At 71.2% G+C, this 230686-nt stretch carries 205 protein-coding genes, 3 tRNA genes and 4 pseudogenes (1 of these 212 cut by a window edge); 124 read left to right on the plus strand and 88 right to left on the minus strand.

Annotation, left to right across the window (positions count from 1 at the left end):
- Nucleotides 1-210 precede the first annotated feature (210 nt).
- The 7 genes from C7474_RS00605 to rpmH form a co-directional block, all read right to left on the minus strand.
- Nucleotides 211-504, minus strand: a complete 294-nt coding sequence (locus C7474_RS00605; RefSeq protein WP_121056712.1) for a GIY-YIG nuclease family protein — start codon at nucleotides 502-504, stop codon at nucleotides 211-213.
- 148 nt (nucleotides 505-652) lie between these two features.
- Nucleotides 653-1276 carry a 16S rRNA (guanine(527)-N(7))-methyltransferase RsmG gene (gene rsmG / locus C7474_RS00610; RefSeq protein WP_121056714.1) on the minus strand — a complete coding sequence of 208 codons (624 nt, stop codon included), beginning with the start codon at nucleotides 1274-1276 and terminating at the stop codon, nucleotides 653-655.
- Nucleotides 1277-1295: 19 nt separating this feature from the next.
- Entirely contained in the window at nucleotides 1296-1799 is a 504-nt protein-coding gene (locus tag C7474_RS00615; RefSeq protein WP_422385769.1) for a Jag family protein, read from the minus strand.
- 22 nt (nucleotides 1800-1821) lie between these two features.
- Nucleotides 1822-2979 carry a membrane protein insertase YidC gene (gene yidC / locus C7474_RS00620; protein WP_121056716.1) on the minus strand — a complete coding sequence of 386 codons (1158 nt, stop codon included), beginning with the start codon at nucleotides 2977-2979 and terminating at the stop codon, nucleotides 1822-1824.
- A gap of 3 nt (nucleotides 2980-2982) precedes the next feature.
- Nucleotides 2983-3339: a membrane protein insertion efficiency factor YidD gene (yidD, locus tag C7474_RS00625; protein WP_241965036.1), complete on the minus strand. Its 357-nt coding sequence runs from the start codon at nucleotides 3337-3339 to the stop codon at nucleotides 2983-2985.
- Nucleotides 3336-3674, minus strand: a complete 339-nt coding sequence (gene rnpA, locus C7474_RS00630) for a ribonuclease P protein component (protein ID WP_121056718.1) — start codon at nucleotides 3672-3674, stop codon at nucleotides 3336-3338. The genes yidD and rnpA overlap by 4 nt, the downstream gene beginning before the upstream one ends.
- A gap of 9 nt (nucleotides 3675-3683) precedes the next feature.
- Entirely contained in the window at nucleotides 3684-3821 is a 138-nt protein-coding gene (gene rpmH, locus C7474_RS00635; protein WP_036304730.1) for a 50S ribosomal protein L34, read from the minus strand.
- Between the two features lie 440 nt (nucleotides 3822-4261).
- On the opposite strand from rpmH, the gene dnaA reads away from it, so the two are divergent.
- The 10 genes from dnaA (at nucleotide 4262) to C7474_RS00685 (ending at nucleotide 14802) form a co-directional block, all read left to right on the plus strand.
- Nucleotides 4262-5557 (plus strand): chromosomal replication initiator protein DnaA, encoded by a 1296-nt coding sequence (gene dnaA / locus C7474_RS00640; RefSeq protein WP_422385779.1) that lies wholly within the window; start codon nucleotides 4262-4264, stop codon nucleotides 5555-5557.
- A 458-nt stretch (nucleotides 5558-6015) separates the two neighbouring features.
- Nucleotides 6016-7158: a DNA polymerase III subunit beta gene (gene dnaN, locus C7474_RS00645; RefSeq protein ID WP_121056722.1), complete on the plus strand. Its 1143-nt coding sequence runs from the start codon at nucleotides 6016-6018 to the stop codon at nucleotides 7156-7158.
- Between the two features lie 32 nt (nucleotides 7159-7190).
- Entirely contained in the window at nucleotides 7191-8375 is a 1185-nt protein-coding gene (recF, locus tag C7474_RS00650) for a DNA replication/repair protein RecF (RefSeq protein ID WP_121056724.1), read from the plus strand.
- Nucleotides 8362-8853 (plus strand): DciA family protein, encoded by a 492-nt coding sequence (locus C7474_RS00655; RefSeq protein ID WP_121056726.1) that lies wholly within the window; start codon nucleotides 8362-8364, stop codon nucleotides 8851-8853. Before recF ends, C7474_RS00655 begins: the two co-directional genes overlap by 14 nt.
- Nucleotides 8854-8976: 123 nt before the next feature.
- Nucleotides 8977-11049 carry a DNA topoisomerase (ATP-hydrolyzing) subunit B gene (gyrB, locus tag C7474_RS00660; RefSeq protein ID WP_121056727.1) on the plus strand — a complete coding sequence of 691 codons (2073 nt, stop codon included), beginning with the start codon at nucleotides 8977-8979 and terminating at the stop codon, nucleotides 11047-11049.
- A gap of 31 nt (nucleotides 11050-11080) precedes the next feature.
- Entirely contained in the window at nucleotides 11081-13669 is a 2589-nt protein-coding gene (gene gyrA, locus C7474_RS00665) for a DNA gyrase subunit A (RefSeq protein ID WP_121056729.1), read from the plus strand.
- Nucleotides 13666-14070: a DUF3566 domain-containing protein gene (locus C7474_RS00670; protein WP_121056731.1), complete on the plus strand. Its 405-nt coding sequence runs from the start codon at nucleotides 13666-13668 to the stop codon at nucleotides 14068-14070. The genes gyrA and C7474_RS00670 overlap by 4 nt, the downstream gene beginning before the upstream one ends.
- 72 nt (nucleotides 14071-14142) lie before the next feature.
- A tRNA-Ile gene (locus tag C7474_RS00675) sits at nucleotides 14143-14219 on the plus strand.
- 11 nt (nucleotides 14220-14230) lie between these two features.
- A tRNA-Ala gene (locus C7474_RS00680) sits at nucleotides 14231-14303 on the plus strand.
- A 46-nt stretch (nucleotides 14304-14349) separates the two neighbouring features.
- Nucleotides 14350-14802, plus strand: a complete 453-nt coding sequence (locus tag C7474_RS00685; RefSeq protein ID WP_121056733.1) for an NUDIX hydrolase — start codon at nucleotides 14350-14352, stop codon at nucleotides 14800-14802.
- Here the strand turns inward: C7474_RS00685 and C7474_RS00690 are convergent.
- Both C7474_RS00690 and C7474_RS00695 read right to left on the minus strand, forming a co-directional pair.
- The gene (locus C7474_RS00690) at nucleotides 14780-15256 is read right to left on the minus strand and encodes an aminoacyl-tRNA deacylase (RefSeq protein ID WP_121056735.1); all 477 of its coding nucleotides are present in this window, start codon (nucleotides 15254-15256) and stop codon (nucleotides 14780-14782) included. The genes C7474_RS00685 and C7474_RS00690 overlap by 23 nt on opposite strands.
- Nucleotides 15249-15821 (minus strand): DNA helicase, encoded by a 573-nt coding sequence (locus C7474_RS00695; RefSeq protein WP_121056737.1) that lies wholly within the window; start codon nucleotides 15819-15821, stop codon nucleotides 15249-15251. Before C7474_RS00695 ends, C7474_RS00690 begins: the two co-directional genes overlap by 8 nt.
- A gap of 106 nt (nucleotides 15822-15927) precedes the next feature.
- Between C7474_RS00695 and C7474_RS00700 the strand changes: the two genes are divergently transcribed.
- A complete protein-coding gene (locus C7474_RS00700) occupies nucleotides 15928-16485 on the plus strand; it encodes a peptidylprolyl isomerase (protein ID WP_121056739.1) in 558 nt (185 codons plus the stop codon).
- A 10-nt stretch (nucleotides 16486-16495) separates the two neighbouring features.
- Entirely contained in the window at nucleotides 16496-17359 is an 864-nt protein-coding gene (locus C7474_RS00705) for a rhomboid family intramembrane serine protease (protein WP_121056741.1), read from the plus strand.
- Between the two features lie 198 nt (nucleotides 17360-17557).
- Here the strand turns inward: C7474_RS00705 and C7474_RS00710 are convergent, their stop codons facing one another.
- Nucleotides 17558-17794, minus strand: a complete 237-nt coding sequence (locus tag C7474_RS00710) for a cell division protein CrgA (protein WP_121056743.1) — start codon at nucleotides 17792-17794, stop codon at nucleotides 17558-17560.
- A 53-nt stretch (nucleotides 17795-17847) separates the two neighbouring features.
- On the opposite strand from C7474_RS00710, the gene C7474_RS00715 reads away from it, so the two are divergent.
- From C7474_RS00715 to C7474_RS00720, 3 genes are read left to right on the plus strand one after another with little or no spacing between them, the layout of a single operon-like run.
- Entirely contained in the window at nucleotides 17848-18675 is an 828-nt protein-coding gene (locus C7474_RS00715; RefSeq protein WP_147436654.1) for a class E sortase, read from the plus strand.
- Nucleotides 18675-18833 (plus strand): hypothetical protein, encoded by a 159-nt coding sequence (locus C7474_RS15105; RefSeq protein ID WP_199692333.1) that lies wholly within the window; start codon nucleotides 18675-18677, stop codon nucleotides 18831-18833. The genes C7474_RS00715 and C7474_RS15105 overlap by 1 nt, the downstream gene beginning before the upstream one ends.
- The gene (locus C7474_RS00720) at nucleotides 18826-19461 is read left to right on the plus strand and encodes an anthranilate synthase component II (RefSeq protein WP_121056745.1); all 636 of its coding nucleotides are present in this window, start codon (nucleotides 18826-18828) and stop codon (nucleotides 19459-19461) included. Before C7474_RS15105 ends, C7474_RS00720 begins: the two co-directional genes overlap by 8 nt.
- 18 nt (nucleotides 19462-19479) lie before the next feature.
- Here C7474_RS00720 and pknB read toward each other — a convergent pair whose 3' ends face one another.
- Genes pknB through C7474_RS00755 form a run of 7 tightly spaced genes read right to left on the minus strand, consistent with a single transcriptional unit; the run spans nucleotide 19480 to nucleotide 28334 of the window.
- Complete coding sequence (pknB, locus tag C7474_RS00725) at nucleotides 19480-21180, minus strand: Stk1 family PASTA domain-containing Ser/Thr kinase (protein ID WP_121056747.1); 1701 nt, start codon at nucleotides 21178-21180, stop codon at nucleotides 19480-19482.
- Nucleotides 21181-21237: 57 nt separating this feature from the next.
- Nucleotides 21238-22980: a serine/threonine-protein kinase gene (locus C7474_RS00730; RefSeq protein ID WP_121056749.1), complete on the minus strand. Its 1743-nt coding sequence runs from the start codon at nucleotides 22978-22980 to the stop codon at nucleotides 21238-21240.
- Entirely contained in the window at nucleotides 22977-24434 is a 1458-nt protein-coding gene (locus C7474_RS00735) for a peptidoglycan D,D-transpeptidase FtsI family protein (RefSeq protein ID WP_121056751.1), read from the minus strand. The genes C7474_RS00730 and C7474_RS00735 overlap by 4 nt, the downstream gene beginning before the upstream one ends.
- Nucleotide 24435: 1 nt before the next feature.
- On the minus strand, nucleotides 24436-25815 hold the full coding sequence (locus C7474_RS00740; RefSeq protein ID WP_121056753.1) for an FtsW/RodA/SpoVE family cell cycle protein: 1380 nt from the start codon (nucleotides 25813-25815) through the stop codon (nucleotides 24436-24438).
- Nucleotides 25812-27053 (minus strand): PP2C family protein-serine/threonine phosphatase, encoded by a 1242-nt coding sequence (locus C7474_RS00745; protein WP_121056755.1) that lies wholly within the window; start codon nucleotides 27051-27053, stop codon nucleotides 25812-25814. Before C7474_RS00745 ends, C7474_RS00740 begins: the two co-directional genes overlap by 4 nt.
- Before the next feature lie 13 nt (nucleotides 27054-27066).
- Entirely contained in the window at nucleotides 27067-27609 is a 543-nt protein-coding gene (locus C7474_RS00750; RefSeq protein WP_121056757.1) for an FHA domain-containing protein FhaB/FipA, read from the minus strand.
- Nucleotides 27606-28334 carry an FhaA domain-containing protein gene (locus tag C7474_RS00755; protein ID WP_121056759.1) on the minus strand — a complete coding sequence of 243 codons (729 nt, stop codon included), beginning with the start codon at nucleotides 28332-28334 and terminating at the stop codon, nucleotides 27606-27608. The genes C7474_RS00750 and C7474_RS00755 overlap by 4 nt, the downstream gene beginning before the upstream one ends.
- A gap of 144 nt (nucleotides 28335-28478) precedes the next feature.
- On the opposite strand from C7474_RS00755, the gene C7474_RS00760 reads away from it, so the two are divergent.
- Nucleotides 28479-28562, plus strand: a tRNA-Leu gene (locus C7474_RS00760).
- 74 nt (nucleotides 28563-28636) lie between these two features.
- On the opposite strand, the gene C7474_RS15365 is transcribed toward C7474_RS00760, so the two are convergent.
- Entirely contained in the window at nucleotides 28637-29278 is a 642-nt protein-coding gene (locus C7474_RS15365; protein ID WP_121056761.1) for a GntR family transcriptional regulator, read from the minus strand.
- 308 nt (nucleotides 29279-29586) lie between these two features.
- Between C7474_RS15365 and C7474_RS00770 the strand changes: the two genes are divergently transcribed.
- Nucleotides 29587-29793 carry a cold-shock protein gene (locus C7474_RS00770; RefSeq protein WP_121056763.1) on the plus strand — a complete coding sequence of 69 codons (207 nt, stop codon included), beginning with the start codon at nucleotides 29587-29589 and terminating at the stop codon, nucleotides 29791-29793.
- A gap of 25 nt (nucleotides 29794-29818) precedes the next feature.
- Here the strand turns inward: C7474_RS00770 and C7474_RS00775 are convergent, their stop codons facing one another.
- Both C7474_RS00775 and nucS read right to left on the minus strand, forming a co-directional pair.
- A complete protein-coding gene (locus tag C7474_RS00775) occupies nucleotides 29819-30499 on the minus strand; it encodes an HAD hydrolase-like protein (RefSeq protein WP_121056765.1) in 681 nt (226 codons plus the stop codon).
- Between the two features lie 23 nt (nucleotides 30500-30522).
- Complete coding sequence (nucS, locus tag C7474_RS00780) at nucleotides 30523-31218, minus strand: endonuclease NucS (RefSeq protein WP_121056767.1); 696 nt, start codon at nucleotides 31216-31218, stop codon at nucleotides 30523-30525.
- 91 nt (nucleotides 31219-31309) lie between these two features.
- Here nucS and C7474_RS00785 point away from each other — a divergent pair, with 91 nt between their 5' ends.
- From C7474_RS00785 to C7474_RS00800, 4 genes are all read left to right on the plus strand, one after another.
- Entirely contained in the window at nucleotides 31310-33175 is a 1866-nt protein-coding gene (locus tag C7474_RS00785; protein WP_121056768.1) for a tetratricopeptide repeat protein, read from the plus strand.
- Nucleotides 33176-33236: 61 nt separating this feature from the next.
- The gene (locus C7474_RS00790; RefSeq protein WP_121056770.1) at nucleotides 33237-33821 is read left to right on the plus strand and encodes a DUF2510 domain-containing protein; all 585 of its coding nucleotides are present in this window, start codon (nucleotides 33237-33239) and stop codon (nucleotides 33819-33821) included.
- 12 nt (nucleotides 33822-33833) lie between these two features.
- Nucleotides 33834-34664 (plus strand): hypothetical protein, encoded by an 831-nt coding sequence (locus C7474_RS00795; protein WP_121056771.1) that lies wholly within the window; start codon nucleotides 33834-33836, stop codon nucleotides 34662-34664.
- Nucleotides 34665-34745: 81 nt separating this feature from the next.
- Nucleotides 34746-35705 (plus strand): helix-turn-helix domain-containing protein, encoded by a 960-nt coding sequence (locus C7474_RS00800; protein WP_147436655.1) that lies wholly within the window; start codon nucleotides 34746-34748, stop codon nucleotides 35703-35705.
- A 3-nt stretch (nucleotides 35706-35708) separates the two neighbouring features.
- Here the strand turns inward: C7474_RS00800 and C7474_RS00805 are convergent, their stop codons facing one another.
- The gene (locus C7474_RS00805; protein WP_121056775.1) at nucleotides 35709-36932 is read right to left on the minus strand and encodes an MFS transporter; all 1224 of its coding nucleotides are present in this window, start codon (nucleotides 36930-36932) and stop codon (nucleotides 35709-35711) included.
- 75 nt (nucleotides 36933-37007) lie between these two features.
- On the opposite strand from C7474_RS00805, the gene C7474_RS00810 reads away from it, so the two are divergent.
- From C7474_RS00810 to mnhG (C7474_RS00850), 9 genes are read left to right on the plus strand one after another with little or no spacing between them, the layout of a single operon-like run.
- A complete protein-coding gene (locus tag C7474_RS00810) occupies nucleotides 37008-38063 on the plus strand; it encodes a LacI family DNA-binding transcriptional regulator (RefSeq protein ID WP_121056777.1) in 1056 nt (351 codons plus the stop codon).
- A gap of 51 nt (nucleotides 38064-38114) precedes the next feature.
- Entirely contained in the window at nucleotides 38115-41045 is a 2931-nt protein-coding gene (locus C7474_RS00815) for a Na+/H+ antiporter subunit A (RefSeq protein WP_121056779.1), read from the plus strand.
- Nucleotides 41042-41587, plus strand: a complete 546-nt coding sequence (locus tag C7474_RS00820) for a Na(+)/H(+) antiporter subunit C (RefSeq protein ID WP_121056781.1) — start codon at nucleotides 41042-41044, stop codon at nucleotides 41585-41587. Before C7474_RS00815 ends, C7474_RS00820 begins: the two co-directional genes overlap by 4 nt.
- A complete protein-coding gene (locus C7474_RS00825) occupies nucleotides 41584-43161 on the plus strand; it encodes a Na+/H+ antiporter subunit D (protein WP_121056784.1) in 1578 nt (525 codons plus the stop codon). The genes C7474_RS00820 and C7474_RS00825 overlap by 4 nt, the downstream gene beginning before the upstream one ends.
- Complete coding sequence (locus C7474_RS00830; protein WP_121056786.1) at nucleotides 43158-43736, plus strand: Na+/H+ antiporter subunit E; 579 nt, start codon at nucleotides 43158-43160, stop codon at nucleotides 43734-43736. Before C7474_RS00825 ends, C7474_RS00830 begins: the two co-directional genes overlap by 4 nt.
- Nucleotides 43733-44005, plus strand: coding sequence for an MrpF/PhaF family protein (locus tag C7474_RS00835; protein ID WP_121056788.1), 273 nt, complete (start codon nucleotides 43733-43735; stop codon nucleotides 44003-44005). Before C7474_RS00830 ends, C7474_RS00835 begins: the two co-directional genes overlap by 4 nt.
- On the plus strand, nucleotides 44002-44349 hold the full coding sequence (gene mnhG / locus C7474_RS00840; protein ID WP_121056790.1) for a monovalent cation/H(+) antiporter subunit G: 348 nt from the start codon (nucleotides 44002-44004) through the stop codon (nucleotides 44347-44349). Before C7474_RS00835 ends, mnhG (C7474_RS00840) begins: the two co-directional genes overlap by 4 nt.
- 48 nt (nucleotides 44350-44397) lie before the next feature.
- Nucleotides 44398-44619: an MrpF/PhaF family protein gene (locus tag C7474_RS00845; protein WP_121056792.1), complete on the plus strand. Its 222-nt coding sequence runs from the start codon at nucleotides 44398-44400 to the stop codon at nucleotides 44617-44619.
- Entirely contained in the window at nucleotides 44616-44966 is a 351-nt protein-coding gene (mnhG, locus tag C7474_RS00850; RefSeq protein ID WP_121056794.1) for a monovalent cation/H(+) antiporter subunit G, read from the plus strand. Before C7474_RS00845 ends, mnhG (C7474_RS00850) begins: the two co-directional genes overlap by 4 nt.
- A 3-nt stretch (nucleotides 44967-44969) precedes the next feature.
- On the opposite strand, the gene C7474_RS00855 is transcribed toward mnhG (C7474_RS00850), so the two are convergent.
- The 6 genes from C7474_RS00855 to ald all read right to left on the minus strand — a co-directional run bounded on the left by C7474_RS00855 (nucleotide 44970) and on the right by ald (nucleotide 53702).
- Complete coding sequence (locus C7474_RS00855) at nucleotides 44970-45584, minus strand: TetR/AcrR family transcriptional regulator (protein WP_121057826.1); 615 nt, start codon at nucleotides 45582-45584, stop codon at nucleotides 44970-44972.
- Between the two features lie 8 nt (nucleotides 45585-45592).
- Entirely contained in the window at nucleotides 45593-47779 is a 2187-nt protein-coding gene (locus tag C7474_RS00860) for a YhgE/Pip domain-containing protein (RefSeq protein ID WP_121056797.1), read from the minus strand.
- Nucleotides 47776-50337, minus strand: coding sequence for a YhgE/Pip domain-containing protein (locus C7474_RS00865; protein ID WP_121057827.1), 2562 nt, complete (start codon nucleotides 50335-50337; stop codon nucleotides 47776-47778). The genes C7474_RS00860 and C7474_RS00865 overlap by 4 nt, the downstream gene beginning before the upstream one ends.
- A gap of 61 nt (nucleotides 50338-50398) precedes the next feature.
- Nucleotides 50399-51841: an argininosuccinate synthase gene (gene argG, locus C7474_RS00870; protein ID WP_121056799.1), complete on the minus strand. Its 1443-nt coding sequence runs from the start codon at nucleotides 51839-51841 to the stop codon at nucleotides 50399-50401.
- Nucleotides 51842-51901: 60 nt separating this feature from the next.
- Entirely contained in the window at nucleotides 51902-52564 is a 663-nt protein-coding gene (locus tag C7474_RS00875; RefSeq protein ID WP_121056801.1) for a peptidylprolyl isomerase, read from the minus strand.
- A 43-nt stretch (nucleotides 52565-52607) separates the two neighbouring features.
- Nucleotides 52608-53702 (minus strand): alanine dehydrogenase, encoded by a 1095-nt coding sequence (gene ald / locus C7474_RS00880; RefSeq protein WP_121056803.1) that lies wholly within the window; start codon nucleotides 53700-53702, stop codon nucleotides 52608-52610.
- Between the two features lie 136 nt (nucleotides 53703-53838).
- Between ald and C7474_RS00885 the strand changes: the two genes are divergently transcribed.
- The 3 genes from C7474_RS00885 to C7474_RS00895 all read left to right on the plus strand — a co-directional run bounded on the left by C7474_RS00885 (nucleotide 53839) and on the right by C7474_RS00895 (nucleotide 56833).
- Entirely contained in the window at nucleotides 53839-54390 is a 552-nt protein-coding gene (locus tag C7474_RS00885) for an Lrp/AsnC family transcriptional regulator (protein ID WP_158597282.1), read from the plus strand.
- A gap of 105 nt (nucleotides 54391-54495) precedes the next feature.
- Nucleotides 54496-55782 (plus strand): adenylosuccinate synthase, encoded by a 1287-nt coding sequence (locus C7474_RS00890; protein WP_121056807.1) that lies wholly within the window; start codon nucleotides 54496-54498, stop codon nucleotides 55780-55782.
- 13 nt (nucleotides 55783-55795) lie between these two features.
- The gene (locus C7474_RS00895; RefSeq protein WP_241965037.1) at nucleotides 55796-56833 is read left to right on the plus strand and encodes a lactonase family protein; all 1038 of its coding nucleotides are present in this window, start codon (nucleotides 55796-55798) and stop codon (nucleotides 56831-56833) included.
- A 13-nt stretch (nucleotides 56834-56846) separates the two neighbouring features.
- On the opposite strand, the gene C7474_RS00900 is transcribed toward C7474_RS00895, so the two are convergent.
- Nucleotides 56847-57986 (minus strand): AI-2E family transporter, encoded by a 1140-nt coding sequence (locus C7474_RS00900; protein ID WP_121056809.1) that lies wholly within the window; start codon nucleotides 57984-57986, stop codon nucleotides 56847-56849.
- Nucleotides 57987-58034: 48 nt separating this feature from the next.
- Between C7474_RS00900 and C7474_RS00905 the strand changes: the two genes are divergently transcribed.
- Nucleotides 58035-58325 carry a chorismate mutase gene (locus tag C7474_RS00905; protein ID WP_121056811.1) on the plus strand — a complete coding sequence of 97 codons (291 nt, stop codon included), beginning with the start codon at nucleotides 58035-58037 and terminating at the stop codon, nucleotides 58323-58325.
- Between the two features lie 57 nt (nucleotides 58326-58382).
- On the opposite strand, the gene C7474_RS00910 is transcribed toward C7474_RS00905, so the two are convergent.
- From C7474_RS00910 to C7474_RS00920, 3 genes are read right to left on the minus strand one after another with little or no spacing between them, the layout of a single operon-like run.
- A complete protein-coding gene (locus C7474_RS00910; protein WP_121056813.1) occupies nucleotides 58383-59078 on the minus strand; it encodes a hypothetical protein in 696 nt (231 codons plus the stop codon).
- Nucleotides 59075-59986 (minus strand): ABC transporter ATP-binding protein, encoded by a 912-nt coding sequence (locus C7474_RS00915; RefSeq protein WP_121056815.1) that lies wholly within the window; start codon nucleotides 59984-59986, stop codon nucleotides 59075-59077. Before C7474_RS00915 ends, C7474_RS00910 begins: the two co-directional genes overlap by 4 nt.
- Entirely contained in the window at nucleotides 59983-60396 is a 414-nt protein-coding gene (locus C7474_RS00920) for a GntR family transcriptional regulator (protein ID WP_121056817.1), read from the minus strand. Before C7474_RS00920 ends, C7474_RS00915 begins: the two co-directional genes overlap by 4 nt.
- A 391-nt stretch (nucleotides 60397-60787) precedes the next feature.
- On the opposite strand from C7474_RS00920, the gene C7474_RS00925 reads away from it, so the two are divergent.
- From C7474_RS00925 to C7474_RS15460, 4 genes are all read left to right on the plus strand, one after another.
- Nucleotides 60788-62113, plus strand: coding sequence for a quaternary amine ABC transporter ATP-binding protein (locus C7474_RS00925; RefSeq protein ID WP_121056818.1), 1326 nt, complete (start codon nucleotides 60788-60790; stop codon nucleotides 62111-62113).
- Nucleotides 62113-63057 (plus strand): ABC transporter permease, encoded by a 945-nt coding sequence (locus C7474_RS00930; protein WP_121056820.1) that lies wholly within the window; start codon nucleotides 62113-62115, stop codon nucleotides 63055-63057. The genes C7474_RS00925 and C7474_RS00930 overlap by 1 nt, the downstream gene beginning before the upstream one ends.
- A gap of 73 nt (nucleotides 63058-63130) precedes the next feature.
- On the plus strand, nucleotides 63131-64045 hold the full coding sequence (locus tag C7474_RS00935) for a glycine betaine ABC transporter substrate-binding protein (RefSeq protein ID WP_121056822.1): 915 nt from the start codon (nucleotides 63131-63133) through the stop codon (nucleotides 64043-64045).
- A gap of 44 nt (nucleotides 64046-64089) precedes the next feature.
- Complete coding sequence (locus C7474_RS15460; protein WP_422385770.1) at nucleotides 64090-64494, plus strand: patatin-like phospholipase family protein; 405 nt, start codon at nucleotides 64090-64092, stop codon at nucleotides 64492-64494.
- On the opposite strand, the gene C7474_RS00945 is transcribed toward C7474_RS15460, so the two are convergent.
- From C7474_RS00945 to C7474_RS00960, 5 genes are all read right to left on the minus strand, one after another.
- Nucleotides 64444-65232, minus strand: coding sequence for a hypothetical protein (locus tag C7474_RS00945; protein ID WP_199692334.1), 789 nt, complete (start codon nucleotides 65230-65232; stop codon nucleotides 64444-64446). The genes C7474_RS15460 and C7474_RS00945 overlap by 51 nt on opposite strands.
- Nucleotides 65233-65241: 9 nt before the next feature.
- Nucleotides 65242-66216 carry a hypothetical protein gene (locus C7474_RS00950; protein ID WP_199692335.1) on the minus strand — a complete coding sequence of 325 codons (975 nt, stop codon included), beginning with the start codon at nucleotides 66214-66216 and terminating at the stop codon, nucleotides 65242-65244.
- An 86-nt stretch (nucleotides 66217-66302) separates the two neighbouring features.
- Nucleotides 66303-66434, minus strand: a complete 132-nt coding sequence (locus C7474_RS15370; protein ID WP_277870581.1) for a hypothetical protein — start codon at nucleotides 66432-66434, stop codon at nucleotides 66303-66305.
- Nucleotides 66431-68752: a phosphoribosylformylglycinamidine synthase subunit PurL gene (gene purL, locus C7474_RS00955; RefSeq protein ID WP_121057829.1), complete on the minus strand. Its 2322-nt coding sequence runs from the start codon at nucleotides 68750-68752 to the stop codon at nucleotides 66431-66433. The genes C7474_RS15370 and purL overlap by 4 nt, the downstream gene beginning before the upstream one ends.
- Before the next feature lie 118 nt (nucleotides 68753-68870).
- Nucleotides 68871-70670: an alkaline phosphatase family protein gene (locus C7474_RS00960; RefSeq protein WP_121056824.1), complete on the minus strand. Its 1800-nt coding sequence runs from the start codon at nucleotides 70668-70670 to the stop codon at nucleotides 68871-68873.
- A gap of 73 nt (nucleotides 70671-70743) precedes the next feature.
- Here C7474_RS00960 and C7474_RS00965 point away from each other — a divergent pair, with 73 nt between their 5' ends.
- Entirely contained in the window at nucleotides 70744-71376 is a 633-nt protein-coding gene (locus C7474_RS00965) for a hypothetical protein (protein ID WP_121056826.1), read from the plus strand.
- Nucleotides 71327-71599: pseudogene (locus tag C7474_RS15465) on the plus strand (VanZ family protein); the annotation flags it as partial. The gene C7474_RS00965 and the pseudogene C7474_RS15465, both read left to right, overlap by 50 nt.
- A 550-nt stretch (nucleotides 71600-72149) precedes the next feature.
- On the opposite strand, the gene C7474_RS00980 reads toward C7474_RS15465, so the two are convergent.
- The gene (locus tag C7474_RS00980) at nucleotides 72150-72341 is read right to left on the minus strand and encodes a hypothetical protein (RefSeq protein WP_121056830.1); all 192 of its coding nucleotides are present in this window, start codon (nucleotides 72339-72341) and stop codon (nucleotides 72150-72152) included.
- 121 nt (nucleotides 72342-72462) lie between these two features.
- Here C7474_RS00980 and C7474_RS00985 point away from each other — a divergent pair, with 121 nt between their 5' ends.
- The 3 genes from C7474_RS00985 (at nucleotide 72463) to C7474_RS00995 (ending at nucleotide 74511) form a co-directional block, all read left to right on the plus strand.
- A complete protein-coding gene (locus C7474_RS00985; protein ID WP_241965038.1) occupies nucleotides 72463-73095 on the plus strand; it encodes an alpha/beta fold hydrolase in 633 nt (210 codons plus the stop codon).
- Nucleotides 73092-73442, plus strand: a complete 351-nt coding sequence (locus tag C7474_RS00990; RefSeq protein WP_121056834.1) for an ArsR/SmtB family transcription factor — start codon at nucleotides 73092-73094, stop codon at nucleotides 73440-73442. The genes C7474_RS00985 and C7474_RS00990 overlap by 4 nt, the downstream gene beginning before the upstream one ends.
- Nucleotides 73443-73530: 88 nt before the next feature.
- Entirely contained in the window at nucleotides 73531-74511 is a 981-nt protein-coding gene (locus C7474_RS00995; protein ID WP_121056836.1) for an SRPBCC family protein, read from the plus strand.
- Nucleotides 74512-74622: 111 nt separating this feature from the next.
- Here C7474_RS00995 and C7474_RS15470 read toward each other — a convergent pair.
- The 4 genes and pseudogenes from C7474_RS15470 to C7474_RS01015 all read right to left on the minus strand — a co-directional run.
- Nucleotides 74623-74823 (minus strand): annotated as a pseudogene (locus C7474_RS15470) (DUF6611 family protein); the annotation flags it as partial.
- 264 nt (nucleotides 74824-75087) lie between these two features.
- On the minus strand, nucleotides 75088-76461 hold the full coding sequence (locus C7474_RS01005; protein WP_121056838.1) for an NAD(P)/FAD-dependent oxidoreductase: 1374 nt from the start codon (nucleotides 76459-76461) through the stop codon (nucleotides 75088-75090).
- Nucleotides 76462-76506: 45 nt separating this feature from the next.
- Nucleotides 76507-76953, minus strand: coding sequence for a Fe-S cluster assembly sulfur transfer protein SufU (gene sufU, locus C7474_RS01010; protein ID WP_121056840.1), 447 nt, complete (start codon nucleotides 76951-76953; stop codon nucleotides 76507-76509).
- On the minus strand, nucleotides 76953-78242 hold the full coding sequence (locus C7474_RS01015; RefSeq protein ID WP_121056847.1) for a SufS family cysteine desulfurase: 1290 nt from the start codon (nucleotides 78240-78242) through the stop codon (nucleotides 76953-76955). The genes sufU and C7474_RS01015 overlap by 1 nt, the downstream gene beginning before the upstream one ends.
- Before the next feature lie 76 nt (nucleotides 78243-78318).
- Here C7474_RS01015 and C7474_RS01020 point away from each other — a divergent pair, with 76 nt between their 5' ends.
- Nucleotides 78319-79278, plus strand: coding sequence for a hypothetical protein (locus C7474_RS01020; protein ID WP_121056849.1), 960 nt, complete (start codon nucleotides 78319-78321; stop codon nucleotides 79276-79278).
- Nucleotides 79279-79517: 239 nt separating this feature from the next.
- On the opposite strand, the gene C7474_RS01025 is transcribed toward C7474_RS01020, so the two are convergent.
- The 5 genes from C7474_RS01025 to C7474_RS01045 all read right to left on the minus strand — a co-directional run bounded on the left by C7474_RS01025 (nucleotide 79518) and on the right by C7474_RS01045 (nucleotide 86302).
- Complete coding sequence (locus C7474_RS01025) at nucleotides 79518-81566, minus strand: APC family permease (protein WP_121056851.1); 2049 nt, start codon at nucleotides 81564-81566, stop codon at nucleotides 79518-79520.
- 66 nt (nucleotides 81567-81632) lie between these two features.
- Entirely contained in the window at nucleotides 81633-82358 is a 726-nt protein-coding gene (locus tag C7474_RS01030) for a hypothetical protein (protein ID WP_121056853.1), read from the minus strand.
- A gap of 4 nt (nucleotides 82359-82362) precedes the next feature.
- Complete coding sequence (locus C7474_RS01035) at nucleotides 82363-83586, minus strand: amidohydrolase (protein ID WP_121056855.1); 1224 nt, start codon at nucleotides 83584-83586, stop codon at nucleotides 82363-82365.
- Between the two features lie 32 nt (nucleotides 83587-83618).
- Entirely contained in the window at nucleotides 83619-84614 is a 996-nt protein-coding gene (locus C7474_RS01040; protein WP_121056857.1) for a LacI family DNA-binding transcriptional regulator, read from the minus strand.
- Between the two features lie 11 nt (nucleotides 84615-84625).
- Nucleotides 84626-86302, minus strand: a complete 1677-nt coding sequence (locus tag C7474_RS01045) for a glycoside hydrolase family 13 protein (RefSeq protein WP_121056859.1) — start codon at nucleotides 86300-86302, stop codon at nucleotides 84626-84628.
- An 84-nt stretch (nucleotides 86303-86386) separates the two neighbouring features.
- Between C7474_RS01045 and C7474_RS01050 the strand changes: the two genes are divergently transcribed.
- The 4 genes from C7474_RS01050 (at nucleotide 86387) to C7474_RS14865 (ending at nucleotide 91092) form a co-directional block, all read left to right on the plus strand.
- On the plus strand, nucleotides 86387-86899 hold the full coding sequence (locus C7474_RS01050) for an adenine phosphoribosyltransferase (RefSeq protein WP_121056861.1): 513 nt from the start codon (nucleotides 86387-86389) through the stop codon (nucleotides 86897-86899).
- Nucleotides 86900-87064: 165 nt separating this feature from the next.
- The gene (locus tag C7474_RS01055; protein WP_121056863.1) at nucleotides 87065-88597 is read left to right on the plus strand and encodes a MinD/ParA family ATP-binding protein; all 1533 of its coding nucleotides are present in this window, start codon (nucleotides 87065-87067) and stop codon (nucleotides 88595-88597) included.
- Between the two features lie 271 nt (nucleotides 88598-88868).
- Nucleotides 88869-90392: a nucleobase:cation symporter-2 family protein gene (locus C7474_RS01060; protein ID WP_121056865.1), complete on the plus strand. Its 1524-nt coding sequence runs from the start codon at nucleotides 88869-88871 to the stop codon at nucleotides 90390-90392.
- A gap of 61 nt (nucleotides 90393-90453) precedes the next feature.
- The gene (locus tag C7474_RS14865) at nucleotides 90454-91092 is read left to right on the plus strand and encodes a helix-turn-helix domain-containing protein (RefSeq protein ID WP_158597283.1); all 639 of its coding nucleotides are present in this window, start codon (nucleotides 90454-90456) and stop codon (nucleotides 91090-91092) included.
- 135 nt (nucleotides 91093-91227) lie between these two features.
- Here C7474_RS14865 and hpxO read toward each other — a convergent pair whose 3' ends face one another.
- From hpxO to uraD, 3 genes are all read right to left on the minus strand, one after another.
- Nucleotides 91228-92415: an FAD-dependent urate hydroxylase HpxO gene (gene hpxO, locus C7474_RS01075; RefSeq protein ID WP_121056869.1), complete on the minus strand. Its 1188-nt coding sequence runs from the start codon at nucleotides 92413-92415 to the stop codon at nucleotides 91228-91230.
- Between the two features lie 87 nt (nucleotides 92416-92502).
- A complete protein-coding gene (gene uraH / locus C7474_RS01080) occupies nucleotides 92503-92823 on the minus strand; it encodes a hydroxyisourate hydrolase (protein ID WP_121056871.1) in 321 nt (106 codons plus the stop codon).
- Nucleotides 92820-93323: a 2-oxo-4-hydroxy-4-carboxy-5-ureidoimidazoline decarboxylase gene (gene uraD, locus C7474_RS01085; protein ID WP_121056874.1), complete on the minus strand. Its 504-nt coding sequence runs from the start codon at nucleotides 93321-93323 to the stop codon at nucleotides 92820-92822. Before uraD ends, uraH begins: the two co-directional genes overlap by 4 nt.
- 117 nt (nucleotides 93324-93440) lie before the next feature.
- Here uraD and C7474_RS01090 point away from each other — a divergent pair, with 117 nt between their 5' ends.
- From C7474_RS01090 to C7474_RS01125, 8 genes are all read left to right on the plus strand, one after another.
- A complete protein-coding gene (locus C7474_RS01090) occupies nucleotides 93441-93800 on the plus strand; it encodes a hypothetical protein (protein ID WP_199692337.1) in 360 nt (119 codons plus the stop codon).
- Entirely contained in the window at nucleotides 93797-94510 is a 714-nt protein-coding gene (locus tag C7474_RS01095; RefSeq protein WP_121056876.1) for an aspartate/glutamate racemase family protein, read from the plus strand. The genes C7474_RS01090 and C7474_RS01095 overlap by 4 nt, the downstream gene beginning before the upstream one ends.
- Nucleotides 94511-94619: 109 nt before the next feature.
- Nucleotides 94620-96005 (plus strand): allantoinase AllB, encoded by a 1386-nt coding sequence (gene allB / locus C7474_RS01100; protein ID WP_121056878.1) that lies wholly within the window; start codon nucleotides 94620-94622, stop codon nucleotides 96003-96005.
- The gene (locus C7474_RS01105) at nucleotides 96002-97174 is read left to right on the plus strand and encodes an acetamidase/formamidase family protein (RefSeq protein WP_121056881.1); all 1173 of its coding nucleotides are present in this window, start codon (nucleotides 96002-96004) and stop codon (nucleotides 97172-97174) included. The genes allB and C7474_RS01105 overlap by 4 nt, the downstream gene beginning before the upstream one ends.
- 151 nt (nucleotides 97175-97325) lie before the next feature.
- Entirely contained in the window at nucleotides 97326-98921 is a 1596-nt protein-coding gene (locus C7474_RS01110; RefSeq protein WP_241965039.1) for an AtzH-like domain-containing protein, read from the plus strand.
- A complete protein-coding gene (locus C7474_RS01115) occupies nucleotides 98918-100153 on the plus strand; it encodes a pyridoxal-phosphate-dependent aminotransferase family protein (protein WP_121056883.1) in 1236 nt (411 codons plus the stop codon). The genes C7474_RS01110 and C7474_RS01115 overlap by 4 nt, the downstream gene beginning before the upstream one ends.
- Nucleotides 100150-101487, plus strand: coding sequence for a Zn-dependent hydrolase (locus C7474_RS01120; RefSeq protein ID WP_121056885.1), 1338 nt, complete (start codon nucleotides 100150-100152; stop codon nucleotides 101485-101487). Before C7474_RS01115 ends, C7474_RS01120 begins: the two co-directional genes overlap by 4 nt.
- A 70-nt stretch (nucleotides 101488-101557) precedes the next feature.
- Nucleotides 101558-102946: an amidohydrolase family protein gene (locus C7474_RS01125; RefSeq protein WP_121056887.1), complete on the plus strand. Its 1389-nt coding sequence runs from the start codon at nucleotides 101558-101560 to the stop codon at nucleotides 102944-102946.
- A 212-nt stretch (nucleotides 102947-103158) separates the two neighbouring features.
- On the opposite strand, the gene C7474_RS01130 is transcribed toward C7474_RS01125, so the two are convergent.
- The 6 genes from C7474_RS01130 to C7474_RS01155 form a co-directional block, all read right to left on the minus strand.
- Nucleotides 103159-104067, minus strand: coding sequence for an ABC transporter permease (locus tag C7474_RS01130; RefSeq protein WP_121056889.1), 909 nt, complete (start codon nucleotides 104065-104067; stop codon nucleotides 103159-103161).
- Nucleotides 104067-104873: an ABC transporter permease gene (locus tag C7474_RS01135; RefSeq protein ID WP_121056891.1), complete on the minus strand. Its 807-nt coding sequence runs from the start codon at nucleotides 104871-104873 to the stop codon at nucleotides 104067-104069. The genes C7474_RS01130 and C7474_RS01135 overlap by 1 nt, the downstream gene beginning before the upstream one ends.
- Nucleotides 104873-105715, minus strand: a complete 843-nt coding sequence (locus C7474_RS01140) for an ABC transporter ATP-binding protein (RefSeq protein ID WP_121056893.1) — start codon at nucleotides 105713-105715, stop codon at nucleotides 104873-104875. The genes C7474_RS01135 and C7474_RS01140 overlap by 1 nt, the downstream gene beginning before the upstream one ends.
- A 10-nt stretch (nucleotides 105716-105725) precedes the next feature.
- Nucleotides 105726-106826, minus strand: a complete 1101-nt coding sequence (locus tag C7474_RS01145) for an ABC transporter substrate-binding protein (protein ID WP_121056895.1) — start codon at nucleotides 106824-106826, stop codon at nucleotides 105726-105728.
- Between the two features lie 93 nt (nucleotides 106827-106919).
- On the minus strand, nucleotides 106920-109694 hold the full coding sequence (locus C7474_RS01150) for a molybdopterin-dependent oxidoreductase (RefSeq protein ID WP_121056897.1): 2775 nt from the start codon (nucleotides 109692-109694) through the stop codon (nucleotides 106920-106922).
- Entirely contained in the window at nucleotides 109691-110527 is an 837-nt protein-coding gene (locus C7474_RS01155; RefSeq protein WP_121056899.1) for an FAD binding domain-containing protein, read from the minus strand. The genes C7474_RS01150 and C7474_RS01155 overlap by 4 nt, the downstream gene beginning before the upstream one ends.
- Nucleotides 110528-110675: 148 nt before the next feature.
- Between C7474_RS01155 and C7474_RS01160 the strand changes: the two genes are divergently transcribed.
- Both C7474_RS01160 and C7474_RS01165 read left to right on the plus strand, forming a co-directional pair.
- Complete coding sequence (locus C7474_RS01160) at nucleotides 110676-111761, plus strand: XdhC family protein (protein WP_121056901.1); 1086 nt, start codon at nucleotides 110676-110678, stop codon at nucleotides 111759-111761.
- Entirely contained in the window at nucleotides 111752-112342 is a 591-nt protein-coding gene (locus tag C7474_RS01165) for a nucleotidyltransferase family protein (protein WP_241965040.1), read from the plus strand. Before C7474_RS01160 ends, C7474_RS01165 begins: the two co-directional genes overlap by 10 nt.
- Before the next feature lie 165 nt (nucleotides 112343-112507).
- Here C7474_RS01165 and C7474_RS01170 read toward each other — a convergent pair whose 3' ends face one another.
- Entirely contained in the window at nucleotides 112508-113425 is a 918-nt protein-coding gene (locus tag C7474_RS01170) for a 2-hydroxyacid dehydrogenase (protein ID WP_121056903.1), read from the minus strand.
- 79 nt (nucleotides 113426-113504) lie between these two features.
- Between C7474_RS01170 and C7474_RS01175 the strand changes: the two genes are divergently transcribed.
- Complete coding sequence (locus C7474_RS01175; protein WP_121056905.1) at nucleotides 113505-113933, plus strand: DUF1761 domain-containing protein; 429 nt, start codon at nucleotides 113505-113507, stop codon at nucleotides 113931-113933.
- Nucleotides 113934-114007: 74 nt separating this feature from the next.
- On the opposite strand, the gene purQ is transcribed toward C7474_RS01175, so the two are convergent.
- Entirely contained in the window at nucleotides 114008-114715 is a 708-nt protein-coding gene (gene purQ, locus C7474_RS01180; protein WP_121056907.1) for a phosphoribosylformylglycinamidine synthase subunit PurQ, read from the minus strand.
- The gene (purS, locus tag C7474_RS01185; RefSeq protein WP_121056909.1) at nucleotides 114712-114957 is read right to left on the minus strand and encodes a phosphoribosylformylglycinamidine synthase subunit PurS; all 246 of its coding nucleotides are present in this window, start codon (nucleotides 114955-114957) and stop codon (nucleotides 114712-114714) included. Before purS ends, purQ begins: the two co-directional genes overlap by 4 nt.
- 297 nt (nucleotides 114958-115254) lie before the next feature.
- On the opposite strand from purS, the gene C7474_RS01190 reads away from it, so the two are divergent.
- From C7474_RS01190 to C7474_RS01210, 5 genes are all read left to right on the plus strand, one after another.
- Nucleotides 115255-116538, plus strand: coding sequence for an ABC transporter substrate-binding protein (locus tag C7474_RS01190; RefSeq protein ID WP_121056911.1), 1284 nt, complete (start codon nucleotides 115255-115257; stop codon nucleotides 116536-116538).
- Between the two features lie 70 nt (nucleotides 116539-116608).
- Nucleotides 116609-117694, plus strand: a complete 1086-nt coding sequence (locus tag C7474_RS01195; protein WP_422385771.1) for a carbohydrate ABC transporter permease — start codon at nucleotides 116609-116611, stop codon at nucleotides 117692-117694.
- Nucleotides 117695-117699: 5 nt separating this feature from the next.
- Complete coding sequence (locus C7474_RS01200) at nucleotides 117700-118590, plus strand: carbohydrate ABC transporter permease (protein ID WP_121057833.1); 891 nt, start codon at nucleotides 117700-117702, stop codon at nucleotides 118588-118590.
- Between the two features lie 25 nt (nucleotides 118591-118615).
- Complete coding sequence (locus tag C7474_RS01205; protein WP_121056913.1) at nucleotides 118616-120073, plus strand: GH1 family beta-glucosidase; 1458 nt, start codon at nucleotides 118616-118618, stop codon at nucleotides 120071-120073.
- 25 nt (nucleotides 120074-120098) lie between these two features.
- Nucleotides 120099-121112, plus strand: coding sequence for a LacI family DNA-binding transcriptional regulator (locus tag C7474_RS01210; protein WP_121056915.1), 1014 nt, complete (start codon nucleotides 120099-120101; stop codon nucleotides 121110-121112).
- 99 nt (nucleotides 121113-121211) lie between these two features.
- Here C7474_RS01210 and C7474_RS01215 read toward each other — a convergent pair whose 3' ends face one another.
- The 3 genes from C7474_RS01215 to C7474_RS01225 all read right to left on the minus strand — a co-directional run bounded on the left by C7474_RS01215 (nucleotide 121212) and on the right by C7474_RS01225 (nucleotide 124523).
- Nucleotides 121212-122039 carry a VOC family protein gene (locus C7474_RS01215; RefSeq protein WP_199692367.1) on the minus strand — a complete coding sequence of 276 codons (828 nt, stop codon included), beginning with the start codon at nucleotides 122037-122039 and terminating at the stop codon, nucleotides 121212-121214.
- Nucleotides 122040-122200: 161 nt separating this feature from the next.
- Entirely contained in the window at nucleotides 122201-123541 is a 1341-nt protein-coding gene (locus tag C7474_RS01220; RefSeq protein WP_121056919.1) for a uracil-xanthine permease family protein, read from the minus strand.
- Between the two features lie 100 nt (nucleotides 123542-123641).
- Nucleotides 123642-124523: a phosphoribosylaminoimidazolesuccinocarboxamide synthase gene (locus tag C7474_RS01225; protein WP_121056921.1), complete on the minus strand. Its 882-nt coding sequence runs from the start codon at nucleotides 124521-124523 to the stop codon at nucleotides 123642-123644.
- 146 nt (nucleotides 124524-124669) lie between these two features.
- Here C7474_RS01225 and C7474_RS01230 point away from each other — a divergent pair, with 146 nt between their 5' ends.
- The 3 genes from C7474_RS01230 (at nucleotide 124670) to C7474_RS01240 (ending at nucleotide 127821) form a co-directional block, all read left to right on the plus strand.
- Complete coding sequence (locus C7474_RS01230; protein WP_121056923.1) at nucleotides 124670-125635, plus strand: intradiol ring-cleavage dioxygenase; 966 nt, start codon at nucleotides 124670-124672, stop codon at nucleotides 125633-125635.
- A 75-nt stretch (nucleotides 125636-125710) separates the two neighbouring features.
- Nucleotides 125711-126331 (plus strand): PadR family transcriptional regulator, encoded by a 621-nt coding sequence (locus tag C7474_RS01235; RefSeq protein ID WP_121057834.1) that lies wholly within the window; start codon nucleotides 125711-125713, stop codon nucleotides 126329-126331.
- Nucleotides 126328-127821: a DHA2 family efflux MFS transporter permease subunit gene (locus tag C7474_RS01240; RefSeq protein ID WP_121056925.1), complete on the plus strand. Its 1494-nt coding sequence runs from the start codon at nucleotides 126328-126330 to the stop codon at nucleotides 127819-127821. Before C7474_RS01235 ends, C7474_RS01240 begins: the two co-directional genes overlap by 4 nt.
- A gap of 116 nt (nucleotides 127822-127937) precedes the next feature.
- Here the strand turns inward: C7474_RS01240 and lhgO are convergent, their stop codons facing one another.
- Nucleotides 127938-129140: an L-2-hydroxyglutarate oxidase gene (gene lhgO, locus C7474_RS01245; RefSeq protein WP_121056927.1), complete on the minus strand. Its 1203-nt coding sequence runs from the start codon at nucleotides 129138-129140 to the stop codon at nucleotides 127938-127940.
- A 123-nt stretch (nucleotides 129141-129263) separates the two neighbouring features.
- Nucleotides 129264-130538 carry a phosphoribosylamine--glycine ligase gene (purD, locus tag C7474_RS01250; protein ID WP_121056929.1) on the minus strand — a complete coding sequence of 425 codons (1275 nt, stop codon included), beginning with the start codon at nucleotides 130536-130538 and terminating at the stop codon, nucleotides 129264-129266.
- Between the two features lie 470 nt (nucleotides 130539-131008).
- Between purD and C7474_RS01255 the strand changes: the two genes are divergently transcribed.
- Nucleotides 131009-131377, plus strand: coding sequence for a sterol carrier family protein (locus C7474_RS01255; RefSeq protein WP_121056931.1), 369 nt, complete (start codon nucleotides 131009-131011; stop codon nucleotides 131375-131377).
- A gap of 264 nt (nucleotides 131378-131641) precedes the next feature.
- Here C7474_RS01255 and C7474_RS01260 read toward each other — a convergent pair whose 3' ends face one another.
- Nucleotides 131642-132418: a heme ABC transporter ATP-binding protein gene (locus tag C7474_RS01260; protein ID WP_121056933.1), complete on the minus strand. Its 777-nt coding sequence runs from the start codon at nucleotides 132416-132418 to the stop codon at nucleotides 131642-131644.
- Nucleotides 132415-132939, minus strand: a pseudogene (locus C7474_RS01265) (FecCD family ABC transporter permease); the annotation flags it as partial. The gene C7474_RS01260 and the pseudogene C7474_RS01265, both read right to left, overlap by 4 nt.
- Before the next feature lie 333 nt (nucleotides 132940-133272).
- On the opposite strand from C7474_RS01265, the gene C7474_RS01270 reads away from it, so the two are divergent.
- Nucleotides 133273-133617 carry a potassium transporter Trk gene (locus tag C7474_RS01270; RefSeq protein WP_121056935.1) on the plus strand — a complete coding sequence of 115 codons (345 nt, stop codon included), beginning with the start codon at nucleotides 133273-133275 and terminating at the stop codon, nucleotides 133615-133617.
- A gap of 13 nt (nucleotides 133618-133630) precedes the next feature.
- Here C7474_RS01270 and C7474_RS01275 read toward each other — a convergent pair whose 3' ends face one another.
- The gene (locus C7474_RS01275) at nucleotides 133631-134227 is read right to left on the minus strand and encodes a zinc-binding alcohol dehydrogenase (RefSeq protein WP_121056937.1); all 597 of its coding nucleotides are present in this window, start codon (nucleotides 134225-134227) and stop codon (nucleotides 133631-133633) included.
- Between the two features lie 130 nt (nucleotides 134228-134357).
- Between C7474_RS01275 and purM the strand changes: the two genes are divergently transcribed.
- The 3 genes from purM to C7474_RS01290 are packed head-to-tail and all read left to right on the plus strand — an operon-like array spanning nucleotide 134358 to nucleotide 138237.
- On the plus strand, nucleotides 134358-135467 hold the full coding sequence (gene purM / locus C7474_RS01280; RefSeq protein WP_199692338.1) for a phosphoribosylformylglycinamidine cyclo-ligase: 1110 nt from the start codon (nucleotides 134358-134360) through the stop codon (nucleotides 135465-135467).
- A gap of 36 nt (nucleotides 135468-135503) precedes the next feature.
- On the plus strand, nucleotides 135504-136967 hold the full coding sequence (purF, locus tag C7474_RS01285; RefSeq protein ID WP_121056941.1) for an amidophosphoribosyltransferase: 1464 nt from the start codon (nucleotides 135504-135506) through the stop codon (nucleotides 136965-136967).
- 43 nt (nucleotides 136968-137010) lie between these two features.
- Complete coding sequence (locus C7474_RS01290; protein ID WP_121056943.1) at nucleotides 137011-138237, plus strand: MFS transporter; 1227 nt, start codon at nucleotides 137011-137013, stop codon at nucleotides 138235-138237.
- Between the two features lie 69 nt (nucleotides 138238-138306).
- Here the strand turns inward: C7474_RS01290 and C7474_RS01295 are convergent, their stop codons facing one another.
- Nucleotides 138307-138495 (minus strand): DUF3073 family protein, encoded by a 189-nt coding sequence (locus C7474_RS01295; RefSeq protein ID WP_121056945.1) that lies wholly within the window; start codon nucleotides 138493-138495, stop codon nucleotides 138307-138309.
- 163 nt (nucleotides 138496-138658) lie between these two features.
- Here C7474_RS01295 and C7474_RS01300 point away from each other — a divergent pair, with 163 nt between their 5' ends.
- Nucleotides 138659-139177, plus strand: a complete 519-nt coding sequence (locus C7474_RS01300) for a universal stress protein (protein WP_121056947.1) — start codon at nucleotides 138659-138661, stop codon at nucleotides 139175-139177.
- A gap of 101 nt (nucleotides 139178-139278) precedes the next feature.
- Here the strand turns inward: C7474_RS01300 and C7474_RS01305 are convergent, their stop codons facing one another.
- A complete protein-coding gene (locus tag C7474_RS01305) occupies nucleotides 139279-139905 on the minus strand; it encodes a PadR family transcriptional regulator (RefSeq protein ID WP_121056949.1) in 627 nt (208 codons plus the stop codon).
- Between the two features lie 2 nt (nucleotides 139906-139907).
- Nucleotides 139908-140771, minus strand: coding sequence for a DUF4097 family beta strand repeat-containing protein (locus tag C7474_RS01310; protein WP_121056951.1), 864 nt, complete (start codon nucleotides 140769-140771; stop codon nucleotides 139908-139910).
- A gap of 141 nt (nucleotides 140772-140912) precedes the next feature.
- On the opposite strand from C7474_RS01310, the gene C7474_RS01315 reads away from it, so the two are divergent.
- Complete coding sequence (locus tag C7474_RS01315; protein WP_121056953.1) at nucleotides 140913-141677, plus strand: MerR family transcriptional regulator; 765 nt, start codon at nucleotides 140913-140915, stop codon at nucleotides 141675-141677.
- Between the two features lie 79 nt (nucleotides 141678-141756).
- Here the strand turns inward: C7474_RS01315 and C7474_RS15110 are convergent, their stop codons facing one another.
- Nucleotides 141757-141918, minus strand: coding sequence for a hypothetical protein (locus C7474_RS15110; protein WP_199692339.1), 162 nt, complete (start codon nucleotides 141916-141918; stop codon nucleotides 141757-141759).
- Between the two features lie 123 nt (nucleotides 141919-142041).
- Here C7474_RS15110 and C7474_RS01320 point away from each other — a divergent pair, with 123 nt between their 5' ends.
- From C7474_RS01320 to C7474_RS01345, 6 genes and pseudogenes are all read left to right on the plus strand, one after another.
- On the plus strand, nucleotides 142042-142311 hold the full coding sequence (locus tag C7474_RS01320) for a DUF7218 family protein (protein WP_121056955.1): 270 nt from the start codon (nucleotides 142042-142044) through the stop codon (nucleotides 142309-142311).
- Between the two features lies 1 nt (nucleotide 142312).
- Entirely contained in the window at nucleotides 142313-143275 is a 963-nt protein-coding gene (locus tag C7474_RS01325; protein ID WP_121056957.1) for a DNA topoisomerase IB, read from the plus strand.
- A 20-nt stretch (nucleotides 143276-143295) separates the two neighbouring features.
- Nucleotides 143296-143730, plus strand: coding sequence for a fluoride efflux transporter FluC (locus tag C7474_RS01330; protein WP_241965041.1), 435 nt, complete (start codon nucleotides 143296-143298; stop codon nucleotides 143728-143730).
- Nucleotides 143727-144098, plus strand: coding sequence for a fluoride efflux transporter CrcB (gene crcB, locus C7474_RS01335; RefSeq protein ID WP_121056959.1), 372 nt, complete (start codon nucleotides 143727-143729; stop codon nucleotides 144096-144098). Before C7474_RS01330 ends, crcB begins: the two co-directional genes overlap by 4 nt.
- Nucleotides 144099-144239: 141 nt before the next feature.
- Nucleotides 144240-147365 (plus strand): annotated as a pseudogene (locus tag C7474_RS01340) (efflux RND transporter permease subunit); the annotation flags it as partial.
- A 1025-nt stretch (nucleotides 147366-148390) separates the two neighbouring features.
- Complete coding sequence (locus C7474_RS01345) at nucleotides 148391-150511, plus strand: DEAD/DEAH box helicase (RefSeq protein ID WP_121056961.1); 2121 nt, start codon at nucleotides 148391-148393, stop codon at nucleotides 150509-150511.
- A gap of 15 nt (nucleotides 150512-150526) precedes the next feature.
- Here C7474_RS01345 and C7474_RS01350 read toward each other — a convergent pair whose 3' ends face one another.
- Nucleotides 150527-151792: a glycosyltransferase gene (locus C7474_RS01350; RefSeq protein ID WP_121056964.1), complete on the minus strand. Its 1266-nt coding sequence runs from the start codon at nucleotides 151790-151792 to the stop codon at nucleotides 150527-150529.
- Nucleotides 151793-151871: 79 nt separating this feature from the next.
- Here C7474_RS01350 and C7474_RS01360 point away from each other — a divergent pair, with 79 nt between their 5' ends.
- The gene (locus C7474_RS01360; protein ID WP_147436658.1) at nucleotides 151872-152519 is read left to right on the plus strand and encodes a hypothetical protein; all 648 of its coding nucleotides are present in this window, start codon (nucleotides 151872-151874) and stop codon (nucleotides 152517-152519) included.
- A gap of 203 nt (nucleotides 152520-152722) precedes the next feature.
- Here C7474_RS01360 and C7474_RS01365 read toward each other — a convergent pair whose 3' ends face one another.
- Nucleotides 152723-153775, minus strand: coding sequence for an Rv2578c family radical SAM protein (locus C7474_RS01365; protein ID WP_121056970.1), 1053 nt, complete (start codon nucleotides 153773-153775; stop codon nucleotides 152723-152725).
- A gap of 148 nt (nucleotides 153776-153923) precedes the next feature.
- Here C7474_RS01365 and C7474_RS01370 point away from each other — a divergent pair, with 148 nt between their 5' ends.
- The 9 genes from C7474_RS01370 to C7474_RS01410 all read left to right on the plus strand — a co-directional run bounded on the left by C7474_RS01370 (nucleotide 153924) and on the right by C7474_RS01410 (nucleotide 164382).
- Nucleotides 153924-155087 carry an acyl-CoA dehydrogenase family protein gene (locus C7474_RS01370; RefSeq protein ID WP_121056972.1) on the plus strand — a complete coding sequence of 388 codons (1164 nt, stop codon included), beginning with the start codon at nucleotides 153924-153926 and terminating at the stop codon, nucleotides 155085-155087.
- Nucleotides 155088-155316: 229 nt separating this feature from the next.
- Nucleotides 155317-156987: an ABC transporter substrate-binding protein gene (locus C7474_RS01375; RefSeq protein ID WP_121056974.1), complete on the plus strand. Its 1671-nt coding sequence runs from the start codon at nucleotides 155317-155319 to the stop codon at nucleotides 156985-156987.
- Nucleotides 156988-157038: 51 nt separating this feature from the next.
- Nucleotides 157039-158034 carry an ABC transporter permease gene (locus tag C7474_RS01380; protein WP_121056976.1) on the plus strand — a complete coding sequence of 332 codons (996 nt, stop codon included), beginning with the start codon at nucleotides 157039-157041 and terminating at the stop codon, nucleotides 158032-158034.
- The gene (locus tag C7474_RS01385) at nucleotides 158027-159145 is read left to right on the plus strand and encodes an ABC transporter permease (protein ID WP_241965042.1); all 1119 of its coding nucleotides are present in this window, start codon (nucleotides 158027-158029) and stop codon (nucleotides 159143-159145) included. The genes C7474_RS01380 and C7474_RS01385 overlap by 8 nt, the downstream gene beginning before the upstream one ends.
- Entirely contained in the window at nucleotides 159142-160044 is a 903-nt protein-coding gene (locus C7474_RS01390) for an ABC transporter ATP-binding protein (RefSeq protein WP_121056978.1), read from the plus strand. The genes C7474_RS01385 and C7474_RS01390 overlap by 4 nt, the downstream gene beginning before the upstream one ends.
- Nucleotides 160041-160883 carry an ABC transporter ATP-binding protein gene (locus C7474_RS01395; protein ID WP_121056979.1) on the plus strand — a complete coding sequence of 281 codons (843 nt, stop codon included), beginning with the start codon at nucleotides 160041-160043 and terminating at the stop codon, nucleotides 160881-160883. Before C7474_RS01390 ends, C7474_RS01395 begins: the two co-directional genes overlap by 4 nt.
- A gap of 2 nt (nucleotides 160884-160885) precedes the next feature.
- Nucleotides 160886-162067, plus strand: coding sequence for an ROK family transcriptional regulator (locus tag C7474_RS01400; RefSeq protein WP_121056980.1), 1182 nt, complete (start codon nucleotides 160886-160888; stop codon nucleotides 162065-162067).
- Nucleotides 162068-162169: 102 nt separating this feature from the next.
- Nucleotides 162170-163429, plus strand: coding sequence for a family 4 glycosyl hydrolase (locus tag C7474_RS01405; RefSeq protein ID WP_121056981.1), 1260 nt, complete (start codon nucleotides 162170-162172; stop codon nucleotides 163427-163429).
- Nucleotides 163426-164382 carry an N-acetylglucosamine kinase gene (locus tag C7474_RS01410; RefSeq protein WP_121057837.1) on the plus strand — a complete coding sequence of 319 codons (957 nt, stop codon included), beginning with the start codon at nucleotides 163426-163428 and terminating at the stop codon, nucleotides 164380-164382. The genes C7474_RS01405 and C7474_RS01410 overlap by 4 nt, the downstream gene beginning before the upstream one ends.
- Nucleotides 164383-164461: 79 nt before the next feature.
- On the opposite strand, the gene C7474_RS01415 is transcribed toward C7474_RS01410, so the two are convergent.
- The 7 genes from C7474_RS01415 to C7474_RS01445 all read right to left on the minus strand — a co-directional run bounded on the left by C7474_RS01415 (nucleotide 164462) and on the right by C7474_RS01445 (nucleotide 170693).
- Nucleotides 164462-165010, minus strand: a complete 549-nt coding sequence (locus C7474_RS01415; protein WP_121056982.1) for an ECF transporter S component — start codon at nucleotides 165008-165010, stop codon at nucleotides 164462-164464.
- On the minus strand, nucleotides 165007-165870 hold the full coding sequence (locus C7474_RS01420) for a siderophore-interacting protein (protein ID WP_121056983.1): 864 nt from the start codon (nucleotides 165868-165870) through the stop codon (nucleotides 165007-165009). Before C7474_RS01420 ends, C7474_RS01415 begins: the two co-directional genes overlap by 4 nt.
- A 57-nt stretch (nucleotides 165871-165927) precedes the next feature.
- The gene (locus C7474_RS01425) at nucleotides 165928-166740 is read right to left on the minus strand and encodes an energy-coupling factor transporter transmembrane component T family protein (RefSeq protein ID WP_121056985.1); all 813 of its coding nucleotides are present in this window, start codon (nucleotides 166738-166740) and stop codon (nucleotides 165928-165930) included.
- The gene (locus C7474_RS01430) at nucleotides 166737-168599 is read right to left on the minus strand and encodes an ABC transporter ATP-binding protein (RefSeq protein ID WP_121056987.1); all 1863 of its coding nucleotides are present in this window, start codon (nucleotides 168597-168599) and stop codon (nucleotides 166737-166739) included. Before C7474_RS01430 ends, C7474_RS01425 begins: the two co-directional genes overlap by 4 nt.
- Nucleotides 168600-168692: 93 nt before the next feature.
- Entirely contained in the window at nucleotides 168693-169226 is a 534-nt protein-coding gene (locus C7474_RS01435; protein ID WP_121056989.1) for an ECF transporter S component, read from the minus strand.
- A 60-nt stretch (nucleotides 169227-169286) separates the two neighbouring features.
- Nucleotides 169287-170273 (minus strand): pirin family protein, encoded by a 987-nt coding sequence (locus tag C7474_RS01440; RefSeq protein ID WP_121056991.1) that lies wholly within the window; start codon nucleotides 170271-170273, stop codon nucleotides 169287-169289.
- Nucleotides 170274-170279: 6 nt separating this feature from the next.
- The gene (locus C7474_RS01445) at nucleotides 170280-170693 is read right to left on the minus strand and encodes a GNAT family N-acetyltransferase (RefSeq protein ID WP_241965043.1); all 414 of its coding nucleotides are present in this window, start codon (nucleotides 170691-170693) and stop codon (nucleotides 170280-170282) included.
- A gap of 154 nt (nucleotides 170694-170847) precedes the next feature.
- Here C7474_RS01445 and C7474_RS01450 point away from each other — a divergent pair, with 154 nt between their 5' ends.
- The 10 genes from C7474_RS01450 to recQ all read left to right on the plus strand — a co-directional run bounded on the left by C7474_RS01450 (nucleotide 170848) and on the right by recQ (nucleotide 184220).
- On the plus strand, nucleotides 170848-173136 hold the full coding sequence (locus C7474_RS01450) for a carbon starvation CstA family protein (protein ID WP_121056993.1): 2289 nt from the start codon (nucleotides 170848-170850) through the stop codon (nucleotides 173134-173136).
- Nucleotides 173137-173237: 101 nt separating this feature from the next.
- Nucleotides 173238-173462: a YbdD/YjiX family protein gene (locus C7474_RS01455; protein WP_241965044.1), complete on the plus strand. Its 225-nt coding sequence runs from the start codon at nucleotides 173238-173240 to the stop codon at nucleotides 173460-173462.
- 60 nt (nucleotides 173463-173522) lie between these two features.
- Entirely contained in the window at nucleotides 173523-174710 is a 1188-nt protein-coding gene (locus tag C7474_RS01460) for a sensor histidine kinase (RefSeq protein ID WP_121056997.1), read from the plus strand.
- Nucleotides 174707-175426 carry a LytR/AlgR family response regulator transcription factor gene (locus C7474_RS01465; protein WP_121056999.1) on the plus strand — a complete coding sequence of 240 codons (720 nt, stop codon included), beginning with the start codon at nucleotides 174707-174709 and terminating at the stop codon, nucleotides 175424-175426. The genes C7474_RS01460 and C7474_RS01465 overlap by 4 nt, the downstream gene beginning before the upstream one ends.
- Nucleotides 175423-175875 carry a heavy metal transporter gene (locus C7474_RS01470; protein ID WP_241965045.1) on the plus strand — a complete coding sequence of 151 codons (453 nt, stop codon included), beginning with the start codon at nucleotides 175423-175425 and terminating at the stop codon, nucleotides 175873-175875. Before C7474_RS01465 ends, C7474_RS01470 begins: the two co-directional genes overlap by 4 nt.
- Nucleotides 175872-177329 carry a sodium/solute symporter gene (locus C7474_RS01475; protein WP_121057001.1) on the plus strand — a complete coding sequence of 486 codons (1458 nt, stop codon included), beginning with the start codon at nucleotides 175872-175874 and terminating at the stop codon, nucleotides 177327-177329. Before C7474_RS01470 ends, C7474_RS01475 begins: the two co-directional genes overlap by 4 nt.
- 205 nt (nucleotides 177330-177534) lie before the next feature.
- Nucleotides 177535-178698, plus strand: a complete 1164-nt coding sequence (locus tag C7474_RS01480) for a glycoside hydrolase family 3 N-terminal domain-containing protein (RefSeq protein WP_241965046.1) — start codon at nucleotides 177535-177537, stop codon at nucleotides 178696-178698.
- A gap of 50 nt (nucleotides 178699-178748) precedes the next feature.
- Nucleotides 178749-181265 carry a DEAD/DEAH box helicase gene (locus tag C7474_RS01485; RefSeq protein WP_121057005.1) on the plus strand — a complete coding sequence of 839 codons (2517 nt, stop codon included), beginning with the start codon at nucleotides 178749-178751 and terminating at the stop codon, nucleotides 181263-181265.
- A 60-nt stretch (nucleotides 181266-181325) separates the two neighbouring features.
- Nucleotides 181326-181856, plus strand: a complete 531-nt coding sequence (locus C7474_RS01490; RefSeq protein ID WP_121057007.1) for a DUF1697 domain-containing protein — start codon at nucleotides 181326-181328, stop codon at nucleotides 181854-181856.
- 291 nt (nucleotides 181857-182147) lie between these two features.
- On the plus strand, nucleotides 182148-184220 hold the full coding sequence (gene recQ, locus C7474_RS01495) for a DNA helicase RecQ (RefSeq protein WP_121057009.1): 2073 nt from the start codon (nucleotides 182148-182150) through the stop codon (nucleotides 184218-184220).
- A 60-nt stretch (nucleotides 184221-184280) separates the two neighbouring features.
- Here recQ and C7474_RS01500 read toward each other — a convergent pair whose 3' ends face one another.
- A complete protein-coding gene (locus C7474_RS01500; protein ID WP_121057011.1) occupies nucleotides 184281-185540 on the minus strand; it encodes a GNAT family N-acetyltransferase in 1260 nt (419 codons plus the stop codon).
- 447 nt (nucleotides 185541-185987) lie between these two features.
- Here C7474_RS01500 and C7474_RS01505 point away from each other — a divergent pair, with 447 nt between their 5' ends.
- From C7474_RS01505 to C7474_RS01580, 16 genes are all read left to right on the plus strand, one after another.
- Nucleotides 185988-188093, plus strand: a complete 2106-nt coding sequence (locus C7474_RS01505) for an acyl-CoA dehydrogenase family protein (protein WP_121057013.1) — start codon at nucleotides 185988-185990, stop codon at nucleotides 188091-188093.
- Between the two features lie 62 nt (nucleotides 188094-188155).
- A complete protein-coding gene (locus C7474_RS01510) occupies nucleotides 188156-188740 on the plus strand; it encodes a DNA-3-methyladenine glycosylase I (protein WP_422385772.1) in 585 nt (194 codons plus the stop codon).
- A gap of 43 nt (nucleotides 188741-188783) precedes the next feature.
- A complete protein-coding gene (locus C7474_RS01515; protein WP_121057017.1) occupies nucleotides 188784-189011 on the plus strand; it encodes a CopG family transcriptional regulator in 228 nt (75 codons plus the stop codon).
- A complete protein-coding gene (locus C7474_RS01520; RefSeq protein WP_121057019.1) occupies nucleotides 189008-189436 on the plus strand; it encodes a TA system VapC family ribonuclease toxin in 429 nt (142 codons plus the stop codon). The genes C7474_RS01515 and C7474_RS01520 overlap by 4 nt, the downstream gene beginning before the upstream one ends.
- 115 nt (nucleotides 189437-189551) lie before the next feature.
- Complete coding sequence (locus C7474_RS01525) at nucleotides 189552-191882, plus strand: ATP-binding cassette domain-containing protein (RefSeq protein WP_121057021.1); 2331 nt, start codon at nucleotides 189552-189554, stop codon at nucleotides 191880-191882.
- A 165-nt stretch (nucleotides 191883-192047) separates the two neighbouring features.
- Entirely contained in the window at nucleotides 192048-198107 is a 6060-nt protein-coding gene (locus C7474_RS01530) for an Ig-like domain-containing protein (protein ID WP_241965047.1), read from the plus strand.
- Between the two features lie 46 nt (nucleotides 198108-198153).
- Nucleotides 198154-199125 carry an AAA family ATPase gene (locus tag C7474_RS01535; RefSeq protein WP_121057024.1) on the plus strand — a complete coding sequence of 324 codons (972 nt, stop codon included), beginning with the start codon at nucleotides 198154-198156 and terminating at the stop codon, nucleotides 199123-199125.
- Entirely contained in the window at nucleotides 199125-200537 is a 1413-nt protein-coding gene (locus C7474_RS01540; RefSeq protein ID WP_121057026.1) for a DUF58 domain-containing protein, read from the plus strand. Before C7474_RS01535 ends, C7474_RS01540 begins: the two co-directional genes overlap by 1 nt.
- The gene (locus C7474_RS01545) at nucleotides 200534-202810 is read left to right on the plus strand and encodes a transglutaminase-like domain-containing protein (protein WP_121057028.1); all 2277 of its coding nucleotides are present in this window, start codon (nucleotides 200534-200536) and stop codon (nucleotides 202808-202810) included. Before C7474_RS01540 ends, C7474_RS01545 begins: the two co-directional genes overlap by 4 nt.
- Nucleotides 202807-203994 carry an RDD family protein gene (locus tag C7474_RS01550; RefSeq protein ID WP_121057840.1) on the plus strand — a complete coding sequence of 396 codons (1188 nt, stop codon included), beginning with the start codon at nucleotides 202807-202809 and terminating at the stop codon, nucleotides 203992-203994. The genes C7474_RS01545 and C7474_RS01550 overlap by 4 nt, the downstream gene beginning before the upstream one ends.
- Nucleotides 203991-204818, plus strand: coding sequence for a PP2C family protein-serine/threonine phosphatase (locus C7474_RS01555; protein ID WP_121057030.1), 828 nt, complete (start codon nucleotides 203991-203993; stop codon nucleotides 204816-204818). The genes C7474_RS01550 and C7474_RS01555 overlap by 4 nt, the downstream gene beginning before the upstream one ends.
- Nucleotides 204815-206242, plus strand: a complete 1428-nt coding sequence (locus C7474_RS01560; RefSeq protein ID WP_121057032.1) for an FHA domain-containing protein — start codon at nucleotides 204815-204817, stop codon at nucleotides 206240-206242. Before C7474_RS01555 ends, C7474_RS01560 begins: the two co-directional genes overlap by 4 nt.
- On the plus strand, nucleotides 206239-207882 hold the full coding sequence (locus C7474_RS01565; RefSeq protein ID WP_121057034.1) for a serine/threonine-protein kinase: 1644 nt from the start codon (nucleotides 206239-206241) through the stop codon (nucleotides 207880-207882). The genes C7474_RS01560 and C7474_RS01565 overlap by 4 nt, the downstream gene beginning before the upstream one ends.
- On the plus strand, nucleotides 207879-208655 hold the full coding sequence (locus tag C7474_RS01570) for a hypothetical protein (RefSeq protein WP_121057841.1): 777 nt from the start codon (nucleotides 207879-207881) through the stop codon (nucleotides 208653-208655). The genes C7474_RS01565 and C7474_RS01570 overlap by 4 nt, the downstream gene beginning before the upstream one ends.
- Entirely contained in the window at nucleotides 208652-213124 is a 4473-nt protein-coding gene (locus C7474_RS01575) for an FtsK/SpoIIIE domain-containing protein (protein WP_121057036.1), read from the plus strand. Before C7474_RS01570 ends, C7474_RS01575 begins: the two co-directional genes overlap by 4 nt.
- Before the next feature lie 105 nt (nucleotides 213125-213229).
- Nucleotides 213230-213526, plus strand: coding sequence for a WXG100 family type VII secretion target (locus C7474_RS01580; RefSeq protein WP_121057037.1), 297 nt, complete (start codon nucleotides 213230-213232; stop codon nucleotides 213524-213526).
- Nucleotides 213527-213604: 78 nt separating this feature from the next.
- Here the strand turns inward: C7474_RS01580 and C7474_RS01585 are convergent, their stop codons facing one another.
- Genes C7474_RS01585 through C7474_RS01595 form a run of 3 tightly spaced genes read right to left on the minus strand, consistent with a single transcriptional unit; the run spans nucleotide 213605 to nucleotide 216848 of the window.
- Nucleotides 213605-214033, minus strand: a complete 429-nt coding sequence (locus C7474_RS01585) for a recombinase family protein (protein ID WP_121057039.1) — start codon at nucleotides 214031-214033, stop codon at nucleotides 213605-213607.
- Between the two features lie 54 nt (nucleotides 214034-214087).
- Nucleotides 214088-215830, minus strand: coding sequence for a cation:proton antiporter (locus tag C7474_RS01590; protein ID WP_121057042.1), 1743 nt, complete (start codon nucleotides 215828-215830; stop codon nucleotides 214088-214090).
- 7 nt (nucleotides 215831-215837) lie between these two features.
- Nucleotides 215838-216848: a malate dehydrogenase gene (locus C7474_RS01595; RefSeq protein ID WP_121057043.1), complete on the minus strand. Its 1011-nt coding sequence runs from the start codon at nucleotides 216846-216848 to the stop codon at nucleotides 215838-215840.
- Nucleotides 216849-216934: 86 nt separating this feature from the next.
- Between C7474_RS01595 and ypfJ the strand changes: the two genes are divergently transcribed.
- From ypfJ to C7474_RS01610, 3 genes are all read left to right on the plus strand, one after another.
- Nucleotides 216935-217807 carry a KPN_02809 family neutral zinc metallopeptidase gene (ypfJ, locus tag C7474_RS01600; protein WP_121057045.1) on the plus strand — a complete coding sequence of 291 codons (873 nt, stop codon included), beginning with the start codon at nucleotides 216935-216937 and terminating at the stop codon, nucleotides 217805-217807.
- Nucleotides 217804-218784 (plus strand): prolyl aminopeptidase, encoded by a 981-nt coding sequence (gene pip / locus C7474_RS01605; protein ID WP_199692340.1) that lies wholly within the window; start codon nucleotides 217804-217806, stop codon nucleotides 218782-218784. Before ypfJ ends, pip begins: the two co-directional genes overlap by 4 nt.
- A 280-nt stretch (nucleotides 218785-219064) precedes the next feature.
- A complete protein-coding gene (locus C7474_RS01610; RefSeq protein ID WP_121057047.1) occupies nucleotides 219065-220603 on the plus strand; it encodes a DEAD/DEAH box helicase in 1539 nt (512 codons plus the stop codon).
- A 28-nt stretch (nucleotides 220604-220631) separates the two neighbouring features.
- Here C7474_RS01610 and C7474_RS01615 read toward each other — a convergent pair whose 3' ends face one another.
- The 3 genes from C7474_RS01615 to C7474_RS01625 form a co-directional block, all read right to left on the minus strand.
- Entirely contained in the window at nucleotides 220632-222320 is a 1689-nt protein-coding gene (locus C7474_RS01615; RefSeq protein WP_121057049.1) for an aldehyde dehydrogenase family protein, read from the minus strand.
- A 317-nt stretch (nucleotides 222321-222637) separates the two neighbouring features.
- Nucleotides 222638-222901 carry a glutaredoxin family protein gene (locus C7474_RS01620; RefSeq protein ID WP_121057051.1) on the minus strand — a complete coding sequence of 88 codons (264 nt, stop codon included), beginning with the start codon at nucleotides 222899-222901 and terminating at the stop codon, nucleotides 222638-222640.
- Nucleotides 222902-222945: 44 nt separating this feature from the next.
- Nucleotides 222946-224055: a xylanase gene (locus C7474_RS01625; RefSeq protein ID WP_121057053.1), complete on the minus strand. Its 1110-nt coding sequence runs from the start codon at nucleotides 224053-224055 to the stop codon at nucleotides 222946-222948.
- Nucleotides 224056-224200: 145 nt separating this feature from the next.
- Between C7474_RS01625 and C7474_RS01630 the strand changes: the two genes are divergently transcribed.
- Complete coding sequence (locus tag C7474_RS01630; protein ID WP_121057843.1) at nucleotides 224201-225343, plus strand: glycosyltransferase; 1143 nt, start codon at nucleotides 224201-224203, stop codon at nucleotides 225341-225343.
- 1 nt (nucleotide 225344) lies between these two features.
- Here C7474_RS01630 and C7474_RS01635 read toward each other — a convergent pair whose 3' ends face one another.
- Nucleotides 225345-225644: a TetR family transcriptional regulator C-terminal domain-containing protein gene (locus C7474_RS01635; protein WP_241965048.1), complete on the minus strand. Its 300-nt coding sequence runs from the start codon at nucleotides 225642-225644 to the stop codon at nucleotides 225345-225347.
- On the opposite strand from C7474_RS01635, the gene C7474_RS01640 reads away from it, so the two are divergent.
- Entirely contained in the window at nucleotides 225633-226277 is a 645-nt protein-coding gene (locus tag C7474_RS01640) for an IMPACT family protein (protein WP_121057055.1), read from the plus strand. The genes C7474_RS01635 and C7474_RS01640 overlap by 12 nt on opposite strands.
- Nucleotides 226278-226289: 12 nt before the next feature.
- Here C7474_RS01640 and C7474_RS01645 read toward each other — a convergent pair whose 3' ends face one another.
- On the minus strand, nucleotides 226290-227291 hold the full coding sequence (locus C7474_RS01645) for a LacI family DNA-binding transcriptional regulator (protein WP_199692341.1): 1002 nt from the start codon (nucleotides 227289-227291) through the stop codon (nucleotides 226290-226292).
- Between the two features lie 88 nt (nucleotides 227292-227379).
- Between C7474_RS01645 and C7474_RS01650 the strand changes: the two genes are divergently transcribed.
- The 3 genes in view from C7474_RS01650 to C7474_RS01660 are tightly spaced (at most 43 nt apart) and all read left to right on the plus strand, a layout consistent with a single transcriptional unit that may run on beyond the window.
- Nucleotides 227380-227784 carry an L-rhamnose mutarotase gene (locus C7474_RS01650; RefSeq protein WP_241965049.1) on the plus strand — a complete coding sequence of 135 codons (405 nt, stop codon included), beginning with the start codon at nucleotides 227380-227382 and terminating at the stop codon, nucleotides 227782-227784.
- Nucleotides 227781-228947, plus strand: coding sequence for an L-rhamnose isomerase (gene rhaI / locus C7474_RS01655; protein ID WP_121057057.1), 1167 nt, complete (start codon nucleotides 227781-227783; stop codon nucleotides 228945-228947). The genes C7474_RS01650 and rhaI overlap by 4 nt, the downstream gene beginning before the upstream one ends.
- 43 nt (nucleotides 228948-228990) lie before the next feature.
- Nucleotides 228991-230686, plus strand: the 5' portion of a protein-coding gene (locus C7474_RS01660; RefSeq protein WP_121057059.1) for a bifunctional aldolase/short-chain dehydrogenase. 341 nt of this gene lie beyond the right edge of the window; the window shows 1696 of its 2037 coding nt (coding positions 1-1696); it begins with the start codon at nucleotides 228991-228993; its stop codon lies off the right edge, out of view.

Raw genomic sequence — 230686 nt, forward strand, 5'->3', positions numbered from 1 at the left:
TAGCGACTGAAGGGCGCGTATCGGAACCACGGCCGCGCCTCCGTTTCACGTGAAACACTCGCGGTGGAGTGGTTTCGATACGCCGACTGCGTCGGCTACTCAACCACCGGTGAGGGCGACCTGTGTACCTCCGAACACCCGGTGGTTGAGTAGCGGCCGAAGGCCGCGTGTCGAAACCACACCGCCCTGACTGTTTCACGTGAAACAACGTCATCGCTCGCGACGTGGTTTCTTGCGGCTGAGTGCCGGCAGGTCCTCGGCGCCGCGTTCCTCGATCAGGGCGATGCCCTTGGCGCGGCTCCACCCTTGGACCTGCTTCTCGCGTGCGAACGCGTCATCGACCCGGGTGAACTCCTCGCAGTAGACAAGACGTACCGGGCGACGGTGGCGCGTATACGCAGCACCCAGACCGGACTCATGTTCCCAGAGGCGCTTGTCCAGATTCCGCGTGCTGCCGACGTAGAAGGATCCATCGGCGCATTCGAGGATGTACATGTGCGGCATGAGAGCAGTCTCGGCCGCGGCTCGGCCGATCGGGGGACCGGATGCTGCGATCGGGGAACACTGAGTGCGTCGCTCCCTTGGGGAGGAGAGTTGGCACGGGTTTCGATACGCCGGCTTGCTGGCTACTCAACCACCCGAACAGCGGGGGTCAGCGGACGGTGGCGCGGATGACGCGGGTGGGTTCGTCGATCACACCGTCACCGACCGGCTCCACGCGCACGTCACTGAGCCTGTACTTGCGGATCTGCTTGTCCGCGGCGGCGATCTCGTTCGCGGCGTTCGCGCCCTTCAGCAGGATCAGCTCACCGCCGTCGCGCACGAGAGGCGCCGTGAGGGGGATGAGTGTGCGCAGCGCGCTGACCGCACGGGCGGTGACGGCATCCAGCACCGGCCCCTGCGTCCAGTCCTCCCCGCGCGCCCGGACGACCTCGACGTTCGCGAGCTCCAGCGCAGACACCTGCTCGTTCAACCAGGTGACCCGCCGCTCCATCGGCTCGATGAGCACCCACTGCACGTCGGGCCGCGCGATCGCGAGCACCAACCCGGGCAATCCGGCGCCCGAGCCGATGTCACCGACTCGAGCGCCCGTAGCGAAGAGCGGCGCCGCCACCGCGCTGTTCAGCACATGACGCGACCACAGTCGCGGCAATTCCAGCGGACCGATGAGTCCACGTTCCTCACCATGCTGAGCAAGGGCGGCAGTGAACGCCCGCGCCTGTTCCAGGTGCTCCCCGAAGATGGCGGATGCTGCCGCCGGCTCGACCTCGATCATCGATGTTTCACGTGAAACGTCAGGCGCGGCGGATGACGGTGTGCCGGTCTGCACCCTCGCCGTACGACTCCGACACGAAGCCGCGGTCGGCGACGATGTCGTGCACCAGCTTGCGCTCGTAGCTGGACATCGCCGGCAACGAAGCCTGCGTCGCACCGTCGTCGATGCGAGCGACGGCACGGTCGACCAGCTTCTCGAGCTGCTGCTCCCGAGCCTCCCGAGATCCTCCGATGTCGAGGATCAGGCGCGAGAAGCGACCGGACTTCGACTGCACGGCGAGGCGCGTCAGCTCCTGCAGAGCCTGGACGGTGTCAGGTTCGGAGATCAGCGCCAGCGCAGCGGCGTCATCGTTCTCGACCGAGACGTATGCGCGGCCGGCGCGGACGTCCAGCTCGAGGTCGCCGTCGATCTCCGCGATGTCGAGGAGTCCCTCGAGGTAGTCCGCGGCGATGTCGCCTTCTTCTTCGAGCTGCTCGACCGTGAGCTCAGCGGCAGGAGCCTGCGTGTCGTTCGACATGGTCATGGCTGTTCCTCGGATTCAGGGGTCAGGAGGTCGGAGAGTCGGTGCCCGACCCCGGTGCCGATGGCGGCTGTGTCGACGAGCGGTTCTTCTGCGCCTGCTTCTTGGCGCGCTGCTTGCTCACCGGCTGCTGACGCTTGGGGGCTTCCGCCTTCGCCTTCTGCGCCTCTTCGTAGAGTCGCTTCTGCTCGGCCTGGTACTTCTCCATCGGCACGATCTTGCCCGACGAGTCGAGTGCCTTGCCCTTGCGCGCGAGGCGCTCCTCGCGAGCCTTCGCCGCCTCGGAGCCCGGTGTCGGCATGTTCCGGATGACGATGAACTGCTGCACCATCGTCCAGATGTTGGACGTGAACCAGTAGAGCACGACACCGAGCGGGAAGAAGACACCGGAGAAGATGAAGCCCAGCGGCAGGATCCAGAGCATGATGCGCTGCATCTGGTAGGCCTGGCCGGTCTTGGCCTCGGGGGAGAGGTTCTTCGAGATGATCTGCAGCTGGGTGATGAACTGCGACGCGATCATGAGCACGACGAGGATCACGAGGATCGTGACCGTCGCCTCCCAGCCGGCGGGCTTGTAGTTGATGGCGTCCATCAGGCTGGTGTGCAGCGGGGCGACACCGAACAGCTGCGCATCGTAGAACTGCTTGGTGAGTTCAGAGCTCAGCAGACCGACGCCGCCGACACCCCACTCCGCGTGCTTCTTCACGTCACTGAGCGTGTAGAACATGCCGAGCAGGATCGGCATCTGCACGAGCAGGGGCAGACAGCTCGAGACCGGGGTCGTGCCGTGCTTCTGGTAGAGCGCCATGGTCTCCCGACTCATGGCCTCTCGGGAGAGCTGGTCCTTCTTGCCCTTGTACTTCTCCTGGACTTTTCGCAGTTCAGGAGCGATTTCCATCATCTTTCGCTGGCTCTTGATCTGCCGCACGAACAGTGGGATCAGTGCCGAGCGCACCACGACGACGAGACCGATGATCGCCAGCACCCAGGTGAGGCCGGCCGACGGGTCGAGGCCGATCGACGTGAACAGCCAGTGCCACGCCACGAGGATCGCCTCGACGAACCACTTGAACGGCCACATGATGATGCTGAAGAAGTCCATGCCCGTCCCGGGCGGCGGCGTCGTCGGCGTCGGGACCGCCGGTGACGGCGTGGCGGCGGCGCTCAAGAGAAGATCCAGCACGGATCAGTCCTTTCTGGGGGGCACGACGAATCCGTGCGGAGTCAGGGAGTACCGGTAGCGCGCGTGTGCGGGCACGTCGTCGATCCCGCCGCGTGCCCAGGGATGGCAGCGGCCGAGACGCAGAGCGGTGAGTGCAGCACCTTTGAGCGCACCGTGCTGCTGCACCGCGCCGACGGCGTAGGCGGAGCACGACGGGTAGTACTTGCAGACGTCTCCGTACAGATGGGAGATCGTCGCGCGGTATCCGTGCAGCGCGGCGAGCACAGCGTTGCGAGGAAGGAGGGGGATCGCGCGGATGGCGGAATCGACCGAGAACGCGCCGTCGCCGGTGGACGATTTCGGCAGCGTCGCCGAACTCACGCCGCGGCCTTCCGGCTCAGGCAGCGCAGCACTTCGGAGCGCAGGTCGGCGTAGGGGGCGGATGCGGCCGCCGGCAGCGCGCGGATCACGACGTCGGCGCCGGGGCGTACCGTCGGCAGCGCTTCTGCGCACACCGACTTCAGCCTGCGACGCACGGTGTTGCGCGTCACGGCGTTGCCGACCTGCTTGCTCACGATGAACCCGAAACGCGCGGGACGTTCATCGGTCGTCGACACGACGTACGTCACCGCATGCGCGCCGGCACAGCGAGAACCCCCGCGGACGACGGCCTTGTACTCCGCCCCGCGGGTGATGCGGTTCCCGCGCGCCAGCACCGGTGGCGATCAGGCGGAGAGTTCGGTACGGCCCTTGCCGCGGCGAGCCGAAAGGATCGCGCGGCCGGCGCGGGTGCGCATGCGGGCGCGGAAGCCGTGCTTCTTGGCGCGGCGGCGGTTGTTGGGCTGGAACGTGCGCTTGCTCATGAGGATCACTCCGGATCGGCGGTCACCGGAACGCTCTAGACCGGGGACACAGGTACAGGGACTGCCCAAGCGGGCATAAGTCAACCGACTAAGGATACGTCGGGACGCCTGAGAACCCAAACCGAGCACGGCCGACTCACACCTTATCCACGGGTCCGTCCCCAGCCTCGCAACGACACGCGGCCCGGAACTACAGTGGATTTTGCGTGTGAACCGGCTCGTCGTTAGCGTGTCCGGGATAGTTATCCACAGCTGTGGACGAGGACTTTCCCCTCGGCGCACACGGGATCCGACACGACGAACGAAGGCCGCCACAGATGACACAGCACGAGATCCCGGACGTTCCGGTCTGGACCGCCGTGCTCGACGCGCTCACCTTCGACGACCGTGTCACCCCGCAGCTGCAGGGCTTCCTCAATCTCGCCGTCGCCCAGGGTGTCATGGGCGGAACGCTGTACCTCGACGTCCCCAACGACCTCACCGCGGCGCAGTTCAACAAGAGACTGCGCGCCCCGATCCTCGAGGCCCTCGCCCACGCGGATGCCGAGCCCGCAGCATCCGCGTTCCGCGTCGTCGTGAACCCGGAGCTCATGCAGGCGACGCCGTCCACTCCGCGCGTGGACGAGACGCCCGTCGCCGTGATCCCGCCCGTCGCCCGTCCGGCCGAGGACTTCCCCGAGCCGGTGTCGATCACCTCCCGCACCGACACCCGGCTGAATGCGAAGTACACGTTCGACAACTTCGTCATCGGTCAGTCCAACCGTTTCGCACACGCCGCCGCGGTCGCCGTCGCGGAGGCGCCGGCGAAGGCTTACAACCCGCTGTTCATCTACGGCGACTCGGGTCTCGGCAAGACGCACCTGCTCCATGCCATCGGCGACTACGCGATCAGCCTGTACGCCGGCATCAAGGTGAGGTACGTGTCGAGCGAGGAGTTCACGAACGACTTCATCAACTCGATCGCCAACAACCGCGGGTCCGCCTTCCAGGCGCGCTACCGGGATGTCGACATCCTGCTCATCGACGACATCCAGTTCCTGCAGGGCAAGGCCGAGACGCAGGAGGCGTTCTTCCACACCTTCAACACGTTGCACGACCACGACAAGCAGGTCGTGATCACCAGTGACGTGCAGCCGCGTCTGCTCACCGGGTTCGAAGACCGCATGCGCAGCCGCTTCGAGTGGGGCCTCATCACCGACGTGCAGGCGCCCGACCTCGAGACCCGCATCGCGATCCTGCGCAAGAAGGCGCAGTCGGAGCGCCTTCTGGTGCCCGACGACGTGCTGGAGTACATCGCGACGAAGGTGTCGAGCAACATCCGCGAGCTCGAGGGCGCCCTCATCCGCGTCTCCGCCTTCGCGAGCCTCAACCGCTCGAACCTCGACGTCTCCCTCGCCCAGACGGTGCTGCGCGACATCGTCGACACCGACGACGCGAACGTGATCTCCCCGACCGACATCATCACCGCGACGGCCCAGTACTTCCGGCTGTCCGTCGACGACCTGTACGGCTCCAGCCGTTCGCAGGCGATCGCCACGGCACGTCAGATCGCGATGTACCTCTGCCGCGAGCGGACGAACCTGTCGTTGCCGAAGATCGGGCAGCTCTTCGGCAACCGCGATCACACCACCGTCATGTACGCGTACAAGAAGATCAGCGAACTCATGAAGGAGCGCCGCTCGATCTACAACCAGGTGAGCGAGATCACCACTCAGCTCGGCCGCGTCGGCCGCTGACCCGCGACGACGCACGGCGACCGCCGGCGACGCGGGGCGGCACCGATCGTCGTATTCGCGCATCCGCTCTTGACACGGATGCCGGCTCGGCCCCACTATTCGCGTTCTGCACAGTGTGGACAGCCTGTGGATAACTATCCGACACGCGGAGTCCCCTGTGAACGGATTCGGGAAGCCTGTGGACGACGCCCGGGGATCACATCGTTGTGATTCGTCGCGCTCCGCAATCCATCCGCAGGAATCACACAAGTTACAGCGATGTCGTTTCCGCGCCCCGAGCGGGATCCACCGAGTTGTCCACAGTTTCCACAGGTGTTAACACCATGACGAAGAACCATCTCAGAGATCCACGCTCGATCACCTGCTCGGTGCGGCACCCTCCGGCGCGGAACGCATCCGAAGCACGACGGCGAGGGCACTAGCATGGGAAGGCCCTCACCACCGACCAGGGAGCGCCCGTGAAGTTCCACGTCAATCGCGACGTATTCAGCGAAGCCGTGTCATTCGTCGTGAAGCTCCTGCCGCAGCGCAATCCGCAGCCGATCCTCGCGGGCGTGCTGATCGAGGCATCCGACGACGGCCTGTCACTCGCCGCCTTCGACTACGAGGCCTCGGCCCGCACGACGATCGAGGCGACCGTCGACGAGCCGGGCACCATCCTCGTACACGGCCGGCTCCTGTCCGAGATCGCGAGCCGGCTGCCGAACGCGCCGATCCAGATCGTCCAGGACGAGGACGGCATCGTGCTCACGTGCGGCTCGGCCCGGTTCACCCTCGCCTCGATGCCGGTGCAGGAATACCCCGCGATCCCCGAGGTGTCCGGTGACGCCGGTCTCGTCCCGGCCGAAGACTTCGCGACGGCGATCGCCCAGGTGGCCTTCGCCGCATCGCGCGACGACGTCACCCCCGTGCTCACCGGTGTGCAGCTCGAGGTCGCCGGCACCGAGCTGAGCCTCGTCGCCACCGACCGCTACCGCGTCGCGCTGCGCGAGATCCCGTGGGACGGCGGTGGAGTCGCGACCGACGACGACACCGCGACCGCCCTGGTTCCGGCACGCACCCTGACCGAGGTCGGCAAGACGTTCGCGCACTCCGGCGACATCAAGATCGCCTTCTCGGGGTCGGGCGACCGCGAGATCATCGCGTTCACCGCCGGCAACAAGACCGTCACCTCGCTGCTGATCAAGGGCAACTTCCCCCCGGTCCGGCGCCTGTTCCCCGAGCAGACCGACCACTACGCGGTCGTCAACACCGCCGAGCTCGTCGAGGCCGTGCGCCGCGTGTCGCTCGTGCTCGACCGGTCCGCGCCGCTGCGGTTCACCTTCACGCAGGAGGGCGTCTCGATGGACGCCTCCGGCACCGAGCAGGCGCGGGCGACGGAGTCGGTCGACGCGACCCTCGCCGGCGAGGACGTCACCCTCGGCCTCAACCCGCAGTACCTGCTCGAGTCCCTCGGCGCGGTCAAGAGCGAGTTCACCCGCATCACGTTCACGTCGAGCGACAACGCCAACAAGCTGAGCCCCGTGCTCATCACGCCGCAGACCTCGGGCACGCCCGAGACGTTCAAGTACCTGCTCCAGCCGAACCTCCTGCTGCGCTGACCGGTGTCGCCCGGTCGGCCTAGGCTGATGCGGTGATCGTCGAGCAGCTGAGCCTCGTCGACTTCCGCAACTATGCGGCGGTCGATGTGAGCCTGGCCGCCGGTGCGAACGTCTTCGTCGGCCGCAACGGCCAGGGGAAGACGAATCTCGCCGAGGCGATCGCGTTCTTCGCCACCCTCGGTTCGCATCGCGTCTCGCAGGACGCCCCGATGGTGCGGCACGGTCGGGATGCCGCCATCGTGCGCGCCCGCCTCGCCTTCGGTGAGCGCAAAGTGCAGCTCGAAGCCCAGCTCAACCGCAGCGGATCGAACAAGGCGCGCGTCAACGGCTCGAATGTGAAGACGGCCGAACTGCCGCGCTACGCGCAGGTGGTGCTGTTCGCCCCCGAAGACCTGCAGATCGTCCGCGGCGATCCGTCGGCCCGGCGCCGCTTCGCCGACCAGCTGCTCATCCAGCGCGCCCCCCGCATGGCAGGTGTGCTCGGCGACTACGACCGCGTGCTGCGCCAGCGCACGACCCTGCTCAAGTCGGCGCGGGCGCGCGGCATCCGCGGCGACGAGCTCACCACCCTCGACGTGTGGGACGACAAGCTCGTGCAGCTGGGCACCCAGGTGATCCGCGGTCGCCTGGCCCTCGCCGCCGATCTGGCGGGCCCCCTCGCCGAGGCGTACACCGCTATCGCCGGCGCCGATCACCGCCCCGAGCTGGAATGGATGCTGACCGTCGAGGGTGCGGTCGGTGAAGACGACGACGAAATCGACGATGCCCCGACTCCGGCATCCACCGGGTCGACCCCGCTCACGCAGGAGCAGCTGGAGGCCGATTTCCGCGCGGCCCTCGCCGCCAAGCGCACGGCGGAGCTCGAGCGCGGTGTCACCCTGGTGGGGCCGCATCGCGACGATCTGCTGTTGCGCGTGCGCGGACTGCCGGTGAAGGGGTACGCGTCGCACGGCGAGTCCTGGTCGGTCGCGCTCGCGCTGCGCCTGGCCTCGGCGCGGCTGCTGCGCGAGCATTCGATGCTCGGCGACCCGGTGCTCATCCTCGACGACGTGTTCGCCGAACTCGACGCCGACCGGCGGGCGCGCCTCGCGGGCGTCGTCGGTGACTTCGAGCAGGTGATCGTCACGGCCGCGGTCGAGGAGGATGTGCCGGACACCCTGCGCGCGCGCACCGTCCACGTCGAGGCCGGCACGATCCGGGAGGATGCCGGTGTCTGACGACGACGTGACCGAGACGCTCTCGACCTATCTGCGCCTGCGCGGCCTGGAGCCGTCGAAGGCCGCCAAGCGCCGCAAGCGCCGTCGCACCGACGACGACGAGAACCAGCCGTTCACCGCCGGCCGAGACCCGAAAGGGATCGGCGACCTCATCTCCGACCTCACCCGGCAGTCGGGGTGGGACTCGCAGCTCGCCCAGGAGGACCTCGTCATGCAGTGGGCGGATGCCGCCGGTGAGGAGACCGCGCGGCACGCGTCGCCGGTTGCGCTGTCGGAGGGTCTGCTCACCGTGCAATGCGACTCGACGGCCTGGGCGAAGAACCTGCAGCTCATGCGTTCGGCGATCGTGACGGAGCTCGCCCGGAGGTTCCCGGATGCCGGTGTCAAGAACATCCGCTTCATCGGGCCGGACGTCCCCTCGTGGACATGGGGCCCGAGAGCCGTTCCAGGGCGGGGTCCTCGCGATACCTACGGATAACCCACGTGCGGGGGCATCCGCGTCGCGGAAATCGCGCCACAGGGGCGTACAGCGGCGCGGTGCGAGCGGAAAAGGGTAGACTGGGAAGACCCTTGAACACCGATGTGGAGCGCTCGAGAACCCATGACGCCAGACACCCCCGACAGCGTTCCCGAGGACGACTCCTCCATCGCTTCCGACAGCGCGGTGCCCACCCCGGCACCGTCGGAGAAGGTCACGAACGAGTACGGGGCGGACGCCATCCAGGTGCTCGAGGGACTCGAGGCGGTGCGCAAGCGCCCCGGTATGTACATCGGCTCGACCGGTGAGCGGGGCCTCCACCACCTCGTCTACGAGATCGTCGACAACTCCGTCGACGAAGCCCTCGCCGGGTATTGCGACACGATCCACGTCACGATCCTCGAAGACGGCGCGCTGCGCGTCATCGACAACGGCCGCGGCATCCCCGTCGACCCGCACGCCTCCGACCCGACGAAGTCGACCGTCGAGGTCGTGCTGACCGTCCTCCACGCGGGCGGCAAGTTCGGCGGCGGCGGCTACGCCGTCTCGGGAGGCCTGCACGGCGTCGGATCGTCGGTGGTCAACGCGCTGTCGACCCGGTTCGAGGTCGAGATCCGCCGGCAGGGTCACGTGTGGCGGCAGACGTTCTCGGGCGGAGGCAAGCCCGAGGGGCCGCTCGCGAAGGGCGAGGCGACGGAGGAGACCGGCACGGTCATCACCTTCTGGCCGGATGCCGAGATCTTCGAGACCGTCGACTTCGACTACGACACGCTGCGCACGCGCTTCCAGCAGACCGCGTTCCTCAACAAGGGCCTGCGCATCACCCTCAGCGACCTGCGGCCCGCCTCGACCTATGTCGTCGACGGTCCCGACGGCACCGCCCAGGACACCCAGCCGCACGACGACTTCCTCTACGAGCGGGGCCTCGTCGACTACGTCGAGTACCTGAACAAGGTGCGCAAGGCCGAGGTCGTCAACGAGGACATCATCGAGCTGGAGTCGGAGGACACCGTCCGCCACATCTCGCTCGAGCTCGCGATGCAGTGGACCACGAGCTACACCGAGAACGTCTTCACGTTCGCGAACACGATCAACACGCACGAGGGCGGCACTCACGAAGAGGGATTCCGTGCGGCGCTGACGACCCTCGTCAACAAGTACGCGCGCGAGAAGAACCTGCTCAAGGAGAAGGACGACAACCTCACCGGCGACGACATCCGCGAGGGTCTCACCGCCGTCATCTCCGTCAAGCTCTCCGAGCCGCAGTTCGAGGGACAGACCAAAACGAAGCTCGGCAACACCGAGGCGAAAGCGTTCGTGCAGAAGATCGTGGGCGAGAAGCTCACCGACTGGCTCGACCGCAACCCGGCTCAGGCCAAGCGCGTCATCACGAAGGCGATCGACGCCGCGACCGCGCGTCTGGCCGCCCGCAAGGCACGTGAGACCGCGCGCCGCAAGAGCGTGTTCGAGTCGGCATCCATGCCCGACAAGCTCAAGGACTGCACGAGCAAGGACCCCTCCATCAGCGAGATCTTCCTCGTCGAGGGCGACTCGGCCGGAGGCTCGGCCGTGCGGGGCCGCGACCCCGAGACGCAGGCGATCCTGTCGCTGCGCGGCAAGGTGCTCAACGTCGAGAAGGCCCGGCTGGACCGTGCCCTCGGCAACAACGAGATCCAGGCGATCATCTCGGCGTTCGGCACCGGCATCGGCGAGGACTTCACCGTCGAGAAGGCCCGGTACCACAAGATCGTGCTCATGGCCGATGCCGACGTCGACGGCCAGCACATCACGACGCTGCTGCTGACGCTGCTGTTCCGCTACATGCGCGGACTCATCGAGGCGGGGTACGTCTACCTCGCGATGCCGCCGCTGTACCGCCTGAAGTGGTCGAACTCGGAGCACGAGTACGTCTTCAGCGACAAGGAGCGCGACGCGCTGCTGGCCGACGGTCTCGCGAACGGCAAGCGGATGCCGAAGGACTCCGGCATCCAGCGCTACAAGGGTCTCGGCGAGATGAACCCGAAGGAGCTGTGGGAGACGACGATGGACCACAACACCCGGACGCTGCGCCAGGTGACCATCGACGATGCGGCCGCCGCCGACGAGATCTTCTCGGTGCTCATGGGCGAGGACGTCGAGTCCCGCCGCAGCTTCATCCAGCGCAACGCCAAGGACGTCCGCTTCCTCGACATCTGATCGACGATGCGGCAGACGGAACTGAGAACACATGACTGACGAAGAACGTCCGGACACGAACGCCGGCCACAACCACGGCAACATCGACCAGGTCGACCTCCAGGTCGAGATGCAGCGCAGCTACCTCGACTACGCGATGAGCGTCATCGTCGGGCGCGCCCTGCCCGATGTGCGCGACGGCCTGAAGCCGGTGCACCGCCGCGTGATCTACGGCATGTACGACGGCGGATACCGTCCCGACAAGTCGTTCAACAAGTGCGCGCGCGTCGTCGGCGAAGTGATGGGTCAGTACCACCCGCACGGCGACTCGGCCATCTACGACGCCCTCGTCCGCCTCGTGCAGCCGTGGTCGCTGCGCTACCCGCTCGCCGACGGACAGGGCAACTTCGGCTCGCCCGGCAACCAGGGGGCCGCCGCCCCCCGCTACACCGAGACCAAGATGGCCCAGCTCGCCATGGAGATGGTCCGCGACATCGACGAGGAGACCGTCGACTTCGAGGACAACTACGACGGCAAGACGCAGGAGCCCACGGTCCTGCCGGCCCGCTTCCCGAACCTGCTCGTCAACGGCTCGGTCGGCATCGCGGTCGGCATGGCCACCAACATCCCGCCGCACAACCTGCGCGAGGTGGCCGAGGGTGCCCTGTGGGCGCTGGAGAACCCGGACGCCCCGCGCGAGGAGCTGCTCGAGGCGCTGATGTCGCGCATCCACGGTCCGGACTTCCCGACCGGCGCGCAGATCCTCGGCACGAAGGGCATCCGCGACGCGTACCGCACCGGCCGCGGCTCGATCACGATGCGCTCGGTCGTCAACGTGGAAGAGATCCAGGGCCGCACGTGCCTCGTGATCACCGAGCTCCCGTACCAGGTTAACCCCGACAACGTCGCACTGAAGATCCGCGACCTCGCCCGCGACGGCCGCATCACCGGCATCGCCGACATCCGCGACGAGACGAGCGACCGCACCGGGCAGCGACTCGTCATCGTGCTCAAGCGCGACGCCGTCGCGAAGGTCGTGCTCAACAACCTGTACAAGCACACGCAGCTGCAGGAGAACTTCGGCGCGAACATGCTCGCGATCGTCGACGGCGTGCCCCGCACCCTCGCGATCGACGGCTTCATCAGCTACTGGATCGAGCACCAGGTCGAAGTCATCGTGCGGCGCACGCGCTTCCGCCTGCGCAAGGCCGAGGAGCGGATGCACATCCTGCGCGGCTACCTCAAGGCGCTCGACGCGCTCGACGAGGTCATCGCGCTCATCCGCCGCTCCGCGACGGTCGACGACGCGCGCCAGGGCCTCATGGAGCTGCTGGCGATCGACGAGATCCAGGCCGACGCGATCCTCGCGATGCAGCTGCGGCGCCTCGCGGCCCTCGAACGGCAGAAGATCATCGACGAGGCGACCGAGCTCGAGGCGCAGATCGCCGAGTTCAACGCGATCCTCGCCGACCCCGCCCGTCAGCGCGCCATCATCCGCGACGAGCTCACCGGCATCGTCGACAAGTACGGCGACGAGCGCCGCACCCACATCCTGCACGGCTTCGACGGCGACATGTCGATGGAAGACCTCATCCCCGAGGAGGAGGTCGTCGTCACCGTCACCCGGGCCGGCTACGTCAAGCGCACCCGCAGTGACAACTACCGCTCGCAGCACCGCGGCGGCAAGGGCGTCAAGGGTGCGCAGCTGCGCGCCGACGACGTCGTCGAGCACTTCTTCGTGACGACCACGCACCACTGGCTGCTGTTCTTCACCACGAAGGGCCGCGTCTACCGCGCGAAGGGCTACGAACTCCCCGAGGCCGGCCGCGACGCGAAGGGTCAGCATGTCGCGAACCTGCTCGCGCTGCAGCCGGGCGAGGAGATCGCGCAGATCCTCGACATCCGCGACTACAAGGTCGCCACCTACCTCGTGCTCGCCACCCGCGACGGCAAGATCAAGAAGACGGCGCTGTCGGACTACGACACCAACCGTCAGGGCGGCATCATCGCCATCAAGCTCCGCGGTCAGGACGAGGAAGAGGGCGGCGACGAGCTGGTCTCGGCGCTGCTGGTCGACGACACCGACGAGATCCTGCTCATCTCGCGTCTGGGCATGTCGCTGCGCTTCACCGCCGACGACGAGTCGCTGCGCCCGATGGGCCGCTCGACCGAGGGCGTGAAGGGCATGTCGTTCCGCGAAGGCGACAGCCTGCTGTCGGCGTCCGTCGCCGCGGAGTCGGGATACGTCTTCGTCGTCACCGAGGCCGGTTACGCGAAGCGCACCGCGGTCGACCAGTACCGCCTGCAGGGACGCGCCGGACTGGGTGTGAAGGTGGCCAAACTCAACGACGATCGGGGCGTCCTCGCGGGCGGTCTCATCGTCTCCGAGGCCGACGAGGTCTTGGTGGTTCTTGCCAGCGGCAAGGTGGTACGCTCCTCCGTGGCCGAGGTCCCCGCCAAGGGCCGCGACACCATGGGCGTCGTGTTCGCCCGTCCCGACGACGAGGACCGGATCATCGCGATCGCCCGCAACAGCGAGCGCGGACTGACCGAGGCCGCGGATGCCGCAGGGCCCGACGAGGCCGCATCCGCTCCCGCAGACGGGACCACCCCGACCCCCGAAGAGAGTAGTGACGCATGAGCTCGGTAGCCGACAAGCTGGCGCGGAAGTCGTCGAGCAAGACCAGCGCGAAGCAGGTGCGCCTGCGCCTCGTCTACGTCGACTTCTGGTCGGCCGTGAAGCTGTCGTTCCTGGCCTCGGTGGCCCTCGCGATCGTCACGGTCGTCGTCGTCTTCCTCGTCTACATGGTGCTGCAGACGACCGGGCTCATCAGCCAGCTCGACGAGCTGCTCTCGGCGTTCACCGACGGCAGCTTCGTGCTCAGCGACGTGGTCGGCCTGCCGCAGGTCATGGCGTTCGCGGCGATCGTCGCGATCCTCAACCTCATCGTGCTCACGGTTCTGGGTGCGGTCGTGGCCGGCATCTACAACCTCATGGTCAAGGTGACCGGCGGCCTGCTCGTCGGCTTCACCTCGAACTGAGCCGATTTCATCTTTGCCCGCTCGTCGGGTAAAGTCTTGGAGGTTGCGACGCACGCGTCGCACTTCCGAAACGGGGCTATAGCTCAGGCGGTTAGAGCGCTTCACTGATAATGAAGAGGTCCCAGGTTCAAGTCCTGGTAGCCCCACCATCCCCCTTCCCGGGGCCTTAGCTCAGTTGGTAGAGCGCCTGCTTTGCAAGCAGGATGTCGGGAGTTCGATTCTCCCAGGCTCCACTCCTCCTCCCGCAGGTCGCGCCGCACTCCCCTTAGGGTGACGTGTATGGATCTGCGCGTCGCCGCCTACGCCGTCGTCACCGACGGCGACGGACGCGTGCTGCTCGCGCACTGGAACGAGGGCCACCGCTCCGCGTGGACCCTGCCCGGCGGCGGGCTCGAACCCGGCGAGGATCCCGAGGTCGCCGCGCGCCGCGAGGTGCGCGAGGAGACCGGGTACCGGGTGGCACTGGACGCGCTGCTCGGCATCCATTCGCGCGTGATCCCGGCGTCGCAGCGCATCCACGCCGACACCCCGCAGCCGATGCACGCGCTGCGGATCATCTACCGGGCACACGTCGTCGGCGGGCGCCTCACGCACGAGATCGGCGGGTCGACGGATCGGGCGGAATGGTTCCCGCTCAGCGCGATCCCGGCGCTGCACCACGTGAAACTCGTCGACGTCGGCCTGCGCATGGCCGGCCTCGTCCCGGCGACTACTGTCGGGCTTCATCCGTGATGTCGGCGACGGTCGCCCCGTAGGCGGAGATCAACGCATCGGCGTCGACGAACAGACTGTAGCCGTGCGCACCGGCTCCCATCGCGATGCGCTGACCGACGATGCGCTCGTCGGCGAACACCGGCCAGTCGGTCGTGCTGCCGATCGGGACGATGGTGCCGCGCTCGTAGCCCGTCGCTGCGAGAGCACGCTCGGGGTCGGGCAGCTGCAGCTTGTTCACGCCGACGACGGCGCGCAGCTTCGGCCACGAGATCGACCGGTCACCGGGGACGAGCGCGAACAGATACGTGTCGTCGGAACGCTTGACCACGAGCGTCTTGACGATGTCGGCGGGAGTCAGACCCAGCAGCGACGCCGCCTCGTTCAGACTGTTCGCGGCGGGCCGCTCGCGTAGCTCGATGTCGAGCCCGCGAGCGGATGCCGCCGCGCGTACACGATCGGTGGGATCAGGCATCCGGTGCGGCGAGCGGGTCGTCCGCGACCCACAGCTCGTCGTCGGCCCGCAGCGTCTGCCATGCGGCGTAGAGCACACCGGCGGCCGCGGCGATGCCGAGGATGAGGGCGATCACGCCACCCGCGCCCATGCCGGACTTCGCGGGCTTCTCCGACACGGCGAGGCGCTTCGAGGCGGCACTGCCGTACTTGGCGGCCTTCTTCCGCAGCTTCGAGACGTCGATGTCGACCCCGCGGCCGGCGGCGAGACGGCCACGCGTCTCGTTCGCGGCGTCCCACACCGACAGCGCCGAGCCGATCAGCGCGCCCGCGGTGGGGACGAGTTGACGGTTGTAGAAGTGCTTGGAGGCGGCCACGCCCTGGTTCACATACGGGGCGGCGTACGTCTCGTACTTCTCCTGCACCGTGGGGATGACCTGCTCGCGGTTGTAGTTGCCGAGCTGACGACCGGCCTCGCGGGCGACGTCACCGGCCTGGCCGAGCAGCACCTGCTGCGACTCCCAGAGGGTGTTCGCATCCTTCTGGAGCTTGCGGAGTTGCTTCTTGCGCTTGCGGCTGAGGCTCACAGGGCCCTCCCTTTCCCGAGTCGACAGACTCATCCGGGGTCTTTCGTCCCATCTTGCCAGACGGGGCGCGGGCTGCCAGGGGTTGACAGGTGGGAGAATGATGAGCATGCCGATCCACACCGCAGTCGCGACGATCCACACCAACCACGGCGACATCGTCGTCAACCTCTTCGGGGACCACGCACCCCGCACCGTGCAGAACTTCACCGGCCTCGCCGACGGTTCGCAGGCCTGGACCGACCCCGCGACGGGCAAGCCGGGCGAGGGCCCGCTCTACACCGACGTCATCTTCCACCGCATCATCCCGAACTTCATGATCCAGGGCGGCGACCCGCTCGGTCAGGGTGTCGGCGGCCCCGGCTACACCTTCGACGACGAGATCCACCCCGAGCTCAACTTCGGCAACCCGTACCTGCTGGCCATGGCCAACGCAGGCCTGCGCCGCAACGCGATCACCGGCAAGGCCGAGGGCACCAACGGCTCGCAGTTCTTCATCACCACCGACCCGACGCCGTGGCTCAACGGCAAGCACACGATCTTCGGCGAGGTCGCCGACGCCGACTCGCGCGCCGTGGTCGACGCGATCGGCGCCGTGCGCACGGCTGCGGGCGACCGCCCCGTCGAGCCCGTCGTCATCAGCTCGATCGACATCGCCGCGGCCTGACGCGACGACCGTGACCGACGCCGCGTTCCAGGCGAACCCCGACAACTACTGCTATCGGCATCCCGACCGGCAGAGCTTCGTGCTCTGCCAGCGGTGCACCCGCACCATCTGCCCGGAGTGCATGACGCAGATGCCGGTCGGGGTGATCTGTCCCGAATGCCTCGCCGCGCAGCGGCAGGCGTCGGGCCAGGCGCATCGCGAGAACGTGGCGCGCCTGCCGCGGCGTCGGTCACGCACCGGGCTGGACACCCGTCCGCTCGCCACCTATGTGATCGTCGGCGTCACCCTCCTGCTCTACCTGGTGACCCTGATCCCCGGCGTCGGCAGCACGATCGAGTTCTACCTCGCCTACAACAGCGCCCTGGCCGTCGTGCAGCCGTGGCGGATGCTGACGGTCGTGTTCGTGCACGCCAGCATCTTCCATGTCGGACTGAACATGCTCGCCCTCTGGGCGCTGGGGCGCAGCCTCGAGCCGCTGCTCGGCCGCTGGCGATTCGTGGCGCTCTACGCGTTGAGCGCGCTCGGCGGCTCCGCGCTGGTGTCACTGCTGGCCCCGGGCACCTGGGTCGTCGGCGCCTCCGGCGCCGTGTGGGGTCTGCTGGGCGCGATGCTCGTGATCGGCCGGCACATCGGAGCGAACGTCACCGCGATCGCGGTGCTGCTCGGGCTCAACCTCGTCTTCACCTTCCTGCCGGGATCGAATATCTCCTGGCAGGCGCACATCGGCGGCGGCCTCGTGGGCGCCCTCGTCGGCTTCGTCTTCGCGCGCACCCGGAAGGTGCGTCAACGCGCCGCGCAGACCTGGCTGCTCGTCGGCATCGGCGCCGGACTCATCGCGATCTGCGTCGGCTCGGCGCTCGTGTTCTTCCGCTGAGGCGGGGTTTCGACTCGCTGCGCTCGCTCAACCTTTGTGGACGGCCGCTGCGCGCCTGACCACAAACTTATCCACAGGTTCATCCACATGTGGGGATGAATCACACGCGTGTAATTCCTGTCACGGCATTGGCGTGCGGGCGCGCGAAAACGCCGGACGGGCGAACCGTCCGGCGGATGCGGGATGCCGTGGTGTCGGTCAGCGCCAGCGTGTCGTCATGAGGAAGCCGACGAACGCGATGCCGAAGCCGATCACCAGGTTCCAGGCGTCGATGCCCGGGATGGGGAAGCGCGAGCCGCTGAGGTAGAAGACCAGAACCCAGACGAGCCCGATGATCATGAGTCCCAGCATGATCGGCTTGAACCAGACCGGGTTGGGGGCCTGCTCACCCTGAGACTGCTCCAGGGGCTCCTCGCCCTTGTCTGAACGTGCCATGCGCCGATTCTACCGTCAGCTCGCCCTCCACCTCACTGTGCGAGAATCCCGGTGTGGCAGAGGCAACCGAGCAGACCCCCGAGACGTCGCCGAGCCCCGCCGATCCCGCATCCTCGCGCCGTGGTCGACGAGGCGCGCGTGGGGCCGGCCGTCGCCGCGTGTCGGTGGTCGGCGTCATCGGAGAGCTGCTGATCACCGTCGGCGTGGTCGCTCTGCTCTACGTCGCCTGGCAGATGTGGATCGGCGACTGGATCCTCGGGTCGCAGAAGAGCGCCGAGGCCTCCTCCCTGTCGCAGTCGTGGGCCGACGCCCCCGCAGCCACGTCGACACCGACCCCGACGACCACGCCCACACCGGGCGCGACGCCCGAGGTCGCGGTGCCCGTCCTGGCCGAGCCGGCCCACGGTGACCAGTTCGGCGTCATGCACATCCCGCGCTTCGGCTCCGGCTGGCAGTTCACGATCGCCTCCGGCGTCACACGCAAGGACATCCTCGACCAGGGCGAAGTCGGCCACTACCCCGACACCCAGATGCCCGGCGAGATGGGCAACACCGTCTACGCCGCGCACCGGTGGACCTCGGGGGCGCCGTTCGACCCCATCGACAAGCTGGTCGTCGGCGACGCCATCGTGATCGAGACGCAGGACGGCTGGTACACCTACCGCTTCCGCACCCTCGAATACGTGCAGGACACCCAGGTCGACGTGCTCGCCCCCGTTCCGCAGCAGGTCGGCACGACCCCCGACGGCCGCTACCTCACCCTCACCAGCTGCGCCCCGAAGTTCAACATGCTCGAGCGCATCATCGCGTACGCGCTGTTCGAGGACTTCACGCCCCGCGCCGACGGCGCACCCGCCTCGCTCACGGAAGGAGCCGCCTGATGTACGCGGCCCTGTGGCGCATCCTCCCGGGCCCGGCCTGGGTGCGGGTGCTGATCCTCGTCGTCCTCGTCGCGGCCGTGCTCTACGGCCTCTTCTTCTACGCGTTCCCGTGGGTGCAGCAGTTCATCACACCGCAGGACTCCACGATCGGTGGCTGACCGGGGCGGCATCCTCGTCGTCGACAACCACGACAGCTTCGTCCACACGCTCGTGGGCTACCTGCACGAGCTCGGCGCCGCGACGACCCTCGTCGAGGCGGATGCCGTGATCGACGCCGACGCGGCGATCGCCGCATCCGCGGGGGTGCTCGTCTCCCCCGGACCCGGTGCGCCCGAGCACGCCGGTGCCTCGATCGCCGTCGTGCGGGCGGCGGCCCGGGCGCAGATCCCCCTGCTCGGCGTGTGCCTGGGTCACCAGGCCCTCGCCGTCGCGTTCGGCGCCGACGTCTCCCACGCTCCCGAGCTCATGCACGGCATCGCCTGCGAGGTGCGGCACGACGGAGCGGGCGTGTTCGCCGGTCTCCCCGATTCCCTGCGCGCGACGCGCTACCACTCGCTCGCCGTCGACCCCGCCACGATCCCCGCCGAGCTGATCGTCACGGCACGCACCGACAGCGGCGTCGTCATGGGACTCACCCACCGGTCGCTGCCGCTGCAGGGGGTGCAGTTCCACCCCGAGAGCGTGCTGACCGAGGGCGGCCACCGACTGCTCGCGAACTGGCTCGTCACCGCCGGCGTGCCCGACGCACCCGCGCGGGCCGCGCACCTGCATCCGCTGCGCGGCTGACCCGCGGTGAACGCGGGATCAGGAGCCGGTGCAGACCGTCAACTGGATCGCCGAGCCGACCGGCACATCGCCGATGGCCGACTGCGACGCGACCGTCGGCGCGGCGGGATCGCCCACGCAGTTGGGGTCGTCGACCCGCTCCGGCGTCAGCTTCAGATCGTCGGACTGCAGTTCGCGGGTCGCGGCATCCAGGGTCCACCCCGACATGTTCACGACGGTGACCTTGCCGCTGGCGACCACCAGGTTCACGACCGATCCGGCCGCGACCGACGCGCCCTCCGACGGGCTCGACGAGATGACGACGTCGGCCTGCAGGTTCGGGTCGTTGGTCGCCGTCACGGTGCCCAGCTGCAGCCCGGCGGCGGTGAGCGCATCGGTCGCCTCCGCACGGTTGAGCGAGACGACGGTGGGGACGGTCGCCATCTCCTGCCCGGTCGACACGTACACCGAGACCTCCTGGCCCGGCGCGACGCTCGTTCCGGTGGCGGGATCGGTGCGGATGACGTTGCCCTCGGTGACGGCGTCGCTGGACTCGTCGACGCGGTCGGCGATGAGGTCGAGCTTCTCGAGCTCCTCCTGCGCGCGATCCCACGAGACGTCGGTGAGGTCGGGGATGATGCGGGCGTTGCCGGGCACCTCGGCGCCCGGACGGATCGTCACGACCCAGATCAGCACCGAGATCAGCAGCACGGCGAGCAGGGCCACGCCCGTCCAGATCCACGCGACCGGCGGACCCGACTGCGTGCGGCGCATCGTCGTGTCGGAGCTCAACTGGCGCAGCGACCGCGCCGTCTCGGCGGCCTGGCGCGGGTCGGCGCCGTAGAGCTGGTTCTGCAGCGAGGTGACCTGACGCTTGCTCGGCGTCTTGCCTTCGGTCGTCGCCTCCAGCGCGGTGCGGAACGACGCGGCATCCTGGAACCGCTGGAACGGGTCCTTCGCGAGCGCCCGCAGCACGACGGCATCGAGCGAGCGCGACACCTGGCCGTCGAGCTCGGAGGGCGGCACCGGAGCCTCGCTCACGTGCTGGTACGCGACGGCGACCGGCGACTCGCCGCGGAACGGCGCGCGACCGGTGAGCAGCTCGTACAGCACGACACCCGCCGAGTACAGGTCGGCACGTCCGTCGACCGGCTCGCCCTTGGCCTGCTCCGGCGAGAAGTAGGCGGCGGTGCCGATGATCGCCGTCGTCTCGGCGACCGTCGAGGAGGAATCCGACACCGCGCGCGCGATGCCGAAGTCCATGACCTTCACCTGGTCGGCCGGGGTGACCATGACGTTGCCGGGCTTGATGTCGCGGTGCACGACACCGGCGCGGTGGGAGTACTCGAGCGCCTCGAGGATGCCGTCGACGTAGCGCACGGCATCCGTCACCGGCACGTCGCCCTCGGAGATGACGTCCTTCAGCAGCCGCCCCTCGACGAGTTCCATGACGATGTACGGCACCGGTCGCTCGTGGCCGTCGGCATCCGTCGCCACGTCTTCGCCCGCGTCGAAGACGCGCACGATCGCGGGGTGCGACATCCGCGATGCGGCCTGCGCCTCGAGGCGGAACCGGGTGCGGAACGACGCGTCGGCGGCGAGTTCGGGCTTGAGGATCTTGATCGCGACGGCGCGTCCGAGGGTGGTGTCCTCGCCGCGGTACACCGAGGCCATCCCACCGCGACCGATCAGGTCGTCGACCCGGTAGCGGCCGGAAAGAACGCGCGGCTCAGCAGACACTTCACTCCCTCGGCTGGACCTCGCCAGCCTAGTGGACCGTCCTGGACGTCGACCGGGTCAGGGGGCCGGCGTGCTGGTGGGGGTGGACGCCGGCTGGATCGTGGCAACGGCCTCACTGGAGTCGCCCGACACACGCTGACCACCCTCGCCCTCGCAGGTCACCGTGTAGGTGACCGACAAGGCGCCGGGTCCGGCGTCCACGATGAGGTTCGTGGGTCGCTGGTTGATCAGGCGCGTCAGGGTGGGCTGACCGTTCACCTCGAAGATGCCGCCGGAGGCCGTGAACGCGTAGTTCGTGGCCGTGGCGCCGTTCGGGCAGGTGTAGCCCGTCCACATGATCTCGACGGTTGAGCCGCCCGTGACGGTCGCGGCTCCGCCGGCGATCGTCGGGGCACCCGGCTGGGCCATCGGGGTCTCGTCGCCGTAGGCGGTCAGGCGCAGCGAGCCGGTCTGCGGGTTGATGTTCCCCGCCGTCGGGTCGGTCGCGTAGACCAGGCCGATCTGGTCGGAGCTGGGGGCCGCGTTTCCGGTGCTGCAGGAGACGTCGACGATGCCGGCGCCCTTGGCGATCGAGGTCGCCTCGTCGCACGTCTTGCCGATGAGGCCGAGCGACTCGATGTCGATGGGCGTCACTTCGGGCGTCGGGGTGCCGGACTGCGTCGGCGTGCTGCTCGTGGGCGGGGGCGTCGTGGGGTCGCCGTCGCCGTTACCGCCCGACAGCAGTGCCCACAGCGTGCCGCCGAGCACGAGCAGCAGCAGGATGATGAGCGCGATCAGCGGCCACGTCCACGGGCTGCGCTTCTTCTTGGCGGGCGTCTCGCCCTCGGCGTCGGCGCCGGGCTGGTCGAGCGCCGCGGTGCTCGTGGGCATGATACGCGTCGCCTGGTCGGCGCCGACACCGGCCGTCAGCAGCTGGGTGACTTCGTCGACGACGACCGCTCCCCCGGCGATGGCCGGCACGATCGCGGCGGCGCCGGCGATGTCGCCGCGGCGCAGGGCCGTGGCCGCGCGGGCGACGGCGGATGCCGTGGCGGGGCGGTCCTCGGGCTTCTTCGCGATCATGCTGAGCACGAAGTTGCGCACCGGCTCGGCGATCGTCTGCGGCAGCGGCGGCGGGACGTCGTTGATCTGCGCCATCGCGATCGCGACCTGCGACTCCCCCGTGAAGGGACGCTTGCCGGCGAGGGACTCGTACGCGACGATGCCGAGCGAGTAGATGTCGGTCGCCGGGGAGGCCGGGTGACCGGAGGCCTGCTCGGGCGACAGGTACTGCACAGTACCCATGACCTGACCGGTGGCCGTCAGCGGCACCTGATCGGCGATGCGCGCGATGCCGAAGTCGGTGATCTTCACGCGCCCGTCGGGCGTGATGAGCAGGTTGCCGGGCTTGATGTCGCGGTGGACGAGGCCCGCCGCGTGCGCGGCCTGCAGGGCGGCGGCGGTCTGCGCGACGATGTCGAGCGTCTTGTCGGTCGACAGCGACCCCTCGCGCTCGAGGATCGTCGACAGTGCCTCGCCGGGGACGAGCTCCATGACCAGGAAGGCGGAGCCGTTCTCCTCGCCGTAGTCGAAGACGCTGGCGATGCCCTCGTGGTTCACGAGCGCGGCGTGGCGGGCCTCGGCGCGGAAGCGCTCGAGGAACCCGGGGTCGCCCATGTACTCGTCCTTGAGGATCTTGATGGCGACCGTGCGCCCGATCACATGGTCGGTCGCTTCCCAGACCTCGCCCATGCCGCCGATGGCGATCCGCGAGTCCAGCTCGTAGCGTCCACCGAAGCTCACACCCTGCGTCGGTCTCATCCGTTCAGCACCGCCTCAATGACTTTCTTTCCGATCGGGGCCGCGATCTTGCCGCTCTGCCCCGCCTGACCGAGCCCACCGCCGTTCTGCACCATCACGGCGACGACGACCTGGGGGTCGTCGGCCGGTGCGAAACCGGTGAACCAGAGTGTGAAGGGATCGCCCGGATTGTGCTCGGCCGTGCCCGTCTTACCGGCCACGTCGACCCCGTCTATTCTTGCACCGCTGGCCGCGCCGTCATCGACATTGGCGACCATCATCTGCGTCATCAGCTCGGCCTGCGCCGGCGTCAGCGCCGTCTTGAACTCCGAGCTGTCGAACGTCTGCTGCACCGTCAGGTCGGGGGCCACCACCGAGTCGACGAGCAGCGGGTTCATCACCACGCCGTCGTTGGCGATGCCGGCCGAGACCATCGCGATCTGCAGCGGGGTGGCGCGCACGTCGCCCTGCCCGAATCCGCTGAGCGCGGTCTGCGGGTCGTTGAGACCCCGCGGGTACACCGACGCGGTCGTGGTGAGCGGGATGTCGAAGGACTGGTTGAACCCGTACTTCTCGGCCTCTTCGAGGATCGCGTCGTCTCCGAGCTGCACCGCCAGCTGCGCCATCGGGATGTTGCAGCTCAGGCGCAGGGCCGTCGCGAGCGTGACCGTCTCGCCCGGCCCGCAGGCGCCGCGATCGAAGTTGTGGATGAGCGTCGAGGTGCCCGGCAGCGTCCACTCCGACGGATTCTCGAACGTCGAGTCGGGGGTGTAATCGCCCGAAGCGAGTGCGGCCGAGGCCACGACGAGCTTGAACGTCGACCCGGGCGGGTCGAGGTCGCCGGCGATCGCGCGGTTGTACAGCGGCTTGGTCGGGTCGGCCACGAGCCGGTCGTACTCGCTCTGCACCGCGGTGGTGTCGTGCGAGGCGAGCAGGTTCGTGTCGAAACTCGGACTCGTCACCATCGCCAGGATGCGGCCGGTCTTCGGATCCATTGCGACCACCGCGCCCTCGTAGGGCGAGATCGCCTCCCAGGCGGCCTGCTGCACCGCCGGGTCGATCGTGGTGAGCACGTTCGACCCGCGCGGCGGCTGCCCGGTCACTATGCGGTCGATCCGCGAGAGGAACTGCGAGCTGCCGGTGCCGGAGAGCGCGCTGTTCATCGCGCGCTCGAGACCGGTCGACGAGCCGAGCACCGGGTTGATGTAGCCGGTCACCGGCGCCCACTTGTCGGCATCCGGGTAGGTGCGCGACCAGCTGTAGATGTCGGAGCTCGGCACCGACGAGGCGATCAGCTCGCTGCCGGCGAAGATCGAACCGCGCTGCACCTCGTACGAGTCGTAGAGCGCGCGCCGGTTGGCGGTGTTGGCCTGCAGATCGCCCGCGCCGACGGCCTGGATGTAGCTCGTCGAGGCGAACAGGGCGAGGAACATCGCCAGCATCACCAGCGACAGGCGTCGAAGTTCCTTGGTCATGTCAGCCGATCACCACCCGGGGGCGGGAGCGGACGGCATCCGAGATGCGCAGCAGCAGCGCCACGATGAGCCAGTTGGCCACGAGCGACGAGCCGCCCGCGGCCAGGAACGGGGTCGTGAGACCGGTGAGCGGGATGACGCGCGTGACGCCGCCGACCATGATGAACACCTGCAGGGCGATCGTGAACGACAGGCCGGTCGCGAGCAGCTTGCCGAAGTCGTCCTGCCCGGCCAGGCCGATCCGGATACCGCGGCTGACGAACAGCATGTAGAGGCAGAGGATCGCGAACACCCCCACGAGGCCCAGCTCCTCGCCGAGGCTCGGGAAGATGTAGTCGCTGCGGGCCAGCGGAGTCAGCCCCGGACGTCCCTGGCCGAGGCCCGTGCCGATCAGGCCGCCCTGGGCCAGGCCGAAGATGCCGGTCACCAGCTGCATGCTGGAGTTGTCCATGAGGTCGGGGTTGAACGCGTCGAGCCAGTTCGTGAAACGGCCCTGCACGTACGGCAGCACCTGGGCGGCCGCGATGGCGCCGACGACGGCGAGCACGACGCCGATGAGCACCCAGCTCGTCTTGCCCGTCGCGACGTAGAGCATCGCGACGAACATGCCGAAGATGAGCAGGCCGGTGCCGAGGTCGCGCTGCAGCACGATGATCGCGAGCGAGCCGAGCCAGATGAACAGCAGCGGGCCGAACTCGCGCACGCGCGGCCACGTCATCCCGAGGAAGCGGGTGCCGACGCTCGTGAGGGCTTCGCGGGTGCGCACGAGGTAGCCGGCGAAGAAGATCGCCAGGGCGATCTTGGCGAGCTCGCCCGGCTGGAACGAGAACAGTCCCGCGATCGACACCCACACGTCGGCGTTCGCGTCGGCGCCGAGGCCGGGCACGAACGGCAGCAGCAGCAGGGCGATGCCGGCGAAGCCGAACACATAGGTGTAGCGGAACAGCACGCGGTAGTTGCGCAGCGCGAGCACGATCGCGATGGCACCGGCCATGGCGATCGCCGTCCACACGAGCTGCTTGGTCGACAGCGCCTCCCACCCGTCGACATTCTTCTCGATGTCGATGCGGTAGATCATCGCGACGCCGAGACCGGTGAGCACCGTCGCGATCGGCACGACGAACGGGTCGGCGGCGGGGGCGCGCAGCCGCAGCACGACGTGCAGGGCGAGCACGAGCACCGTGATGCCGCCGCAGTAGTACAGGAACGTCGGGTCGATCGCGCCCAGGGCGCCCAGCTGCACGAGGGCGAGCGCGGCGCCGTTGATGACGAACGCGAACACCAGCAGCGCGAGCTCGCGGTTGCGGTGGGTCTGCGGCATCCGGATGCGCTTGAGCGCCTTGAGGACCGCTGTGTCCGCACTGATCTGGTCGGAGGTCATGACTCTCCCTTCGGCAGGGAGCGGCGGATGCTGGCGACGATCGCCTGCGCGTCGGAGAGCGAGCGTGCCGAGACGGTCTCCTCGACGGCCATCCGCTGGTAGATGGGCAGGTCGGTGAGGGGGATCTCGGTGTCTTCGTAGACCGACGACAGCGTGAAGGGGCCGATGTTCTGCTGCACGCCGCGGTAGATGACGACGCTGTCCTCGTCGGTTCCGACGAAGTAGCGGGTCTGCGTCCAGTTGTATCCCGCGACGGCGGCGATCGCGGCGGCGACGAGGAACGCGGCAAGCCCCACGATCCACCACACCCGTCGGCGCCGGACGCGACGGCGGTCTTCCTCGATGACCTCCTCGAGGTACTCCAGGCCCGGCTCGAAATGGGTCGGCTCGTTGGCGGCCTGACGCGCCGGGTGCAGCCAGCTGCTGCGGCCGGGGCGGGCAGCGGGGATCTCGACGCCCAACGGCGTGGATGCCGAGCCGACGATCGTGGGCGTGCCGCTGGCGACGGGATGGTTGCCGCCGACGTCCACGAGCACGATGGTCACGTTGTCGGGGGCGCCGGCATCCAGGGCCTGCTTCAGCAGCAGGTCGGCGGTGCGACCGGGCGCGTAGCCCTGCGCGAGCGTCTTGCCGGTGTGCGCGTCGTCGACGACGCCGCACAGACCGTCGGAGCAGATGAGCCAGCGGTCGCCCGGCTGGGTCGGCATGATGAACGCGTCGATCTCGGGATCGGGGTCCATGTCGCCGAGCACGCGCATGAGCACCGAGCGGCGCGGGTGGTAGCGCGCCTCTTCCGGGGTGATGCGCCCGGAGTCGACGAGGCGCTGCACGAAGGTGTGGTCGGTCGTGATCTGGGTGAGTGCGCCGTCGCGGAAGAGGTAGACGCGGGAGTCGCCGATGTGGGCGATGACCGCGTAGTCGTCGACCATCACGACGGCGCTGACGGTCGTGCCCATCCCGGCGAGCTCGGGACGCAGGGCGACGGTGTCGATCAGCTCCGCGGCCGTGTCGCTGATCGCGTCGCGCAGCGCGTATTCGGCGTCCGAGGTGGACGCGTAGGCGTGGTCGAGCTCCTTCAGCCGGTGGATCGCGAGGCTCGAGGCGACGTCGCCGCCGGCGTGCCCGCCCATGCCGTCGGCCACGACGAACAGGTTCGAGCCGCTGTAGCCCGAGTCCTGGTTGTTGGAGCGCACCTTCCCGGTATGGGAGAGGGCGGTGCTCGACCCTTCGAAGACCATGTGCCGGCGTCCGCTACTTCCGCAGCTCGAACGTCGTCGCGCCCACCTTGATGGGGGCGCCCACGAGGATCGGCACCGGCGCGCTCACGCGCTTGCCGTCGTGCCACGTTCCGTTGGTCGAGTCGAGGTCCTGCAGCATCCACTGCTGCCCCCACAGCAGCAGGCGCGCGTGATGGCTCGACGTGTAGTCGTCGCGGATGACGAGGCCCGACTCGCTGGAGCGGCCGATCGTCACCGGCTCCGAGCCCAGCGGCAGCTCGAGACCGGCCTTCGGACCCGAGGTGACGACGATGCGCGAGACGCTGTCGGTGGTCGCGGCGGCGGGTCCCGAGGGCGTGCGCGGCTTCGCGGCCGGCGCGACGGGGGCGACGGGCGCGGTGAGGTCGGCGGGACCGGCGGCGGGACCGGCGGACGGGGCGGCCGGCGCGGGATCGGGGAGCTTGCGCGCCTTCACTCCGAACAGGTCGGCGCGCAGCGAGTACACGACGGCGAAGACGAAGAACCAGAGCAGGACGAGGAAGCCCACCTGCAGAAGCAGCAGGGTCAGTTCGCTCACGCGAGATCCCCCAGGTCGAAGGCGCGCGTCCGGTCGGACGGCGCGGGGCGGGGCGGCACGGCCTGCGGCACGACCGTGAAGACGATGTCGGTGCGGCCGATCGTCACGACGGAGTCGGGCGGGAGCGCCGCTTCGGAGACCTTCGCGCCGTTGAGCTTGGTGCCGTTGGTCGAGTTCATGTCGCGCACCATCGCGCGCTCGCCGTCCCACAGGATCTCGACGTGACGACGGCTCGTGCCCGCGTCGGCGATCGTGACGTCGGCATCGCTGCCGCGGCCGATCACGGTGCGGCTTTTGACGAGCGGATGCCGGGTGCCGGCGATGTCGACGACGCCGCGCCACGTGACCTCGCCGCCCGACGCGGTGCGCGACGCGACGCGCAGCGTGCCCGTCGTCAGCTCGGGATCGGTGACGAGATCGATCGTGACCGGGCCGGCGAAGCTGTAGCCCTGGGACTTCGCGTGCTTTTCGACGAGGGCGTGCAGCTCATGGGTGAGCGTGCTGCCGAGCGCCGACATCCGCGCGGCATCCTCGGGAGCGAGGCGCACCTCGAACGTGTTGGGCGCCAGGATGCGGTCACGGCTCACGACGGCCGCCTTCACATCCAGCTCGCTGCGCAGGGCGGAGGCCACTTCCACAGGCTGAACGCCGCTGCGGAAGGTCTTCGCGAACGCGCTGTTGACCGCGCGCTCGAGTCCCTTCTCGAAGCTGTCAAGTAGTCCCACGGGGCTCCTCTGGCAGGTTGGCCGGTGGGATCATGCTAGTTGCACACCCTGAGCAGACCGTGGATCGGGCGCGGAGGGCCCCGATTCGTCGGCGTGCGAGGTGCCGTGATATCCTCGGCAGGTTGAGTCCGTGCGAACGGATTCGCGCGAGTGGCGGAATAGGCAGACGCGCTGGCTTCAGGTGCCAGTGCCCGAAAGGGCGTGGGGGTTCAACTCCCCCCTCGCGCACACAGCGCAGAAGAACCCCCGATCCGGATCATCCGGCATCGGGGGTTCTCTCGTTCTCGGATGCGGTGCGTGCGTCAGTCGACACCGTGCAGGTGGCGCAGCAGTCGCTCGGCCTCGTCGGCGTCGCGCCGGGCGATCGCGTCGCGCAGCAGCGTGTAATGCGCGGCGCGCTCGATCGGGCACGCCATGAACGGCACCCACCCGCGCAGGTTGCGCTGGATGGCGAGGGCGGCCTCGCCGATGATGCCGATGAACACGCTGTTCCCCGTCGCCCGCGTGACAGCGACGAACATCGTGGTGGACCGCTCGAACAGGAGCAGGGCGTCGGCCTGGCCGGCGGCGTCGACGACGGCATCCGCCAGTACGAGCATCTCGGCCAGCTGCGCGTCGGTGGCGCTGCGCACCGCGAGACGCAGCGCGTTGCCCATGAACAGGGCCGTGAACTCGCCCGTGTCGTGACGCAGCTTGTCATCCGGAACCGACACCCGGGTGTAGCGGCCGACGGCGATCTCGACGAGACCGAACCGCTCCAGCCGCTGCAGCGCCTCGCGCACGGGGGTGCGGGAGATTCCCAACTGCTGGGCGAGATCGACGTCGCGCAAGCGCACGCCGGGGGCGAGGCGGCCGTCGAGGATGGCCGCACCGATGGTGCGATACACCTCGTCGCCCAGGATCATGCCGCTCGTGAGTTCGATCGGGTCGAGTGTCGCGCTCATCGAGGGTTCATTTTATGGCGTGCGCACCGGGATTCACGGCGGATTCGCAAGCAAACCTCTCTGTCTGGCGCGCCGATATATCAGTAGACTCGGCCGCGTCACGCTCCGCGTGGCCTATCCGGGGGGATCCGTCGACGCCCGGGCGTGAGTGCGAGAGCACGTGGCGCCCGGGCGTCGAATGGTTGTTGCCGGGATGCAACGTTTGTGTCACCTTCTCTCATACGACACGACAGCGTCGGGCGCTGCCGTTACGGTAAGGAGCAATCGGCGCATCCGCGCCGGGATACAGCTCGCACGTAAGGCAGTTCATGAGCACCAGCGGTACCGTCAAGTGGTTCAACTCGGAGAAGGGCTTCGGGTTCATCGCACCCGACGAGGGCGGCGCTGACGTCTTCGCCCACTACTCCGCCATCCAGTCGGGCGGCTACCGCTCGCTCGAGGAGAACCAGCGGGTCGAGTTCGACATCGCCCAGGGCCCCAAGGGCCTGCAGGCGGAGAACATCCGCCCCCTCTGATCCTCTGAGGATCGCTCCGCGTCCGTCAGACGTCGCCGTCGACCAGCAGCAGATCACGCAGCTGGTCGGCGGTGTCGACGACGGCCTGCGCACCTTCTGACTCGTGCGGCCAGCTGAAGCCCCACCGCACGAAGATCACGGGCACACCGTGCTCGGCCGCGCCGTCGATGTCGTGATGACGGTCGCCGATGAGCACCGGTCGGCTGACGTCGTGCCCGTCCGCGGCGAGCTGTCGCAGCGCTTCGCCGATGACCGCGGACTTCGTCGCGCGCGTCTTCTCGTCGGCCGTCGCGCCCACGATCGCCTGCAGATGCACCGCCAGGTCGAAGTGGTCCATGAGCGCGGTCACCTGCACTTCAGGCTTCGAACTCGCCGTCGCCTGCGGGATGCCGGCATCCGCGAGGTCGCCGATGAGCTCGCCGACACCGGGATACAGGCGTGCGCCGCTCGTGTAGCCGTCCTCCTTGCCGATCGCGCGGTAGTGCACGACGGCCGCGGCGGCCTGCTCGGGCGTCATGCCGACGTTCGTCTGGAACGACTGGTGCATCGGCGGGCCGATCCAGTGCACGAGCTCCTCGCGCGTCGGCGCCGGGTAACCGAGCTCGGTCAGGCAGCGCGTCAACCGGCGCAGGATGCCCTCCGATGCGTCGACGACCGTGCCGTCGATGTCCCACAGGATGCAGCTGAACGGGGATCGTGGGGCCATGGGACCCAGCCTAGTTGCGCGGCTCAGAAGAGGCGGGGGGCGCCGGACTCGATGCCCTTCATGCCTTCGTAGTCCAGCGTCACGCAGCGGATGCCGCGGTCGGTCGCGAGCACCTTCGCCTGCGGCTTGATCTCCTGCGCGGCGAACACGCCGGTCACAGGCGAGAGGTGCGGATCGCGGCCGAGCAGTTCCAGGTAGCGGGTCAGCTGCTCGACGCCGTCGATGTCGCCGCGGCGCTTGACCTCTACGGCGATCGTGCCGCCGGCGGGATCGCGCAGCAGCAGGTCGACCGGCCCGATCGCGGTCGGGTATTCGCGGCGCACGAGCTGCAGCCCGTCGCCGATCACGTCGACCTGCTCCGCGAGCAGCCGCTGCAGGTCGGCTTCGACGCCGTCCTTCTGCAGACCCGGGTCGATGCCGAGCTCGTGGGTCGAGTCGTGCAGCACCTCGTAGATGCGCACGAGCAGCGCGTCGCCGGTCTTCGCGTGGGTGACGCGCCAGTGCTCGAGCACACCCGCGGAGGCGGACTCCGCATCCGGCTCCTCCACCGTCAGGGTGCACGGCGGGCTCATCCAGTTGAGCGGCTTGTACGACCCGCCGTCGGAGTGGACGAGCAGCGACCCGTCGCCCTTGTGCACGAGCAGGCGCGTGGCCAACGGCAGGTGGGCGTTGAGACGGCCGGTGTAGTCCACGGAGCAGCGGGCGATGACGAGACGCACCCGACGAGTGTACGGGGGTTGCTGTACGGGGTTGTCCGGGAATGGCCGTCCGGGCCGCCGACCGCCGGCGGCGATTGTTAGAAACGGATCCATGACGAGACCGGAGTGGGCCGAGTACATCGTGGCGAGCGCCCACGCCGACACCGCGGCGATGGGTGCGCTCATCGCGGGCGAGGCGCAGCGCAGCCGTCGCGTGCAGCTCGAGGCGGCGCAGCGTCAGATCGACGCCACCGCCCGGCAGACCGCGGCCGTGCGCGAGACCGCCCAGGCGACGCAGCGCGCCGTCACCGACGCCGCCGATCGCCAGGTCGCCGCCCAGGGCGAGACGACGACCGCCGTCGCCGACCTCGCTTCCTCGGTCGATGCCATGAGCGACCGCCTCGCGGACTCCGTCGACATCGGCTTCCTGCGCGTGCAGCAGACTGTGGGCGAAGGGCTGGAGACGCTCGACAAGAACCTGGACGTGCTCGCGGGGATGGTGCGCGGCGGCTTCGAGCTGGTCGGGAAGCGGCTCGTCGAGCAGACCGAGGTGCTCGGGACCATGGCGGCGATGACGGCGAACCCGCTGACGACCGCTGCCGAGGAGCACTACCGCCGGGGCGTCGCGTCGCTGCGCCAGGGCTGGCTCGACGAGGCGATCGTCGAACTCGTCCTCGCGAGCGAGAAGGATGCGACCAACCCCGCGCCGCGCTACGCGCTCGGTGTCGCGCGGGCGGCGCTGGATGAGCCGGGCGCCGCGTTCGCTTCGCTCCTCCTCGCCGTGAAGTACGCGGCCGCCGACGAGAGGTGGGGTCCGCTCGCCGCCAGTGCCGTGATCCTGCTGCGCTCGGTCGCGGCGCCGGAGCAGGCCGACGAGGTCGCGGCGGCTCTCGACACGGCGTTGCGCCTGGCCCCCACGTGCGCGGAGCTGCTCGTCATCCGCGCCGTGCACCACGACGCCCCGGACGACCTCGTCGCCGCGTTCACCCTGGCCCCGGAACTGGCCCTCGTGGCCATCCAGGCCGGCGTCCCCGGCGCGGAGGAGGCCGCCGAGACGGTGGCGAACGATCCGTCGAGCCCCGTGCACGCGCGCCGCGAGATCCAGCGGCTCATCGCGGCCTCCGGCGACGAGGGCTTCGGCGTCAACATCGAGCCCGCCGACATCCCGCAGGCGATGATCGGTCACACCGCGTGGCTGCGCACCGCGCTGCCGACCGTCGAGCATCACGCGATGGTCGTCATGGCGCAGCGACTCGCCGATGCCGAGCTGTCGGTGACGACGGCGCGCGCGAGAGAGGGTCTCGGCCGTCACGTCCTGGACGCGTCGCACGAGAACGCGCATGAGCTCCGGGGACGTCTGGAGGAGGCCGCCGACGCCGTGGGCCGTGCCGAGGCGGCCGTGGAGGCGTATCGGACCCTTCCGGCGGCGACCGCGACGCTCGTGCACCGAGCGCGCGTCGAGAACGCGTTCCTGCCGTTCGTCCGTCCCGTCATCGCGCTGATCGTCACGGTGTTCCTCATCGCCGTCGCCGCTCCGAACGGATCGCTCTCGTTCCTCGCCGGCATGGCGGCCTTCGTCACCGGCATCCTCTTCGTCGTCTGGTCGGTCAGGGCCCTGCGCCAACTGGCCGAGCAGCGGGCCGCCGCGCGGCGTGAAGCGGCCGTCGCAGCGCAGATCCGAGAGCAGCAGGTGCTGATGGCCCAGCATCAGCGCGACCGTGCGCGCAGCCAGGCCGACCGCGACCTCGATGACGCCCGTCGCGCGCTTCGGACGGTCGAACGGCAGGTGGATGCCGCCGATGCCCGCAGCCTCGAACTCGCGGCCGAGCTCGATGACGCCGCGGCGGAGCACCGCGCGGCGCAGGCGGAGCTCGCGCGCCTGACGTCGGAGGCGGAGCGCTACCGGCGACCGATCCTCGCCCTTCTGCCGCGCGTCGCGCCCGGGCGTGTGCGTCCGCTCGGCGAGATCGCCTCGTGAGCATCCGCCGCCGCCCCTTCGACTTCCCTCTTCCCACATCACCACGACGAAAGGCCACACGATGACGACGACCCCCGCCGGCTGGTACCCCGCCGAGCAGCACCCCGGACGCCAGCGCTACTGGGACGGCGCGGCCTGGACGGACCACTTCCACCCTGCGCTCGACGAGCCGATCGCCGCGCCCCCCGCGACCGCAGCGGACGTCGCACGGGCGGCCGTCGCTCCCACGGGAGACGACGACGTCGTCGGCATCCTCACGGCGCTGAAGCACGACGCGATCGCGGCCGGGATGCTGAGCAAGCACAAGGTCACGTCGAAGGCCAACAAGCGGCGGCAGGAGGTGGAGGCGAGCTTCACGGCGAACCTCACGACCGTCAAGAACTACTGGGTGAAAATCGACGTCATCAAGACGCCGCACGGGATCAGCTGGTCGCCCGACAACGGGCTCTGGAGCAAGGACGGAGCGGCGCGCGGCGGCCAGATGGGCTTGGCGAACGAGCTGTCGGCGCGCGGCGGCATCGTCAGCGGGCTGGTGGGCAACATGATCGCCGGCTCCGCGGCCAAGGCGGCGGCCAAGGACGCACAGCGCGCGCAGATGGAGTACGCGGCCTTCGAGTCCGCGGTGCTGTCGAACTACTACAGCTGAGGACGCGGCGCGGTGGCGGACACGTCGGCGTACGACGCGATCATCGCCCGGGTGATCGCGATGCGCGAGGCGGCGGACTGGAAGGACGGCGAGACGCGCCTGCGCGCGTGGGAGGACGAGCTCACGGCGCTCGGCGCGCCCGCCGATCCGCGGGACCGGAAGCGGGTCTGGGGAGACTTCGCCGCCGCCCGCGCCGCCTACCGGGACGCCCGCACGGAGTTCTTCGCGTCGCGCACGACCGGGGACGGTGCCGCCCGACCTCCGCATCGGACCGTCGGCGCCGCCGCATCGCGGACGTCGAGCAGCCCCGAACGCGCGCGGGAGCAGGAGGAGGCACGGCGACGCAAGCAGACCCTGATCGGTCAGCTGCGCACTCTCGTCGGGGGTGAGCCGGGCGGGCCGGCGACCGGTCGGGTGAAGGAGCTGGGCGCGGCGTTCTTCCAGGCGGGCTACGCGGGGCGGGAGCACAACGACGCGCTCGGAGCGGAGTTCTCCGGACTCCGCTCCGAGTACTTCCGCCGGCTCGACACGGAGATGCGACGCGCACGCGAGCGTCGCGAGCGCATCGCACGCGACATGGATCACGCGCTGTTCGTGCTGGAGCGGATCGCGCACGGCGCCGACGTCGCCGACCGATGGGCCAAATGGACCGAGGCCGCCGAGCGGTACCGCAGTCACGGCTACCCCGGCAAGGAGAAGAAGGCCGAGCTCGACGGTCGCTTCCAGCGGCTGCGCGGTGAGCTGAGCGCGGCGCTCGAACGCGACAAGCAGAAGCGCCAACGTCAGCGGGAGGCCGAATGGGCCGCCGAGCGCGCGCGTCGCGGAGGTCCGCGGCGCCGCTGACGCCGACGCGCGGATGGCTACACTGATGCGGTGGAAGCCGATGTCCGCCGTCACTCGCGGGCAGTGCGCGATGACCCGCTGGTGACAGAACTGCGTGTGCTCCGGGCCGCGCGAGGCATCTCCTACCGCGAGCTCGCCGCACGCATCACCCGTGCCCGTGAAGAGCGCGGCATCGGCCCGGCGGCGGCGCGGGTCGCCCACACCACCGTGTCGGACGTCTTCCGCCCCGGTCGCTCACGCCTGAACGCCGACCTCGTCGCCGAGATCGTGCGCGCGCTCGGGAGCGACGATGCCACCGTCGAGGAGTGGCGCGCGCGCGTCGCCCTGCGGGCGGCGACGGGCCCCGCCCCGCGCCCGTCCGCGCCCGTCGACCCGTCGCATGCACCGATCCCCGCGACGCTCGTCGATCCGGGTCCCGGTCCTCTCGGCGGGCCGCGGTCGCGCCGCACCACGGTCGCGACGGCGGCGGTCCTCGTCGCCGCCGGACTCCTGCTCAATGCGACCGGCAAGTTCTTCAACCCGCTCCTCGGCGACGTGTTCTTCGTCGACATGGTCGGAACCGCCGCCGTGGCGCTTCTCGGCGGCCCCTGGCTCGCAGCCCTCGTGGGCGCCGGCTTCGTCGTCGTGGAACTGCTCAAGTCCCAGGTCGACGGCGCGCTGTTCGCGGCCACCATGGTCTTCGCCGGACTGATCTGGGGCTACGGAGTGCGAGCAGGGTGGGGCCGGACCATGCCGCGCTTCCTGGGACTGAGCGCACTGGTGGCGGTCGCGACATCGGCGGTCGCCGTGCCCATCACCGTGGTCTACCTCGAGGGCCGCTCGGGGCGCGGACTGGACGTGCTGTTCTCTCAGGTGGGCGAGACCGGTGTCGGCCCGTGGCTCGCGGTCGCCACGGTGAACCTCACCGTGTCGCTCCTCGACAAGGTCTTCACCGGAGCGATCGCGTACCTCATCGCGGGCCTCGTCTGGAGCCTCCCGGCGGCGGCGGATCGCTTCGCCGATCCGCGGGTCGATCCGCCTCGGCGTCGGGCCACGCGCTAGCGGTCAGTGGTGGCCGGCCCCCACCTTCGACCCGGCGATGGGCTTCGCGGCGCCGGACGCGAACCCGCTCATCGCGATCAGCGCGACGATGATCCACAGGGTCGGGAGGATGCCGATCTGGTGGCTGATCCAGCCGAGCACCGGCGGTCCGCACAGGAACGCGACGTATCCGATCGTCGCCGCCGCCGACACCGACGCGGCCGCCTTGGTCGGGTCGTCGGCGGCCGCCGACATCCCGAGCGGGAAGCCGAGCGACGCGCCCGCACCCCACAGGGCGACGCCGATGAAGGCGACCGGAAGCGACGGCGCGAGGATGAAGGTGACGAGTCCGACGGCCGCGGTGACGGCGAGGATGCGCAGCGTCCACACCCGTCCGATGCGGTCCACGAGCGGACCGCCGAGCACGCGGAATACCGTCATCGCGACCGAGAACACCGTGAGCGCGATCGCGCCGGTCGCCTCGGTCTGGCCGTGGCCGTCGACGACGGCGATCGTGAGCCAGTCGTTGGCGCTGCCCTCGGCGAAGGCCATGCCGAGCATGATGAGGCCGATGGCGTAGGTGCGCGGGTCGCGCCAGACCGCGGCGAGCTCGGCGAAGCGCTCCTTGCGCGTCGGTGCCGTCGCCGGGTCGTCGTGGACGATCTCACGGGACGGGACGAACCGCAGCGCGACGAGTCCTGCTCCGAGCACGATCGCGCCGACGAGCCAGAGATGCCACGCCACGCCGACCTGCGAGGCCGCCATCAGGATGCCGAAACCGGCGCCGGCGACCGTGCCGAGACTGAAGAAGGCGTGGAAGAGAGGCATGAGCGTGCGCTCGAAGGACTGCTCGACGGCCGCGGCTTCGACGTTCATCATGACGTCGGTCGCGCTCATGCCGAGCCCCATGAAGGCGAGGCCGACCGCGGTGACGGCGTAGGACTCGAGGAACTGCACGCCGAGCCCGGCGATCGCCACGCCGATGCCGAACGAGACGATCGTCGCGAACATGCCCCGACGCGCCCCCCAGCGCGCGACGATGACGTTCGCCAGCGACAGGCCGACGATGGAGGCAGCCCCGATGACGAACAGCAGCACCCCGACGCCGAAGTCGTCGATGCCCAGCACCTGCTTGACCGACGGCAGCCGCGACGCCCAGGAGGCGAAGCCCAGACCGCACACGAGGAAGATCGTGAAGATGGCGGTGCGCCAGTCCACCAGCTGTCGCCGAGTCAGCGTCGCATCCATCCGCTGATCCTATAGCTCCTCCCGGCGCGGATCGAATCGTTTCGGAGCTGATTGCGCGCAGGGTACGATCGGCCCATGACGACGCGCCGCGCCACGATCGCCGACGTTGCGCGCACCGCAGGCGTCTCCCCCTCGACGGCATCCGTCGTGTTCAGCGGAAACGCCCGCGTCTCGGACGCCACCCGCGCGAAGGTGCTCGCCGCGGCTGAGGAGCTCGGCTACACCGGCCCGCACCCGCTGGCGGCATCGCTGCGCCGCGGGCGTTCGGGCATCGTCGGCGTCGTGTTCACCGAGCATCTCGGCCGGGCCTTCCAGGACCCGGTGAAGATCCTCATGATGGACGGCCTCACGGCGGCGGTGGCCCCCCTGGGCGCGGGACTGCTGCTGCTGCGCGACACCCTGGACGCCGACGCGGCCGCCCCGACCCTCACGACGGCTCCGCTCGACGCGGCCGTGCTCGTCGGCTGCAGCGCGCGCCAGCGCGCCGCCCTCGGTCCCGTCAAGGCGCGCGGCATCCCGCTTGTCGTGATCGAGGGGGATGCCGGCGACGACGTGCCGCGCATCGACCTCGACAACCGCGACGCCCAGCGCACCGCCGCGGCGCATGTCCGCGACCTCGGGCACACCCGCGTCGCGACCGTGACCCTGCCGGTGCGCGCCGGCCGTGGCCGCGGCCTCCTCGCGCCGGAGGACGAGATCACGGTCGACGTCACCCGCCACCGGCTCGACGGCGTACGAGACGTCTTCCCGGATGCCGTCGCGTACGCGTGCGCCGCCTCGTCGATCGACGAAGGGCTCGAGGCGGGACGCGCCCTCTTCGCGCGGCACGAGCGCCCGACGGCGGTGATCGCGCAGAGCGACCTGCTCGCGGCGGGCGTCATCCGCGCCGCCGAGGAGGCGGGTCTGCGCGTGCCGGCCGACGTGACCGTGACCGGTTTCGACGGCATCGCGGTCGACGGCCTCGCGCCCTACCGCCTCACGACGCTCGTGCAGGACGCGATCGGCAAGGGCCGCGCCGCGGGCGACGCCGTTGCGGCGATGCTCGCCGGCGAGCCCGTGTCGTCCGCCGTGCTCTCCTGTCCGTTCCGCCTCGGCAACACGACGGCGCCGGCTCCGGAAATCGCCCTATAGAATAGAGTCCGATCCCCAGACGCCCCGCAGACGCCATGAGGAGGCACCTTTTTGCTGCTGCTCCTCTGCCTGTTCGCGCTCGTTCCGCTGGTTCTCCCCTGGCTCGTCGGGCTGATCGGAGCACGCGCCTTCTATGTCGCCGCGGTCGTCCCGGTCGTGGCGTTCGGACATGCTCTGGCGCAGGCGCCCGCCGTCCTGTCGGGTGGGATCCTCACCGAGAGCTTCGCCTGGATCCCCGCACTCGGCATCGACATCTCGATGCGCCTCGACACCCTCGGCTGGGTGATGGCTCTCATCGTGACGGGCGTCGGCGCCCTCGTGATGGTCTACTGCCGGTGGTACTTCGACGGGAAGCGCGACGGCGTCGGACTCTTCTCGGCCGTCCTCCTCGCGTTCGCCGGTGCGATGTACGGACTGGTCCTCACGGACGACGCGATCATCCTCGTGATGCTCTGGGAGGTCACGAGCGTGCTCTCCTACCTCCTCATCGGCTTCTACCACCGTCGAGGCGCGAGCCGTCGTGCCGCGCTGCAGGCGCTGCTCGTGACGACCCTCGGCGGGCTGGTGATGTTCGTCGGTGTGGTGATCGTCGTCGTCCAGGCGGGCACCACGAGCATCGCCGGCATCATGGCGAGCTGGCCCGACACCGTCGCGGGCGATCCCGCGCTGCTGAACACGGCCGTCGTGCTGATCCTGGTCGGAGCGCTCAGCAAGTCGGCGATCTTCCCCTTCCACTTCTGGCTTCCGGGCGCGATGGCCGCCCCCACCCCGGTGAGCGCGTACCTCCATGCCGCGGCCATGGTGAAGGCGGGCATCTACCTCATCGCGCGCCTCGCCCCCGCGCTCGCGCTCGCCGAGCCGTGGCGACCGATCGTCATCACGCTCGGCGTGTTCACGATGCTCCTCGGCGGTCTGCAGGCGCTGCGCGAGAACGACCTCAAGCGCATCCTGGCCTTCGGCACGGTCTCGCAGCTCGGCCTGCTGACGGTCGTCATCGGCTACGGCACGCGCGACGCGGCCCTCGCCGGCCTGGCACTGCTGCTCGGCCACGCCCTCTTCAAGTCGTCGCTGTTCCTCGTCGTCGGCGTGATCGACCGCCAGCTGTCGACCCGCGACATCACCGAGCTCTCCGGCGTCGCGAAGCAGGCGCCCACGCTCGCGGTCTTCTCCGCGATCGCGGTCGCGTCGATGGCCGGCATCATCCCGACGCTCGGATTCGTGGCGAAGGAGACGGCGCTCACGGCGCTCCTGGACGACACCGCGAACTCGGTGTGGGCGTGGGTCGCGCTCGTCGGCGTCGTGCTCGGCACCGTGCTCACCATGGCGTACGGCCTCCGGTTCCTGTGGGGCGCGTTCGCGACGAAGAAGGATGCCGCGGGCAAGGCGCTCCCCGCGACCGAATGGCCCGACCCGCCGATCGGCTTCCTCGGCGCGCCGATCCTGCTCTCCGGCCTCACCCTCGTCACGGGATTCGCGGCGCCCGCGCTCGACACCGCGCTCGCCGGCTACGCCGATCTGTTCCCGGCTCCCGAGCACCCCGCGCACCTGGCCCTCTGGCACGGCTTCGAGCCGGCGCTGTGGATGTCGCTCGGATCGATCGTCGTCGGCATCCTCGTCTTCTGGGCCTCGCAGCGGCGCCCCCTGCCCGGACGGATCCTGCCGTTCACGGCGCTGGATGCCTACAACGGCAGCCTCCGCGTCGTGGCGAAGGTGTCGGTGTGGACGACGACTCTCACTCAGCGCGGCTCGCTCCCCGTCTACGTCGGCACGATCTTCGTCGTCTTCGTCGCCGCGGAGGGCACCGCCCTGGTCGCCGGGCAGTTCTCCGGCGCCCACCTGGACGCGTGGCAGACGCCCATGCAGGTGATCGTCGCGCCGATCATGATCCTGGCCGGGATCGTCGCCGTGCGGGCCCGCAAGCGCTACACCGGCATCGTGCTCGTCTCGGTCACCGGCCTCGGCATGGTGCTGCTGTTCGCCACGAGCGGCGCGCCCGACCTCGCCCTCACGCAGATCCTCGTCGAGACCGTCACCCTCGTGGCCTTCGCCCTCGTGCTGCGCCGGATCCCCGCCCGCCTTGGCGACCACAACGCCTCGGTCGCGCCGGTGTGGCGCGCCGTGCTCGCGATCGGCGTCGGCGTGACGATGGCGTGCATCGCGATCATCGCGACCGGTGCGCGTGTCGCCGAGCCGATCTCCGACCGGTTCCCCGAGCTTGCCTACGAGCTCGGCCACGGGCGCAACGTCGTCAACGTGGCGCTCGTCGACCTGCGCGGCTGGGACACGATGGGCGAGCTGTCGGTGCTCATCCTCGCCGCCACCGGTGTCGCCTCCCTCGTCTTCGTGACCAACCGGTCCGACACGCTCTCGCAGAGTATCTCGGCGCTGCCCACCGGCGCCGTGCGCACGCGCCGCCCCCTCGTCGAGACCGTCGACGGCCCGCAGCCGCGTCGCGCGCACCCGCGCAGCACCCGTCAGGCGTGGCTCGTGGGCGGGCAGCGGGTGCGGCCGGAGAACCGCTCGATCCTGCTCGAGGTGATCGTGCGCATCCTCTTCCACACGATCATCGTCGTGTCGATCTACGTGCTGTTCGCCGGACACAATCTGCCCGGCGGCGGCTTCGCCGGCGGGCTCGTGGCGGGCATGGCGCTCGTCATGCGCTACGTCGCGGGGGGCCCCTACGAGCTCGGCGCGGCCGCGCCCACCGACGCGGGCCGACTGCTGGGGGCCGGGATGACGCTCGCCGTCGCGTGCGCCATCGTGCCGATGCTGTTCGGCGCACCGCCGCTGACGAGCTGGTTCATCGAGACCGAGCTGCCGGTCCTCGGTCACGTCGAGTTCGTCACCTCCACGATCTTCGACATCGGCGTGTACCTCGTCGTCATCGGACTGGTGCTCGACGTGCTGCGCTCGCTCGGGGCCGAAGTGGACCGCCAGACGAAAGAAGCGAGCCAGCACGCCAGTCGGGCGGTGAAGTCGTGAACGTCTCGCTCACTCTCATCATCATCATGGCGGTGCTCTTCGCAGCCGGCGTGTACGCGATGCTCGAGCGCAGCCTCACGCGGGTGCTCATCGGCTTCCTGCTGCTGGGCAACGCCGCCAACCTCTTCCTGCTCGTCGTCATGGGACGGCCCGGGGTCGCGCCGTTCTTCGGCGACGCGACGTCGCCCGATGACATCAGCGATCCGCTGCCACAGGCGCTGACCCTTACGGCGATCGTCATCACCTTCGCCGTGTCGGCCTTCCTGCTGGCGCTCATCTACCGCTCGTGGCAGCTGGGTCAGGCGGACACCGTGCTGGACGACGAGGCCGACCTCGAGGTGCGCGAGCGCGCCGTCGAGGACGAAGACACCATGGGAGACGAGATCACCGACGAGGACGACGACGCGACGACCGACTTCATCGGGACCGAGACCGCGCCGATCGTCGTGCTTCACCAGCGCGACTTCGCCGAGCTGCGCGACGATGCTCCGACGGACCGGCCCCGGCGGCAGAGCGACGACCGATCGGGAGACGACGCATGAACGCCCTCGTCCCGCTGCTGGTCACGCTGCCGCTGCTCGGCGCCGCGATCGCGCTGATCTTCGGCCGGCGCCGTCGCGTGCAGGTCGGTGTGTCGCTGTCGACGCTGACCCTCGTGCTCGTGATCGCCGCGGTCCTCCTGTACGCCGTCGACCAGTCCGACGTCCCGCTCGCGGTCTCCGTCGGCGGCTGGCCCGTGCCGTTCGGCATCGTGCTCTACGTCGATCGTCTCTCGGCGCTGCTCGTCGTCGTCTCGAGCATCGTGCTCCTGGCGGTCCTCCTGTTCTCGGTCGGCCAGGGCGCCGCCGACGGCGACGACGACACGCCGGTCTCGATCTTCCACCCGTCGTACCTCATCCTCTCGGCGGGCATCTTCAACGCGTTCATCGCCGGCGACCTCTTCAATCTGTACGTCGGATTCGAGATCCTCCTCGTCGCCTCGTACGTGCTCATCACCCTCGGGTCGACCGAATCGCGCATCCGCACGGGCGTCGTCTACATCGTCGTCTCGCTCGTGTCGTCGATCCTGTTCCTTGCGGCGATCGCGGCGATCTACGGCGCGCTCGGCACCGTCAACATCGCGCAGCTGTCCGAGCGCATGATGGAGCTGCCGCAGGAGGTGCAGCTCGTCCTGCACCTCATGCTGCTGCTCGCGTTCGCGATCAAGGCGGCCGTCTTCCCGCTCTCGTTCTGGCTCCCCGACTCGTACCCGACCGCCCCGGCGCCGGTCACGGCGGTGTTCGCGGGCCTGCTCACGAAGGTCGGCGTCTACGCGATGATCCGCACCGAGACGCAGATCTTCCGCGACAACGACGTCAACACGCTGCTGCTCATCGTCGCGCTCGCCACGATGGTGGTGGGCGTGTTGGGTGCGGTGGCGCAGGCGGAGCTCAAACGCATCCTGTCGTTCACCCTCGTCAGCCATATCGGCTACATGGTGTTCGGGCTCGCCATCGCGACACCGGCGTCGCTCGGCGCCACGATCTACTACATGGTCCACCACATCGTGGTGCAGACGACCCTGTTCCTCGCGGTGGGCCTCGTGGAGCGCCGCGCCGGATCGACCTCCATCCTCAAGGTCAAGGGCCTCATGAAGGCGGCGCCCCTCATCGCGGTGCTCTACTTCGTGCCGGCGATCAACCTCGGCGGACTGCCGCCCTTCTCGGGCTTCATCGGCAAGTTCGCCCTGTTCGACGCGGCCGCGCAGGTCGGCTCGCCGCTCATGTACGTGCTCATCGGCGGCGGCATCGTCACGTCGCTGCTGACGCTCTACGCCCTCATGCGCGCCTGGAACCTGTCGTTCTGGCGCGAGGAGGAGGAGCACGGCGAGGAGACCGGCGTCGTCGACCGCATCGCGTACCTCGATGCCGCGCCCGCCGCCGCGACGCAGACCGAGCGTCGGGTGATCCCGCGCGTCATGACGTCGGCGACCGCCGGCATGGTGGCCGTCACGGTGGCCCTCACGATCTTCGCCGGACCCCTGTACGAGCTCTGCACCACCATCGGCGCCGCGCTGCAGGACCCGGTGTACATCGGCCAGGTCGACGTGAAGACCCCGGAGGGGGCGATCGAATGACCCCGACCGAGAAGCCCACGCCCCGCACGGTGTTCGCCGCCGTCTGGCGTCAGCTCCCGTTCTTCGTCTGGCTCGTCGCCCTGTGGATGCTCCTGTGGGGCCAGTTCACGGTGCTCGCCGCGCTCACCGGTCTCGTCGTCGCGATCATCGTGACGCGCATCTTCCGGCTCCCGCCCGTGGAGCTGTCGGGCCGGGTGAACCTGTGGTGGGGGATCGTCTTCGTCGCCGACTTCTTCTTCGCGCTCGTGCGCGGCTCGCTGATCGTCGCCTGGCAGGTCATCTCGCCCCGCCGTCGCGGTACCGGCATCATCGGCGTGCAGCTGCAGACCGACGACGACCTCATCATGACCCACGTCGCGGTGACGGCATCCCTCGTGCCGGGCTCCCTCATCATCGACGTCGACCGCGACCGTCGCGTGCTGTACCTGCACGTGCTGGGGGTCGACGGGCCGGAGGATGTGGCCGCGCAGAAGCGCTCGGTCGAGCACTGGGAGGAGCGCATCGTCCGCGCGGTGGGTTCGCGCGCCCAGGTGAAGGCGATCGACGAGGCCGCCGCGGCGAGGAGGACCCGATGACCACCGTTCTCCTCGTGATCATCAGCGCCGTGTTCGGCACCGCCGCGCTCCTGACCGTCTGGCGCATCATCGTCGGCCCGTCGATCCTCGACCGCGCCGTCGCCGCCGACGTGCTGCTCACCCTGCTCATCTGCGTGCTCGGCGCCGAGATGGCGATCAACCACCACACCCGCACGCTCCCCCTGCTGCTGATCGTCGCGGCGGTCGGCGTGTTCGGGTCGATCTCGATCGCGCGCTTCGTGGCGCGCAAGGACGGAGGCGGACAGTGATCGACGTGATCGTCCTCGTGCTCATCCTCATCGGGGCGCTCCTGTGCCTCACGGCCACCATCGGGCTCTTCCGCTTCCGGGACGTGCCCACCCGGCTGCACGCCGCGACCAAGCCGCAGGTGCTCGGGTTCGTGCTCATCGCGATCGCGATCGCGCTGGCGCTGCAGTCCTGGGCCGTCGTGGCGTTCCTCGTGCCCGTCGTCCTGATCCAGCTGGCGACGGCCCCGGTGTCGGCGCACATGGTGGGCCGACAGGCGTACCGCAACGGCACACTCGACGAGACGTCTCTCGTCGTCGACGAGCTCGCCGACGAGCAGCGCACCCCTCCCGCCGCCGGCGGCTGAGCGGGTCCGTTCAGCTCGAGATGACGCGCCGCCTTCGGCGTCGCCGCGCTGCTGACGGTGTGGCGGATCATCACGGGGCCGTCCATCCTGGACCGCGACGTCGCCTCGGACGTGCTGCTCACCCTCGTCATCTGCGCGCTCGGAGCCGAGATGGCCATCAACCATCACACCCGCACGCTGCCGGTGCTGCTGATCGTCGCGGCCATCGGGGTGTTCGGATCGATCTCGATCGCCCGCTTCGTGGCGCGGCGGGACCAGGAGGGTCGATGATCGACGTCATCGTGGTCGTGCTGATCCTCATCGGCGCGCTGCTGTGCCTGACGGCCGCGATCGGTCTGCTGCGGTTCCGTGACGTGCCCACCCGGCTGCGCGCGGCGACCAAGCCGCAGGCGCTCGGCCTGCTGCTGATCTGCATCGCGATCGCCCTGTCGCTGGGCACGTGGCAGGTGGCGGCCTTCCTGCTGCCGGTCATGCTCATCCAGTTCGCGACGGCACCGCTGTCGGCGCACGTGGTCGGGCGTCAGGCCTACCGCAACGGCACGATCGACGAGGAGTCGCTGCTGGTCGACGAACTGGCCGAGCAGAAGCGCGCCGACGAGGCCGCGGCAGCCGAGTAGGCCTCAGTCCGCCGCCAGCACCTCGGGGTGTGCCGTGAGCAGGTCGACCTGTTCGCGCCACGACAGACCGACCATGCTCAGCACGACCCGTGCCACGGCGGCGGGGGCGTCGTCGGTCGTGAGCCGCAGTTCGCGCAGGGTGGCGCGGGCCGTCTCCTCCACGAGGAAGGCCAGCAGCCGCGGGGGGACGTCTCCGCGGAAGGCACCGGAGGCGACACCGGCGGCGGTCAGCTCGCGCACCCGTCGGCGCAGCGGGGCCAGCGCGACGACGGTATGCGCGACGTGGGCGTCGTCGAGGGCGATGTTGGCCGCCGCCCGCACGGCTGAGGCCTCGCGCCACAGCCGCACCGCCATGCGGGAGAGCGCCACTCCGGGATCGGGATCGTCGGTGGCGGCCGCGATCGCGTTGAAGCGCGCCGCCCCCACAGTGATGACCTCCCGGAGGAGCGCTTCGCGGTCGGAGAAGTGACCGTACACGGCCCGGCGCGACAGTCCCGCGGCGTGGGCGATCGTGTCGAGGGAGGCGTACGGGTCGGTCGACAGTAGCGTCTGGGCCGCGCGGAGCAGGGCTTCGCGGTTCGCGGTCGCGTCGCGTCGCCGGGCGGGGGCCGCGCTCATGAGCACCGTCACATCAGCTTCGTGGACTCGATCGCTTCGGCGAGTCCACGGTTGAAGGCGATCAGGGGGCGTCGGAGCACGAGCCCCAGCAGCAGGATCGGCACGAGGAACAACAGCAGCAGGCCCAGCGAGATCCAGTAGTCGCCCGCGTAGATGCCGGCGATCGCGGCGCGGATCGCGTTGATGGCGTGCGTGGCCGGCAGATATGGACTGATGTTCTGGAACCAGGTCGGCAGCAGCTGCAGCGGGTAGGCGCCGCCCGATCCGGAGATCTGGATGACCAGCAGCAGCACCGACAGCGCCTTGCCCGCATTGCCGAAGGCGACCACGAACGTGTAGCTGATCAGGGTGAACACGAGCGAGGTGATCCAACACGCCAGCAGCAGCAGGAACGGATGGACCGCCTGCACCTGGATGAACAGGATCAGCCCGAGTGCGATGAGCGTGCTCTGCGCGAGCCCCAGCAGCGAGAAGACACCGTAGCGGCCGAGGTACTTCTGCGTGGGCGAGAGTTCCGGCCGGTCGGGCAGGGCCGAGGCCTTCACGTCGACGCGGATCGCGACCGTCATCAGCAGGGAGCCGACCCAGAGCGCCAGCACGACGTACAGGGGAGCCATCGCGGCACCGAAGCTCACCACCGAGAACACGGCGGTGCGCTCGACGGCGATCGGTTCGGCCAGCGACGTGGCCAGGACGCTCGGGTCGGAGCCGATCGCGTCTTCCAGCGCGCTCAGGTCGCCGGTGTCGGCCGCCGAGGCCAGCGCCGCGGCGAGCGTGTCGAAATTCGCGGCGGCCTCTTCCAGACCGGTCGAGATCTTCTCGGTCGCCGTCTGCGCCTCCGTCAGTGCGCCCGAGATCGTCGCGGCCCCGCCGGAGAGGTCGGAGGAGATGGCGGCCAGGTCGGACGTGATCGAAGACACGTCGGAGCCGATCGTCGACAGTGTCGAGGAGAGCTGGTCCAACTGCGGCTGCAGTCCGCTGCTGTACGCGTCCTGCGCATCCTGGATGGCCTGCTTCGCCTCGGCGATGACCGCGGAGATCTCCGTGTGCGCCGACTGGACGGTCTGGTTGCCGGCGGCGAGGTCGGCACCGGCCTGCGCAAGGCTGGCATGGACGACCTGCTGGCGTGCGATCGCGGTGTCGATGCCGGACAGCAGGGTCGCGAGGGCAGGCTGCGCGCTCTCGGGCAGCAGCGGGCCGATCTCGGTGGCCAGAGTGCTGCGGACGGCGGTGAACTCGTCGATCTGGGTCTGCACCCGGTCGGCGAGCGTGTCGATCACGTCGACCTGCGCCGACGTCAGCGAATCGCCGGTGGAGAACAGTGCGTCGATGCTCGTGGCCACCGCGTCGTATCCGGATGCCGTCTGCGCCAGCGCGGCCGACAGCGACGACGACGCGGAGGTCAGAGTCGAGGTGAGCGAGTCGACGGCATCCGATCCGCTGCCGACCGCGCCGGAGACGTCCTGGAAGCTCGACCGGGAGGCGTCGATGAGCGCGTCGGCGCTGTCGACCAGGGGGATGGTCGACTGGATGAGCGCCGTGAACATGTCGGCGGTCTGGGCGCCGGCACGCAGCTGGGTCGCCACCGCGCCGACGTTCGATTCCAGGCGCGTGAGGGCGAGCTGGGTGTCGGCGTCGGTGAGGTAGTCGGACAGCGACGAGACCAGGCCCAGGGCGACCTCGCTGATCGTCTCGGTGAACACCTCGTTGATCTGCGTCGAGACGCCTTCCGCACCCTGATCGGTGACCTTGGGGGCCAGTGCGTTCTTCTTCTGGTTCGTGTAGTACGCGATGGAGGTGCGTTCGCCGCCGTCCGCGAAGAAGGTCAGCATGTCCGCGCTGAAGGACTCCGGCAGCACGAGCGCGGCGTAGTAATCGCCCGAGCGGGTGCCGTCGATCGCGTCCTCCTCGGTGGTGAACACCCACTCGAGGTCGTCGTTCGCACGCAGGGCGGAGATGACCTGCTCGCCCACGTTGATGCGGACCGGGATCAGGTCGCTCTCGTACCCGGCATCCGTGCTCGCGACGGCCACCTTCAGGTTCTTGGTGTTGGAGAACGGATCCCAGCTCGCGATGACGTTGAACCAGGTGAACAGCGAGGGGATGACGACGAGGCCGAACAGCACGACGATCGCCATGACGTTGCTGGTGGCGTGGCGCAGGTCGCGCCGGGTCAGTCGGAGGATGTCCTTCATGCGTGTGCACCCCCTTCCGCGTGCGCGTGGTGATCTCGGACGAGCTCCTGCCGCAGGTGCTCGTCGTCGAGGCCGCCGACCTCGGCGGACAGCTCGAAGCTCTGCTTGATGTACTCGATGGTCACGAGGAAGCCGATCAGCAGTAGGCACCACAGCACCCAGATGCCCAGGAGCCACGCCTTTCCGCCGGGCAGCAGCCAGGCCACGATGCCCAGCACGGCGAGGCCGGCCGCGCCCGTCAGTGTCGTGATCCGCAGGAACGTGGGGTAGTGGTGACGGAAGCGCTCGGCGCGCTCTGCGAGGCTGTCGCGGTATTCGCGGCGGTTCGAGAGGGCCTGCAGCACGTCGCGGAGGCGGTAGGAGTTGCCCCCGACCTGGACGTTCTCGCTGACCAGCAGGTCGGTTGCGGCGACCTCGCGGTTGAACATGCGGTTGAAGTTCGTGAGGCGGCTGCGCAGCACGAGGCCGAGGATGAAGGCGAGCACGACGAAAATCGCGAGCGTGCCGAGGTACTTCCAGTAGTGCGCTCCGTAGAAGCCGCCGATCGTCTCCCGGAAGGCGTCGATGCCGTAGGTGAAGGGGAGGAACGGGTAGATGGTGCGGAAGAAGCCGGGCATCATCTCGATCGGGTACAGGCCCGAGGCGCCGGGGATCTGCATGATCACGAGGAGGATCGCCAGGCCTCGTCCGACATGGCCGAAGGCGACGCACAGGGCGTAGATGATGCTCAGATACGCCAGGCCGACGAGCACCCCGGTGCCGACGAACGCGACGGCGCTGACGGTCTGCACTCCGATGATGAGGTTTCCGATCGTCACGATCAGCGCCTGCAGCGTGACCATGCCGGCCAGCAGCAGGAACCGCCCGAGGTAGGCCTCGCGCACCGTGATGTCCTCGATCCCCTCCGTGTCGACCTCGACCTTGAAGATGACCATCAGCACGAAGGCGCCGATCCACAGCGACAGGTTGGTGAACAGCGCCGCCATCGCCGACCCGTAGGTGTCGACGGGGAAGACGTCGACCTCGGACACCTCGACGGGGGAGGCGACGAAATCCGCGATCTGCGCCTTATCGAGTCCGGTCAGGGTGCTCAGCGCGCTCATCGCGGAGGCCGAACCGAGCGCGAGCACGTCGGTGCGGGCGGTGGAGATGCCGGTCTGGATGCCCTCGAGGTTGCCGTCGAGGCTCTCGAGTGCGGCGACCGTGGTCACGAGCTGGTCGTCCAGCGCACCGAGCAGCGTGCCGGCCTGGGCCAGCTGGGTCTGCTGGGCGGACAGTGCCGCCGAGAACGCGCCGGCGCTGGTCGACAGCGCCGACATCGCCTGGTTGAGGGCCGGGACGGTCGTCATCAGCAGTGAGCGGATGCCGGAGGCCGAGCTCTTCGCATCCTGCACGGCCGCGTCGAGCGCATCGGCGGCGGACTGCAGCGCCGCCGTGGAGGCGGCCGCGTCGGAGTTGAGGTCGGACAGCTGCGTCAGGAGATCCTGGTCGGCCTGGTTGCGGGACTGCAGCTGCGTGATCACCTCCGTGAGACGTGCCGTGACGGTGGGGTCGAGCGAGGCGTCGTCCACGAGCGCCTGCAGACGGGCGATCGCGTCGGCGTTGGCGGCAACCACCGCCGTCATGCCGGCGATCGCCGAGTCCACCTGCACGCCCGCCTGATCGAAGGCCTGCGTGAGCGCCGTGACCGACACGTGCGCCTGCGCGGAGGCGTCGGCCAGCAGCGTCGCACCGTCGACGTAGGCGGAGGTCGCGGCATCCGTGAAGGCGACGACCTGCTGCTGGGCCTCGCTGATGATCGACTGGGCCTGCGCGATCGCCGTCTGGACGTCGGAGAGCGTCGCGTCGATGTCGTCGAGGGCGCCCTGCGCCGACGAGAGCGTGGAGCGGGCGTCGCCGAGACCGCTCGCCAGCTGCCCGATGTCCTCGCGCGCCGACGTGATCGTCGCGGTCGCCTCGTCGAAGGCGTTGAGGGTGTCGTCGCGGGCGTTGAGCAGACGCAGCTCGGTGTCCTCGCCGGCATCCTTGAGGATCTCGGTCACGGCTTCGGCGACCTGGCCGCGGAAGCTGCTGGTGATCTGATCGTCGATGCCGGAGGCGCCGGCGTCGGTGATCTTGGGCGCGATGGCGCTCGCCTTCTCGTTGACGTAGTACCGCAGCGTCGGCTGCGTGAAATCGCCCGAGGTGATGCTGAGCAGGTTGGCGCTGAAGTCGGCGGGGATGACGATCGCCGCATAGACGTCACCGGAGCGGACGGCGGCCTGGGCTTCGTCCTCGTCCATGAACTGCCAGCCGAGCTGGGTGTCGTCGGCGAGCTGGTCGACGACCTGAGCGCCGACGTCGAGTGAGCCGGTCAGTTCAGAAGTCGATCCCTCGTCGAGGTTGACGACGGCGACGCCGATGTTCTCCGTGTTCGCGTACGGGTCCCAGAACGCGTTGATGTTGAACCAGGCGTACAGCGCGGGGGTGATGAGCACGCCGACGACGATGACCCACGCCTTGCGTTGGTGGAAGAGTCGCCCAACGTCCCTCGTGAAGATACGCCAGCTGTTTCGCACCTGTGGATCGTACACGATCATGCACACCGTTGTGCACTTTCGTTGATACGAGCGGTGCGGGTCAGTCCGCGCCGAACTCGAACGAGGCCGACTCGCCGGCCGCGTCGACGGCTCCGGCCAGCTCCTCGCGGGCCGCATCGAACGGCTGCACGTGCTCGGTGATCTCCGGCGCTTCGCCCGACGCGAGCTCGCCGACCAGCTCCGCCGTGGCACCGCCGATGAGGCCGAGGCCCGCGTAGTGCTCGAGGCGGGCACGCGAGTCGGCGATGTCGAGGTTGCGCATCGTGAGCTGGCCGATGCGGTCGACGGGGCCGAACGCGGCGTCGCCGACGCGCTCCATCGACAGCTTCTCGGGGCCGTACGACAGGTTGGGGCTGACGGTGTCGAGGATCGTGTAGTCCTCGCCGCGGCGCAGGCGCAGCGTCACCGAGCCGGAGATCGACGACCCCACCCAGCGCTGGATCGACTCGCGCAGCATGAACGACTGCGGCTCGAGCCAGCGACCCTCGTACATGAGGCGGCCGAGGCGGCGGCCCTGCTCGTGGTAGGTCGCGAGGGTGTCCTCGTTGAGGATGCCGTTGACGAGGCGCTCGTAGGCGATGAACAGCAGCGCCATGCCCGGCGCCTCGTAGATGCCGCGCGACTTCGCCTCGATGATGCGGTTCTCGATCTGGTCGCTCATGCCGAGGCCGTGGCGACCGCCGATCGCGTTCGCCTCTTTCACGAGGGCGACCGCATCCGCGAACTCGACGCCGTTGATCGCGACGGGGCGGCCCGCCTCGAAGGTGACGGTGACGTCTTCGGTCTCGATCGCGACGGACGGGTCCCAGAAGCGGACGCCCATGATCGGCTCGACCGTCTCGAGCGACACGTTCAGGTGCTCGAGGGTCTTGGCCTCGTGCGTGGCTCCCCAGATGTTCGCGTCGGTGGAATACGCCTTCTCGACCGAGTCGCGGTAGGGGAAGCCGTGCGCGACGAGCCACTCGCTCATTTCCTTGCGACCGCCGAGCTCGGTGACGAAGTCGGCATCCAGCCACGGCTTGTAGATGCGCAGGGCCGGGTTGGCCAGCAGCCCGTAGCGGTAGAACCGCTCGATGTCGTTGCCCTTGTAGGTGGAGCCGTCGCCCCAGATGTCGACGCCGTCCTCCTTCATCGCCCGCACGAGGAGGGTGCCGGTGACGGCGCGGCCGATCGGCGTCGTGTTGAAGTAGGTGCGCCCGCCCGAGCGGATGTGGAACGCGCCGCACGAGAGGGCGACGAGGCCCTCTTCGACGAGCAGCGGCTTGCAGTCGATGAGGCGCGAGGCTTCGGCGCCGTATTGCAGGGCGCGGCCGGGGATCGAGGCGATGTCGTCCTCGTCGTACTGGCCGAGATCGCCCGTGTAGGTGAAGGGTACGGCACCCTTGTCGCGCATCCACGCGACGGCGACGGAGGTGTCAAGGCCCCCGGAGAAGGCGATGCCGACGCGCTCGCCGACGGGCAGGGACTGGAGGACCTTCGACATGGTGCCCCAGTCTACTGAGCGGGCGGATGCCGCACCCGCCGCGTGACGGACGGGGTCGGCTCAGCCGATCGTGACCGCGGTGATGTCGACGGGCGTCGCGGGGGCGATGCCGTCGTCGGCGAGCCCGGCGGCCGCGACCTGCCGTACCACCCCGACGCCGGACTCGTCGACGTGGCCGAAGACGGTGTAGGCGGCGGGGAGCTGCGTGTCTTCGTAGACGATGAAGAACTGCGAGCCGTTGGTGTCGGGACCGGCGTTGGCCATCGCGAGGGTGCCGGCCGGGTAGGTCTCGGTGCCGTCGAGCTCGTCGGCGTAGCGGTATCCGGGGCCGCCGCGGCCGGTCGCGGAGGGGTCGCCGCACTGCAGCACGAAGATGCCCTCGGTGGTGAGTCGGTGGCACGTCGTGCCGTCGAAGTAGCCCTGCTCGGCCAGCGACACGAAGCTGCCGACGGTGCACGGGGTGCGGTCGGCGTCGAGGGTGAGCTGGAGCTCGCCCGCCGAGGTCTGCAGCGTCGCCGAGACCTCACCCGACACGGTGGGTTCGGCGGGAGGGGCGTCGACTTCGCGCACGCCGCCCGCGGCCTCGGCGTAGGTGCAACCGGATGCGGCCGGCGTCTGCGTCGTGGCGGGAGCCGATGCGGCGGGCTCGGTCTGCCCGGCGCAGGCGGTGAGGGTCAGCAGGAGGCCGGCCGCAGCCGCGGCGGCGAGGAGGCGAGCACGCATGCCCCCAGCCTACGAGCCCCGGGTGTGCGCACCGCGGCGCGCGTCAGACCTCGGCGGGGCGGTCGGGGAAGGCGGCGGCCACGGCGGGGTGGGCGATGCGACCCGAGTGGGTGCTGAGGCCCCCGGCGAGGGCGGGGTCGGCGGCGACGGCATCCGCCCAGCCGCGGTCGGCGATCGCGAGCGCGTAGGGGAGGGTCGCGTTGGTGAGCGCGGGGGTCGAGGTCGCGGCGGCGGCGCCCGGCATGTTCGCGACGCAGTAGAAGATCGAGCGCTCCACGGGGAAGGTGGGGTCTTCGTGGGTCGTCGGATGCGAGTCCTCGAAGCAGCCGCCCTGGTCGATCGCGATGTCGACGAGCACGCTGCCGGGCTGCATGCCCGCCACCATCTCGCGGGTCACCAGCCGCGGGGCCTTGGCACCGGGCACGAGCACGGCGCCGATCACGAGGTCGGCCTCGGTGACGGCGCGTTCGATCTCGTAGGCGCTGGAGGCGACGGTCTTCACCGCGCCGCGGTACTGGGCGTCGACCTCGCGCAGGCGCGGCAGCGACAGGTCGAGCACGGTGACGTCGGCGCCCATCCCGACCGCCTGCGCGACGGCGTTGCCGCCGGAGATGCCCGCCCCGATGACGGCGACCTTCGCGGGCCGCACGCCGGGCACCCCGCCCAGCAGCGAGCCGCGGCCGCCCTGGGAGCCGAGCAGGTGGTAGCCGCCGACGAGCACCGACAGGCGGCCGGCGACCTCGCTCATCGGCGCGAGCAGCGGCAGCGAGCGGTCGGGCAGCTGCACCGTCTCGTAGGCGATCGCGGTGGTGCCGGCATCCAGCAGTGCGTCGACGAGCGCCGGGTCGGCGGCCAAGTGCAGGTAGGTGAAGAGGGTGAGGTCGGCGCGCAGGTACCCGTACTCGCTTTCGACCGGCTCCTTGACCTTCATGACGAGCGGAGCGGCCCACGCCTCCGCCGCCGTGCCGAGCGTCGCGCCGGCGGCGGCGTACTGCTGGTCGGTGAGCGCGCTGCCGAGCCCGGCCCCCGACTGCACGATGACCTCGTGACCGCGGCGAGTGAATTCGCGCACTCCGGCGGGGGTGATCGCGACGCGGTACTCGTGGTTCTTGATCTCGGTGGGGATGCCGATGCGCATGGCGCGCTCCTTCGTAGGGGCGTATCGAGTGGTGCTCACGGAAATGCGGGGAACGGGAGGAAGATACGACCGTTCTTGTGTCGACGGATGCTGTTCTGCAGAATCTGCGGAGACAGGACGTGATCTGGAGGAATCTATGACACAGGGCTCGCCATCCGACCCCACCCCGAAGGATCGTGGAGCCGGCCGCACGCGACGCATCGACGACCTCGATGAACGCATCCTCTGGGAGCTCAACCGCGACGCCGACCTCACCAACCAGGCGCTGGCCGACCGCCTGCGCGTGTCGCCCTCGACGACCCTCGCCCGGATGAAGGCGCTGCGCGAGGCCGGCATCCTCGGCACGGCGCACGCGACGGTCGACTACGGTGCGCTGGGGCTCCCGCTGCAGGCGATCGTCGCCGTGCGCCTGCGCGCCCAGGCACGCCCCGCCATCCGCACGTATGCCGAGCGCGTCATCCGCCTGCCGAACGTGCTCAACATCTTCTTCCTCGGCGGCCAGACCGACTTCCTCATCCACGTCGTCACGCGCTCTCCCGAGCAGCTGCGCGACTTCGTCGCCTCACGACTGAGCATGGACCCCGCCGTCGCGTCGACCGAGACCCAGATCGTCTTCGACTGGCTGCGCAGCGAGGACCGCCCCACCGCCACGGAGGGCTTCGACGAACTGCGCGATCCGATCGAGTGACCCGCACGCACACGGCGGCCTCCCGCTGCAGGCGTCGTCGAACGGTGTGGCGGGCGTCCGCTCGATAGGATGGGGTGTAACCGTCCGATAACGGGGGAGTAGCCCATGCCAGGCATCGTGATCGTCGGAGTGCAGTGGGGAGACGAGGGCAAGGGCAAAGCCACCGATCTCCTGGGTGAGCGCACCGACTGGGTCGTCAAGTTCAACGGCGGCAACAACGCCGGCCACACGGTGGTGATCGGCGACGAGAAGTACGCGCTGCACCTGCTGCCCAGCGGCATCCTGTCGCCCGGGGTGAACGCGGTGATCGGCAACGGCGTCGTCATCGACCTCGAGGTGCTCTTCTACGAGCTCGAGGCGCTCGCCGCCCGCGGCGTCGACACGTCGCGCCTGCGCGTCAGCGCGAACGCCCACGTCATCACGCAGTACCACCGCACGCTCGACAAGGTCAGCGAGCGCTTCCTCGGCAAGCGGATGATCGGCACCACCGGGCGCGGCATCGGCCCCACCTACGCCGACAAGATCAACCGCGTCGGCATCCGCATCCAGGACCTGTTCGACGAGAACATCCTGCGGCAGAAGGTCGAGGGCGCCCTCGACCAGAAGAACCACCTGCTCGTGAAGGTGTTCAACCGCCGCGCGATCACGGCCGACGAGATCGTCGACGACCTGCTCGCCTACACCGAGCGGCTGCGTCCGATGGTCGCCGACACCGGTCTGCTGCTCAACGAGGCCCTGGATGCCGGCGACGTCGTCGTCTTCGAGGGCGGCCAGGCCACGATGCTCGACGTCGACCACGGCACCTACCCCTTCGTGACCTCGTCGTCGGCGACCGCCGGTGGCGCCTCGACGGGTTCGGGCGTCGGACCCAACCGCCTCGACCGCATCGTCGGCATCGTCAAGGCGTACACGACCCGCGTCGGCTCCGGCCCGTTCCCGACCGAGCTGTTCGACGAGCAGGGCGAGTGGCTGCGCTCCCGCGGCTTCGAGTTCGGCACGACGACGGGTCGCCCCCGTCGTGTCGGCTGGTACGACGCGCCCGTGACCCGCTACGCGACGCGCGTCAACGGCATCACCGACCTCGTGCTGACGAAGCTCGACATCCTCACGGGCCTCGAGCAGATCCCGGTGTGCGTCGCCTACGACGTCGACGGTGAGCGCTTCGACGAGGTGCCCGTGAATCAGAGCGACTTCCACCACGCGACGCCGATCCTCGAGTACTTCCCGGGCTGGTCGGAGGACATCTCGACCGCACGCTCCTTCGACGAGCTGCCCCAGGCCGCGCAGGACTACGTGCTCGCGCTCGAGAAGATCAGCGGCACGCGCATCTCGGTGATCGGCGTGGGCGCGGCCCGCGACGCCGTCATCGTGCGCCACGACCTCGTCGACTGACCTCGGCCGCGGTGTGGCTCGGCTCCTGATCGGCGGCTACGGCGCCGACATGGACGGTGACGCGACCGGCGCGGGCCTGCTGCGCGCGGGCGCGGCCGACGAGACGCTCTCGGGCGGCGCGCTCGGATTCGGCGGCACGGCGTTCGCGGCCGCGTCACCGTCGTGGCTGGCGTGGCATCCCTCGCTCCCGATCGTCTACGCGGCCCTCGAAGGCGCCGGGGCCGTGCGGGCCTTCCGCCGGGTCGGCGAGGAGGCGTTCGAACCGGTCGGCGCCGCCGTCGAGGTGGGCGCGGGCATCTGCCACGTCGTGGCCGCGCCCGACGGCGGCTTCCTCATCGCCTCGTGCTACGGCGACGGACGTGTCATGCGGGTGGCGCTCGATGCCGAGGGGCGGCTCGGCGCCGTCACCGCCGGCGAGGCGTCGACCGATCCGTACGCCGGTCGCGAGCCGGAACGTGCGCCCCATGCCCACCAGGCGCGTTTCGTGCCGGGCGGCGTGCTCGTGAGCTCGGACCTCGGGCACGATCAGGTGCGCATCTGGGACACCTCGCGCGGTGGAATGCGGCAGCGAGGTGTGGTCGCACTGCCGTTCGGGTCGGGCCCACGCCACACGGTGTGGCATCCGTCGGGGCATCTGTACGTCGTCACCGAGTACTCGAACGAGGTCTTCGTGCTCGCGCCCGACCGCTTCGGCGCCTGGAGTCTCGTGGCGGGGACGCCGGTGTCCCCCGGCACGCTCGTCGGCGTGGACTACCCGGGAGAGATCTGCCTTTCACGCGACGCCCGGTTCGTCGTCGTCGGGGTGCGGGGGAGCAACACGCTCGCGAGCCTGCGCGTGGGCGGCACCGGCGCCGAGCTGTACCCCGTCGCCATGGTCGAATCCGGCGTCGACTGGCCGCGCCACCAGCTCGTGACCTACGACACCGTGCTCGTCGCCGGTCAGCGCTCGGGATCGGTGGCTTCGCTCACCCTCGATGAGCGCACCGGCGCTCCCGGGCGGGTGCGCCACCGCGTCGAGGTCCCGACCCCCACGCACCTGCTCCCGCTCTGACCTGCCGCCCCGGTCAGAGGGCGGCGTCCTGCTTGGGGATCCAGACCTTCTTGATGATGAGCAGGATCGACGCCGTGACGGGGATCGCGACGAGCGCGCCGAGCAGGCCCATGAGGGTGCCGCCGACGAGGGCGCCGATGACCACGAGCGACCCGGGCACGGCGATGGCCTTGTTCATGACCCGCGGTGTCAGGATGTATGCCTCGATCTGCATGTAGACCAGATAGGCGATCGCGAAGATCAGCGCACCCACCGGATTGCTGATCAGGGCGACGACAGATCCGATGCCCCAGAACAGCACGGTTCCGACGAGCGGGATGATCGTGATGCAGAAGGCGACCACGGCCAGCAGCGCCGGGAACGGCAGCCCCAGCACGCTGTACAGCAGGAAGGTCATGAGCGAGTTGAAGAACGCCAGCGTCACCATGCCGCCGAGGTAGCCGCCGACCGACTCGGTGATCTGCTCGGTCAGCTCCGAGGTGAGGGGCCGTGTGCGCGCGGGCACGAGGCGGTACAGCGCCTGCTTCATCTCGGGCAGGGTCGCCAGGAAGTACAGGCTCAGCACGATGATGATGATCAGGCCCGAGATCCCGCTGCCGATCGACAGACCCACCTGCAGCACGCCGCCGCCGATCGCGGCGATGTTGGCGGGGTTGGTGAGGAAGCGCTGCAGGTCGGCCAGCATGTCGGGCACCTGCGCGCCGAACTGGTCGTGCACCCAGCCGTAGAGCTCGGTCTGCTGGATCGAGGCGATCATCGAGGGGATGTCGCGGATGAACTGCGCGATCTGCGAGACGACCGTCGGCAGGATGAGCCACACGACGCCGACGAGCACGAGCGCGAAGACGAAGTAGACGATGACGATCGCCCACGCCCGCGAGGTGTGCTTCTCGAGCCGGCGGACGATCGGGTCGAGTCCCAGCGCGGCGAACAGCGCGAAGGCGATGTAGATCCAGATCGTGACGAGGCTCGAGATCGCCATGCCGAGCGCGAAGGCGGCGAGCCCGCCGAAGACGAGGAAGAACCCGACGACGAACGGGCGGTTGAGGTTCGCGGCGATCGTGCGGACGGGCACGGATGCCGGCGACCCCGGCGCTCCGATCGGCTCCGCGACGGGCAGGGCGGCCTCGCGTTCGCGGCGTCGGCTTCTCATGGTCACACTCTAGGGGGAGCCCCCACCGCCGGCCGGTAGTCTCGGGGCATGACGGATGCCCACGCCCAGCTGCTGTCCCTGCGCGCCAGCATCGACAACATCGACGCCGCCCTCATCTTCATGCTCGCCGAGCGGTTCCGCTGCACGAAGCAGGTCGGTGTGCTCAAGGCGGAGCACGGGATGCCGGCATCCGACCCGTCCCGCGAAGAGCGCCAGATCGCTCGCCTGCGTCAGCTGGCCGTCGATGCCGACCTCGACCCCGAGTTCGCGCAGAAGTGGTTCAGCTTCGTCGTCGCCGAGGTGATCCGCCACCACGAGGCCGCCGCCGACGGACGCTGAGACGCGCAGAACGCCCCCGTCCGTGAGCGACGGGGGCGTTCTCGATGCCGGAACCGGTCAGGGGGTGGCGCGGCGCAGGATCGGGAAGCTGATCAGCGCCATCGCGACGGTCACGAGTGCGAGTGCCCCGGTGAGCCCGCCCACGCCGGCGTCGGCGATGAACGAGAACACCTGCACCCACGACGACGTGACGCTGATGAGCCAGACGGCGAACAGCATCAGGATCGCGAGACCGACGAGCACGACGGTCAGCCACAGGTTGCCGAAGCGCTTGTAGATCGTGGCGGCCCAGAACCCGACGACGAAGGCGAACATCGCCAGCACGAAGAAGAACACGCCGGCCATGAGCGGACCGAGATCCCACAGCCACTGCAGGGCGAAGAAGTAGCCGCCGACGCCCCAGCCGCCCGTCGCCGTCTCGATCGCGCCGCCGACGACGAAGATCACCGCGAGGATCGCCGAGGTGAGGGCCGCCGTCAGCAGCGTGCCGAGGTAGAACTCCCGCCGGGTGACGCTCATGGCCTGCGAGAACGGGAACGTGAGCGTCAGCGCCTGCACGCCGACGACCGCGAAGTACCACAGCGGCGCCTGCGCACCTCCGCCGTACATCTCCCCGCGCACACCGTTGGCGAACAGCACCGCCCAGATGCCCCACGTGACGACGAAAGCGCCTCCGAGCACGATCAGCGGCACCCAGATGAAGGTCTGCCGGTTGACCAGCTGCATGCGGACGACGTTGAGCGTGCGGCTCATCGGAGTGCTCCTTCCGTGGCGGAGTCGGTATCGGCGGATGCCGAGGCGTGCTGCGTGAGGCGCACGACCAGCTGCTGCAGCGACACGGGGGCGATCTCGAGGCCGTCGGCGTCGAGTCGCGCGCGGTCGGCGGCGGTGAGCTCGCCGAGCACGGTGACACCCGTGACCCGGCCGAGGCTCTCGCGGTGCAGCACCTCGCGTCCGGCGACGAAGGCGTCGACAGTGGCCGCGTCGCCGACGATCGTCGCCGCACGACCGCGCACGGCATCCGTCTCTTCGTTCAGCAGGATGCGGCCGCGGTCGATGACCACGACCCGCTCGATGAGGTTCGAGACCTCGTCGATCAGGTGGCTGGAGAGGATCACGGTGCGGGGGTGCTCGGCGTAATCCTCGAGCAGCCGGTCGTAGAAGATCTGCCGCGCGACGGCGTCGAGACCCAGGTACGGCTCGTCGAAGAAGGTGATCTCGGCGCGCGAGGCGAGTCCGATGATCACGCCGACGGCGGAGAGCTGACCGCGGGAGAGCTTCTTGATGCGCGTCTTCAGCGGAAGCTGGAACGCGGCGACGAGGTCGTCGGCGAGCTCCTGGCTCCAGTTGGGGAAGAACAGGCGCGCCATCTCGAACGCGTGCGTGGGCAGCGCGTCTTCGGGGTACTTCTGCGACTCCCGCACGAAGCAGATGCGCGAGAGCACGCCGGCGTTCTCGTACGGGTCCTTTCCGAAGACGCGCACCTCGCCGCGGGTGGCGAAGTTCTGCGCCGTGAGGATCGACATGAGGGTGGTCTTGCCGGCGCCGTTGCGACCGAGCAGGCCGTAGATCACGTTCTCGTCGAGCGAGAGCGAGACGTCGTCGAGGGCGAGGGTGTCCTTGTAGCGCTTGGTGAGATGGCTCACCGAGATGGCGGTCATCGTGCGGTTCCTTCCGAGGTGGTGGAGGTAGTGGTGGTTGCGGTGCTGCCGTCCGTAGCGGCCCGATCGCGGACCAGGTCGGCGAGTTCGTCGGCCGTGAGGCCGAGGGTGCGGGCTTCGGCCAGCAGCGGTCCGATGAAGCGGTCGGCGAACGCGGAGCGGCGCTCGGCGAGCAGCTGGGCGCGGGCACCGGGGGCGACGAACATCCCGATGCCGCGACGCTTGGCGAGAACGCCCTTCTCGACGAGCATGTTCACTCCTTTCGCGGCGGTGGCGGGGTTGATCCGATAGAAGGACGCGAGTTCGTTCGTCGAGGGGGCACGGCTGTCTTCGGCCAGGCTCCCGTCGACGATCGAGTCCTCGACGCTCTCCGCGATCTGCAGGAAGAGCGCTCTGCCTTCATCGATCAACGCCGGCTCCTCGTGGTCAGTGGGTTAGTTACCTGACTAAGTAACCATAGAACCGCGCGCGGTGTCAACACCTTTCGGATGCGGGATCCGCCCGGTCCCGACGCGCGCCCGCGTGATAGCCGCAACGACCGCGAGATGCGAATTTGCCCTACATTCGCGTGGATGAAACGGTGGACGAGGCCTGTTGCGAGCACGCGGCAGGTCCGATCAGACCAGTCCGCGACCGGTGGTGACCCTCTGGGGTTCAGCGAGTCAGACCGCCGGGCGTAAGGTCGGTGGCCTTGGCCCGGATCCGACATCCGCGGCCGGAGCGCTTCCCGAGAGCGCGCGTGGCCCACCACCCGGGCGTGACCGATGCAGCCCCTTTTGCACCGGGCTGCCGAGGTGTCCTGTGACCGTTCCCTCTGTCCAGGCGGCGCCGTCCGCCACCCCCGCCCTCGAGGCCGAGCATCTGTTCAAGGTGTTCGGCCGCAACCCGAAGGCCGCCGTCGGGAAGCTGCGCGCCGGTACGCGCAGAGAAGACCTGACCGACGCGACGGCCGCCGTCATCGACGCGAGCTTCTCGGTGGAGCCGGGTGAGATCTTCGTCATCATGGGCCTGTCCGGCTCGGGCAAGTCCACCCTCATCCGCATGCTCAACGGCCTGCACGATGCGACGGGCGGCACCATCCGCGTGCAGGGATCGCCCATCACCGGCATCCCCGCCGCACGGCTGCGCGGCATCCGGCGCGAGCGGATCGCGATGGTGTTCCAGCACTTCGCGCTGCTGCCGCACCGCACCGTGGCCGACAACGTCGCCTACCCGCTCGAGCTGCGCGGCGTCGGCAAGGCCGAGCGGCGCGCGAAGGCCGACGAGATCCTGAGCCTCGTGGGCCTCGACGGCTGGGGCGACAAGCTGCCCTCCGCGCTGTCGGGGGGCATGCAGCAGCGCGTCGGCATCGCCCGCGCGCTCGCCGCCGACACCGACATCCTGCTGATGGACGAGGCCTTCAGCGCGCTCGACCCGCTCATCCGCCGCGAGATGCAGGAGCAGCTGCTCGAGCTGCAGCAGAAGCTGCGCAAGACCATCGTGTTCATCACCCATGACCTCAACGAGGCGATGTTCCTGGGCGACCGCATCGCCGTCATGCGCGACGGCCGCATCGTGCAGATCGGCACGCCCGAGGACATCCTCACCGACCCCGCGAACGACTACGTCGAGCAGTTCGTGCAGGACGTCGACCGGGCACGCGTGCTCACGGCCGGCAACGTCATGGAGCGGGCGACCCCGGTCGCCGTCGCCGATTCGGCGGGACCCCGCACCGCGCTGCGCCAGATGCGCGACGCCCGCATGGCGGCGATCTACGTCGTCTCGCGCGACCGCCGCCTGCGCGGGATCGTCACCGACCGCGACGCCCTCAAGCTGGTGCGTCGCGGCGCCACGACCATCGCGGATGCGGTGCGCCCCGCCCCGGCATCCGTCGGGGTCGACGACGTGCTCATCGACCTGTTCGTACCGGCGGCCGAGTCGCCGCTGCCGCTCGCGGTCGTCGACTCCGACCAGCGCCTCGTGGGTGTCATCCCGCGCATCACGCTGCTGACCGCCCTCGGCCCGTCGACCACCGACACCTCGGAGATCGCGGTGCTGCCCGATCCCGTGCCGGTGACCGTCATCGACGAAGTGCTCGCCGGAGCCGCCGTCGGCGCCACGGCGACCGAGACGGAGGGGGTGCGCTGATGGACGGCTTCCGCATCCCCGTCGGCCAGTGGGCCGCCACCGCGGTGGACTGGATCCGTGACAACCTGCACGGGCTGCTCACCGCGATCTCGACGATCCTGTCGTGGCTCGTCGACTCGCTCACCGATGCGCTGCTGAACACCCCCATCGTCGGCGTCATCGTGGTGGCCGCGCTGCTGGGCTGGGTCGTGCGGTCGTGGAAGTTCGCGATCGGCACGGTCGTCTCCTTCGCCCTCATCCTCGCGATGGGCCAGTGGGTGACGGCGATGCAGACCCTCGCCCTCGTGCTCGTGGCGACGATCATCGCGATCCTCATCGCGGTGCCGGTGGGCATCTGGGCCGCGCGCAGCGACCGTGTGAGCGCGATCGTCAAGCCCGTGCTCGACCTCATGCAGACGATGCCGGGCCTGGTCTACCTCATCCCCGCGATCGTGTTCTTCTCGATCGGCGTCGTCCCCGGCCTCGTCGCCACCGTCATCTTCGCGCTGCCGCCCGGCGTGCGCCTCACCGAGCTCGGCATCCGCAACGTCGACGCCGAGACCGTCGAGGCGGGTCACGCGTTCGGCGCGACCCCCGGCCAGATCCTGCGCGGCGTGCAGCTGCCGCTCGCGATGCCGACGATCATGACCGGCGTCAACCAGGTCATCATGCTCGCCCTGTCGATGGCGGTCATCGCCGGCATGGCCGGCGCCGACGGCCTGGGCAAGGAGGTCGTGCAGGCCATGTCGACGGTGAACATCGCGAAGGGCGCCGAAGCGGGCCTCGCGGTCGTCTTCCTCGCCGTCTACCTCGACCGCCTCACCGCCGCGCTCGGCGACCTGCGCGGCCAGTCCTCGTCGCTGCTGAACCTGCTCGCCCGTCGCCGCGCCCTCGCCGCGTCGGCGCCCCGGCCGGTCGACGCGGCCGCGGAGGAGACCGAGCGCCGGCTGCAGCCGACCGTCTGACCCCCTCGGATGCCGGACCCCGGCATCCTTCGCACCCATACGGAACGCACCGAAGAATACGAAAGGCACTCACATGAACAAGCGACACCTCACCGGCATCCTGGCGCTCGGCGCCGCGGCCTCCCTGGCGCTCGCCGGCTGCGCGAGCGGCAACCAGGCCCAGGGCGGCTCGGACGAGGGCGGTGCCGACAGCAAGGGCACCATCACCCTCGGTTACCTGCCCGGCTGGACCGACGGCCTCAGCACCGCCTACCTGCTCGAGGACCAGCTCACGAAGCTCGGCTACAGCGTCGAGATGGAGGAGCTCACCGAGGCCGGACCCCTGTACGCGGGCCTCGCCCAGGGCGACATCGACATCTACCCGTCGGCGTGGCCCGAGCTGACCCACGCGTCGTACATGGAGTCGTACGAGGGTCAGATCGACGACCTCGGCGCCTACTACGACAACGCGAAGCTCACGATCGCGGTGCCCGACTACGTCGACATCGACTCGATCGAAGACCTCGCCGGTCAGGCCGACCGTTTCGGCGGCCAGATCGTCGGCATCGAGCCGGGCGCGGGCCTCACCAAGCAGACGCAGGAGTCGATGCTCCCCGCCTACGGCCTGGAGGGCGAGTACCAGCTGCTCACCTCGTCGACGGCCGCCATGGTCACCGAGCTCGACAGTGCCGTCGCGGCACAGCGCGACATCGTCGTGACGTCGTGGCGCCCGTTCTGGGCCAACGCCGCCTACGGCCTGAAGGACCTCGCCGACCCGAAGGGCGCCATGGGTGAGAAGGAGGCGCTGCACTTCCTGGGCACCTCGGGCTTCGCCGACGAGTTCCCCGAGGCCGCCGAGCTCATCGCGGGCATCCGCCTCGACGACGAGCAGTACGGCTCGCTCGAGGACATGGTCGTCAACGAGTACGGCGAGGGGAAGTACGCCGACGCCGTCGACGCCTGGATCGCCGCGAACCCCGACGCGTACGACACGCTGATCGCCGACTGACGCCGCGCGGGTGCCTCCGGCATCCGGCGGTGCAGGTTCGCGGTATGGATGGCGCACCGGTCGCGTTCGTGCTCGGCGGCGGGGGAGTGCGGGGAGCGGTCGAAGTCGGGATGCCGCGCGCCCTGCTCGATGCCGGCGTCCGCCCCGACCTCGTCGTCGGCACCTCGATCGGCGCCATCAACGGCGCCCTCGTCGCCGCCGACCCGACCCCCGGTGTCGTCGACGCGCTCGTGTTGGCGCCGCTGACGGTCGCCCTCGGCGTCGCCGTGCTCGCCTTCACACCCGTCATCGTGCTCGTGCTGCTGGCCACGCGCGCGGGTGACCGCCGACCGCGACGCGCAGGCGGAATGGCCGTTCGACTGGTTCGAGGGCATCGACGGCTGGGTCGACGCGCAGGATCAGGAGCGCTGAGGGGCGGTGCCGTCGGCGCCGGCATCCGGTGCGGGTGACGGCGTCGGGCTCGGGCTCGTGGGCGCCGCCGGCGTGGGGCTCGTGAGGGCGAGGGCGACGCGCTCCTCGAGGATCGTGATCGCCTCGTCGGAGACGACGATGAGCCCGTCGAGCTCCTCGCGCACGCGCTTGTAGGCCACCTGACGCTCGGCGGCGGTCGCGCCCTCGTCGACGGCGACCGACAGCAGCTGCCGCGCGGTCTGCAGGCGCTTGCGCTCGGTGTCGGTGAAATCGGAGTCGCGCAGGCGCCGTGCCTCGCGCTCGGCGACGTCGAAAGCGACTTCGAAGTCGGTGACCGCGGACGCGTAGGCGGCGAGGTCGTCGTTGCCCACCTGTGCCTTCGCCGAGGCCGGCCGCAGCCGGTCGGCCGTCTTCTTGGCGCGCAGGAACGCAGCCGTCAGCGGCTGGCGACCGTCGCTGATGGTCGGGTAGGCGATGAGCTTCGCGACATCGAGTTCGTACTCGAGCCAGCGCTTGGTCACCGCGTCGTGCTCGGCGAACAGCTTCTCCAGCTGCGGCTGCGTGGGTGAGGGCTTCGTGATCGCCTTGGGCTCGGATGCCGTCGCGACGGGCGTCGGAGCGCCGCGCAACGCCGTCTTGGCCTGGATGATCTCGAGCCGCCGCTTGTGGCGGGCGCGCGCGCCGCGCTCCCAGGCGCGGCCGACACCGCCGAGGGCCGCGACGAGCGGGAAGGCCAGCCACCAGTAGTTGCCGGCGAAGTTCCAGAACTCCTGCACTGTGTCACTCTAGGCGTCGGGGCGCCGTGTCTCCCGTGACGGCACCGGCCACACCGGGTTCCCGCCGGATGCGGGAGGTGCGGCATCCGGGATGCGGTCGGCGTGCGGAGCGGACGCCGGTCCGGCCGTCGGTGCTGTTCCCGGGGTGCGGCGCGCCTGGCTTCCTCTCGCGTCCTGGTCACGATCGCCGCGCGGCTGGCGCAGCGCGGCGATCGTCTCCTCGGCGACGCGGGCGAGCACCTCGCCCGAGCGCAGCACGGCTGTCTGGGTCACCGACACCCAGGCCTGGGGCTGCGGCGGAACCGCCCCCGAGGCGCGCGCCTCGCGCCACGCCGACGCCTCCGCATCCTTGAAGGCGAGGGTCAGCCGGTGCACGGCATCGCGGTAGGCGGCGTACTCGGCGGGTGTGATGCGCGCCTTGGCGTCGCGCGGCCTCGCCTGGCTCGCCGCCGCCCGTGCCGACAGGAACACGGCCGTGACCGGCACGCGTGCGTCGGGCATCTCGGGGAAGGCGATGAGCTTGGCGGGGTCGGTCTCGTACTGCATCCAGGCGGCCGTGACCGCGTCGTGCTCGGCCATGAGGCGTGCCAGCGGCAGCCGCGCGGGATCGGACGTGTGGGGCAGAGCGGCGCGGGCGGCCGTGAGCCGTGCGCGCCTCGAACGGACGGATGCGGCCGCCGCCTTCGCGTCCCGCTGAGCCGTGGTGAGCTCACGCCGCGCCGCGGCGACATCGTCGCCCGAGGCTCGGGACGCCGCGCGCTCGGCCTGCACGCGGGCGAGGTCGGCCCGCGCGATGCGGGCGGCGGAGCGGGCGGCCACGGCATCCGACTGGGCACCGCGCAGCTCGAGGCGCGCGGTGTCGACCTCGATACGGCGCGCAGCCGTGCGACGGTGGTGCACGCCGATCAGCCCGGCGGCTCCGAGCCCCGCCGCGGCCGGGGCGACCCACCAGAACTCGGCGATCGACGCCCAGAGCGGGTCCATGTCCCCATGCTAACCAGGCTACGCGTGCCGGTCACCTGAGCGGTGGCCGCGAACTGTGCAGTCCGCGCAGCGGATACCGCGTGGCCTCAGCCGAAGATGAGCGCGAGCACCGTCGCGCCGCCGCCCACGAGGATCAGCGACACGATGACCACCCAGGCCACGAGCTTCGTGCGGCGGGCGCGCTTGTCGGCGAAGCCGGCGTAGTCGTCGTCACTCATGCGGGCACCTCGTCGATGATCGGGCCGAAGGCCGCGGGGAGGGTCTCGGTCGAGACGCCGCGCAGCTGCGCGAGCGGGAGCGTGAACAGGCCCTGCACCTCGAGCGCGGCATCCGCAGTCTCGGCGGGCGCGTCGGTGACGCCGATGCGCAGCACCGGGTAGCCGCGGCCCTCGCACAGGCCCCGGAACTTCACGTCCTCCTCGCGCGGCACCGAGACGATGACGCGGCCGGTGGACTCGCTGAACAGTGCGGTCGCGGCGTCGACGCTGTCGCGCTCCATGAGCTCGCTCAGCCAGACGCGGGCACCGACACCGAAGCGCAGGCTGGCCTCGGCGAGAGCCTGGCCGAGTCCGCCCGCCGACAGGTCGTGCGCGCTGGAGACGAGCTCCTGCTGGGACGCGGCCTGGATGAGCTCGGCGAGACGCTTCTCGGCAGCGAGGTCGACGGCCGGCGGACGGCCGCCGAGGTGGCCGTGCACGGTGCCCGCCCACGCCGAGCCACTGAGCTCGGTGGACGTGACACCGAGCAGGTAGATGTTCTCGCCGGCGTCCTGCCAGCCGCTCGGGATGCGGCGGGCGACGTCGTCGATGATCCCGAGCACGCCGACGACGGGGGTCGGGAAGATCGGGGTGTCGCCGGTCTGGTTGTAGAAGCTGACGTTTCCGCCCGTCACGGGGACGCCGAGCTCGAGGCACGCGTCGGCGAGGCCGTCGACGGCCTGCCCGAACTGCCACATGACCTCGGGGTTCTCAGGGCTGCCGAAGTTCAGGCAGTCGGTGACCGCAGTGGGGACGGCGCCGGTGACGGCGACGTTGCGATACGCCTCGGCGAGGGCGAGCTGCGCGCCCTGGTACGGGTCGAGCTGGCAGTAGCGGCCGTTGCAGTCGGTCGCAATCGCGAACCCGAGGCCCGACTCCTCGTCGACGCGGATCATGCCGGCGTCGTCGGGGAAGCTCAGGGCCGTGTTGCCCATGACGTAGTAGTCGTACTGGTTCGTGATCCACGCCGTGTCGGCGAGGTTCGGGCTGCCCAGCAGCTGCAGGAACTGGTCGCGCAGCACGTCGGGGTCGGACGAGCGCGGCAGCGCGGATGCCGAGTCGTCGCGCAGCGCGTCGATCCACGTCGGGTAGGCGACCGGGCGCTCGTACACCGGGCCGTCGACGGCGACCGTCGACGGGTCGACGTCGACGATCTGCTCGCCGTGCCAGAAGATCTGCAAGCGTCCGTCGCCGGTCACCTCACCGAGCACGCTCGTCTCGACATCCCACTTGCCGACGACGGCGAGGAACGCGTCGAGCTTCTCGGGCGCGACGATCGCCATCATCCGCTCCTGGCTCTCGCTCATGAGGATCTCTTCGGGCGTGAGCGACGGGTCGCGCAGCAGCACGTTCTCGAGGTCGACCCGCATGCCCGAGCCGCCGTTGGCGGCCAGCTCGCTCGTCGCGCACGAGATGCCCGCGGCGCCCAGGTCCTGGATCGCCTCGACGAGCTCGCCCGCGTACAGCTCGAGGCAGCACTCGATGAGCACCTTCTCGGCGAACGGGTCGCCCACCTGCACGGCGGGACGCTTGGTGGGGCCGCCGTCGGCGAAGGTGTCGGAGGCGAGGATCGACGCGCCGCCGATGCCGTCGCCGCCGGTGCGCGCACCGAACAGCACGACCTTGTTGCCCGCGCCGGTGGCGTTGGCGAGCTTGATGTCCTCGTGGCGCATGACGCCGACCGCGAGGGCGTTGACGAGCGGGTTGCCCTGGTAGACCGCGTCGAAGACGGTCTCGCCGCCGATGTTGGGCAGGCCCAGGCAATTGCCGTAGAACGAGATGCCCGACACGACGCCGTGCACGACGCGTGCGGTGTCGGGGTGGTCGATGGCGCCGAAGCGCAGCTGGTCCATGACGGCGACGGGGCGCGCGCCCATGGAGATGATGTCGCGGACGATGCCGCCGACGCCGGTCGCGGCGCCCTGGAACGGCTCGATGTAGCTCGGGTGGTTGTGCGACTCGACCTTGAAGGTCACCGCCCACCCCTCGCCCACGTCGACGACGCCGGCGTTCTGGCCCATGCCGACCATGAGGCGCTCGCGCATCTCGTCGCTGACCTTCTGGCCGAACCGGCGCAGGTAGACCTTCGACGACTTGTACGAGCAGTGCTCGCTCCACATCACGGAGTACATCGCCAACTCGCCCGAGGTGGGGCGGCGGCCGAGGATCTCTCGGATCTTCGCGTACTCGTCGTCCTTCAGACCGAGGGCGCCGTAGGGCTGCTCCCGCTCCGGGGTCGCGACGGCGTTTTCGACGGTGTCTGCAACAGGGGTGCTCACGCGGCGGGGCTCCAAGACTCGGGATGCCGGGCGGGGGATGGCACCAGTCTATCCGCGGTCGCGTGCGAGCCCGGCGGCGGCTGCCGCGTCACGGGTGCCTTACCGCGGGTGTGACGCGTCAGCGGCCCCGGCGCTTGTAGGCCATGCTGTCCTCTTCATCGCCGTCGAAGTCGAAGGTGCCGAACAGCCCGTCGCCGTTGAGTACCAAGGCGTCGTAGGCCTCGCCGTAGTTCTCCGGGATCTTCGCGCCCGGGTCGAACCGCGACGACAGCAGCCCCAGCAGCCCGCGGGCCGGGGACGTGAGCGGGCGGGCGTGGTGCTTCTCGTCGCCCGACTTCTGCGCGCCCTTCTCGGGGTTCGGGGGTGCGTAGAGCGCTTTCGGCTGCGGCCAGGTGTACGGCTGGCGGGGCGTGGTGAGGTTCACGGCGTTGAAGATGGGGTTCGCCGTCTGGTCGCGCGCGGTCAACGGACGCAGTCCGTGCAGCCGGCACAGGGTGTTGATCACCGAGCCGTGGTGCATCTCGTCGTGGACGACGGTGCCCGCCGCCGTGTAGGCGCTCACCACGATCGCCGGCACGCGCAGGCCGAGCCGGTCGAACGTGAACCCCATCTCGCCGGGTCCGCTGCTGTCGGGCGGCACGGCGCTCGGGGGCGCGACGTGGTCGAACGTGCCGCCGTGCTCGTCGAAGGTGATCACGAGCGCCGTGTTGAGGGCGTTCGAGCCCGTCGCGTTCGTCGACGTGCGCACCGCGTCGTAGACGTCCTGCACGAGCTGATCGCCGGCGCGCACGTCGGATTCCGCGCTGTTGGCGATGCGCAGCTTCGTGCCGTCGTCGAGGGTGAGCTCACCCTCCTTCACGGTTCCCCACGGCGGGTGCATGTCGTTGTGGTTGAACACCATCCGCGGCTCGATGAACGCGTACTCGGGCAGGTCGCCGGCCGCGGCATCCAGGTAGAACTGGCTCATCTCGCGGAAATTCGACTTCCAGTACTGCTCGAGCACCGAGGCGTGCAGCATGCCGGTGAGGGAGACGAGCTGGGTCGCGTCGTAGTAGACGCGCCACGTGAGGCCCGCCTCTTCGAGCCGGTTGAAGATCGTCGGGGTCGGCGGCGCGTTGACCCACTTGTAGTAGTCGTCGCCGGTGTGGTTGACGACGTAGCCGTGCGACGTCGACGCGTGGAAGAAGCTGCGGTTGCAGAAGGTCTGCGACGGCACGCCCGCGAACCAGCGGTCGTAGACTGCGAACTCGCGGGCGAGCGTCGAGATCACCGGCATCTGCTCGGGCGAGAATCCGCCCATCGCCACGGCGATCTCCTCCGCCGACGGCTCGCGCCTCTTGGTGAGGCGGAAGTTGATGACGTAGTCCTGCACGAAGCCCTGGTTGTCGGGCTGCTGACCGCGCGACGGCGCGTTGTACGGATGCTGTTGCCCGTAGCGCTCGATGTACGCATTGGAGGCGGGGGCGACGTTGCCGAACAGCTGCGTGTTCACGTGCGGATAGGTCTCACCGGGATCGGGGTGCGGCTGCTGCATGACCGAATCGGTCGGGCCCGAGTAGATGTGCGCGGGGACGAGAGTGCCGTCGGGCGCGATGTTCGTGTACTCGCCCTGCGCGAGCCCGTCGAACTGCTCCTTCGTGCGCTCGGATGCCGCGTACAGATGCCCGAGCACGTTGTCGAAGCTGCGGTTCTCGAACATGACCACGACGACATGGTCGAACCCGGGGACGTTGCGGGGGGCGAGCGGCGCATACTCCGGCGGGTGCGCGGTCGCGGCCGCCGTGATCGCGGCACCGGCCGACCCCCCGATCGCGAGCCCCGCGGCGCCGATCCCGGCGCGGCGCAGGAAGTCGCGACGGGAGGGCTTCTCGCCCGCCCACTCGCGATCGCTCTTGTGGTTGTCCGGATGCCGCGTCATGCTCCCCCTTCACGGTTTTCGCAGTCTAGGCGGTGCCGTCGGGTGGGCCGGTGGCATGGGCTAGTCTCGCGCCATGGCTCCGACGCTCCGCTTCGACCGCTCCGCGGGCTATGGCGCCGCGATCGTCGCGATGCTGTTCGCGACATACCTCGCGACCGCCATGGACTTCTCGGCCATCGTGCAGTCGGAGTCGTATGCCGGCACCATCCGCAACGACGCGCCGCTCGTCGACATCGTGCAGTTCGTGCTGGTGCTCGGCTCGATGGTGGCCGCTCTCGTGCTGCTGCCGACGAAGGGGATGCGGCGCCTCGGCGGCGTCACCCTCTCCTGTGTCGTGCTCTTCCTGTGGGCGACGTTCGGCCTCGAGCGCGGCGACGGCACGCTCACCCAGCCGGCCGCGCTGTGGGACTTCGTGCTCAACCAGGGCTTCATCGCGCTGCTCGCCGGCGTCGGAGGATGGGTGATCGCGCGGGGACGGCATCCGCTGACCTGGCTCGTCGTGGTCGTCGCCGTCATCCCGCCGATCGTCGGCCCCGCGATGATCGAGGCGAACTTCTCGACGGGCGGCTACGCGCTGGTCACGCAGGGCATCGTCATCGTCGCGGGCCTCGGCGCCGTGTGGGCGGCCGCCGGACTGGACTCCCTGCTGACGCGCCGTGGCGCTGAGCCGTCCGGCGACGAACCCGCCCCGGAGCCCATTCCGTGAGTCAGGTGATGAACGCCGTCATCGCCATCGGTGCCGGCGTGGTGCTGGGAGTGCTCGGCTGCTCTGGCACCGCGGCATCCTCGTGTCGCTGGCCGTGGGACTCGGGATCTCGCTGCTGATCGAGACGACCCAGGTGACCGGGGTGTGGGGCCTCTACGACTGTGCGTACCGGGTCTTCGACGTCGACGATCTGCTCACCAACACGCTCGGCGCCGTGCTCGGTTCGGTCTTCTCGCTCGCCCTCCCGCGCGCCTGGCGCCTCGGGCGCGCGGATGCGGCCGTGGCGGCGATGCCGCAGCCGGTTACGCGGGGACGTCGGCTCCTCGCGATGCTCGTCGACGCCCTCGGCACGGCGCTGCTGAGCGGGGTGTCGTCGGCGGCAGTCGCCCTCCTAGTGTTGGTGATCGCCGGGCGCGACGTACTCATCGACAACGAGCTCACGATCGCCGACGGCGTCGCCGTCGGAGTGCTGCTGCTCACCGCGGTGGTCACGCTGTCGACGGGGTACACGCTCGGCGACGCCGCCGTGCGGCTGCAGTACCGCGGTGCCGGGTCTGCTCAGCGGACAGCATCTGGACGATGCCCGGAGCGCCGGCGAGACGGCATCCGTCGTTCAGCCCGCGCAGCGGTGACTCGACGCCCGCGCCGGGCGGGCGGGTCGGCGTCTCAGCCGCGGAAGAAGTCGTTCGCGCGGCCCGTGAACAAGAAGATCAGACCGAGCAGTGAGGCGAACGCGGGAGATGCCCGCGGTCACGCTGCGGGTGTCTCGGACGTCAGCGGTTTTCGGTGCCGTCGTGCTCGACCACGCCGATGCCGATCGCCTCGTGGCTGGGCTCCTCGTGGTGGGGTTCGGGCTCGTCGTGGGTCGCCGCCTTGGGCTCCTCGCCCGGGTCTTTCTCGGTGCTCGGCTCCTCGAGGTCTGCCGTGTCCGGCTCCTCGTCCGGTGAGTACTCCTTGTCGGCCATGGCGGCTCCCTCCGTGATGCGGACATCGCCAGCATGCCGCGGCGGCACGGGATCGACGCAGGGGGTTGACACCCGGCATCCGCGATCCTAACGTACAACCAAACAGTTGTATGGAGGCATGATGAGCATCGAGACGACCACCCGCACCGTGGGATCGGGCGACGACGCGATCACCTACGACGTGCACGGCAACCCGCAGGCGACGACCGACATCAGCGCCGAGCAACACGCCGACGACCTGCGCCGGCTGATCACGGATGCCGGCGTCGGCGCCGTCGACGCGTTCGGCACGAGCGGGGGAGTCGTCACCCTGCTCACACTGCTGGCCGCGGCGCCCGATCTCCTGCGCCGCGCGATCGTGCACGAGCCGCCCCTCGCGGCCGGGCTCCCCGACCGCGACGTCGTGCTCGAGGTGGTCGCCGACATGAAGCAGACGTACGCCGACGAGGGCGACGGCGCCGCGATGGCGAAGTTCATCGCCCTCGTCATGCGCGACGGCGAGCTTCCCGCCGACTATCTCGCGCAGCCCGAGCCGGACCCCGCGATGTTCGGCATGTCCGCCGACGACGACGGTGCGCGCGCCAACCCGCTCTTCCGCAACATGCCTGCGCTCATCGACTACGACATCGACGTGCCGGTGCTGCGCGCGCTCGACTTCCCCAGCCACCACTCCGGCTTCCTCGACCAGCCCGGCTACCCGGGCGACCCCGACGCGTTCGCCGCCCGACTCGGCGAGGTGCTCGCACGACCGTGAACGCCGCGACCCCCACCACGGAGCTGACCGATGAACAGACCGACCGCGTGTTCCACGCCCTCGCGGCGGCGACCCGCCGCGACATCCTGCGCCGCACGATCGAGCGCGAGCAGTCCGTCTCGGCGCTCGCCGCGGACTACGACATGTCGTTCGCCGCGGTGCAGAAGCACGTCGCCGTGCTCGAGGCGGCCGAACTCGTCGTCAAGCGCGCCGAGGGCCGCGAACGGCTCGTCCGGGCGGATCCGGCCATGATCGCCCGGGCCCGCGCGCTTCTCGCACGCTACGAATCCCTGTGGCGCGCGCGCATCGACCGACTCGACGCGCTGCTCGCCGACGACCCCGACTGACCGCCTCGAACCGGCCCCACCACCGATTTCGGCATCCGAGATCCCACCGAACCCGCGACCGCAGTACGACCCAATGAAGGAGCACGTCATGCCCGTCACCGACATCACCACCGACCCCGAGAAGCTCACCATGACCCTCGAGGCCGAATTCGCCGCGCCCGTCGACCGGCTGTGGCGCGCGTTCACGCGACCCGAGCAGCTGCAGCGCTTCTGGGGCCCTCCCGGGTGGCCCGCCACCTTCACCGAGTTCGACTTCACCGCCGGCGGACGCGCCCGCTACGAGATGACGAGCCCCCAGGGCGAGGCCTCGCGCGGCGGGTGGGAGTTCGTGCGCATCGACGAACCGGCATCCTTCGAAGTACTCGACTCGTTCATCGGCGAAGACGGTCAACCGCTCGCCGAGTTCCCCGCGATGCGCATGGTGTTCCACTTCGAAGCCACCGACTCCGGCTCTCGACTGGTCAACACGACCTACTTCGTCTCGCACGAAGCGCTGCAGCAGACCATCGACATGGGAGCCATCGAAGGCTCGCGCATGGCGATGGACCAGCTCGACGCAGTGCTGCAGGACCTGCGCGCCTACGCGCAGGGCAAGGGCACGCGCACCGAGATCCTCGACGACACGCACGTGCGCATCACGCGGCTCATCGACGGTCCGCGCGACCTCGTGTGGCGGGCCCACCACGAGTCGGAGCTCATGAAGAAGTGGCTGCTCGGACCCGACGGGTGGATCATGACGGTCGCCGAGCCCGCGACGGAGGTCGGCCAGCACTACCGCTCGATGTGGGAGCAGGAGGGCAAGCCCGAAACCGCCTTCGGCTTCGAGGGCGAAGCCCTGCTCATCGACTCCCCGTGGCGTGCGGTGACGACCGAGAAGATGATCGGCATGGAGGGTCCGTCGACGCTGAACGACCTACAGCTCTATGAGGAGGACGGCGCGACGCTCCTCACCCTCCTCATCGAGTACCCCGACAAGGAGACGCGCGACATGATCCTCGCCACCGGCATGACCGAGGGCATGGAGGCCAGCTACGCCCGCCTCGAGGAGACCGTGCTCGCCGCCGTCTGACCCGGCGGGTGCCGCATCCGCTGGGTGCCGCATCCGCTGCGGTGCCGCATCCGCTGTCGTGCCGCATCCGCTGTCGGAGGATGTCGCCTCGGTCGGAGGATCCCACCCGGATCATCCGACGTGGGTGGCATCCTCCGACGTGCGTGCGGGTGCCACGGGCCGGGCGGGTGCCGCGCGGCGGGAGCCGTCGTAGGCCGCGCGCCACCGCGCCCGGTACTGGGCCGGGCCGATCTCGCCGGCGGCGAGGGCCCGATCGGCGTCGGCCAGCGCGCACGCGAGGGCGTCAATACGCGAGCGAGCCGCTGACGGTGATCTCGGATGCCGCGACCGCCGCCGAGCACGCCGCGCCCGGGCATCCGGCCGACGGCGTCGTCTGGGCGCAGCTGGCCGACCACTCGCGCGAGGACGCCCGGCCGTCGTGGAGCTTCTTCGCGCGGCGCGGGCGGCCGCCCGCTCGGTTCACAACTCCGGAGATTCCGGACCCGCACCCCCTGAGACCCGTGCTCAGGGGGTGCGGCGCGTCGGACCTCCGGAGTTGTGAACGCCGGGCTCTGTCTGCTGCGCGTCGCCCACGGGTCAGGCGTCGGGGGCGGGCTTCGCGCGACGCTGGGCCCGGCTGGGGCGGATGGCGGGCACGTCGCCGACGATCGGCACGGGGGTGCGGTGCAGCCGCACGCCGTAGCGCGCGAGCAGGCCCACCATGACGACGAGCTTGTTGCGGGGTCCGAGCAGGCTCGTGATGTGCACGAACAGCCAGGTGAACCATCCGACGACCCCGGTCAGCGCGATCGTCGCGCGCAGCAGCGGCACGCGCTGCAGGATGCCGATGCGGTGCAGCACCGGGAGGTTCGCGATGCCGGGCACCTCGCCGACGGCGGCGCGGCGGCCGATGATGGCGAGCTGGCCCTTGTCGTAGTACTCGAACCGCTCCGTGCCCTCACCGGCGAGCAGTCGACGGATCTGCCGGGCGATGTGCGCACCGCCCTGGATCGCCGGCTGCGCGAGCTGCGGTAGGTCCTGCGGCGCGACGGCCACGTCGCCGGCCGCCCACACGCCGGGAAGGTCCACGACCTGCAGGTCCTCCTCGACGCGGATGCGGTCGTGCGCGTCCAAGGGCAGGTTCCAGTCGCGCACCTCCTCGTGCGGGGCGACGCCGGTGGCCCAGACGGTGAGGTCGGAGGGGATGACGGTGCCGTCGGCGAGCACGACGGAGTCGTCTCGCACCTCCTCGACACCGGTTCCCAGCCGCAGCTCGACGTCGCGGCGGCGCAGCTGCGCGGCGGCATAGCGGCGCAGCTTCGGCAGGAACGGCTTGAGCAGCTCGGTGCCGCGCTGCACGAGGGTGATGCGGAACGCGTCGCCCTCCAGCTCGGGGTAGGCCGGTTCGAGCCCCTGGTCGCGCAGTTCGGCGAGGGCTCCCGCCATCTCGACGCCGGTCGGCCCGCCGCCGATCACGACGACGTTCAGACCCTTGCGCCTGTCGCCCTGCTGCGTGGCCCGCTCCAGGCGGGTGAACAGGGTGTCGCGGATGGCGAGGGCCTGCGACCGCGAGTACACCGCGAACGAGTGCTCTTTGGCGCCCGGGGTGCCGTGGTACGAGGTGGTCACGCCGTTGGCGAGCACGAGGTGGTCGTAGGTGATCGTGGAGTCGTCGAGCAGCCGCACGGTGCGCGCGGCGGTGTCGATCTCCATCAGGTGCTCGTGCACGATGTCGAGGTTCGGCTGGCGCACCCGCAGGCTCCGCAGGAAGTGCGTGACGTCGCCCGGGTTCAGTCCGCCGGTGGCGACCTGGTAGAGCAGCGGCTGGAACGTGTTGTACACCCGCCGGTCGACGAGGGTGACCCGCACCGGGGCGGTGCGCAGCGCCCGCGCCGCGCTGATGCCGGCGAATCCGCCGCCGATGATCACGACGTGGGGCAGAGACGATCCGGATGCCGTGATGCGCGCCATGGTCTCCACGCTACCCAGTGGGGCCGATGCCGGACGACGGTGTGCTCAGGAGGCCTTCGCGAGCGCGTCTTCGAGCGCGACCCAGGCGAGCATCGCGCACTTCACGCGGGCCGAGAACTTCGAGACGCCCGACAGGGCCGCCGCGTCGCCGAACGTGTCCTCGTCGAGCTCGATCGTGCCGCGCGAGCGCAGCGCCTCGCGGAAGCCGTCGACGAGCTCTCTCGCGGCGGGGCGGTCGAGACCGTCGGCGACCACCAGGTCGGCGAGCATCGAGGCCGACGCCTGCGAGATCGAGCATCCGCGCCCTTCCCACGACACGTCGGTGATGGTCTCGCCGTCGACAGTGGCGCGCAGGGTGATCTCGTCGCCGCACACCGGGTTCTTCTGGTACGAGGTGCCGGAGTGCTCGCCCTCGGCGGCGAGGCCGAAGTGCTGCGGGTTCTTGGAGTGGTCCAGGATCAGCTCGCGGTACAGCGCATCGAGATCGTTCATCATTCGACTCCGAAGTAGGGGCGGATGCCGCGCACGGCATCGAGGAATTCGTCGACGTCGTCGACGGTGTTGTAGAGGGCGGCGCTCGCGCGCACCGACGCGGTGATGCCATACCGGCTGTGCAGCGGTGCGGCGCAGTGGTGGCCGACGCGCACCGCGATGCCGCGCGCGTCGAGCAGCTGCCCGGCGTCGTGGGCGTGCACGCCGTCGACGTCGAACGACCACAGGCCGACGCGCTCCACGCCCGCGGCGTCGCCGAGCAGGCGGATGCCGGGGATGTCGCGCAGGCCTTCGGCCATGCGCGCGGCCAGCATGCCTTCGTGGGCATGTATGTTCTCGAGCCCGACGGCGTCGAGGTAGCGCACGGCCGCGGCGAAGCCGATCGCGGGTCCGACGGGCTGCGTTCCGGCCTCGAAGCGCTGCGGCGGCGGCAGGTACTCGGCGCTGTCGAGGGTGACCGTCGTGATCATCGATCCGCCGGTGAGGAACGGCGGCAGCGCCTCGAGCACGTCGGTTCGGCCGTAGAGTCCGCCGACGCCGTAAGGGCCGACCATCTTGTGGGCGCTGAAGACGGCGAGGTCGACTCCCAGGCCAGGGAGATCGAGCGGCAGGTGCGGTGCGGACTGGCAGGCGTCCATCACGGTGACCGCCCCGACCTGCTGCGCGAGCGCGATCAGCTCCGCGACGGGATTGACGATGCCGAGCACGTTGGAGACGTGCGTGAAGGCGACGATGCGGGTGCGCGGGCTGATGAGGGTGGCGGCGGCATCCAGGTCGAGCGTGCCGTCGTCGCGGGCCGGGATGTGCCGCAGCACGGCGCCGGTGCGGGCGGCGAGCTCCTGCCAGGGGATGAGGTTCGCGTGGTGCTCGATCGCGGTCGTGACGATCTCGTCGCCGGGGGCGAGGGCCAAGCGGGCGGATGCCGGCGCCCCGCGGCCGACCGATGCGTTGCCGATCGCGTACGCGACGAGGTTCAGCCCCATGGTCGCGCCGCTGGTCCACACCAGCTGCTGGGGAGCGGCGCCGACGAAACCGGCGACGGCCGCGCGTGCGTCTTCGAAGAGGTCGGTCGCCTCGGCGGCGAGGGTGTGGGCGCCGCGGTGGACGGCGGAGTTGGCGTGGGTGAGGAAGGCGCGCTCCGCGTCGAGCACGGCCGTCGGCTTCTGGCTCGTCGCGGCCGAGTCGAGGTAGACGAGGCGATGGCCGTTCACCTGCTCGCCGAGGATCGGGAAGTCCGCGCGCAGAGCGACGGGGTCCAGCGGCGCGGCGGTGACGGGCGAGGTGCTCACTCATCCAGGCTACGCCGTGCACGGGGTGCGGGATCGGGGCCGTCGGGCGGATGCCGCCGCATGGCACGCTGGAGGCATGACCTCCGGCTCCGACCTCTCCGACCGTGTCGACGCACTCCGGGCGGCGTCCGCCGCGCGTACCCGCGACGCGCAGCTCGCCGCGCAGCAGGAGGTTGCCGATGCGCTCGTGCGCACGCGCACCGAAGAGCTCGCGGTGCTGCAGGAGCGTCTGCGCGACGAGACGGCCGATGTCGAACGGCTCGAGCGGATCTCGCCGACGCGGCTGTGGGCGACGTTGCGCGGTGACGCCGTCGAACGTCTCGCCACCGAGAAGGCGGAGCAGGATGCCGCGGCCCGCGCCGTCGCGGGCGCGCAGACGCGACTCGCCGCAGCGCAGGCCGAGGCCGGACGGGCAGCCGACGAACGCCGCGGTCTCGGCGACGTCGAGGCGGGCTACACCGAGGCGCTCACGGGCGTCGAGGGCGCCGTGCGCGCGAGCGGGGGCGTCGTGGCCGACGAGCTCACCGCCATCGGCGCCGAGCTGGGAGAGGTGACGGCCCAGCGGCGGGAGGTCGTCGAGGCCCAGGAGGCTCTCCGCGTCGCGGTCGGTCTGCTCCAGGACGCCCTCGGCGCGCTGGACAGTGCCGGCGGCTGGTCGACCTACGACACGTTCTTCGGCGGGGGCTTCCTCGCCGACATGATGAAGCACGACCGCATCGATGCCGCGACGACGGCGTTCACCCGCGTGAACCGCGCGCTCGAGCACCTCGCCGTCGAGCTCGCCGACATCAACGCGGCACCCGTGCGCGGGATCGACATCTCGCCGACGCTGGCCGTGTTCGACGTCATGTTCGACAACATGTTCACCGACTGGATCGTGCGCGACCGCATCGCCGCCGCCCGTGAGGCCGCCGTCGACCTGCGGGTGAGACTGAGCGAACTGGAGCGCCACCTCGCCGAGCGCGGGCTGGAGCTCGCGAACCGGCTGGCCGCGCTCGCCGCCCGCCGCGCGGAGCTGCTCACCGCCGTGCGCTGAGCCTGCCACGCTGAGTCCGCCTCGCGCGCTTCGCCGCCACGTCGCTGAAGAAGATCAACTTCGAGATCACCGGCGCGACGGCGAAGCCGCGCATCGCCGAGTTCGAGACGTACGCGGGCTGACCCGAGCCCGCCCGATCCCGCATCCCCTCGTCCCGCACGTCCGCCGGGCGGCGGGATGCGGTCGTGCGTGCGCGTGTTCGTGGCGACCGCGCGCCGCCGTCCGCCCGCGCCCCGCGGTCAGCTTTCGTCGTCGGTGTGGGAGACCAGGCCGTACGAGCTGATGCGGCCGGCGCGGTCGTCGCCGGGCAGCGGGCGCGAGCGGCGACCGTAGACGAGCTCCGACGAGTCGAGCAGCCACGGCACGAGGGTGATCGAGACGCCGTGCACGAGCATCAGCTGCTGCGCGATGCGCCGCGAGCGACGGTTGTGCAGCACGCCCTCCCACCAGTGCCCGACGATGTACTGCGGCAGATAGACCGTCACGACCGACGACCCGTGCTTCTGGCGGTACAGCTTGATGAACTCCGCCACGGGCTTGGCGTACTGGCGGTACGGCGACTCGATCGTGAGGAGCTTCACCGGCATGCCGTGCAGCTCCCACTCGCGCTGCAGTTCGTCGGCCTCCTCCTTCGAGACGCCGACGTGCAGCGCGATCGTCTTGTCGTGCTTGGCCGCCAGCGCGTAGTCCACCGCCTTCGCCACCGGCTTCTGCAGCTTGTTGACGAGGATGATCGCGACGTCGCCGGTGGCGCCGAAGTGCACCGTGTCGTCCATCTCGATCTCGTGCTCGACGTCGCGGTAGTACCGGTTCACACCCACCATGAGCACCGCGAGCACCGGGATGGCGAGGAAGACGAGCCACGCGCCGTGCGTGAACTTCGTGATCGTGACGATCAGCAGCACCACGACGGTGAAGGTCGCGCCGACGGAGTTGATGATGAGCCCCGAGACCGCTTCGCGGCGCTCGGCGCCCGCGCGCAGGAACCTCAGCTCCCGTCGCCAATGGCGCACCATCCCGATCTGGCCGAGCGAGAACGAGACGAACACGCCGATGATGTACAGCTGGATGAGGGTCGTCAGGTTCGCCTGGTAGACGACGAGCACGAGGATCGCGGCGGCACCGAGGATGATCATGCCGTTGCTGAACACGAGCCGGTCGCCGCGGGTGTTCAGCGCCTTCGGTGCGTAGCCGTCGCGGGCGAGCACGGCTCCGAGCAGCGGGAAGCCGTTGAAGGCGGTGTTGGCCGCCAGCAGCAGTACGCAGGCGGTGGCCGCCTGGATGACGAAGAACGGGATCGATCCCATGCCGAACGTCGCCGCGGCCACCTGCGCCATGAGGCTCTGCTGCGGCAGGTTCGCGCAGTCGAAGCCGATGAGGTGGCACGGGTTCTCGGCGTAGTGCACGCCCGAGATGAGCGCGAGGGCGGTCAGGCCCGAGAACAGCAGGATGGCGACGGTGCCCATCATGACGAGCGTCGTCTGCGCGTTGCGCACCTTGGGCTTGCGGAAGGCGGGCACGCCGTTCGAGACGGCCTCGACGCCGGTGAGCGCCGAGCATCCGCTCGAGAACGCCCGCAGGATCAGCAGGATCACCGCCGCCTGGCTGAGGTCTTCGGCCTGCACCGCGAACTGGGCGCTGTCGGCGATGGGCGGGTCGCCGAGGGCCCAGCGGATGAGGCCGGTCACGATCATGAGGGCGACCGAGCCGATGAACACGTACGTGGGGATCGCGAAGGCCGTCGAGGCCTCACGCACACCGCGCAGGTTCACCAGGATGATGAGGATGACGAATCCGACCGCGAGCTCGACGCGCCACGGGTTCAGGCCGGGGATCGCGGAGATGATGTTGTCGACGCCGGATGCCACCGACACGGCGACCGTGAGCACGTAGTCGACCAGCAGGGCCGCGGCCACGACGACGCCGGCCTTCTCGCCGAGGTTGGTGCGGGCGACCTCGTAGTCGCCGCCACCCGACGGGTAGGCCTTGATGAGCTGGCGGTAGCTCAGGACGACGACGATGAGCAGCACGACGACGGCGGTGGCCAGCCACGGGCTGAAGGCGAGGAACGCGGTGCCGCCGATGAGCAGGATCATCAGCAGCTCCTGCGGCGCATACGCCACGGACGACAGCGCGTCGGACGCGAAGATCGGCAGTGCCATCTTCTTCGGCAGCAGCTGTCCGTCGAGCTCCTCGCTCGTCAGCGGCTCCCCGATGAGGATGCGTTTCGCGATCGGCGTCGTCTCGTCCGACGGGTCCCGACTCTCATTCGTCACGGCGGGCGACACTACGCCCACCCGCGACGCCGCGCAACGCGACGAGGCCGGGGGTCACCGACTGGTTACCCCCCGTGATCAGGGGACGCTCGTGAGGAAGCGGTACGTGATCGTCGACACCTCGCCGCCGTCGGCGGTCGCCGTCACCGGGAAGGCGCGCACCCCGTCCTGGTAGAACGTGTTCCGATCCGTGCCGAACAGGTACGCCGGCGGCGGTCCGGGAACGCTCGAGTCGGGGTGCAGCGCGTCGACCTCGGCGGCCGTGAGGCCGATCGCGAGGCCGAACTCGGGGTGGATCGCGACGTCGCCGACCGTGTTCTCGGTGTAGGCGACCCAGGTCGGGTCGGGCACCTCGGTGCGCGGTTTGTTGCCGGCGCCGAGCGAGACGTCGGCGAAGGTGAAGCCGGCCCACTCGTACAGGGTGTAGGCGTAGTGCTGCGCGTCGCCGTTCTGGAAGCCCTCGGTCGGCGCCGCGCCGAACGCGTCGGTGAGCGCCGCGATCGCGGGCGCGGCCTCGTCGCCCCACGCGTGCGTGAAGCCCTCCTCGCCGTCGGCGGTGAGGATCGAGAACCCGTCGGAGGCCAGCGCGACGCGCGTCGCGGCGGGGTGGGCGGGGTCGGCGGACGGCGTCGTGCTCGTCGGCGACGGGCCGGTGGTACCGGCATCCGAGGCGGGGGTCGTCGCGTTCGAGGCGGGCGCGCCGGAGCCGCGGGTGAGCAGGATCGCCAGCGCGATGACGACGGCGATGACGAGCACGCCGGCGACGGCGCCGAGGATGATCGGCAGACGGTTGCGGTCGTTCATCGGGTCAGGCCAGGAACTCGCGGGCGGCGACGACGAGGTTGTCGACGCCCCGCTCGATCGTCGGGTGCATCAGCGGCGCGAAGAACGGAGAGTGGTTGGTCGGGATGTCCTTCTCGACCGTGCCGGCGGCCTGTGCGGCCGCGAACGCCGCCGGGTCGACGCCGCCCCAGAACCAGAACACGAGCGGGGCGCCGCACTCCCGCGCGAACCACGACACGTCCTCGCTGCCGGTGAACATGCCCGGATCGATGACGCTGCCCGCGCCGAACGCGGACTCGAAGGCGGCGACGACGCGGGCGGTGGCATCCGCGTCGTTGATGGTGGGCGGCAGCGAGTGGTCGGTGACGATCACCGGCTCCTGCTCGGCGCCGGATGCCGCCGCCTCGGCGCGGACGATGCGCTCCACCTTCGCGAGCACGTTCGCGCGCGCCTCGTCGTCGGGGTAGCGCAGGCTGAGTTCGAGCTTCGCCTCGGCGGGGATGATGTTGTTCTTCAGGCCCGCGTGGATCGAGCCGACGGTGACGACGGCGACGTCGCGCGGGTCGACCTCGCGGGAGACCACGGTCTGCAGGCGCATGACGGTGGCGGCGGCCATGACGACGGGGTCGATCGTCGCCTGCGGCCGGGAGCCGTGCCCGCCGCGACCGAGCAGGGTCACCGTCAGGCCGTCGGATGCCGCCATCTGGGTGCCGGGACGCACCCCGACCACGCCCGCCGGCAGCGGGGTGACGTGCTGGCCGAGCACGATGTCGGGCTTGGGGAAGCGGTCGAGGACACCGTCGGCGATCATCGCCTGCGACCCCGCGCCGTATTCCTCGGCGGGCTGGAAGACGGCCACGACGGTGCCCGACCATTCGTCCTTCGTCGCGACGAGACGCTCGAGCGCGCCGAGCAGGGCGGTCACGTGCATGTCGTGGCCGCACGCGTGCATGACGGGCACGTCGGTTCCGGCCGGGTCGGTGCCGCGGGCGGTGCTGGCGTAGGGGAGTCCGGTCTGCTCGGGCACGGGCAGGCCGTCCATGTCGGCGCGCAGCCACACGACGGGGCCGTCGCCGTCGCCTCCGCCGACGATGCTCGTCGCGACGCCGGTCTTGCCCAGGCCCTCCACGTACTCGAGGCCGAGCGCGGCGAGCTCGCGGGTGATGACGCCGGCGGTGCGGGTCTCCTGGAACGACAGTTCGGGGTGTCGGTGCAGGTCGATGTACAGCGCGTCGAGGTCGATCGTCATGCCTCGAGCCTACGGGCCCGTCCTGGCAACGGTCAGGGACGCGGCGGCGCGGTGCTCGCGCGCACGACGAGCTCGAACGGGAGGGCGGCGGCCGGGGCCGCGACCGGCAGGCCGAGGGCGGCGAGCATCGCGTCGGCCGCGCGCTCGCCCTGCGACTGCGGGAACTGGTCGATCGTCGTGATCTCGAAGAACGCGCTGAGCTCGTGGCCGTCGACCCCGACGACCGACAGGTCGCGCGGCACGTCGAGCCCCGCCTCGCGCGCCGCGGCGATGACCCCCACCGCCATCTCGTCGGATGCCGCGAACACCGCCGTGGGCCGCTCCGGCGCCGCCAGCAAGGCGCGCGCCGCGCGTCGGCCCCCCTCGAAGGTGAAGTCGGCCGCGGCGAACGGCCGGGCCGATACCGGGATGCCCGCATCCGCGAGCGCCCGCTCCCAGCCGCGCAGGCGGCGCGTGGGGATGTGCAGCGGGTCGTCGGTTTCGAGTCCGACGTGGGCGATGCGGGTGTGGCCGAGGTTTAGCAGGTGCGTCGTCGCGGCGACGCCCACGGCCTCGTCGTCGACGGCCAGCGCGCGCAGCCTCGGGTTCGGGCCGACCGAGACCACCGGCAGCTCGAGTGCCTCGAGCTCGTCGAGCTCGGCATCCGAGAGCCGCGCCGACAGCACGACGAGGCCGTCGACGCGCCCTCGTCGCAGCGACCGTTCGAAGACGGTCCTCCGCTGATCGGGATCGTCGGTGAGGTGGTAGAGGGTCAGGTCGAAGCCGTGCGGCAACAGCCGTGCCGAGATCGCGCCGATCACCGTCGCGAAGAACCACCGGTCGGGCAGGCTCCCGAGCACGCCGATGTTGCGCGTGCGCCCCGATGCGAGGCTCGAGGCCGCCGCCGACACGACATACCCCAACCGGTCGGCGGCGTCGAGCACCCGCGCCCGGGCGCCCGCCGAGACCGGCCCGCGCCCGCTGAGGGTGCGCGAGACGGTCGCGGTCGAGACGCCCGCGGCGCGGGCGACGTCGTCGATGCCGACCACGGATCAGCCGCTCAGGCCAGCAGCCACACGGCCGTGTCGACCGGGAGCGTGTCGCCGGCGAGCGGTCCGCTCGCGACCAGCACCGTGCCCTTGGGCAGCGCCACCGGCGTGGTGCCGGCGTTCGCGACGACGGTCACGGCGCCGTTGCGGAACGCCACGACGTCGTCGCCGTAGCCGTCCAGCCACTCGAGGGTCCCGGCGCCGAGGCCCTCGGTGCGGCGGGTGGCCAGCAGCGTGCGGTACAGCCACAGCGTCGAGTCGGGCTCCTCCTCCTGCACCGAGCGGGCCAGGTGCGCCCACTCGGCCGGCTGCGGCAGCCAGGACTCCCCGGTCTCGTTGAAGCCGTAGGCGGGAGCGCCGGATTCCCACGGAATCGGGACGCGGCATCCGTCGCGCCCGTAGCGCTCGCCGTCGGTGCGGAACCACGTCGGGTCCTGCCGCACGTCGCCGGGCAGGTCGACGACCTCGGGCAGGCCGAGCTCTTCGCCCTGGTACAGGTACGACGAGCCGGGCAGGGCGAGCATGAGCGTCGTCGCCGCGCGGGCGCGACGCAGCCCCACCTCGGGGATCGGCTTGCCGGGGGAATCGGGTCCGATGCCGTGGCCCTGGGGGTTCTCGGCGGTCAGCGCGAGGCGCGACGCGTGGCGCACGACGTCGTGGTTGGAGAGCACCCAGGTCGCGGGCGCGCCGACGGCGGGGAAGGCGCGCAGCGACTCGGAGATGACCTCGCGCAGTTCGGGGGCGTGCCACTGCGTCATCAGGTACGGGAAGTTGAACGCCTGGTGCATCTCGTCGGGGCGCACCCACATCGCGGTGCGGTCGACGGTGGGCAGCCACGCCTCGGCGCACAGGGCGCGGTCGCCGTCGTACTCGGCGAGCACGCGGTGCCAGTCGCGGTAGATCTCGTGCACGCCCTCCTGGCCCCAGTAGGGCGCCTCGTCCTGGCCGCCCATGCTGTCGGTGTCGACGGCGGGCAGGTGGTCGGGGAGGCCGTCGGTCTTGACGAGGCCGTGGGCGACGTCGACGCGGAAGCCGTCGACGCCGCGGTCGAGCCAGAAGCGCAGGATGCGGCGGAACTCCTCCTGCACCTCGGGGTTCGACCAGTCGAAGTCGGGCTGGGTCGAGTCGAACAGGTGCAGGTACCACTGGCCGGGCGTGCCGTCGGGTGCGGTCAGGCGCGTCCAGGCGGGACCGCCGAAGACCGATTCCCAGTTGTTGGGCGGCAGCTCGCCGTCGGCGCCCTTGCCGTCGCGGAAGATGTAGCGGCCGCGTGCGGCGCTGCCGGGCTCGGCGGCCAGCGCCTCCTGGAACCAGGCGTGCTCGTTCGACGAGTGGTTCGGCACGAGGTCGACGATGAGGCGGATGCCGCGGGCGTGCGCCTGGGCGATGAGCTCGTCGGCGTCGGCCAGGGTGCCGAAGATCGGGTCGACGTCGCAGTAGTCGGCGACGTCGTAGCCGGCGTCGTGCTGCGGCGAGCGGAAGAAGGGGCTCAGCCAGATGGCGTCGACACCGAGGGCGACGAGGTCGTCGAGCCGGGAGGTGATGCCGGGCAGGTCGCCGATGCCGTCGCCGTTCCCGTCGGCGAAGGAGCGGGGGTAGATCTGGTAGATCACGGCGGTGCGCCACCACTCGGATCCGGGGGAGGTCGGGGCGGCGCCCTGCACGGTGAGCGCGTCGGTGCTGGTCATGACCACCAGCGTACTGCAAGCGCTTGCAGCCGGGTGCCCGGATGCCGGAGCCGGTCGCGCCGGGACGCCGACTACCCTGGACCGGTGACGACTCTCGCCGACGCCGAAGCGCTCATCGCGACGATCCCCGACTTCCCCGAGCCCGGCATCCAGTTCAAGGACATCTCGCCGCTGCTGGCCGACCCCGCGGCGCTGGCTGTCGTCATCGACGCCGTGGTGGAGCCGTTCCGCGGGCGCTTCGACGTCGTCGCCGGCATCGAGGCGCGCGGATTCATGCTGGCCGGTGCGGTCGCGATCGCGGCGGGGGTGGGCATGGTCCCGATCCGCAAGGCGGGCAAGCTGCCGCGACCGGCGGCATCCGTCTCGTACGACCTCGAATACGGCCGGGCGACGATCGAGATGTCGTCCGACCTGCCGGCGGGGGCGCGCGTGCTGCTCGTCGACGACATCCTCGCCACCGGCGGCACGCTCGTGGCGGGGCAGCGGCTGATCGCCGAGCTCGGGTACGAGCTGGCCGGCACTGCCGTGCTCATGGAGTTGGACGGCCTGGGCGGCCGTGACGTCGTCGGCGACGTGCACAGCCTCTTCCGCATCTGACGCGCGGCGGGGCGGCGCCGGCGCCGAACCCTCGCCCCTGGGCCGAACCCTCGCCCCTGGGGCGGCCTGAAGCGAAGGGTTCGGCCTGAAGCCGAGGGTTCGACGATTCCGGGGATCGCCCGGTCCGGATGGGATAATCGTCCGAGCCCGATCAGAGAGGTCCCCGTGGGAACCGACACCATCGAACCGACCGTGCGTATCACCTCGGCCACCGCCGCCGAGCTCCACGCCTCCGGCGACGTCGACCAGCTGTACGCCTCGACCGCCGAGGGGCTGCGCGACCGCATCGTCGAAGCCGTGCGTCAGCTCGCCGCATCCGCCGGCGAACCCGTCACGGCGACCGTCATCGACGGCGCCGCCCGCTGGCCGATCATCGTGCACCCCGACGGCACGTATCTCGAGGCGCCGTCGCTCGGCGAGGGCACCCCGGATGCCGTCACCGTCACGACCGGCGAGGTGCCCGTCCCGGCCGCCTCGGTGGGCGTCTTCGAGGTTCCGGCTGCGCCCGAGGCCGTTCCTGCGGCGGCCGCGGAGGCTGACGACGAGGGTGCGGCCGAGGTGGCATCGGAGGCGGATGCGGCGTTCGCTCCGGCACGCGCCGCCAGCCCCACGCCGGTTGCCGCTCCCGCTCCCGTGGCGACGCCCGAGCCGGCTTCCGCTCCCGCGGCGGCGCCCGTGCCCGCCGCGGCGCCCGTCGCCTCGGCGGCACCGGCATCCGGGCCGCTCCGCTCGGACACCGTGCGCCGCGACCCGATCCAGCGCGCCACCCCGACCGTCGACGACCTGCTGAACTCGCGCACCGACCGCGCGAAGCCGCGGGCGACCGAGGGCTGGCAGGGCGCCGTGCGCCGCGCGACTGGCGGGGCGATCTCGCCGCAGCCGGGCAAGGCCGAGCGCTCCCGCATCGAGCGCGAGCGCAAGGTGCAGCGCCGGCTCGACGCGCCCCGCACGATCGTCGTGCTCAACCCCAAGGGCGGCGCGCACAAGACCACCTCGACGCTGCTGCTGGCGGCGACGTTCGGCACTCAGCGCGGTGGCGCGACCCTCGCGTGGGACAACAACGAGACGCGCGGCACGCTCGGCTGGCGCGCGCAGAACGCGCCGCACCACCGCACCGCCGTCGACCTGCTCGAGGATCTCGACCGCTTCACCGAGCCGACCCAGGCGAGCCTCGCCGCCCTCGACACCTACGTGCGCACGCAGGTCGACGCCCGCTTCGACGTGCTCGCCTCCGACGAAGACGCGGCGGCATCCTCGACCATCGACGCGACCGCGTTCGACCGGCTGCACGACGTGCTCTCGCGCTACTACCGGCTGATGATCGTCGACACCGGCAACAACATGCGCGCCTCGAACTGGGTCGCCGCCGTCGCCGCAGCCGATCAGCTCGTCATCGTCTCGACCGTGCGCGAAGACACCGCCGCGAGCGCCGCGTGGCTGCTCGACGGCCTGCGCGAGAAGGGCTTCGACCGCAAGATCGACGCCGCCGTGACGATCCTCGCGGCGCCGTCGCAGCGCCCCGACAAGCGGCTCACCGAGCGGTTGCAGCACCACTTCGAGCAGGTGACCTCGGCCGTCGTGCACGTGCCGTTCGACCCTGCGCTCGTCGACGGCGGCCCGATCGACTTCGATGCGCTCTCGGCCGAGACGCGGGACGCCTGGCTGACGGTGGCCGCCACGATCGCCGACCGGCTCTGACCCACCCGCTCCGCTCACCCACCCACCCGGCGCTCACCAGTCGGTTGTGGCGACCTGGAGGGGCCTCCTGGTGTGCCGAAGTGACTGGTGAGCGCCCGGCCGGCGGCGCCGGGGGCTGCTGGGGGCACCGCGCGCGTTTCGCGCCTGTTTCGGCCTGTGAAGATCCGCGAACGGATGCCGGATCCGCTGGATTCTGCGTTCAGTCCTGACTTAACGTCGCCCTGACGACGGGGCGCGGACTCCCCTCGCGCCCGCGCAGACGGGAGCGGCCATGACCACCACAGAAGACGAGAAGGCGACGAAGGTCGCCGCCCGGAAGGCGCGCGCCGCCGAGAACGGTGTGGACTCCATCCCGCCCCTCGCGCGCCTGTTCCCGCTCGGCCTGCAGCACGTCATGGCGCTCTACGCCGGCGCCGTCGCCGTGCCGCTCATCGTCGGCGGCGCGCTCGGCTACAGCGCCGCCGACCTCGCGTTCCTCATCAGCGCCGACCTGTTCATCGCCGGCATCGCCACGATCGTGCAGTCCGTCGGCTTCTGGCGCTTCGGCGTGCGCCTGCCGCTCATGCAGGGCGTCACCTTCGCCGCGGTCGGCCCGATGATCGCGATCGGCCAGCAGCACGGCATCCAGACGATCTTCGGCTCGGTCATCGCCTGCGGCCTCTTCATGGTGCTCGTCGCGCCGTTCTTCGCGCAGCTACTGCGCTTCTTCCCGCCGATCGTCACGGGCACCGTCATCCTCATCATCGGACTGTCGCTCATGAAGGTCGCCGCCGGCTGGATCATGACCGGATCCACGCCCGAAGCCCCGGGCGCCCCGCCGCTCAGCCTCGCGTTCGCCTTCGGGACGCTGCTGTTCATCGTGCTGGTCGAACGGTTCGCGCCGCCCGCGTTCGCGCGCGTCTCGGTGCTGCTCGGTCTCGTCTTCGGCACGATCGCGGCGCTGTTCGTGCCCGGGATGACCGACTGGTCGGGTGTGACGGATGCCGGCTGGTTCGCGGTCGTCACCCCGTTCCACTTCGGGCTGCCCGAGTTCGAGATCGCCTCGATCGTGTCGATGTGCATCGTCGGCATCGTCATCATGACCGAGACGACGGGCGACATGATCGCGGTCGGCGAGATCGTCGACAAGCCGGTGACGCGTCGGCAGCTGGCCGACGGTCTGCGCGCCGACGGCCTCGGCACCGTGCTCGGCGGCATCTTCAACACGTTCCCGTACACGGCGTTCGCGCAGAACGTCGGCCTGGTCTCGCTGACGGGTGTGCGCTCGCGATACGTCGCGACGATGGCCGGCGTGATCCTCGTGGTGCTGGGGCTCATTCCGAAGGTCTCCGCGATCGTGGAGGGCGTGCCGCGGGCTGTGCTCGGCGGGGCCGGGATCGCGCTGTTCGGCATGGTCGCCGCCTCCGGCATCCGCACCCTCGCGAAGGTCAAGTTCAACAACAAGAACGTGCTGATCGTCGCGATCTCGGTCGGCGTCGCGCTGCTGCCGACGGTCACCCCGACCATCTACGACGAGTTCCCGACGTGGTTCCAGCTCATCTTCGACTCCGGCATCTCGGCCGGGGCGATCGTCGCGATCCTGCTGAACCTGCTCCTGAACACGAAGGACGTGCAAGGCGCCGAGGCGCACTCGCCGTCGATCAGCGGACACGACGCCGTGCGCGGACCCGCCGCCGCGGCGCTCGTGCACCCCGACGCGCAGGGCACCGGCCTCATCCCGACGGTCGCACTCGACGGACCGGATGCCGAGCCCGCCGCATCCGGTCGGCCCGCATCCGATGAGTCGACATCCTGACCGGCCGTCCCCCGTCCCGCCGCGCGCGAGGCGGGGGACGCGCGCCGGTAGGGTCGATGCCGTGAGCATCGAGCAGAGCGTCGCCCCCTCGATCGGCGCCCGGCTGCGGCAGCTGCGCCTCGCGCAGGGACGCTCGCTCGCGTCGGTCGCGCAGGCCGTCGGCATCTCCTCGAGCGCGCTGTCGCAGATCGAGACCGGCGCCATGCAGCCCTCCGTCAACCGGCTCATCGAGATCGTCGGCGAAGTCGGCGTGCCGGTGTCGGCGATCTTCGACGACTACGACGTGCTGCATCCGAAGGCCGCGCCTGCGGGGTCGACCGAGCCGATCCCGGGAGTTCGTGTCACCTCGAGCGCCGTCGAGGCGGGCGAGGGCGCGACGCTCGAGCAGGGCGTCGTGTACCGCCGGCTGAGCCCGGTCGGACTCGACGGCATCGATCTGTTCGAGTCGGTCTATCCGCCGGGCGCGAGCTCGAGCGTCGACGGCGCGATGCTCGTGCACTCCGGATACGAGGTCGGTTCGATCCTGCGCGGCAGGCTGCGCTTCGAGTTCACCGAGGGGTCGGTCGACCTCGGCGCGGGGGACTCGCTCGCCTTCTGGGCGACCCGCCCGCACCGGGTCGTGAACGAGTCGACGGATGCCGTCGCCTCCGCGATCTGGCTCACCCTGCGCGACCTGAGGGAGCCGGTCGACGAGGCCTGAGCCCGGGCGGTTCGGGGCCACCCCCGGTCGTTGAGCGAGGAGCGCAGCGACGAGTCGAAACGCGTGCACCCCTCGGGGCGTTTCGACTCGCTGCGCTCGCTCAACGACCGGGGAGGGTCGGCACCCCCGATGGGGTCAGAGGGCGCCGACGCCGAGGTTGATGGGACTGCCCTCGATGTTGCCGACGATGCCGCGGATGATCCCGGCGCCGTCCGAGCCGCGCAGGCTCGCGTACCAGGCAGCCGTCGCCTCGGCGTCGTACGCGTGGGTCTCGTCGCCCCGCCTGCGGGCGCGGAGCACGAGCTCCCCGGCGCGCTCGGTGCGGCTGCGTTCGTAGCGGCGCAGGGTGTCCTCGACGCTCACGGTGTTCGTGGCGACCGCGATGCCGAGCGCGAACGTGTCTTCGAGCGCCGAGCACGCGCCCTGTCCGATGTCGGGGGCCGTGTTGTGGGCGGCGTCGCCGAGGATCGCGACGCGGCCCTTGGCCCACGTGTGGAACGGGGTGATGTCCCAGATCTCGACGCGGTTCAGCGAGGTCGCGGGATCGATCGCCGCGATCAGCCGCTGCACGCCGGGCGCCCATCCGGCGAACGCGGCCTGCAGCGGCTCGGTGCCGTCGCTGCGCTCGTAGGGCAGGCCCGCCGGCTGCGGCACGTCGAACCAGAAGTAGAAGCGGTCGCCGGCGACCGGCATGACCGCCGCGCGCTTGCCTTCGGCGACGTAGGTCGTCCACGCGTCGAGGTCGCCGATCGCGGCATCTGCGGGGATGAGGCCGTTGAAGTTCGTGTAGCCGGAGTACTCGCGCACGATCTCGTCGGCGCCGTCGGGCTGCACGTACCCGCGGGTGAGCGAGCGCGCGCCGTCGGCGCCGATCACCATGTCGGCCACGTCGGTCGAGCCGTCGGCGAAGGTCACCGTGACGCGCTCGCCGTCGTCGTGGAGGGCGGTCATCCTCATGCCGAGGCGGACGCGGTCGTCGCCGACGGTGCGCATCAGCAGCGCCTGCAGGTCGGCGCGCGCCACCGGGTACGGCCGCTGGCCGGTCTGGGCCGTCACCGGATCGAGTGAGAAGTCGCACAGCACCTCGCCGGTGTGCCCGTCGAGGTAGGCCATGTCGGACATGTCGCCGCCGAGCGCGCGCACCTCGTCACCCAACCCGAGCCAGTTGAGCACCTTCACGCCGTTCGACCACAGCGACAGGGCGGCCCCGACGGGCTTGTTCTCCCGCATCCGGTCGTAGACGACGACGTCGTGGCCGAGACGTCGCAGCGCGATCGCGGCGCTCGTGCCGCCGATACCGGCACCGATGATGATGACCTTCATACCCCGCACGCTAAGCCGCGCGTGTCACGGGCGCGTTTCCCGACGGATGCGGCTCCGTTAAGTCATGACTGGACGGATGCCGGCCCCTCAACTGCCGCGGTAGGTGGAGTACGAGAAGGGGCTCAGCAGCAGGGGCACGTGGTGGTGCGGACGGTCGCCGACGGTGAAGGCGATGCTCACGCGGGGGTAGAACGTCGCGGTTCCGGTGCGCGCGAAGTACGCGCCCGTCGCGAACGTGAGGGTGTGTTCGGCGTGCGCGAGCATCTCGGGCCCGAGGGCGAGCCGGCCGTCGGCGTCGGTGACCCCCCGGGCGATCTCGGCGCCGTCCGGGCCGCTGAGTACGACCCCGATCCCGGCGGCCGGTACGCCCGCGGTCGCGTCCAGCACGTGCGTGGTCAGGTGGCTCATCGTCGTCCCTCCAGGTCGGTGCGCAGCCGCAGAAGTGCGATCTGCCGCAGCTGCTCGAGCGCCTCGGCGGCTTCGGTGTCGTCGTCGTTGCCGAGCCGGCGCCGCGCTTCGGCGAGCATCTCGTCGGGCGTGCGCCCGGCCGCGCGGATGAGGAAGACGCGGCCGAAGCGCTCCTCGTACGCGGCGTTGGCGGCGGCCATCGCCGCCGTGAGGTCGTCGGATGCGGTCGTCATCGACGCCTGTTCCCTTCGGGAGGCCGCCGCCTCCGCGGTGTCGCCGAGCGGCTTCTGACCGATGCGGGGGTGGTGGGCGAGGGCCGTGTCGAGGTCGAGTCGCGTCCAGCCGTCGGCGGCGGCACCCGCCACGCCGACGGCCTCGTCGACCGAGGCGTAGGGGCGGCCGGTGGCGACGGCATCCGCCCACGCCGGGATCGCGGCCCACACCGTCGCGGTCGCCCGCGCGTCGGATTCGGGGGCGGCGTTGAACTGTTCGAGGTGCACGAGGTGACGCTAGCGCCTGCGCCGTTTCGCGCGTGTGACGCGGGGGTTCGGGGCGTTTCGACTCGCTGCGCTCGCTCAACGACCGTCGCGGCGAAGCAGCGCATCAAGGTCGACGAGATGTTCACGATGTCCGAGCGCGGCGCCTATTGGTACAAGAACGGCTACAACCCCAACGCCATGAAGACGCTGCTGGCGGCCGGCATCCCGACGATCCTGCTCGCGATCCTGCCCAAGACCTTCGCCGACATGGGACTGTTCGACGTGTCGTGGATCGGCAACTTCACGTGGTTCATCGGCTGCGCGCTGGGCTACTTCTTCTTCACGCTGTTCGAGCGCCTCGACCCGCAGGTGCCCACCTTCGCCGGCGAGACCGACGGCATCTCGGACGGCACGCTCGACGGCGCCGCCGCGACGGTCGGCAGCGAGCCGCCGGCCATCTCGGCCGAGGTGCCCGTCGTCACGGAGCCCGCCCCGTGAGGATCACCCTCCTCAACCCCAACACCTCCCGGGCGATGACCGACAAGATCGCGGTCGCCGCCCGGGCGGTGGCGGCGCCCGACGTCGAGATCACGGCCGTGAACCCCGACGTCGGCGCCCCGGCCATCGAGAGCCACGGCGACGAGATCCTCGCCGCGTCGGCCGTGGTCGAGCTCATCGAGGCCGACCTCCGCGCCGGCGGCAGCGACGCCTACGTCATCGCGTGCTTCGGCGATCCCGGGCTGGATGCCGCCCGCGAGCTCGTCGACGTCCCCGTCGTGGGTGTCGCCGAGGCCGCGATGCACCTCGCCGCGATCGCGGGACGCTCGTTCGGCGTCGTCACCACCCTCACCCGCACGCTGGGTCGGGCGCGCGACCTCGTCGAGCGCTACGGCATGTCGAGGGCGTGCGTGAGCCTCGCGGGCTCCGGCATCCCGGTGCTCGACCTCGAGGACACGAGCTCCGAGGCGTACGAGACGATCGCCCGCCTGTGCGAGGACGCGGTCGCCGCCGAGGCGGATGTGATCGTGCTCGGCTGCGCGGGGATGGCCGATCTGTGCGCGGCGCTCGCCGTCCGCGTCGGCGTGCCCGTCGTCGACGGCGTCGCCGCGGCCGTCGGCGTCGCGAGCTCCATGGCGAGGGCGGGCATCGGCACGAGCAAGCGCGACGAGTACGCCCCGCCGCCGCGGCGCGCGGCCCTCGTCGGGTGAGGCGCCCGGGGTCGATGTCACACGCCCGTTACGTCGGGGCAACGGGACGCGTCATGTCAAGCAATAGCTTAAGGATGGCCCCCGTACCCGCCCCCTTCCAGGAGAGCGCATGACCGACCGCTTCACCGTCCGCGCGTCCCGCGCCTTCATCGACGGTGCGTTCCGCCAGGCATCCGTGGTCGTCGACGACGGCGTCATCGCCTACGTGCTGCCGCACGACGCGCGCGTGCCGCGCAGTCGCACGGTGCTCGTGCCCGACGACGCCGTGCTGCTGCCCGGCCTCGTCGACTCGCACGTGCACGTCAACGAACCGGGCCGCACCGAATGGGAGGGGTTCCGGTCCGCGACGCTCGCCGCCGCCGCCGGCGGGGTGACGACCCTCGTCGACATGCCGCTGAACTCGATCCCCCCGACGACCACCGTCGATGCGCTGCGGGTGAAGCAGGATGCCGCCGCGCCGGCGGCGTTCGTCGACCTCGGGTTCTGGGGCGGCGCCGTTCCGGAGAACCTCGGCGCGCTCGCACCGCTGCACGCGGCCGGGGTCTACGGGTTCAAGTGCTTCCTCGCCCCCAGCGGCGTCGACGAGTTCGGCCACCTCGACCGGGCGCAGCTCGACGCCGCGATGGACGAGATCGCCGCGCTCGGGTCCCGCCTCATCGTGCACGCCGAAGACCCCGCGCACCTGCACGGCGACGGCGAGCTCGGCCGCGGCTACGCGGGCTTCCTCGCGTCGCGTCCGCCCGAGAGCGAGGAGGCGGCGATCGACGCCGTCATCGCCGCCGCACGCCGCACCGGCGGGCGCGCACACATCCTGCACCTCAGCGACGGCCGGGCGCTCCCCGCGATCCGCGCCGCCAAGGCCGAGGGCGTCGCCCTCACCGTGGAGACCTGCCCGCACTATCTGACGATCGTCGCCGAGGACATCCCCGACGGGGCGAGCGAGTTCAAGTGCTGCCCGCCGATCCGCGAGGCCGCCAACCAAGACCTGCTGTGGGAGGGGATCGTCGACGGCACCATCGACGCGATCGTCAGCGACCACTCGCCCTCGACCGTCGACCTCAAACGGGCCGGGGCCGGCGACTTCGGCCTGGCGTGGGGCGGCATCGCAGGGCTCCAGGTGGGGCTGTCGGCGGTGTGGACCGAGGCGCGCGGACGCGGCATCCCTCTCGAGACCCTCATCCCGCTGTTCACCACCGGTCCCGCCGGTGTCGCGGGGCTTCCCGACGCAGGTCGCATCGCCGCCGGTGCGCCCGCCCACCTCACTGTGTTCGGGGTCGACGACGCGCTTCCGGTGCGCGCGGCCGACCTGTTGCACCGCAACCCGATCACCGCCTACGACGGGCGGATGCTGACCGGCAAGATCCGCCGCACGTGGCTGCACGGTGCCGTGGTCTTCGACGTCACCGAAGGCGGGCCCGGCGAGGCGCCCTGGCGTCGACAGGCTCCGACGGGTCGTCTGCTCGCGTCGCCCCACGCCGAGCGGGTCGACGCATGACCGCGGCGGCATACGGCTCGGCGCCCGGGTCGTCTTCGCCCACAGGGCCCATCCTGCAGACGGGCGTGGGGCCCATCCCGGGCGACCACTATGTGCCCGCGACCGCGGACACCGTGCTGTGGGGGCGGCTGCCCTGCGCTGTGGACGCGCCCGTCGTGCGGATCGCCCCCGGCGAGACGGTCACGTTCGACACCGTCAGCCACGAGGGGATCCTTCCCGATCAGGGGCAGGACCCGCTCGGCTACTTCACCGCGCACGGCGTCGCAGCCGACGCGGTGCTCTCCGACGCCGTGGCCATCGCGGCATCCGTCCCGCGTGACGCCGCGCTCGACGGCCCACACGTCGTGACCGGGCCTGTGTTCGTCGACGGTGCGGAACCCGGCGATCTGCTGAAGATCACCGTCGTGACCCTGGCGCCCCGCGTGCCGTACGGCGTCATCTCGAACCGTCACGGCAAGGGGGCGCTGCCCGGCGTACTGCCGCGGGGAGCGGGAAACGTCAGCGTCTTCACGCCCGTCGAGGAACGCGACGGCCTCCTGGTCGGCGTGCTGCCGGTGCACGAGGGCGGCGACCGTGTCGTCGCGTTCCCGCTGGCGCCGTTCCTGGGCACGATGGGCGTCGCCGTCACGGGGCCCGACCGCCCGCACTCGGTGCCGCCGGGTGCGCACGGCGGCAACATCGACATCAACCTGCTCGTCGAGGGCACCGTGCTCTATCTGCCCGTGCAGGTGCCCGGCGCACTGGCCTACGTCGGGGATCCGCACTTCGCGCAGGGTGACGGCGAGGTCGCACTGACCGCGCTCGAGGCGTCCCTGCGGGCGACGCTGCGCTTCGATGTGGTGCCCCGCGACGAGGCGCTCACCGCGTTCGGCGCGCTGACGGGTCCGCTCGTGCGCACCCCGGAGTACCTCGTGCCGACGGGACTCGATCCCGATCTCGGCGAGGCGATGCGCAAGGCGGTGCGCGCCGCACTCGACCTGCTCAATGCCCGCTACGGCATGGACGAGCACCTCGCCTACGCGTACCTGTCCGCCGCGACAGACTTCGACATCTCCCAGGTCGTCGACGTCGTCTGCGGCGTGCACGCCCGCATCCGCGAATCGGACTTCGCCGCCGTGACGGCCGGGGAGCACCCGGCCGGGGAGCACGCACCCGGAGCGGGTTCGTGATCGTGCGCACCCGCCACGCGGGCTCCACCGGCCGCCCCTCGGTGTTCGCAACTCCGGAGATCCAGGCGGCAAACCGTCCCGAAAGCGTTACCCGCGCCCGCCGCCGACCGGTTATCCGGAGTTGTGAACACCCGAGCGAAGGGAGCCGCGCGTGAGCGCCGACGAGATCCCCGCAGACCTGCTCGCGGCGTTCGAGGCCTACGAGCGCGCGATCCTGGCCAACGACCTCGATGCGCTGGATGCGGCATTCGCACCGGGAGCGGACACGCTCCGCGGGGACGGTGCCGGACTGCTCGTCGGGCACGACGCGATCAGCGCGTTCCGCGGCGTGCGCGGCGGGGTGCCGCCCCGCACGATCGAGCGGATCGAGTACCGCCCCCTCGGCGACGACGTCGCCCTGCTCGTCTCGGTGTCGCGGTTCGTCGGCGGCGGAACGGGCCTGCAGACCCAGGTGTGGCAGCGTCTCGACGGACGGTGGCTCATCACGGCGGCCCACGTCACGCCCCGCGCGCAGGCGCTCGACCGCACCGTGTGGCGCACGGTCGGCGACCCGCTGTGGCAGGGCGCCTGGGAGGGGCCGCTGCGCGGACTGACCGTCGCGGTCAAGGACCTGTTCGCGATCAAGGGCTACCGCATCGGCGCGGGAAACCCCGCCTTCCTCGACAGCGCCCGCCCCGAGACCACGAGCGCGCCCGCCGTCACCGACCTGCTCCGCGGCGGCGCGTCGCTGCGGGGCATCGCGCGCACCGACGAGTTCGCGTACTCGATCGCCGGCGACAATGCGCACTACGGCACCCCGCCCAACGGTGCGCTGCCGGGCGCCCTGCCCGGCGGATCGTCGAGCGGACCGGCATCCGCCGTCGCGACGGGCCAGGCCGACGTCGCCCTCGCCACCGACACCGCCGGCTCGGTGCGGGTGCCCGCGTCGTACCAGGGCCTGTGGGGTCTGCGCACCACGCACGACCTCGTGCCGCGCCAGGGGATGCTGCCCCTTGCACAGAGCTTCGACACCGTCGGCTGGCTCACCCGCGACGGACAGACGCTGCAGCGGGTCGTCGACTGGTGCCTCAGCTACGACGGCTCGGAGTCGACGGAGAGCGTCTTCGGCGCCTCCGGCGAAGACCTGCCGTGGCACTTCGTCGTCCCCGACGAAGTGATGGATGCCGTCGAACCGGCGACCCGGGACGCGTTCGATCTGCTGCTGAGCCGCCTCGCCGCATCCGATGGGCCGACGGCCGTCGCGCGGGTGTCGATCGGCGACCTCGGCGCCTACTACGAGCCGTTCCGGCTCGTGCAGGCCGCGGAGGCGTGGCGCAACAACGGCGACTGGCTGCGGTCGCACCCGGGCGCCGTCGGCCCCGCCGTCGCGGAGCGGTTCCGCTTCGCGGCCGGTGTGACCGCCGCTCAGGAGACCGCCGCCCGTGACGCGCTCGCGCCGCTGCGCGAGGAACTCGAACTGCTCGTGCAGGACCGCGTGCTGATCATGCCCACCGTCCCCGGCCCCGCGCCGATGCGCACCGCGCGGGGCGAGCGGGTCGACGCCGTGCGGCAGGCGACACTGCGGATGACGACGCCCGCCGCCATCGCCGGATTCCCCGCCGTCTCGGTGCCGCTGCTGACCGTCCCGTCGGCGCTCGGCCCCGCTCCGGTGGGCGTGTGCCTCGTCTCGCGCGCCGGAACCGACATCGCCCTCGTGCGCCTCGCGCGGCGCCTGCACCACCTGCTCGACGAAACGGATGCGCCATGATCCCCGGCCCCATCGACCCGCCCGCCCGACTGCTGATGGGACCGGGTCCCATCTCCGCCTACCCGAGCGTGCTGCGCGCCATGTCGGCCCCGTTGGTCGGCCAGTACGACCCGTTCATGACGGAAGCGATGACCGAGACGCAGGAGCTCTACCGCGGCGTCTGGAACACGCGCAACGACGCGACCCTGCTCGTCGACGGCACCTCCCGCGCCGGCATCGAGGCCGCGATCGTCTCGCTCGTGCGCCCCGGCGACCGCGTGCTCGTCCCTGTGTTCGGACGCTTCGGGCATCTGCTCGCCGAGATCGCCGAGCGCGCGCTCGCCGAGGTGCACACGATCGAGACGGAGTGGGGCCAGGTGTTCCCGGCATCCGTCATCGAGGAGGCGATCGTGCGCGTGAAGCCGACGCTGCTCGCCCTCGTGCAGGGCGACACGTCGACGACGATGAACCAGCCGCTCGACGAGATCGGCACCCTCTGCGCGCGCCACGGCGTGCTGTTCTACACCGATGCGACCGCGTCGTTGGGGGGCAACGCGTTCGAGGCCGACGCGTGGGGGCTGGATGCCGCGACCGCCGGACTGCAGAAGTGCCTCGGCGGCCCCAGCGGGTCGTCGCCGATCACGCTCTCGGACCGGGCGGTCGAGGTCGTGCAGGCGCGCAAGAAGATCGAGGCCGGCATCCGCGAACCCGGCGACCCGTCGGCGCCCGACTTCGTGCGGTCCAACTACTTCGACCTCGGCATGATCCTCGACTACTGGGGCCCGCGACGGTTGAACCATCACACCGAGGCGACCTCGATGCTGTACGCGGCGCGCGAGTGCGCGCGCGTGATGATGTTCGAGGGACGCGACGAGGTCATCGCCCGGCACGAGCTCGCCGGCCGCGCGATGCTCGACGGCGTGCGGGCGCTCGGCCTGCAGGTCTTCGGCGACGTCGCCCACAAGATGAACAACGTCGTCGCCGTCGAGATCCCGCCGGGCGTGCCCGGGGATGCGGCCCGCGCGGCGCTCCTGGAGGACTTCGGCATCGAGATCGGCACGTCGTTCGGGCCGCTGCACGGACGCGTGTGGCGCATCGGGACGATGGGCTACAACGCGCGCAAGGACGCCGTGCTGACCACGCTCGCCGCCCTCGAGGCGGTGCTGCGCCGCTTCGGGGCCGCCGTTCCCGCGGGCGGCGGCGTCGAGGCGGCCCTGGATGTGTACCGGGCTGCGTACCGGGCGGCGGCGTGAGTCGCGCGCCGCTGCTGCACGCCTCGCCCGACCAGATCGCGGCGGCGGCGCGCCGGGTGATGGCGCGGTGCGACGAGCTCGCCCGGGTCACCGCGACGTCGGGGCGCATCGAGCGCGTCTACCTCTCGCCCGAGCACGCGCGCGTCAACCGCCTCGCGGCCGAGTGGATGCGGGAACTCGGCATGCGCACCTGGCAGGACGCCGCCGGCAACCAGGTCGGCCGCCTCGAGCCGGCCGGGTCGTCGCGCATCGACCAGCGCGCCGGCGGGCACCGCGGTCCCGCGCTCCTGCTCGGATCGCACCTCGACACGGTGCTCGACGCGGGACGCTACGACGGCATCGTGGGCGTGCTGATGGCGCTCGAGATCGTCCGACTGCTGCGTATGCCGGATGCGGCATCCGAAAGGTGGACGAGCGGGCTGCCGTTCGCGATCGAGATCGTCGCCTTCTCCGACGAGGAGGGCACCCGGTTCGGCAAGGCGCTGCTGGGGTCGTCGGCGGTCGCCGGCACGTGGGAGCCCGCCTGGTGGGATCTGACGGATGCCGACGGCACGACGCTGCACCGCGCCTTCCTCGAGTTCGGACTCGACCCGGGACGCATCGGCGAGGCCGCGCGACGTCCCGACGAGATCGTCGCCTACCTCGAGGCGCACATCGAGCAGGGTCCCGAGCTCGACCGCGCCGCCGAGCCGCTCGCCGTGGTCTCGTCGATCGCGTCGGCACGACGCTTCCAGCTCGTCGTCGAGGGTGAGGCGCGTCACGCCGGCGGCACCCCTTACGACATGCGCCGCGACGCGCTGCTGGGCGCGAGCGAGGCGGCGCTCGCCGTCGAGCGGATCTGCGCCGCCGAGCACCACATCATCGGCACCGTGGGGCGCTTCGAGGCGTTCCCCGGCGCGGTGAACGTCATCCCCGGCGAGGTGCGGTTCTCGCTCGACCTGCGGGGCGAGTTCGACGGTGAGCGCGACCGCGTGTGGGGGTCGCTGTCGCAGGAGCTCGACGCGATCATGGGCCGGCGCGGTCTGCGGTGGCGGTCCCGCGAGGTGCACGCCGCGCCCGCGGTGTTCTGCGCACCGCTGCTGCAGGATGTGCTGCGCGCCGGCATCACGCAGACCCTGCCGTCGCGGCGCGAGGAGCCGCCCGTCATCTTCAGCCGCGCGGGCCACGACGGCATGGCGCTCGGCGCGATCGCCGACGTCGGGATGCTGTTCCTGCGCAATCCCGACGGCGTCAGTCACCACCCCGACGAGGCGGTGTCGGCGGGCGATGTGGCCCACGGCATCCGTGCCCTGGCCGAGTCGGTGCTGCACCTCGCGGCCGAGCCTGCGCGTTAAGTCCCGACTGAACAACGATCGTCGCCGCGGCGTGACGGCGCGGAAACATGCGCGGCATAGCCTGCTGAGCATGTCGCTCCTCGTCGTCCATGCGCGCCTCATCACCGTCCCCGCCGGCACGACCGATCCCGGCTACGTCGAAGACGGCTGGATGCTGGTCGGCGACGACGGACGCATCGCGGCGCTCGGGTCGGGGGAGCCGCCGGCCGACGTGACGGCATCCGTCGGCGCCGACGACACGCTCGACGCCGCCGGCAAGTTCGTCGCGCCCGGCTTCGTCTCCAGCCACTCGCACCTGTTCACGTCGGGACTGCGCGGACTCGGCGTCGCCGACACCCTCTACGGCTGGTGCGACGCGATGCTCGGCACCACGCGCCACATGACGCCCGAGCAGATGTACTGGTCGACCCTGCACGGGTCCCTCGACTTCCTCGGCAACGGCGTGACCACGGCGTACAACTTCACCGACCCGTTGCAGTCGTGGGAGTCGATGGTCGACGGCAAGCGCGTGGGCGATGCGCCGCTGCGCGGCCTCGACTACCACTACCGGCAGGCAGACGGCACGCGGGATGCCGGCATCCGCTTCGTCGACGCGTCGGGCATGGACGTGACCGCCGGCAGTGCCGACGAGGTGTTCGCGCGCTTCGCCGCCGAGGTCGCCCACACGCGCACGTTCGACCCCGACTACGCGCTGGGCGCGTCGATCATGGGCCAGGTGCAGTGGTCACCGCACCCCGAGGCGGCCGAGTTCGAGGTCGAGGCCATGCGCCGCCACGGGGTGACGAACCAGGCCCATTTCCTCGAGTCGCCCGAGGCGATCGAGCACCAGCAGTCGAAGTTCGCGCTGTACGAGGACGCCGGCGCGCTCGGACTCGGGCTGATGTTCGGCCACTTCATCCAGACGACACCCGAGATCATCGAGCGCGCCGTCGCCGGCGGGGCGTCGATGTCGTGGCAGCCGGCATCCAACGGGCGCCTCGCCTCGGGCACCGCCCTCGTGCCGGAGATGCTCGAGATGGGCATGAAGGTCGGCGTCGGCCTCGACGACCAGGCCTGCACCGACGTGTCGGATCCGTGGCAGAACATGCGCATGGGCATCTACATGCAGCGGGCGCGGCTCAAGGATCCGGCGGCGATGATGCCCGAGCTCATGCTGCGCCTGCACACGCTCGGCGGCGCCGAGATCATGGGCGTCGACGACCGGGTCGGATCGCTCGAAGTCGGCAAGTTCGCCGACTTCGTCGTCGTCGACCCGCGGATGCCGGACGTCGGGCCGCTGTGGCACCCGGTGCGCTCGTACGTGCTCGCGATGAGCCCCCGCAACCTCGAGGCCGTGTACGTCGGCGGCCGGCTCGTCAGCGACCGCGGGGTCTCGACGAACCCGCTCGCCGCCGAGGCGTCGGCGAAGGTGCACGAGCTGCCCGCCGCCCTCATCCCGCTCCGCGGCCACCCGCACTGACGCGCGGGGGTCGGGCGTTTCGACTCGCTGCGCTCGCTCAACGACCGGGGGCGGGGCGGCGCGCGTCTCTCCGTCGAGACCGCGGTCTCGCACCGAGACCCGGTGAAAAACCGTAGGGTCTCGGTGCGAAACGCGGGTCTCGCTGAAAGGGGCTCGCGACGCGTTCCGGGCGTTGAGTGAGGAGCGCAGCGACGAGTCGAAACGCGCCGGGCTCAGGCGATCGAGACGGCCATGCCCATGCGGGCCAGCACGACGTTCTCGAGGATCTGCACGATGTTGTAGAGCACGAGCGTGATGAGCGTGATGAGCGCGATCGCGCCCCACAGCTGCGCGAACTGCGCCTGCGCGTTGAACTTCAAGATCGCGCCGCCGATGCCGGCGCCGGTCGAGAGCCACTCGGCGAGCAGGGCGCCGGTGACCGCCGAGGGAACCGACACGCGCATCGCCGCGAACACCGACGGCAGCGCCCCCGGGATGTTGACCTTGCGCAGGGCCATGAAGCGACTGCCGCCGAACACGTGCACGACGTCCAGGCTCTGCCGGCTCGCACGGCTCAGGCCGAACAGCACGTTCGCGAGCGCCGGGAACAGCACCACGACGGTGCCGATGACGGCGACGGATGCCGTCGTCCCGCGGCCCGTGATGAGGATGATGACCGGGGCGATCGAGACGAGCGGGATCGTGCGCAGCAGCAGCACGAGCGGCATGACCCCGGCCTCGACGGCCTTGGACAGGCTGAACAGCACGGCCAGCACGATCGCGACGACCATGCCGACGGCGAAGCCGATCACCGAGTCGACGAGGGTCTGCCCGAGCAGCGGGAAGAGCTGGTCGCGGTGGGCGGCGGCATCCTCGTCGGTGAAGAGGAAGGCGAAGACGTCGAGCGGCCCCTTCGCGACGTAGGGAGAGATGCCGGTGAAGCTCACGACCGCCTGCCACAGCGCCAGCAGCACGACGATCGTGATGAGGGCGTTGCCGAGCGAGCGCCCGAACGAACGCGCGACGGCCCGACGTCGGTCGGCGCGCAGGCGCGCGAGCGCGGCGGCATCCGCCTCGAGGGCGATCTTCGCGGTGGGCTGCGCCGGCGGTTGCAGCACGTCGACGGTGTCGTTGTCGGCCATCAGACGGCCCTCCCCGCCACCCAGGGCGTCACGAGTCGGATGAGCAGGCCCACGATGCCGTAGGCGGCGAGGGCGAACACGGCGCACAGCAGGAACACCGACCACACGCCGGCCGAGTCGAGCTGCCCCTGCAGGCGGATGAGGGTGGGCCCGACCCCGGCGGTGATCGCGCCGAGGTACTCGCCGAGCACGGCGCCGAGGAACGCGGTGGGCACCGCGATCTGCAACGCGTTGAGGATCGCCGGCAGCGCGGCGATGAGGCGCACCTTGCGCAGCTGCGTCCACCGGCCGCCGCCGTAGACGCGCACGACGTCGAGGGCGGAGCGGTCGGCCGCCTTGAACCCGAGGATCGAGCCGACCACGGTGGTGAACACGCACACCAGCGCGGCGAGGAAGATCGCCGTCGCCGACGGGTCGCCCGGGTTCTTCGCGCCGCCGAGCACGACGACCGAGATGCCGCCGACCGCGACGATCGGCAGGCAGTAGCTGACCACCGCGATCTGCGTGATGACCGTCTCGGCCTTCGGGAACAGCAGCACGACCGTCGCCAGCAGCAGCGCGATGCCGTTGCCCCAGAGATAGCCGATGCCCGCGGCTGCGAGCGTCGGGGCGAACACGCTCCACGCGCCCGCGATGTTGCCCTGCACGAAAAGCCAGTCGACGACGGCGCCGGGCGAGGGCACGGGGGTGAACGAGGTGCCGTCCTGCTGCGGGAAGGCGACGATCGAGAAGATCCACCACGCGAGGATCAGCACGGCGCCGCCGATGAGGCCGGCGAGCCAGCCCGGGATGCGGGTGCCGGTCATCACGCCTCCGCTTCGGCCCGCCCGTCCGAGCCGAACAGCAGCTCGGATGCCTGGTCGACGTAGGCGTGGAATTCGGGGGAGCGCATGATGTCGGGCGTGCGCGGGCGCGGCAGGTCGATCTCGATGATCTGCTTGACGCGGCCGGGGCGCGGCGACATGACGGCCACGCGGTCGGCGAGGAAGATCGCCTCGCTGATCCCGTGGGTGACGAGCAGGGTCGTGGCGGGCTTCTCTGTCCAGATGCGCAGCAGCTCGAGGTTGAGGTTCTGCCGGGTCATGTCATCGAGCGCGCCGAAGGGCTCGTCGAGCAGGAGCACGGACGGCTTGAGCACGAGGGCGCGGGCGATGGAGGCGCGCTGGCGCATGCCGCCCGACAGCTGCGCCGGCTTCGCGTTCGCGAAGTCCTTCAGGCCGACGAGGCCGATGAGCTCGTCGACGTAGGCCTTGTCGACGCTCTTGCCGGCCACCTCGAACGGCAGCTCGATGTTCCTGCGCACGCTGCGCCACGGCAGCAGGGCGTGGTCCTGGAAGGCGATGCCCAGCTCGCTGTTCGCGCGCAGCTGGTCGGGGGTCTCGCCGTCGACGAGCGCGACGCCGCTGGAGGGGCGCTCGAGCGAGGCGAGGATGCGCAGGATCGTCGACTTGCCGCAGCCCGAGGGGCCGAGGAGGGCGAGGAAGGAGCCCTTCTCGGTGTGCAGGTCGGTGTCCTGCAGCGCAGTCAGCGACGAGCCGCCGCGCAGCGCGAAGGTCTTGGAGAGGCCGGTGATGTGGATACCGGTACCGCCGGTGCCCCCGTGGGGAGGCACCGGGGCACCGGCATCCGTGTGGGTCAGGTTCGACATGAGGTCCGGATCAGGGGAGGTAGTTCACCAGGTCGGGGTTCTCGGCGTAGATCTCGTCGATGATCGTCGTGTCGAACAGCTGGTCGGCCGACAGGTCCCACCCAGCCGCCTTCAGCGACGCGAGGGTCTGGTCCTTGAGCTCGTCCGAGATCGTGAACAGGCCGTTCGCCTCGGTCTCCTCGGTGGAGATGAGCTTCGCCTGCGCCTCGATGCCGGCCTTCACCTTGGCGGGGTCGAGGTCGCCGAAGGTGAGGTCGCCGGCGGCCGCCGACTCGTTGTAGTGCTCGGTCACCTTCGTGACGATCTCGTCGATCGGGTCGGTGAAGGTGTGCGTCCAGCCCTTGATCTCGGCGATGAGGAAGGCCTTCAGCAGGTCCTTGTTCTCGGCGAGGTACTGGTCGGTGACCGAGAAGGTCTCGGCGACGTAGGGCACGCCGTTCTCGGCGTAGGCGAGGTTGGTGACCGGGTAGCCGGCCATCTCGACGGTGATCGCCTCGTTCGTCAGGTACGCCATGAAGCCGTCGACCTCGCCGTTCATGAGCGGGGTCGGGTCGAAGTCGACCGGGACGATCGTGAGCTCGCTCGCGTCGATGTCGTTGGCGGCCAGCAGGGCGGCGAACACCGAGGCGTTGGAGTCCTGCACGCCGATCTTCTTGCCCTTGAGGTCTTCGGGCGTCGCGATGTTCGCGCCGTCGGCGAGCGAGACGATCGTGAACGGGTTCTTCTGGAACGTCGCGCCGATGATCTTCAGCGGGGCATCCTGCTCGGCCACGGCCGCGCCGATCGATGCGGCGTCGCTGAGGGCGACCTGCACCGTTCCGGACAGGAGCTTGGCCACTCCCGTGTCGGGGCCGGCGATGCCGGTGACGGTGCCGAAGCCGGCCTCGTCGTAGTAGCCCTCGTCGTAGGCGTAGAACTCGCCGGCGAACTCCTCGTTCTTGATCCAGGAGTACTGCACGCTGATGTCGCCGTACGAGGCGCCCTCGGCGGCGCCGGACTCGGCGGCGGTGGGAGTGGTGGAGGAGGAACAGGCGCTGAAGGTCAGCGCGGCCGCGGCGGCGATCGCGACGATCGCGGCCCCGCGGCGGCGGGTGGAGCGGGTGGTGTGCATCGGGTCTCCTTGTGCTGCGCCTCGCGGCGCCGTGGACGCGCGGGTGCGCGGGTGCTGTGAGCCGACGCTAACCGTCTTAAGTTTCCGGTTAACTCACCGCCGTGTTTCGGTGATGTGACGGGTCAGCCGCCACACCCGATCGCGGGAGAATGGCTGGGCGAACGGTCGCTCACCGAGGGCGCGGGCGATGGCGTTGCCGATCGCAGGGGCGACGGGGTTGTACGGCGACTCGCTCATCGACTTCGCGCCGAACGGGCCGAGGTCGTCGCTCGTGTCGGCGAAGTACACCTCGGTGACGGGGACGTCGGCGAACTGCGGCACGCGATAGAGGCGGAACACCGGCGTCGTGACTTTGCCGCCGGCATCCGTCATCACCTCTTCGTACAGCGCCGAGCCGATGCCCTGCGCGGCGCCGCCCTCGATCTGACCGCGGCACTGGGCCGGGTTCATGACGAAGCCGGCGTCGGCCGACTGCACCGACTGCAGGATGCGCACCGTTCCGGTCGACGGTTCCACCGCGACGCGCACGGCGTGCACGTTGAAGGCGAGCGAGCGCCGCTCGCCCAGCTCGCTGCCGTCGGCGGTGAGCTCGCCGTGCGCCGCGAGCTCGGCGAAGCCAACGGTGCGCACCGGGGTGACGACGCCGTCGGCGGTGAGCACGGCCGAGTGCGGGTCGGATGCCGTCAGCTCGGCGGCGCGGTCGACCATCCGGCGCCGCAGCGCCAGGCATGCCGCGTGCAACGCCTTGCCCGCGACGGTGATGCCCGCCGACGCGAACGCGCCGGTGTCGTGGGCGACGGCATCCGTGTCGGCATGCCACAGCTCCAGCCGGTCGAACGGCACGGCGAGGTCGGTCGCGGCGATCTGGCGCAGCACGGTCGTGGTGCCGTTGCCGAACTCGGCGGTGCCGGCCCGCAGCAGGTAGGTGCCGTCGGGACGCAGGGTCGCCGTCGTGTGCGCGATGTGGCCGAACGGGGCCATCGTCGCGATCATCGCCGCCGCCATGCCCTCGCCCACGAGCCACCCTGCGGGTGCGTCGACCCCGTTGCCGCGCCGCAGCGCGTCCTGTGCGAGGTCGAGGCACTGGTCGAGCCCGTAGCTGCCCCACACGAGGTCGTCTTCGTACGGGTCGGCGTCCGGATGCAGCGGGTCGCCCTCGCGCACGGCGTTGCGGCGGCGCAGGTCGAAGGGATCGATGCCGAGTCGCTCGGCGAGCATGTCCATGGCCGATTCGACCCCGAGGATCACCTGGCCGAGCCCGTAGCCGCGGAACGCCCCCGAGGGCACGTTGTTCGTGTAGACGACCTCCGCGTCGAGCTGCTTCGCCGGCACGCGGTAGATCGTCGTCGATTCGGCGAGGGCGTGGAACATGACCCCGCGGGAGTGGTTGCCGTAGGCGCCGGTGTCGCTCAGCAGGTCGACGCGCAGCGCCGTGAGGCGTCCGTCGGCGTCGGCGCCGAGCTCGACGGCGACGCGCATCGGATGCCGCACCGCGGCGCGCACGAACTCGTCGGTGCGCGAGAACTCGTAGGCCACCGGGCGACCGGTGCGCAGCACCGCGAGGGCCACGAGGTCTTCCGTGAAGATCTCCTGCTTGCCGCCGAACCCGCCGCCCAGGCGGGCCGCGTGCACGCGCACGCGGTCACGGTCGAGCTCGAACAGCCGTGCGATCTCGTCGCGGGCGAGGAAAGGCACCTGCGTCGACGAGCGCAGCACGAGGCGCCCCTCGTCGTCGAGCCACCCGAGCGAGCCGTGCGTCTCGAGCTGCGCGTGGGTGACACGAGACGTGGTCCAGGTGCCCGACACCGTGACCGCGGATGCGGCGAGGGCCGCGTCGACGTCGCCGTGCCGCTCGTGCACCGCGGCGACGACGTTGCGGTGCGCCTGGTCGACGCGCTCGGCGGGGGTGCGGTCGGGGTGCAGCAGCGGTGCTCCGGGCGTCCGGGCCGCGTCGGGGTCGAACACCGCCGGCAGCACGTCGTAGTCGACGCGCAGCGCACGCACCGCGGCGTCGGCGGCCTCGGCCGTCTCGGCGACGACGGCCGCGACCCGCTGACCGACGTGGCGCACGACGTCGTCGAGCATGCGCGTGTCGTCGGGGTCGTCCTCCCGGTGCTCGTGCCGGGCCGTCGAGTACCGGATGTCGGGCACGTCGGCGTGCGTGAACACCGCGACCACGCCCGGGACCGCGCGTGCGGCATCCGCGTCGATCGCGGTGATGCGCGCGTGCGCGTGCGGACTGGTCGCGACCCGCAGCACGAGGGCGTCGGCGGCGGGATGGCCCGGTGGCAGGTCGAAGGTGAACGGCTCGCGGCCCTGCACGATGCGCTCCGCCGCCTCGGGTCGGGCCGAGCGGCCCACGGTCGGCTCGGGGCGCTCGGGGCGCTCGGGTCGCTCGGGTCGCTCGGCGGGGCCGCCGCCGGTCTCGCGCACCGGGCCGAGCACCGCCTCGGTGATCGCCTCGCGGATCGGCCGGTACCCCGTGCAGCGACAGAGATTGCCTTTCATCCGCCGGTCGAGATCGGGCAGGTCGTCGCACGTGAGGGTCGAGGCGGTCACGCTCATGCCGGGCGTGCAGAACCCGCACTGGAACCCGAAGCCGTCCGCGAGCGCCCGCTGCACCGGATGCAGGTCGTCGCCCGGGGCGAGGCCGGCCGCCGTCGTCACCGCGCGCCCGTCCATCCGCACCGCGGGGATGAGGCACGAGTGCACCGGCTCGCCGTCCAGCAGCACCCCGCAGGCGCCGCAGTCGCCCGCGTCGCACCCCTTCTTGACGCTCGTGTGCCCGGTCTCGCGCAGCAGCGTCCGCAGGCACTGGCCTGCGCGCGGCTCCGCCTCGACCGCGGCGCCGTCGACCTCGAACCTCATGCTGCCGGCTCCGTCCTGCTGCGCTCCGCGAGTTCGGTCCTGATGCGCTCCGCGAGCTCGATCGACACGCCGCGGCGCCAGTCCGCCGCGCCGAGGGGATCGCTGTAGTACCCGGAGGCCGTCCCCACCGCGTCGGCGAGGGTGCCGGCATCCGGAAGCCTCTCGAAGCGGAGCACCGTGGGCCGCAGGGTCGCGGCGGTCACGGTGAACACGCTCGACCCGTCGGCATCGGCGCGCCCCGTGACGACGGCGCCCGAGCGGCCGTGCTCGGCGAGGGCGATCTTGCGCAGCGTGGCACGGGAGCGGAGGGCGCGGGTCGGGAGCACGAGCGCGCGCAGCACCTCGCCGGGCGCGAGGGTGTTGGTGCCGTTGCCGGTCACGAACGCCGCGACGTCCTGGCGGCGCTCGCCGCCGTCCGGCGTCCAGATCTCGGCGACGGCGTCGAGGGCGACGCACAGCGACACCATCGCGCCGGCCGCGAACGAGCGGCAGACGTTGCCGCCGACGGTCGCCGTGTTCCAGATCTTGAACGAGGCGAGCAGGGCGTTCGCGGCATCCGGGATGATCGCCGTCGCCGGCCACGCGGCGGGTGCCTCGGTGCGCGCCCAATCGAGCAGGCGGGCGATCGTGCACGTCGCGCCGACGCGCAGGCCCTCGGGGACGACCTCGACGTCGGGCCAGCCGAGGGTCGTGAGGTCGACGAATCCGGTGGTCGTCGGCTGCGGCTCGCTCATGAGCCACGTGCCGCCCGCGATGACCGTCTCGCCCGGCGTCAGGGCGAGGTCGGCCCGCGTCGCGGCGCGACGGAACGTCTGCACGCTGGTGATGTCCATGACCTGCCTCCCGGGTGCGACGAGTGAAACAGAACACCGTTTCGCCCGTGTTTCGCGACGCGCCGTGTGGCGTGATTAAGCGTAGACTTAACGACGAGGCAACAGTCCCGCAACACGTGAGGTCTACCGTGAGCACGAGGAGGTGCCGATGCGCGAGATCCTGCCGATCGCGGCCGAGTGGCTGCGCGCGGGTCGTGACGTGGCAATCGCGACGGTCGTCGCCGTCGCCGGCAGTGCGCCCCGAGAGATCGGCGCGTCGATGGCGGTGTCCGACCGCGGCGAGGTCGCCGGCAACGTCTCGGGGGGCTGCGTGGAGGGCACCGTCTACGAACGGTGCGGCGACGCGCTCGCCTCCGGTGCCGCGTCGCTCGAGCGGTTCGGCTACGCGGATGCCGACGGCATCGCCGTGGGGCTCACCTGCGGCGGATCCGTCGAGGTGCTCGTGCGCCCCGTCGCCGCAGGGAGCCCCGCGGCCCGTGATCTGCTCCTGCTCGCCGAACGCGAGCGGGAGGGCGTGCCGACGCGCTTCGCGCTCTCGCTCGGGGCGGAGCGCGGGGCGGGGCTCGGGGCCGGGCTCGGCGTCGGGCGCGTGCTCGACGCGGCCGAGCCCGAGCCGTTGGACGGTGCGCTGATCCTGACGTTCGGAACGCCGGCGCGGCTCGTGATCGTCGGCGCCGTCGAGTTCGCCGTCGCCCTCTCGCGGCTGGGGGCGGCGATGGGGATGCGGGTCGTCGTGGTCGATCCGCGCGACGTGTTCACCACGACTGCGCGCTTTCCGGATGCCGAGGTCGTCGTCGACTGGCCCGACCGATGGCTCGCCGCGCAGACGCTCGACGCGCGCACCGCCGTGTGCGTGCTCAGTCACGACCCGCGCGTCGACGGCCCGGCGCTGCGGGTCGTGCTCGCGTCGCCCGCCGGGTACGTCGGCGCGATGGGCAGCCGCTCGACCCACGACGACCGTCTCGCACGCCTGCGCGCGGCCGGGGTCGCGGAGCACGCGCTCGCCCGGCTGCGCTCGCCGATCGGGTTGGATCTCGGCGGGCGCTCTCCGGAGGAGACGGCGCTGTCGATCCTCGCCGAGATCGTCGCCGACCGGCACGGCGCCTCGGGCGCGCGGCTGACGCACCGTCGCGGCGCGATCCACACCCCGACGCCGCCCGCTCCGGCCCGGGGGATCGGTGCCGGCGCGACCGATGTCGCCGCGCCGGCATCCGACCGCGCCGCGTGGTCGTGACGGGAGGCGACGAGCCGCCGGTCTGCGGGATCGTCCTCGCCGCCGGCGCGGGACGCCGCTACGGGGGACCGAAGGCCCTCGCCCGCGACCCCGACGGCACGCCCTGGCTCACCCGCGCGGTGCGCACGCTCCAATCCGCCGGTTGCTCGCCCGTGCTGGTCGCGCTCGGCGCGGCACCCGATGCCGCAGACCTGCTGCCGGCCGACATCGCCGACGTCGTCGTGGTGCCCGTGCCGGAGTGGGCCGACGGTCTCGCCGCGACCCTGCACGCCGCCCTGGGCGCCGCGGCGTCGACGGATGCCGAGTCCACGGTCGTCGTCCCGGTCGACGTGCCGGGCCTGCCGGCATCCGCCGTGCGCCGCGTGATCGCGGCCGCCGCGCCGGCGGGCGTCGACGGACTCGCCCGAGCGACCTACGGCGGCGATCCCGGGCATCCGGTGCTCATCGGACGGTCGCACTGGGCAGAGGTCGCCGCATCCGTGTCGGGCGACCGCGGCGCCGGGGCGTACCTCGCCGCGCACGCCGCCCTCGCCGTGCCGTGCGACGACCTGTGGTCCGGCGCCGACGTCGACACCCCCTGACCAGTCACTTCCGGCGGCCTCGGCGCCGCTGCGCCCACCCCTTCTGACTGCCGAGCGCGGATCGCGGTGAGCGACCAGCCCTCACCCGTCAGAAGCGGCGACCCACACGCCGCGCAACCCACCACTCCTGACTGCGGAGCGGGTGAGCGGATGCTGCGCCCGGCGTCAGGTGCGCAGGACGATGTTCTCGGGGGCGTCGCCCTCGAGCAGGTGCCCGATCTGGCGGCGCACGAGCGCGGCGATGCGCGGCTTCATCGCCGACGACGCGCCGCCGAGATGCGGCACGATGAGCACGCCGTCGAGGTCCCACAGCGGGTGGTCCGCGGGCAGCGGCTCCGGGTCGGTCACGTCGAGCGCGGCGCGGATGCGGCCGCGGCGCGCGTGGTCGACGAGCGCGTCGGTGTCGATGAGCGGTCCGCGGCCGACGTTGACCACGAGCGCGCCGTCGGGCAGCGCAGCGAGTTCTGCGTCGCCGATGATGTGCCGCGTCGTCTCGCCGCCCGGCAGCGTCAGGATGACGATCTCGGCGTTCGGCAGCAGCTGCGGCAGCTCGTCCACGCCGTGCACGGCGACGCCGTCCTCGATGCGGGCGCGCGAGGCGACCGGGATCACCTCGACTTCGAACGGCGCGAGCCGTGCGGCGACGGCCTTTCCGACCCCGCCGTAGCCCAGCAGCAGCACGCGGCGGTCGGCGAGGCTCTGCGTGAACGCGCCCTCCCAGCGGTGCTCGAGCTGGTTGCGCACCGACTGCGCGATGTAGCGCTGCGCGGCCAAGGTCAGCCCGAGCGCCAGCTCGGCCGTCGACGTCTCGTGCACCGTCGCCGCGTTGGCGAAGACGAGCCCCGGCGGCAGGATGCGGTCGATGCCCTCGTAGCCGATCGACTGCCCCTGCACGAGGCCCACCTCGATCTCGGCCAGCCGCGGCAGGGTCTTGCCCTGTGACATGTACGGCGGCACGACGATGTCGATGCGCGGCCGGGGTGCGGCATCCGCCATGTCCCAGACGAGCACCTCGACCCCGTCGGGGAGGGGCTGCAGGTCGGCGGCGAGTTCGGCGGTGGGCACGGTCACGACGAGGCTCATCCTCCGACGCTACCCGGATGCCGGCGGACCGGGCGCGCGGCCGGGTCCCGCGCCGCTACGCTCGGCGTCGGAGGTGGCCATGATTCCCGAGATCAACCTGTGGGCCGTGCTGATCGCGACGGTGCTGAGCATGGCGATCGGTGCGCTCTGGTACTCGAAGGCGCTGTTCGTCGAGCGTTGGCAGCGGCTCGCGCGCATCGAGCCGAAGGAGAACCCGAACTTCGCGATCCCGCTGATCACGGCGGCGGTCGTGACGTTCCTCACCGCGTGGGTGCTGGCCGGTTCGGTCGCGATCGCCTGGCACTTCTACGGCGGCGGCTATCTGTGGTCGGCGCTCGTGACCGGTGTCACCCTGTGGGCGGGCTTCACCGCGGCGCGCGTCATCACGCACGACGTGTTCGAGGGGCGTCCGTCGCAGCTGACGGTGCTGACGATCGGCAACGAGCTCGCAAGCGTGCTCGTGATGTCGCTCGTCCTCGGCCTCTGGCCGCCCGCCGGCACCGTTTGACACCGCCGCCGAGATGACGCAGAACGTCGTCGGATGCCGGCATCCGCGACGTTTCGCGTGATCTCGCGACCCGGTCAGGCGGCGGATGCCACCACGGCGGCGACGGCGGAGGTGAAGAACGCGAGGCCGTCGATGCCGGAGCGCATCGCGGCCGGCGTGTTCGGCCCGAAGCCGGGCTCGACGGCGTGCTCGGGATGCGGCATCAAGCCGACGACGTTGCCGCGTGCGTTCGTGAGCCCGGCGATGTCGTCGATCGACCCGTTCGGGTTGACCCCGAGGTAGCGGAACGCGACCTGACCCTCGCCCTCGATGCGCGCGAGCGTCTCGGCGGAGCAGATGTAGCCGCCGTCGCCGTTCTTCAGGGGGATCGTGATCTCCTGGCCGGCCTCGAACTGCGACGTCCAGGCGGTGTCGGCGTTCTCGACCCGCAGGCGCTGGTCGCGGCGGATGAACTGCTGGTGCGCGTTGCGGATGAGCCCGCCCGGCAGCAGGTGCGCCTCGACGAGCATCTGGAAGCCGTTGCAGATGCCGAGCACGGGCATGCCGGCGTTCGCGGCATCCTTCACCTCGGCCATGATCGGCGAGTGCGCCGCGATGGCGCCCGCGCGCAGATAGTCGCCGTAGCTGAAGCCGCCGGGCAGCACGAGGGCGTCGACGCCCTCGAGGTCGTGCGAGCCGTGCCAGAGGGCCACGGGCTCGGCGCCGGCGAGGCGGATGGCGCGCTGCGCGTCGACGTCGTCGAGCGAGCCGGGGAAGGTGATGACGCCGATGCGCGCGGTCACTCGACGACCTCGATGCCGACGACGTCCTCGATCACGGAGTTGGAGAGGATCTCGTCGGCGATCTGCTTCACGGTCGCCAGCGTCGCCTCGTCGGCGGTGTCGACGGTGAGCTCGAAGCGCTTGCCGATCCGCACGGCGCCGAAGCCGTCGTGGCCGAGCCGGGTGAGCGCGCCGGCGACGGCCTTCCCCTGCGGGTCCAGCAGCTCGGCCTTGGGCATGACGTCGACGACGATGGTGGGCATTGGATCCTCCAGGCGGCACAGCCGCGGCATACCGGTCGTAGAGCGACGAGCGCAGCGAGGAGTCGAAACGCGAATGTCGCGGGAAGGGGTCGCGCCCAGTCTACGGGAGGGCGCGGCGGCGGCCGGAATCAGGCCGCCTGAGGGGCGTGATCGAATCGTGACCCATCCATGGGAGCGCTCCCTTGACATTCGTGGGAGCGATCCCATAGCGTCGGGGGCAACCCGTGAGAGCGCTCCCATCCATCTGGGGATCGGGGAAGCGACCCACAAGCACCACCACCCACAAAGGAGTGATCCGTGAACACACGTGCACTGCGCCGCATCGGCCTCGTCGCCGGTATCGCGACGACGTCCGCGATCGTGCTGGCCGGCTGCGCCGGCGGCAGCGGCGATTCGGCCACTGGCGACCCCAACGCGGAGGTCACGCTGACCGTCGCGACCTTCAACGACTTCGGCTACACCGACGCGCTCCTGAAGGAGTACGAAGAGGCGCACCCGAACGTCAAGATCGTGCACAACAAGGCCGCGACCTCGAACGACGCGCGCGCCAACTACTTCCAGAAGCTCGGCAAGAGCGGTCTGGCCGACATCGAGGCGATCGAGGTCGACTGGCTGCCCGAGGTCATGCAGTACTCCGACCTGCTCGCGCCGGTCCCCTCCGACCTCTCGGGCCGCTGGCTCGACTGGAAGGAGAAGGCGGCGACGGATGCCGACGGCAACCTCATCGGCTACGGCACCGACATCGGCCCCGAGGCCATCTGCTACAACGCCGACCTGTTCGCCAAGGCGGGCCTGCCCACCGACCCGGCCGAGGTCGCGACGCTGCTCGACGGCGACTGGGCCAACTTCTTCAAGGTCGGCGACCAGTTCGCCGCCGCGAACACGGGTGCCGCCTGGTTCGACAGCGCCGCCGGCATCTGGCAGGGCATGGTCAACCAGATCGAGGCCGCGTACGAGGACCCCGACTCCGGCGAGATCACCGCCACCGAGAACCCCGAGGTCAAGGACGCATACGAGCAGCTCACCGCCGCCCTGCCCACGCAGTCGGCGCACCTCGAGCAGTGGTCGACCGACTACTCGGCCGGTATGGCCAACGGCGCCTTCGCCACGATGCTGTGCCCGGGCTGGATGCTCGGCGTCATCTCGGGCAATGCCCCCGACGTGACCAGCTGGAACATCGCGAACGTCTTCCCCAACGGCGGCGGCAACTGGGGCGGCTCGTACCTGACCGTCCCCGCCAACGGCAAGAACGTCGCGGCCGCGCAGGAGCTCGCCGACTGGCTGACCTCGCCCGAGACCCAGGTCAAGGCGTTCGAGAACGCCGGCACCTTCCCGAGCCAGAACGACGCCCTCAAGTCCGACACGCTGCTGAGCTCGACCAACGAGTTCTTCAACAACGCGAACGTGGGCACCATCTTCTCGGAGCGCGCCAACGCGATCACGGTCTCGCCGTTCAAGGGTGAGTTCTACTTCCAGATCAACGACGCCATGAACCAGTCGCTGCTGCGCGTGGACCAGGGCGCCCAGGATGCCACCACCTCCTGGAACCAGTGGGCCGACGAAGTGAAGGCCATCGGCTGATAGCCGCCTGACCGATGCCCCGGGCCGTGACCCGGCCCGGGGCATCCCTTCTTCTCCGAGAGGAAACGTCGTGACCGCGACCATCACCCCCACCGAGCGCCAGAAGCGCTCGGACGGCGGCTCGCCCCGCCCGCCGAAGCGCATCGGCTTCGGCCACCGCCTGAGCCGGTGGGACCTCAAGTTCTCGCCGTACCTCTACATCTCCCCGTTCTTCCTGCTGTTCATCGTGGTGGGCCTGTTCCCCATCGCCTACACGGCAGTCATCTCGTTCATGGACTGGGACCTGATCCGCAACTCCGGTGAGTTCGTCGGGTTCGACCAGTACGCGTACATCCTCGGCCAGCCCCAGTTCTGGACCGCCCTGCGCAACACGTTCAGCATCTTCCTGCTCTCGAGCGTTCCGCAGCTGATCGCCGCGATCTTCATCGCCGCGATGCTCGACCAGAACATCCGCGCCAAGACCTTCTGGCGCATGGGCGTGCTGGTCCCCTACGTCATGGCCCCCGTCGCCGTCGCCCTGATCTTCTCGAACATGTTCGGCGACCAGTACGGCATCATCAACACCTGGCTGAAGGACATCGGACTGTCCGCCGTGCCGTGGCACTCCAACGCCTTCGCGAGCCACATCGCGATCGCGACGATGGTCAACTTCCGCTGGACGGGCTACAACACCCTCATCCTCCTGGCCGCGATGCAGGCCATCCCGCGCGACTACTACGAGGCGGCGACCGTCGACGGCGCCGGCAAGGTGCGCCAGTTCTTCGCGATCACGGTGCCGAGCCTGCGCCCGACGCTCATCTTCGTCATCATCACGTCCACCATCGGCGGCCTGCAGATCTTCGACGAGCCGCGGATGTTCGACACCAACGGCCTCGGCGGATCGAACAAGCAGTGGCTGACGATCACGCTGTACCTGTACGACATCGGCTGGAACCAGTGGAACTTCGGCCGCGCCGCGGCCCTGGCCTGGATCCTGTTCCTCATCATCCTCGTGGTCGGCGTGATCAACCTGTTCGTCACACGCGGCCTCGTCCGAGACGAAGGATCGCGCGGTCCCCTGACCCGCGCGCAGCGTCGCGCCGCCGCCCGCGAAGCCCGGCGCCGCATCGACGCCGACCGCGTCGCCGCGTCCGCATCGAAGGAGGTCCGCTCGTGACCACCATGACCCCCGTCCCCGCCCCCGCCGCCACGGCGAAGTCCAAGCGCCGCACCCGCGTGCGGCCGGTCCGCGGATCGCGTCCGGGCTGGTTCGTCTACGGATGCCTCGCGATCGTGCTGATCGCCTCGGTGTTCCCGTACTACTGGTCGCTGCTGATCGGCTCGGGCGACTCGACGACGCTCAACGACCCGAACATGTCGTGGATCCCCGGCGGCAACTTCTTCGCCAACGCGGCGAGCGTCATGAACGACCCGGCCGTCAACTTCTGGCTGGCCCTGTGGAACTCGATCTACAGCTCCGCGATCATCGCCGTCTCGGTCGTGTTCTTCTCGACCCTCGCGGGCTGGGCGTTCGCGAAGCTGCACTTCAAGGGCCGCGGCTGGCTGCTCGTCTTCGTCATCGCGACGATGGCCGTTCCCACCCAGCTCGGCGTCGTGCCGCTGTACCTGCTGTTCTCCGACCTCGGATGGACGGGCCAGATCGGCGCGATCATCATCCCGGGCCTGGTCACCGCGTTCGGTGTGTTCTGGATGACGCAGTACATCCAGCAGGCCGTGCCGGACGAGCTCATCGAGGCGGCGCGCGTGGACGGGGCCAACTCGTTCCGCACGTTCCTCACGGTCGGCCTCCCCGCGGCGCGTCCCGCGGCCGCCATGCTGGCGCTGTTCACCTTCGTGACGTCGTGGAACAACTTCTTCTGGCCGTTCATCGTGCTCGACCGGCAGAACCCGACGCTCCCGGTGGCGCTGTCGCTGCTGCAGTCCAACTACTTCATCGACTACTCGATCGTCATGGCCGGCGTGCTGCTGGCGACGATCCCGCTGCTGATCCTGTTCGTCTTCGCCGGCAAGCAGCTCGTCAGTGGCATCATGCAGGGAGCGGTCAAGGGCTGACCCCTGCCGCACGGAAAGAACCACCATGACTGATTCACCGCGTCCGTTCCCGGAAGGGTTCCTGTTCGGCGCCGCCACCGCCGCGTACCAGATCGAGGGGGCCGCCTTCGAGGGCGGCCGCCGCGCCTCGATCTGGGACACGTTCAGCCGTGTGCCCGGGGCCGTCATCAACGCCGACAACGGCGACGTCGCCTGCGACCACTACCACCGGTACGCCGACGACGTGGCCCTCATGAAGTCCCTCGGCCTCGACACCTACCGCTTCTCGGTGTCGTGGTCGCGGGTGCGACCCGACGGCGGGGCCGTCAACCAGGAGGGGCTCGACTTCTACAAGCGCCTCGTCGACGAGCTGCGCGAGAACGACATCCTGCCGTGGCTGACGCTCTACCACTGGGATCTGCCCCAGGCGTTGCAGGACCGCGGCGGATGGGCGGTGCGCGAGACGGCCGACCTGTTCACCGAGTACGCGCTGTCGGTGCACGACGCCCTCGGCGACCGCGTCGACATCTGGACGACCCTCAACGAGCCGTGGTGCTCGTCGTTCCTGAGCTACACCGGCGGCATCCACGCCCCCGGTCACTTCTCGATCACCGAGGGCGTGCTGGCGGCGCACCACCTGCTGCTCGGACACGGCCAGACCGTGCGGGAGCTGCGCTCGCGCGACGCGTCGCTGAACCTCGGCATCACGCTGAACCTCACCGTCGCCGAGCCGGCCGACCCGCAGAACCCCGCCGACGTGGATGCCGCGCGCCGCATCGACGGCCAGTTCAACCGCTGGTTCCTCGACCCGGTGTTCCGCGGGTCGTACCCCGCCGACATCGTCGAGGACATCCGTGCGGTGGATGCCGCCGCGATCGACGCGCTCGAGGCGGCGACGCACGAGGGCGACCTCGCGACCATCGCGCAGCCGCTGGACTCGCTGGGCGTCAACTACTACCACGGCGAGTTCGTGGGCGGTCAGCCCGACCCGAACCCGCCGATCGCCGGCGACGCGCCGACCGACCGGGAGACCGGGTCGCCGTGGCCGGCGGGTGACGACATCCACTGGCACGAGCGCGGGCTGCCGCGCACCGCGATGCACTGGGAGGTGCAGCCCGCGGGGCTCACGACCCTGCTCGAGCGGGTGTGGACGGAGTACGCCCAGGCGGCGGGGACCACGCTCTACGTGACCGAGAACGGCGCCGCCTACGACGACGAGCTCGTGGTCGACGACGGCGAGAAGCGCGTGCACGATGGGGATCGTGTCGAGTTCCTGCGCGGTCACCTCGGTGCGATCGTGGATGCCGCCGAGGCCGGCGTCGACGTGAAGGGCTACTTCTACTGGTCGCTGCTGGACAACTTCGAGTGGGCATGGGGCTACGAGAAGCGGTTCGGCATCGTGCGCGTCGACTACGAGACGCAGGAGCGCACGCTCAAGGACTCGGCGCTGGAGTATCGTCGGGTCATCGCCGCTCGGGCGATCGACGTACCTCCCGCCACGTGACGCCGCGGGGAATCTCGGAGTAACCGTGAGCATCGACCAGCCCCGGACCGCCGCCACCATCGAGGAGGTCGCGGCGGTCGCGGGGGTGTCCCGCTCCACCGTCTCGCGTGTGGTCAACGGCTCGACGGCCGTGAGCCCGGCGGCCCTCGAAGCCGTGCAGAAGGCGATCGCGGAACTGCGCTATGTGCCCAACCGCGCCGCGCGCACCCTTGCGAGCCGGTCGACGATGGCCATCGCCCTCGTCGTCCCCGAGGACGTCAGCCGCTTCTTCGGCGACCCGTTCTTCGCGTCGATCGTGGCGGGGGTGAACTCGCGGATCAGCCGGTCGGACTACGTGCTGAACGTCATCATCCCGAGCAGCGATCCGCGCGACAAGACGTCGAATTACCTGCAGAGCGGTGCCGTCGACGGCGCGATCGTCGTCTCGCACCACTCGAGCGACACGTTCGTCGAGCGCATCGCCGCCGCCCTGCCCTTGGTCTACGGCGGTCGGCCCACCCAGGTGCGCGAGGCCGACTACTTCGTCGACGTCGACAACGTCGCCGCGGCGCAGGTCGCGACCGCCCATCTCATCGAGCGGGGGCGCACGCGGATCGCGACGATCACGGGTCCGGTCACCATGCCCGCCGGTGTCGACCGCATCGACGGCTACCGTGCGGCGCTGGCCGCCGCCGGCCTCGAGCCGGGGCCGGTCGCGGCGGGGGACTTCACGATCGAGAGCGGCGCGGCTGCGATGGACGCGCTGCTGCGGTCGGGTGAGGACTTCGACGGGCTGTTCGTCGCGAGCGACCTGATGGCCCGCGGTGCGCTCGGCGTGCTCGAGCGCGCCGGCATCCGCGTGCCTGAGGATGTCGCCCTCGTCGGCTTCGACGATTCGGCCGTCGCGACATCGACGGCGCCGCACCTCACCACGATGCGACAGCCGTCGTTCCTGCAGGGGGAGCGGATGGTGGAGGTGCTGATCTCGCTGCTGAACGGCGGTGCGCCTCCGCACGCGACGATCCTCGACGCAGACCTCATCGTCCGCGCCTCCTCCTGACCCCGCCGCGCCGGGCGGCCCCTCGGGTCGTGTAGTCGCCGCCGGCGCCGCACCCCCGGTGATCGAGTAGCCGCCGCAGGCGGCGTATCGAGATCCGTCTCAGCCGACGACGGCGTGGAGCGCGTTGCGCCACGGGTCGTCGAACGCGACGGTCCTGCCGTCGTCGCGCACCTGCACGCCGTGGTGTCGCAGCCGCTCGGTGAGTGCGCCCAGACTGTCGGCGTCGGGCAGAGCCAGGTCGACGCGCCCGAGTCCGAGGGCGGGCATCCGGGGACCGGCGCCGCGCGAGTTCCAGACGTTCATCGCCATGTGGTGGTGGTAGCCCCCGGCGCTGACGAACAGCGCCTGGCTGCCGAGCGCCGCCGTGACGTCGAAGCCGAGCGCGTCGACGTAGAACGCGCGGGCGCTCGCGACGTCGCCGACCGAGAGGTGCACGTGACCGATGGTGGCGGCCTCCGTCGGCGTCGACTCCTCGGCATCCGCGGGCAGGTGCGTCTGCAGGAAGGCGTTCGGATCGAGGAAGAGCGTGTCCATCTCGACCTGACCGTGGGTCCACGACCACTCTGTGCGGGCGCGGTCCCAGTACAGCTCGATGCCGTTGCCCTCGGGGTCGGTGAGGTAGAACGCCTGACTGACGAGGTGGTCGGCGCTACCGGTGAACGTCTGCGGCGCCCGCCGGGCGACGCTGTAGAGGGCGGCGGCGAGCGCGGCCTGGGTCTCGAAGAGGATCGCGGTGTGGAACAGTCCCGCGGAGCCGGATGCCGCGTGCCGCAGCGACGGCTCGTGCCGCAGGATCACGAGCGCACGGCCGGCGCGGCCGAGGGTGACGGTGTCGCCGTCGGCGGCGAGCACCTGCAGCGTCACGACGTCGCGGTAGAACGCGGTCTGGGCGTCGAGGTCGCCGACGAGCAGGGTCACCGCGCCCATCGAGGTGGCCGGCGCGAGCGGGCTGAAGTTCTCATTCACACGAATGCACAACGTCCGGCATCCGCCCGCCATTCCCCGCGAGTTCGCCGATCAGGCCGCGAGTTCGCCGATCAGGCCGCGAGTTCGCCGGCGAGCTCGGCGCGGAACCGGCGAGCTCGGCGTCACTCGGGGTCGCCGCCGAGCTGCCCGATCGGGACGATGGGGCCGCCGTCGTCGGCGCCGGTCTTGCGCCAGCGGGCGATCGCGTTGCCGCCGTGGTAGATCACGAGGGCGGCGACGGTGCCCAGCACGATGGCCGAGAAGGCCAGCGATCCGAGGTTCATCGTGAACCCGGCGATCGCGATGACGAACGACACCGCGACCGTGTACTGGTTGACGGGGCGCGAGAAGTCCACCTGGTTGTCGACCCAGATCTTGATGCCGATGACGCCGATGAGGCCGTACAGCGCCGTCGTCACGCCGCCGATGACGCCCGCCGGGATGGTGTTCACGACCGCCCCGAACGCGGGCGAGAACGACAGCAGGATCGCGAACGATCCTGCCACCCAGTACGCGGCGGTCGAGTAGACGCGGGTCGCGGCCATGACGCCGATGTTCTCGCCGTACGTCGTGGTCGCGGAGCCTCCGAAGAGGCCGGCGAGGGCGCTGGCGACGCCGTCCGCGGTGAGGGCGCGACCGGTGTGCCGGTTGATCGAGGGGTCGCCGGTCATCGTCGCGACGCCGCGCACGTGCCCCACATTCTCGGCGATGAGCACGAGCACGACGGGCAGGAAGATCGGCAGCAGGCTCCACGAGACCGGGTCGCCGAAGGCGGGGAAGTGGAACTCGGGCAGACCGATCCACGGCGCCTGCGCGATCGGCGCGAAGTCGACCTGGCCGGTCACCGCGGCGAACACGTAACCGACCACGACGCCGAGGAAGATCGAGATGCGACCGAGGAACCCGCGGAACAGCACGCTGAACAGGATGACGGCGGCGAGGGTCACCGTGGCGACCACGGGCTGCAGCGTGAAGTTGTTCCACGCCGCGGGCGCGAGGTTGAGGCCGATGAGCGCGACGATCGCGCCGGAGACCACCGGCGGCATGAGCTTCTCGATCCAGCCGATGCCGACCTTCTGCACCAGCAGGCCGACGAGGGCGAGGATCACGCCGGTCACGGCGACACTGACCATGGCCTGCGTGATCTGCTCAGCGGTCTCGAGCGCCTGACCGCCGTTGTAGGCCTGGATCGGCGCGATGAACGCGAACGACGACCCGAGGTAGCTGGGCAGCTTGTTGCGGGTCAGCAGCAGGAACAGCAGCGTGCCGACACCCGAGAACAGCAGCGTCGTCGTGACCGGGAAGCCGGTCAGCAGCGGCACGAGGAACGTCGCGCCGAACATCGCGACGACGTGCTGCGCGCCGATCGCGATCGTGCCGGGCCAGCTGAGCCGCTCGTCCGGCTTGACGACGGCGCCGGGTGCGACCGAGCGGCCGTCACCGTGGAGGGTCCAGATGGGCATGCGTGTGCTCCTCGAGATCGGGTGGGGCTGCCGCTCAGGCTAGCTGAGAGCGAGCTGTGAGCGCCGTCGCACACGCCGCCGGTCAGACCAATCCGCCGCGTCAGGAGGTCATGCGCTCCAGCAGCTCGCGGTACTTCGCCGCGGTGCGCTGCGCGATCTCGGTCGGGAGCTCGGGCGGCGTGCCGGTCCTATCCCAGTTCGCGGCGAGCCAGTCGCGCACGATCTGCTTGTCGAAGCTCGCCATCCGCTGCTCGGGCGTACCGCCGGCGGCCCAGGTCTGCGCATCCCAGTAGCGGGAGGAGTCGCTCGTGAGCACCTCGTCTGCGAGGGTCAGAATGCCGCCCGCGTCGACGCCGAACTCGAACTTCGTGTCGGCGAGGATGAGTCCCTTCGCCTCGGCGGCCGCGGCCGCGCGCGCGTAGATCTCGAGCGAGGTGTCGCGCAGTTCGGCGGCGCGCTCCGCGCCGACGAGCTCTTCGGTGCGGGCGAACGAGATGTTCTCGTCGTGCTCGCCGAGGGGCGCCTTGTAGGCGGGCGTGAAGATCGGCTCGGGCAGGCGGTCGCCGTTGGACAGGCCCGCCGGCAGCGCGATCCCGCACACGGTCCCGGCGGCCTGGTACTCGACCCACCCCGAGCCGGTGAGGTATCCGCGCACGACGCACTCGATCGGCTGCATCTCGAGCGACCGCACGACCATCGCGCGGTCGGCGACGGGAGCCGGCGGGGCGTCGCCGGTGAGGTGGTTCGGGAGGGCGCGTCCCCCGTCGGCGCCGGCCAGCTGCGCGAACCACCACAGGCTCAGCGACGTCAGCAGCGCACCCTTGCCCGGGATGCCGGGGGAGAGCACGTGGTCGAACGCGCTCACCCGGTCGCTGGCGACCACCAGCATCCGCTCGTCGCCGGCGTCGTCGGGGCGGTAGAGGTCGCGGACCTTGCCCGAGTAGACATGGTTCCAGCCGGGCAGCGCGCTCGCGTTCGTCACCGGCTCATCATCTCAGGTGGCGGGGCGGGCCGTGGATGCCGGGCCTCACCGGGCCGGCGCGGGCACGACTGCACGCCGCCGGGATGCATAGCAAGAGCACAGCTTCCCCATGGCCGCCGGATCAGCGGCGCGGGCACACTGACGGCATGATCCCCGAACCCGACCAGACGCCCGACGGCCCCCGCTACGAGGGACGCGTCCTCCCTCGCCCCGACGACGAGGTCGTCGACCAGGGTGCCGCGTTCGACCTGCAGACCCTCGTCAGCCGGCGGCGGATGCTGGGACTGGTCGGCATCGGCCTCGGCACGGCCGCGCTCGCCGCCTGTGCGCCGACGGCCACGGCGACCCCGTCGGCCACGGCCACCGCCACGGCCTCCGCATCCGCGACGCCGACGCCGTCGGCCACGGCGAGCGCCGCCGCGACGGCGCTGCCGGCGGGGGAGATCCCCGACGAGACGGCCGGTCCCTACCCGGGTGACGGATCGAACGGTCCCGACGTGCTCGAGCAGTCGGGCATCGTGCGGCGCGACATCCGCACGAGCCTCGGCGGCACGACGCCGGTCGACGGGGTGCCGCTGGAGTTCACGCTGCGGCTGACCGATATGGCCAACGGTGACGCGGCGTTCGCCGGGGTCGCCGTCTACGCCTGGCACTGCGATGCGCAGGGGCGGTACTCCATGTACTCCGACGGCGTGGAGGACGAGAGCTTCCTGCGCGGGGTGCAGATCGCCGACGCCGACGGGCAGGTCACGTTCACCTCGGTCATGCCCGGCTGTTACGCGGGGCGCTGGACCCACATCCACTTCGAGGTGTACCCGACCGAGGCCGACATCACGGATGCCGGCAACGCGATCGCGACGTCGCAACTGGCCTTCCCGCAGAGCGTGCTCGACCCCGTCTACGCACTGCCGGCGTACGACGGCTCGGCCCGCAACCTCTCGCAGATCACGCTGGCTTCCGACAACGTGTTCGGCGAGGACGGCGGCGCCCTGCAGCTGGCGACCGTCACGGGCGATGCGACGAACGGGTACGCCGCGTCGCTCGTCGTGCGCGTCGACACGACCACGACGCCCAGCGCGGGAGCGGCGCCGGGCGGCGGCGGGCGCCCCTGAGCCGAGGCGCACTGCTCGACAGCATCCCTACTCCATCCGGTATAGTCCACGTGGACTAATCGAAATGGAGTGATCATGCCGGACCCGGTCGACCGCCTCACCCCCCTGGGGCTGATGGTGCTCGCGCTGCTGCGCGAGGACGACATGCATCCGTACGAGATGATCCGGCTGATGCGCATCCGTCACGACGACCGGCTCGTCACCCTCACCAACGGCACGATCTACCACACCGTCGCCCGGCTGCAGAAGACCGGCCTCGTCGTCGAGGTCGGCACCGACCGCGACGGCAACCGCCCCGAGCGCACCACCTACTCGGTGACGGATGCCGGTGTCGACGTCGCTCTGGAATGGGTGCGGCGCGAGCTGGTCGCGATCGACCGGCCGGCGCAGTTCCGCATCGCACTCGCCGAGTCCCACAACCTCGAGGCGGACGAGGTGCGGGAGCGCCTCCGCAGCCGCCACGACGCGCTCGCCGACTACGAGCGCGCCCTCACCGAGGGCTACGACCAGGGGCGCTCGAAGGGGGTGGCCCTCCAATACCTCGTCGAGGTGGAGCGCGACCTCGCCCTCGTGCGCGCCGACCTGATCTGGAGCGCGTCGCTCATCGAGCGGCTCGGCTCCGACGACCTCCCGTGGGGCGGCACGCACGCGCCCACCGACCGCTACCTGGCCCAGAGAGAAGCCGCACGCTCATGACCACCACATCCCCGACCGGGTCCGTCCGGACCCAGAGCCCCTGGCCCGCCCTCTGGGCGCTGGTCATCGGGTTCTTCATGATCCTCGTCGACACGACGATCGTCTCCGTCGCGAACCCCGCCATCAAGGCCGCGCTCGACCCGGCCACCGCCAACCTCGACAACGTCGTGTGGGTGACCTCGGCCTACCTGCTCGCCTACGCCGTGCCGCTGCTGATCACCGGACGCCTCGGCGACCGGTTCGGGCCGAAGAACATCTACCTCATCGGCCTCGCGATCTTCACCCTCGCCTCGCTCGGCTGCGGACTGTCGGGCACGCTCGACATGCTCATCCTCTTCCGCGCCGTGCAGGGTCTCGGCGCCGCCCTGATGACGCCGCAGACGATGGCCGTCATCACCCGCACCTTCCCGTCGAACCAGCGCGGCGCGGCGATGGGCCTGTGGGGCGCCACGTCGGGCGTCGCGATGCTCGTCGGCCCGCTGGCCGGCGGCCTGCTCGTGGACGGCCTCGGCTGGGAGTGGATCTTCTTCGTCAACCTCCCCGTCGGCGTCGTCGGCTTCGTGCTCGCGTGGATCCTCGTGCCCAAGCTCGAGACCCACGAGCACCGCTTCGACCTGGTCGGCGTCTTCCTCAGTGCCGTGGGCCTGTTCCTCATCGTCTTCGGCCTGCAGGAGGGCGAGGCGTACGACTGGGCCGGCTGGGTGTGGGCGATGATCGCCGGGGGCATCGTCGTGCTCGCACTGTTCATCTGGCAGCAGGCGAAGACGCGCAACGAACCGCTCGTGCCGCTGGGCCTGTTCCGCGACCGCAACTTCTCGGTCTCGAACATGGGCATCTCCGTCGTCGGCTTCGTCGTGACGAGCATGACGCTCCCGCTCATGTTCTTCCTGCAGCTCGGCAAGGGGCTCACCCCCACCGAGTCCGCCCTGCTGATGGTGCCGACCGCGATCGCCGCGGGCGTGCTCTCGCCGATCGCGGGCCGCATCCTCGACCGCGTCGACCCGCGCGTGCTGCTCGTGCCCGGGCTGCTGTTCGTCACGGTCGCGCTCGCCTGGAACGCGTTCCTCATGCACCCCGACACCGAGACCTGGATGTTCCTGTTCCCGTCGGCGCTGCTCGGCATCGGCAACGCCGGCATGTGGGGGCCGCTGGCGACCACCGCGACGCGCGGCCTGTCGCCGCGTCAGGCCGGCGCCGGCGCGGGTATCTACAACACCACCCGCACCGTCGGGTCGGTGATCGGATCGGCCGCGATCGCCGCGTTCATGCAGGCCCGCCTCGAGGCGAACCTGCCGATGGCCGCGTCGGGCGGCGGCGAGTTCGGCTCGGGCGCCCTCCCGCCGCAGGCGCTCGACGGCTTCTCCGACGCGATGGCGCAGACGCTGATCCTGCCGATCATCGTCATGGCGCTCGGCGTGATCGTGGTGCTGTTCCTGCAGAAGCCCGCACACCTGCGCGCCGACGCCGCGCCGGCTGCCGCCCCCGCCTAGATGCACTGAGCCGCAGCCCCGCCCGGGCGCCGCACCCCCGCATCCGCGCCACAGAGCCGTGGTGTCGACGCGGTGACGCGGCGGCCCGGGCGCTCTCTCGCCCGGGCCGCCGCCGGTCAGCGCGCGGGAGCGGCCAGGTGGTGCGCGTGGACGAAGCGCGCGATCGCGAGAGAACTCGTCGCCGCCGGTGACGGGGCGTTGCGCAGCACGGTGACCGGGCCGACCTGGTCGATCGCGAAGTCATCGAGCAGGTCGCCGTTGCGGCCCCACGCCTGCGCGCGCACGCCGGCGCCCGTCTTGCGGGAGAGGTCGTCGGAGCGCAGCTCGGGCACGAACCGGCGCGCCTTCTCGACGTAGCGCGCCTTGATCAGCGACGCGCTGATCTCGTCGGCGCCCATGCGCCAGTGCCTGCGGGCCAACGGCATCGCCCCCGGCCACCGCAGCGACCCGAGAGTGTCGCGCAGCGAGACGTCGCGCCAGCGGTACCCCTCGCGCGCGAGCGCCGGCACCGCGTTCGGGCCGACGTGCACGTCGTCGTAGACCCCTCGGGTGAAGTGCACGCCGAGGAACGGGAACCGGGGGTCGGGCACCGGGTAGATCATGCCCCGCACGAGGCCCGACCGCTGCGGCGCGAGCTGCCAGTACTCGCCGCGGAACGGCAGGATGCGGGGTGCGGCATCCGCCCCGACGAGGCGTGCGATGAGATCGGACTGGAGCCCCGCGGCCGCGACCAGACGATCGAACACGTGCTCGCCGGTCTCGGTGACCACGCGCACGCGCCCGTTCTCGAGGCGGATGCCGGTGACCGTGGTGTGCAGCAGGATGCGGCCGCCGGCCGCGCGCACGTCCTGCGCCATCGCCTCGGTGATGGCGGCGTAGTCCACGACCGCGGTCTGCGGGGAGTGCACCGCGGCGACACCGACGACGTGCGGCTCGAGCTCGCGCAGCCGGCCGACGTCGTCGACGCGGGCGAGGTCGGGCACCCCGTTGGCGCGCGCACGCCGCTCGATCTCGGCGAGGGCGGTGAGCTCGGACCCGTCGACGGCGACCACGAGCTTGCCGACGGCGCGGTAGGGCAGTGAACGGTCGGCGCAGAGAGCGCGCAGCAGCTCGCGGCCCTCCGCGCACAGCGTCGCCTTCAGCGATCCGGGCGCGTAGTACAGGCCGGCGTGCACGACTCCGGAGTTGTGCCCGGTCTGATGCTGCGCGAGCCGGCCCTCCTTCTCGAGCACGGTCACCTCAGCGCCGGCGGCGGTCAGCTCGCGCGCGAGCGCGATGCCGACGATGCCGCCCCCGATGACACCGATCTGCTCAGCCATGTCGTCCCCCCAGACGTCCCCGTGGACAGCATGCCGCGCGCGGCATCCTCCGCGCAATGGCTGCGGGTGGAGTCCGTGGCTCAGGCGTCAGGCGTCAGGCGGCCGGGGTCAGTCGGGCGGGGGTCAGGCGTCGGCGACGCGGGCGGCGATGTCGGTGCGGTGGTGCGAGCCCTCGAGCGAGATCTCGCCGAGCGCACGGTAGGCCCGCTCCCGCGCCTGCGCGAACGAGTCGCCCGTCGCGACGACGTTGAGCACGCGACCGCCGGTCGCCACCAGCGTGCCGTCGCGCTGCGCCGTCGCGGCATGGGCGAGGTGCACGCCGTCGACCGCGGATGCGGCATCCGTCCCGCCGATGGGGCGCCCGGTGACGGGGGCCTGCGGGTATCCCTCGCTCGCGAGGACGACGGTGATCGCCTTCGTGTCGGAGAACCGCGGGGCGGGCTGGTCTTCGAGCGTGCCGCTCGCGGCGGAGAGCAGCAGCTCGGACAGCGGCGTCACCAGGCGAGGAAGCACGACCTGCGTCTCGGGGTCGCCGAAGCGCGCGTTGAACTCGATGACCTTGACGCCGGCATCCGTGAGGATGAGGCCCGCGTAGAGCAGTCCGATGAACGGCGTGCCTTCGGCGTCGAGCGTGCGGATGACGGGCTCGGCGACCGTGCGGGTCACCTCGTCGACGAAGGCCTGCTCGCTGCCGAAGCGCTCGTCGAGCCAGGGGAGGGGCGAGTAGGCGCCCATGCCGCCCGTGTTGGGGCCGGCGTCGCCGTCGAGGGCACGCTTGAAATCCTGCGCGGGGCTGAGCGCGCGCACCGTGTCGCCGTCGCTCAGGAAGAACAGCGACACCTCGGGGCCGGAGAGGAACTCCTCGACCAGCACGGGGCCGGTCGGCAGGTACTCGTCGGCGTGGGCGAGCGCGGCGGCGCGGTCGTCGGTGACGATGACGCCCTTGCCGGCGGCCAGACCGTCGGCCTTGACGACGTGCGGGGCGCCGAATTCCTCGAGCGCGGCCTCCACCTCGGCGCGGGTGGTGGCGCGGGCGGCGCGGCCCGTCGGCACTCCCGCGGTGTCCATGATGCGCTTCGCGAACGCCTTCGACCCCTCCAGCGCGGCGGCGGCCTTGCCGGGGCCGAACACGGGGATGCCGCGCTCGCGCAGGGCGTCGGCGACGCCCGCCACCAGCGGAGCCTCCGGGCCGATGACGACGAGGTCGATGTGCTCGGCGTTGGCGTACTCGGTGACGGCCGCCGGGGCGTTCGCGTCGAGTCCGGCGACGATGGTCGCGTCTGCCGCGATGCCCGCGTTCCCCGGGGCCGCGAACAGCTCGTGGCCGGCTCCCTCGGCCTTCAGGGCGAGCAGGATGGCGTGCTCGCGGGCACCGGAACCGAGGACGAGAATGCGCACCGTGTCAGCCTACCGAGGCCGCCCGCGGGCCGCCGTCGGTTCGCGGGGCCGCGCGCGCACCTCCGCGCACCGCAACTCCTCCGATTCGGCACTCGGTCCGGCGGGCGCGCCCGTCTTTGCCCGGGCGTCGGGCGGCGGGGCCCACAGATTGGAGGAGTTGCGGAGCGTGCGGCCTCGGGCCTGTTCGCAACTCCGGAGCGGCGTGCCGTCGCGCAGTGGCGCTCGGCGGGATTCCGGGGGCCGGGCGCGCAGGAGGCACCGGATCTCCGGAGTTGTGGACGGGCGGCGCGGCCCCACGGCGGCCGGCGTCGGGCTGCCCGGATGGGCGCAGGAGCGGAGCGTGCGGCCTCGGGCCTGTTCGCAACTCCGGAGCGGCGTGCCGTCGCGCAGTGACGCTCGGCGGGATTCCGGGGGCCGGGCGCGCAGGAGGCACCGGATCTCCGGAGTTGTGGACGGGCTACCGTGGTCACATGGCGCGCGGAATCTCGGTGGACGACGGACGCGCGGCGCTCGCCGCCGTCGCCGCGGCCCGCGCCGCCGATGAGAAGCCGCCGCGCCCCGCGCTCGCGACCGCCGTGCGGTATCTGTTGCAGCTGCTCGTCGAGAAGGCGCCGGGCAACTCGGTCGAGGTGCGCGTTCCGCCGTTCGGCGCCGTGCAGGTCGTGCAGGGCCCGCGTCACACGCGCGGCACGCCGCCGAACGTCGTCGAGACGGATGCGGCCACCTGGATCGACCTGGCCACCGGGGCCGAGTCGTGGGCCGAGGCGGTCGCCGCCGGGCGCGTCGGTGCTTCGGGCACGCGCGCCGACCTCGCCGACCTGCTGCCGCTCCGGCCGTAGTCGCCGCGATGGTCCGCCACCCGGTGCATGTCACGCGGATGGTGGGTGTGCGGCATCCGAGACGGCCCTTCGTGTGACCTGCCCGGTTCCCATGTCACACGGATGGTGGGTGCGAGGCATCCGGGACGGCCGTTCGTGTGACACGCCCGCCGGCACCGCCCCGCACCGCCCCGGCACCGCCCCGCACCGCCCCGCACCGCCCCGCACCGCCCCGGCACCGCCGACCGCACCGGCCCGGCACCCGCACCGCACCCGGCCCGCGCCTCAGCGCTGCGGCACCACCACGGGCACACCGGTCAGCGGATGCGGGAAGACGTCGACCGGCTGTCCGTACACGTCGCCGATCCGCTCGGCCGTGAGCACCTCGGCCGGCGTTCCCGACGCGACGACGCGCCCACCCGCGAGCAGGGTCGCCCGATCGGCGTAGGCCAGGGCCGCGTTGAGGTCGTGCAGCACGACCGCGACGGCGGCGCCGGCCTGGGCGCGGCCGCGCGCGAGGCGGAGGGTGTCCTCCTGGTGGCGCAGGTCGAGGGCGGCGGTCGGCTCGTCGAGCAGCAGCACGTCGACGCGCTGGGCCAGCACGCGCGCGAGCGCCGCGCGGGCGCGCTCGCCGCCCGACAGCGACGACACGGTACGGCCCGCCAGCGCGGTCATGTCGGTCTCGGCGAGGGCGGCCGCGACGGCCGCGTCGTCGTCGTCCGCGGCAGGCGTGCGGGCCCACGGCGCCCGTCCCATGCGCACGACCTGCTCCACGGTGAACGGGAACGAGACCCGGCTCTCCTGCAGCAGCACCGCGCGCCGGCGGGCGAGGTCCCGCGGATGCCGGGCCGCGAGTTCCCGGCCGTCGAGCGTCACGGCACCCGCGGCCGGAGTCACATCCCCGGCGAGCACGGCGAACAGGGTCGACTTGCCGGCCCCGTTCGGTCCGACGAGCGCGTGCACCTCGCCGGCGCGCACCTCGATCGCCGCATCCGTGAGCGCGTCGCGCGGAGCCCCGTCGTAGCGCACGCGGATGCCGGTGGCGACGAGTCGCGCGGTCATGCCCAGCCTCCGGAACGCCGGCGGGTGCGCACGAGCAGCCACAGGAAGAACGGTCCACCCACCAGGGAGGTGATCATGCCGATCGGCATGTCGGCCAGCGGCACCGCGGTGCGCGCGATGAGGTCGGCGAGGGTGATGTGCAGGGCGCCGCCCAGGGCGCTGGTGACCACGAGCGGAAGGTGCGCCAGGCCGATCAGCATCCGCAGCAGGTGGGGCACGACGAGTCCGAAGAACCCGATGATCCCGGCGAAGGCGACGGCCGCGGTCACGAGCAGGGCGACGGTCACGATGACGACGACGCGCAGCAGCTCGACCCGCACGCCGAGGTGGCGGGCGGAGCGCTCGCCGAGTGCGAAGAGGTCGAGACGGCGCGAGACGAAGACGGCCACGGCGAGTCCGATGGCGACCAGCGGCGCGACGACCGCGATGTTCTGCCACAGCGCGCCGTTGAGCGAGCCGAGCTGCCAGAACACGATCTGCTCACGGGTGGAGGTCGTGCCGAGGAACGTCAGCAGCGCGAGCGGATGGCACCGAAGCCGGCGGTGCCGAGCCCGAGGTCACGGCCCTGGCCGAGTCCGACGCGGCGCCGGTCTGGCCGTGGCTCGTGGGCGGTGGCGTGGTGCTGCTGGCCGCGATCGCGGTGACGTGGGTCATCGCGTCGCGTCGCCGGACGGCATCCGCGACGGGCGCCGACGAAATCTGACCGCGAACCCTCGGCTTCCGGCCGAACCCTCGACCCCAGAGCGTCCTGGAGCGAAGGGTTCGGCCCGGGAGCGAGGGTTCGGCACGCGGAAACGCGCAACCTTCAAAATGACTGAAGGTTGCGCGTCGTCGCGCGGTGGGACAATGGGGGGGTGACCGATCCCGCCGAGCACCGCATCGAGAAGGCGCAGCTGCGCCGCGCCCCCAAGTACGGGGTGTTCCTCGCGCTCGGCGCCGCGCTCGGCATCATCGCCGCCCTCATCCTGACCTTCGCGTTCGCGGGCGGTCAGGACGCCACCGACGAGAGCCCCTTCACGGGGGTCACCTACACGACGACCCAGGTCTTCGGCTTCGTCGCGCTGATCTGCATCCCCGTCGGCCTCGCGCTCGGCGGCGTCGTCGCGCTCATCCTCGACCGCACCGTGGGGCGCCGCACCCGCGAGGTCACGGTCGACCACGAGCGTCACGTCGAGCCGCCCGTCGGCGACGAGGACTGACCCTCGGCGGACGTCAGGCGAGGTCGGCGATCACCGGGGTGATGGCCGCGTCGAAGGCGACCACGTCGCCGCGGAGGCCGTCGGTGACGGCGACGGTGAGCGTGCCGATCCACCACACGCCGCGTTGCGTGAGCGGCAGCACCTGCACGTTCAGCTCGAACCCGTGGGCGCGACGTCCGACGGAGCGCTCGTGCTGGGCGATCGCGCTCGCGTAGGCGCGGTACGACGAGCCCGTCCCGATCGAGCTGCGGTAGCGCTCGTGCGCGCCGCGGGCGTACGCGACCGCGTCGGCGCCGTGCGGCGCGATCGCGGCCGCGAGTTCGGCGAACCCCTCGGTCGGCAGGGCGACGAGCAGGTCGAAGCCGTCGACGAGGTCGAGCGGCACCGGCGACGGATGCGCCTCGGGCTCGACGGTCATCTCCCAGTACCGCCGCCACTGGCGTTCCAGGTCGGCCACCGGCTCGAACTCAGACGCCTCACGCGTCGCGACCCCGCGCAGCGCGGGAAGCTCCTCCGGATAGCGGATGCCGAGCACCTGGCGCAGGTAGAGCGCGACGAGCACGGGTTGACCCGCATCCTCGCGCACCAGCCATTCGCCACCGCTCGCCATGCCGCCCATCCTGGCATGCCCGCGCCCGGGCGGGGCCGGTGCGCTGACACGCGTCGAGCGGGCCGGTGCGCGCTCCGCCCCACACGCCGCGGCGGGCGGAGTACCCCGCGACGGCCGGTAGGCTGTGCGGGTGGCCTCGACCCCACCGAATCCCTACACTGCAGCCGGCGTCGACACCGCGGCGGGCGATCTCGCCGTCGAGTTGATGAAGTCGGCGGTCCGACGCACCCACGGCCCCGAGGTCCTCGGCGGCGTCGGCGGCTTCGCGGGCCTGTTCGACGCGTCCGCCCTGAAGCTCTACGACAAGCCGCTGCTCGCGACGAGCACCGACGGCGTCGGCACGAAGGTCGCCATCGCGCAGGCCATCGACAAGCACGACTCGATCGGCCAGGACCTCGTGGGCATGGTCGTCGACGACATCGTCGTGGTGGGCGCCAAGCCCCTGTTCATGACGGACTACATCGCGTGCGGCAAGGTGTTCCCCGAGCGCATCGCCGACATCGTGCGCGGAATCGCCCTCGGCTGCGAGCAGACCGGCACCGCCCTCGTCGGCGGCGAGACCGCCGAGCACCCCGGGCTGCTGGGTCTGAACGACTACGACGTGGCGGGCGCGGCGACGGGAATCGTCGACGCCGACAAGGTGCTCGGCGCCGAGCGCGTGCAGGACGGCGACGTCGTGCTGGCGCTGGCCTCCAGCGGTCCCCACTCCAACGGCTACTCGCTCATCCGCCACATCGTCACCGGCGCCGGCATCGGCTACGGGGACCACGCCGCCGACTTCGGCACCACGTGGGGCGAGGCGCTCCTCGAGCCGACGCGGCTCTACACGCTGCCGCTCCTGCGCCTGCTCACCCAGTTCCCGGACGCCGTGCACTCCCTGTCGCACGTCACCGGCGGCGGCATCGCCGCCAACCTCGCGCGCGTGCTGCCGCAGGGCACCTGGGTCGAGGTCGACCGCTCCACCTGGTCGCCCTCGCCCGTGTTCCGCGTGCTCGCCGACCTCGGCTCGCTCGAACTCGAGGCGACCGAGGGCACCTGGAACCTCGGCGTCGGCTTCCTCGCCGTCGTCTCGGCCGACCGGGCGGATGCTGCGGCATCCGCACTGTCGGCCGAGGGCATCGCCACCTGGCGGGTCGGCACGGTCGGCACCGGCGCGCGTCCCGACGGCGAGTTCGAGCAGGGCGCCAAGGGCGTCGACGGCGGCGCGGTGCGCCTCGTCGGCCGCTACGCCGACCACTGATCCCCCTCCACAGATCCTCTGGAGCAACCACCCCCCATGTGCGGCATCGTCGGCATCGTCGGCCAGACCCCCGTCAACCAGGAGATCTACGACTCGCTGCTGCTGCTGCAGCACCGTGGTCAGGACTCCGCGGGCATCGCGACCGCCGAACGGGGCGGCGTCTTCCACGTCTCGAAGGTGAAGGGGCAGGTGCGCGAGGCGTTCCGCACCCGCGACATGCGCGCCCTTCTCGGCGAGATCGGCCTCGGCCACGTGCGCTACGCGACGAAGGGCTCCGCCTCGAGCGAGGAGGAGGCGCAGCCGTTCTACGTCAACGCCCCCTACGGCATCGTGCTCGTGCACAACGGAAACCTCACCAACACGCGTGAGCTCACCGAGGAGCTCTTCCGCACCGACCGCCGTCACCTCAACACGAGCTCCGACACCGAGCTGCTCGTCAACGTGCTCGCCAACGAGCTGCAGCAGGAGATCTCGGGGCTCGACCTCGACCCCGACCAGATCTTCCGTGCGGTCTCCCGCGTGCACGAGCGCGTCGAGGGCTCGTACGCGACCATCGCTCTGATCGCCGGATACGGTCTGCTCGCCTTCCGCGACCCGTTCGGCATCCGTCCCCTCATCCTCGGCACGCGTCGGGCCGAGAACGGCAAGTACGAGTGGGTCGCGGCATCCGAGTCGCTCGTGCTCGAGAACGCCGGCTTCGAGGTCGTGCGCGACGTCGAGCCCGGTGAGGCAGTGTTCGTCGACCTCGACGGCAACCTCCACACGCGCCAGTGCGCGACCGACCCGAGGCTCGTGCCGTGCTCGTTCGAGTACGTCTACCTCGCGCGACCCGACTCCGTCATGAACGGCATCTCGGTGTACGAGGCGCGGCTGCGCATGGGCGACCGCCTCGCCGACACGATCGCGAAGTACACGCCGAAGGACGCGATCGACGTCGTCATGCCGATCCCCGACAGCGCCCGCCCCGCCGCGATGCAGGTGGCGCGCAAGCTCGGCATCGAGTACCGCGAGGGCTTCTACAAGAACCGCTACGTCGGCCGCACCTTCATCATGCCGGGGCAGGCGGTGCGCAAGAAGAGCGTGCGCCAGAAGCTCAACGCGATGTCGAGCGAGTTCAAGGGCAAGAACGTGCTGCTCATCGACGACTCCATCGTGCGCGGCACGACGTCGAAGGAGATCATCCAGATGGCCCGGGATGCCGGTGCCGCCTCGGTGACGTTCGCTTCGGCAGCCCCGCCGATCCGGCATCCGCACGTCTACGGCATCAACATGCCCTCGCGTCAGGAGCTCGTCGCCCACGGACGCACGATCCCCGAGATCGCCGATGAGCTCGGCTGCGACTACCTCGTCTACCAGGAGGTCGCCGACCTGAAGGCGGCGATCCTCGACGGCTCGCCCGGCGTCGAAGACCTCGACATGAGCTGCTTCGACGGGCGGTACATCACCGGGACCGTCACCGAGGAGTACCTCGCGTGGGTGGAGGGCTCCCAAGAGAGCTGACCGGCGCACCCCCGCCTCCCGCGGGGCGATCTAGGCTGGATCGGTGACCGACCTCCCCGCCCGCTCCCTCTGGCGGGGAAGGCTCCTCGCCCTCGTCGGCGTCGTGCTCGTCGCCTTCTCGCTGCGCTCGGCCGTGGCCTCGCTCTCGCCGATCCTCGCCGAGGTGCGCGCCGACATCGACGTGCCCACGTGGGTCGTCGGCCTCATCGGCACAGCGCCGCCGGTGTGCTTCGCGGTATTCGGAATCGTGACCCCGCTGCTCGAGCGCCGCTTCGGTCTGGAGCGTCTCGCCATCGCCGCGATGGCCGTCGCCGCCCTCGCGCTGGCGGGGCGCGCCTTCGCCCCGAACGCCGGCGTCCTGCTCATCGGCACGACGGTGCTGTTCGCGGCGATCGGCGTCGGCAACGTCGTGCTGCCGCCGCTCATCAAGGCGTATTTCCCCGACCGTGTCGGGGTCATGACGGCGGTGTACTCGGCGACCCTCGCCGTGGCCGCCTTCCTGCCGCCGCTGGTCGCGGTGCCGATCGCGGATGCTGCCGGCTGGCGTTTCTCGCTCGGGCTGTGGGCGGTGTTCGCGGTGCTGGCGATGGTGCCGTGGATCACGCTCGCGGTGCGGGATCGCGCCGAGCACGCCGCCGCCGTCGACGAGCCGGCGCCCCGCGTGCTCGACCGCCTCTTCCGGCTGCCGCTGGCGTGGGCGCTTGCGGCGACGTTCGCGATCTCGTCGGCGAGCGTGTACGCGTGCTTCGCGTGGCTGCCGGTCATCCTCGTCGACGTCGCGGGCGTCTCCCATGCCGCCGCCGGCGCGCTGCTGTCGCTGTTCGCGGCGATCGGGCTGCCGCTCTCGTTCCTCGTGCCGCTCGTGGTCACCCGCGGGCGGTGGATCGGCTGGCTGTACGTCGTCGCGCTCGTCACGGGCATCGCGGCCGTCGCGGGGCTGCTGCTGGCGCCGACGGCGGCGACCGTGCTGTGGGTCGTGCTGCTCGGCATTCCGCAGGGACTGTTCCCCGCCGTGCTCGTGCTCATCCAGGTGCGTGCCCGCACGCGCGAGGGCGCGGTCGCGCTCAGCGGCTTCGCGCAGAGCGCCGGCTACGCAGTCGCCGCGCTGTTCCCGTTCACTTTCGCGCTGCTGCACGAGGGGACCGGCTCATGGAGCGGTCCGCTGCTCATGCTGGGCGCGCTGATGCTGCTCGCGATCCCGGCCGGCGCGATCGTGGCGCGGGGCGGGACCGTCGAGGACGCGTGGGAGCGCCGACACGGAGCCTGGTGAGAGGCCGCGGGTGCGCGGCGAGGTGCGCGGACACCGGATGACGCGCGGGCGCGTCAGGTCGCGAAGACGTCAGGCCTTCTCGAGTTCGTCCGAGTCCTCGTCTTCGTCGTCGTACTGGTCCGCCCACTTGTCGACGTACTGTTCGTCGTCGTGGTGGCCGAGCTCCTTCTCGAGCGCGCCGAAGTTCACCGCGTAGGTGTCGTACTTGAGCTCACGCGCGATCTTGGTGTGCTTCGCCTTCTGACGGCCACGCCCCATGCGAGACCCCCTCGATTCTGAGTCGCGGGCTGTGCCGATTCGCCCGTCGCAAAACAATTCGGCCTGAAGCCGGGAAGAGTAGCATTCAGGATATCACGGCGCCCTCATCCGCTCGCCGATCTCGCGGTGTGCACGGCGTGGGTGTCACGACCGGAAGGCCATCATGAGCGACGACGCCACCGCCCCCGTTCCGACCCACGCCGTGATCGTCGGGGCGATCCCCGACCAGCCGGCCCGCGTCGTGCGGGAAGCCGCCCGCTACGCGAAGCTGATGGACGCGCCGCTCGTCATCGCCTACGTCGACGTCACCCGCTTCGTCACGTACGAAGACCCCGACGGGTACGTGCACACCGCTCCCATCGACCTGGACGTCTCGCCCGGCGAGAGCCAGTTCGCCGCCGTGCGGGATGCGGCCGCCGAGGCCCTGTCGGGTATCACCGTCACGTGGTCGGCGACCTCGCTCGTGGGAGATCCGGCGATGGCGCTCAAGCACCTCGCGGAGCAGTCCGATGCGCGGCTGCTCGTCGTCGGCACGCGCCGCCGCGGCTTCGGGGAGACCATCCGCGAGTTCTTCACGGGGTCGGTGGCCGCCCGTCTCGCGCACCGTCAGTCGCGCCCCATCCTCGTCGTGCCGCTGGAGTCGCCCGCCGCCGACGACGAGGAGCTCTGGCCCGAGGGCTGATCGCGTTTCGACTCGCTGCGCTCGCTCAACGACCGGGGGTTGGTGGTGTCCGTTTCCGGTCGTTGAGCGAGGAGCGCAGCGACGAGTCGAAACGCCCCGACTCAGCCCTTGATCGCGACGGTCAGCGCGCGACCGGCGGCCTCGAGCGCCCGCTCGAGCTCGTCGACCGCGGATGCCGGCAGTGCGCCGCCGTGGGCGACGTGCGAGCGCAGGTCGGCCCGCACCGTCGCGCGGAACGTCGAGACGAGGGCGTCGGCACGCTGCACCTGGGCCCGGGACGACACGCGCGACTCGTCGCGCTCCGGAGCCGGCGCAGACGGCGCGCGTCCCCGCGAGGCGGCCTTGTCGGCCTGTGCGGCGGCGGCGAGGTCGGCTTTCAGGCTCCGCATCGCCTCGCGCATCGATCCGCGCACCTCGTCGGCGATGAGCCGGACGCTGTCCGACAGGCCCGCCTCGATGCCCTCCAGGTCGTCGGCGCGAGCTGCGACTTCGGCGCGTCCGGCATCCGTGATCGCGTAGACGGTCTTGCGGCCGTCGACGGTCTTGGTCACCAGGCCCTCCTCCTCGAGCTTGCTGAGGCGGGGGTAGATGGTGCCGGCACTGGGTGTGTAGGTGCCGCCGGTGCGGTCGGAGAGGGCCTGCATGAGGTCGTAGCCGTGGCGCGGCGACTCGTCGAGCAGCCGCAGCAGGTACAGGCGCAGGTCGCCGTGGGAGAAGACGGGGGGCATGATCACCACTCCTCGGGGGTCGGGGCGTCGCCGGTGGGGCCGGCGGCGGGCTCGGATGCCGCGACACGGCGCAGCACCGTGAGGCCGCCCGACACGGAGTTGGCGCGCACGTCGACGAAGCTCCCCGACAGCTCGCCGACCGAGTCTGTGTAGTTGGTGGGCGACGACGACGACCGCTTGACGCCGTCGATCGTCACGCGGCCGCTGACGCTGCGCATGACGTAGTTGGCGGGCAGTCCCTCGTCGAGGCGGATGGTGGTCTCGCCGCTGACGGTGTTGACGTTCACCGCCTGGATGCGGCCGGTGGAGTCGATGAGCATGTCGCCCGACACGGTGTCGATCGTGGCCTTGCGCAGCTCGCCGGTGACGGCGACGTCGCCCGAGACGGAGTTGGCCATGAGGGCGCCGACGAGGCCGCGGATCTGCATGTCGCCCGACACGGCGTTCGCCGAGATGTCGCCGGTGTGGCCGTCGATGATGACGTCGCCCGAGACGGTGTTGACCTTGGCGTCGGTCGTGAGCCCCGTCACGAGCGCGCTCGCGCTGACGACGCCGAGGTTCAGGGCGATGCCGCGGGGGACCGCGACGCTGATCTCGGCCTTGGCGCCGCCGGCGCCGAAGGTGCGGAACACGTCGATGAAGTTGTCCCAGCGCAGCTGGGGGTGGTCGATCTCCACGACGTCGCCGTCGACCTCGATGCGCAGGTCTTTCATCGTGACGTCGTGCACTTCGATGCGGACGCCGGGCTCGTCGTGGGCGATCACGTCGATCTGCCCGCCGATGAGGCCGACCTTCAGCTTGCGGGCATCCTCGATGTCGATGACGCGCGTCTCTCCCGGGTGGATGATCCACTTCTCGAGGGTCATGTCTGTCTGCTTTCGTGAGGGTGGGCCGCGATCAAGATATATCGCGTATTGCGAGGGTAACACGATATATCTCGATCGTGTCAAGAGGTTCGTGGGAATCTGCTTGACTTTGACGCTACGTCAACCTCTACCGTCGAAGACATGACGAACGAATGGTCGATCCAGCAGATCGCGAAGCTGGCCGGGACGACGAGTCGCACCCTGCGGCACTACGGCGATCTCGGCCTGCTCGTCCCGTCGCGCATCGGCGGCAACGGCTACCGGTACTACGACGAGACGGCGCTGGTCCGCCTGCAGCGGATCCTGCTGCTGCGGGAGCTCGGGCTCGGCCTTCCGCAGATCGGAGAGGTGCTCGAGCGCGAGACCGCGGAGGTGCCCGCCCTCGAGGCGCACCTCGCGTGGCTGCAGGACGAGCAGCACCGGCTGCAGCGGCAGATCGCCGCCGTGGCCTCGACCATCACGGCACTGAGAGGAGGTGAACGACTCATGGCACAGGACATGTTCGACGGCTTCGACCACACGCAGTACAAGGACGAGGTCGAACAGCGCTGGGGCGCCGACGCGTACAAGAAGAGCGACGACTGGTGGCGCGGCTTGACGGCGGACGACAAGTCCGCCTGGCAGGCTCGCACCGCGCAGCTGGCGGCCGACTGGGCGGATGCCGCGTCCCGCGGCATCGCGCCCGACGCCGACGAGGCCCAGGCCCTCGCGGAACGGCACGTGCACTGGCTGACCGGCGTCCCCGGGACGCCCGCATCCGCCCCCGGCGGCGACATCGCCGGCTATGTGACGGGTCTCGGCGAGATGTACGTCGCCGACCCGCGCTTCGCGGCGAACTACGGCGGTCCCGACGGTGCCGCCTTCGTGCGCGACGCCCTGCGGGTCTACGCCGCCGCCCGGCTCTGATCCCACGGTCGGGAACCGGGACGCCGTGAGGCCCCCGCCGACGTCGGCGGGGGCCTCACGGCTGGGTGGGGGAGTGGGTCTAGCTCCGCCCGCCGCGCACTGTGCGCAACAGGAACGCGATGATCGCGATCACGGCGACGATGAGGGCCACCCAGAGCAGCCAGTTCAGTGCCGTGTTCAGTCCGCCGACGATCGCGAGCACGATCGCGACGACGATGATGATGATGAGCGCGAGATTCATGGGGTCTCCTTTTCGCTTCCGCTCGCCGGGGCCAGGCGTCCGGACTCAGGCCACGCTAGGACCATTTACGCGTCGACGCCCACCCCTTGTGCACAGCATCCGCGATGCGCTAGCACCGAAGGTATGCCAGGCAAGAAGTCGAACCCGACGCTGAAGGATCAGGACCTCTACGAAGAGCTGCGCGAGCAGGGGAACTCGAAGCAGAAGGCGGCCCGCATCTCCAACGCCGTCGCGCGCGACGGGGCCAAGGCGGTCGGCCACCGCGGCGGCGAATCCGGCTCGTACGACGACTGGACGGTGCCCGACCTGCGACGGCGCGCGAAGGAACTGGGCCTCAGCGGCTACTCCGGCAAGCGGAAGGCGGAGCTCATCCGGATGCTCCGCGACAGCTGACGTGCCGAGACTGCGCCGGGCGCACCCCGGTGACGACGACGGATATCGCCGCATCCGCGTCGGCGACACCTTCCGATACACGGATGCCGCCGGGGCGGCGCTCGAGCCGGACGAGCGCACGCGCGTCGTCGACCTGGTGATCCCTCCCGCGTGGGAGGACGTGTGGATCAGCGCCGACCCGCTCGGCCACATCCAGGCCACCGGCCGCGACGAGGCAGGACGCCTGCAGTACCTCTACCACCCGCTGTGGACGGCGGGACGCGACAAGGGGAAGTACGCCCGGGCGCTGCAACTGGCCGAGGCCCTGCCGCGTGCGCGCGGCCGGGTGACGACGTCGCTGCGCCGTGACGACCTCGACCGCGAACGCGTGCTCGCGACGTCGTTCCGCCTGCTCGACCATGCGGCACCCCGCATCGGCTCGGAGCGCTATCTGCGCAAGCACGGCAGTCGCGGGCTCACGACGCTGCTGCGCCGCGACGCGGCCGTCGAGTCCGGCGTGCTCACCCTGCGCTTCCCGGGCAAGAGCGGGAAACGGCAGGCGCTCGACATCGACGACGCCGAGCTCGCCGTCGTGGCAGAGCTGCTCGTCGCGGGCCGTCCGTCCTCGCCGCTGCTGGCATACCTGCGCGGGCGACGGCGTGTACCGCTCACCCCCAAGGACGTCAACGACTACGTGCGCGCCATGACCGGCGGCACGTTCTCGGCCAAGGACTTCCGCACCCTGCGCGGGACGATCCTCGCCGCCGACGCGCTCGCCCGCATCGGCACGGTCGACACGAAGGCCGACCGCAAGCGCGCCGAGGTGCTCGCCGTGCGCGCCGCCGCCGAGGCGCTCGGCAACACGCCATCCGTCGCGCGCGGCTCGTACATCGATCCGCGGGTGTTCCAGCGCTACAAGCGCGGCATCCTGCTCGACACGTCGGTCTCGCCCGAATCGGCGATCCGCACCCTGATCCTGGGGTGAACCGGCCCTACGGTGAACGCATGGTCCGTGCCGGATGGTTCTCGCCGGGCGCGCTGCTGCTCGTGATGCTCGGCGGCGCCGTCGGCGTCGCCGCGCGCGCCGTCGTCACGGTGCCGCTCGGGGTGCTGCCGCATCCTCTCGTCGTCCCGGCCGCGACGCTCGCGATCAACCTCGCCGGCTCCCTGCTGCTCGGTGTCGTGGTGGGTGCGTTCGACGACCAACGGCCACGGCTGCGCGCGTTCCTCGGCACCGGCGTGCTCGGCGGGTTCACGACGTACTCGGCCTTCGCCGTGCAGTCCGTCACCGTCGGGGCCGCGGCGCCGCTGGTCGGCCTCGCGCTCATGGCCGTGTCGCTGCTGGGCGGTGTGCTGTGCGCGGGGGTCGGGCTGCACCTCGGGCGTCGCCTCGCCGGACGCTCCGTCGACGCGGCCGAGCCCGTGGAGGCCGCCGAATGAACCCGCTCGAGTTCGGCGCGCTGGTGGTGGGCGGCGGCGTGGGCGCCGGCATCCGCTACCTCGTCGACGGTGCGGTCATGCGGGGGCGCCGCGGCGCGTTCCCGCTCGGCATCCTGGTCGTCAACGTGATCGGGGCCTTCCTGCTGGGGCTGCTCACCGGCGCCGACATCGCGCCGAACTGGCTCGCGATCCTCGGCACCGGCGTGCTCGGCGGGTTCACGACCTTCAGCACCGTCTCGGTCGAGACCGTGCTGCTCGCCCAGCGCCGCCGGCGCGACTGGGCATGGGTGAATCTGCTCGGCACGCTCCTCCTTGCACTCGTCGCCGCGAGTCTCGGCATCCTGCTCGGCGGTCTGCTGCCGCGCTGACCGCATCCGCCCGGCGGCCGGCCAGGCGACAGCACGACCGCATCCGCCGCAGGATGACGCGGGCCGAGGCGCATGCCCGTGGAAGAATGGATGCCGATACACGCCTGTATCCGCCCACCGCTGCGACCGCAAAGGCCCTCCGTGTCGAAACTCGCCGTCCTGAGCCTGAAGAACCGCGCGCTCATCGCCCTCGTCACGATCGTCGCGGCGGTCTTCGGCGGGCTTGCGCTCACGAGCCTCAAGCAGGAGCTCATCCCCTCGATCGAGTTCCCGCAGCTCTCGGTGCTCACGACCTACCCGGGCGCTTCCCCCGACGTCGTCAACAACGACGTGTCGACGCCGATCGAGACGGCGATCCAGAGCGTCCCCGGCCTCGAATCGACCACCGCGACGAGCACGACCAACGCGTCGATCATCCAGGCCTCCTTCACGTACGGCACCGACCTCGCGACGGCCGAGCAGAAGATCCTGCAGGCGATCAACCGCATCCAGAGCCAGCTGCCCGACGGTGTCGAGCCCAACGTCGTGTCGTTCTCGATCGACGACCTGCCCGTCATCGCGCTCGCCCTCACCGGCTACGACGACGCCCAGACCATCCAGGGCGAGCTCGAGAACGCCGTCATCCCCGACATCGAAGACATCGCCGGCGTCAGCGGCGCGACGATCGTCGGCGGCCAGGGGCAGCGCGTGACGATCACCCCCGACCCGGCGCGCCTCGCGGAGTCGGGCTTCAGCCAGAGCGACATCTCCGACGCGCTGAAGCAGAACGGCGTGCTGTTCCCGGGCGGCACGGTCAGCGAGGGCGACCAGACTCTGACGGTGCAGACCGGCGCCAAGCTCACCTCGGTCGACGAGATCGCCGCGCTGCCCCTCGTGCCGTCCTCGCCCGAGCAGGCAGCCGGCGGCCCGAAGACGATCGCCGACGTCGCCACGGTCGCGCTCGGGCAGGATCCCGTCACCTCGATCTCGCGTGTGAACGGCGAGCCCGCCCTCACGATCTCGATCACGAAGCTTCCCGCCGCCAACACGGTCGACGTCTCGCGCGCCGTGACCGCCGCCCTCCCCGACCTGCAGTCCGCCATCGGCGACGACGCCGAGTTCACGATCGTCTTCGACCAGGCGCCCTACATCGAGCAGTCGATCGAGGCACTCGCGCAGGAGGGTCTGCTCGGACTCGTCTTCGCCGTGCTCGTCATCTTCGTGTTCCTGCTGTCGGTGCGCTCGACCCTCGTCGCCGCGATCTCGATCCCGACGAGCGTGCTGATCACCTTCGTCGGCATCCAGGCGTTCGGCTATTCGCTCAACATCCTCACCCTCGGCGCCCTCACGATCGCCATCGGACGCGTCGTCGACGACTCGATCGTCGTCATCGAGAACATCAAGCGGCACTATGTCGGCGCCGCCGACAAGCTGCGCTCGATCCTGCTCGCGGTGCGCGAGGTCGCCGCCGCCATCACGGCGTCGACGATCACGACGGTCGCCGTGTTCCTGCCGATCGCCTTCGTCGGCGACGTCACCGGCGAGCTGTTCCGGCCCTTCGCGCTGACCGTCACGATCGCGATGGCGGCGTCGCTGTTCGTCGCGCTCACGATCGTGCCCGTGCTCGCGTACTGGTTCCTCAAGCCCGGCAAGCCTCTGCTCGACGCCGACGGCCGGCAGGTCGACCCCGAGGACCCGTCCGCGCCGCCGTCGCGCCTGCAGAAGGGCTACCTGCCGATCCTGCGCTGGACGCTCAAGCACTCCTGGATCACCCTGCTGCTCGCGGTGCTCGTGCTCGCCGGCACCGTGGCCGCCGCCCCGCTGATGAAGACGAACTTCCTCGGCGACAGCGGCCAGAACACCTTCACCGTCACACAGGATCTCGGCCCCGCCGCGAGCCTCGATGCGCAGGATGCCGCCGCCCAGACCGTCGAGGATGCGATCCTCGGCGTCGACGGCATCGACACCGTGCAGACCTCGATCGGCTCGTCGGGCTCGGCGATCCGCGACGCGTTCGCCGGCGGCGGCGCCGGGATCACGTACTCGATCACGACCGACCCGTCGGCCGACCAGGTGGCCGTGCGCGAAGACGTGCAGCAGGCCGTCACCGACCTCGACGACGTCGGCACCGTGACCGTCTCGGGCGGTCAGGGCGGCTTCGGCTCGAGCGACATCGAGGTCGACGTGACCGCGCCCGACGCCGTCGCGCTGCAGCAGGCCACCGACACGGTCGTCGATGCACTCGACGGCGCCGACGGCCTCGGCCAAGTGACCTCGAACCTCGCCGCCTCGCTGCCCTACGTCGCCGTGACCGTCGACCGCGACGCGGCCGCCGCGCTGGGTCTATCGGAGGTCGCCGTCGGCGGCCTCGTGTCGAGCACGATGCAGCCCGCACAGATCGGCACCGTCGAGATCGACGGCACCGGGCTCACCGTCTACCTGCAGGCCGAGTCGGTGCCCGCGACGATCGGAGACCTGCAGAACCTGCAGATCCCGAGCGCCGCCGGGCCCATCCCGCTGTCGCAGATCGCCACGGTCGAAGAGAGCGAGGGCCCCACCTCGATCACGACGCAGCGCGGCCAGCGCACCGCGACCGTGACGGTGACCCCGTCCACCGACGACCTCAACGCGGCATCCGCCTCGGTGACCGCGGCCATCGCCGACCTCGACCTGCCCACGGGCGCCGACGCCGAGGTCGGGGGCGTGCTCTCGCAGCAGCAGGACGCCTTCGGTCAGCTCGGGCTCGCGATGCTCGCGGCGATCCTCATCGTCTACATCGTGATGGTCGCGACGTTCAAGTCTCTGCGCCAGCCGCTGCTGCTGCTGATCTCGGTGCCGTTCGCGGCGACCGGCGCCATCCTGCTGCAGATCGCGACCGGCGTGCCGCTGGGAGTCGCCTCGCTCATCGGCGTACTGATGCTCATCGGCATCGTCGTCACGAACGCGATCGTGCTCGTCGACCTCGTCAACCAGTACCGCGAGAAGGGGCTGACGGCGCACGATGCGACCCTCGCCGGCGGTGCTCGTCGACTGCGGCCGATCCTCATGACCGCCCTCGCGACGATCTTCGCGCTGACGCCGATGGCCCTCGGCATCACCGGCCACGGCGGGTTCATCTCGCAGCCGCTCGCGATCGTCGTGATCGGCGGCCTCATCTCGTCGACCGTGCTGACCCTGCTCGTGCTGCCGACGCTGTACAACCTCGTCGAAGGCGCCAAGGAGCGTCGCCGCGTGCGCCGCGGCGAGCCCGCCGTGCTGCCGTCCGGGTTCGCCCCGGGGGCCCCGGCCGCCGCGCTCGTCGGTGTCGGGGTGGATGCGGGTGCCGGTGCCGCCGGTGTCGCGGGCGCCGAGGGCGCCGCGGGCGCTGCGCCGGCCACGCGCCGTGAGCGGCGGATGCTGCAGGAGGCCGCGACCGGCGGCATCCCGATCATCGCGCCGGTCGCCGTCGCCGCGGCCGACGAGCCTGTCGCGGAGTCGGTGGAGCCTGCGGCCGAGGTGGCGCCCGTGATCGAGGAGGCACCCGACGTCGAGGTCGCCTCCGACGCGCCGGCGCCCGCCGCGGCGCTCGAGGACGCGTCGGACGAGGCCGCCGCATCCGACCTGCCCGTCGAGACGGAGTCGGACGACGAAGGCGAACCGGACGCCGAAGGCGAGCCCGCAGTTCACGGCGAGTCGGAGGAGACGGCCGCCGAGCCGGAGCCCCACGACGAGTCGCGTGAGGACGACGCGTCCGACACCGCCCTGGAGCCCGTCATCGAGGAGTCGCCGGACGTGGAACTCACCTCCGACGAGCCCGCGGGCGGTTCTCCCCGAGCCGACGATGAGCCGACCGGGTCGGAGTCCGAGGGTGAGACCGAGTCCGAGGTCGCACAGGCGTGGGCGCCCAGCGATGACTGGCACCCCGTCGCGGAGGAGTCGTCCGCGCACGAAGAGCCCGCGCCCGAGGCGTCTGCGGACGAGGATTCGGCTCCCGAGCACAGTGAGTTGGACGGCGACGACTCCGGCGACGCGGACGACGAGGCCGGCGACGCCGCTCACGACGGCGACGAACACCACCACCACCGCGACTGACGGCATCCGTTGGGAACCCGCCGCGACCGGCGGGTTCCCAGGCGGGGCCGGTAGACTCCTGCGGTCGGCTTTCGGACACCGCGTACGCGCGGATGGGTTTGTGAGTCCAGGGGCCGATGGTGAGCGTCGATCGACGCACATGACCATCACTGTGAATGGCCCCGGCGACGTCCGGGCGGCCCGCCCCGCGGATCTCGCGAGCGGGCGCTGTTCTCGTGCGAACAGAACCCGGAAAGACCCCCATGCCCAAGAACAAGAAGCCGGCCGGCGGCCGCGCGCAGAACTTCGAGCCGCGCTACGGCAAGAAGACCTCCTTCCAGGATGCGAAGCGTCGCCCCGGGCAGTCGTCCGCCGGCACGCCCGGCAGCAAGAGCCCCGGCCACCGCGGCTACCGGCCCGAGGCCGAAGAGGCCCCTGCCAAGAAGCGCTGGTCGGCACAGGAGCGCGCCGGCCGCGACGAGGCCCGCGGCATCCGCAACCACTCCCGCGACACCCGCCGCGACGACCGTCCCGCCCGCGACGAGCGTCCGCGCCGTGACGCCGGCGACCGCGCCCCGCGTCGCTCGTTCGACGACCGCGCCCCCCGTCGTGCCTTCGACGACCGGCCTGTTCGCAACTCCGGAGAATTCGACCGCAACCGGGCGCAGCGCGGCGATTCGGGCCGCGAGCGCACGGATGTCCGGAGTTATGACCGCCCGGCCCGGGGCTTCGACCGCCCAGCCCGGGGCTTCGACCGCCGCACCTTCGACGACCGCCCGCGCCGCGACTACGACGACCGCCCGGTTCGCAACTCCGGAGATGTCGACCGGAACCGGCCGCAGCGCGGCGAATCCGGCCGCGACCGCACCGATCTCCGGAGTTATGACCGCCCCGCCCGGGGCGACCGCCCCCGTCGTGACGACGGACCCGCGCGGAGCTTCGACCGCCCGGCCCGTGACGACCGCGCCCGCCGCGACGACCGGTCCCGGCGCGACGACCGTCCCGGGCGCGACCGCACCGAGACGCGCGCGAACCGGTCGGATTGGGGCCACGCGGCGGGAGGCTCCGCGCACCGCGATAGCGGTGGGTGGAGTCGGCGTGGGGAGAGCGCCGACTCCAAGGCGGCGGCGCACGCCGACCACGTCGACGTCGTGCACGAGCGGCTGCAGGCCGAAGCGGTGGATGCCGCGACCGTGACGGCCGCCGGGTTCGGCGACCTCGGGCTCGGGCAGAACATCGTCAAGCGTCTCGCCGAGCTCGGCGCCGAGACGCCGTTCCCGATCCAGGCCGCGACGATCCGTCCGATCCTCGACGGCCGCGACGTGCTCGCCCGCGGACGCACCGGTTCGGGTAAGACCATCGCCTTCGGCGCGCCGCTGGTCGAGGCGGTGCTGCGCGGTCAGGCCGGCAAGCGCCGCGAGTTCGGGCGCGCCCCGAAGGCGCTGATCCTCGCCCCCACGCGCGAACTCGCGCTGCAGATCGACCGCACGGTGCAGGCGCTCGCCCGCAGCGTCGGCCTGTTCACGACGCAGATCTACGGCGGGGTCCCCCAGGCGCGCCAGGTCGGCGCGCTGAAGAAGGGCGTCGACATCATCGTCGGCACCCCGGGCCGCATCGAAGACCTCGAGCGTCAGGGCAAGCTCGACTTGTCCGACATCGGCGTCGTCGTGCTCGACGAGGCCGACCACATGAGCGAGCTCGGCTTCCTCGAGCCGATGCAGCGCATCCTCCGCCTCGTGCCGCAGGATGCCCAGAAGCTCCTCTTCTCGGCCACCCTCGACCGCGAGGTCGCCGCGCTGGTCGATGAGTTCCTGATCGACCCGGCCGTCTACGAGGTCGCCGGCGAGACGCAGGACACCGGCACGATCGAGCACCGCGTGCTCGTGATCGACCACCGCGACAAGACCGAGATGCTCGTCTCGCTTGCCGACCGCGACGGCAAGACGCTGATCTTCACCCGCACGCGCGCGTTCGCCGAGATGGTGGCCGAGAGCCTCGACGACGCCGGCATCCCCGCCGTCGCCCTGCACGGCGACCTCAACCAGGCCAAGCGCACCCGCAACCTGCAGCGCCTCACCGACGGCAAGGTGCGGGTGCTCGTCGCCACCGATGTCGCGGCCCGCGGCATCCACGTCGACGACATCGACCTCGTCATCCAGGCGGATGCGGCCGAGGAGTACAAGACGTACCTGCACCGTTCGGGTCGCACCGGGCGCGCCGGGCGTGAGGGCACCGTGGTGACGCTCATCACGCGTCAGCGCCGCCGCCGGATGCAGGAGATGCTCGAGCGCGCCGAGATCGACGCGCCGTTCGACGACGTGCGTCTCGGCGACGACCTGCTCGAGGAGCTCAGCGGCCGTCAGGCCCGCGACGTCGACGCCTGAGTCGGTCGCGCCGGTTCAGGCCAGCGTCTCGAGGGCGGATGCGGCCGCGCCGGCGCCCCCGGCGGCCTCGAGCTGCGCGGCGACCCTCTGTGCGGCCGCGCGGTAGGACGGGTCCGCACGCACCCGTCGCACCGCGGTGCGCACCTGCATCGCGGTGGGGGTGCCGGTCTTCAGGTTCACGCCGGCGCCCGACCACGCCACGCGGGCGGCGACTTCGGGTTTGTCGAGGTCGCCGCCGGCGACGACCAGCGGGATGCCGCGGCTGAGCGCGCCCAGCGTGCCTCCCCAGCCGCCGTTGGTCACCATGGTCTCGATCTTCGGCAGCAGGTGCGCGTGCGGCAGGAACCCCGCAACCCGCACGTTGGCCGGCACGGGGAACGGCAGCTCGTCGCGCCCGCGGATGCCGGTGGTCGCGACGACCAGCACGGGCTCGCCGGCGAGGGCCTCCATCGCGGGACGCAGCAGATCGTCGGGGTCGATGTTCTGGGTGCCCTGCGTGACGTGCACGACGGGCAGCGGCCCGTCGAGCTCGCCCCACCACGGCGGCGGGTCGAACGGTGCCGTCGACGGCCGCGAGAGCGCGCCGACGAACCGCAGCGACGCCGGTCGGTCGGTGCGTCCGTAGTCGAGCAGGCGGCATCCGGCGGCCACCGCGAGGTGGGGCGAGAATGCCTGATGGTCGAGTCCCGCGCGCGACGGCGCGACGCCCGCCTCCGCCCGCGCGCGGCGCAGGGCGCCGCTGATCGGTCCCGACAGCACCGGGACCGCGGCGCGCAGCAGCGCGTCACGCGTGCGCGTGAGCGGATTCGTCCCCGGCGCCAGTCCGAGTCCTCCCGGCGGGCCCTGGGCGCCGGCGAGGTTCAGCGGGATGATGCAGATCGTCGCCCAGATCGTGCCCTCGCGTTGCGCGAAGAACGCGGCTCCGAGCGACATCTCGTCGCCCGCGATCACGTCCCACGGTTGGCGCGCGTACTCGGCGGCCAGGTCGCGCGCCTGGGCGGGTGCCGTCGCGATGAACACGTCGACGACGTTGACGAGCACCTGCCGCATCCCCTTCTTCCCGCGGAGCCGGGGGAACGTCGCCGGCAGGTCGTGCTCGTCGAAGTCGGGCGCCTCCCGCCAGGGCACCAGTCGTGCCCCGGATGCGGTGACCGCGGCGGCGAAGGCCTGCCCGGTGTACACGCGCACGTCGTGGTCGCGGGCGACGAGCTCGGCGGCGACGGCGAGGACGGGATTCACGTGCCCCGTGAACGGCTGCACCGACAGCAGGTACCGGGTCATGGCGCCATGATCCTCCGACCGGGGTCGTCCCGCCAGATGCCGCTCGCCCGGCCGACGGTCGCACCGCTACGGTGGGCGCATGGGGAGACGTACGGCCGTCGCGGGGGCAGCGGCGATCATGATGCTGGGGCTTGCCGCGTGCAGTGCGCCGACCACGACGACCGCGCCGACGGGCACGCCGACGCCGACACCGACGGCGACCGTGGTGACGACGGCGCCGACCCCGTCGGAGTCACCCGATCCCGGGGCGTCATCGTCGGCATCCGGGCCGCTGACGATGCCGACGTGCGACCAGATCATGGACGCGGCGGCCACCGCTGAGCTGTTCGACTCCGCGATCGTCCCGATCACCGGGATCGACGGTCTCGACCCGCAGGGGCTCCCGGGGCCGGTGGCGCAGGCGGCGCTCGCGTCGGCGTCCAACCGGGTCTCGTGCATGTGGGGCATCCCGAACTCCGACGGCGGGTTCCACGGCGTCGTCGCCGAGCTCGATCCCACGACGCGCGCAGGCCTCGTCGCGGCGCTCGATGCGAGCGACTACGAGCGCTCGACCGTCGCGGGCGCGCCCACGTGGGGCACCGACGTCGACGACGTGATGGGGTACTCGGTCTCGTACACGATCGACGGCGACGCGTGGGTGATCGTGCTCGGCACCCTGTTCTTCCACGACCATTCCGCGCCTGTGACCGAGCGGGCGCTCGCCGCGCTGCGCGCCGCCAACGCCTAGCACCGAGCTCGCGCCGCCGTCCGCCAGCGCCCGTCCAGACGCGCTCGTCGCCCTCCCGACGCGCCCTCGCTGTGCACATCTCAGGATGAACCGGACCGGTGGTCACCGTACGCCGCGGATTCCCGGGGTGGCTCGCGGCGGCGGCAGTCGATCATCCTGAGAAGTGAACAGCGGGACGCCGGAGCGCCGCACAGGCGAGGCGGTCAGAACAGGGTGGCTGCCGCCGACATCCGCGCCGCCGCGCGACCCGTCGTGCGCACCGGTCCCGGGCGGGTGTGGCGCGCCTCGACCTCCTCCTCGGCGCCGCCGGCGAGACGGTGGCGGCGCAGCAGCGGGCGCACCCGCGCCGCGAGCATCTTGCGGTAGCCGACCGGCGCTCCCACCGAGACGCCGGGATACAGTCCGCGGTACGCCGGCAGCAGATCCGGGCGCTCCCGCTCCAGCCACTGCCAGAACCACTGCTTCGCCCCGGGCCGCAGATGCAGCGCGCCGAACACGACCCGGGTGGCGCCGGCATCCGCGATGCGTGCGAGAGCGTGGTCGAGCGCGGCGGGGGAGTCGGTGAGGTGCGGCAGGATCGGCATGAGGAACACCGTCACCCGGAACCCCGCATCCGTCGCGGCACGCACCGTCGCCAGCCGCGCCGTCGCCGACGGGGTGCCCGGCTCCACGAGCTTCTGCAGGGCGTCGTCGAAGACCGCGATCGACATCGCGATCGACACCCGCACGGATGCCGCCGCGTCGGCGAGCAGGGGCAGGTCGCGGCGCAGCAGGGTGCCCTTCGTCAGCACCGAGAAGCCGGTGCCGCCGGCGGTGAGCGCGTCGATGATGCCCGGCATGAGCGCGTAGCGCCCCTCGGCCCGCTGATACGGGTCGGTGTTCGTCCCCAGCGCGACCGACTCGCGACGCCATGTCGGACGGGCCAGCTCCCGGCGCAGCACCTCGGCGACGTTGGTCTTCACGACGATCTGGCTGTCGAAGTCGCGACCGGCGTCGAGGTCGAGGTACTCGTGGGTCTTCCTCGCGAAACAGTAGGTGCAGGCGTGACTGCAACCCCGGTACGGGTTGACGGTCCAGTCGAAGGGCATCGCGGACGCGCCCGGCACATGGTTGAGGGCCGACTTGGCGAGCACCTCGTGGAACGTGATACCGGCGAACTCGGGTGTCGTCACCGAGCGCACGAGACCGTCGAGCGACTCCAGGCCGGGGAGCGCGGCGGCATCCGACGCCCCCACCTGCTGCCCCTGCCATCTCATGACCGAAGTCGAACATAAAAGCGCATGTAGTGCAAGATGGACAGCTTGTGCATAGTACATAAACCGGGATACTGAGTATCAAAGCGGCTGGCATCCGATTTCATATCGACGTAAGATCGACACGCCATCGATGATGAGGAGGCAGCGCATGGAGCGCGACATCTACGACGAGGACCACGAGGCGTTCCGCGACGTCGTCAAGGAGTTCCTCAAGCGCTACGCGACTGAGGAGAAGCGCAAGCAGTGGGAGGCCGACGGCGAGATCGACCGCGCCACCATGCTCGCCGCCGGTGAGGCCGGCATCATCGGACTGTCGGTTCCCGAGGAGTTCGGCGGCGCCGGGATGCTGCAGGACTACCGCTTCCGCGCGGTCGTGCTCGAAGAGGTCATCGGCGCCGGGCAGGGGTCGCTGGCCGGTGCCCTCGGCATCCAGGACGACCTGGCCGTTCCCTACATCGTGCACATGGGCACGCAGGAGCAGAAGGAGAAGTGGCTCCCCGGCATGGCGACCGGCGAGATCCTGGGCGCCCTCGCGATGACCGAGCCCGGTGCCGGCAGCGACCTGCGCGGCATCAAGACCACCGCGAAGAAGACCGAGGGCGGCTACATCGTCAACGGCGCGAAGACCTTCATCTCGTCGGGCAAGACGGCCGACATGGTCGTCACGTTCGTGAAGACGGGGGAGGGCAACCGCCCCGACGCCTTCAGCCTGCTGATCCTCGAGAACGGGATGGCGGGCTTCGACCACGGCAAGAAGCTCGAGAAGATGGGCTTCCACGGCTGGGACACCGCCGAGCTGTCGTTCACCGACGTCTTCGTCCCCGAGGAGAACCTCATCGGCGGCAAGGAGGGTCTCGGCTTCATCCAGCTCATGATGAACCTGCCGCTGGAGCGCCTGTCGATCGGCGTCGCCGCGGCGGCCGCCGGTGAGGCCGCGTTCGCCTGGACGCGCGACTACGTCATCAGTCGTGAGGCGTTCGGCGAGCGGATCGCCGACTTCCAGAACACCCGCTTCAAGCTCGCCGACATGGCCACGACGGTCGACGTCATGTGGGCCTACATCGACCGCGCCATGGAGCTGTACGCCGATCAGAAGCTCACCGCCGAAGAGGCGGCCAAGGTCAAGTTCTGGGCGACCGACCGCGAGGCGGAGCTGCTCGACGTCGGTGTGCAGCTGCACGGCGGCTACGGCTACATCACGGAGTACCCCATCGCCCGCGCCTACCTCGACGCGCGCGTGCACCGCATCTACGGCGGCACGAACGAGATCATGCGCGACCTCGTCAGCCGCCAGATCGTCGGGAAGCGCTGACACCACCCCACCGCACGCACGACCGACGGATGCCGGAATCCCCCGATCAGGGGTGATTCCGGCATCTGTCGTATGCGTGTGCATCGGGTGAACGGCTCCGACACGCAACCGTTACAATAAAGACTGTTACCGGATACTTTGTTTCCTTTAACATCGACGCAAGCCCGAAGCGGTCCCGCCTCGGTCGCCCTTCACCAAGCAATGAAGCAAGAAAGGAATCGTCGAACCGATGAGACGAGAACTGCGAAAGGCGGCCCTGGCCGCTGCCGCCGGTGCTGTCGCACTCACCCTCGCACTGTCGGGCTGCTCCGGATCCTCCTCCGGTGACAGCTCCGCCTCCAGCGACCGCGTCCTGCGCGTCTGGGCCGGCAGCCAGACCCCCATCACGGCGAACTTCAACCCGTTCGCCCCCACCGTCCTGCACGCCGCGCTCGGTCCCATCTACGAGCCGCTGTTCTTCTTCAACAAGACCAGCGACTCCGAGCCCGAGGGCATGCTCGCCGAGAGCTACGAGTACAACGAGGACGGCACCGTCATCACCGTCAAGCTCAAGGACGGCGTGAAGTGGAACGACGGCGAGGCGTTCACCGCCGACGACGTCGTGTTCACCTACGAGTACCCGGGCAACGAGAACCAGTACTTCGTCTCGGCCGAGGCCACCGACGACACCACCGTCGTGCTGACCTACAACGAGCCGCAGTTCACCAACGCGTTCGGCATCCTCGGCAGCACCTGGATGCTGCCCGAGCACATCTGGAAGGACGTCGACGACTTCGCGACGTTCACCGACGAGAACCCGGTCGGCACCGGCCCCTACAAGGTCGACACCGTCACCGACGCCTCGTACACCGTCGTCGCGAACGAGAACTTCCGCGACGAGGGCGTGCCCGCCATCAAGACGGTGCAGTACATCGGCATCGACGCGAACCAGTCGGCGCAGGATCTGCTCGCCGCCGGCAAGCTCGACTGGACCGGCATGTTCATCCCGAACCCCGACGACGTCACGTCCAACGGGATCATCTCGTGGATCAACACGCCGCAGGACCCGACCGTGCTCTACACGTGCTCGAACGCCGACATGGGCTGCACCGGTCCGCAGACCGACCTCGCCGTCCGTCAGGCGCTGAACGTCGCCATCGACCGCGGCACGATCACCGACAAGGCGTTCGTGGGCCTGGCCGCCACCATCTCGCCGGCGTACACGCTGATGCCGCGCGACGAGAAGTGGCTCGCCGACCCGGCCAACGCCGAGAGCCCGCAGACCGCCGACGCGGCCGCCGCGGGTGCGATCCTCGAGGCCGCCGGTTACACCAAGGGCTCCGACGGGTTCTACGGCAAGGACGGCGCCCCGATCGAGCTCTCGCTGACCTCGGTCGACGGCTGGACCGACTACAACGACGCCGCCAAGCTCATCTCCGAGCAGGCCGCCGCCGCGGGCATCAAGGTGACCGCCTCGACGGTGCAGTGGCAGGAGTTCTCGGACTCCCGTCAGAACGGCACGTACCAGCTCATCATGGGCGGCATGATCGGCACCTCGGTGGCCGACCCGTTCCAGATCTACAAGGACTGGTTCTCGAGCCAGGCCACGCAGCCGGTGGGCACCCAGCTCGACCCGGGTGACTGGAACTTCAGTCGCTACAGCAACCCCGTCGTCGACGAGGCCGTCAACGCGGCCGCCTCGACCAACGACGAGGCCGCCAAGAAGGAGGCGTACGCCACGATCCAGACCGCGATCGTCAACGACGTTCCCTACATCCCGCTGGTCATCAACGCCACGCAGACGTTCTACAACTCGAAGGACTTCGCCGGCTGGCCGACCGAGGACGACCTGTACGCCTTCCCGCCCTCCTGGGGTTCGGTGGCGGCGGGCTACGTCCTGCAGCACCTGACGCTGAAGTAAACCGCGCGACGGCATGACCGACCGGGGAAGCAGTAAGACGAGAGACGTGAAATGAAGTTCTACGCACGAAGGATCGGCTTCTACGCAATCACATTGTGGGTGGCCATCTCCCTCAACTTCCTGCTTCCCCGGCTCATGCCGGGCGACCCGGCCGACATCCTCATCGCGAAGCTGCAGCAGCGCGGCGAGGTGCCGGTGTCGACCATCAACAACATCCGGCTGCTCCTCGGCTCCGACGACCAGACACCGCTCTGGGATCAGTACTGGGGCTACTGGGGACGGCTGCTGCAGGGCGACCTCGGGATCTCGTTCTCGAAGTTCCCCACCCCCGTCACCGAGCTCATCGCCGGCGCGCTCCCGTGGACGATCGTCCTGGTGGGCCTGGCGACGATCATCTCCTTCATCCTCGGCGTCGGTGTCGGCGCCTGGGTCGGCTGGCGCCGCGGCACCTGGGTCGACCACCTCGTCCCCGCCACGACGGTGCTGCAGTCCATCCCCTACTTCTGGCTCGCGCTGATCATGATCTCGGTCTTCTCGGTGGGCCTCGGGATCTTCCCCATCATCGGCGGCTACGACGTGTTCGAGTTCCCCTCCGGACCGGAGTGGAGCTGGGCGTTCTTCGGCAGCGCCGTGTACCACGGCATCCTCCCCGCCGTCACGATCGTGCTCAGCTCGGTCGGCGGCTGGCTGCTGGGCATGCGCAACATGATGGTCTCCACCCTCGCGGAGGACTACATCGTCACCGCCGAGGCCAAGGGCCTCAAGCCCATGCGCATCCTCAAGGCGTACGCCACCCGCAACGCCGCGATCCCCTCCGTCGCCGGCTTCGCCATCACGCTCGGCTTCATCGTGGCCGGCTCCATCGTCATGGAGCAGGTGTTCACCTACCCCGGCATCGGCAAGCTCATGTTCACCGCGGTCCAGAACAACGACTACGCGCTCATGCAGGGCGTGTTCCTGGTCATCACCCTCACGGTGCTCGCCGCGAACTTCATCATGGACCTCGTCTACGGCTTCATCGACCCGAGAGCGCGTCACAATGTCTGACCCCACCCGACTCGACACCCACACCGACCCGCGGGACGCGGAGATGACCGCACCCGCCGCGGTGACGACGACCCTCGACGCGCAGATCGACAAGGAAGAGGCCAAGGCGGCACGCCGCGGCATCCGCCAACTGCTCCCGCGCCGCTCCGCGAAGCTCATCATCGGCCTCGTGATCGTGCTCGCGATCGTCGCCTTCGGCGTCATCGCCCCGTTCTTCGTGCAGGACCCGCGCTTCAGCGGAAACGACGCGCTGCAGCCGCCGTCGGCCGACCACATCCTCGGCACGACCAAGCTCGGCTACGACGTGTTCGCCCAGCTCGCCTACGGCACGCAGGGCTCGCTCATGGTCGGCATCATCGCCGCCCTCATCGCGCTGACCCTGTCGATCGTGTTCGGCATCCTCGCCGGCTACATCGGCGGCTGGGGCGACGAGGGCCTGTCGCTCGTGACGAACATCATGCTCGTCATCCCCGGTATCCCCCTCGCGATGGTCATCGCCACCTACTTCCCGAGCCGGTCCTGGATGCTGGTCGCCTTCGTCCTGGGCATCACGAGCTGGGCGGGGTCGGCGGTCGTCCTCCGGGTGCAGGCCCGCTCGCTGCGCAGCCGCGACTACGTGGCCGCGGCGAAGGTCGCCGGCGAGAAGCCGTGGCGCGTCATCCTCGTCGAGATCCTCCCGAACCTGCTGCCGCTGCTGGCCGCGCAGTTCCTGTTCGCGATCATCTTCGCGATCCTGGGCGAGGCGGGCCTGTCCTACCTCGGCCTCGGCGCCACCGACTCGATCACGTGGGGCACGATCCTCAACGACGCGCAGACCGGTCAGGCGCTCGGTACGCGGGCGTGGTGGTGGTTCGTGCCGCCGGGCATCCTCATCGCGCTGCTCGGTGCGGGCCTGTCGCTCATCAACTTCTCGATCGACGAGATCATCAACCCGAAGCTGCGGGTCGCGCCCGAGAACGCGCGCCGCGTGCGCAAGGCCAAGCAGGCCGGCAAGGGTGTGGAGGCCGATGTGGACGCCGCGGATGCCGCCGCCGCCGAGGCCGCGCTCGTCGAGACGGAGCAGCCCGTGACGGAGCAGACCCAGGCCGAGCAGAACGGAGTCCGCGCATGAGCGCCACCCCTGTGCTGACCGCACGCAACGTCTCGATCGAGTACGAGGTCGACCCGCCCGTCAAGGCGGTGCGCAATGTCTCGCTCACCCTCAACCGGGGCGAGATCCTGGGCCTGGCCGGCGAGTCCGGCTGCGGCAAGACGACCCTCGCGTACGGCATGAACCGGCTGCTGAAGCCGCCGGCGCTCATGACGACCGGCGAGGTGGTCTTCCACGACCGCTCCGGCGTCGACATCGACGTCGTCGCCCTGCAGGACGAAGGCCTGCGGCAGTTCCGCTGGGACAAGATCTCGATGGTGTTCCAGGGTGCGATGAACTCGCTCAACCCGGTCATCAGCATCAAGGAGCAGCTGTTCGACGTCTTCGACACGCACCGGCCCGGCATGAGCAAGTCGGCCAAGCGCGCGCGCAGCCGTGAGCTGCTCGCGCTGGTCGGCGTCGACCCGAACCGCCTCGACTCCTTCCCGCACCAGCTCTCCGGCGGCATGCGCCAGCGCGTCATGATCGCGATGGCACTCGCGCTCGATCCGCAGGTGATGATCATGGACGAGCCGACGACGGCCCTCGACGTGGTCGTGCAGCGCGGCATCATCCGCGAGATCATGCGCCTGCGCGAGAAGCTCGGCTTCGCGGTGATCTTCATCACCCACGACCTGCCGATGCTCATCGAGATCTCCGACCGCATCGCCGTCATGCTGCAGGGTCAGATCGTCGAGCAGGGCACGGCGGAGCAGATCTACCGCACCCCGCAGCACGAGTACACGAAGAAGCTGCTCTCCAGCTTCCCGAGCCTGCGCGGCGAGCGCGGCGACTTCGTGCGCACGGGGGCCGGAATCGACGCCCCACCGGCATCCGCCGCGACTCCCGCGACCACGGCTCCGAAGGAGGAGGCCCGATGACCACCGGAACGCTCGAGGCGCGCGGCCTCGTCAAGGACTACCGCCTCCGCAGCGGCCTGCGCACCTCCACGCTGCACGCCGTCAAGGACGCGTCGTTCGTGCTCGAGGCCGGCAAGACCATCTCGCTCGTGGGCGAGTCGGGGTCGGGCAAGTCGACGATCGCGCGCATGATCGCCAAGCTCGAGACGCCCACCCGCGGGCAGGTGCTGCTCGACGGGAAGCCGACCGGACGCGGCGGCCGGTCACTGGCCGCCTACCGGTCGGAGGTGCAGATGGTCTTCCAGGACCCCTTCGCCTCGCTCAACCCGTTCCACTCGATCGCCCACCACCTGGAGCGCCCGCTGCGCATCCACCACCCGAAGCTGTCGGGCACGCAGGTGCGCGACCGTGCGATCGAGCTGCTCGGGCGTGTGCGTCTGGGGGAGGAGGTCGCCGAGCGTCGCCCCCACGAGCTGTCGGGCGGGCAGCGCCAGCGCGTCGCCATCGCGCGCGCCCTCGCCCCCGGCGCCCGGTTCATCGTCGCCGACGAGCCCGTCTCGATGCTCGACGTGTCGATCCGCCTCGGTGTGCTGAACCTCCTCGCCGACCTGCAGCGCGAAGACGACCTCGGCGTGCTCTACATCACCCACGACCTCGCGACGGCTCGCCACTTCAGCGACGAGATCCTCGTCATGTACCACGGCGACATCGTCGAGCGCGGCGGCTCCGACGACGTCATCCTCCACCCCCGGCACGAGTACACCCGTACACTGCTGAACGCCGCACCCGAACCCGAGAACCTCGGCAACCTCCGCGAAGAGGTCCGCCGGGAACTCGCCGAGGCGGCGCAGAAGGGCTGAGAGTGACCATCGCCGACCCGGGCACGCCCACGTTCCTGCGTGCCCACAACGACCGCACCGCGCTGCGGCTGCTGCTCGACCACGGGCCGCTCAGCCGATCGCGGCTGGGCGAGCTGTCGGGCATGTCCAAGCCCACCGCGAGCCAGATGATCCTGCGCCTGGAGCGCGCCGGGCTCATCGAGAAGGTCGGCGAATCCGCGGGCGGCCGCGGCCCCAACGCGGTGCTCTACGGCGTGCGCCGCGACGTCGTCACGGGCGTGGCCATCAGCGTGCTCGGCGACGCGATCAGCGCCGTCGTCGTCGACGCCCTCGGCACCGAACACCCCGTCGCGCGCATCGGCATCGCGGGCGAGGAGCGCTCTCCCGAGCGCGACGTCGACCGTGCCGTCGCCGCCGCGTGCGCCGCCGCCGACATCGCCCGCGAGACCGTGAGCATGATCGCGGTCGGCGTGCAGGCAGCCGTCGATGCCAAGCGCGACCAGCTGTCGTTCACCGACACCCTGCCCGGCTGGCCCGCCACCGGCGCCCACGCGCTCATCACCGGGTCGACGGGTCTGGGCGTCGTGCTCGGCAACGACGTCAATCTCGCCGCGATGGCCGAGCGCGCGTACGGCGCCGCACAGGACGACCCGTCGTTCGTCTACTTCTGGATCGGCGAGGGCCTCGGTCTCGGCATCGACGTCGACGGTGTCGTGCAGCGCGGCGCCGGCGGCGGTGCGGGCGAGATCGGCTACCTGCCGGTGTCGCCGGCCGGCCTCGAGCTCGTACCCGACGCCCGCGACCTCACCGACCTGCTCGGGGCGAAGGCGATCGTCGCCCTGCTCGGCGGCGCCCCCGGCCAGGAGCTGGGCGACGTGCTCGCCTCGGTGCCCCTCACCGCCGCGCACATCGACGCGCTCGCCGACCGCATCATCGTCGCCCTGACGCCGGTGCTCGCCCTCCTCGACCCCGCGGCGATCATCCTCGGCGGACCCACCGGCCTCGCCGGCGGGGAGACGCTCGCCGCACGCGTGCAGGAGCGCATCGAGGCGATCGACAGCGCCCGCAGCAGCGTGCGTCCGGCCAGCGCGCACACCGACGTGCGGGTCAGCGGCACCGGCACCGAGCCGGTGCTGCGCGGCGCCGGGCGCCTGCTCGTCGACCACATCCGCGCACGCCTCGAGGACGGCATCCTGCCCGCCTGACCCGTCCCGTCCCGCATCCCCGGCCCGAGATCCACGCCGGGGCGCGGTCCGGTGCGCCCGAAAACCTCTCATCCCATTCGACACACCAAGGAGATGCACCCCATGAAGCTCGCGATCGTCGGCGGAGGGTCGACCTACACCCCGGAGCTCATCGACGGGTTCGCCCGCTTCCGCGACGTGCTGCCGCTCGAGGAGATCCGCCTGGTCGACCCCGACCCGCGCCGTCTCGAGCTCGTCGGCGGGATGGCCGCGCGCATGCTCGCCCGCGCCGGGCACCCCGGCCGCGTCGTGGCGACCTCCGACCTCGTCGCCGGCGTCACGGATGCCGACGCCGTGCTGCTGCAGCTGCGCATCGGCGGTCAGGACGCCCGCCACCAGGACGAGACGTGGCCGCACGACGTGCACTGCATCGGTCAGGAGACCACGGGCCCCGGCGGCCTCGCGAAGGCGTTGCGCACCGTCCCGGTCGCGCTCGAGATCGCCGAGGCCGTGCGCCGCCACGCGGCACCGGACGCCTGGATCATCGACTTCACCAACCCGGTAGGCATCGTCACGCGCGCGCTGCTGCAGGCGGGTCACCGGGCCGTCGGCCTGTGCAACGTCGCGATCGGCTTCCAGCGCCGCTTCGCCGCGATGCTCGGGGTCGACGCGGATGCCGTCAGCCTCGGCCATGTCGGCCTCAACCACCTGACATGGGAGCGCAGCATCGACGTCGACGGCGTCGACCATCTGCCCGGGATGATGCGCGACCGCCTGGACGACCTCGCCGGCGACGTGCACATGGACCCCGCCCTCATCACAGGACTCGGCGCGGTGCCCTCGTACTACCTGCGGTACTACTACGCGCACGACGAGGTGCTCGCCGAGCAGCTGCGCGACGAGTCGCGCGCCGAGGCGGTGCGCGCGATCGAGAACGAGCTGCTCGCCCTCTACGCCGACCCGAGCGTCGACACCAAGCCCGAAGCCCTCGCCCGCCGCGGCGGCGCGTTCTACTCCGAGGCGGCGATCGAATTGCTGCTGCAGATGCGCGGCGCCGACACCCGCGGCCGCGTCGTGAACCTGCGCAACGACGGCCTACTGCCGTTCCTGCCCGACGACCACGTCATCGAGGTGCCGGCGCGCTTCGACGGCGCGCGATTCGTCGCCGAACCGGTCGCCGCGCTCCCCGACGACATCGCCGGCACGATCGCCGGGGTCGCCGGCTACGAGCGCCTCGCCCTGGATGCGGCCGTGCACGGCGGCCGCGACCGGGTGCTGCGCGCCATGCGCGCCCACCCGCTCGTCCTTCAGCACGACCGCGCCGAGAAGCTCACCGACCTGCTGCTGGCCGCCAACGCGCCCTTCCTGTCGTGGGCGTCATGACCGAGGCCGTCCTCGTCGCCGTCGACGGCGGCGGCACCAAGACCGACGTCGTCGCGCTCACGGCGGACGGTGAGATCGTCGGACGCGTCCGCGGCGGCGGATCGAGCCCGCACTTCGTCGGCCTCGAGGCGTCGGTGGCCGTCGTCGAGGAACTGGTGTGTGCCGTCGCCGGCGACCGACCGGTGGCCGCGGCGGAGCTGTACCTGTCGGGCCTGGACCTGCCCGTCGAGGAGGAGCAGTATCTCGCGGCGCTCGCCGGCCGGCCGTGGGCGGCATCCGCACGGGTCGACAACGACCTGTTCGCGGTGCTGCGCGCCGGCACCGACGAGCCCGACGCGATCGCGGTCGTGTGCGGCAGCGGCGTGAACGCCGTGGGTGTGCGCGCCGACGGCGCCCGCGTCCGGTTCCCCTCGCTCGGCGAGCTCTCCGGCGACTGGGGTGGCGGGTACGGGCTGGGAGCGGCGGCGCTGTGGCACGCGGCGCGTGCCGTCGACGGCCGGGGCCCGGCGACCTCGCTCGTCGACGCGCTCTGCGCACGGCTTGGTGCGGGGTCGCTCCCCGAGGTCATCGAGGATCTGCACTTCGGCCGCCGTGCGCATGCGGAGCTCACGGCGCTGCCGCCCGACATCTTCGCCGCCGCGGCGGCCGGCGACGCCGTCGCGGGCGAGATCGTCGACCGGCAGGCCGACGAGATCGTCGCCTACATCCGTGCGATCGTCGGCCGGCTGGAGCTGGCCGATGCCGCCCTGCCGATCGTGATCGGAGGCAGCATCCTGCGGGCCGGGCATCCGCGCCTCGAAGAGCGGGTGCTCACCGGCATGGCGAGCATCGCGCCCCGAGCGCGACTCGAGCGGCCGGATGCGCCGCCCGTCGTCGGGGCGGCGCTGCTGGCCCTCGACCACGCCGGCGCGCCGGCATCCGCGCACGAGCGGGTGCGCGCGGCCCTCGCCTGACGCCGTCGGGGCCGCGTTCCTGTCGCGATCGGTCGCTTCCGGACCGCGGATGCCGCGAGATGCGACAGGAATGCGGTGGTCAGGCTTGGTCTGCGACCGGCGCCTTCGGTCGGCGTCGGGCCAGACGGGCGACGCCGGCGGCGGTGAGCCGGTCGGCGATGAGGATGCCGAGCCCGACCCCCACGAAGCACGACACGATCGTCATGACGAAGAAGCCGATCAGCGCGATCGGGGTCATCGCCCACAGGTCGAAGGACTGCGCCGCGAGGATCGGATACAGGATGCCGACGAAGAGCGCGCCGGCCCAGTACTGCCACGTGCGCCACGAGCGGTAGATCGCCACGAGGAAGGCGAGTTCGGCGAAGAACGCCCACCACACCGCCGCGCCGAGGAACGGGAACGCGACCAGTCCCGAGACCACGCCGACGAGGATGCCGGCCAGCGGCCGCTCCAGCAGCCGCAGCGCGACGGTCGCCGGCAGCAGCCACAGTCCCGCGAGGGCCACCGAGATGAACGGGACCACGGCGTACAGCGCGGTCGACAGCGCGCCGGCACCCCACAGCAGCAGCCCGCCGGCGACGCCGATCGCCGCGCAGGTGAGGAGGTAGGTCGTCGCGACCCGGTTCACGAGTGCGCCTCCTGCGCCTGCTGCGACTTCGGCGCGGGCGAGGCGGCGCCGACGCGCCAGTAGCCGACGAAGCTGATCTGCGCTTTGTCGACGCCGGCGGCCACGAGGTGGCGGCGGGCCGAGGTCGGCAGCGACTGCTCGCCGACGATGAAGTAGTGGGTGCCCGCCGTCTCGGCCGGCAGCTGCTGCAGCGCGTCGAGCGCCGCCGCGCCGGGCGTCCCGCCCTGCTCGCGCACGATCCAGCGCACCTCGACGCCGGCGGGGGCGTCGAAGGCGAGCGTGTCCTCGGCCGACGGCGCCTCGAGCAGCACGACGCCCGTCGCGGATGCCGGCAGCGAGGAGCACACTCCCGCGACGGCCGGCACGCCGGTCTCGTCGGCGACGAGCACGACCCGCGACGTCCCCTTCTGCGGGTTGAACCCGAGGCCCTCGTCGATGATGACGACGCTCTCGCCGGGCTCCGCCGCCGACGCCCACCGCGACGCCGGCCCCGCGGTCGGGCCGGTGCCGTGCAGCACGAAGTCGACGTCGAGCTCGGCGGGGGTGCCGGCATCCGCGGGGCGGAACGCCCGCACGGTGTAGTTGCGCATGACGGGGCGCATCCCGTCGGGGATGCTGAGGTACTTCAGGTAGCCGAACAGCTTGTTCGCCTTCGCGGGGATGCGCTCGAGCCCTTCGTCCCCGCCCATCGGCAGGAAGATGCGGAACCACTGGTCGAAGCCCATCGGCTCGAAGCGGTCGATGTCGCCGCCGCCGAGGGTGATGCGCATCCAGTGCGGAGAGAGCTGCTGCGTGCGCAGCACGGTGAGGTGCAGCAGCTCCTGCGAGCGGGGCTTCACGAGGTTGCCGTAGCGGGCCATGCGGTCTCCTTGGGGCGGGCGTCGGTCGGTCTGTCGGGGTGAGCGGGGCGGATCCCGTCAGGCCAGCGTCCACGGGAAGAAGTACCAGCCGAGGGCGATCGTCGCCGCCCACAGCGCCAGCACGAACACGGTGTCGCGCACCCGCCACGGCACGAGGTGCCGCTCGGTGCGGTCGGGGTGCGCGCCGAACGCGCGGGCGTCCATCGCGAGGGCGACGCGCTCGGCGTGGCGGATCGCCCCCGCCAGCAGCGGCACGATGTACCCCCACCAGCGCGCCATCGCCGCGAACGGACCGCGACCGCCGTGCGCCCCGCGCACGCGGTGGGCCTGGCGGATGACGTCGAGCTCGTGGCCGAAGCGCGGCACGAAGCGGAACGCCGCGAGCGCCGTGTAGCCGATGCGGTACGGCACGCGCAGCTGCTGCACGCTCGCGCGGGCGAGGTCGGGTCCGCTCGTGGTGAGGCCCGCGATGAGCGACAGCGCGACGATCGCGGCCAGCCGCACACCGGTCGCGAAGCCGACCTCCACCGCGCCGCCGTAGAGCGTCCAGGCGCCGAGCTGGGCGATCACGACCGAGCGGTCGACGCGGTCGGCATCCGTCCACAGCGACATGCCGAGGCCCAGCGCGGCCGCGGCCAGCGGGATCGCGACCGCCAGCAGCAGCACGAGCCGTCCGGTCAGCTTCGCGCCCACCAGCAGCAGGGCATAGGCGAGGGCGAGGAAAGCGAGGGGAGTGGCGAAGTCGCGCACGAAGACGAGCAGCACGATCGCCGGCATCGGGGCCGCGAACTTCGCGAGCGGGTTCAGGGCGTACAGGAACCGCCCCGGCACGGTGACCGACGCGTACGGATCGACGGCGGCGGCGGTCATGCGGATGCTCCGGGCGGGGCGGGCGGCTCGGGCAGGTCGTCGATGCGCGCGACCCCGGCGAGCTCGGGGTGCCGCGTCACGGCCTGCAGAGCCCGACGCAGCGGCGGCAGCCGCAGGCCTGCGCGGCGCACGAGCGCGTCGTCGGCGAACACCTCGGACGTGGCGGCATCCGCGATGATGCGACCGTCGCCCACGACGATCGTGCGCTGGGCGTGCTCGGTGACCAGCTGCATGTCGTGGGTGACGACGAGGATCGTCGTGCCGGCGGCGTTGAGCTCGCGCAGCAGCCCCAGCAGCTCCTCCGCGCGGGCCCGGTCCTGACCGAACGTGGGTTCGTCGAGCGCGAGGATCGGCGCGCCCGCGACGAGCGCGGTGCCGACCGAGAGGCGGCGCTTCTGGCCGCCCGACAGCAGGAACGGGTGCACGTCGGCCTTGTGCTCGAGCCCGAATCGGGCGAGCACGTCGAGCGTGCGCTCCCGCACCTCGTCGGCGGGGAGCTTCTGCATCCGCAGGCCGTGCGCGAGCTCGTCGAACACGGTGTGCGAGATGAACTGGTGCTCGGGGTTCTGGAACACGAAGCCGATGCGGCGCGCGAGGGTGCGCAGGTCGGTGCGGGCCGGGTCGACGCCGTCGGCGCCGCCGATGCGCACCTGGCGCCGCGGCACCGGGATGACGCCGGCGAGCGCCTGCAGGAGGGTGGTCTTGCCCGCACCGTTGGCGCCGACGATCGCGACGAACTCGCCCGCGTGCACCGTGACGTCGACGCCGTGCAGGATCTCGGTGCGCCCGCGGGTCACGCGCAGGCCGCGCGCCTCGAGCACCGGGGCGGCGGTGGTGGTGGTCGTGGACTGCGCAGAACTCCGGAGATCCGGTGCCGTCGGCGTGCTCGGCCCCGGATCCACGCGGGTCGGTGCGGATGCCGCATCCGATTCTCCGGAGTTGTGGACGCGCGCGGCGGGAGCCTCCTCGGCCTCGAGGGCGGCGGTGAGCTCTCCGGGGCTGAGGGGGAGGGGGTCGAGCGTCCAGCCGGCGGCCCGCAGCCGCAGGGCGGCGAGGGTCGACACCGGCAGCCACACGCCCATCGCATGGAGCTCCTCGGCGCGGCCGCGCAGCACGCTGTCGCGGTCGCCGTCGGCGACGGTGCGGCCGTCCTGATCGAGCACGACGACCCGGTCGGTGATCGCCATCGCGGCGTCGAGGTTGTGCTCGACGAGCAGGATGCTGCGTCCGCCCGAGGCGACTACGTCGGCCAGTGTGGCGTAGACCTCTTCGATGCCGGCGGGGTCGAGGTTGGCGGTGGGCTCGTCGAGCACGAGCAGGGGGGAGCCGAGCGCGAGGGCGCACGCGATCGCGAGCCGCTGGCGGCCGCCGCCGGAGAGCCGGTCGGGGTTCTCGGTGCGACGCTCCCACAGTCCCACGCGGCGCAGGGCGTCCTCGGCGCGGGCGAGCACCTCGTCGACGGGCAGTCGCAGGTTCTCGGGACCGAAGGCGACCTCGTCCAGCAGCGTGCCGGTCACGAGCTGCGCGTCGGGATCCTGGAACACCATGCCCACGTGGGTGCTCAGCCGCGCCACGGGCGTCGTCGCCGCGTCGAGACCTGCGACCGTGACCGATCCGGTGACCGTCGCCGGGACCGCCTGCGGGATGAGTCCGTTGAGGGCGAGGGCCAGGGTGGACTTGCCCGAGCCGCTCGGACCCAGCAGCAGCGCGACCTCGCCGGTGCGCAGCTCGAAGCTCGCGTGCGCGGGCGTGGCCGTCTCGGACCCGTCGTGGGCGATGCCGACATCCTGCACCCGCAGCAGCGGGTCGGATGCGGCCGTGGCCGAGAGATCGGCCGCGGCGGGAGAGGCAGCGGTCACGGGGCGGTCCTGGTCGGGTCGGGAAAAGGGGCGCGGAGCCCTCCTAAACTTAGCCCTGCCTTACCTGACCGCCAAACGTCCGGGCTGCGAGGGTCAGCGGCGGGCGACGCCCGCGCGGCGCAGCGACACCCCGATGCCGAGCGCGACCGCGGTCCACGCCACCGGACCGAGCACCGAGAGGATGAGGTACGCGATCTGCGCCCACAGCGCCAGCGTCGACAGGTGCGCCGCGAAGAAGACGACGACGGCGACGAGCACGCCGATGACGCCGCCCGAGATGAAGAACCGCCACGGGCCCCAGGCGCGGTAGCGGGTGAGGGCGGCCACGCCCTCCTGGATCGCCCCGAACAGCAGTGCCGTCCCGAAGAACCGACCGGCCCACGCGGGGTTGAACGCGCTCGCGACGAGGGCCGCGACGAGGTGCGAGATGAGGGCGACGAGCGGGCGGCGCAGCACTTCCTGCGCGATGATGCCGGGCAGCACGTGCGAGCCGAGCAGCAGGCCGTAGGCGAACGGGACCGTCGCGAGCACGACCGGGGTCAGCAGCCCGGCGACGCCGCCGATGATGCCGGTGGCGACGCCTACCGCCGCGCACACGAGCAGGACGCGGGTCGGGATACGGGCCACCCTCCCAGCGTATCGCCCCCGCGCGATGCCTCCGCCGTGAGAATCAGGCCTGCGGAGTCGCTACGCGCGGCGGCGCCGGCGCGTCAGCCGCACACCGGGTAGAGGCGGGGCGGGGATGCGCTCGGAGCCGTGGCCGGGCACCGTTCCGAAGCGCTCGTCGCCCGCCTCCCACGCGTCGCGGGCGGCGACGATCTCTTCGTGGGAGCGGCCCACGAAGTTCCACCACATCACGATGTCCGACTCGAAGGGCTCCCCGCCGAGCAGGAACACGACGGCATCCGCGGCGGCCTCGACGACGACCTCGGCGCGCCCGATGCCGAGGTACAGCAGCGCGAGGTCGGCGACCTCGACGGGTTCGGCATCCGTCGACAGCACCCTTACGGTGCCGCCGACGCCGACGAGCGCGTGTTCCCACGTCGGGTCGAGCGGCAGCGTCACCCGGCTGCCGGCGGGCAGTGACAGTTCGGCGCCGACGATCGGGGTGTGCATCGTCGCGGGGGAACGGATGCCGGCCAGCTCGCCGACGACGACCGTCGCGGTGCCGCCCGCTCCGCCGAACGGGCCGAGATCGAGCGTGGGCAGGTGCTCGTGCCGTTCGAAGTCGCGCGCGCCGTGACGCCGTGATTCGGGCAGCGCGACCCACAGCTGCAGCGCATCCAGCGACACGGGCCCGTCGCCGACGGAGTACTCGGAGTGCGCGATGCCGGCGCCGCTCGTCATGATGTTGAGTGCGCCGCGGCGCACGACGACGTCGCTGCCGATCGTGTCGCGGTGGCGCACCTCGCCGACGAACGGCCACGTCACGGTCTGCAGGCCGATGTGCGGATGCGGCTCCACCCTCATCCGCGTGGTCTGCGGTCCGAACCGGTCGAGGAAGCACCACGCCCCCACCATCGGCAGGTCGCGCTGCGGAAGGCTGCGGTGCACCGACATGCCGCGCACTCCACCGAGCGGCACCTCGCGGGCCTCCAGCAGCAGGTTGCGCGGGCCGTCGCAGGGGGTGGGACCCTCCTCCGCGGCGACGCCCGCGTCGTCGAGGCGCGTCATCTCGCCCTACTCGGAAGCATCGCCCGAGCGATCGGCGCGGCCGCCGCCCGCCTCATCCCCGGACCCGTCCACCGCGTCGCTGCCCGCCGCATCCGCCGTCTGACGCCACACGACGGCGAGCCCGGGCACGTCGGTGTTCTCGAGGTAGCGCACGACGAACGGGCACTCGGGCACGACGATGTCGCCGCGTTCGGCGGCATCCGCCATCGCCGCCGCGACGAGCGTGGTGCCGAGGCCTCGACCCCCGAACGCCGGGTCGATGACCGTGTGCGCGAACACCAGCCGCCCGTGGTCGTCGGGCTCGAACGTCGTGAACCCGGCCGACACATCGCCCAGGTGGATCTCGTAGCGGCTCTTCTCGGCATTGCGCGTCACCGAGGGCTCGGATGCGGTCTCGGGGACGGTGGCGGGCTCGGTCACGGCGGCTCCTCTGGTCGGTGTCCCCACGCTACCCCCGCCGTTCGTCGCACGGGCCGCGCCGTTCGTCGCACCATCCGTCGCGGGGCGGATGCCGGACCCCGCGCCGTTCGTACGGTGAAGGGCACGCAACGATGCGCCCCCACGAGGAGATCCAATGACTGCACCTTCGTCGCGCCGCGGTCGCGGCGCCGCGCTCGAGTCCGAGCCGGACATCCCCACCGACCCGAGCCTTCCGCCCGTCTCGCTCACCCCCGAGCAGGATGCGAAGGACACCCGCTGGACCGCGCTGAAGATCGCGGTCTGGATCGTCATCGCACTGCTGGGCGGCGTCGCCTGGACGATGCTCGCCATCGTCCGCGGCGAGACGGTCAACGCGATCTGGTTCGTGTTCGCCGCGGTGTGCACGTACCTCATCGGCTACCGGTTCTACTCGAAGGTCATCGAGCGCTACATCACGCGCCCGAACGACAAGCGCGCGACGCCCGCCGAGGTGCGCTCCGACGGCAAGGACTACGTCCCCACCGACCGGCGCGTGCTCTACGGCCACCACTTCGCCGCGATCGCCGGTGCCGGCCCGCTCGTGGGCCCCGTGCTGGCGGCGCAGATGGGCTACCTGCCGGGCACGATCTGGATCATCGTCGGCGTCGTGCTCGCCGGTGCCGTGCAGGACTACACGGTGCTGTTCTTCTCGATGCGCCGTGGCGGGCGCACGATCGGCCAGATGGCCCGGCAGGAGCTCGGGCGCATCGGCGGCACGGCGGCGATCGTCGCGTCGCTGCTGATCATGCTGATCATCGTCGCGATCCTCGCCCTCGTCGTCGTCAACGCGCTCGGCGAGAGCCCGTGGGGCGTGTTCTCGGTGTCCATGACCATCCCGATCGCCCTGTTCATGGGCGTGTACCTGCGCTACCTCCGCCCCGGAAAGGTCACCGAGGTCTCCCTCATCGGCTTCGTGCTGCTGATCGCGGCGATCATCGGCGGCGGCTGGGTCGCCTCCACCGAGTGGGGCTACGCGATCTTCCACCTCGACCGCGAGGTGATCGCGTGGGGCATCATCGTCTACGGCTTCATCGCCGCGATCCTGCCGGTGTGGCTGCTGCTGGCCCCCCGCGACTACCTGTCGACGTTCATGAAGATCGGCGTGATCGTCATGCTCGCCGGGGCGATCGTGCTCGTGCGTCCGGAGATCACCGTGCCGGCGATCACGGTGTTCGGCGAGAACGGCCTGGGGCCGGTGTTCTCGGGACCGCTGTTCCCGTTCCTGTTCGTGACGATCGCGTGCGGCGCCCTGTCGGGGTTCCATGCGCTCATCGCGTCGGGCACGACCCCGAAGCTCGTCGAGAAGGAGCGTCAGACGCGCTTCATCGGATACGGCGGCATGCTCATGGAGTCGTTCGTCGCGATCATGGCCCTCGTCGCGGCCCTCTCGATCGACCAGGGCATCTACTTCGCGATGAACTCCCCTGCCGCCCTCACCGGTGGAACGGTGGAGGGCGCGGTGGCGTTCGTGAACTCCCTGGGGCTCACCGGCGCGCCGATCACCCCCGACATGCTCACCTCGACGGCCGCCGCCGTCGGCGAGGAATCGGTGGTCTCGCGCACCGGCGGCGCACCGACCCTCGCGCTCGGTCTCGCGCACATCATGCAGCAGGCCCTCGGCGGCCAGGCGCTGATGGCGTTCTGGTACCACTTCGCGATCATGTTCGAGGCGCTGTTCATCCTCACCGCGGTGGATGCCGGAACCCGCGTCGCGCGGTTCATGCTGCAGGATTCGATCGGCGCGTGGGTGCCGAAGTTCCGCGACGTGTCGTGGCGGCCGGGTGTGTGGATCTGCACCGCGATCATGGTGGCCGGCTGGGGCACGATCCTCATCCTCGGCGTCACCGATCCGCTCGGCGGCATCAACACGTTCTTCCCGCTGTTCGGCATCGCCAACCAGCTGTTGGCCGCGATCGCGCTCGCCGTCGTGCTCGCGATCGTCGCCAAGCGCGGCCGCGCCTACGTGAAGTGGCTGTGGATCATCGGGCTGCCGCTGGCGTTCGCCGCGGTCGTGACGATCACGGCATCCGTCTACAAGATCTTCTCGCCGGTGCCGGCGATCGGATACTGGGCGAACCACTTCAAGTACCGCGCCGCGCTCGAGTCGGGAGACGAGAGCCTCGGCCCGGTGCCGACCGTGGAGGCGGTCATCCGCAACACGGCCGTGCAGGGGACGCTGTCGATCATCTTCGTCTCCCTCGCGATCGTCGTGATCATCGCGGCGCTCATCGTGACCGTCAAGGCGATCCGCGCCGGCGGTGGGGACGACACGGAAGACGAGGCGGTGCCCTCGCGCCGTTACGCCCCGGCCGGATTCCTGCCCACGGCGAGCGAGCGCGAGCTCGAGAAGCAGTGGGAGCCGCTGCTGGCCGAGGAGCGGAAGGATCTCGCCCACCGTCACTGACGGGCGGCCACCCGATGGACACCGTTCACAACTCCGGAGATCCGACCGTCGAGACGGGCGGGCGCCCTCTGCCGCACCCATTCGGCGGCGATACTCCGGAGTTGTGGACGCCCTCGGCCCGCGCCGCGCGTGCCGGTCGCGCGATCGCACGCGCAGCCCATGGTGTCCACTGGTACGTAACGGCGCTGATGGGCGACAACGCCTATGCGACCTACGTCGCCCATCAGCGCCGCCACCACCCCCACGCACCGGTTCCGACCGTGCGGGAGTTCTGGCGGGCCCGCATGGACGAGCAGGACCGCAACCCCGGCGCCCGCTGCTGCTGACGGCCGTGCCCGCACCCGCCCCGATATCCGCCACGACCGGCGTCCTCGTAGGCTGACAGCATGACCGACGCCGTCGTGCTGGCCGCCGCCCTCGGCGTGGTCGGCGGGGTGGCCCTCACCGCGCTGCTGCTGCTGTCGCGCCGGCTCGCGCGCGGTTCGCGCGACCTCGGCAGCGACGCCGAGCAGGCCGCGCATCGTGCGCTGCACGAGGCGAGTCTCGCCGCCCCGCACCTGCACGCCGGGCTCGCCGACCCCGACGCGGGCCGCGCGCTGAAGCACCTGCGGGAGCTGCTGGGCAGCACCGCCGTCGCCCTCGTCGTCGGCGATCAGGTGGTGCTCGACGGGGCGGATGCGGATCTTCGCGGTTCGGCCGCGCGCGTCGCGGAGCGGGTGACGGCGACCGGCCGCCGCCAGGTGTTCCCGATGCGCGACGGTGCCGACCGCCGCGAGGCCGTCGGCGCACCGATCACGGTCGGCGGCGAGGTCGCCGGCGTGCTCGTCGCCTTCGCCGAACCGGTGCGCGCCCCGCTCGTGCGCGCCGCGGGAGAGGTCGCCGACTGGTGCGCGGCCCAGGTGGCCCTCGGCGAGCTCGACGCCTCGCGCACCGCGCTGGCCGAGGCGCAGCTGCGCGCGCTCCGCGCGCAGATCTCCCCGCACTTCATCTACAACGCGCTCACCGCCGTGGCCTCCTTCATCCACACCGACCCGCCGCGCGCCCGCGAGCTCGTGCTCGAGTTCGCCGACTTCACGCGCTACTCCTTCCGCCGGCAGGGCGAGTTCACGACCGTCGCCGAAGAGCTCGGCAGCATCCACTCCTATCTCGAGCTCGAGCGCGCACGGTTCGGCGAACGGCTCACCGTCGTGCTGCGCATCGCCCCCGAGACCCTCGCCACGGTGATCCCGTTCCTGTCGGTGCAGCCGCTCGTCGAGAACGCCGTGCGCCACGGTCTCGAGCCGGGGGAGGGTGGCGGCACCATCCGCATCGAGTCCCGCGACGACGCCACCCACACCGAGATCACGGTCGACGACGACGGCGTCGGCATGGATCCCGAGGCGCTGCAGGAGCTGCTGACGACGCGCGGCGACGGGGCGCACGTGGGCCTGCGCAACGTCGACACCCGGCTGCGGCAGCTGTACGGGCCTGCGGGCGCTCTGGTCGTCGAGACCGCCGAGGGCGCCGGTACCCTGGTGCGCATGCGGATCCCGAAGTCGCAGCCGCTGCACGACACCGCGGGGTCCGGGCCGTGATCGACGTCCTCGTCGCCGACGACGAGCGTCCCGCCCTGGACGAGCTCGTGCACCTGCTGCGCCAGGACGACCGCGTCGACACCATCCACGCGACCACGTCCGGTCCCGAGGCGCTGCGGATGCTGACCGAGCGGCCCGTGGCGATCGCGTTCCTCGACATCCACATGCCGCAGGTCGGCGGCCTCGAGCTGGCACGGGCGCTCCGCTCCCTCGCCGTGCCGCCCGCGGTCGTCTTCGTCACCGCCGACGACGCCCACGCCGTCGACGCGTTCGACCTGCGCGCGGTCGACTATCTGCTCAAGCCGGTGCGGGTCGAGCGGCTGCGCCGCGCCGTCGACCGGGCTCTCGAATTGACGGGCGCGGCTCCCGCGGACGCAGACGACGAGGTGCTGCCGGTGACGGTGGGACAGAGCGTGCGGTTCGTGCGACGCGCCGACGTGCGCTGGGTGCAGGCGCAGGGCGACTACTCCCGGCTGCACCTGGCCGACGGCAGCGGTCATCTCGTGCGGGTGCCGATCTCGGAACTCGAGCAGCGCTGGACGGATGCCGGCTGGGTGCGCGTGCACCGCTCGTACCTCGTGCACGCGACCGCCGTCACCGAAATGCGACTGACGGGCGCCGAGCCGACCGTGTCGGTCGGGGCTGTCGCGCTGCCGGTGAGCCGACGGCTCGTCGCGACCGTGCGCGAGGCGCTCGTCGGCGGCGGCGCGCGATGACCGAGCCGCCCGGCGACGGTGAGCCGCTCGGGGGCGGGGACATTCCGGCCGTCGAGCTTCCCGCCGGCGGCGACGCGCCCGACCGGCCGCGCCGCGTGCGCGTGACCTCGCAGTCGGCGTCGGCGCCGGATGCGGCATCCACCCGCGGGATCGCGCTGCCGGGCTCGTCGGTCGACGATGCCGCCACCGTCTACGCCCGCGCGTTGCGGCGCAGCCAGCTGCGGCTTGCGCTGGGGACGGTGCTCGGGTTCGTCGTGGTCGTCGTCGCCCTGTCGCTCGGTATCGCGCTGCTGCCCGATCTCGACCGCATCGTGCTCGCCGGGATCCCGCTGTCGTGGCTGCTGCACGCCTTCGCGTACTACCCCGTCATCATCGTGTTCGCGCTGCTGTACGTGCGCACCGCGACCCGCAACGAACGGCGCTTCCGCGCGCTGGAGGACGACGGATGAACGCCGTGCTCGACCTCGTCGCCGTCGCGCTCGTGGCCGCCGCGACGGTGCTGATCGGCGTGTACGGCCTGCGCGTCTCGCGTACGACGGGCGACTTCTTCGTCGCCTCCCGCACGGTGCGCCCGGTGTGGAACGCGTCCGCGATCAGCGGCGAGTACCTGTCGGCGGGGACGTTCCTGGGGCTGTCGGGCCTCATCCTGCTCGAGGGGGCGGGGGCGTTCTGGTTCCCGATCGGCTACGCCGCCGGCTACCTGCTCGTGCTGCTGTTCGTCGCGGCCCCGCTGCGCCGCAGCGGTGCTTACACGATCCCCGACTTCGTCGAGGCACGGCTGGAGTCGCGCGCCGCCCGACGCGTCACGAGCGCCCTCGTGCTCGTGATCGGCTGGATGTACATCGTGCCGCAGCTGCACGGGGCGGGGATCACCCTCGTGGTGGTCGCGGGCCTGCCGCCGTGGGCCGGCGCGGTCATCGTCGCGGTGCTGGTGGGGGCGGTCGTCGCCGCCGGCGGCATGCGCGCGATCACGTTCGTGCAGGCGTTCCAGTACTGGCTGAAGCTCACGGCGCTGCTCGTGCCGGTCGTGCTCATCGCATTCGCTCTCGCCGGCGGTCCGCACGAGATCGATCCGACGCTCGTGTTCCCCGCCGAGGCCGGTCCCGGCGGCATCGACGCCTACGGGTCGGCGTCGCTGCTGCTCGCGCTGCTGCTGGGGACGATGGGCCTGCCGCATGTGCTCGTCCGGTTCTACACGAGCCCCACCGGCGTCGCCGCGCGCCGCACGACGGTGCTCGTGGTCGTCATGGTCAGCGCGTTCTACGCCGTCTCGACGGCGATGGGGCTGCTCGCCCGTGCCCTCGCGCCCGACCTCGCCGCGCCCGGCACCGCCGACACCGTCGCGCTCGTGCTGCCCTCGCGCATCTTCCCCGGACCCGGCGGCGAAGTGCTCACCGCCCTCATCGTCGCTGGCGCATTCGCGGCGTTCCTCGCGACCTCGTCGGGGCTCATCGTGTCGCTGGCCGGGGTCGTCAGCCAGGACGTGTTCTCGGGTTCGGTGCGCTCCTTCCGCCTGTCGGCTGTGCTCTGCACGCTCGTTCCGCTCGGCATCGCGCTCGTCACCGCTCCGGAGGGGTTGGTCGCGAGTGTCGGCGCCGTGTTCGTGCTCGCCGCCTCGAGCCTGTCGCCGGTCGTGCTGCTGGGCATCTGGTGGCGCGGACTCACGGCCCGCGGAGCCGTCGCCGGCATGGTGACCGGTGCCGCCGCCTGCGCCGTCGCCCTCGTCGTGCACCTCGCGATCGACGGCGTCGGGTTGGCGGCGCCGCTGCTCGCCCAGCCCGCGGCCTGGACGATCCCCCTCGCCACCGCCGTCACCGTGGCGGTGTCTCTGCTCGACCGGCGCGGCGCCCCGGTGCGCGTGGACCGCTACCTCGCCCGGCTGCACACGCCCGACCGTCCCTGATCCCGGTCCCGGACGCCGGCGCCTTCGCCAGGCACGCGGCTCCCGGGACTCCCGAGTGCGGTGCACCCGGGAGGGGATGTGCATTCAGGAGGGCTTTTCGGCCGGATCCACCCTCCTGTACGCATATCTCCTCCCGAGCGCACGCACCCGCGACCCCGATCACCGGATGCTGGCGCCCCGCGCCGCTGCCCGGAAGGATGGGAGGATGCGTCGCGCCGCCGTCCTCCTCGCCGCTGTGCTCGCACTGGCCGGCTGCGCTGCGAACCCCGCGCCGACACCGACGGCATCCGCATCCGCGACGGCCACGCCCACCCCGACTCCGACGCCCACCCCCACCCCCGACCCGGTCGAGGCCCTCACACTCGAGCAGCAGGTGGGGCAGCTGTTCATGGTCGGCACGACCGCCGACGCCCCCGATGCGAACGCCGCCGCCGCCGTCACCCAGCGGCACGTGGGCAACATCTTCCTGCGCGGCCGCTCGGCGGCGGGGTCGGCATCCGTCGCCGGCGTCGTCGGCCAGTTCACCGCGCTCGTCGGTCCCGACACCACGGCGGGCGTGCGGATGTGGGTGGCGACCGATCAGGAAGGCGGCGAGGTGCAGGTACTGCGCGGCCCCGGCTTCTCCGACATGCCGTACGGCATCCGCCAGGCCGACCTGCCCGACGATCAGCTGCGCGCGCAGGCGCGCACGTGGGGCGGCGAACTGGCGTCGGCGGGCGTCGACATGAACCTCGCCCCGGTCGCCGACATCGTCACGAGCCACGACACCCGCTTCGACAACCCGCCGATCGGCGCATTCGGTCGCCAGTACGGCTACGACGCCGCCACCGTCGGCGCGAAAGCCGGTGCGTTCGCGGCCGGGATGCGCGACGCCGGCATCCTCCCCACCTTCAAGCACTTCCCGGGTCTCGGGCACGTCACCGCCAACACCGACACGACCGCCGACGTCGTCGACGCGACCGTCGTGCGCGGCGGACCCGACATCTCCGTCTACGACGGCCTCACGGATGCCGGCGCGAGCGTCGTCATGGTCAGCTCCGCGATCTACCGGAACCTCGACCCGTCGGCGCCCGCGGTGTTCTCGCCGACCGTCGTGGGCGACATCCTGCGCGGCGACGTCGGCTTCGACGGCGTCGTGATGACCGACGACATCTCCGGCGCCGTCGCCGTGGAGAACGTCGCACCCGCCGACCGCGCCACGCGTGCGATCGACGCCGGCGTCGACCTGCTGCTGCTGTCGGCCGACGCCTCGCAGCTGCCGGCCATGTACGACGCCGTGCTCGCGAAAGCCCAGCAGGACCCCGCGTTCGCGCAGAAGGTGCAGGCGGCGGCCTCCCGCATCCTGAGCGCGAAGTCCGACCACCCGTAGCCACCCGCGCGGTGCGGCAGACTCGGAGGGTGAGCGCACCGACCCGGCTGATGGACGCCATCCCCGCGGATGCCGGCGGCGACGCCGTGTACGACGGGTTCACGGCGTGGGCGGAGGGGCGCGGCCTCACCCTCTATCCCGCGCAGGACGAGGCGGTCATGGAGCTCGTCTCCGGCGCGCACGTCGTGCTGGCCACCCCGACCGGCACCGGCAAGTCGCTCGTGGCCGTCGCCGCCCACGCCGCGTGCCTGGCATCCGGGGGTCGGTCGTACTACACGGCGCCGATCAAGGCGCTCGTGAGCGAGAAGTTCTTCGCCCTCGTCGAGATCTTCGGGCCCGAGAACGTCGGCATGGTCACCGGCGACTCGTCGGTCAACCCCGACGCGCCGATCGTGTGCTGCACCGCCGAGATCCTCGCGAACCTCGCGCTGCGGCAGGGGGCGGCGGCAGACGTCGACCAGGTCGTGATGGACGAGTTCCACTACTACGGCGACCCGGACCGCGGCTGGGCGTGGCAGGTGCCGCTGCTGACCCTCACCGGCGCCCAGTTCCTGCTGATGTCGGCGACCCTCGGCGACGTCACCGCGATCACCGACGACCTCGAGCGGCGCACCGGGCGTCCCGTCGCCGAGGTCACCGGCCTCACCCGCCCCGTGCCGCTGCACTTCTCGTACGAGCGTCGACCCGTGCACGAGGTGCTCACGATGCTGCTCGACGAGGGCGAGGCGCCCGTCTACATCGTGCACTTCGCGCAGGCCGCCGCGCTGGAGCGCGCGCAGGCGCTCGCGTCGGTGCAGATCGCCTCGCGGGCGCAGCGTGACGCGATCGCCGAGGCGATCGGCGGCTTCCGCTTCACGACCGGCTTCGGCAAGACGCTCTCCCGCCTCGTGCGGGCGGGCATCGGGGTGCATCACGCCGGGATGCTGCCCCGGTACAGGCGGCTCGTCGAGACGCTCGCCCAGCGGGGCCTGCTGCGGGTCATCTGCGGCACCGACACCCTCGGTGTCGGCATCAACGTGCCGATCCGCACGGTCGTCATCACGGCACTGTCGAAGTACGACGGTACGAAGATGCGGCAGCTCAGCGCGCGCGAGTTCCACCAGGTCGCGGGGCGCGCCGGCCGCGCCGGCTACGACACCCACGGCAACGTCGTCGTGATGGCCCCGGAATGGGAGATCGAGAACGCGGTCGCCCTCGCCAAGGCCGGTGACGATGCCGCCAAGCGCAAGAAGATCGTGCGCAAGAAGGCGCCGACCGGCGTCGTCAACTGGGGCGAGGGGTCGTCGGAGCGGCTCATCGCCGCGGCACCCGAGCCGCTGGTGCCGCAGCTGAAGCTGACCGCCGCGATGCTCATCAACGTCATCGCCCGCGGCGGCGACGTGTTCGCCGACGTGCGCGCGCTGGTGTTCGACAACCACGAGCCGCGTGCGCGGCGCTACGCGCTGGCCCGCCGCGCGCTCGCGATCTTCCGCACGCTCCGCGACGCGGGCATCGTCGAGGCCGATGAGCGCGGCATCCGGCTCACCGTCGACCTGCAGCCGAACTTCGCGCTCAACCAGCCGCTGTCGCCGTTCGCGCTCGCCGCGATCGAGCTGCTCGACCCCGACGACTCGGCCGGTGGCGGCTCGTCGTCGCTGCCCGCGGATGCCGTCGGCTCCGGCCACTACGCCCTCGACGTCGTGAGCATCATCGAGTCCACGCTCGACGACCCGCGCGCGATCCTCTCGCAGCAGGAGTTCAAGGCGCGCGGCGAGGCGGTGGCCGCGATGAAGCGCGACGGCATCGAGTACGACGAGCGGATGGCGCTGCTCGAGGAGGTGACCTATCCGAAGCCGCTCGACGCGCTGCTCGCCCAGGCGTTCGAGGTGTTCGCCTCGAGCCAGCCGTGGGTGCGCGACTTCGCACTGTCGCCGAAATCGGTGGTGCGCGACATGTACGAGCGCGCCATGTCTTTCGCGGAATACGTCTCGTTCTACCAACTCGCGCGCAGTGAGGGGCTCGTGCTGAGGTACCTGTCCGACGCGTATCGCGCGATCCGGCAGACCGTGCCGGATGCGGCGACCACCGACGATCTCGACGACCTCGTCGAGTGGCTCGGCGAGCTCGTGCGGCAGGTGGACTCGAGCCTCGTCGACGAGTGGCAGTCGCTCATCGACCCGCAGGACGACCCCGACGCGCCCGTCGTGCCTCCCGCTCCACCGTCGATCATCGCCAACCGGCGCGCGTTCACGGTGCTGGTGCGCAACGAGCTGTTCCGCCGGGTGCAGTTGGCCGCGCTGCAGGACGACGATGCACTGACCACCCTCGACCCCGACGTCGACTGGCCCGCCGCGCTCGATGACTATTACGACGACCACGACGAGATCCTCACCGGGGGAGCCGCCCGATCCCCTCGCCTGTGCGTCATCGACGAGACGGATGCCGCGAACGGCATGTGGCGTGTCGAGCAGACCATCGACGATCCCGCCGGCGACCACGACTGGCGCATCCACGCGGACGTCGACCTTCCGGCATCCGTCGAGGCGGGTGCGGCGGTGGTGCGGGTGACGCAGGTCGCGCGCCTGTAGCCCTCGCGTCCTGCGCCTGTAGCCCTCGCGTCCTGCGCGCCGTCGAGGCAGAATGTGCGGATGGCGACGTACCTGGCCTTCCTTCGGGCGATCAATCTCGGAGCGAAGCGGGTCTTCCCCAAGGGCGACATCCGGCGCGTGGCCGAGGAGCTCGGCTTCGAAGACGTCGACACGCACATCAACACCGGAAACGTACGGCTGAGCACTCGCATGCGGTCGCGTGCCCGCATCGAGGCGGCCCTCGAGCAGGGCTTCGCCCGCGACCGCGGGTTCGAGGTGCCCACGATCGCGTACTCGCAGCGCGAGTTCGCCGCCCTCGCCGAGGAGGCGACGGCGGTCACACGGCCCGGGCTCGCCCGCCACTACGTGTATCTGATGAAGGACGAACTGACCCCGGCGCAGGCGCGCGCCGTGGAATCGACCTCGGGCGACAAGGGCGAGATGGTCGTGCGCGGGCGGGTCGCCCACGCACTGCTCGCCCCCGGATACCAGGACGGCGACGTCGACCCGCTCCGCGCCGCGAAGCTGCTCGGCACCACGACCAGCCGCACGCTGACCGTCATCAGCACCCTCGCCGCGAAGTGGTGCTGACCCGCGCGGTGATACCGGCAGCCGCGCATGTCACACAATCGGCGGGTGCGCGGGGCCGCAGGAGACACTTCGCGTGACATGCTTCGCGTGCATGTCACACGAACGGTGTCTCGCGGATGCCGGAGGCGGCACGACGTGTGACATCTCCGGTCGAGGATCGCCGACGCCGCCCGCCCTCCCCGACGCCGCAGTCTTCCTCCCCACCACCCGCTGACGCCCCGGCTCCCCGGCGCGGACCCACGGCGACCCCGCGACGACCGCCGTGTCGGCGCACGCGGTTAGCCTGGTTCGGTGAGCGGCTGGAACGACGACCCCTATGCCGACGTCCCCTGGGACGTCGACGACCTGACGCCGCCCGACGACCACGACGCGCCGCCTCCGCCCGACCCCGCCTTCGACGGCTACGGCGCGGCCATCGCCCGCGCGACGCGTGACCGCGCCGCCGGTGGTGCCGGCGCGCCGACCGCCGGTTCCCCGCGGGCCTCGACGCCGGTGCGAACCGCGCCGGCGGTCGCCGCATCCGCCCCCGACCTTCCCCCACGCCGCGATTTGACCGGCGCCGATCCCCGGGCCGTCCTCAAGGAGGTCTTCGGCTACGACGATTTCCGCGGCGACCAGGCCGACATCGTCGCGCAGGTCGTCGGCGGTGGCGACGCCGTCGTGCTCATGCCCACCGGCGGCGGCAAGTCGATCACGTATCAAGTGCCCGCGCTCGTGCGTCCCGGCACCGGGCTCGTGGTCAGCCCGCTCATCGCCCTCATGCACGACCAGGTCGACGCGCTGACGGCCAACGGCGTGCGCGCGGCCTACCTCAACTCCACGCAGACCCCGGCCGAGCGCGCCGGTGTCGAGCAGGCGCTGTTGTCGGGCGACCTCGACCTGCTCTACGTCGCCCCCGAACGGCTGAGCGTGGCGGCGACCACGGCGCTCCTGCAGCGCGCCCGGCTCAGCGTCATCGCGATCGACGAGGCGCACTGCGTCAGCCAGTGGGGTCACGACTTCCGCCCCGACTACCTCGCGCTCGGCGACCTCGACGAACGCTTCCCCGGGGTCCCCCGTATGGCGCTCACCGCGACGGCGACGAAGGCGACCCACAAGGAGATCACCGAGCGGCTGCACCTGCCCGCGGCGAAGCATTTCGTCGCGAGCTTCGACCGACCCAACATCCAGTACCGCATCGAGCCGAAGGCCGACCCGCGCAAGCAGCTCGTGCAGTTCATCCGCAGCGTCGGCGACGGGGCGACGGGCATCGTCTACGCGCTGAGCCGCAAGTCGGTCGAGCAGACCGCCGAGTACCTGCGCACGCAGGGCGTTGACGCCCTGCCGTACCACGCGGGCCTCGACGCAGGGCTCCGTGCCCGCAACCAGTCCCGGTTCCTCCGCGACGACGGCATCGTCATGGTCGCCACGATCGCGTTCGGCATGGGCATCGACAAGCCCGATGTGCGTTTCGTCGCGCACATCGACCTGCCCAAGTCGGTCGAGGGCTACTACCAAGAGACCGGTCGCGCGGGCCGCGACGGCGAGCCGGCGGTAGCGTGGATGGCATACGGCCTCGGCGACGTCGTGCAGCAGCGCCGCCTCATCGACCAGTCGCCGGGCGACCGTGCCTACAAGATGCGCATGGGGCAGCACCTCGATGCGATGCTCGCCCTCTGCGAGACCGTCGGATGCCGTCGGCAGAACCTGCTGGGATATTTCGGCCAGGCCTCCGACCGGTGCGGCAACTGCGACACGTGCCTGCAACCCGCCGACACGTGGGACGGTCTCGTGCCCGCGCAGAAGCTGCTGTCGACGATCGTGCGGCTGCAGCGCGAGCGCAATCAGGCGTTCGGTGCCGGCCACCTCGTCGACATCCTGCGCGGCGCCTCGACGGAACGCATCCGTCAGCAGGGCCACGACCAGCTCGCGACCTACGGACTCGGGGCCGACCTGACCGATCAGGACTGGCGCTCGGTCATCCGGCAGCTGCTGGCGCGCGGCATCCTCGTCGCGCAGGGCGAGTACGGCGTGCTCGGCATCGGGGAGGAGGGCGGCGCGGTGCTGCGCGGCGAGGCCGCCGTGCCGCTGCGCCGCGACGTGCTGGGCCGCACCGGCGGCGGGTCGCGCGTGCGCAAAGCCGCCGCGGCCGATGCCGTCGCCGAGGGTGACCGCGACCTCTTCGAATCGTTGCGCACCTGGCGTGCGGGGGTGGCGAAGGAGCAGGGCGTTCCCGCCTACATCGTCTTCGGCGACGCGACCCTGCGCGCCCTCGCCGAGCATCGGCCGCGGAGTATCGGCGACCTCGAGGGCATCACCGGCATCGGAGCGAAGAAGCGCGAGGCCTACGGCGAAGCCGTGCTCGAGGTCGTCGCCGCGAACTGACGGGCCGCAGACGCGCTCGGCCTGCGCCGGCGGCACGTGACACTCAGCGTCTGCGGGGTGTCAGGGCGCGAAGACCCGTACCCGCTCCACCCGCAGCACGTGTGGTAGCGCCGCGAGGTCGCGGTGTCCGTCGGGGCGGGGGAGCTCGTACACGTCGAGCATGAGCTGCACGGGATAGTCCAGGCGCTGACCGACCGACTTCACCCACTGGCCGTCGACGAAGAACCGCAGCAGGTCGGGGGTCCACTCCACGGCGTAGTCGTGCGGTGCGGTCAGGTCGCCGTCGATCCGGATCTTCTCGAAGTCCTCGCGCAACCGCGGATCGCGCTGCGGTTTCACGCCGACACCGACCCAGCCGCCGTCGTCCTCGATCTCGGAGCCGAAGATCTCGGCGACGCAGATCTCGCCGCAGTCGTCCGGGCGCGCTTCGAAGCCGATCGGCCAGAACGCGACCATGGCGTCCGGATGCCGGATCGCGCTCATCCGTACCTCGATCACGCCGTGGTGCGGCAGCATCAACCGGCGTTCCGTCTGTTGCTCCCGCACGACGAGTCCGTCCCGGAACCGGTGCTGGCCCTCGCCGGAGCCCACGGCACCCGAGTGCTGCCCGGTCTGCAGGTGCGACACCCTCACGTCGCCGTCCCACTCCGGCGCCCACGGCGCGGTGTCGACGTCGATGCGCAGTTCGAGGCCGTCGTCGACGTGATACCGGGCCGCGGATGCCGCGCGCGACGACCAATGCGGCGTGTAATGCGGCCACCACACGGTTTCGTCCAGTGCGTCGCCCGTGAACCGTTCGTCGAGCACCGGCATCCGCCCGGCGAGGTCGAGGGGCGAAAGGTCGAGCTCCCACGTCCGGAAGTGCAGGATTCCGCCCCGCCACGGCTCGCTCCCCTCGCCGGTCGCGACGAACCCCGCGCCGCGGCACAGCGCGTTCGAGGGCGGATTGTCGATCCCGGGGTACGCCACGAGCAGGTCGCGCCGTCCGTCGGAGCGCACCTGCGCGACCACCAGACGCAGGGCGGCTCGCGCCACGCCGAGACCCTGGAACTGCGGGAGGGTGCTCCACCCGGTCTCGAAGGCCTCGCGCCCGTCGTGGTCGACCTGCCAGTATCCGATGCCGCCGGCGGGCACGCCGTCGACGTCGACCCGGAACATGCGCGCCTCGCCCGACTCGTTCAGCCGCAGATAGCGGGCTTGGCGCTCGACGAGCTGCTGCGCGGTCTCGGGCCCGCCGAGGTGGGCCGTCATCTCGGGGGTGTTGAAGGCCTCCAGCAGCGGGAAGTCCTCGTCGGCCCATCGGCGCAGCGTGACGTCCATGACGTCATCGTCCGCGGGGCCTCCGACATCCGCAACCCGACGCCGCCGCCCCCCGCTCGCCAGTCACTTTCGGCGCCCTCCGGTGCCGCAAGGTCACCACAACCGACTGCCGAACACCGAAGCCACCCCCGAGTCTCGCGCTCGCCAGTCACCTGTGGCGGCCGTCAGCACCCCGCACCCACCACAACCGACTGCTGAGCGCCGACGCTAACCCAAGCCCCCGCTCGCCAGTCACCTGTGGCGACCTCCAGCCTTCCGCACCCACCACACCTGACCGCCGAGCGCTGACACTCAGTCCCACCACACGTGGGTTTCGGTTTCGCACAACCGGACACGCCCCCGTCGCCGCGAGGGTTTGTCGGCGGCATCCAACCGGCTTTGCACGCGGTTGTGCACGTTCTACGGTCGAGACAGACCCCAACGCCCACACCAGCCGAGAGGTGCGCCATGACCGACGCCGCCGTCCGTCCCACCACGCCTGCCACGAGCACGCGCACGCCTGCCGGGGGTGCGCCCACCGCCGCGCACACCGCCGAGGAGGCTCACGAGCCCCGCATCGACGTCGCCGCCGTCACCGACCTGCTGCTCGGCACGTGGGCCGACACGCGCCGCACCGCGCGCGAGATGATCAAGGACCCCGCGTTCTGGCGCATCGAGGGCCAGCCGATGCCCGACCACCGCGAGCGGGTGCTCTCGCAGCTGCAGCTGCTGGTCGACAACGACGGGTCGCGTCGCGCGTTCCCCGAGGAGTACGGCGGCCTGAACGACAACGGGGCGAACCTCGCCGGGTTCATGGAGCTCGTGCTCGCCGACCCGAGCCTGCAGATCAAGTCGGGCGTGCAGTGGGGACTGTTCGGCTCGGCGATCTACCAGCTGGGCACGACCCAGCACCACGAGGCGTGGCTGCGCGACGTCATCGACCTCACCCTCCCGGGCGCATTCGCGATGACCGAGACCGGGCACGGCTCCGACGTCGCCGCCATCGGCACCACCGCCACGTACGACCCCGACACCGAGGAGTTCGTCATCCACACGCCGTTCCGCGGCGCCTGGAAGGACTACCTCGGCAACGCGGCGCTGCACGGCAAGGCGGCCACGGTGTTCGCGCACCTGATCACCGGGGGCGTCGACTACGGCGTGCACTGCTTCTTCGTGCCGCTGCGCGACGACGAGGGGAACTTCCTCCCCGGCGTCGGCGGCGAGGACGACGGCGTCAAGGGCGGACTCAACGGCATCGACAACGGCCGGCTGCACTTCGACCACGTGCGCGTGCCGCGCTTCAACCTGCTCAACCGCTACGGCGACGTCGCCGCCGACGGCACCTACTCGAGCGACATCGCGAGCCCCGGCCGCCGGTTCTTCACGATGCTGGGCGCCCTCGTGCAGGGCCGCGTCTCGCTCGACGGCGCCGCGACGACCGGCACGGCGCTGGCCGAGTACATCGCGATCACCTACGCGAACCAGCGCCGCCAGTTCGACTCCGGGTCGGGCACCGACGAGGTCGTGCTGCTGGACTACGGCAAGCACCAGCGGCGCCTGCTGCCCCGCCTCGCCCAGACCTACGCCCAGTTCTTCGCGAACGACGAGTTGCTGCGCACCTTCGACGGCGTGTTCTCGGGGCGCACCGACACCCCGACCGAGCGCGAGAACCTCGAGACCCTCGCCGCCGCGTTGAAGCCGCTGTCGACCTGGAACGCGCTCGAGACGATCCAGGAGTGCCGCGAGGCGTGCGGCGGCGCCGGGTTCCTCGCAGAGAACCGCCTCGTCGGGCTGCGGCAGGACCTCGACGTCTACGTCACCTTCGAGGGCGACAACAACGTGCTCCTGCAGCTCGTCGGCAAGCGACTCCTCGCCGACTACGCGAAGCAGTTCAAGGGTGCGGATGCCGCGAAGCTCGCCCGGTTCGCCGTCAGCGAGACGGCCGGCAAGCTCTTCCACGGCGCGGGCCTCCGCCAGTTCGGCCAGGCGGTCACCGACCTGGGCTCGACGGCCCGCTCCGTCGAGCTGGGGCTGCGGGCCGACCAGCAGCACGAGCTGCTCGCCGACCGGGTGCAGCGGATGATCGGCGACCTCGCGGCGGCACTGCGTCCGTCGTCGAAGCTGTCGCAGGATGACGCCGCGCTGCTGTTCAACGCCCACCAGGCCGAGCTCATCGAAGCGGCCCGGGCGCACGGCGAGCTGCTGCAGTGGGAGGCGTTCACCGACGGCCTCGAGAAGATCACGGATGACGGCACCCGCCAGGTGCTCACCTGGCTGCGCGATCTGTTCGGCATGTACCTGATCGAGAAGCACCTCGCCTGGTACCTGATCAACGGGCGGCTCTCGACGCAGCGCGCAGCATCCGTCTCCCGCTACATCGACCGCCTCTGCGTGCGCCTGCGCCCCCACGCGCAGGACCTCGTGGACGCATTCGGTTTCGAGCCCGAGCACGTGCGTGCCCCCATCGCCTCGGGCGCCGAGCTCGCGCGTCAGGACGAGGCGCGGGCCCACTACGCCGCACTGGCGGATTCCGGCGAGGCCCCCGCGACCGAGAAGTCTCTGAAGAAGAAGTAGCAGACCCCTCGCGGTCACGGCCGGTGACTCATGGCCGGTGTGTCGGATGCCGCGGATAGCCTGTGCGGGTGAGTGACACGATCCTGGGGCCCGACGGACTCGCGCGCTGCGCGTGGGTCGGCGATGACGTGGAGTACCGCCGCTACCACGACGAGGAGTGGGGGCGTCCCCTGCACGGCGACCGCGCGCTGTTCGAGAAGATGAGCCTCGAGGGGTTCCAGGCGGGGCTCAGCTGGATCACGATCCTGCGCAAGCGCCCGCGGTTCCGCGAGGTGTTCGCGGGCTTCGAGCCGCAGGCGGTCGCCACGTTCGGCGACGACGACGTCGAGCGTCTCATGCAGGATGCCGGCATCATCCGCAACCGCGCGAAGATCCTCGCGACGATCGGCAACGCCCGACTGGCGCTCGCGATGGCACCGGGCGAGCTCGACGCCTTCATGTGGTCGTTCGCGCCGGCGCGGCACCCGCGCCGCGCCTCCTTCGCTCAGGTGCCCGCCACCACGCCGGAGTCCGACGCGCTGTCGAAGGCGCTCAAGAAGCGCGGGTTCCGCTTCGTGGGCTCCACGACGATGTACGCGCTCATGCAATCGGCCGGCATGGTCGACGACCACGTCGACGGCTGCCACCGCGCGACGGCCGTGCCCTGACGGCGCCTTGACCCCCTGATGCGTGATGCGTGATGATCGATGCATGCGGACGACGCTCACCATCGACGACGACGTGCTCGCTGCGGCGAAGCAGTTCGCCGCAGCGCGAGGACTCACCCTCGGTGAAGCCGTGTCGCAGCTGGCGCGCGCGACCCTGACCGAGCGGAAGCGGTTCGCGACCCGCAACGGCGTCGTGCTGCTCCCGGGGCCTCCGGAGGCGGGGCGCGCCACGCTCGACGACGTCAACGCCCTGCGCGACGAGTCGTCGTGACGGCGCACCTGCTCGACGTCAACGTCGTGATCGCGCTGATCGATCCCCTCCACACCCATCACGACCGCGCGCACGACTGGTTCGGCGCACGGGGCGGCGCTCCGTGGCATTCGTGCCCGATCGTGCAGAACGGGGTGCTGCGGGTCGTGAGCAACCCGAGGTACCCCAACACCCAACCGGCCCCCACGGTGCTCGCGAGTCTCGCGAGCCTCACCGCGCGCGGCGACCACGCGTTCCTCCCGGATTCGGTGAGCCTGCTCGACGGCGGTGTCCGCGCGGATCGACTGCTCGCCGGTGCGCAGGTGACCGACACCTACCTGCTCCATCTGGCCGTCGCCCGGTCCGTGATGCTCGCGACGTTCGATCGACGTCTCGTCACCAGCGCCGTCCCTGGTGGAGCCGACGCGCTCTTCGTCATCCCCTGACCGCGCAATCCCCTGAGCGCGGCATCGCGGACGTGATCTGTCCGCGGCACCCGCGAGACTGTAGCGTCACCTGCCGACACCCCGGCGCCCGCCGCGCACCCGGAACGAGGAGCACATGCCCGAGCACATCGCCGACTCCCACGAGGTCATCCGCGTCGTCGGAGCCCGGGAGAACAACCTCAAGAACGTCGACCTCGACGTGCCCAAGCGCCGCCTCACGGTCTTCACGGGCGTCAGCGGCTCGGGCAAGTCGAGTCTCGTGTTCGGCACGATCGCGAACGAGTCGCAGCGGCTCATCAACGAGACCTACCCGACGTTCGTGCAGCAGTTCATGGGCCAGCTGAGCCGCCCCGAAGTCGACGCGCTCGAGAACATCAGCCCGGCGATCATCGTCGATCAGGAGCGGATGGGCGCCAACGCCCGTTCCACCGTCGGCACCGCCACCGATGTGCACGCGATGCTGCGTCTGCTGTTCAGCCGTATCGGGCAGCCGCACGTGGGCTCGCCGCAGGCGTTCTCCTTCAATGTGCCCTCCGCCTCGGGTGCCGGGGCGATCACGGTCAAGGGCAAGAAGGAGCGCCGCTCGTTCGAGATCACCGGCGGCATGTGCCCGCGCTGCGAAGGGCTCGGCGAGACGAGCGACATCGACGTCGACGAGGTCGTCGACCGGTCGCTCTCGCTCGCGCAGGGCGCCATCCGGGTGCCCGGGTACAACGCCGACGGCTGGATGGTGAAGGGCTTCACCGAGTCGGGCTTCGTGGATGCCGACAAGCCGATCGCCGAATACTCCGAGACCGAGCTGCACGACTTCCTCTACAAGGAGCAGACGAAGGTCAAGATCTCCGGCATCAACATGACCTACGAGGGCCTCATCCCGAAGATCACCAAGTCGATGCTGCAGAAGGACCGCGAGGCCCTGCAGCCGCACGTGCGCGCGTTCGTCGAGCGGGCGGTGAAGTTCCTGCCGTGCCCGGAGTGCGGCGGCACCCGGCTCAACGAGGGCGCACGTTCGTCGAAGATCCTCGGTGTGAGCATCGCGGATGCCGCAGCGATGCAGGTCTCCGACCTCGCCGCGTGGCTCGACACCGTCGACGATCCCACCGTCGCCCCCCTCATGGCGACGCTCCGCCACACCGTGCAGTCGTTCCTCGACATCGGGCTCGGGTACCTGTCGCTCGACCGTGCCTCGGGCACGCTGTCGGGCGGCGAGGCGCAGCGGCTCAAGATGATCCGCCACCTCGGATCGAGCCTCACCGACATCACGTACGTGTTCGACGAGCCCACCGCCGGCCTGCATCCGCACGACATCCAGCGGATGAACCGGCTGCTCGAGCAGCTGCGCGACAAGGGCAACACGGTGCTCGTCGTCGAGCACAAACCCGAGGTGATCGAGATCGCCGACCACGTCGTCGACCTCGGTCCCGGCGCCGGCCGTGCCGGCGGCGAGATCCGCTTCACCGGCGACGTCGCGGGGCTGCGCGCCTCCGACACCCTCACGGGCCGCCATCTCGACCACCGTGCGACGCTGAAGGGTGCCGTGCGCACCGGCACCGGCGCCCTCGAGATCCGCGGCGCGACGCAGCACAACCTCACCGGCGTCGACGTCGACATCCCGCTCGGCATCCTCGTGGTCGTCACGGGCGTCGCCGGCTCGGGCAAGTCGTCGCTCATCCACGGCAACGTGCCCGCGTTCGACGACGTCGTCGTCGTCGACCAGGCGCCCATCAAGGGCTCGCGTCGCAGCAGCCCCGCCACGTATACGGGCATCCTCGACGCCATCCGTGCGGCCTTCGCGAAGGCGAACGGCGTGAAGCCGGGCCTGTTCAGCGCCAACTCCGAGGGCGCCTGCCCCGCCTGCAAGGGCCTCGGTGTCATCATCACGAACCTCGGGTTCACCCAGAGCGTCGAGACGCTGTGCGAGTTGTGCGAGGGGAGCGGGTTCAGCGACGAGGTGCTCGAGTACACCCTCGACGGCAAGAACATCGCCGAGGTGCTCGCGATGTCGGCGGAGGAGGCGGCGGCGTTCTTCCCCAAGGGCACGGCGCACACGATCCTCGCCCGCATGGTCGACGTCGGGGTCGGCTACATCACCCTCGGGCAGGCGCTCAACACCCTCTCCGGCGGGGAGCGGCAGCGGCTCAAGCTCGCGATCTCGATGGCGAAGAAGGGCGCCGTGTACGTGCTCGACGAGCCGACGACGGGCCTGCACCTGGCCGACGTCGACAAGCTGCTCGCGCTGCTGGACCGCCTCGTCGAGGCGGGCAACTCCGTCATCGTCATCGAGCACCACCAGGCGGTGATGGCGCACGCCGACTGGATCATCGACCTCGGTCCCGGCGCAGGCCACGACGGGGGCCGGATCGTGTTCGAGGGCTCGCCCGCCGACCTCGTCGCGCGCGGCGACACCCTCACCGCCCAGCACCTGGCCCGCTACGTGGGTCGCTGACACCTCCGGATCCGCGTACTAGTGGGCAGTTCTGCCCATGCGCAAGGGGTCGGTGCCGGGGAAATCGTGACGTAGGCTTTTGGCGTCCGTCCCACCGTGAGCGGCTGATTCAGCGATCAGCACCCGACGCACACCGTTTACGCCCCGGAGAGCCGAACAGTGAGAATGTCATCGTGGCTTCGTGCGCGCCCGCGCACGCTCGCTTCGATCGGCGTGGTCAGCGCCGCCGCCGTGACGATCGGCGCGCTCGCGTTCGCGTACGACGGCAAGCCGACCACCGAGGTCGACCTCAACGACGGCGGCGTCTGGACCACCAAGCAGTCGAGTCTGCTCGTGGGCCACTACAACAGCGAGTCGAAGCTGCTCGACGGCGGGCTGCGCACCACGTCCGACACCTACGACGTGCTGCAGTCCGGCGGCCAGGTGCTCGTGCACGACCAGCAGTCCTCCGAGCTCACCGTCGTCGACCCCGCCCGCGTCGTGCTCTCCGAATCCGCCAAGCTCCCCGCCGGCTCCGCCGCGTCGCTCGGCGCCGGCACCGTCGCGATCCTCGACCCCGCGGGTTCGCTGTTCGTCGTGCCGTTCGGCGCCGTCGCCGGCTTCGACCCCGCCCAGACCGAGCCCGTCGCCGACCTGGGGAAGGGCGCGCGGGCGGTCGTCGGCACCGACGGCACCGTCTACGCCGTCTCACCCGCGAACGGCACCCTCACCTCGTACGGTCGATCGGATGCGGATGTCGTCGTCGAGACGTCCTCGCGCGGCCTGGACGGTCTCGAGGCGACGCACGAGGTGCAGCTGACCGCCGTCGGGTCCGCCGGTTACGCGCTCGACGCCGACACCGGGAAGCTCTACGGCAGCGACGGGTTCACCGCCGAGGTGCCGGGACAGGCCACCGTGCAGCAGCCGTCGGCGGCCGCCGACACGCTGACGCTCGCCACTGCGACCGCGCTCGTGCGCGTGCCGCTCGGCGGCGGCGACAACGTCACCGTCGACGCCGGCGGTGCCGAGGGCACCGCGGCCGCGCCGGTGTTCGTCGCCGGCTGCGCCTACGGGGCGTGGAGCGGGTCGGGCCGCTACGTGCGCGACTGCGCCGGCGAGACCGACGACGTGATCGACGACGTGCCGGGCATCGAGCCGACGAGCGTGCTGCAGTTCCGCACGAACCGCGACGTGGTCGTGCTCAACGACGTCTTCGGCGGCGCCATGTGGCTGCCCAGCGAGAGCATGCAGCGCGTCGACAACTGGATGGACATCACGCCCCCCGAGGGCCAGGGCGAGGAAGAGGAGGAGACCACCGAGGAGACGGTGCAGACGACCCTCCCCGACCGCAGCGCCCAGAACACGCCGCCGCTGGCCGAGGACGACGAGTTCGGCATCCGCGCCGGCCGCACGACGGTGCTCACGGTGCTCGACAACGACACCGACGCCGACGGCGATGTGCTGGTCGCCTCCGCCACCTCCGAGCCGTCGTTCGGAGTCGTCGAGCCGATCCACAACGGCGGGGCGCTGCAGCTGACGGTGCCCGCCGACGCGACCGGATCCACGACGTTCACGTATCAGGTCGACGACGGCCGCGGCGGGACGGCCGAGGCGCGGGTGACCGTCACCGTCCACGGCGACGACGTCAACTCCCCACCCGTCCCCAAGCGCACCACTCCGATCACGGTCGAGACCGGCGGCACCGCGTCGTACAACGTGCTGCCCGACTGGATCGACCCCGACGGCGACGACATCTTCCTGAAGTCGGTGGTCGCCGACGGCGGAGACGAGGCCGACTACACCTCCGACGGACAGATCACCTACCGCGCCATCGGCGGCGTGCAGGGGCGCAAGGACGTGCCGGTCGTCGTCTCCGACGGCACCGACGACGGCGCCGGCATCGCGCGGTACGACATCCGACCGCTGGGCACCACCCTGCCGATCACGAACGCCGACCACGTCGTGACGCGGGTGGGCAAGTCGGTGAGCGTATCGCCGCTGACCAACGACACGAGCTCGGGCAGCGAGCAGCTGCGCCTCACCCGCGTAGACGAGGTCGAGGGCGCGACGATCACGCCCGCCTACTCCGACAAGACGTTCACGTTCACCAGCGACATCGTCGACACGTACTACGTGCAGTACCTCGTCTCGGCCGGCCCCAACTCCGTCCCCGGCATCGTCCGCGTCGACGTGCTCCCCGAGTCCGAGACCGACCTGCCGCCCGTCGCGGTGCGCGACGTCGCCCTGCTGCCCAGCGGTGGCGACGTGCTCGTCAACGTGCTCGCCAACGACACCGACCCCGCCGGCGGGATCCTCGTCGTGCAGTCGGTCACCGTCGGCGACGCGGGCGGGGTCGCCGCAGCCGTCCTCGGCCACGAGACCATCCGCATCACCGACCAGGGCACCCTCGACCAGCAGGTGCGGGTGTCGTACACGATCTCCAACGGTGCCCAGTCGGCATCCGGCGACATCGTCGTCATCCCGGTACCGGCGCCGTCGCGGCTGCGGCCGCCGGTCGCCAACGACGACCAGGTCGTGGTGCGCGCCGGTGACATCGTGACGATCCCGGTGCTCGACAACGACTACCACCCCAACGGCGACACGATGCACGTCGCCGAAGACCTCGTGCCGCCGCTGATCGACGAAGCGGACGGCGAGGCGTTCGTCGCACAGGACATGCTGCGCTTCCGCGCCGGCGAGGAGCCGAAGACCGTCTACGCGACGTACGAGGCCGTCGATTCGACGGGTCAGCGCGACGCCGGCTACGTGACGATCCAGATCCTGCCCCGCAACGACGAGGCCAACGCCGCGCCGCGTCCGCACGACCTCACCGCCCGCACGCTCAGCGGCGCGACGGTGCGTGTCGCGGTGCCGCTGGACGGCATCGACGAGGACGGCGACTCCGTCGAGCTCATCGGCCTCGCCTCGGCACCCGGCAAGGGGCGCATCGCCGAGACCGGCGTCGACTACTTCGACTACATCGCCTTCGACGACAGCGTCGGCTCCGACACCTTCACCTACCGCGTCAAGGACCGCCTCGGCAAGGAGGCCACGGCGACCGTGCAGATCGGCATCGCGCCGCCGGGAGAGATCAACCAGGCGCCCTACGCCGTGCGCGACTCGATCATCATGCGGCCCGACCGCCAGGTCGCCCTGTCGGTGCAGGCCAACGACTCCGACCCCGACGGCGACCAGTTCGGCTTCGCGCCCGACGCCCTCGACATCCCCGACGTCGACGGCCTCGCCGCCGAGACGTCCGGCAAGCAGATCGTCATCACCTCGCCGCCGGTGGCGATGCAGACGAGCCTGCAGTACACGATCGCCGATGCCCGCGGGCTCACCTCCACGACGAACGTGCAGATCACGGTCGACCCCGAGGTGCCGCTCGTGGCCCCCATCGCCGCCGACGACCGGGTGCGCGCCGAGGACGTGACCGAGGCGGGGACCGCCGACGTCGCGGTGCTCGAGAACGACGAGGATGCCGACGGCACCCGCGCCGCGCTGACGGTGACACTCGGCACCGGCGGGGAGGCGGCGACCGTCCGCGAGGGCGGCATCGTGCGCGTCACCTTGGGCGACGCGCCGCAGCTGATCACCTACACGGTGCGCGACCGCGACGGTCTCACCTCGTCGGCGTTCGTGCACGTGCCCGCCCTGAGCGCCCTGCCACCGAGCCTGCTGTCGACGACGGCCGTCGAGGTCAAGAGCGGCGAGAGCATCGACCTCCCGCTGAGCGAGTACGTGCGGGCCGCGGGCGGCAAGAGCGTCGTCATCACCGAGGCCGCGAAGGTCTCGGCGGTCCACTCCAACGGCGGTGCGCTCTTCAAAGACCAGACGACCCTCACCTACACATCGGCCGACCGCTACTTCGGTCCCGACGCCCTCACCTTCGAGGTCACCGACGGCACCGGGCCCGACGACCCGAACGGGCGCAAGGCCACCCTCACGATCCCGATCACCGTGCTGCCGCCCGACAACGTGCCTCCGGCGATGGTGGGTGCGGAGATCTCCGTCGCGCCCGACGAGCCGGCGACCACGCTCGACCTCGCCGGTCTCGCGACCGACCCCGACCCCGGCACCGAGCTCGACTTCGCCCTCGTCGGGGGCGCGCCCGACGGGCTCAGCGCCTCGGTGAGCGGCTCGACCCTCAGCGTCTCGTCGGATGCCGACACGCAGAAGGGCACGCGCGCGACCCTCACGGTCAGCGTGACCGACGGGGAGTCGGAGCCGGTCACGGCCCCGATCACCGTCACTGTGACGGCCTCGATCCGCCCGCTGCCGACCGCCAACGACGACATCATCGCCGAGGCCGACCAGGGCGACCGGGTCGACGTGCCGGTGCTCGACAACGACGTCAACCCGTTCCCCGACACCCCGCTGAAGGTCGTGTTCGCCGGCCTCGAGGCGGGCGAGGGCGCCGTCGACTTCACCGACGGACGGGTGTCGGTGACGAGCCCCGACGACTTCGTCGGCGTGATCGTCGTGCGCTACCGCGTGCAGGACAAGACGCTCGACACCGACCGTCAGGTCGACGGCCGCATCCGCATCACGGTGCAGGGGCGTCCCGACGCACCGGGCAAGCCGACGGTCTCCAGCGTGCAGAGCCGCACCGTGGTGCTCTCGTGGACGCCGCCGATCGACAACGGCAAGCCGATCACCGGCTACACGGTGAGCGACGCCGCGCGCGGCTTCGAGCAGGAGTGCCGCGCGACCACATGCACCCTCACCGGCCTCACGAACAACGTCGAGTACAACTTCACGGTCACCGCCACCAACGCCGTCGGCACCTCCGACCCGTCGGTGCCGTCCGAGACCGCGCGTCCCGACGTGCGCCCCGACACCCCGGCCCCGCCGACCCTGAAGTTCCAGGACCGCGCGCTCGACGTCTCGTGGACGGTGCCGCGCACCGAGGGCTCGCCGGTCGAGACCTACACGCTCGAGATCTCGCCCGCCCCGCCGTCGGGCGTCGTGCAGAAGACCGGCATCCCCGGCACCACGGTGCGCTGGGACGGCCTCGAGAACGGCACCAGCTACACCGTGCGCGTGCGCGCCCACAACCGCGCGCCGGAGCCGAGCGAGTTCAGCCCGTGGTCGCAGGCGATGGTTCCCGCCGCGCCGCCGTCGGCCCCCGCGGCCCCGACGACGCAGCGCATCGACTCCGTCGGCTCGCAGGCGCAGCTGCAGGTGTCGTGGGGTGCGCCCGCGCCCAACGGCGACGCGATCGCCGGATACGAGCTGCGCGTCATGCAGGGCTCCACCGTTGTGAACACGGTGCCCGTCGCGGCGGGCCAGACGAGCCAGGCCGTCACCGTGTCCACCTCGACGAGCGACTACACCTTCACCGTGCGCGCCCAGAACAAGGCCGGCTGGGGCCAGTGGAGCCCGGCATCCGCCCCCCGCCGCGCGTTCACGCCGCCGGGAGCGCCGACCGCGGTCGGCGCGACGGAGGGCAACAACACCGTCGGCGTCACGTGGCGGGCCGGCGCCCTCAACGGCGCCAACGCGAGCGAGGTGCGCTACGAGTACTCCGTCAACACCGGCGGATGGCGCAGCGACTGGGTCTCTGGCGGCAACAACGGGTCGGGCACCATCGGCAACGGTCAGGTGAACAACAACGGTGCGTACACGATCCGCGTCCGCGCGGTCGCCACGGCCGACGGATCGACGTACTACAGCGACCCGTCCGCGGCATCGAACCAGGTGCGCCCGTACGGGCAGATCGGCAACCCCACCGCCCGGGCGAGCGCGAGCGGCACGACGATCAACTACTCGTGGACCTCGCCCGGTCCCAACGGCCGCACCGTGACGACGCAGATCCGCATCAACGGCGGTGGCTGGGAGACGGTCGGCGCGTCGGGGTCGCGCTCGGCCAACGTCGGGCACAGCTACACCGGCACCATCGAGGTGCGCGCGAGCGCCGACGGCAGCAGCACGACCACGGCCTCCGCCTCGGCCCGCACCGCCGACCCGCCGCCGCCGCGCGCGTGGCTCAGCAAGTCCGGAAGCCAGTGGCCGGGCTGCGTGAACGGGTGCCCGTACTTCGTCGTGAATGTCGAGAACTTCCCCGCGGGCAACTATCAGATCAACTGCTACCGCAACGGCGGCAAGTTCAACACCTACCCCAGCCGATACGACGTGCCGTCGAGCGGGCGCGTCCAGTTGCAGTGCTGGCTGGGACAAGACGGCCATGACGCCTTCGCCCGCATCGAGGGCTGGGGTGACACCGAGCACGTCAATCCCTGGTAGCCGGCATCCCGCGTCACTCCCACCCCCACCTCCGAGGAACGAACGAATGAGCATGACCCCCGAACAGGCGGCCTGGTTCCGCGACACCTTCACGCGCCTCGTCGACAACGTCGACCAGGCCCTACTGGGCAAGCGCGAGGTGGTGGGACTCGTGCTGTCGGCGATGCTCGCCGAGGGGCACGTGCTGCTGGAAGACGCACCCGGCACCGGCAAGACGAGCCTCGCGAAGGCGCTCGCCGCCTCGGTGCAGGGCACGAGCACCCGCATCCAGTTCACGCCCGACCTGCTGCCCTCCGACGTCACCGGTGTGACGATCTACGACCAGCAGAACCACCGGTTCGAGTTCCACCGCGGCCCGGTGTTCGCCTCGATCGTGCTCGCCGACGAGATCAACCGCGCCTCCCCGAAGACGCAGTCCGCGCTCCTGGAGGTCATGGAGGAGTCCCGGGTCACCGTCGACGGCACGGCGCACGAGGTCGGCCGCCCGTTCCTCGTCATCGCGACGCAGAACCCCATCGAGCAGGCGGGCACCTACAAGCTGCCCGAGGCGCAGCTGGACCGCTTCATGATCAAGACCTCGATCGGGTACCCGTCGCTCGCGGTCGCCGAGCGCATCCTCGTCGGCGCCGTCGACCGCAACCCGTCGGCCTCGCTCAAGCCCGTCATCACGACCGGCGCCGTCGCCGACATGGCCGACCTCGCCGGCACGGTGCACATCGACCCGGCCGTCGCCCGGTTCGCGGCGCAGCTGGTCGAGTCCACCCGCGCCTCGACCTCGACGCGCCTGGGCGTCTCGGTGCGCGGCGCCATCTCGATGATGCGCATCGCCAAGGTGTACGCCGCCTCGCAGGGGCGCCACTTCGTCGTCCCCGACGACATCAAGACCCTCGCCGCGCCGGTGTGGACCCACCGCCTCGTGCTCGACCCCGAGGCCGAGTTCTCGGGTGTCACCGCCGACACGGTGATCCAGCGCGCCCTCGCCGACGTCGACGCGCCGCTGGCACGGGCCGACGCCTGATGTCCACGGCGCAGGGCACCGAGGCACCGACGCGCCGTGCGCGCCGGTCCGCCGCCGTGCCCGCGACCGAGCCGGCAGGCGCCGCCGCGCACCCGGCATCCGAGCCCTCGGCATCCGCCGTTGGCGCCGCGGAGACCGGAACCCTCGCCGACGCGACCGTGCCGACCGTGCGGATGGCGCGCGAGGCGGGCAGGATCGAGCGCTGGCGTGAGGATGCCGGCCGCGTGCTCGGGCCGGCGTGGCGCGTCGCGCGCGACGTCGTCGCGGTGGTGCGCCCCCTCGGCTGGATCGTGCTCGGCCTCGCGGTGTCGCTGTGGATCGTCGCGCTCACCCTCGGGTGGGAGGAGGTGCTCATCGCCGCCGCCGTCGTCACCGCGATCCTCGCCCTCTGCGTTCCGTTCCTGTTCGGCCGCACGACCTACGAGGTGGGACTCGACCTCACGCGCACCCACGTCGTGGTGGGGGAGCGCGCGGTCGGCGCGCTGAACCTCGCCAACCGCACCTCGCGCGCGCTGCTGCCGTCCGAGGTCGTGCTGCCGGTCGGATCCGGGCGCGGCCTGTTCCAGGTGCCCCGCCTCGCTCCGGGCGCCGAGCATGAGGAGCTGTTCGCCATCCCGACCCAGCGCCGCGGCGTGCTGTCGGTGGGGCCGGTGAGCGTGCTGCGCGGCGACCCGCTGGGGCTGTTCGAGCGCACCCACGACCGCCGCCACGCCGTCGACCTCTTCGTGCACCCGCGCACCACGACCCTCGACGGGCTCTCCCTCGGTCACCTGCGCGACCTCGAAGGCCTGCCGGTGCAGCACCTGTCCCGCGACGACGTGTCGTTCCACGCCCTGCGGGAGTACCAGCCGGGCGACGACCTGCGCCACGTGCACTGGAAGTCGACCGCCCGCGTCGGCGCGCTCATGGTGCGCCAGTACGAGGAGACCCGCCGCTCGCACTTCATCGTCGCCCTCTCCACGAGCCCCGACGAGTACCGCACCCCCGACGAGTTCGAGCTGGCCGTCTCGGTCGCGGGCTCCATCGGCCTGCGCGCCATCCGCGATTCCCGCACCCTCGAGGCGCGCACCCAGCGCGGGGCGCTGCGTGCCCCCACGGCACGCCGGTTCCTCGACGGCCTGTCGGCCCTGGAGCACTCCCGCTCCCGGGAGGGCGGCATCGCCGCGCTGGCCGGATCGTTGGCCGCCGTCGCCCCGCAGGCGGCCGTCGCCGTGCTCGTCACCGGCGGCGCCGCGGATGCCGCCGAGCTGCGCGTCGCGTGCGCCCGGCTTCCGTTCGGCGTGCGCGTCGTCGCCGTCGTCGCCGACGACCGCGTCTCGTCGCCGTCGCTGCGCCGCATCGGCGACGCCGATGTCGTCACCCTCGGCGAGCTCGACCAGCTCCCCTCAGCCGTCCGGAAGGTGCTGTCGTGACCGGCCGCGCGCTCCGCCTCGTCGTCCTCGACCTCACCGCCGTCGCGCTGCTCGTCTCGGTCGCCGTCATCGGATTCGGCCCGACCTTCGACGGACCGCAGTACCTCGTCGCGGGCTTCGGAGCGCTCGCGCTCGGCCTCGCGATCGCGTGGGCGGGGGCCCGCCTGCGCTGGGGCGTGCTGCCCATCGCGGGTGTCGTCATCGGCGCCTATTTCGTCTTCGGCGGGGCGTTCGCCCTTCCCCACACGACCCTGCTCGGCGTCGTCCCCACCCTCGAGACCGTCCGCGAGCTCGCCGTCGGCGCCGTCACGTCGTGGAAACAGCTGCTGACGACGGTGCCGCCGGTCGCCGCCGCCGACGGCCACCTCGTCGTGCCGTTCCTGCTCGTGCTCGTGGCCACCACGATCGCCGCCTCGCTCGCGCTGCGGGCGCGCCACGCCGCGTGGGCGCTCGTGCCGGCGGCCGCGCTGCTGGCCGGGCAGATCCTCCTCGGCGTCGCCCAGATCGCCGCCCCCGTCGTGCAGGGCGTCGTCTTCGCCGTCGCCGCCGTCGTGTGGCTCGCGCTGCGCCACGCGTGGGAGAACGACGGCGCGGCCCTGCGCGTCGAAGGCGGGACGGATGCCGATCCCGTCGCCGTGCGCGGTTCGCGTACCCGTCGCCTCGTCGCCGGCGGCGCCGTGCTCGCGGTCGCGGCCGGCGTCGGCGTCGCGACGGCGGCGTTCGCCCAGCCGCCCGTGCCTCGCTTCGTCGTGCGCGACTTCATCGTGCCGCCGTTCGACATCCACCAGTACCCGAGCCCGCTGCAGTCGTTCCGCGCGCTCGTGCGAGACGACGCCGACCAGACCCTGTTCACCGTGGACGGCCTTCCCGAAGAGGCCCGCATCCGCTACGCGACGATGGACGCCTACACCGGCGTCGTCTACAACGTCGCCGACGACGGGACCGGATCGTCGAGCGCGTTCACGCCGGTGCGCTCGAACATGTCGCCCGACGTCGAGGGCGCCACCACCCGTCTGCAGTTCGCCGTCGACGGTCTCGACGGGGTGTGGCTGCCGGATGCCGGTGCGGTGCGCGAGATCGACTTCTCGGGCGACCGCGCCGAGGAGCTGCGCCGCTCGGCCCACTACAACGACGCCACCGGCACCGCGGTGGTCACCTCGCGCCTCGCGCCGGGGGACACCTACACGGTCGAGACCGTGCTGCCCACGATGCCGAGCGACGGCGCGCTGGCCGACGTCGCCTTCGCGCCGGTGAAGCTGCCGAAGCAGGACGGGATCCCCGAGAGCCTCGCCGACCTCGCCTCGAAGGCCACCGCCGACGCCGAGACCCCCATCCAGCGGGTGCGCGCGCTGGAGAGCTGGCTGCACACGGAGGGCTTCTTCAGCCACGGCCTCGCCGGTGACGTGCTCTCGCCGTCGGGTCACGGCGCCGCCCGCATCTCCGCGCTGTTCGCGGGTGACCAGATGATCGGCGACGACGAGCAGTACGCGGTCGCCATGGCGCTGATGGCGAACCAGATCGGCATCCCCGCCCGCGTCGTGATGGGCTGGTATCCGGGCGAGGACGACGAGACCGGCGCCGTGTTCACCGCCACCGGCGACAACGTGCACTCGTGGGTCGAGGTCGCGTTCGCCGGCTACGGCTGGCTGCCGTTCGACCCCACTCCCGATGAGGACAACGAGCCCAACGAGCAGACGACGCAGCCGCGCGCGAACCCGAAGCCGCAGGTGCTGCAGCCGCCGCCGCCCGCGCAGGAGCCCGCCGAGCTGCCACCGGTCATCGCCGACGACCGCGACCAGGAGGACGAGAAGGAGAACGGGGTCGACTGGCTCGGTCCCGTGCTGCTCTACGGCAGCCTCGGTCTCGGCGTCATCGCGCTCATCCTGGCCCCGTTCATCGTGATGGGCGTCATCAAGGGCATCCGCCGCACGCGCCGCCGGGGCGCGCCGCGCTCGGCCGACCGCATCTCGGGCGGCTGGGACGAGCTCGTCGACTCCGCCGTGGACTTCCGTGCCCCGGTGGTCGCCGGTGCGACACGTGCCGAGAGCGCCGTCGTCGTCGGCGAAGCGTTCGACCAGCCGCGGGTGCAGACCCTCGCCGGCCTTGCGGATGCCGAGGTCTACGGGCCTGGCGAGCCCAGCGACGCCGACGTCGAGGCGTTCTGGCGCGAGGTGGACGATATCGTCGGGGAGATGAAGGGTTCGACGTCGGTGTGGCGCCGCCTCCGCGCGCGGCTGAGCCTGCGATCGCTGCGTTCCGGGGGAACCCGATGAGCGCCGTCACCGCCACGACCGCGGCGCGCCCCGCCGCTCTCGGCCGGCGCGTCGGTGCGTACGTCGTCGACGCGGTCGTCGGGTTCGTCGCGCTGCTGCTCGGCGCGCTCGCCGGCGCCGGCATCTCCTTCGCGACCCAGGGCGCGTTCCCGCTGCCCGCGGCGGTCGCCGTCGCCTACGCGGTGGCGCTCGCGTGGTTCTTCGTCTACACCGCGATGCAGGGGGGTGCGGGCTCGATCGGCGCGCGGATGACGGGACTCGCCCTCGTCCGCGCGGACGGCACGCGACTCGGCTTCGGCCGTGCCCTCGGACGCAACGTGATCTGGGGCCTCGGCGGCGCGATCGTCGTCGGATACTTCAGCCCGCTGTTCGACTCCTCGCCGTGGCGCCGCGGCTGGCACGACAAGGTCGCCGGCGCGGTCATGACCGACACCGCCGGTCGTGGCGCGCCCACCCCGTTGCCCGGGGCGGCCACCGAGCCCGTCTCTCCCCTCGGGGGCGTCGAGGCGCCGGCATCCGACGCGCCCACCGGGTCGTTCTCGCCCGAGCAGGCCGCCGGCCCCGCCTTCCTCCCCGCCGGTCCCATCCTGCCCCCGGCCACCGACCTCGCCCCCGGCGATCAGCCGTCGCCGCCGGCCGCGCGACCCACCGCCGGCGTCATCTCGTTCGTCCCCGGCGTCACCTCCGCCGCCGACGTGGCCCCGGGCGCGCCGACGACGGATGCCGGTCGGCCCACGCCCGTGGTCGCGGCGCCCGTCGCCCCGACGCCCGCGCGCGGCACGGCCGCCCCGGGCGCGGCGCTCGTGGCCGGGACGCCCTCCGGCGCCGGACTCGAGGACACCCGCATCGCCACCGACGACCGCCCGGTCGCACGTCTGGTCTGGGACGACGGCGCCCGGCAGGCGCTGTACGGCCGCACGGTGTTCGGTCGCAACCCGACGCCCGAGACGGGCGCCGCCGTGGCCGCGGTGCGCGACGAGACGCTGTCGCTGTCGAAGACGCATTTCGAGCTGGCGGTGCGCGGCGGCGCGCTCTGGGTGACCGACCGCCATTCCACCAACGGCGTGGTGCTGCGCCGCGGGACCGCGCGGCAGAGCGCCGAACCGGGCGAGCCGCTGCGCGTGCACTCGGGCGATGTTCTCGAGTTCGGCGACCGTCACGTGCTGATCGAGATCGCCCCGTGACCGGCGCGCCCATCGTCGTCGCCGTCGGCGCCGCCAGCCACACAGGACTGCGCCGCCGCGTCAACGAGGACTCGTACCTCGCCGAGGCGCCGCTGTTCCTCGTCGCCGACGGCATGGGCGGCCACGAGGCCGGGGATCGGGCCAGCGCCGCCGTCGTCGCCGAGTTCGCCGCCCTTGCGGGCCGCGACAGTCTCGACGTCGACGAGGTGCGCCGGGCGCTGCGCCGCGCCCGCGACCGGGTCGCCACGATCGGCGGGGCGGGGCGCGCGGCCGGCACCACACTGTCGGGGGTGGTCGTCGCCGACGTCGACGGCGCCGGGTACTGGCTGACGGTGAACGTCGGAGATTCCCGCACCTACCGGCTCTCGCGCGGGATGCTCGAGCAGATCAGCGTCGACCATTCGGTCGTGCAGGAACTGGTGGACGCCGGCCTGCTCGCCGCCGCGGCGGCGGCATCCGACAGTCGCCGCAACGAGATCACGCGCGCGATCGGCGCCGGCAGCGACGGGAAGGCGGACTACTCGCTCGTGCCCGCCGAGCCCGGCGACCGCATCCTCGTGTGCAGCGACGGACTGTCGGGGGAGCTCTCGGCGGCGCGGCTGCGCGTCGTGCTCGCCGAGGAATCCGACCCGCAGGCGGCCGCGACCCGCCTCATCCACGAGGCGCTCGTCAGCGGCGGGCGGGACAACATCACGGCCGTCGTGGTCGACGCGCTGCACGTGGCGGGACAGGACGACCTGTACGACACGGCGCCCGCCGGGGCGCGGCGCGCGCCCGACGAAGACACCCGGCCGCGCGCCGGGGCAGGGGGGGATCAGCGATGACCGAGGTGCGCTACCGGCCCGCGGCCGAGGCCGGCGCCTGGCGGATCGCCGTGTCGGAGACGGCGCTGGCGGCCCTGTCTCCGACCGTCACCGACCTCGCCGTCGAGACGGTGTGGCGCCGCGTCGGAGACGGCGGCATCGGCGCGATCATCGAGGCGCTCACCGGCGCGTTCGGCACCTCGCTGTCGGCGATCCCGCCGTTCGCGCTCGCCGTGCTCGAGGGTGATGCCGTGCGCGTGGCCGTGCGCGGCCCCGTCGAGGTGCTCGTCGAGACGGGCGGCGGGACGGAGCAGATCTCGGGAGCCGGCGTCGCGACGTGGACCGAGCGACTGGTTCCGGGCGTGCGCACCGTCGGCATCGCGCTCGAGGGCGCCGTCGCCGAACCCGGCGGACTGCCGATCGTGTCGGGCGTCGTCGCGGCCACCGCCGTCACGCTCACCGTCGGCGGGTCCGCAACTCGCCGCCCCGCCGCCTCGGCTCCCGCCGCGCGATCGGGTGGGTCGGCGCCCGCAGCGCCTGTGACCGTCCCCGACGCTGCGGGCGAGGTGCCCGTCGCGCCGCCCGTGACCGCCGCGCCCGCCGAGAGGGTGGCGGCGCCCGAGTCCACTCCGCACCCGGAACCCGAATCCGCGCCGTCACCGGAACCCGTCTCCGAGCCCGTCGAGGTCGCCACGACGGGCGTCGACACCCTGCTGCCGCTCGCGACCGACGCCGGCGCCGAGCCGGCCGCCGTCGCCGACGAGTACGACCTGCTGTGGGGCGAGACCGTCGCACGCCCGATCTCGGCCGCCGCGAGCATCGCCGAACCCGACGACGCGTCGACGGATGCCGGCGCGGGAGCCCCGCCCGAGTCCGACGACGACGCACCCACGACCGCCGTCCCGATCAGCGCCGTCCGGACGGCCACCCCCACCGTCCCCCCCGTGCCCTCCGTCCCGCCCGTGCCGCCGCTGCCGGCCCGCATCCCGGTCGCGCAGGGCGACCACGACGGCGAGACGATCGCGGTCGCCGATCTCCGTGCCATGCGCGACGCACAGCGCGAACGCTACGAGTCCACCGACGGTGTCCCTCCCCGCCGCCCCGCGCGCGGCCGCATCCGCCTGTCGACCGGGCAGTCGGTCGAACTCGAGCGGCCCGTCGTCATCGGACGTCGCCCCAAGTCCACGCGCACCTCCGGGGCGGAGCTGCCGACGCTCGTCGCGGTCGACAGCCCGGAGCAGGACATCTCCCGCAGCCACGTCGAGATCCACGCCGAGGGCGAGCACGTGCTCGTGACCGACCTCGACACGACCAACGGCACCCTGCTCGTGCGCTCCGGGCAGGAGCCCGTGCGCCTGCACCCGGGCGAGCCCACGATGGTGATCACCGGAGACGTGCTCGACATCGGCGACGGCGTGACGATCCTCTTCGAGGATCTGCCGTGAGCGCGAAGCGGCCACCCGCGCCGCCGCCGCAGCTGCCCGGCTTCACGTACGTCGACGTGCTGGGCTCCGGCGGTTTCGCCGACGTCTACCTGTTCGAGCAGCATCTGCCGCGCCGCCGCGTGGCCGTGAAGGTCATGCTGCCCGAGCGGATGGCGGGCGGATCGGCCGAGGAGTTCGCCGCCGAGGCGAACGTCATGGCGCTGCTGTCGACCCACCCGGCGATCGTCACGATCCACCAGGCCGGCGTCTCCGACGACGGCCGGCCGTACCTCGTGATGGAGTACTGCCCGCGGCCCAACCTGCAGATCCGCTCCCGCGCCGCGGCGTTCTCGGTCGCCGAGGCGCTGCGCGTCGGGGTGCAGGTCGCGGCGGCCGTCGAGACCGCGCATCGCGCCGGCATCCTGCACCGCGACATCAAGCCGGCCAACATCCTCGTCACGGAGTACAACCGGCCCGCGCTCACCGACTTCGGCATCGCGACGACGGCGGATGCCGCGGCCTCGGCGGGTGGCATGTCGATCCCGTGGTCCCCGCCGGAGGCGTTCGGCGACGACCCCGACTCGGGCCGGGCGACCGACGTGTACGCGCTCAGCGCGACCGTGTTCACGCTGCTCGCGGGCCGGTCGCCGTTCGAGGTGCCGGGCGGCCGCAACGGCGGCGCCGACCTCATCCAGCGCATCGAGCGCGACCCGGTGCCCCGCATCGAGCGCGCCGACATGCCCGCGTCGCTGCAGGTGGTGCTGGAGCGGGCGATGTCCAAGCGCCCCGCCGACCGCTACGAGACCGCGATCGCGTTCGCGCGCGCCCTGCAGCGGGTGCAGATCGAACTCGCGCATTCGGTGACCCCGATCGACATCCTCGACGACGGCACGACGGATGCCGCAGACGACGACGCTGACGGTGAGCTCACCCGGGTGCGCGGCATCGTCAGCATCGAGCCGCAGACCTCGCCGGCGGCGGGCCAGACGCGCGAGCGGCAGTCCTCGGCGCCGGTGTTCGATTCCGTGCCGGTCTTCGAGGACGCCTCCCGCGCCCCCGAGGAGACCATGCTGCGTGGACAGACCGCGCCGCGTCCGGGCGAGGACGCCGCGACCGTCCGGCGGCCCCGTCCGCTCGATCCCTCAGCGGCCGCGCCCGCGGCAGCACCCTCGGCCCCGCCCGCGGACGCCCCGATCGCTGCGCCCGCCGCACACCCGGCCGATGCTGCGGCGCCCGCCGCGGCTCCCGCGCGCAGCCGCCGCGGCCTGTGGATCGGGCTCGGCGTGGGCGTGGCCGCCCTGATCGTCGCCGGCATCGTCGTGGGGGCGAGCCTGCTCGCGCCCACGGCCGACCCTCAGGCCACGCCGAGCCAGTCCCCGCGCCCGCAGAACCCGGTGGCCGGCATCGTCCCCGCCCCCGCCGACCTCGTCGGCGCGGCCGCCGGAGCCGACGTCACTTTCACGTGGACCAACCCGGATCCGCAGGACGGCGACCGGTACATCTGGTACCCGTACACGCTCGACGGCGACGGCTCCGCCGCGCCGGTCGACGAGGCCACCGTGACACTGCCCGCCGACCCGTCCGGGCGCACCTGCATCGCCGTGCAGATCGTGCGCGCCGCCGGCGAGAGCGGCCCCGAGACGAAGGCGTGCACCCCGTGACCGATGTCGACGACACCGTCCCGCCGCCGAGCGCGCCCGACGCCGCGCCCGCGGGCGAGAGCGTGACGGTCGAGTTCGCGGGCGAGTACGTCACCGTCGCGCCGGGTGCCCGGCTCACGATCGGCCGCGAGGGCGACCTGGCCCTCGACGACAACCGCTTCCTGCACCGCCACTTCCTGTCGGTCGAGCAGTCGGCCGGGCTGTGGTGGCTCGTCAACATCGGCGCGCGCATGTCGGCCACCGTCACCGACGCCGACGGCCGGGTGCAGGCGCAGTTGGCCCCCGGGGCGCGCCTGCCGATCGTGTTCGGGGTGACCACCGTCGTCTTCAGCGCCGGGCCCACGACCTACGAGCTGTCGGTGCACGCCGCGCAGCCCGCATTCCGCGACACCCGTGTGCCCCTCGAGGACGGCGGGCTGTCGACGATCGGCGCCGTGCCGCTCACCGAGAGCCAGAAGCTGCTCATCGTCGCCCTCGCCGAGCCGGTGCTGCGCCGCGACGGCACCGGCATGAGCGAGCTGCCCTCGTCGGCCGCCGCCGCGCAGCGCCTCGGCTGGACCATCACACGCTTCAACCGCAAGCTCGACAACGTGTGCGACAAGCTCGACCGGCAGGGGGTGCCGGGCCTGCGCGGCGGGGTCTCCTCGTCGGCGACCAACCGGCGTGTACGCCTGGTCGAGCACGCGATCGCCTCGCGCCTGGTCACCCGCGACGACCTTCCCCTGCTCGAGACCCCCGCCGGCGACGAGCCGGCATCCGGAGGAGATGAATGAAGCTGCGTACGACGCTGGTCCGCACGGCCGGTGAGGCGGAGGACGTCGTCATCACCGCGGATGCGGATGCGACCGTCGGCGACCTCGCCCGCACGCTCGTCGAGGTCGACCCGCGCGGCGCCGGGCGGGTCGACGGCGAGGTCACCCTCGAGGCGTTCGGCACGATCGCGGAAGGCCCCGGCGAGGTGCTCGACGCCGCCGCCGGCGTCGCCCACGTGCAGCTGGCGGCGGGCTCGGCGGTGCGCGTCGTTCCCGCCGGCTACCAGTCGCGCCGCAGCGTCGGCGAACTGCACATCGTCTCGGGCCCCGGGGCGGGCGAGACCGTGGCCTTGGACCGGTCCGTGCTGACGATCGGGCGCGATCCGTCGTGCGACATCGTCCTCGACGACCCGCTGGTCTCCAAGCGGCACGCGCGCCTCGAGATCGGGCAAGGCCGCGCCGAGCTCATCGACCTCAACTCGGCCAACGGCATCCTCGTGGACGGGGCGCCGGTGACCTACCTGACGGCCGCCGACGGGCAGATCGACGCCGTGCTCGGCGAGACGCGCGTGCGCATCGTCGCGTCGGCGCCGGATGCCGCCGCGCCCGCGACCTGGCGTCAGATCCCGTTCGTACGCTCGCCGCGCGTCGAGGCCCGGTACCTCGGCGAGGAGCTGCCCGGCACCGACCTTCCCGCCCCGCCCGCGCCCCAGATGTTCCCGTGGCTCGCGATGATCGCCCCCGTCGTGATGGGCCTCGCGCTGTTCTTCATCATGAAGAGCCCGATGGCGCTCGTGTTCGTCGCGGCCTCGCCACTGCTCATGCTCGGCACGTGGTTGACGACCCGTTTGCAGTCCAAAGCCCAGCTCGATCGCGACAAGCAGCGCTTCGAGCAGCAGATCACGCGCCTCGGCGCCCGCCTGGAGCGCGAGCGTGAACTCGAGCGCACCGTGCGCCGTGCCGAGGTTCCCGAGCTCGACCCGATCTGCGCCGACGCGCTCGCCGCGGGCCCGCTCGTGTGGACCCGCCGGCCCGAGCACTGGTCGTTCCTGCACCTGCGGCTGGGCGACGGCGTCGCCGACAGCCGCAACACGGTGGCCGAATCCAGCAAGCGCGACGCCGCGATCCCGTCGTACGTCGACCGCCTCGACGAGACGGTCGAGGCCTTCCGCACCGTCGAGGACGTGCCGATCCTCGAGTCGCTCGCCGAAGCCGGCGCGCTCGGCATCGCCGGCGACCCGGCGCGCGTCGGCGACCTTGCGCGGGCACTCGTCGCCCAGACCGCGGGGCTGCACGCACCGTCCGACGTGCACGTCGCCGCCTTCGTCGGACCCGCCTCCCGGCCGGCGCTGGCCGACCTCAAGTGGCTGCCGCACACGTGGGCGGGGGAGGACCTGCTCGGCACCGCCGCCGTCGCCGAAAACGCCGCCACCGGCTCCCGGCTGCTCGCCCGTATCGAAGAGCTCGTCGACCAGCGCACCAAGCAGCTGCGGCGCCTGCGCGCCGTGAAGGCCACGGATGCGGCCACCGCCGCCGGCGCGGAGGTCGGCGAGTCTCGCGGGCGCGCGGAGGAGACGCCGCTGCCCGCCGTCGTCGTGCTCATCGCCCCCGACGCCGCCGTCGACCTCGGCCGCCTCGTGCAGCTGAGTGAGCGGGCCGCCGGCAGCGGCATCCTGCCGATCTGGCTCGCCACCGAGCCCACCGCGCTGCCCGCCTCGTGCCGCACGTGGGTCGAGGTGCCCGCCGGAGGCCAGGCGAGCGCCCACTTCGTGCGCCTCGGCACCGTCGTCGCGCCGCTGCGGGTCGAGGCCCTCGACGCCGCCCGGTTCGGGGTGTTCTGCCGGGCCCTGGCCCGGCTCACCGATGTCGGCGACGTGGCCGTCGACGCCGGCGACGTGCCCCGCACGATCCCGCTCGTGCAGCTGCTGGGCTCGGAGATGGCCACGAGCGCCGACGCCGTCATCGACCGCTGGACGCAGAACGCATCGATCCGCTCCACCCGCTCCGCCGCCGGCTACCAGCCGAAGCTGCGCGCCCTCGTCGGCCAGGGCGCCCAGGGCGCCCTCCACCTCGACCTGCGGCAGCAGGGTCCGCACGCCCTCGTCGGCGGCACGACGGGCTCGGGCAAGAGCGAGTTCCTGCAGGCGTGGGTGCTCGGCATGGCCGCGGAGTACAGCCCCGAGCGGGTGACGTTCCTGTTCGTCGACTACAAGGGCGGCTCGGCCTTCGCCGATTGCGTCAACCTGCCGCACTGCGTGGGCCTGGTCACCGACCTCAGCCCGCACCTCGTGCGCCGGGCGCTCACGAGCCTGCGCGCCGAGCTGCATCACCGCGAGCACCTGTTCAACCGCAAGAAGGCCAAGGACCTGCTCGAGCTCGAGAAGGCCGCCGACCCCGAGACGCCTCCCGCCCTCGTGCTCGTGATCGACGAGTTCGCGGCGCTCGCCAAAGAGGTGCCCGAGTTCGTCGACGGCGTCGTCGACATCGCCCAGCGCGGGCGCTCGCTGGGCATCCACCTCATCATGGCCACGCAGCGTCCCGCGGGCGTCATCAAAGACAACCTGCGCGCGAACACCAATCTGCGCGTAGCGCTGCGGATGGCCGACGAGACCGACTCCGACGACGTGATCGGCTCGAAGGAGGCGGCCCTGTTCGACCCGGGCCTTCCCGGGCGCGGCATCGCGAAGACCGGGCCGGGGCGCATGAGCCTGTTCCAGTCCGCCTACGCCGGCGGGTGGAGCCTGCGCGCCGAACCCGAAGCCGCCGTCGAGGTGCGACCGTTCCGGCTGGGCGACGCCCCCGCCTGGGAGAAGCCGCAGTCGGATGCCGCGCCCACCGACACCGAAGACCTCGGGCCCAACGACCAGCAGCTGCTCGTCGCCCGGTTCGGCGACGCCGCCCAGCTCGCCCGCATCGCGCCGCCGCGTCGGCCGTGGCTCGACGAGCTGGCGACGACGTTCGACCAGACCAAGCTGTCGCAGCGCTCCGACGCCCGGCTCGTGCTCGGTGTCGTCGACCTGCCCGAGCGTCAGGATCAGGTGCCGTTCTTCTTCGAGCCCGACACCGAGGGGCACCTCGCGATCTTCGGCACCGGCGGATCCGGCAAGTCGGCGACGCTGCGCACCCTCGCCGTCTCGGCCGGCATCACACCGCGCGGCGGACCCGTGCACGTCTACGGGCTCGACGCCGCCACCGGAGGTCTGCGGATGCTGGAGCCGCTCCCGCACGTGGGCGCCGTCATCTCCGGCGACGACACCGAGCGCATCGAGCGGCTGTTCGGGACGCTGCGCACCGAGCTCGACCGGCGCGGCGACCTGTACGCGGCGGCGGGCGCCTCGACGCTCACCGAGTACCGGTCGCTGGCCGGCGCGGGCGCCGAACCGCGCATCCTGCTGCTCGTCGACGGATTCCCCGCGTTCCGCGCCGCCTTCGAGGGCGTCCCCGGCCGTGCCGAGACGTACCGCGCCTTCCAGCAGGTGCTCACCGACGGTCGCGGTCTCGGCATCCACGTCGCCCTCACCGCCGACCGCGGGCAGAGCGTGCCGACGTCGCTGCAGGCCATGATCCAGCGCCGCATCGTGCTGCGCATGGCCGACGACGACGGGTACGCGCTGCTGGGCATGCCGCGCGACATCCTGTCGCCGGCCTCGCCGCCCGGCCGCGCGATCATCGACGACCACGAGGCGCAGATCGCGGTCATCGGGGGAACCCCGAGCACGAAGGACCAGTCGTTGGCCGTCGACCGGATGGCCGAGGCCATGCTGCGTCGGGGCACGCCGGCCGCCCCCACCGTCGAGGCGCTGCCGACCGAGTACACCGTCGCGCAGCTTCCCGCGACGACCGCGCGCGGGGTCGTGATCGGCCTGTCCGACCTCGACCTCGGGCCGTACGGGATCGAGCCGTCGGGCACGTTCATCGTCGCCGGATCGCCGGGCGCCGGCCGCAGCAACGCGGCGGCGGCGATCGCGATGCAGACCGTGCGCGCGCAGCCCGGGACCCCGGCGTTCTACCTCGGCGACCGCCGCTCGCCGGTGCAGGGCGCGCTCGCGTGGACGCAGACCTCCGAGGGCGGCTCGGCCGCGATGGGCGTGTTCGCCGCGGCCGAGGCCGCCGCCGACGCCGTGGCCACGGGCGGACCGGTCCCGCTCGTGGTGCTCGAGGGCATCGGCGAGTTCGCCACCTCGATCGTCGAGATGAACCTGTCGGCGCTGGTCAAGCGCGCCGGGCGCGGCGAGGTGTTCCTCGTGGTCGTCGGCGAGCTCAGCGAGTGGACCAGCAACTTCGGCCTCCTCGGCGAGATCAAGGCGGCACGGCGGGGCGTCATCCTGCAGCCCGAGACGATCGACGGCGAGGTCGTGCTCAAGACGCCGTTCCCGCGCCTCGTGCGCGGCGAGCTGCCGGTGGGTCGCGGCATCCTCGCCCACCGGGGCAAGACCGTCCGCATCCAGTTCCCACTGGTCACCGCGCTCGAGACGGCGGAGGTCTCGTGACGGGTATGGGGAGTGCTCCCCATGGGCAGCGGCGCGCGCGTCGCCTATCGTCGAAGCAACACCGAACTTCCCGGCACCACCGCCGGGCCGAATGAAGGGGGCCCCATGGCCAATCTGAACGTCACCTACGACCAGATGAACTCGGCTGCGGCGCGTCTGCGCGACGGCCAGAGCGAGCTGGAGGCCAACCTGCAGCGTCTGCGCCAGCTCGTCGCGCAGCTCGTGCAGGACGGCTTCACGACGACCCGCGCCTCGGGCGCCTTCGACGCGTCGTACACCGAGTTCACCACCGGCGCCACCAAGACCGTGCAGGGCATCGAGGGCATGGCCTCGTTCCTCGAGAAGGCCGCCCAGGCGCTGCAGTCCACCGACGAGCAGCTCGCCAGCCAGCTCGGCCAGTAAGGCCGCTCCGCCAGACGCACCCTGCCGCCCGAGACCGTGTCGTGTCTCGGGCGGCAGGGTGCGTTACGGCGATGGGGGTCAGGGGCGGGCGAGCACCTTCACGATGACACCACGGCGGTGCAGCTCGGCGGCGGTGCGGGTCTCCTCGTGCACGTCGCGGCCGAGGGCGTGCTTGTCGGCGACGACGAGCACGTCGCCGGCGGTGAGCCGCCCGAACAGGCGCGCGAGACGCTCCTCCCAGCTCTCGCCGGTCTCGGGGGCCGGATGCCGGAAGCCCTCGATCGGAACGCCGAACTGCGCGAGGGCGTCGCGCTGGACGATGACGCTCGGCAGGTCGTCGCGCGCGACGACGAGACCCACGAGGCGGGCCCCAGCGGGGCGGGCGGCCCACCACTGCTCGCTGGAGACGATGATCGGCACGGCCTCGGTCGTCGTCGGCAGCGCCACCGACTCGGCGTAGTCGGCCGGGGCGCGGCCCTCGGCATCCGTGGTCGTGTTCTCGCTCATCGCACTCCTTCGTCGCTCACATTCTCACCGACGCGGATGCCGGACGCGAACCGCTCAGTCGTCCTCGTCGTCGACGCGCAGCTGCAGGCTGAGCTGTTCGGCGTCGAGCCGGGTGAGCGCGTGCCGCAGCGCCGCCGTGGAGTACGACCCCTCGTGGGAGAGCTCATCGAGTCGGGTGCGCATCGCCTCGATGAGCGCGATGCGCAGGGCGAACATGTCGTCGGCGGTGAACTCGCGCGATTCCGCGGGCGGCTCGGCCATCCGCGCGCCGATCTTGTGCAGCAGCTCCGGGTCGAACGCGGTGCCGTCGGGTCGCTGCAGACCGGGGCCGTCGAGCAGAGCCCGGGCGGCGTCGTTGAGTTCGTCGTCGAGGCGCTCCCGCTCGGCCGCCACCGCGGGGTCGTCGACGACCGCGGGGATGCGCAGCCACTTCACGACGAGCGGCACGGTGAGTCCCTGCAGCAGCAGGCTCGCGAGGGCGACGAAGAAGGCGACGAGCACGATCAGGTCGCGCAGCGGGGTGTCGTCGGCCCCGATCGTCTGCGCCGCGGCGAGGGTCACGACACCGCGCATCCCCGCCCACACGATGACCGTCCCCTCCTTCCAGCCGAGGGGTGACCCCTGGTAGTAGTTCAGGTCGTTGAGACCCCGACTCACCCGCGCGCGGAACCCGGTGAGACGCCGCGCGGCCTCGTCGGGGTCGAGCTGTCCGGCACGCGGACCGCCGCGGCGCCGGGCGTAGTCGCCGGAGGATTCCATCTCGTCGAGGCGCTCGCTGATGGCGACGAGGCGCTCGCGCCGCGAGCTGCGGGCGCGGCGGGCCAGCAGGGCGACCAGCCCCGACACATACACCGCCCGCACCAGGATGACGACGCCGAGCGCGGCGAGGGCGATCGTGATCGGATGCCAGAGCCCGCCCGCTTCGGCGCGCGCGTTCGAGACGACGACGTCGCGCAGCTCCAGGCCCATGATCAGGAAGACCGTGCCCTCCAGGATGAGCTCGACGGTGCGCCAGTTGAGACGGTCCGAGATGCGCTGCTCGGGGGTGAGCCACCGGGTCGAGCCCTGCCCCGTGACGATGCCGGCGACGACCGCCGCCACCAGTCCCGACCCGCCGAGGTGCTCGGTCGGCAGGTACGCGATGAACGGGATCGCGAATCCGAGCGCCGTGTTGGCGGCGGGGTCCTTCACCCACCGCCGCACCCGCAGGAACAGCACGCCCACGACGGCGCCGATCGCGACGGCCGCCAGCACACCCCACGCGAACGCGCCGACCGTGCCCCAGAACGAGAACCCGGCGGCGGCGGCGACCACCGCGCTGCGCAGCAGCACGAGGGCGGTGGCGTCGTTGAGCAGACTCTCGCCCTCGAGCATCGTCACGACGCGCGGCGAGATGCGGAGCCTCTTGATGATCGAGGTGGCCACGGCATCCGTGGGGCTGAGGATCGCCCCGAGAGCCACCGCGATCGGGAAGGTGATCCCGGGGATCATCAGCACGAACAGGCCGCCGAGCACGAGCGAGCTGACGACCACGAGCAGCACCGCGAGCCCCGCGATCGGCAGGCCGTCGCGGCGGAACTCGACCGCCGGCAGCCGCACGGCGGCGGCGTACAGCAGCGGCGGGAGGATGCCGACGAGGATGAGGTCGGGCTCGATCTTCACCGGCGGGATGAACAGCGAGACCACCAGGCCCACGCCGACGAGGATCAGCGGTCCCGCGACGCCGAGGCGTCGGGCGAGCATCGTCGACAGCGTGATGACGGCGATGCCGGCGACGAGGATCGGGATGGCCTCCATCGCGGCCTCAGATCACCCCGAGCTCGCGGACCGCGTCGCGTTCGGCGACGAGTTCCGCGACCGACGCGTCCAGGCGGGCACGGCCGCGCGCATCGAGCGAGAGGCCGTCGACGACGCGGTAGCCGTCGCCGTCGCTCGTGACCGGGAACGAGCACACCAGACCCTCGGGCACGCCGTACCAGCCCGTCGAGACCACGGCGGCCGAGGTGCGCCTGCCGTCGGTGCCGAGCTGCTCGTCGCGCACGTGGGAGATCGCGGCGTTCGCGGCCGATGCCGCCGACGACGATCCGCGCACCGAGATGATCTCCGCGCCGCGCTGGGCGACCCGCGGGATGAACTCCCCGTCGAGCCACGCGGTCGCCGCGTCGCCGCCGCCGAACCGCTCGGCGAGCAGTTCCGGCGCGGGGCGTCCGGCGACGGTCGCGTGGGCGACGTCGGGGAACTGCGTGGCCGAGTGGTTGCCCCAGATCGTGACGCCGGCGACCTCGCCGACGGGCGCGTCGAGCGCGGCGGCCAGCTGCGCGACGGCGCGGTCGTGGTCGAGGCGGGTGAGCGCCGTGAACCGGTCGGCGGGGATGTCGGGCGCGCTCGCCGACGCGATCAGGGCGTTCGTGTTGGCGGGGTTCCCGACCGTCAGCACGCGGATGCCGGCGGCGGCGACCTCGTTCAAAGCGGCGCCCTGCGGGCCGAAGATCCCCGCGTTCGCGGCGAGCAGGTCGGCGCGCTCCATCCCGGCGGTGCGGGGGCGGGCGCCGACCAGCAGGGCGATCTCGGCACCGTCGAACGCGACGCGCGGGTCGGCGCTGATCTCCACATCCTGCAGCAGCGGGAACGCGCAGTCCTGCAGTTCGAGGGCGGCGCCCTCCGCCGACTTCAGACCCTGCGGGATCTCGAGCAGGCGCAGCCGCACGGCGCGGTCCGCTCCCAGCATCGCGCCCGCGGCGATGCGGAACAGCAGGGCGTAGCCGATCTGGCCGCCGGCTCCGGTCACGGTCACGGTCGTCGCGGGGGCGGTCATGGGCACGAGCCTAGCCGCGGCGCGCCGCGCGCGTCGCGGGGCCGGTACGCTCGCCGCGGCACGAGTGTGACGGTACGGTGATCGGCATGACGTTCAACACCGGCGCCGAACTCGGGGGATCGTCGGCGCGTCGCCGCGGCGGACTCGTCGCCGGCGGCGTGGGCGTCGCGGGGCTCGGTGGACTCGCCATCCTGTTGTTGAATCTGTTCACCGGGGGCGACATCGGCGGACTCCTCGGCCTCGGCGGCGATCCGTACGCCGGCTCCTCCGGATCCGGGACGGTCATCGAGGACTGCGAGACCGGCGCCGACGCCAACCGCGACGACGAATGCCGGCTCGTGTTCGGGCAGCGGGTGCTCGACGAGTACTGGGCCGATCACGTGCAGGGCTATCGCGCTCCGCAGCTGGTCGTCGTCGACGGCTCCACCTCGACGGCGTGCGGCACGGCATCCGAGCAGACCGGACCGTTCTACTGTCCGCCCGAGGAGACGATCTACGTCGACCCCGACTTCTTCGCGCTGCTGCGCACGCAGTTCGACGCGAGCGCCGGCCCGCTCGCCCAGCTCTATGTGCTCGCGCACGAGTACGGCCACCACATCCAGCAGATCACCGGCGTGTTCGACGCGAACCCGCCGAACGGCACGGGGCCGGAGAGCAACGGCGTGCGCACCGAGCTGCAGGCGGACTGCCTCGCCGGTGCGTGGGTGGCCGATGCCGCCGACGAAGTCGACGCGAACGGCACTCCGTACCTGCAGCCGCCGACGGAGGCACAGGTGCGCGACGCGCTCGACGCGGCCGCCGCGGTCGGCGACGACCACATCCAAGCCCAGTCCGGGTACGTGAACCCGGAGAGCTGGACCCACGGGTCCAGCGACCAGCGCCGGCGGTGGTTCGCCGCCGGCTACCAGAACGGACTGTCCGCGTGCGACACGTTCTCGATCCCGGGGAGCAGCCTGTGAGCACCGGACCCGCCCATCTCGACGACATCCTGTATCCGCCGATCGAACCGTACGAGACGGGGTTCCTCGTCGCCGGCGACGGGCAGCGCGTGTACTGGGAGCAGTCCGGCAATCCCGACGGCAAGCCGGTGGTGTTCCTGCACGGCGGGCCCGGCGCGGGCACCTCGCCGTGGCACCGGCGGTTCTTCGATCCCGAGCGCTACCGCATCGTGCTGCTCGACCAGCGCGGATGCGGCAAGTCGACGCCGCACGTGAGCGAGCCGGACGCCGACCTCCGCTTCAACACGACGTGGCATCTCGTGGCCGACATCGAACTGCTGCGCCGCAACCTCGGCATCGAGACCTGGCAGGTGTTCGGCGGCTCGTGGGGGAGCGCGCTGGCGCTCGCCTACGCCGAGACGCATCCCGACGTCGTGAGCGAACTCGTGCTGCGCGGCATCTTCACCCTGCGCCGCCATGAGCTGGAGTGGTTCTACGAGGGCGGTGCGGCGGCGATCTTCCCCGACCTGTGGGAGGCCTACCTCGAGCCGATCCCGGTGCTCGAGCGCTCGCGGCTCATCGAGGCGTACGCCCGCCGCCTCGCCGACCCCGACCCGGCCGTGCACGTCCCCGCCGCCGTCGCGTGGACGACATGGGAGGCCTCGACGCTCACGCTGCTGCCCGACCCCGACCTCGTCGCGTCGATGGCCGAGCAGCAGGCGGCGGTGGCGTTCGCGCGCATCGAGAACCACTACTTCCTCGCCGGCGGCTGGTTCCGCGAGGGCCAGCTCATCGAGGACGCCGGTGCGATCCGGCACATCCCGACGGTCATCGTGCAGGGGCGCTACGACGTGTGCACGCCGATCATGACCGCGTGGGACCTGCACCGCGCTCTGCCCGAGGCCGAGTTCGTCGTCGTGCCGGACGCGTCGCATTCGGCATCCGAGCCCGGCATCGCCCGCGCCCTCCGCGCCGCCACCGACCGCTTCGCCGGCTGAGGCGCGGCGGCTGCAGTCCCGACCCCGCGCGAGACACCACAACCGCCCCGAGAAACCACCTCAGACGCGGTGTCTCGCGACGCGAGTGGTTTCTCACGGGGAGCTCACGGTAGACTGAAGGTTCTTGTCGCGCCGGCGTCGCCCGCGGCATGCGTCGTAGAACGCTTCCCTCGCCGCCCGGACTCCGGATGATCGGCTGACATTCACATACGGCGAACCCGCACGCGCATCCGCGCGCGGGCCACCGACAGGGTGCGAATGCGCGCCCAGAAACCCCCACATGTCTGACATCACGTTCCGCACGCTCGGCGTGCCCGCCCCCCTGCTCGACGTGCTCGCCGCCGACGGCAAGACCAGCCCGTTCCCGATCCAGGTCGACACGCTCCCCGACACGCTCGCCGGCCGCGACGTGCTCGGCCGCGGCAAGACCGGCTCGGGCAAGACCCTCGCCTTCTCGATCCCGATGGCCGCGCGCCTCGGCGGCGCACTCGCCGGCGGCAGCCGCCGAGCGGGCCGCATCCTGGGCCTCGTGCTGGCCCCCACGCGCGAGCTCGCGACCCAGATCGACGCGACCCTCGCACCGCTCGCGGCCGCGTACGGCCTGAAGACCACCACGATCTTCGGCGGCGTCAACCAGAACCGCCAGGTCGCCGCCCTCAAGGACGGCGTCGACATCGTCGTGGCCTGCCCCGGCCGCCTCGAAGACCTCATGCAGCAGGGCTTCGTGCGCCTGGATGCCGTCGAGATCACCGTCATCGACGAGGCCGACCACATGGCCGACCTCGGCTTCCTACCCGTGGTCACCCGCATCCTCGACAAGACGCCCCAGGGCGGCCAGCGTCTGCTGTTCAGCGCGACCCTCGACCGCGGCGTCGACAAGCTCGTGGACCGGTTCCTGCAGAACGAGGTGCTGCACTCCGTCGACGAGGCGCACTCGCCGGTCGCCGCGATGACGCACCACGTCTTCCACGTCGAGGGCAACGACGCCAAGAAGGACCTCGTGCGGATGCTGGCCTCGGGCCGCAGCCGCCGCATCCTGTTCACGCGCACCAAGCACGCGGCCAAGAAGCTCGCCCAGCAGCTGACGGCCGCCGGCATCCCGTCGGTCGACCTGCACGGAAACCTGTCGCAGCCGCAGCGCGACCGCAACCTCGCCGCGTTCTCGTCGGGGGAGGCGAAGGTGCTCGTGGCGACCGACGTCGCGGCCCGCGGCGTGCACGTCGACGACATCGAGCTGGTCGTGCACGTCGACCCGCCCATGGAGCACAAGGCGTACCTGCACCGCTCGGGCCGCACCGCCCGCGCCGGCGCGGAGGGCTCGGTCGTCACGATCGTGCTGCCCGGCCAGGAGAAGGACGTCAAGGACCTGCTGCGCAAGGCGGCCATCACGGTGACGCCGGTGACGGTGACCGCCGAGTCGCCGCAGGTCGTGGAGCTCGTCGGCGAGGTCGCCGCCTACGTCACGCCCGCGCCCAAGCCCGTGCAGCAGCGCGGCGGCGGACGCAGCCAGGGCGCCAACGCGCAGCGCAAGCGCGCCGCGCGCGAGGGCCAGGGCGGTCAGCAGTCGCAGGGCGGCCGCGGTCGCGGCGGTCAGGGCGGGCAGGGCGGTCAGCCCCGCAAGGACCGTTCCGGCCGTCCCGCGGGCGAGCGCTCGGGTCACCGCACTGCCGGGCACACGGCATCCGCCCCGCGTCAGGCGCAGCCCGCGAAGCAGCAGCCCGCCGGCAACGCCCGTACCGCCGGGCGTCGCGCGCAGCACGGCGGCGGCCTCACGGTCGGGTCGGTCGTGCGTCAGAACGGCCGTCGCACCGGCCGCTGATCCCGGTGCCTGATCGCGGATGCCGCGGTCAGGCGCGGAACGCCTTCAGCAGCGTCGCCGACATCGCGGCCCAGTCGCCGTCGATGCGGAAGCGGGTGAAGCCCTCCGACACGGCGGCGCCGGTGCGCGAGGTCACGAACCACGGCGGCTTCGGCAGTGCCGAGAACCGCCCCCGGCCGACCGACCGCGGGAATGGACGGAAGGGCCCCCGCACGACGGTGCGCTCGACGTCGTCGAGCAGGAACGCGTTGTGCACGACGCCGATCCCGCTCGGGGCGTCGTCGACCGTGCCGCCGGGGAAAGCGCCCCACGTGGCCGTCGGGGTGAGGAACCCGAACGCGGTCCACGCGTTGACGGCCACCGTGCCGTAGCGCAGGTCGGCGACCGCGCGCTCGAATCCGGCGCCGAGGGCGGCCTGCGTGACCGGGTCGACGAGCACGTTCGCGCCGAGGGTGCCGACGAGGCGGTCGTTCGCGTGGGCGACGGCGGCGTCGAGGAACGCCTGACCCGTGCCCGGCAGCGCGACCACGCCCAGCACGGGCGAGAAGTACTCGGTCGTCTCGAGGTTCCCGGCGTCGGATGCGGCGGGCTCCACGAGCGCGCGGGTGCCGTCGCCGCACCACGCGGCATCCGGATACGCCTCCCGCGCGGCGGCGAGTTTCGCCTCGCCGCCCGGGTACCAGACCGGTCGGGCGGGCGCGCGGTCGTACGCGGCGCGCAGCTCGGCGAGGAACTCCGCGCGCCGCGGCCAGTCCTCGCTCAGCAGCACGACCTGCCCCGCGATGCAGTTGTGGCCGCCGTTGTGCAGGCGCATCGTGACGACATGCTCGGCCTGGAACCGCAAGTCGGCCGCCGTCCAGTCGCCCGGCACGACGATGATGGGCGAGACGCCGCCGAGCTCGGCGGTGATCGGCACGTGGAGGCCGGGGGTGATGGCGCGGAACGTCGCCTCCGACCCGGTGACGTGCACGTGCGCGACCGACGGATGCTGCGTGAGGTGGGCGCCGACGTCGCCGCCGCCCGTGACGATGCGCAGGAATCCGGGCTCGATCAGCGGCGCGAGCGCGCGCCGGAAGACGGGGACGAGGGCATCCTGCGTCGGGTTGACTTTGAGGATCGCGACGCGATTGGCCGCCATCAGCTCGTACAGCACGTCGAGGAAAGGGATCGAGCTGACATTCCCCGCGCCGAGCACGAGGCCGATACCACCGGAAGCCGTCGGGGTGAGCTGGGCGAGGCCGGCCCGGCGCTGGGCGTGCGCGGGCGTGACGCCGGGGGTGAGCCACACCTCGGTCGTGTAGCCCGACAGCAGCAGCGCGTCGGTGGCGGTCAGCGGCGAGGTGTGCACGGCCGTGCGCCCACCGGGCGCGGCGCTCGTGCGCACACGGGTGAGCGGGCTGCGTCCGGCCGCGAGTGCGTCGAGCGTGTCGGCGTAGGCGTCGACCGCGACGAGCGCCGCGTACGGCCCCGACAGCCATTCCTCGCCCCGCAGCGGATGCCCCGGCCGCAGCCCCTTCGACGTCGAAGCGACGTCGGCCCACTCCGCCGCGACGGCCGAGACCGACGCGCGGATGCGGCGCATCAGCGTCGCGCGCTGTGCGAGCGTCAGGGCGGCCCAGGTGCGCGCGCCGGTGTCGAGGTCGGCGAGGGCGGCATCCAGGTCGTCGCGCACGTCGGCGGGCAGGGCGGTCGTCGAAGGCGGTGATGTCGGGCTCACGCGCTCAGCCTAGGTGGTGCGTTCGGGAGGAGATCTGCATTCGGGAGGGCGGATGCGGGAGCCGCGTCCTCCCGAACGCACATCTCCTCCCGGGTGCACGGGGTTCCGGGTGCGTGCGGGCGTTTCGACTCGCTGCTTCTCGCTCAACGACCGGTGCTGCTCCCGGTCGTTGAGCGAGAAGCGCAGCGACGAGTCGAAACGCGCAGGGCGCCACCTCCGGTCGTTGAGCGAGAAGCGCAGCGACGAGTCGAAACGCGCAGGGCGCCACCTCCGGTCGTTGAGCGAGGAGCGCAGCGACGAGTCGAAACGCGGCGCGCTCAGATGAGGGCGAGCTCGCGCAGCTTCGCCTCGACGTCGGCGTTCGACGGCTCGACGTGGTGCGTGGCATCCGGGTAGACGACCACGGGGATGTTCGTGCGGCCCGAGATCTCGCGCGCGACGTCCGCGGCGGCCGGATCGGCGACGAGGTCGACGTAGGTGTAGGCGATACCGAGGCCGTCGAGCTGCGCCTTCGTGCGGATGCAGTCGCGGCACCAGTCGGCGCCGAACATCGTGATGGCGGTGGACGTGGGGGAGGTCATCCCTCCATTGTCGTCCCGTTTCCGGAGGTGGAGGTCGCGTCGGCTCAGCCGATGAGCTTCTGCAGGTCGGCGACGGTCATGCCGTAGTTGATGCGCACGCAGGGGAGGGCGAGCTTGTCGTGGCCGATCGAGACGTATCCCTGCTCGATCGTGCGCCCCAGGAGGAAGCCCGCTTGAGCGACGCCCTGTTTCGTACGGTCGTCGTAGTGGCCGTACGGGTAGGCGACGACCTCCTTCACGCCACCGAGCGCGGCCGCGGAGGTCTCGAGGTCGGCGGCGATCTCGTCGGGGGAGAGGTTCACCATCTGCCCCTTGCCGTTCGCGCCGGCGACGTGCATCGCGTGGGTGTGCGAGCGCGGCAGGATGAACGCGTTCTGGGTGGCGACGCCGTCGCCGGTGATGTCGAAGGAGGTCGCCAGCACCTGCAACTGCTCGTTGATCGGCGCCGCCATGGAGAGCCATGTCGGATCGGCGTCGTCGTCGGTGACGATCACGGAGTGGTCGGGCAGGAAGAGGCGACCGTCGATGAACGCGTCGAGTTCGAGCCAGGTCGGCAGGTAGAACCCGCCGTCCTTGATGTGCTGCATGTGTGCGCGGTAGTCCTCGATGTACGCGTAGTTGCCGCGCAGCCATCCCGACTCGCCCTCGGGCTTGTCGGTGAACTGGTGGTACATGAGGATCGGGAGGCGGGCGCCTTCGGCCGTGTTCTCGGCGGGCGTCTTCCACGCCGCGTGCAGCGTGCGCTGTCGGTCGGTGCAGGCGACGAGGTCGGCGCCGTTGACCCGGCCCGGGACCGCGAAAGCGGCGGCATCCGCCGGTGTGTCGTACCAGCCGGCGAACACGAACCCGTCGCGCGCCGGGATCGGCAGTGCGGCGTAGAGCGCCCCGGTCGTCTCGAGCACGGGTGCGTCGGCGATGCCGTCGCCCGTGAAGCTCACGACGCACGCGGCGGCGGGGTCGGGGGCGGACGCCAGCAGCTGCTCGACCGGGCTGAGCGGGGTCGGGGTGGGGCTGGGCGTCGGCGTCTGCGTCGCGCTCGACGCGGGAGCAGCGGCCACCGGCTCCGGCGCGCAGCCGGTGGTGAGCACCCCCGTCGTGACGGCCGCCAGCGCGACCGCGAACCCCAGCAGACGACGTCGTGGAACGTGCGTCATCCGTGCATCCTGACACCGCGGAGGCCCCGCGACACGCCGACACGGGAGAAGGGGTGGTGAACCCTGTGAAAACTCGCGGCCGTGCACAGGTTCCGCGTGCAACGATGGTCGCGGATCTGTGCCCCACCGCGTTCCAGGAGTCATCATCGAGCTGTCGATCATCGTCCCGACCTTCAACGAGGCGCCTAATGTCGCGGAGCTCGTGGCGCGGGTCACGGCGGCCGTCGAGGGGATCGACGCCGAGATCGTGTTCGTCGACGACAGCACCGACGACACCCCCGAGGTGATGCGCGTCGTCGCGGCCGGAGCCGGCATCCCGGTGCGCGTAATCCACCGCGACCAGCCGGTCGGCGGGCTGGGCGGCGCCGTGGTCGAGGGCTTCCGCGCCGCGGCGTCGGATGTCTGCCTCGTCATGGACGGCGACCTGCAGCATCCGCCCGAGAAGATCCCCGAGATGTTCGAGCGACACCGCGAGGGGGACGTCGACGTCGTCGTGGCGTCGCGGTATGCCGGCGGCGGCACCTCGACGGGCCTCGCCGACCGCACCCGCGTACTCGTCTCGCGCGCCTCGACCGCGCTGACGAAGGCGATGTTCCCGGTGCGGCTGCACGATGTCAGCGACCCGATGACCGGGTTCTTCCTGGTCTCGCGCAGTGCCGTCGACCTCGACGGGCTGCATCCGCGCGGGTTCAAGATCCTGCTCGAGATCCTGGTGCGCAAGCCGTTCCGCATCGCCGAAGTGCCGTTCGACTTCGGCGACCGGCACGCCGGCGAGTCGAAGGCGTCGTTCCGGCAGGGGATGCACTTCCTCGCCCAGCTCGCCGCGCTGCGCTTCGGCAAGATGTCGCTGTTCGCCGTCATCGGCGGCCTCGGCGCCGTCGCCAACGTCGTGATCGTCTGGGCGCTGACGCATCTCGGCGTCGACTACGTGGTGGCGGCGATCATCGCGGCCGAGGTGACGATCATCGGCAACTTCCTGCTGATCGAACGCTTCGTGTTCCAGGACATGCGCGGTGACGCGTCGGGTGTCTGGTCACGGTTCGCGAAGTCGTTCGCGTTCAACAACGCCGAGGCGGTCATCCGCATCCCGATCGTGGCGCTCATGGTCTCGACGAGCCACATCTCCGCCGTGCTGGCCACCGCGATCACGCTCGTCGTCGCGTTCTTCGTGCGGTTCGTCTTCCACTCGCTCGTCGTCTACGCACCGAAGAAGCAGGGCACGCCGTCGGCGGCCCGCGAGGTGATCGAGAAGCTCGACGAGCAGGCGATGCAGCCCGGCGAGCTCTGACTCAGCCCTCCGTAGAGGCCGCGCCCGCCCCGCCGCGCGGCGGGATCTCCAGCAGGTGCAGGAAGTCCTCGAACAGGCCCACCATGTCGACCGCGTCGGGGTCGAGCAACCACTGCAGCTGCAGACCGTCCATCATGGCGGTCACGAGCTGGCCGACGCGCTGCGGGTCGAGGTCGCGGCGCAGCTCCCCGTCCTGCTGCAGGCGCGAGAACGAGGCTCGGCGACGTCGCCAAGGCGAACGCGCTGGAGGTCTGACCCGGCCGGTGGGCGCGCTTCGTAGGCTGGAGGCATGCGCGCCCACCCCGACACGATCGCGGCGCGCACCGACCACGAGCTCGTCGTCAAGAAGTCGCGGTTCCTCACGCGCGCCGAGCCCGTCGCCTCGGTCGCGGAGGCCGAGGCCGTCATCGCCGTCGCCCGCCGCGAGCACTGGGACGCCCGTCACCACTGCACCGCGATGGTGACGGGCCTGCTCGGCGACCAGGCGCGCTCATCGGATGACGGCGAGCCCTCGGGCACGGCCGGGATGCCGATGCTCGAGGTGCTGCGCCGCCGCGGCCTCACGGATGTCGTCGTGGTCGTGACCCGCTACTTCGGCGGGGTCAAACTCGGCGCGGGCGGACTCGTGCGCGCGTACTCGACGGCGGTGTCGGAGTGCCTCGACGGCGCCGCGCTCGTGCATCGGCGCGCGCTGACGCAGGTGGTCGTCGAGGTGTCCCACGCGGATGCCGGGCGCGCCGACAACGTGCTCCGTGACTGGGCGGGGCGTCACGGCGCGACCTGGGGTGAGCCGGCCTACGGGGTGCGAGCGGCGCTGGAGCTGTGGGTGCCGGAGGAGGAGCTCGCACGGCTCGACGCCGACGTGGCCGCGGCATCGGCAGGAGCCTGGTCGGCTCGTCGGGGTGGAGAGCGCGTCGTCGACGTGCCGGCGTGAGCGCCGGGCTCCTCAGCTACCCGCGGTCGAGGCGCGCACGACGAGCTCGGGCGTGAACTCGACGTGCTCCGCGGGAGCGCCGGCATCCATCGCGAGCAGCAGGTCGACGGCGGTCGCGCCGATCGCGGCAGCGGGCTGGCGGATCGAGGTGAGCGGCACGACCGCGGCGGCGGCGAAGTCGATGTCGTCGTAGCCGATGAGCGCGATGTCGTCGGGCACGCGCGCGTCGCCGGTCATCACGAGGCTCTGCAGGATGCCGAGGGCGACGAGGTCGTTCGCCGCAAACACGGCCCGCGGACGCTGCGCCCGCGGCCGCGCCAACAAGCGGCGACCGACGGCGCGCCCCGCCTCGACGGTGAGCGCGTCGGTCGGCAGGTGCTCGAGTTCGGCTCCCGGCTGCGCGTCGACCGCGTGTTGCGCACCACGACGGCGGTCGGCGACCTGGCGCAGCGTGAGCGGTCCGCCGGCGAACGCGAGCCGCCGGTGCCCGAGGGCCAGCAGATGCGCCGCGGCGACGCGTCCGCCCTCGACGTCGTCGACGGCGACCGACGAGAGCTGCGGATCGTCGGAGGTGCGGTCCACGAGCACCGCGGGGATGCCGTGATCACGCAGCCGGGCGAGCCGGTCGGTCGTGTCGCCGGTGGGGGTGACGAGCATGCCGCGCACCCGCTGCTGCTCGAACAGATCGAGGTGCGCGGCCTCGCGTTCGGGTTGCTCGTCGCTGCCGGCGACCAGGATGCTGAGCCCCTCGGTCGCCGCGCGCTGCTCGGCGCCGCGGGCGACATCCGTGAAGAACGGGTTGCGCAGGTCGAGAACGACGAGGCCGATCGCCCGGCTGCGTCCGGCTCGCAGCTGACGGGCGGCGTCGTTGCGCACGAACCCCAGCTCGGCGATGGCGGCCTGCACGCGTTCGACCGTGGCGGCCGACACCTTGTCGGGTCGGTTGAGCACGTTCGAGACCGTGCCCACCGAGACGCCCGCGTGCTGGGCGACGTCCTTGACGCTCACGGCCACCGACTGCTCCTGATCTGGCTCGATGCCACCGCGCTTGACGCGGGCGCATCGCCAGACTACGGTATTAATCGATTCATTGAATCGTTTCATGTTCTGTTCGCATCCCACCCACAACGGAGTGATCGGTCCCATGCGCGTCGCCTTCCAGCTGCAGGTCGTCCCCGAGCTGCTCGACGAGTACGTCGCCCGCCACAGCCCCGTCTGGCCCGAGATGCTCGCCGAGATCGCCGCCTCCGGCCGACGCAACTACTCGCTGTTCCTCGGCGACGGCGGGCGCCTGTTCGGCTACTACGAGACCGACGACGACGCGGCGGCCCAGGCCTACCTCGCGGCATCCGAGGTCGCGGAACGCTGGGAGGCCGAGATGGGGCGCTTCTTCGTCGACCTCGGCGGCCGCCCCGACCAGGCCGCGACCCCGCTCACCGAGATCTTCCACCTGCACGACCAGCTGGCGGCGACCGCCGCCACCGACACCGAAAGCACCGCATCATGACGACGCTGTCCCCTGAGACCCTGTCCGCCCTGGAGTTGCAGGGGATCGAGTTGCCGTCGTGGGCGTTCGGCAATTCGGGGACGCGGTTTCGGGTGTGGTCGACGGCGGGGACGCCGCGGGATGTGTTCGAGAAGGTCGCGGATGCGGCGAAGGTCAACGAGTTCACGGCACTGGCCCCGTCGGTGGCGTTGCACATCCCGTGGGACAAGACCGACGATTACGCGGCGTTGCGCGGGTATGCGGAGGGTCTGGGGGTGAAGCTCGGGACGATCAACTCGAACACGTTCCAGGACGAGGACTACAAGTTCGGTGCGCTCACGCATCATGATGACCGGATCCGTCGGAAGGCGATCGATCATCACCTGGAGTGCATCGACATCATGGATGCGACGGGGTCGCGGGATCTGAAGATCTGGCTCGCGGAGGGGTCGAACTATCCGGGTCAGATGGACATGCGTGCCCGGCAGGACCGGTTGGCGGACTCGTTGCAGCAGATCTACGCCCGCCTGGGCGACGATCAGCGCCTGGTGCTCGAGTACAAGTTCTTCGAGCCGTCGTTCTATCACACCGACGTCCCGGACTGGGGGACCAGTTACGCGCAGGTCGCCGCGCTGGGGGAGAAGGCGCTGGTGTGTCTGGACACGGGGCATCACGCGCCGGGGACGAACATCGAGTTCATCGTGATGCAGCTGCTGCGCCTCGGCAAGCTCGGGTCGTTCGATTTCAATTCCCGTTTCTACGCGGACGATGACCTGATCGTGGGGGCGGCCGACCCGTTCCAGCTGTTCCGCATCCTCGTCGAGGTGGTGCGCGGGGGCGGGCTGAACAACCCGGATGTCGCGTTCATGCTCGACCAGTGCCACAACGTCGAGGACAAGATCCCGGGGCAGATCCGTTCGGTGTTGAACGTGCAGGAGATGACCGCCCGCGCGCTGCTCCTGGACCGTGACGCGTTGGATGCCGCGCAGGCTGCGAACGACGTGCTCGGCGCGCAGGCGGTGTTCATGGACGCGTTCTCCACCGACGTGCGCCCCGCCCTCGCCGAATGGCGGCGCTCCCGCGGGCTGCCCGCCGACCCGATGGCCGCGTACGCCGCATCCGGCTACCAGCAGCACATCGCCGCCACCCGCACCGGCGGCACCCAAGCCGGCTGGGGCGCCTGACCCGCGCATCCGCACCCAGACACACACGAGGAACGAAGAACCGATGACCAACCCGACCGCCGCCGAACTGATCGCGCGCAGCAACCGCCTGGGCGCCGACCCGAAGAACACGAACTACGCCGGCGGCAACACTTCCGCCAAGGGCACCGACACCGACCCGGTGACCGGCGAGCCCGTCGAGCTGCTGTGGGTGAAGGGCTCCGGCGGCGACCTCGGCACGCTGAAGCCCGAGGGCCTCGCCGTGCTGCGGCTCGACCGCATGCGCGCGCTCGTCGACGTGTATCCCGGCGTCGACCGCGAGGACGAGATGGTCGCCGCGTTCGACTACTGCCTGCACGGCAAGGGCGGGGCGGCCCCGTCGATCGACACCGCCATGCACGGCCTGGTGGATGCGGCTCACGTCGACCACCTGCACCCCGACAGCGGCATCGCGATCGCCACCTCCGCCGATGGGCCCGAGCTGACGCAGCGCATCTTCGGTGACAAGGTCGTGTGGGTGCCGTGGCGTCGCCCGGGGTTCCAGCTGGGGCTCGACATCGCCGAGATCAAGGCGCAGAACCCGCAGGCGATCGGCACGATCCTCGGCGGGCACGGCATCACGGCGTGGGGCGAGACGAGCGAGGAGGCCGAACACAACTCCACCACCATCATCGACACGGCTGCCGAATACATCGAGGAACACGGCAAAGCCGACCCGTTCGGAGGAGTTCGGGACGGCTTCGAGGCGCTGCCCGATGCCGAGCGGCACGCCCGCGCGGCCGCTCTGGCCCCCACCATCCGGGGCCTCGCGTCGACGGACAAGCCGATGGTCGGCCACTACACCGACGCCGACATCGTTCTGGAGTTCCTGGCGTCCGAGAAGGCGCCCGCCCTCGCCGCCCTCGGCACGAGCTGCCCCGACCACTTCCTGCGCACGAAGGTGAAGCCGCTGATCCTCGACCTGCCGGCATCCGCGTCGGTCGACGAGCAGATCGCGCGGCTGCACGAGCTGCATCAGGCATACCGCGCCGACTATCAGGCCTACTACGACGCACACGCCGACGCCTCGAGCCCCGCCATCCGCGGCGCCGACCCGCTCATCGTGCTCGTCCCCGGCGTCGGGATGTTCAGCTACGGCGCGAACAAGCAGACCGCGCGGGTCGCGGGGGAGTTCTACGTCAACGCGATCAACGTCATGCGCGGCGCGGAGGCGCTGTCGACCTACACACCCATCTCGGATGCCGAGAAGTTCCGCATCGAGTACTGGGCGCTCGAAGAGGCGAAGCTGCAGCGCATGCCGAAGCCCAAGACGCACCAGGGACGCATCGCGTTCGTCACCGGCGCCGCTTCCGGCATCGGCAAGGCCATCGCGACGCGCCTCGCCGCCGAGGGCGCGTGCGTCGTCGTCGCCGACCTCGATGCCTCGAAGGCGCAGGCCGCCGCGGCCGAGCTCGGCAACACGGATGTCGCGATCGGCGTCGCCGCGAACGTCGCCGACGCCGCGGGCGTGCAGGCCGCGATCGACGCGACGCTGCTCGCGTTCGGCGGCATCGACCTCGTCGTCAACAACGCGGGGCTCTCGCTCAGCAAACCGCTGCTGGAGACCACCGAGAAGGACTGGGACCTGCAGCACGACGTCATGGCGAAGGGGTCGTTCCTGGTGTCGAAGGCGGCGGCGAAGGCTCTGATCGAGCAGAAGCTGGGCGGGGACGTCATCTACATCTCGTCGAAGAACTCCGTCTTCGCCGGCCCCAACAACA

The organism is Microbacterium telephonicum, assembly GCF_003651225.1.
Classification (GTDB): Bacteria; Actinomycetota; Actinomycetes; order Actinomycetales; family Microbacteriaceae; genus Microbacterium; species Microbacterium telephonicum.

Bases quoted from the DNA above. Each gene is read 5' to 3' on its own strand.
- C7474_RS01315 (WP_121056953.1), top strand. From the start codon at position 140,913: ATGACGAACGAATGGTCGATCCAGCAGATCGCGAAGCTGGCCGGGACG.
- C7474_RS01200 (WP_121057833.1), top strand. From the start codon at position 117,700: ATGACCCCCGTCCCCGCCCCCGCCGCCACGGCGAAGTCCAAGCGCCGC.
- C7474_RS01610 (WP_121057047.1), top strand. From the start codon at position 219,065: ATGTCTGACATCACGTTCCGCACGCTCGGCGTGCCCGCCCCCCTGCTC.
- C7474_RS00875 (WP_121056801.1), bottom strand. From the start codon at position 52,564: ATGCGTGCTCGCCTCCTCGCCGCCGCGGCTGCGGCCGGCCTCCTGCTG.
- C7474_RS00790 (WP_121056770.1), top strand. From the start codon at position 33,237: ATGACGACGACCCCCGCCGGCTGGTACCCCGCCGAGCAGCACCCCGGA.
- C7474_RS01380 (WP_121056976.1), top strand. From the start codon at position 157,039: ATGAAGTTCTACGCACGAAGGATCGGCTTCTACGCAATCACATTGTGG.
- C7474_RS01390 (WP_121056978.1), top strand. From the start codon at position 159,142: ATGAGCGCCACCCCTGTGCTGACCGCACGCAACGTCTCGATCGAGTAC.
- C7474_RS01560 (WP_121057032.1), top strand. From the start codon at position 204,815: ATGACCGAGGTGCGCTACCGGCCCGCGGCCGAGGCCGGCGCCTGGCGG.
- C7474_RS01005 (WP_121056838.1), bottom strand. From the start codon at position 76,461: ATGGCGCGCATCACGGCATCCGGATCGTCTCTGCCCCACGTCGTGATC.
- C7474_RS01350 (WP_121056964.1), bottom strand. From the start codon at position 151,792: ATGACCCGGTACCTGCTGTCGGTGCAGCCGTTCACGGGGCACGTGAAT.
- C7474_RS01205 (WP_121056913.1), top strand. From the start codon at position 118,616: ATGACTGATTCACCGCGTCCGTTCCCGGAAGGGTTCCTGTTCGGCGCC.
- C7474_RS01140 (WP_121056893.1), bottom strand. From the start codon at position 105,715: ATGTCGAACCTGACCCACACGGATGCCGGTGCCCCGGTGCCTCCCCAC.
- C7474_RS00615 (WP_422385769.1), bottom strand. From the start codon at position 1,799: ATGACCATGTCGAACGACACGCAGGCTCCTGCCGCTGAGCTCACGGTC.
- C7474_RS00700 (WP_121056739.1), top strand. From the start codon at position 15,928: ATGCCGATCCACACCGCAGTCGCGACGATCCACACCAACCACGGCGAC.
- C7474_RS01020 (WP_121056849.1), top strand. From the start codon at position 78,319: ATGACCTCCGGCTCCGACCTCTCCGACCGTGTCGACGCACTCCGGGCG.
- C7474_RS00735 (WP_121056751.1), bottom strand. From the start codon at position 24,434: ATGACCAAGGAACTTCGACGCCTGTCGCTGGTGATGCTGGCGATGTTC.
- C7474_RS00830 (WP_121056786.1), top strand. From the start codon at position 43,158: ATGACCCCGACCGAGAAGCCCACGCCCCGCACGGTGTTCGCCGCCGTC.
- C7474_RS00885 (WP_158597282.1), top strand. From the start codon at position 53,839: ATGACACAGGGCTCGCCATCCGACCCCACCCCGAAGGATCGTGGAGCC.
- C7474_RS00710 (WP_121056743.1), bottom strand. From the start codon at position 17,794: ATGGCACGTTCAGACAAGGGCGAGGAGCCCCTGGAGCAGTCTCAGGGT.
- C7474_RS00910 (WP_121056813.1), bottom strand. From the start codon at position 59,078: ATGAGCCGCACGCTCAACGTCGTCCGCATGCAGCTGGTCAACCGGCAG.
- C7474_RS15370 (WP_277870581.1), bottom strand. From the start codon at position 66,434: ATGAGTGACGACGACTACGCCGGCTTCGCCGACAAGCGCGCCCGCCGC.
- C7474_RS00915 (WP_121056815.1), bottom strand. From the start codon at position 59,986: ATGACCGCCATCTCGGTGAGCCATCTCACCAAGCGCTACAAGGACACC.
- C7474_RS01370 (WP_121056972.1), top strand. From the start codon at position 153,924: ATGGAGCGCGACATCTACGACGAGGACCACGAGGCGTTCCGCGACGTC.
- C7474_RS00730 (WP_121056749.1), bottom strand. From the start codon at position 22,980: ATGAGACCGACGCAGGGTGTGAGCTTCGGTGGACGCTACGAGCTGGAC.
- C7474_RS00900 (WP_121056809.1), bottom strand. From the start codon at position 57,986: ATGAGAAGCCGACGCCGCGAACGCGAGGCCGCCCTGCCCGTCGCGGAG.
- C7474_RS15365 (WP_121056761.1), bottom strand. From the start codon at position 29,278: ATGAGCGCGACACTCGACCCGATCGAACTCACGAGCGGCATGATCCTG.
- C7474_RS00805 (WP_121056775.1), bottom strand. From the start codon at position 36,932: ATGGATGCGACGCTGACTCGGCGACAGCTGGTGGACTGGCGCACCGCC.
- C7474_RS01310 (WP_121056951.1), bottom strand. From the start codon at position 140,771: ATGACCCTCGAGAAGTGGATCATCCACCCGGGAGAGACGCGCGTCATC.
- C7474_RS01505 (WP_121057013.1), top strand. From the start codon at position 185,988: ATGACCGACGCCGCCGTCCGTCCCACCACGCCTGCCACGAGCACGCGC.
- C7474_RS00605 (WP_121056712.1), bottom strand. From the start codon at position 504: ATGCCGCACATGTACATCCTCGAATGCGCCGATGGATCCTTCTACGTC.
- C7474_RS00905 (WP_121056811.1), top strand. From the start codon at position 58,035: ATGACGGATGCCCACGCCCAGCTGCTGTCCCTGCGCGCCAGCATCGAC.
- C7474_RS01530 (WP_241965047.1), top strand. From the start codon at position 192,048: ATGTCATCGTGGCTTCGTGCGCGCCCGCGCACGCTCGCTTCGATCGGC.
- C7474_RS01575 (WP_121057036.1), top strand. From the start codon at position 208,652: ATGAAGCTGCGTACGACGCTGGTCCGCACGGCCGGTGAGGCGGAGGAC.
- C7474_RS01580 (WP_121057037.1), top strand. From the start codon at position 213,230: ATGGCCAATCTGAACGTCACCTACGACCAGATGAACTCGGCTGCGGCG.
- C7474_RS01150 (WP_121056897.1), bottom strand. From the start codon at position 109,694: ATGAGGTTCGAGGTCGACGGCGCCGCGGTCGAGGCGGAGCCGCGCGCA.
- C7474_RS01470 (WP_241965045.1), top strand. From the start codon at position 175,423: ATGACCGAGCCGCCCGGCGACGGTGAGCCGCTCGGGGGCGGGGACATT.
- C7474_RS00960 (WP_121056824.1), bottom strand. From the start codon at position 70,670: ATGACGCGGCATCCGGACAACCACAAGAGCGATCGCGAGTGGGCGGGC.
- C7474_RS01405 (WP_121056981.1), top strand. From the start codon at position 162,170: ATGAAGCTCGCGATCGTCGGCGGAGGGTCGACCTACACCCCGGAGCTC.
- C7474_RS01650 (WP_241965049.1), top strand. From the start codon at position 227,380: ATGTTCTGTTCGCATCCCACCCACAACGGAGTGATCGGTCCCATGCGC.
- C7474_RS01595 (WP_121057043.1), bottom strand. From the start codon at position 216,848: ATGACCGCCCCCGCGACGACCGTGACCGTGACCGGAGCCGGCGGCCAG.
- C7474_RS01145 (WP_121056895.1), bottom strand. From the start codon at position 106,826: ATGCACACCACCCGCTCCACCCGCCGCCGCGGGGCCGCGATCGTCGCG.
- C7474_RS01030 (WP_121056853.1), bottom strand. From the start codon at position 82,358: ATGAACGACCGCAACCGTCTGCCGATCATCCTCGGCGCCGTCGCCGGC.
- C7474_RS01320 (WP_121056955.1), top strand. From the start codon at position 142,042: ATGCCAGGCAAGAAGTCGAACCCGACGCTGAAGGATCAGGACCTCTAC.
- C7474_RS01360 (WP_147436658.1), top strand. From the start codon at position 151,872: ATGGGGAGACGTACGGCCGTCGCGGGGGCAGCGGCGATCATGATGCTG.
- C7474_RS01590 (WP_121057042.1), bottom strand. From the start codon at position 215,830: ATGGAGGCCATCCCGATCCTCGTCGCCGGCATCGCCGTCATCACGCTG.
- C7474_RS01130 (WP_121056889.1), bottom strand. From the start codon at position 104,067: ATGGCCGACAACGACACCGTCGACGTGCTGCAACCGCCGGCGCAGCCC.
- C7474_RS01235 (WP_121057834.1), top strand. From the start codon at position 125,711: ATGCCGGACCCGGTCGACCGCCTCACCCCCCTGGGGCTGATGGTGCTC.
- C7474_RS01160 (WP_121056901.1), top strand. From the start codon at position 110,676: ATGCGCGAGATCCTGCCGATCGCGGCCGAGTGGCTGCGCGCGGGTCGT.
- C7474_RS01475 (WP_121057001.1), top strand. From the start codon at position 175,872: ATGAACGCCGTGCTCGACCTCGTCGCCGTCGCGCTCGTGGCCGCCGCG.
- mnhG (WP_121056794.1), top strand. From the start codon at position 44,616: ATGATCGACGTCATCGTGGTCGTGCTGATCCTCATCGGCGCGCTGCTG.
- C7474_RS01240 (WP_121056925.1), top strand. From the start codon at position 126,328: ATGACCACCACATCCCCGACCGGGTCCGTCCGGACCCAGAGCCCCTGG.
- crcB (WP_121056959.1), top strand. From the start codon at position 143,727: ATGAACCCGCTCGAGTTCGGCGCGCTGGTGGTGGGCGGCGGCGTGGGC.
- C7474_RS01410 (WP_121057837.1), top strand. From the start codon at position 163,426: ATGACCGAGGCCGTCCTCGTCGCCGTCGACGGCGGCGGCACCAAGACC.
- C7474_RS01305 (WP_121056949.1), bottom strand. From the start codon at position 139,905: ATGCCCCCCGTCTTCTCCCACGGCGACCTGCGCCTGTACCTGCTGCGG.
- gyrB (WP_121056727.1), top strand. From the start codon at position 8,977: ATGACGCCAGACACCCCCGACAGCGTTCCCGAGGACGACTCCTCCATC.
- gyrA (WP_121056729.1), top strand. From the start codon at position 11,081: ATGACTGACGAAGAACGTCCGGACACGAACGCCGGCCACAACCACGGC.
- rpmH (WP_036304730.1), bottom strand. From the start codon at position 3,821: ATGAGCAAGCGCACGTTCCAGCCCAACAACCGCCGCCGCGCCAAGAAG.
- C7474_RS01220 (WP_121056919.1), bottom strand. From the start codon at position 123,541: ATGCCCATCTGGACCCTCCACGGTGACGGCCGCTCGGTCGCACCCGGC.
- C7474_RS01215 (WP_199692367.1), bottom strand. From the start codon at position 122,039: ATGGGCGCGGTGACCCTGCTCGTCGGCGACCTCGACGCCCAGACCGCG.
- C7474_RS01620 (WP_121057051.1), bottom strand. From the start codon at position 222,901: ATGACCTCCCCCACGTCCACCGCCATCACGATGTTCGGCGCCGACTGG.
- C7474_RS01045 (WP_121056859.1), bottom strand. From the start codon at position 86,302: ATGACCAGCACCGACGCGCTCACCGTGCAGGGCGCCGCCCCGACCTCC.
- C7474_RS00890 (WP_121056807.1), top strand. From the start codon at position 54,496: ATGCCAGGCATCGTGATCGTCGGAGTGCAGTGGGGAGACGAGGGCAAG.
- C7474_RS01525 (WP_121057021.1), top strand. From the start codon at position 189,552: ATGCCCGAGCACATCGCCGACTCCCACGAGGTCATCCGCGTCGTCGGA.
- C7474_RS00835 (WP_121056788.1), top strand. From the start codon at position 43,733: ATGACCACCGTTCTCCTCGTGATCATCAGCGCCGTGTTCGGCACCGCC.
- uraH (WP_121056871.1), bottom strand. From the start codon at position 92,823: ATGAGCCACCTGACCACGCACGTGCTGGACGCGACCGCGGGCGTACCG.
- C7474_RS15110 (WP_199692339.1), bottom strand. From the start codon at position 141,918: ATGAATCTCGCGCTCATCATCATCATCGTCGTCGCGATCGTGCTCGCG.
- C7474_RS00950 (WP_199692335.1), bottom strand. From the start codon at position 66,216: ATGGACCCGCTCTGGGCGTCGATCGCCGAGTTCTGGTGGGTCGCCCCG.
- C7474_RS01585 (WP_121057039.1), bottom strand. From the start codon at position 214,033: ATGAGCGAGAACACGACCACGGATGCCGAGGGCCGCGCCCCGGCCGAC.
- C7474_RS00995 (WP_121056836.1), top strand. From the start codon at position 73,531: ATGCCCGTCACCGACATCACCACCGACCCCGAGAAGCTCACCATGACC.
- purF (WP_121056941.1), top strand. From the start codon at position 135,504: ATGTGCGGCATCGTCGGCATCGTCGGCCAGACCCCCGTCAACCAGGAG.
- purS (WP_121056909.1), bottom strand. From the start codon at position 114,957: ATGCCCACCATCGTCGTCGACGTCATGCCCAAGGCCGAGCTGCTGGAC.
- C7474_RS01515 (WP_121057017.1), top strand. From the start codon at position 188,784: ATGCGGACGACGCTCACCATCGACGACGACGTGCTCGCTGCGGCGAAG.
- C7474_RS00655 (WP_121056726.1), top strand. From the start codon at position 8,362: ATGCCGGTGTCTGACGACGACGTGACCGAGACGCTCTCGACCTATCTG.
- rsmG (WP_121056714.1), bottom strand. From the start codon at position 1,276: ATGATCGAGGTCGAGCCGGCGGCAGCATCCGCCATCTTCGGGGAGCAC.
- C7474_RS01535 (WP_121057024.1), top strand. From the start codon at position 198,154: ATGAGCATGACCCCCGAACAGGCGGCCTGGTTCCGCGACACCTTCACG.
- C7474_RS01090 (WP_199692337.1), top strand. From the start codon at position 93,441: ATGTTCACGATGTCCGAGCGCGGCGCCTATTGGTACAAGAACGGCTAC.
- C7474_RS01170 (WP_121056903.1), bottom strand. From the start codon at position 113,425: ATGAGCCTCGTCGTGACCGTGCCCACCGCCGAACTCGCCGCCGACCTG.
- C7474_RS01330 (WP_241965041.1), top strand. From the start codon at position 143,296: ATGGTCCGTGCCGGATGGTTCTCGCCGGGCGCGCTGCTGCTCGTGATG.
- C7474_RS01125 (WP_121056887.1), top strand. From the start codon at position 101,558: ATGTCGCTCCTCGTCGTCCATGCGCGCCTCATCACCGTCCCCGCCGGC.
- C7474_RS01425 (WP_121056985.1), bottom strand. From the start codon at position 166,740: ATGACCGCCGCCGCCGTCGATCCGTACGCGTCGGTCACCGTGCCGGGG.
- C7474_RS00965 (WP_121056826.1), top strand. From the start codon at position 70,744: ATGGCTCCGACGCTCCGCTTCGACCGCTCCGCGGGCTATGGCGCCGCG.
- C7474_RS01255 (WP_121056931.1), top strand. From the start codon at position 131,009: ATGGCGCGCGGAATCTCGGTGGACGACGGACGCGCGGCGCTCGCCGCC.
- C7474_RS01440 (WP_121056991.1), bottom strand. From the start codon at position 170,273: ATGACGCGCCTCGACGACGCGGGCGTCGCCGCGGAGGAGGGTCCCACC.
- C7474_RS01480 (WP_241965046.1), top strand. From the start codon at position 177,535: ATGCGTCGCGCCGCCGTCCTCCTCGCCGCTGTGCTCGCACTGGCCGGC.
- C7474_RS00770 (WP_121056763.1), top strand. From the start codon at position 29,587: ATGAGCACCAGCGGTACCGTCAAGTGGTTCAACTCGGAGAAGGGCTTC.
- C7474_RS01035 (WP_121056855.1), bottom strand. From the start codon at position 83,586: ATGACGATCGACCTCGACGCGCTGTACATCGACCTGCACCGACACCCC.
- C7474_RS00935 (WP_121056822.1), top strand. From the start codon at position 63,131: ATGAACAAGCGACACCTCACCGGCATCCTGGCGCTCGGCGCCGCGGCC.
- rhaI (WP_121057057.1), top strand. From the start codon at position 227,781: ATGACGACGCTGTCCCCTGAGACCCTGTCCGCCCTGGAGTTGCAGGGG.
- C7474_RS01135 (WP_121056891.1), bottom strand. From the start codon at position 104,873: ATGACCGGCACCCGCATCCCGGGCTGGCTCGCCGGCCTCATCGGCGGC.
- C7474_RS01550 (WP_121057840.1), top strand. From the start codon at position 202,807: ATGAGCGCCGTCACCGCCACGACCGCGGCGCGCCCCGCCGCTCTCGGC.
- dnaA (WP_422385779.1), top strand. From the start codon at position 4,262: ATGGGCGGAACGCTGTACCTCGACGTCCCCAACGACCTCACCGCGGCG.
- C7474_RS00985 (WP_241965038.1), top strand. From the start codon at position 72,463: ATGAGCATCGAGACGACCACCCGCACCGTGGGATCGGGCGACGACGCG.
- C7474_RS01490 (WP_121057007.1), top strand. From the start codon at position 181,326: ATGGCGACGTACCTGGCCTTCCTTCGGGCGATCAATCTCGGAGCGAAG.
- C7474_RS01385 (WP_241965042.1), top strand. From the start codon at position 158,027: ATGTCTGACCCCACCCGACTCGACACCCACACCGACCCGCGGGACGCG.
- C7474_RS00740 (WP_121056753.1), bottom strand. From the start codon at position 25,815: ATGACCTCCGACCAGATCAGTGCGGACACAGCGGTCCTCAAGGCGCTC.
- C7474_RS00860 (WP_121056797.1), bottom strand. From the start codon at position 47,779: ATGAAGGACATCCTCCGACTGACCCGGCGCGACCTGCGCCACGCCACC.
- C7474_RS00785 (WP_121056768.1), top strand. From the start codon at position 31,310: ATGACGAGACCGGAGTGGGCCGAGTACATCGTGGCGAGCGCCCACGCC.
- C7474_RS01230 (WP_121056923.1), top strand. From the start codon at position 124,670: ATGATCCCCGAACCCGACCAGACGCCCGACGGCCCCCGCTACGAGGGA.
- C7474_RS01295 (WP_121056945.1), bottom strand. From the start codon at position 138,495: ATGGGGCGTGGCCGTCAGAAGGCGAAGCACACCAAGATCGCGCGTGAG.
- sufU (WP_121056840.1), bottom strand. From the start codon at position 76,953: ATGAACGATCTCGATGCGCTGTACCGCGAGCTGATCCTGGACCACTCC.
- C7474_RS01275 (WP_121056937.1), bottom strand. From the start codon at position 134,227: ATGGCGAGCGGTGGCGAATGGCTGGTGCGCGAGGATGCGGGTCAACCC.
- C7474_RS01115 (WP_121056883.1), top strand. From the start codon at position 98,918: ATGATCCCCGGCCCCATCGACCCGCCCGCCCGACTGCTGATGGGACCG.
- C7474_RS01540 (WP_121057026.1), top strand. From the start codon at position 199,125: ATGTCCACGGCGCAGGGCACCGAGGCACCGACGCGCCGTGCGCGCCGG.
- C7474_RS01365 (WP_121056970.1), bottom strand. From the start codon at position 153,775: ATGAGATGGCAGGGGCAGCAGGTGGGGGCGTCGGATGCCGCCGCGCTC.
- lhgO (WP_121056927.1), bottom strand. From the start codon at position 129,140: ATGGCTGAGCAGATCGGTGTCATCGGGGGCGGCATCGTCGGCATCGCG.
- C7474_RS00930 (WP_121056820.1), top strand. From the start codon at position 62,113: ATGGACGGCTTCCGCATCCCCGTCGGCCAGTGGGCCGCCACCGCGGTG.
- ald (WP_121056803.1), bottom strand. From the start codon at position 53,702: ATGCGCATCGGCATCCCCACCGAGATCAAGAACCACGAGTACCGCGTC.
- C7474_RS01300 (WP_121056947.1), top strand. From the start codon at position 138,659: ATGAGCGACGACGCCACCGCCCCCGTTCCGACCCACGCCGTGATCGTC.
- C7474_RS01485 (WP_121057005.1), top strand. From the start codon at position 178,749: ATGGACGCCATCCCCGCGGATGCCGGCGGCGACGCCGTGTACGACGGG.
- C7474_RS00690 (WP_121056735.1), bottom strand. From the start codon at position 15,256: ATGCCTGATCCCACCGATCGTGTACGCGCGGCGGCATCCGCTCGCGGG.
- C7474_RS01345 (WP_121056961.1), top strand. From the start codon at position 148,391: ATGCCCAAGAACAAGAAGCCGGCCGGCGGCCGCGCGCAGAACTTCGAG.
- ypfJ (WP_121057045.1), top strand. From the start codon at position 216,935: ATGACGTTCAACACCGGCGCCGAACTCGGGGGATCGTCGGCGCGTCGC.
- C7474_RS15105 (WP_199692333.1), top strand. From the start codon at position 18,675: ATGTACGCGGCCCTGTGGCGCATCCTCCCGGGCCCGGCCTGGGTGCGG.
- C7474_RS01155 (WP_121056899.1), bottom strand. From the start codon at position 110,527: ATGGACATCACCAGCGTGCAGACGTTCCGTCGCGCCGCGACGCGGGCC.
- argG (WP_121056799.1), bottom strand. From the start codon at position 51,841: ATGTCGAAGGTCCTCCAGTCCCTGCCCGTCGGCGAGCGCGTCGGCATC.
- C7474_RS01450 (WP_121056993.1), top strand. From the start codon at position 170,848: ATGACTGCACCTTCGTCGCGCCGCGGTCGCGGCGCCGCGCTCGAGTCC.
- C7474_RS00775 (WP_121056765.1), bottom strand. From the start codon at position 30,499: ATGGCCCCACGATCCCCGTTCAGCTGCATCCTGTGGGACATCGACGGC.
- C7474_RS01420 (WP_121056983.1), bottom strand. From the start codon at position 165,870: ATGGCCCGCTACGGCAACCTCGTGAAGCCCCGCTCGCAGGAGCTGCTG.
- C7474_RS00670 (WP_121056731.1), top strand. From the start codon at position 13,666: ATGAGCTCGGTAGCCGACAAGCTGGCGCGGAAGTCGTCGAGCAAGACC.
- hpxO (WP_121056869.1), bottom strand. From the start codon at position 92,415: ATGAAGGTCATCATCATCGGTGCCGGTATCGGCGGCACGAGCGCCGCG.
- C7474_RS00745 (WP_121056755.1), bottom strand. From the start codon at position 27,053: ATGGTCTTCGAAGGGTCGAGCACCGCCCTCTCCCATACCGGGAAGGTG.
- C7474_RS00980 (WP_121056830.1), bottom strand. From the start codon at position 72,341: ATGGCCGACAAGGAGTACTCACCGGACGAGGAGCCGGACACGGCAGAC.
- C7474_RS15460 (WP_422385770.1), top strand. From the start codon at position 64,090: ATGGATGGCGCACCGGTCGCGTTCGTGCTCGGCGGCGGGGGAGTGCGG.
- C7474_RS01625 (WP_121057053.1), bottom strand. From the start codon at position 224,055: ATGACGCACGTTCCACGACGTCGTCTGCTGGGGTTCGCGGTCGCGCTG.
- C7474_RS01395 (WP_121056979.1), top strand. From the start codon at position 160,041: ATGACCACCGGAACGCTCGAGGCGCGCGGCCTCGTCAAGGACTACCGC.
- C7474_RS01460 (WP_121056997.1), top strand. From the start codon at position 173,523: ATGACCGACGCCGTCGTGCTGGCCGCCGCCCTCGGCGTGGTCGGCGGG.
- C7474_RS01175 (WP_121056905.1), top strand. From the start codon at position 113,505: ATGATTCCCGAGATCAACCTGTGGGCCGTGCTGATCGCGACGGTGCTG.
- C7474_RS01105 (WP_121056881.1), top strand. From the start codon at position 96,002: ATGACCGCGGCGGCATACGGCTCGGCGCCCGGGTCGTCTTCGCCCACA.
- C7474_RS01500 (WP_121057011.1), bottom strand. From the start codon at position 185,540: ATGGACGTCACGCTGCGCCGATGGGCCGACGAGGACTTCCCGCTGCTG.
- C7474_RS01640 (WP_121057055.1), top strand. From the start codon at position 225,633: ATGCGCGCCCACCCCGACACGATCGCGGCGCGCACCGACCACGAGCTC.
- C7474_RS01060 (WP_121056865.1), top strand. From the start codon at position 88,869: ATGACCACCACAGAAGACGAGAAGGCGACGAAGGTCGCCGCCCGGAAG.
- C7474_RS00810 (WP_121056777.1), top strand. From the start codon at position 37,008: ATGACGACGCGCCGCGCCACGATCGCCGACGTTGCGCGCACCGCAGGC.
- allB (WP_121056878.1), top strand. From the start codon at position 94,620: ATGACCGACCGCTTCACCGTCCGCGCGTCCCGCGCCTTCATCGACGGT.
- C7474_RS00855 (WP_121057826.1), bottom strand. From the start codon at position 45,584: ATGAGCGCGGCCCCCGCCCGGCGACGCGACGCGACCGCGAACCGCGAA.
- C7474_RS00825 (WP_121056784.1), top strand. From the start codon at position 41,584: ATGAACGCCCTCGTCCCGCTGCTGGTCACGCTGCCGCTGCTCGGCGCC.
- C7474_RS01260 (WP_121056933.1), bottom strand. From the start codon at position 132,418: ATGACCGCGCGACTCGTCGCCACCGGCATCCGCGTGCGCTACGACGGG.
- C7474_RS01375 (WP_121056974.1), top strand. From the start codon at position 155,317: ATGAGACGAGAACTGCGAAAGGCGGCCCTGGCCGCTGCCGCCGGTGCT.
- C7474_RS00685 (WP_121056733.1), top strand. From the start codon at position 14,350: ATGGATCTGCGCGTCGCCGCCTACGCCGTCGTCACCGACGGCGACGGA.